197 protein-coding genes, 1 tRNA gene, 3 pseudogenes and 1 riboswitch (2 of these 202 running past the window's edge) are annotated in these 227609 nt (G+C 70.3%); of the genes and pseudogenes, 113 read left to right on the top strand and 88 right to left on the bottom strand.

Annotation, left to right across the window (positions count from 1 at the left end; all coding sequences use genetic code 11):
- The 3 genes from IB242_RS13800 to xylA form a co-directional block, all read left to right on the top strand.
- Positions 1-776 carry the 3' portion of a TIGR00366 family protein gene (locus tag IB242_RS13800; protein ID WP_192280327.1) on the top strand. It extends 529 nt beyond the left edge of the window, so only the last 776 of its 1305 coding nucleotides appear in the window; the start codon falls outside the window, past its left edge; its stop codon occupies positions 774-776.
- Positions 777-1103: 327 nt separating this feature from the next.
- A complete protein-coding gene (gene xylB / locus IB242_RS13795; RefSeq protein ID WP_192280326.1) occupies positions 1104-2597 on the top strand; it encodes a xylulokinase in 1494 nt (497 codons plus the stop codon).
- A gap of 54 nt (positions 2598-2651) precedes the next feature.
- Positions 2652-3992, top strand: coding sequence for a xylose isomerase (gene xylA, locus IB242_RS13790; RefSeq protein ID WP_192280325.1), 1341 nt, complete (start codon positions 2652-2654; stop codon positions 3990-3992).
- 153 nt (positions 3993-4145) lie between these two features.
- Here xylA and IB242_RS13785 read toward each other — a convergent pair whose 3' ends face one another.
- Positions 4146-5216 (bottom strand): LacI family DNA-binding transcriptional regulator, encoded by a 1071-nt coding sequence (locus IB242_RS13785; RefSeq protein WP_192280323.1) that lies wholly within the window; start codon positions 5214-5216, stop codon positions 4146-4148.
- A 116-nt stretch (positions 5217-5332) separates the two neighbouring features.
- Here IB242_RS13785 and IB242_RS13780 point away from each other — a divergent pair, with 116 nt between their 5' ends.
- From IB242_RS13780 to IB242_RS13750, 7 genes are all read left to right on the top strand, one after another.
- Positions 5333-7537: an alpha-glucuronidase family glycosyl hydrolase gene (locus IB242_RS13780; RefSeq protein WP_192280321.1), complete on the top strand. Its 2205-nt coding sequence runs from the start codon at positions 5333-5335 to the stop codon at positions 7535-7537.
- Positions 7538-8505: 968 nt separating this feature from the next.
- Entirely contained in the window at positions 8506-10503 is a 1998-nt protein-coding gene (locus IB242_RS13775) for a sialate O-acetylesterase (protein ID WP_192280633.1), read from the top strand.
- On the top strand, positions 10500-11756 hold the full coding sequence (gene manD, locus IB242_RS13770; RefSeq protein WP_192280319.1) for a D-mannonate dehydratase ManD: 1257 nt from the start codon (positions 10500-10502) through the stop codon (positions 11754-11756). Before IB242_RS13775 ends, manD begins: the two co-directional genes overlap by 4 nt.
- Before the next feature lie 474 nt (positions 11757-12230).
- Positions 12231-13943: a glycoside hydrolase family 43 protein gene (locus IB242_RS13765; RefSeq protein ID WP_192280316.1), complete on the top strand. Its 1713-nt coding sequence runs from the start codon at positions 12231-12233 to the stop codon at positions 13941-13943.
- 60 nt (positions 13944-14003) lie between these two features.
- Complete coding sequence (locus IB242_RS13760) at positions 14004-16733, top strand: beta-glucosidase (protein ID WP_225540575.1); 2730 nt, start codon at positions 14004-14006, stop codon at positions 16731-16733.
- A gap of 197 nt (positions 16734-16930) precedes the next feature.
- Positions 16931-18397 carry a mannitol dehydrogenase family protein gene (locus IB242_RS13755; protein ID WP_192280313.1) on the top strand — a complete coding sequence of 489 codons (1467 nt, stop codon included), beginning with the start codon at positions 16931-16933 and terminating at the stop codon, positions 18395-18397.
- Between the two features lie 345 nt (positions 18398-18742).
- Complete coding sequence (locus IB242_RS13750) at positions 18743-19636, top strand: NAD(P)/FAD-dependent oxidoreductase (protein WP_192280310.1); 894 nt, start codon at positions 18743-18745, stop codon at positions 19634-19636.
- Between the two features lie 73 nt (positions 19637-19709).
- Here IB242_RS13750 and IB242_RS13745 read toward each other — a convergent pair whose 3' ends face one another.
- Positions 19710-22049, bottom strand: coding sequence for a PAS domain-containing protein (locus IB242_RS13745; protein WP_192280307.1), 2340 nt, complete (start codon positions 22047-22049; stop codon positions 19710-19712).
- A 220-nt stretch (positions 22050-22269) separates the two neighbouring features.
- Between IB242_RS13745 and IB242_RS13740 the strand changes: the two genes are divergently transcribed.
- The gene (locus IB242_RS13740) at positions 22270-22542 is read left to right on the top strand and encodes a hypothetical protein (RefSeq protein ID WP_192280287.1); all 273 of its coding nucleotides are present in this window, start codon (positions 22270-22272) and stop codon (positions 22540-22542) included.
- A 24-nt stretch (positions 22543-22566) separates the two neighbouring features.
- Here IB242_RS13740 and IB242_RS13735 read toward each other — a convergent pair whose 3' ends face one another.
- The 4 genes from IB242_RS13735 to IB242_RS13720 form a co-directional block, all read right to left on the bottom strand.
- Complete coding sequence (locus IB242_RS13735; RefSeq protein ID WP_192280284.1) at positions 22567-23865, bottom strand: M1 family metallopeptidase; 1299 nt, start codon at positions 23863-23865, stop codon at positions 22567-22569.
- On the bottom strand, positions 23862-26042 hold the full coding sequence (locus IB242_RS13730) for a TonB-dependent receptor (protein ID WP_192280282.1): 2181 nt from the start codon (positions 26040-26042) through the stop codon (positions 23862-23864). Before IB242_RS13730 ends, IB242_RS13735 begins: the two co-directional genes overlap by 4 nt.
- A gap of 102 nt (positions 26043-26144) precedes the next feature.
- Positions 26145-27620, bottom strand: coding sequence for a M23/M56 family metallopeptidase (locus IB242_RS13725; RefSeq protein WP_192280279.1), 1476 nt, complete (start codon positions 27618-27620; stop codon positions 26145-26147).
- Positions 27617-28006 (bottom strand): BlaI/MecI/CopY family transcriptional regulator, encoded by a 390-nt coding sequence (locus IB242_RS13720; protein WP_192280278.1) that lies wholly within the window; start codon positions 28004-28006, stop codon positions 27617-27619. The genes IB242_RS13725 and IB242_RS13720 overlap by 4 nt, the downstream gene beginning before the upstream one ends.
- Before the next feature lie 154 nt (positions 28007-28160).
- Between IB242_RS13720 and IB242_RS13715 the strand changes: the two genes are divergently transcribed.
- The 4 genes from IB242_RS13715 to IB242_RS13700 are packed head-to-tail and all read left to right on the top strand — an operon-like array spanning position 28161 to position 31244.
- On the top strand, positions 28161-28961 hold the full coding sequence (locus tag IB242_RS13715) for a MipA/OmpV family protein (protein ID WP_225540573.1): 801 nt from the start codon (positions 28161-28163) through the stop codon (positions 28959-28961).
- A gap of 18 nt (positions 28962-28979) precedes the next feature.
- Positions 28980-29666: a response regulator transcription factor gene (locus IB242_RS13710; RefSeq protein ID WP_192280277.1), complete on the top strand. Its 687-nt coding sequence runs from the start codon at positions 28980-28982 to the stop codon at positions 29664-29666.
- Positions 29653-31023 carry an ATP-binding protein gene (locus IB242_RS13705; protein WP_192280276.1) on the top strand — a complete coding sequence of 457 codons (1371 nt, stop codon included), beginning with the start codon at positions 29653-29655 and terminating at the stop codon, positions 31021-31023. Before IB242_RS13710 ends, IB242_RS13705 begins: the two co-directional genes overlap by 14 nt.
- Positions 31020-31244 (top strand): hypothetical protein, encoded by a 225-nt coding sequence (locus IB242_RS13700; RefSeq protein WP_192280275.1) that lies wholly within the window; start codon positions 31020-31022, stop codon positions 31242-31244. The genes IB242_RS13705 and IB242_RS13700 overlap by 4 nt, the downstream gene beginning before the upstream one ends.
- 389 nt (positions 31245-31633) lie before the next feature.
- Here IB242_RS13700 and IB242_RS13695 read toward each other — a convergent pair whose 3' ends face one another.
- The 3 genes from IB242_RS13695 to uxaC form a co-directional block, all read right to left on the bottom strand.
- Entirely contained in the window at positions 31634-32806 is a 1173-nt protein-coding gene (locus IB242_RS13695; protein WP_192280274.1) for an endo-1,4-beta-xylanase, read from the bottom strand.
- Positions 32803-35433: a beta-galactosidase GalB gene (gene galB / locus IB242_RS13690; protein ID WP_192280624.1), complete on the bottom strand. Its 2631-nt coding sequence runs from the start codon at positions 35431-35433 to the stop codon at positions 32803-32805. Before galB ends, IB242_RS13695 begins: the two co-directional genes overlap by 4 nt.
- Positions 35434-35588: 155 nt before the next feature.
- Positions 35589-37013 (bottom strand): glucuronate isomerase, encoded by a 1425-nt coding sequence (gene uxaC, locus IB242_RS13685; RefSeq protein WP_192280273.1) that lies wholly within the window; start codon positions 37011-37013, stop codon positions 35589-35591.
- 39 nt (positions 37014-37052) lie between these two features.
- Here uxaC and IB242_RS13680 point away from each other — a divergent pair, with 39 nt between their 5' ends.
- On the top strand, positions 37053-37343 hold the full coding sequence (locus tag IB242_RS13680; protein ID WP_192280263.1) for a hypothetical protein: 291 nt from the start codon (positions 37053-37055) through the stop codon (positions 37341-37343).
- Positions 37344-38154: 811 nt separating this feature from the next.
- Here the strand turns inward: IB242_RS13680 and IB242_RS13675 are convergent.
- The 3 genes from IB242_RS13675 to IB242_RS13665 form a co-directional block, all read right to left on the bottom strand.
- Positions 38155-41019 carry a glycosyl hydrolase 115 family protein gene (locus IB242_RS13675; RefSeq protein WP_192280261.1) on the bottom strand — a complete coding sequence of 955 codons (2865 nt, stop codon included), beginning with the start codon at positions 41017-41019 and terminating at the stop codon, positions 38155-38157.
- Complete coding sequence (locus IB242_RS13670) at positions 41016-42011, bottom strand: endo-1,4-beta-xylanase (RefSeq protein WP_192280258.1); 996 nt, start codon at positions 42009-42011, stop codon at positions 41016-41018. The genes IB242_RS13675 and IB242_RS13670 overlap by 4 nt, the downstream gene beginning before the upstream one ends.
- A gap of 100 nt (positions 42012-42111) precedes the next feature.
- Entirely contained in the window at positions 42112-43416 is a 1305-nt protein-coding gene (locus tag IB242_RS13665; RefSeq protein ID WP_192280255.1) for an MFS transporter, read from the bottom strand.
- Between the two features lie 414 nt (positions 43417-43830).
- Here IB242_RS13665 and IB242_RS13660 point away from each other — a divergent pair, with 414 nt between their 5' ends.
- The 6 genes from IB242_RS13660 (at position 43831) to IB242_RS13635 (ending at position 51405) form a co-directional block, all read left to right on the top strand.
- The gene (locus tag IB242_RS13660) at positions 43831-46713 is read left to right on the top strand and encodes a TonB-dependent receptor (protein ID WP_192280252.1); all 2883 of its coding nucleotides are present in this window, start codon (positions 43831-43833) and stop codon (positions 46711-46713) included.
- A 124-nt stretch (positions 46714-46837) separates the two neighbouring features.
- Positions 46838-48328 carry an MFS transporter gene (locus tag IB242_RS13655; protein ID WP_192280250.1) on the top strand — a complete coding sequence of 497 codons (1491 nt, stop codon included), beginning with the start codon at positions 46838-46840 and terminating at the stop codon, positions 48326-48328.
- 34 nt (positions 48329-48362) lie between these two features.
- Positions 48363-49382 carry a glycoside hydrolase family 43 protein gene (locus IB242_RS13650; protein WP_192280247.1) on the top strand — a complete coding sequence of 340 codons (1020 nt, stop codon included), beginning with the start codon at positions 48363-48365 and terminating at the stop codon, positions 49380-49382.
- Entirely contained in the window at positions 49372-50214 is an 843-nt protein-coding gene (locus tag IB242_RS13645; RefSeq protein WP_192280244.1) for an aldose epimerase, read from the top strand. Before IB242_RS13650 ends, IB242_RS13645 begins: the two co-directional genes overlap by 11 nt.
- Positions 50215-50384: 170 nt before the next feature.
- Complete coding sequence (locus tag IB242_RS13640) at positions 50385-50909, top strand: nucleoside 2-deoxyribosyltransferase (RefSeq protein ID WP_192280242.1); 525 nt, start codon at positions 50385-50387, stop codon at positions 50907-50909.
- 70 nt (positions 50910-50979) lie between these two features.
- Complete coding sequence (locus IB242_RS13635) at positions 50980-51405, top strand: hypothetical protein (RefSeq protein WP_192280239.1); 426 nt, start codon at positions 50980-50982, stop codon at positions 51403-51405.
- Between the two features lie 37 nt (positions 51406-51442).
- On the opposite strand, the gene IB242_RS13630 is transcribed toward IB242_RS13635, so the two are convergent.
- From IB242_RS13630 to IB242_RS13570, 13 genes are all read right to left on the bottom strand, one after another.
- Positions 51443-51979 (bottom strand): lipocalin family protein, encoded by a 537-nt coding sequence (locus tag IB242_RS13630; RefSeq protein ID WP_192280236.1) that lies wholly within the window; start codon positions 51977-51979, stop codon positions 51443-51445.
- A 50-nt stretch (positions 51980-52029) separates the two neighbouring features.
- Positions 52030-53106, bottom strand: coding sequence for a cyclopropane-fatty-acyl-phospholipid synthase family protein (locus IB242_RS13625; RefSeq protein ID WP_192280232.1), 1077 nt, complete (start codon positions 53104-53106; stop codon positions 52030-52032).
- Positions 53103-53897: a DUF1295 domain-containing protein gene (locus tag IB242_RS13620; RefSeq protein WP_192280229.1), complete on the bottom strand. Its 795-nt coding sequence runs from the start codon at positions 53895-53897 to the stop codon at positions 53103-53105. Before IB242_RS13620 ends, IB242_RS13625 begins: the two co-directional genes overlap by 4 nt.
- A complete protein-coding gene (locus tag IB242_RS13615; protein ID WP_192280226.1) occupies positions 53894-55144 on the bottom strand; it encodes a cyclopropane-fatty-acyl-phospholipid synthase family protein in 1251 nt (416 codons plus the stop codon). Before IB242_RS13615 ends, IB242_RS13620 begins: the two co-directional genes overlap by 4 nt.
- On the bottom strand, positions 55141-55923 hold the full coding sequence (locus IB242_RS13610; RefSeq protein ID WP_192280223.1) for a DUF1365 domain-containing protein: 783 nt from the start codon (positions 55921-55923) through the stop codon (positions 55141-55143). Before IB242_RS13610 ends, IB242_RS13615 begins: the two co-directional genes overlap by 4 nt.
- Positions 55920-57209, bottom strand: a complete 1290-nt coding sequence (locus IB242_RS13605) for an FAD-dependent oxidoreductase (protein WP_192280220.1) — start codon at positions 57207-57209, stop codon at positions 55920-55922. Before IB242_RS13605 ends, IB242_RS13610 begins: the two co-directional genes overlap by 4 nt.
- 3 nt (positions 57210-57212) lie before the next feature.
- Positions 57213-58175: an acyl-CoA desaturase gene (locus IB242_RS13600; protein WP_192280217.1), complete on the bottom strand. Its 963-nt coding sequence runs from the start codon at positions 58173-58175 to the stop codon at positions 57213-57215.
- A 151-nt stretch (positions 58176-58326) separates the two neighbouring features.
- Positions 58327-59109, bottom strand: a complete 783-nt coding sequence (locus IB242_RS13595) for an anti-sigma factor (protein WP_192280214.1) — start codon at positions 59107-59109, stop codon at positions 58327-58329.
- The gene (locus IB242_RS13590) at positions 59106-59681 is read right to left on the bottom strand and encodes a sigma-70 family RNA polymerase sigma factor (RefSeq protein ID WP_192280212.1); all 576 of its coding nucleotides are present in this window, start codon (positions 59679-59681) and stop codon (positions 59106-59108) included. Before IB242_RS13590 ends, IB242_RS13595 begins: the two co-directional genes overlap by 4 nt.
- Before the next feature lie 67 nt (positions 59682-59748).
- Positions 59749-60540, bottom strand: coding sequence for a hypothetical protein (locus tag IB242_RS13585; RefSeq protein WP_192280209.1), 792 nt, complete (start codon positions 60538-60540; stop codon positions 59749-59751).
- 143 nt (positions 60541-60683) lie between these two features.
- Positions 60684-62012 carry a HAMP domain-containing sensor histidine kinase gene (locus IB242_RS13580; RefSeq protein ID WP_192280206.1) on the bottom strand — a complete coding sequence of 443 codons (1329 nt, stop codon included), beginning with the start codon at positions 62010-62012 and terminating at the stop codon, positions 60684-60686.
- Positions 62009-62674: a response regulator transcription factor gene (locus tag IB242_RS13575; RefSeq protein WP_192280203.1), complete on the bottom strand. Its 666-nt coding sequence runs from the start codon at positions 62672-62674 to the stop codon at positions 62009-62011. Before IB242_RS13575 ends, IB242_RS13580 begins: the two co-directional genes overlap by 4 nt.
- The gene (locus IB242_RS13570; protein ID WP_192280621.1) at positions 62674-62982 is read right to left on the bottom strand and encodes a PepSY domain-containing protein; all 309 of its coding nucleotides are present in this window, start codon (positions 62980-62982) and stop codon (positions 62674-62676) included. Before IB242_RS13570 ends, IB242_RS13575 begins: the two co-directional genes overlap by 1 nt.
- Before the next feature lie 148 nt (positions 62983-63130).
- On the opposite strand from IB242_RS13570, the gene IB242_RS13565 reads away from it, so the two are divergent.
- Positions 63131-63562 carry a PepSY domain-containing protein gene (locus IB242_RS13565; RefSeq protein WP_192280200.1) on the top strand — a complete coding sequence of 144 codons (432 nt, stop codon included), beginning with the start codon at positions 63131-63133 and terminating at the stop codon, positions 63560-63562.
- Positions 63563-63633: 71 nt separating this feature from the next.
- Positions 63634-64308, top strand: a complete 675-nt coding sequence (locus IB242_RS13560; RefSeq protein ID WP_192280197.1) for an OmpW family outer membrane protein — start codon at positions 63634-63636, stop codon at positions 64306-64308.
- Positions 64309-64378: 70 nt separating this feature from the next.
- Here IB242_RS13560 and IB242_RS13555 read toward each other — a convergent pair whose 3' ends face one another.
- Together IB242_RS13555 and IB242_RS13550 are read right to left on the bottom strand one after the other, a co-directional pair.
- Entirely contained in the window at positions 64379-65605 is a 1227-nt protein-coding gene (locus IB242_RS13555; RefSeq protein WP_192280194.1) for an HD-GYP domain-containing protein, read from the bottom strand.
- Positions 65606-65729: 124 nt separating this feature from the next.
- Complete coding sequence (locus IB242_RS13550; protein WP_192280191.1) at positions 65730-66683, bottom strand: LysR family transcriptional regulator; 954 nt, start codon at positions 66681-66683, stop codon at positions 65730-65732.
- 99 nt (positions 66684-66782) lie between these two features.
- Here IB242_RS13550 and IB242_RS13545 point away from each other — a divergent pair, with 99 nt between their 5' ends.
- On the top strand, positions 66783-67979 hold the full coding sequence (locus tag IB242_RS13545) for an MFS transporter (RefSeq protein ID WP_192280188.1): 1197 nt from the start codon (positions 66783-66785) through the stop codon (positions 67977-67979).
- 52 nt (positions 67980-68031) lie between these two features.
- On the opposite strand, the gene IB242_RS13540 is transcribed toward IB242_RS13545, so the two are convergent.
- Together IB242_RS13540 and IB242_RS13535 are read right to left on the bottom strand one after the other, a co-directional pair.
- A complete protein-coding gene (locus IB242_RS13540) occupies positions 68032-68706 on the bottom strand; it encodes a serine/threonine protein kinase (RefSeq protein WP_192280185.1) in 675 nt (224 codons plus the stop codon).
- A gap of 2 nt (positions 68707-68708) precedes the next feature.
- Positions 68709-69245 (bottom strand): sigma-70 family RNA polymerase sigma factor, encoded by a 537-nt coding sequence (locus IB242_RS13535; protein ID WP_192280182.1) that lies wholly within the window; start codon positions 69243-69245, stop codon positions 68709-68711.
- Between the two features lie 263 nt (positions 69246-69508).
- Between IB242_RS13535 and IB242_RS13530 the strand changes: the two genes are divergently transcribed.
- On the top strand, positions 69509-69874 hold the full coding sequence (locus tag IB242_RS13530) for a DUF1428 domain-containing protein (protein WP_192280179.1): 366 nt from the start codon (positions 69509-69511) through the stop codon (positions 69872-69874).
- The gene (locus IB242_RS13525) at positions 69871-70248 is read left to right on the top strand and encodes a nuclear transport factor 2 family protein (RefSeq protein ID WP_225540570.1); all 378 of its coding nucleotides are present in this window, start codon (positions 69871-69873) and stop codon (positions 70246-70248) included. Before IB242_RS13530 ends, IB242_RS13525 begins: the two co-directional genes overlap by 4 nt.
- Positions 70249-70378: 130 nt before the next feature.
- On the opposite strand, the gene IB242_RS13520 is transcribed toward IB242_RS13525, so the two are convergent.
- Positions 70379-71926 (bottom strand): TerC family protein, encoded by a 1548-nt coding sequence (locus tag IB242_RS13520; RefSeq protein ID WP_192280178.1) that lies wholly within the window; start codon positions 71924-71926, stop codon positions 70379-70381.
- Positions 71927-72077: 151 nt separating this feature from the next.
- On the opposite strand from IB242_RS13520, the gene IB242_RS13515 reads away from it, so the two are divergent.
- Positions 72078-72422: a cupin domain-containing protein gene (locus IB242_RS13515; RefSeq protein WP_192280175.1), complete on the top strand. Its 345-nt coding sequence runs from the start codon at positions 72078-72080 to the stop codon at positions 72420-72422.
- A 12-nt stretch (positions 72423-72434) separates the two neighbouring features.
- On the opposite strand, the gene IB242_RS13510 is transcribed toward IB242_RS13515, so the two are convergent.
- From IB242_RS13510 to IB242_RS13500, 3 genes are all read right to left on the bottom strand, one after another.
- A complete protein-coding gene (locus tag IB242_RS13510; RefSeq protein WP_192280172.1) occupies positions 72435-73922 on the bottom strand; it encodes a GGDEF domain-containing protein in 1488 nt (495 codons plus the stop codon).
- A gap of 63 nt (positions 73923-73985) precedes the next feature.
- On the bottom strand, positions 73986-74405 hold the full coding sequence (locus IB242_RS13505) for a DUF3037 domain-containing protein (RefSeq protein WP_343237146.1): 420 nt from the start codon (positions 74403-74405) through the stop codon (positions 73986-73988).
- The gene (locus IB242_RS13500; RefSeq protein ID WP_192280155.1) at positions 74386-75159 is read right to left on the bottom strand and encodes a HipA family kinase; all 774 of its coding nucleotides are present in this window, start codon (positions 75157-75159) and stop codon (positions 74386-74388) included. The genes IB242_RS13505 and IB242_RS13500 overlap by 20 nt, the downstream gene beginning before the upstream one ends.
- Before the next feature lie 154 nt (positions 75160-75313).
- On the opposite strand from IB242_RS13500, the gene IB242_RS13495 reads away from it, so the two are divergent.
- Together IB242_RS13495 and gnd are read left to right on the top strand one after the other, a co-directional pair.
- Positions 75314-75823 carry a DUF1993 domain-containing protein gene (locus tag IB242_RS13495; RefSeq protein ID WP_192280152.1) on the top strand — a complete coding sequence of 170 codons (510 nt, stop codon included), beginning with the start codon at positions 75314-75316 and terminating at the stop codon, positions 75821-75823.
- 40 nt (positions 75824-75863) lie between these two features.
- Positions 75864-76769, top strand: coding sequence for a phosphogluconate dehydrogenase (NAD(+)-dependent, decarboxylating) (gene gnd / locus IB242_RS13490; RefSeq protein ID WP_192280150.1), 906 nt, complete (start codon positions 75864-75866; stop codon positions 76767-76769).
- A 32-nt stretch (positions 76770-76801) separates the two neighbouring features.
- Here the strand turns inward: gnd and IB242_RS13485 are convergent, their stop codons facing one another.
- Positions 76802-77845, bottom strand: a complete 1044-nt coding sequence (locus tag IB242_RS13485) for an oxidoreductase (protein ID WP_192280146.1) — start codon at positions 77843-77845, stop codon at positions 76802-76804.
- A gap of 175 nt (positions 77846-78020) precedes the next feature.
- Between IB242_RS13485 and IB242_RS13480 the strand changes: the two genes are divergently transcribed.
- A complete protein-coding gene (locus IB242_RS13480; RefSeq protein WP_192280143.1) occupies positions 78021-78377 on the top strand; it encodes a BON domain-containing protein in 357 nt (118 codons plus the stop codon).
- Between the two features lie 216 nt (positions 78378-78593).
- Positions 78594-80771 (top strand): glycoside hydrolase family 3 N-terminal domain-containing protein, encoded by a 2178-nt coding sequence (locus IB242_RS13475; protein ID WP_192280140.1) that lies wholly within the window; start codon positions 78594-78596, stop codon positions 80769-80771.
- Between the two features lie 171 nt (positions 80772-80942).
- Here the strand turns inward: IB242_RS13475 and IB242_RS13470 are convergent, their stop codons facing one another.
- The 7 genes from IB242_RS13470 to IB242_RS13440 form a co-directional block, all read right to left on the bottom strand.
- Positions 80943-81257 (bottom strand): hypothetical protein, encoded by a 315-nt coding sequence (locus IB242_RS13470; protein WP_192280137.1) that lies wholly within the window; start codon positions 81255-81257, stop codon positions 80943-80945.
- A gap of 131 nt (positions 81258-81388) precedes the next feature.
- Positions 81389-81886, bottom strand: coding sequence for a hypothetical protein (locus IB242_RS13465; protein ID WP_192280134.1), 498 nt, complete (start codon positions 81884-81886; stop codon positions 81389-81391).
- Positions 81887-82112: 226 nt separating this feature from the next.
- Positions 82113-83420 (bottom strand): APC family permease, encoded by a 1308-nt coding sequence (locus tag IB242_RS13460; protein WP_192280132.1) that lies wholly within the window; start codon positions 83418-83420, stop codon positions 82113-82115.
- On the bottom strand, positions 83417-84214 hold the full coding sequence (locus IB242_RS13455; RefSeq protein ID WP_192280129.1) for a L,D-transpeptidase family protein: 798 nt from the start codon (positions 84212-84214) through the stop codon (positions 83417-83419). The genes IB242_RS13460 and IB242_RS13455 overlap by 4 nt, the downstream gene beginning before the upstream one ends.
- A gap of 21 nt (positions 84215-84235) precedes the next feature.
- Positions 84236-85081 (bottom strand): MurR/RpiR family transcriptional regulator, encoded by an 846-nt coding sequence (locus tag IB242_RS13450; RefSeq protein ID WP_192280126.1) that lies wholly within the window; start codon positions 85079-85081, stop codon positions 84236-84238.
- Positions 85082-85130: 49 nt separating this feature from the next.
- The gene (locus IB242_RS13445) at positions 85131-86228 is read right to left on the bottom strand and encodes a dipeptide epimerase (RefSeq protein WP_192280123.1); all 1098 of its coding nucleotides are present in this window, start codon (positions 86226-86228) and stop codon (positions 85131-85133) included.
- Positions 86225-87643, bottom strand: a complete 1419-nt coding sequence (locus tag IB242_RS13440; RefSeq protein WP_192280120.1) for an SH3 domain-containing protein — start codon at positions 87641-87643, stop codon at positions 86225-86227. Before IB242_RS13440 ends, IB242_RS13445 begins: the two co-directional genes overlap by 4 nt.
- Positions 87644-88033: 390 nt before the next feature.
- Here IB242_RS13440 and IB242_RS13435 point away from each other — a divergent pair, with 390 nt between their 5' ends.
- From IB242_RS13435 to IB242_RS13375, 13 genes and pseudogenes are all read left to right on the top strand, one after another.
- Complete coding sequence (locus IB242_RS13435) at positions 88034-90913, top strand: TonB-dependent receptor (RefSeq protein ID WP_192280117.1); 2880 nt, start codon at positions 88034-88036, stop codon at positions 90911-90913.
- Between the two features lie 11 nt (positions 90914-90924).
- The gene (locus tag IB242_RS13430) at positions 90925-92541 is read left to right on the top strand and encodes a serine hydrolase (RefSeq protein ID WP_343237145.1); all 1617 of its coding nucleotides are present in this window, start codon (positions 90925-90927) and stop codon (positions 92539-92541) included.
- Positions 92542-92582: 41 nt separating this feature from the next.
- Complete coding sequence (locus IB242_RS13425; protein ID WP_192280111.1) at positions 92583-93407, top strand: N-acetylmuramoyl-L-alanine amidase; 825 nt, start codon at positions 92583-92585, stop codon at positions 93405-93407.
- Positions 93408-93421: 14 nt separating this feature from the next.
- A pseudogene (locus IB242_RS13420) lies at positions 93422-94162 on the top strand (M15 family metallopeptidase).
- Between the two features lie 31 nt (positions 94163-94193).
- Positions 94194-94379, top strand: coding sequence for a CPXCG motif-containing cysteine-rich protein (locus tag IB242_RS13415; protein WP_192280108.1), 186 nt, complete (start codon positions 94194-94196; stop codon positions 94377-94379).
- Positions 94380-94502: 123 nt separating this feature from the next.
- Positions 94503-94928, top strand: a complete 426-nt coding sequence (locus IB242_RS13410) for a hypothetical protein (protein ID WP_192280105.1) — start codon at positions 94503-94505, stop codon at positions 94926-94928.
- A gap of 174 nt (positions 94929-95102) precedes the next feature.
- Positions 95103-95486: an EF-hand domain-containing protein gene (locus tag IB242_RS13405; protein WP_192280102.1), complete on the top strand. Its 384-nt coding sequence runs from the start codon at positions 95103-95105 to the stop codon at positions 95484-95486.
- A 148-nt stretch (positions 95487-95634) separates the two neighbouring features.
- Positions 95635-96267 (top strand): annotated as a pseudogene (locus IB242_RS13400) (HAD family hydrolase); the annotation flags it as partial.
- Positions 96268-96442: 175 nt separating this feature from the next.
- On the top strand, positions 96443-97009 hold the full coding sequence (locus IB242_RS13395; RefSeq protein WP_192280098.1) for a hypothetical protein: 567 nt from the start codon (positions 96443-96445) through the stop codon (positions 97007-97009).
- A gap of 46 nt (positions 97010-97055) precedes the next feature.
- The gene (gene dusA / locus IB242_RS13390) at positions 97056-98057 is read left to right on the top strand and encodes a tRNA dihydrouridine(20/20a) synthase DusA (protein ID WP_192280096.1); all 1002 of its coding nucleotides are present in this window, start codon (positions 97056-97058) and stop codon (positions 98055-98057) included.
- Positions 98058-98488: 431 nt separating this feature from the next.
- Positions 98489-98755: a hypothetical protein gene (locus IB242_RS13385; protein ID WP_343237151.1), complete on the top strand. Its 267-nt coding sequence runs from the start codon at positions 98489-98491 to the stop codon at positions 98753-98755.
- Between the two features lie 60 nt (positions 98756-98815).
- Positions 98816-99499: a response regulator transcription factor gene (locus IB242_RS13380; protein WP_192280095.1), complete on the top strand. Its 684-nt coding sequence runs from the start codon at positions 98816-98818 to the stop codon at positions 99497-99499.
- Positions 99500-99617: 118 nt separating this feature from the next.
- Positions 99618-100940: a sensor histidine kinase gene (locus IB242_RS13375; RefSeq protein ID WP_192280612.1), complete on the top strand. Its 1323-nt coding sequence runs from the start codon at positions 99618-99620 to the stop codon at positions 100938-100940.
- Between the two features lie 323 nt (positions 100941-101263).
- Here the strand turns inward: IB242_RS13375 and IB242_RS13370 are convergent, their stop codons facing one another.
- Positions 101264-102049 (bottom strand): M90 family metallopeptidase, encoded by a 786-nt coding sequence (locus IB242_RS13370; RefSeq protein WP_192280093.1) that lies wholly within the window; start codon positions 102047-102049, stop codon positions 101264-101266.
- Positions 102016-102309, bottom strand: coding sequence for a hypothetical protein (locus tag IB242_RS13365; protein WP_192280091.1), 294 nt, complete (start codon positions 102307-102309; stop codon positions 102016-102018). The genes IB242_RS13370 and IB242_RS13365 overlap by 34 nt, the downstream gene beginning before the upstream one ends.
- 132 nt (positions 102310-102441) lie before the next feature.
- Between IB242_RS13365 and birA the strand changes: the two genes are divergently transcribed.
- The 7 genes from birA to IB242_RS13330 all read left to right on the top strand — a co-directional run bounded on the left by birA (position 102442) and on the right by IB242_RS13330 (position 106819).
- Positions 102442-103410, top strand: coding sequence for a bifunctional biotin--[acetyl-CoA-carboxylase] ligase/biotin operon repressor BirA (gene birA / locus IB242_RS13360; protein WP_192280089.1), 969 nt, complete (start codon positions 102442-102444; stop codon positions 103408-103410).
- Positions 103407-104144, top strand: coding sequence for a type III pantothenate kinase (locus tag IB242_RS13355; protein ID WP_192280088.1), 738 nt, complete (start codon positions 103407-103409; stop codon positions 104142-104144). Before birA ends, IB242_RS13355 begins: the two co-directional genes overlap by 4 nt.
- A gap of 249 nt (positions 104145-104393) precedes the next feature.
- On the top strand, positions 104394-105080 hold the full coding sequence (locus tag IB242_RS13350; RefSeq protein WP_192280086.1) for an SPOR domain-containing protein: 687 nt from the start codon (positions 104394-104396) through the stop codon (positions 105078-105080).
- A 13-nt stretch (positions 105081-105093) separates the two neighbouring features.
- Positions 105094-105169: transfer RNA gene (locus IB242_RS13345), tRNA-Thr, on the top strand.
- Positions 105170-105265: 96 nt separating this feature from the next.
- Entirely contained in the window at positions 105266-106189 is a 924-nt protein-coding gene (gene rocF / locus IB242_RS13340) for an arginase (protein ID WP_192280610.1), read from the top strand.
- A gap of 95 nt (positions 106190-106284) precedes the next feature.
- On the top strand, positions 106285-106425 hold the full coding sequence (locus IB242_RS13335; protein ID WP_192280084.1) for an entericidin A/B family lipoprotein: 141 nt from the start codon (positions 106285-106287) through the stop codon (positions 106423-106425).
- 178 nt (positions 106426-106603) lie between these two features.
- Positions 106604-106819: a CsbD family protein gene (locus tag IB242_RS13330; RefSeq protein WP_192280082.1), complete on the top strand. Its 216-nt coding sequence runs from the start codon at positions 106604-106606 to the stop codon at positions 106817-106819.
- Positions 106820-106920: 101 nt separating this feature from the next.
- Here the strand turns inward: IB242_RS13330 and IB242_RS13325 are convergent, their stop codons facing one another.
- On the bottom strand, positions 106921-107712 hold the full coding sequence (locus IB242_RS13325) for a hypothetical protein (RefSeq protein WP_225540567.1): 792 nt from the start codon (positions 107710-107712) through the stop codon (positions 106921-106923).
- Between the two features lie 113 nt (positions 107713-107825).
- On the opposite strand from IB242_RS13325, the gene IB242_RS13320 reads away from it, so the two are divergent.
- From IB242_RS13320 to IB242_RS13305, 4 genes are all read left to right on the top strand, one after another.
- A complete protein-coding gene (locus IB242_RS13320; protein ID WP_192280081.1) occupies positions 107826-109187 on the top strand; it encodes a tryptophan--tRNA ligase in 1362 nt (453 codons plus the stop codon).
- A gap of 88 nt (positions 109188-109275) precedes the next feature.
- A complete protein-coding gene (locus tag IB242_RS13315; protein ID WP_192280079.1) occupies positions 109276-109584 on the top strand; it encodes a hypothetical protein in 309 nt (102 codons plus the stop codon).
- A gap of 79 nt (positions 109585-109663) precedes the next feature.
- Entirely contained in the window at positions 109664-110623 is a 960-nt protein-coding gene (locus IB242_RS13310) for an MBL fold metallo-hydrolase (RefSeq protein WP_225540566.1), read from the top strand.
- Between the two features lie 396 nt (positions 110624-111019).
- Entirely contained in the window at positions 111020-112654 is a 1635-nt protein-coding gene (locus IB242_RS13305) for a M28 family metallopeptidase (protein WP_343237150.1), read from the top strand.
- A 997-nt stretch (positions 112655-113651) separates the two neighbouring features.
- On the opposite strand, the gene IB242_RS13300 is transcribed toward IB242_RS13305, so the two are convergent.
- From IB242_RS13300 to pdhA, 5 genes are all read right to left on the bottom strand, one after another.
- Positions 113652-114413, bottom strand: coding sequence for an SDR family NAD(P)-dependent oxidoreductase (locus IB242_RS13300; protein ID WP_192280075.1), 762 nt, complete (start codon positions 114411-114413; stop codon positions 113652-113654).
- A gap of 344 nt (positions 114414-114757) precedes the next feature.
- Positions 114758-116164 (bottom strand): dihydrolipoamide acetyltransferase family protein, encoded by a 1407-nt coding sequence (locus tag IB242_RS13295; RefSeq protein ID WP_192280602.1) that lies wholly within the window; start codon positions 116162-116164, stop codon positions 114758-114760.
- Between the two features lie 11 nt (positions 116165-116175).
- A complete protein-coding gene (locus IB242_RS13290; protein WP_192280073.1) occupies positions 116176-116529 on the bottom strand; it encodes an SH3 domain-containing protein in 354 nt (117 codons plus the stop codon).
- A gap of 1 nt (position 116530) precedes the next feature.
- Positions 116531-117517: an alpha-ketoacid dehydrogenase subunit beta gene (locus IB242_RS13285; RefSeq protein ID WP_225540565.1), complete on the bottom strand. Its 987-nt coding sequence runs from the start codon at positions 117515-117517 to the stop codon at positions 116531-116533.
- Positions 117518-117602: 85 nt separating this feature from the next.
- Entirely contained in the window at positions 117603-118688 is a 1086-nt protein-coding gene (gene pdhA, locus IB242_RS13280) for a pyruvate dehydrogenase (acetyl-transferring) E1 component subunit alpha (protein ID WP_192280069.1), read from the bottom strand.
- Positions 118689-118914: 226 nt separating this feature from the next.
- Here pdhA and IB242_RS13275 point away from each other — a divergent pair, with 226 nt between their 5' ends.
- The 4 genes from IB242_RS13275 (at position 118915) to IB242_RS13260 (ending at position 123800) form a co-directional block, all read left to right on the top strand.
- The gene (locus IB242_RS13275; protein WP_192280067.1) at positions 118915-119778 is read left to right on the top strand and encodes a tryptophan 2,3-dioxygenase family protein; all 864 of its coding nucleotides are present in this window, start codon (positions 118915-118917) and stop codon (positions 119776-119778) included.
- Positions 119779-119899: 121 nt separating this feature from the next.
- A complete protein-coding gene (locus IB242_RS13270; RefSeq protein WP_192280065.1) occupies positions 119900-121480 on the top strand; it encodes an AbgT family transporter in 1581 nt (526 codons plus the stop codon).
- Between the two features lie 188 nt (positions 121481-121668).
- Entirely contained in the window at positions 121669-123192 is a 1524-nt protein-coding gene (locus IB242_RS13265; protein ID WP_192280063.1) for an oligopeptide:H+ symporter, read from the top strand.
- Positions 123192-123800 carry a hypothetical protein gene (locus tag IB242_RS13260; protein ID WP_192280061.1) on the top strand — a complete coding sequence of 203 codons (609 nt, stop codon included), beginning with the start codon at positions 123192-123194 and terminating at the stop codon, positions 123798-123800. Before IB242_RS13265 ends, IB242_RS13260 begins: the two co-directional genes overlap by 1 nt.
- Positions 123801-123893: 93 nt before the next feature.
- Here the strand turns inward: IB242_RS13260 and IB242_RS13255 are convergent, their stop codons facing one another.
- Positions 123894-124406 carry a MarR family winged helix-turn-helix transcriptional regulator gene (locus IB242_RS13255; protein ID WP_192280059.1) on the bottom strand — a complete coding sequence of 171 codons (513 nt, stop codon included), beginning with the start codon at positions 124404-124406 and terminating at the stop codon, positions 123894-123896.
- An 85-nt stretch (positions 124407-124491) separates the two neighbouring features.
- Here IB242_RS13255 and hppD point away from each other — a divergent pair, with 85 nt between their 5' ends.
- The 4 genes from hppD (at position 124492) to IB242_RS13235 (ending at position 128948) form a co-directional block, all read left to right on the top strand.
- Entirely contained in the window at positions 124492-125616 is a 1125-nt protein-coding gene (gene hppD, locus IB242_RS13250) for a 4-hydroxyphenylpyruvate dioxygenase (protein ID WP_343237144.1), read from the top strand.
- A 79-nt stretch (positions 125617-125695) separates the two neighbouring features.
- Complete coding sequence (hmgA, locus tag IB242_RS13245; RefSeq protein WP_192280057.1) at positions 125696-126994, top strand: homogentisate 1,2-dioxygenase; 1299 nt, start codon at positions 125696-125698, stop codon at positions 126992-126994.
- A gap of 300 nt (positions 126995-127294) precedes the next feature.
- On the top strand, positions 127295-127930 hold the full coding sequence (locus tag IB242_RS13240) for a hypothetical protein (protein WP_192280055.1): 636 nt from the start codon (positions 127295-127297) through the stop codon (positions 127928-127930).
- A 70-nt stretch (positions 127931-128000) separates the two neighbouring features.
- A complete protein-coding gene (locus IB242_RS13235; RefSeq protein ID WP_192280053.1) occupies positions 128001-128948 on the top strand; it encodes a sodium:calcium antiporter in 948 nt (315 codons plus the stop codon).
- A 600-nt stretch (positions 128949-129548) separates the two neighbouring features.
- Here IB242_RS13235 and IB242_RS13230 read toward each other — a convergent pair.
- From IB242_RS13230 to IB242_RS13190, 9 genes and pseudogenes are all read right to left on the bottom strand, one after another.
- Positions 129549-129833 (bottom strand): annotated as a pseudogene (locus IB242_RS13230) (Na+/H+ antiporter subunit G); the annotation flags it as partial.
- Positions 129830-130072: a K+/H+ antiporter subunit F gene (locus tag IB242_RS13225; RefSeq protein WP_255523466.1), complete on the bottom strand. Its 243-nt coding sequence runs from the start codon at positions 130070-130072 to the stop codon at positions 129830-129832. The gene IB242_RS13225 and the pseudogene IB242_RS13230, both read right to left, overlap by 4 nt.
- A gap of 38 nt (positions 130073-130110) precedes the next feature.
- Positions 130111-130608: a Na+/H+ antiporter subunit E gene (locus IB242_RS13220; RefSeq protein WP_192280047.1), complete on the bottom strand. Its 498-nt coding sequence runs from the start codon at positions 130606-130608 to the stop codon at positions 130111-130113.
- A complete protein-coding gene (locus IB242_RS13215) occupies positions 130608-132176 on the bottom strand; it encodes a monovalent cation/H+ antiporter subunit D (RefSeq protein ID WP_192280045.1) in 1569 nt (522 codons plus the stop codon). Before IB242_RS13215 ends, IB242_RS13220 begins: the two co-directional genes overlap by 1 nt.
- Positions 132173-132628 (bottom strand): Na+/H+ antiporter subunit C, encoded by a 456-nt coding sequence (locus tag IB242_RS13210; protein WP_192280043.1) that lies wholly within the window; start codon positions 132626-132628, stop codon positions 132173-132175. The genes IB242_RS13215 and IB242_RS13210 overlap by 4 nt, the downstream gene beginning before the upstream one ends.
- Entirely contained in the window at positions 132628-135483 is a 2856-nt protein-coding gene (locus IB242_RS13205; RefSeq protein WP_192280041.1) for a monovalent cation/H+ antiporter subunit A, read from the bottom strand. The genes IB242_RS13210 and IB242_RS13205 overlap by 1 nt, the downstream gene beginning before the upstream one ends.
- 278 nt (positions 135484-135761) lie before the next feature.
- Positions 135762-136241 (bottom strand): Mpo1-like protein, encoded by a 480-nt coding sequence (locus IB242_RS13200; protein WP_192280039.1) that lies wholly within the window; start codon positions 136239-136241, stop codon positions 135762-135764.
- Positions 136242-136319: 78 nt separating this feature from the next.
- Complete coding sequence (locus IB242_RS13195) at positions 136320-136745, bottom strand: hypothetical protein (protein ID WP_192280037.1); 426 nt, start codon at positions 136743-136745, stop codon at positions 136320-136322.
- A gap of 73 nt (positions 136746-136818) precedes the next feature.
- Positions 136819-137745: a phosphoribosylaminoimidazolesuccinocarboxamide synthase gene (locus IB242_RS13190; protein ID WP_192280035.1), complete on the bottom strand. Its 927-nt coding sequence runs from the start codon at positions 137743-137745 to the stop codon at positions 136819-136821.
- 126 nt (positions 137746-137871) lie between these two features.
- On the opposite strand from IB242_RS13190, the gene IB242_RS13185 reads away from it, so the two are divergent.
- The 6 genes from IB242_RS13185 to IB242_RS13160 all read left to right on the top strand — a co-directional run bounded on the left by IB242_RS13185 (position 137872) and on the right by IB242_RS13160 (position 143215).
- Positions 137872-138207, top strand: a complete 336-nt coding sequence (locus IB242_RS13185; RefSeq protein WP_192280033.1) for a DnaJ domain-containing protein — start codon at positions 137872-137874, stop codon at positions 138205-138207.
- A gap of 49 nt (positions 138208-138256) precedes the next feature.
- Complete coding sequence (gene rpe / locus IB242_RS13180; RefSeq protein ID WP_192280031.1) at positions 138257-138931, top strand: ribulose-phosphate 3-epimerase; 675 nt, start codon at positions 138257-138259, stop codon at positions 138929-138931.
- A gap of 399 nt (positions 138932-139330) precedes the next feature.
- Entirely contained in the window at positions 139331-140263 is a 933-nt protein-coding gene (gene yegS, locus IB242_RS13175) for a lipid kinase YegS (protein WP_192280029.1), read from the top strand.
- 177 nt (positions 140264-140440) lie between these two features.
- Positions 140441-141907, top strand: a complete 1467-nt coding sequence (gene trpE, locus IB242_RS13170) for an anthranilate synthase component I (RefSeq protein ID WP_192280596.1) — start codon at positions 140441-140443, stop codon at positions 141905-141907.
- Positions 141908-141942: 35 nt separating this feature from the next.
- Positions 141943-142632, top strand: coding sequence for an SIMPL domain-containing protein (locus IB242_RS13165; protein ID WP_192280027.1), 690 nt, complete (start codon positions 141943-141945; stop codon positions 142630-142632).
- A gap of 4 nt (positions 142633-142636) precedes the next feature.
- Positions 142637-143215: an aminodeoxychorismate/anthranilate synthase component II gene (locus tag IB242_RS13160; protein ID WP_192280025.1), complete on the top strand. Its 579-nt coding sequence runs from the start codon at positions 142637-142639 to the stop codon at positions 143213-143215.
- Between the two features lie 91 nt (positions 143216-143306).
- On the opposite strand, the gene IB242_RS13155 is transcribed toward IB242_RS13160, so the two are convergent.
- The 3 genes from IB242_RS13155 to IB242_RS13145 form a co-directional block, all read right to left on the bottom strand.
- Positions 143307-143915 carry a hypothetical protein gene (locus IB242_RS13155; RefSeq protein WP_192280023.1) on the bottom strand — a complete coding sequence of 203 codons (609 nt, stop codon included), beginning with the start codon at positions 143913-143915 and terminating at the stop codon, positions 143307-143309.
- Between the two features lie 3 nt (positions 143916-143918).
- Entirely contained in the window at positions 143919-144173 is a 255-nt protein-coding gene (locus IB242_RS13150; RefSeq protein WP_192280021.1) for a DUF2249 domain-containing protein, read from the bottom strand.
- A 135-nt stretch (positions 144174-144308) separates the two neighbouring features.
- A complete protein-coding gene (locus IB242_RS13145) occupies positions 144309-144692 on the bottom strand; it encodes a GtrA family protein (protein WP_192280019.1) in 384 nt (127 codons plus the stop codon).
- A gap of 148 nt (positions 144693-144840) precedes the next feature.
- On the opposite strand from IB242_RS13145, the gene glmU reads away from it, so the two are divergent.
- Complete coding sequence (glmU, locus tag IB242_RS13140) at positions 144841-146214, top strand: bifunctional UDP-N-acetylglucosamine diphosphorylase/glucosamine-1-phosphate N-acetyltransferase GlmU (RefSeq protein WP_192280017.1); 1374 nt, start codon at positions 144841-144843, stop codon at positions 146212-146214.
- On the opposite strand, the gene IB242_RS13135 is transcribed toward glmU, so the two are convergent.
- The 7 genes from IB242_RS13135 to IB242_RS13105 form a co-directional block, all read right to left on the bottom strand.
- Positions 146215-147567 (bottom strand): ATP-binding protein, encoded by a 1353-nt coding sequence (locus IB242_RS13135; RefSeq protein ID WP_192280015.1) that lies wholly within the window; start codon positions 147565-147567, stop codon positions 146215-146217.
- Entirely contained in the window at positions 147564-148901 is a 1338-nt protein-coding gene (locus IB242_RS13130; protein WP_192280013.1) for a sigma-54 dependent transcriptional regulator, read from the bottom strand. The genes IB242_RS13135 and IB242_RS13130 overlap by 4 nt, the downstream gene beginning before the upstream one ends.
- 209 nt (positions 148902-149110) lie before the next feature.
- On the bottom strand, positions 149111-149803 hold the full coding sequence (locus IB242_RS13125) for an ABC transporter permease (protein WP_192280011.1): 693 nt from the start codon (positions 149801-149803) through the stop codon (positions 149111-149113).
- Between the two features lie 67 nt (positions 149804-149870).
- A complete protein-coding gene (locus tag IB242_RS13120; protein WP_192280009.1) occupies positions 149871-151103 on the bottom strand; it encodes an FtsX-like permease family protein in 1233 nt (410 codons plus the stop codon).
- A gap of 86 nt (positions 151104-151189) precedes the next feature.
- On the bottom strand, positions 151190-152491 hold the full coding sequence (locus IB242_RS13115) for an ABC transporter permease (RefSeq protein ID WP_192280007.1): 1302 nt from the start codon (positions 152489-152491) through the stop codon (positions 151190-151192).
- A 10-nt stretch (positions 152492-152501) separates the two neighbouring features.
- Positions 152502-153218 carry an ABC transporter ATP-binding protein gene (locus IB242_RS13110; RefSeq protein WP_192280593.1) on the bottom strand — a complete coding sequence of 239 codons (717 nt, stop codon included), beginning with the start codon at positions 153216-153218 and terminating at the stop codon, positions 152502-152504.
- Between the two features lie 134 nt (positions 153219-153352).
- On the bottom strand, positions 153353-154636 hold the full coding sequence (locus IB242_RS13105) for an efflux RND transporter periplasmic adaptor subunit (RefSeq protein WP_192280005.1): 1284 nt from the start codon (positions 154634-154636) through the stop codon (positions 153353-153355).
- Between the two features lie 246 nt (positions 154637-154882).
- On the opposite strand from IB242_RS13105, the gene glmS reads away from it, so the two are divergent.
- Positions 154883-156712, top strand: a complete 1830-nt coding sequence (glmS, locus tag IB242_RS13100; RefSeq protein ID WP_192280003.1) for a glutamine--fructose-6-phosphate transaminase (isomerizing) — start codon at positions 154883-154885, stop codon at positions 156710-156712.
- Between the two features lie 112 nt (positions 156713-156824).
- On the opposite strand, the gene gloA is transcribed toward glmS, so the two are convergent.
- Positions 156825-157349, bottom strand: a complete 525-nt coding sequence (gene gloA, locus IB242_RS13095; protein ID WP_192280001.1) for a lactoylglutathione lyase — start codon at positions 157347-157349, stop codon at positions 156825-156827.
- A 122-nt stretch (positions 157350-157471) separates the two neighbouring features.
- On the opposite strand from gloA, the gene IB242_RS13090 reads away from it, so the two are divergent.
- Together IB242_RS13090 and IB242_RS13085 are read left to right on the top strand one after the other, a co-directional pair.
- The gene (locus IB242_RS13090) at positions 157472-158581 is read left to right on the top strand and encodes a PLP-dependent cysteine synthase family protein (RefSeq protein WP_192279999.1); all 1110 of its coding nucleotides are present in this window, start codon (positions 157472-157474) and stop codon (positions 158579-158581) included.
- Between the two features lie 933 nt (positions 158582-159514).
- On the top strand, positions 159515-161560 hold the full coding sequence (locus IB242_RS13085) for a M3 family metallopeptidase (protein ID WP_192279997.1): 2046 nt from the start codon (positions 159515-159517) through the stop codon (positions 161558-161560).
- A gap of 298 nt (positions 161561-161858) precedes the next feature.
- On the opposite strand, the gene fabB is transcribed toward IB242_RS13085, so the two are convergent.
- Together fabB and fabA are read right to left on the bottom strand one after the other, a co-directional pair.
- A complete protein-coding gene (gene fabB, locus IB242_RS13080) occupies positions 161859-163067 on the bottom strand; it encodes a beta-ketoacyl-ACP synthase I (protein WP_192279995.1) in 1209 nt (402 codons plus the stop codon).
- Between the two features lie 2 nt (positions 163068-163069).
- Positions 163070-163585, bottom strand: a complete 516-nt coding sequence (fabA, locus tag IB242_RS13075) for a 3-hydroxyacyl-[acyl-carrier-protein] dehydratase FabA (RefSeq protein WP_192279992.1) — start codon at positions 163583-163585, stop codon at positions 163070-163072.
- Between the two features lie 201 nt (positions 163586-163786).
- Here fabA and dinB point away from each other — a divergent pair, with 201 nt between their 5' ends.
- Positions 163787-164878, top strand: a complete 1092-nt coding sequence (gene dinB / locus IB242_RS13070) for a DNA polymerase IV (protein WP_192280590.1) — start codon at positions 163787-163789, stop codon at positions 164876-164878.
- 100 nt (positions 164879-164978) lie between these two features.
- Here the strand turns inward: dinB and IB242_RS13065 are convergent, their stop codons facing one another.
- The 5 genes from IB242_RS13065 to IB242_RS13045 all read right to left on the bottom strand — a co-directional run bounded on the left by IB242_RS13065 (position 164979) and on the right by IB242_RS13045 (position 170024).
- Entirely contained in the window at positions 164979-166127 is a 1149-nt protein-coding gene (locus IB242_RS13065; protein ID WP_192279991.1) for a P1 family peptidase, read from the bottom strand.
- Between the two features lie 342 nt (positions 166128-166469).
- Entirely contained in the window at positions 166470-166757 is a 288-nt protein-coding gene (locus IB242_RS13060) for a DUF2218 domain-containing protein (RefSeq protein WP_192279989.1), read from the bottom strand.
- Positions 166758-166905: 148 nt separating this feature from the next.
- Positions 166906-168750: a TonB-dependent vitamin B12 receptor gene (btuB, locus tag IB242_RS13055; RefSeq protein WP_192279987.1), complete on the bottom strand. Its 1845-nt coding sequence runs from the start codon at positions 168748-168750 to the stop codon at positions 166906-166908.
- Between the two features lie 123 nt (positions 168751-168873).
- Positions 168874-169105: riboswitch (cobalamin riboswitch) on the bottom strand.
- A 59-nt stretch (positions 169106-169164) separates the two neighbouring features.
- Positions 169165-169545, bottom strand: coding sequence for a TfoX/Sxy family protein (locus tag IB242_RS13050; RefSeq protein ID WP_192279985.1), 381 nt, complete (start codon positions 169543-169545; stop codon positions 169165-169167).
- Entirely contained in the window at positions 169542-170024 is a 483-nt protein-coding gene (locus IB242_RS13045; RefSeq protein ID WP_192279983.1) for a GAF domain-containing protein, read from the bottom strand. Before IB242_RS13045 ends, IB242_RS13050 begins: the two co-directional genes overlap by 4 nt.
- A 27-nt stretch (positions 170025-170051) precedes the next feature.
- Here IB242_RS13045 and IB242_RS13040 point away from each other — a divergent pair, with 27 nt between their 5' ends.
- On the top strand, positions 170052-170804 hold the full coding sequence (locus IB242_RS13040; RefSeq protein WP_192279981.1) for a TMEM175 family protein: 753 nt from the start codon (positions 170052-170054) through the stop codon (positions 170802-170804).
- Positions 170805-171224: 420 nt separating this feature from the next.
- On the opposite strand, the gene IB242_RS13035 is transcribed toward IB242_RS13040, so the two are convergent.
- A complete protein-coding gene (locus IB242_RS13035) occupies positions 171225-171611 on the bottom strand; it encodes a phasin family protein (protein ID WP_192279980.1) in 387 nt (128 codons plus the stop codon).
- A 634-nt stretch (positions 171612-172245) separates the two neighbouring features.
- Positions 172246-172599: a 6-carboxytetrahydropterin synthase QueD gene (gene queD, locus IB242_RS13030; protein ID WP_192279978.1), complete on the bottom strand. Its 354-nt coding sequence runs from the start codon at positions 172597-172599 to the stop codon at positions 172246-172248.
- Between the two features lie 974 nt (positions 172600-173573).
- On the opposite strand from queD, the gene IB242_RS13025 reads away from it, so the two are divergent.
- The 3 genes from IB242_RS13025 (at position 173574) to IB242_RS13015 (ending at position 178388) form a co-directional block, all read left to right on the top strand.
- A complete protein-coding gene (locus IB242_RS13025; RefSeq protein WP_225540563.1) occupies positions 173574-174461 on the top strand; it encodes an EF-hand domain-containing protein in 888 nt (295 codons plus the stop codon).
- Between the two features lie 18 nt (positions 174462-174479).
- Complete coding sequence (locus IB242_RS13020; RefSeq protein ID WP_192279974.1) at positions 174480-175970, top strand: DUF2271 domain-containing protein; 1491 nt, start codon at positions 174480-174482, stop codon at positions 175968-175970.
- Between the two features lie 135 nt (positions 175971-176105).
- Positions 176106-178388 (top strand): TonB-dependent hemoglobin/transferrin/lactoferrin family receptor, encoded by a 2283-nt coding sequence (locus IB242_RS13015; protein ID WP_192279972.1) that lies wholly within the window; start codon positions 176106-176108, stop codon positions 178386-178388.
- 220 nt (positions 178389-178608) lie between these two features.
- Here the strand turns inward: IB242_RS13015 and IB242_RS13010 are convergent, their stop codons facing one another.
- Together IB242_RS13010 and IB242_RS13005 are read right to left on the bottom strand one after the other, a co-directional pair.
- The gene (locus IB242_RS13010) at positions 178609-180174 is read right to left on the bottom strand and encodes a sensor domain-containing diguanylate cyclase (protein ID WP_225540562.1); all 1566 of its coding nucleotides are present in this window, start codon (positions 180172-180174) and stop codon (positions 178609-178611) included.
- A gap of 93 nt (positions 180175-180267) precedes the next feature.
- Positions 180268-181629 carry a DEAD/DEAH box helicase gene (locus tag IB242_RS13005; RefSeq protein ID WP_192279970.1) on the bottom strand — a complete coding sequence of 454 codons (1362 nt, stop codon included), beginning with the start codon at positions 181627-181629 and terminating at the stop codon, positions 180268-180270.
- A 353-nt stretch (positions 181630-181982) separates the two neighbouring features.
- On the opposite strand from IB242_RS13005, the gene IB242_RS13000 reads away from it, so the two are divergent.
- Both IB242_RS13000 and maiA read left to right on the top strand, forming a co-directional pair.
- Positions 181983-182972, top strand: coding sequence for a fumarylacetoacetate hydrolase family protein (locus IB242_RS13000; RefSeq protein WP_192279968.1), 990 nt, complete (start codon positions 181983-181985; stop codon positions 182970-182972).
- 135 nt (positions 182973-183107) lie between these two features.
- Positions 183108-183770 (top strand): maleylacetoacetate isomerase, encoded by a 663-nt coding sequence (maiA, locus tag IB242_RS12995; RefSeq protein ID WP_192279960.1) that lies wholly within the window; start codon positions 183108-183110, stop codon positions 183768-183770.
- Between the two features lie 159 nt (positions 183771-183929).
- Here maiA and IB242_RS12990 read toward each other — a convergent pair whose 3' ends face one another.
- A complete protein-coding gene (locus IB242_RS12990) occupies positions 183930-185069 on the bottom strand; it encodes a PilT/PilU family type 4a pilus ATPase (protein WP_192279958.1) in 1140 nt (379 codons plus the stop codon).
- A 98-nt stretch (positions 185070-185167) separates the two neighbouring features.
- On the opposite strand from IB242_RS12990, the gene IB242_RS12985 reads away from it, so the two are divergent.
- The 28 genes from IB242_RS12985 to IB242_RS12850 all read left to right on the top strand — a co-directional run bounded on the left by IB242_RS12985 (position 185168) and on the right by IB242_RS12850 (position 217534).
- The gene (locus IB242_RS12985; RefSeq protein ID WP_192279957.1) at positions 185168-185560 is read left to right on the top strand and encodes a DUF4398 domain-containing protein; all 393 of its coding nucleotides are present in this window, start codon (positions 185168-185170) and stop codon (positions 185558-185560) included.
- Positions 185557-186441 carry a hypothetical protein gene (locus IB242_RS12980; protein ID WP_192279955.1) on the top strand — a complete coding sequence of 295 codons (885 nt, stop codon included), beginning with the start codon at positions 185557-185559 and terminating at the stop codon, positions 186439-186441. Before IB242_RS12985 ends, IB242_RS12980 begins: the two co-directional genes overlap by 4 nt.
- A gap of 396 nt (positions 186442-186837) precedes the next feature.
- On the top strand, positions 186838-187053 hold the full coding sequence (locus tag IB242_RS12975; protein ID WP_192279953.1) for a YdcH family protein: 216 nt from the start codon (positions 186838-186840) through the stop codon (positions 187051-187053).
- A 159-nt stretch (positions 187054-187212) separates the two neighbouring features.
- Positions 187213-188589, top strand: coding sequence for a pyridoxal-phosphate dependent enzyme (locus IB242_RS12970; RefSeq protein ID WP_192279952.1), 1377 nt, complete (start codon positions 187213-187215; stop codon positions 188587-188589).
- A gap of 722 nt (positions 188590-189311) precedes the next feature.
- Positions 189312-190493: a cystathionine gamma-synthase gene (locus tag IB242_RS12965; protein ID WP_192279950.1), complete on the top strand. Its 1182-nt coding sequence runs from the start codon at positions 189312-189314 to the stop codon at positions 190491-190493.
- The gene (locus IB242_RS12960; protein ID WP_192279948.1) at positions 190490-191338 is read left to right on the top strand and encodes an ABC transporter permease; all 849 of its coding nucleotides are present in this window, start codon (positions 190490-190492) and stop codon (positions 191336-191338) included. The genes IB242_RS12965 and IB242_RS12960 overlap by 4 nt, the downstream gene beginning before the upstream one ends.
- Entirely contained in the window at positions 191328-192698 is a 1371-nt protein-coding gene (locus IB242_RS12955) for an ABC transporter ATP-binding protein (protein ID WP_192279946.1), read from the top strand. Before IB242_RS12960 ends, IB242_RS12955 begins: the two co-directional genes overlap by 11 nt.
- Positions 192698-196987, top strand: a complete 4290-nt coding sequence (locus tag IB242_RS12950) for a glycosyltransferase (RefSeq protein ID WP_192279944.1) — start codon at positions 192698-192700, stop codon at positions 196985-196987. The genes IB242_RS12955 and IB242_RS12950 overlap by 1 nt, the downstream gene beginning before the upstream one ends.
- Positions 196984-198012, top strand: a complete 1029-nt coding sequence (locus IB242_RS12945; RefSeq protein ID WP_192279942.1) for a dehydrogenase — start codon at positions 196984-196986, stop codon at positions 198010-198012. Before IB242_RS12950 ends, IB242_RS12945 begins: the two co-directional genes overlap by 4 nt.
- A gap of 143 nt (positions 198013-198155) precedes the next feature.
- Positions 198156-199937 (top strand): ATPase, T2SS/T4P/T4SS family, encoded by a 1782-nt coding sequence (locus IB242_RS12940; protein WP_192279940.1) that lies wholly within the window; start codon positions 198156-198158, stop codon positions 199935-199937.
- Positions 199930-201138, top strand: coding sequence for a type II secretion system F family protein (locus IB242_RS12935; RefSeq protein ID WP_192279938.1), 1209 nt, complete (start codon positions 199930-199932; stop codon positions 201136-201138). Before IB242_RS12940 ends, IB242_RS12935 begins: the two co-directional genes overlap by 8 nt.
- Positions 201139-201143: 5 nt before the next feature.
- Positions 201144-201596 (top strand): type II secretion system major pseudopilin GspG, encoded by a 453-nt coding sequence (gene gspG, locus IB242_RS12930; protein ID WP_192279936.1) that lies wholly within the window; start codon positions 201144-201146, stop codon positions 201594-201596.
- Positions 201538-201993 carry a prepilin-type N-terminal cleavage/methylation domain-containing protein gene (locus IB242_RS12925; RefSeq protein WP_343237143.1) on the top strand — a complete coding sequence of 152 codons (456 nt, stop codon included), beginning with the start codon at positions 201538-201540 and terminating at the stop codon, positions 201991-201993. The genes gspG and IB242_RS12925 overlap by 59 nt, the downstream gene beginning before the upstream one ends.
- The gene (locus IB242_RS12920; RefSeq protein ID WP_192279933.1) at positions 201983-202399 is read left to right on the top strand and encodes a type II secretion system protein; all 417 of its coding nucleotides are present in this window, start codon (positions 201983-201985) and stop codon (positions 202397-202399) included. Before IB242_RS12925 ends, IB242_RS12920 begins: the two co-directional genes overlap by 11 nt.
- 5 nt (positions 202400-202404) lie before the next feature.
- Positions 202405-203061: a type II secretion system protein gene (locus IB242_RS12915; RefSeq protein WP_225540640.1), complete on the top strand. Its 657-nt coding sequence runs from the start codon at positions 202405-202407 to the stop codon at positions 203059-203061.
- Complete coding sequence (locus IB242_RS12910; protein ID WP_192279929.1) at positions 203051-204103, top strand: type II secretion system protein GspK; 1053 nt, start codon at positions 203051-203053, stop codon at positions 204101-204103. Before IB242_RS12915 ends, IB242_RS12910 begins: the two co-directional genes overlap by 11 nt.
- Positions 204042-205100: a hypothetical protein gene (locus IB242_RS12905; protein WP_192279927.1), complete on the top strand. Its 1059-nt coding sequence runs from the start codon at positions 204042-204044 to the stop codon at positions 205098-205100. Before IB242_RS12910 ends, IB242_RS12905 begins: the two co-directional genes overlap by 62 nt.
- Positions 205097-205720 (top strand): hypothetical protein, encoded by a 624-nt coding sequence (locus tag IB242_RS12900; protein ID WP_192279926.1) that lies wholly within the window; start codon positions 205097-205099, stop codon positions 205718-205720. Before IB242_RS12905 ends, IB242_RS12900 begins: the two co-directional genes overlap by 4 nt.
- Positions 205717-206328, top strand: coding sequence for a hypothetical protein (locus IB242_RS12895; protein ID WP_192279925.1), 612 nt, complete (start codon positions 205717-205719; stop codon positions 206326-206328). The genes IB242_RS12900 and IB242_RS12895 overlap by 4 nt, the downstream gene beginning before the upstream one ends.
- A gap of 46 nt (positions 206329-206374) precedes the next feature.
- Complete coding sequence (locus IB242_RS12890; protein WP_192279923.1) at positions 206375-208687, top strand: secretin N-terminal domain-containing protein; 2313 nt, start codon at positions 206375-206377, stop codon at positions 208685-208687.
- Between the two features lie 450 nt (positions 208688-209137).
- The gene (locus IB242_RS12885; RefSeq protein ID WP_192279921.1) at positions 209138-210571 is read left to right on the top strand and encodes a hypothetical protein; all 1434 of its coding nucleotides are present in this window, start codon (positions 209138-209140) and stop codon (positions 210569-210571) included.
- Between the two features lie 249 nt (positions 210572-210820).
- Positions 210821-211873, top strand: a complete 1053-nt coding sequence (locus IB242_RS12880) for an acyltransferase (protein ID WP_192279919.1) — start codon at positions 210821-210823, stop codon at positions 211871-211873.
- Entirely contained in the window at positions 211870-212598 is a 729-nt protein-coding gene (locus IB242_RS12875) for a D-sedoheptulose 7-phosphate isomerase (RefSeq protein ID WP_304952518.1), read from the top strand. The genes IB242_RS12880 and IB242_RS12875 overlap by 4 nt, the downstream gene beginning before the upstream one ends.
- Positions 212595-213293: a sugar phosphate nucleotidyltransferase gene (locus tag IB242_RS12870; RefSeq protein ID WP_192279917.1), complete on the top strand. Its 699-nt coding sequence runs from the start codon at positions 212595-212597 to the stop codon at positions 213291-213293. The genes IB242_RS12875 and IB242_RS12870 overlap by 4 nt, the downstream gene beginning before the upstream one ends.
- A 47-nt stretch (positions 213294-213340) precedes the next feature.
- Entirely contained in the window at positions 213341-213892 is a 552-nt protein-coding gene (locus tag IB242_RS12865) for an HAD family hydrolase (protein ID WP_192279915.1), read from the top strand.
- Positions 213889-216219 carry a hypothetical protein gene (locus IB242_RS12860; RefSeq protein ID WP_192279913.1) on the top strand — a complete coding sequence of 777 codons (2331 nt, stop codon included), beginning with the start codon at positions 213889-213891 and terminating at the stop codon, positions 216217-216219. Before IB242_RS12865 ends, IB242_RS12860 begins: the two co-directional genes overlap by 4 nt.
- A gap of 11 nt (positions 216220-216230) precedes the next feature.
- Positions 216231-216710 (top strand): GtrA family protein, encoded by a 480-nt coding sequence (locus IB242_RS12855; RefSeq protein WP_343237142.1) that lies wholly within the window; start codon positions 216231-216233, stop codon positions 216708-216710.
- Entirely contained in the window at positions 216707-217534 is an 828-nt protein-coding gene (locus IB242_RS12850; protein ID WP_192279911.1) for a glycosyltransferase family A protein, read from the top strand. Before IB242_RS12855 ends, IB242_RS12850 begins: the two co-directional genes overlap by 4 nt.
- A 100-nt stretch (positions 217535-217634) precedes the next feature.
- Here the strand turns inward: IB242_RS12850 and IB242_RS12845 are convergent, their stop codons facing one another.
- The 4 genes from IB242_RS12845 to IB242_RS12830 all read right to left on the bottom strand — a co-directional run bounded on the left by IB242_RS12845 (position 217635) and on the right by IB242_RS12830 (position 221153).
- Positions 217635-218609 carry a glycosyltransferase family 2 protein gene (locus IB242_RS12845; RefSeq protein WP_192279909.1) on the bottom strand — a complete coding sequence of 325 codons (975 nt, stop codon included), beginning with the start codon at positions 218607-218609 and terminating at the stop codon, positions 217635-217637.
- Complete coding sequence (locus tag IB242_RS12840; protein ID WP_192279907.1) at positions 218587-219282, bottom strand: NAD-dependent epimerase/dehydratase family protein; 696 nt, start codon at positions 219280-219282, stop codon at positions 218587-218589. The genes IB242_RS12845 and IB242_RS12840 overlap by 23 nt, the downstream gene beginning before the upstream one ends.
- A gap of 79 nt (positions 219283-219361) precedes the next feature.
- The gene (locus tag IB242_RS12835) at positions 219362-220300 is read right to left on the bottom strand and encodes an electron transfer flavoprotein subunit alpha/FixB family protein (protein ID WP_192279905.1); all 939 of its coding nucleotides are present in this window, start codon (positions 220298-220300) and stop codon (positions 219362-219364) included.
- Positions 220301-220406: 106 nt separating this feature from the next.
- The gene (locus tag IB242_RS12830) at positions 220407-221153 is read right to left on the bottom strand and encodes an electron transfer flavoprotein subunit beta/FixA family protein (RefSeq protein WP_192279903.1); all 747 of its coding nucleotides are present in this window, start codon (positions 221151-221153) and stop codon (positions 220407-220409) included.
- Positions 221154-221381: 228 nt separating this feature from the next.
- On the opposite strand from IB242_RS12830, the gene rfbB reads away from it, so the two are divergent.
- The 4 genes from rfbB to rfbD all read left to right on the top strand — a co-directional run bounded on the left by rfbB (position 221382) and on the right by rfbD (position 224855).
- A complete protein-coding gene (rfbB, locus tag IB242_RS12825; RefSeq protein WP_192279901.1) occupies positions 221382-222437 on the top strand; it encodes a dTDP-glucose 4,6-dehydratase in 1056 nt (351 codons plus the stop codon).
- An 83-nt stretch (positions 222438-222520) separates the two neighbouring features.
- Complete coding sequence (rfbA, locus tag IB242_RS12820) at positions 222521-223408, top strand: glucose-1-phosphate thymidylyltransferase RfbA (protein ID WP_192279899.1); 888 nt, start codon at positions 222521-222523, stop codon at positions 223406-223408.
- A complete protein-coding gene (gene rfbC, locus IB242_RS12815) occupies positions 223405-223962 on the top strand; it encodes a dTDP-4-dehydrorhamnose 3,5-epimerase (RefSeq protein WP_192279897.1) in 558 nt (185 codons plus the stop codon). The genes rfbA and rfbC overlap by 4 nt, the downstream gene beginning before the upstream one ends.
- Positions 223959-224855, top strand: a complete 897-nt coding sequence (gene rfbD / locus IB242_RS12810; protein WP_192279895.1) for a dTDP-4-dehydrorhamnose reductase — start codon at positions 223959-223961, stop codon at positions 224853-224855. The genes rfbC and rfbD overlap by 4 nt, the downstream gene beginning before the upstream one ends.
- 594 nt (positions 224856-225449) lie before the next feature.
- On the opposite strand, the gene IB242_RS12805 is transcribed toward rfbD, so the two are convergent.
- Together IB242_RS12805 and IB242_RS12800 are read right to left on the bottom strand one after the other, a co-directional pair.
- Positions 225450-226853: a mannose-1-phosphate guanylyltransferase/mannose-6-phosphate isomerase gene (locus IB242_RS12805; protein WP_192279893.1), complete on the bottom strand. Its 1404-nt coding sequence runs from the start codon at positions 226851-226853 to the stop codon at positions 225450-225452.
- Between the two features lie 19 nt (positions 226854-226872).
- A protein-coding gene (locus IB242_RS12800; protein WP_192279891.1) for a phosphomannomutase crosses the window boundary here: on the bottom strand, positions 226873-227609 show its 3' portion. The gene runs 610 nt beyond the window's last position; the window shows 737 of its 1347 coding nt (coding positions 611-1347); the start codon falls outside the window, past its right edge; the stop codon is at positions 226873-226875.

Below are 227609 nucleotides of genomic sequence, written 5' to 3'. Positions count from 1 at the left end.
CCTCGGAAACGCTGTTCGCGCCGTTCAACCTGCTGATCGTCGCGCTGCTGGTGATCGTGGTGCCGCTGCTCAACCGCGCGATGACGCCATCGGACAAGGACGCGGTGCTGTTCACGCCGCCGGCCGATGCCGAGCCGCCGCAACTCGCACACGGCGCCAGCCCGGCCGAGCGGCTGGAGCACGGCTGGATCCTGTCGGTCGCGGTCGGTGTCGCCGGCCTGGTGTTCCTGGTCGACCACTTCGTCGGTGGCGGCAGCCTGAACCTCAACATCGTCAACTACGGATTCCTGATGCTGGGCATCGTCCTGCACCGCACCCCGGCGCGGCTGCTGGCGGCGCTGCAGGAGGCGATCAGGGGTGGCGCCGGCATCGTCATCCAGTTCCCGTTCTACGCCGGGATCATGGCGATCCTGGTCGGCTCGGGCCTGGCGACGACGCTGTCGGAATGGTTCGTCTCCTTCGCCAGCGCGTCCAGCCTGCCGTTCTGGACCTTCCTGTCGGCCGGCCTGATCAACATGTTCGTGCCCTCCGGCGGCGGCCAGTGGGCGGTGCAGGCGCCGGTGATGGTGCCTGCCGCGCAGGCGCTGGGCGCGGACCTGCCGCGGGTCGCGATGGCCGTGGCCTGGGGCGATGCGTGGACCAGCATGCTGCAGCCGTTCTTCGCGCTGCCGCTGCTGGCCATCGCCGGGCTGAAGATCAAGGACATCATGGGCTACTGTCTGATGCTGCTGTTCGCCACCGGCGCGATCATCGGCCTGGTGTTCCTGCTGCTGTAGGCGGGCGTGGCGCTGTGGCGCGGTCGTCCTCCCGGGACGTGGCCTGCAGAGGCATCGCTCGGCGCGTCCGCGCCTCGGACCGGGCGGATCCCGCAAGCGGCCGCATCGCTTCAGGCGAAGGTGCCTCCCCGCGGCGGGGCGACTGCCATGCGCCGGCGCACGGCAATTCTTCCGCGCCGCAGCAAGCACTTTCGCCGCGGGCTGGGTACAGTGCGTTCAACCTTCCTTCACGCCTGCCACGATGTCGCCGTCGATCCAGTCCCGCCTTGGGACTTTTCTTTCCCCACAGAATGGTAGCGCTAACTTTCCGGCCGCCGGAGGTGGCGCATGAGTCTGGTCGCAGGCATCGATGCGGGCACCCAGAGCATCAAGGTCGTGGTCTACGACCCGGAAGCGAAGCGGATCGTGGCCAGCGCCAGCGCGCCGCTGGAACTGGCCAGCGGCGACGACGGCAGCCGTGAGCAGCATCCCTCGGCCTGGGTCGATGCGGTGCGCAGCTGCTTCGCCGCCATCGACGGCGGCGTACGCGCACGGATCGCGGCGCTCGCCGTGTCCGGCCAGCAGCATGGCTTCGTGCCGCTGGACGCGGACGGCAACGTACTGGCGCCGGCCAAGCTGTGGTGCGACACCAGTTCCAGCGCGCAGTGCGGGCAGATCATGCAGGCGCTCGGCGGCGCGGAGGCGACGATCGCCGCGGCCGGCAATCCGATCCTGGCCGGCTACACCGCCTCCAAGCTGCCGTGGACCCGCGAGCACCGGCCCGAGGTCTACGCGAAGCTGGCGACGATCCTGCTGCCGCACGATTACCTGAATTTCGTCCTGACCGGCCAGCTGTGGATGGAACACGGCGACGCCTCGGGCACCGGCTGGCTGGACGTGCGCACGCGCACCTGGTCGCCGGCGCTGCTGCATGCCACCGATGCCGCGCGCGACCTCGGCGACTGCCTGCCGCCGCTGGCCGCACCGGAAACGCTGCACACGCTGCAGCCCTCGGCCGCGGCGATGTTCGGCCTGGCCGCCGACGTGCAGGTGGCGGTGGGCGGCGGCGACAACATGATGGCGGCCATCGGCACCGGCTGCGTCAGCGAAGGGCGCCTGGGCATGAGCCTGGGGACGTCCGGCACGCTGTTCGCGCACGCCGGCCGCCCGGTCGTCGATCCACACGGCGCGTGGGCCGCGTTCTGCGATTCCACCGGCGGCTGGCTGCCGCTGATCTGCACGATGAACTGCACGGTCGCCACCGAGGCGGTGGCGAAGATGTTCGGCTTCAGCAGCCGCGATGGCGATGCGCGCATCGCCGCGACCGCGCCCGGTGCCGACGGCCTGCTGATGCTGCCGTTCCTCAACGGCGAGCGCACCCCGGACCTGCCGCTGGGCAAGGGCGTGCTGGCCGGCATGGAGCCGCGCAACATGAGCGAGGCGCACGTCTACCGCGCGGCGATGGAAGGCGCGACCTACAGCCTGAAGTACGGCTACGACGCCTTCGTCCGCGGCGGGATGCGCTTCGAGCGCATCGTCGTCACCGGCGGCGGCGCCAACAGCGCGGCCTGGCGGCAGATGGTCGCCGACATCTTCGACCTGCCGGTCGACGTGCCGGTGCAGGGCGAGGGCGCCGCGTTCGGCGCGGCCCTGCAGGCGCTGTGGGCGCTGCGCAACGGACAGGGCGACAGCACGCCGCTGGCCGATCTGGTCGCCGCGCATGCCACCACCGATCCGGCGCTGTCGTGCACGCCCGATCCCGCGCGCGCGGCGGCCTACCGCGCACCGTACGACCGTTTCCTCCGCCACCTCGACGCGGTGCGGCCGCTCTATGCCGGCTGAGCCGCGCAGCGTTCCCGCTTCCGCCCCCACCGTCCGACCACAGGAACCACGCAGATGAGCAACGTATTGATTGGCGCCAAAGAGTATTACCCCGGCATCGGCCGGATCGCGTACGAAGGCCTGGGGTCGGACAACCCGCTGGCGTTCAAGCATTACGACGCCAAGAAGATCATCGGCGGCAAGACCATGGCCGAGCACCTGCGCTTCGCGGTGTGCTACTGGCACAGCTTCTGCGGCAACGGCGCCGACCCGTTCGGCCCGGGCACCCGCGCCTACGGCTGGGACGCCGGCACCGGCAGTGCGCTGGAGAGGGCCGAGGCCAAGCTCGATGCGGCCTTCGAGTTCTTCACCAAGCTCGGCGTGCCGTACTGGTGCTTCCACGACGTGGACCTGTCGCCGGACGCCGACGACATCGGTACCTACGAGAAGAATCTCAAGCACATGGTCGCGCTGGCCAAGCAGAAGCAGCAGGCCTCGGGCATGCAGCTGCTGTGGGGCACGGCCAACCTGTTCAGCCACCCGCGCTACATGAACGGCGCCTCGACCAACCCGGACTTCGCGGTGGTCGCGCGCGCGGCGGTGCAGGTCAAGGCCGCGATCGACGCGACGGTCGAGCTGGGCGGCGGCAACTACGTGTTCTGGGGCGGCCGCGAAGGCTACGCGACCCTGCACAACACCCAGATGAAGCGCGAGCAGGACAACATGGCGCGCTTCCTGACCGCCGCGCGCGACTACGCCCGCAGTATCGGCTTCACCGGCAACTTCCTGATCGAGCCCAAGCCGATGGAGCCGATGAAGCACCAGTACGACTTCGACAGCGCCACCTGCGTGGGCTTCCTGCGATCGCACGGCCTGGACAAGGACTTCAAGCTCAACATCGAGGCCAACCACGCCACGCTGTCGGGCCACACCTTCGAGCACGACCTGCAGGTGGCCTCGGACGCCGGCATGCTGGGCAGCATCGACGCCAACCGCGGCAACGCGCAGAACGGCTGGGATACCGACCAGTTCCCGTCGGACCTGTACGACACGGTGGGGGCGATGCTGGTGGTGCTGCGCCAGGGCGGCCTGCAGCCGGGCGGCCTGAACTTCGACGCCAAGGTGCGTCGCGAGTCCTCGGACCCTCAGGACCTGTTCCTGGCCCACATCGGCGGCATGGACGCGTTCGCGCGCGGCCTGGAAGTGGCGCATGCGCTGCTGGAGAAGTCGCCGTGGGAGCAGTGGCGTGCCGAGCGCTACGCCAGCTTCGACGCCGGCGACGGCAAGGCCTTCGCCGACGGCAAGCTGGGCCTGGCCGACCTGCATGCGATCGCCAGCAAGTCCGGCGAACCGAAGCAGACCTCGGGCCGCCAGGAGCAGTACGAGAACCTGCTCAACCAGTACCTGCTGCGTTGAGCGAGGCGCAGCTCCCCGTGTGAGCGGGGAGCTGCGGTGGACCGGGGATCGGCCTGGGAGGGCGCGATGGACGGAGGGCAGGTCACGCTTGTCGATGACGCGCGCGCGGTGGATGCCGCGGCGCGCAGCGTCGTGCCCGCGCGCCTGGCGCCCTCAGCGCTTGCGCGCCGGCGCGGCGACGGTGCCGCGCACGGTCAGCCGGTGCGGCACGACCTGGTCGACCAGCACGCGCGTGGTCTTGTCCTTGCGGCGGATGCTGCGCAGCAGGATGTCGATGGCCGCATCGGCCATCGAGGCGATCGGCTGGTGGATGGTGGTCAGTTCCGGCCAGACCGTGGTCGCCGCCGAGGTGTCGTCGAAGCCGACCACCGACAGGTCGCGCGGCACGTCCAGGCCACGCCGGTGCGCGACCGAGATCGCCGCCGCGCCCATGTCGTCGTTGGCCGCCACGATGGCGGTCGGCGGCTTGCTGCGCTGGCCGCCGAGCAGCTTCTCGGCGGCGGCCAGGCCGGAGCGGTAGGTGTAGTCGCCCTGCTGGACCAGGCCGGATTCGAACGGGATGCCGGCTTCGGCCAGTGCGGCCTTGAAGCCCTCGAACCGCCGTGCCGACGCGCTCAGGTCGCTGCGGCCCTTGATGAAGCCGATGTGCCGGTGGCCCTGCGCGATCAGGTGCTCGGCCAGCTCCTTGCCGGCGCGGAAATCGTCGATGCGCACGCAGGAGATCTCGTCGCTGAAGCGGCCCGAGGCGATCGACACCACCGGGATGCCGCCGCGCACCAGCTCGGTCACCGCCGGGCGCGATTCGCACAGCGGCGGCGGCAGGATCACGCCGTCGACCTTCTTCGCCAGCGTGCGCGACGCCTTGCGCTCGGTTTCCGGATCCAGGTCGTCCCAGTAGTCGATCACCAGCTGGATCGCCGCGCGCGCGGCCACGCCGCGCAGCAGGCCGACCAGCAGTTCGCGCAGGTAGGCGCCGCTGGGATCGGTGTAGATCAGCGCGATCCGGGTGTGCTGCGCCGCGGCCAGCGAGCTGGCCGCCAGGTTGGGCGTGTAGTCCAGTTCGCGCACCGCCAGCATGACCCGCTCGCGGGTGGCGTCGCGCACCTTGCCCTGGCCGTTGATCACGCGCGAGACGGTCATCGGCGAGACGCCTGCCAGCGCCGCGACCTCGTCGATGGTCACGCCGCGGCTCTTGCGACGCACCGATTTCCTTGGCTTCTCCAACACAGGTTCCTTTCCTCGACGGGCGGCGGTGGCTGCCGTGGCGGGCGAGATCCGATACACGCAGAACGGGAGTACAGATGAAACGCGATCCGGCACCGATGCACCAGACCGCGGGAATGTTACCGCTAACCCGGAACGTCGGCGAACGTGGCCGCTTCCTGCTGCTGCGCGCCGCGGCGCTGGCCTGCCTGTGCTGGCTGGTCGCGCTGTCCGCGGCACCGGCCCAGGCCGAGGACGGCTACGAGCTGTGGCTGCGCTACCAGGCGCTGGAAGCACCGCAGGCCGACGGCTACCGGACGCAGCTCACCCAGCTGGTCGCCCCCGACGCGACGCCGAGCCAGCGTGCCGCGCGCGATGAACTGCAGCGCGGCCTGCAGGGGTTGCTGGGTCAGGCCCTGCCCACGGCCGCCACGGCCGATCGTGCCGGTGCGCTGGTGATCGGCACGCCGGCGTCGTCGAAGGCCATCGCCGCGCTGCGTCTGGATCTGGAGGCGCTGGGGCAGGAGGGCTACCTGATCCGCAGCGCCAGCATCGACGGGCGTGCGGCCACGGTGGTCGCCGCGCAGACCGACATCGGCGCGCTGTACGGCGCGTTCCATCTGCTGCGCCTGGTCCAGACCGGGCAGCCGCTGGCGCAGCTGGACCTGCGCGAGGCGCCGCGGATCAAGCTGCGCGTGCTCAACCACTGGGACAACCTGGACCGCTACGTCGAGCGCGGCTACGCGGGCGAATCGATCTGGGACTGGCACCGCCTGCCAGGCTGGCGCGACCCGCGCTACACCGACTATGCGCGCGCCAATGCCTCGCTGGGCATCAACGGCACCGTGCTCAACAACGTCAACTCCAACGCGCTGAGCCTGACGCCGATGTACCTGGAGAAGACCAGGGCGCTGGCCGAGGTGTTCCGTCCATACGGCATCAAGGTCTACCTGAGCGCGCGCTTCAGCGCGCCGATCGAGATCGGCGGCCTGGCCACCGCCGACCCGGCCGATCCGGCGGTGCGCCAGTGGTGGCGTGCGAAGGCCGACGAGATCTACCGCACGATCCCGGACTTCGGCGGCTTCCTGGTCAAGGCCAATTCCGAGGGCCAGCCCGGCCCGCAGGACTACGGCCGCTCGCATGCCGATGGCGCCAACATGCTGGCCGAGGCGCTGGCGCCGCACGGCGGCGTGGTGATGTGGCGCGCCTTCGTCTACTCGCACGAGGAACCGGACGACCGCGCCAAGCAGGCCTACACCGAGTTCGTGCCCTATGACGGCCGGTTCGCCGACAACGTGCTGGTGCAGGTCAAGAACGGCGCGGTCGACTTCCAGCCGCGCGAGCCGTTCCATCCGCTGTTCGGCGCGATGCCGAAGACGCCGCTGATGATGGAGTTCCAGATCACCAAGGAATACCTGGGCTTCGCCACGCACCTGGCCTACCTGGCGCCGATGTACGAAGAGGCGCTGCGCGCCGACACCCGCGTGCGCGGCGTGGGTTCGACCGTGGCCAAGGTGATCGACGGTTCGCTGGAAGGCCATGCGCTGAGCGGCATCGCCGGCGTCGCCAACATCGGCGTGGACCGCAACTGGAGCGGCTCGCACTTCGACCAGGCCAACTGGTACGCCTACGGGCGCCAGGCCTGGAACCCGGACGCTTCCTCGCGCGAGATCGCGCAGGACTGGACGCGGATGACCTTCTCCCGCGACCCGGCCGTGGTCGACACCATCGTCGACATGATGATGGGCTCGCGCGAGGCCGTGGTCGACTACATGACCCCGCTCGGCCTGCATCACCTGATGGGCCGGGGCCACCATTACGGGCCGGGCCCGTGGGTCGACGGCGGCCCGCGCGCGGACTGGACCTCGGTCTACTACCACCGCGCCAGCCGCGACGGCATCGGCTTCGACCGCAGCGCGTCGGGCAGCAATGCGGTGGCGCAGTACGCACGCCCGGTGGCGCGCAGCTTCGGCAACCTGAAGACGGTGCCCGAGGAGTTCCTGCTGTGGTTCCACCATGTGCCGTGGGATCATCGCATGGCGTCCGGGCGCCCGCTGTGGGACGAACTGGTGCACCGTTACACGCGCGGCGTGGACTACGTGCGCGGCATGCGCAGCCGCTGGGACGGATTGGCCGGCAGCATCGATGCACCGCGGCATGCGCAGGTGGCCGCGTTCCTGGCGATCCAGGAGGACGAGGCGCAGTGGTGGCGCGACGCGAGCATCGCGTACTTCCAGACGTTCTCGCAGCGGCCGCTGCCGGACGGGTATGCGGCACCGGCGCATTCGCTGGAGTATTACGAGGGGCTGGCGTTTCCGTATGCACCGGGGGATGGGAAGTGATCTTCCGGTGGCCCGGCGGGTTGGATACTGCGCTGCAGTTGCGGCTTCAACAGCAACAGCAACAGCAACAGGCAGAGCAACAGCGGGAGCTTTCGCTCTCCCGCTGCGCGGGCGGGAGCGAGTCACTTTTCTTTGCTTGTGCAAAGAAAAGTAACCAAAAGAAAGCACAGCCGGACGCGATCCGATCCGGTGAAGCCGGATCGGTGCCCTGCGCGTCTCGCGCCGGTGGGGTCGGCCCACAACTCGCTGCGCTCAGACACGTGGGCCTCTTTGCCCCCACCGCCACTGCGATGCTCGGCTCGCTTTACGGCGGGGGGAGGTCGAAGGCGGAGAAGCCACGGCAACAGGAAAACGGCTGTTTTTGCTCTGGCTTCTGCTCCTGCTCTGGACTTTCATGCGCCTTAGAGCACGCCGAGCATCGCAGGCGATGGGGGCCGGAGAGGCGCCCTTGTCTGAGCGAAGCGAGTTTGGGCGCCGTGCCCCGATCGGCGAGAAGCGCAGGGCACCGGTGCGGAGCACCGGCGAGCGTCGGCGCCTGCGGTTTTGGTTACTTTTGCCAAGACAAAAGTAACCCGCACGACAGTGCGGAAGCTGTTGCTGTCAAGCTGTTGCCGCGACTGTCGCGGGTTGTTGTCGGACAACAGCGAGAGCAACAGCGGGAGCTTTCGCTCTCCCGCTGCGCGGGCGGGAGCGAGTCACTTTTCTTTGCTTGTGCAAAGAAAAGTAACCAAAAGAAAGCACAGCCGGACGCGATCCGACCGGCGTCGCCGGTCGATTCCCTGCGCTTCTCGGACGACAGGGGACGCTGCCCAAACTCGCTGCGCTCGGACAAGGGCAGCTCTGCGCCCCTGCCGTCCTGCGATGCTCGGCTCGCTTTACGGCGGGGGGAAGTCAACGGCGAGAATCCAGAGCAACAGCAACAGCAACAGCAACGGCAGAAGAGCGGCTGTCGCTCCGTAGCGACATCGCTGCGCGGCCTGCTGGCGGCCGCCCTGTTGATCGGCGCCCCCGCCATCGCCCTGGCCGCCGGCGACACCCCACTGCTGCACCCGCTGTTCCAGGACCACGCGGTCCTGCAGCGCGATGCGCCGATTCCGGTCTGGGGCCAGGCGGCGCCGGGGGAACGGGTGGAGGCCCGTTTCGATGGGCGCCGTGTCCACGCGCGGGCCGATGCCGATGGGCACTGGGCGCTGCAGCTGCCGGCGCGGCCGGCGGGCGGGCCGTATGCGCTCGAGGTGCGCGCCGGGGACCGGACGCAGCGGGTCGTCGATCTGCTGGTCGGCGATGTGTGGCTGTGTTCGGGTCAGTCCAACATGGAACTGCAGGTGCATCGCACGCTGGATGCGCGGGCCGAGATCGCCGGGGCAGACAATCCGCGGATCCGTCTGCTGACTGTGCCGCAGACCGCAGCGGTGCAGCCGCAGGAACGCTTCGGCGCCGACGTGCAGTGGAAGCCGGTGAACCCGGAGTCGGTGCGCGAGTTCTCGGCGGCCTGCTACTACTTCGCACGCGAGCTGCAGAAGCAGGTCGACGTGCCGATGGGGCTGATCAACGCGGCCTGGGGCGGTTCGCGCATCCAGGCCTGGACCAGCGCGCAGGCGCTGGCGCAGGGCGGCGGCTACGCGGCCGAACTGGAGGTCCTGCAGCGCTATGCCGGCGACCAGGTCGGCGCGCTCGGCGACTGGGGCGGGCTGTGGCAGCGCTGGTGGTCGGGGCGGGCCGGCATCGCCGCCGGCGATACGCCGTGGCAGGCCGATGGCACGCCTGTCGACGGCGCGACAGCCGTCGAGGCCTGGCGCGATGCGCCGGCGCAGCTCGGTGCCTGGGAGCGCTGGGGCGTGCCGGAACTGGCGGCGTTCGACGGGATGGTCTGGTACCGGACCACGGTCGAGCTGACCGACGCGCAGGCCGCACAGGGGGCGACCCTGGCGCTTGGTCCGGCCGACGAGGTCGACATGACCTGGGTGAACGGGCGCGCGGTCGGCAGCACCTACGGCGCCGGCAGCGGCCGTGAATACCGTCTGCCGCCGGGCCTGCTGCGGGCCGGCCGCAACAGCGTGGTGGTCAACGTACTCGATACCTACCGCGACGGTGGACTGGCCGGGCCGGCGACGCTGCACGCGCTGCACTTCGCCGATGGCTCCAGCGCGCCGCTGGACGCGGGCTGGCGCTACCGGGTGGTACCCAATGCGGTCGGTTCGCCGCCGCGCGCGCCGTGGCAGTCGGCGGCGGGGCTGTCCACGCTCTACAACGGCATGATCGCGCCGCTCGGCCGCTACGGCCTGCGCGGTGCGCTGTGGTACCAGGGCGAATCCAACACCTTCGAGGCCGCACGCTACGCCGACCTGCTGCGTGGGCTGCGTGCCGACTGGCGGTCCCGTTTCGGCGAGCGCCTGCCGTTCCTGGTGGTGCAGCTGGCCAACTACGGCATGCCGACCACCCGGCCGGCCGAGAGCGACTGGGCCGCGCTGCGCGAGGTGCAGCGGCAGGTCGCCGCCGAGGATCCGCGCGGCGGGCTGGCGGTGGCCATCGACATCGGCGACCGCTACGACATCCACCCGACCAACAAGCAGGAGCTGGGACGACGCGTGGCCCGGCTCGCGCGCCACGTGGTGTACGGCGAGGCTCTGCCCGCCTCCGGTCCGGTGCCGCGCTCGGCCACGCGCGCCGACGATGGCGTGGTCCTGGACTTCGCGGACGTGACCGACGGGCTGCGCGCCTACGGCGCCGATGGCCCGATCGGCTTCGAGCTGTGTGGCGCGGCGGCCGGTTCCTGCCGCTACGCCGGCGCCGAGGTCTGGGGGCAGCGGGTCACGCTGCGCGGCCCCACCGCGCATGCGGCCACCCGCGTTCGCTACTGCTGGGGCGACGGCCCCGTCTGCACCCTGTTCGACGGCGCCGGCCTGCCCGCCGGTCCGTTCGAGATCGCCCTTCCATCGCCACATCCGGACGACCACGCACGATGAGCACGCACGCACCTACCGAAACCACCACCCACGGCTCCAACCGCGACCGCGAGATCGTCGAGGCCAAGGTCATCGTGACCTGCCCGGGCCGCAACTTCGTCACCCTGAAGATCGTCACCCGCAGCGGCGTGTACGGCATCGGCGACGCGACCCTCAACGGCCGCGAGCTGGCGGTGGCGTCCTACCTGCAGGACCACGTGGTGCCCAACCTGATCGGCCGCGATGCGGGCCGGATCGAGGACATGTGGCAGTTCCTGCACCGCGGCGCGTACTGGCGCCGTGGCCCGGTAACGATGACCGCGATCGCCGCGGTCGACGTCGCCCTGTGGGACATCCTCGGCAAGATGGCCGGCCTGCCGGTCTACCAGCTGCTCGGCGGCCGCTCGCGCGAGGGCGCACTGGTCTACGGCCACGCCAACGGCCGCGACATCGCCGAGGCCAGCGACGCGGTCGGCCGCTTCATCGAGCAGGGCTTCCTGGCGGTGCGCGCGCAGTGCGGCGTGCCCGGCGTGAAGAAGACCTACGGCGTGTCCAACGCCAAGGGCTACGAGCCGGCCGAGAGCGAGCTGCCGGCCGAGACGGTGTGGAACACGCCGCGCTACCTGGAGATCGCGCCGAAGCTGTTCGAGCAGCTGCGTGCCGACCACGGGCCGAACGTCGAGCTGCTGCACGACGTGCATCACCGGCTGACGCCGATCGAGGCGGCACGCCTGGCCCGCGACCTGGAGCCGTATCGTCTGTTCTGGCTGGAGGACTCGACCCCGGCCGAGAACCAGGTCTCGTTCGAGCTGATCCGCAAGCACTCGGTCACCGCGCTGGCGGTGGGCGAAGTGTTCAACTCGATCTGGGACTGCAAGCACCTGATCGAGAAGCAGCTGATCGACTACATCCGCACCACCATCGTCCACGGTGGCGGCATCACCCATGTGCGCCGGCTGGCCGACTTCGCCGCGCTCTACCAGGTGCGCACCGGCTTCCACGGCGCCACCGACCTGTCGCCGGTGACGATGGGCGCGGCGCTGCACTTCGACACCTGGGTGCCGAACTTCGGCATCCAGGAATACATGTTCCACACCGACGAGACCGACGCGGTGTTCCCGCACGATTACGTGCTGCGCAACGGGCGGCTGTACGTCGGCGACACGCCGGGGCATGGCGTGGACATCGACGAGGCGCTGGCGGCGAAGTATCCGTATGCGCCGAAGCAGCTGCCGATCGCGCGTCTGGAAGACGGGGCGATGTGGGACTGGTGAGGAAGATGGCTCGACGAGCCGGGTGATCCGAAGGAGGAGTGGGACATGTGCGAGTGTGCGGTCTGCGATTCTGGTGTGGGCGGTTGCCGTGACCAAAGCGAAGGCAAGGGCAACAGCTTCCGCGCTGGTGCGCGGCTTACTTTTGTCTTGTCAAAAGTAAGCAAAACCGCCGTCGCCGGACGCGTGCCGATGTGGCCGCGCCCCATCGGTTCCCTGTGCTCCTCGCCAGGAACGGCACGGCGCCCAAACCCGCTGCGCTCAGACATGGGCGCCTCTTCGGCCGTTCCCGGCTGCGGTGCTCGGCACGCTTTACGGCTCGCAGGGTCAAGATCCATGGCAAACGCAAACGCAAACGCAAACGCAAACGCAAACGCAAACGCAAACGCAAACGCAACGACAGGATCGACTGCCGGGTCGAAGGCGGGACTGCACGCGGTTGGATCGCGTACGGGGTCGGGGTGGTTGCGGCCGGTGATGGCCACCGCGCTGCTGGCGGCGCTGAGCCTGCAGGCGGCGGTGGCTGCGCCGGCGTCCGCGACGGCGCCGGTCGCTGCTGCTTCGCCCGGGCAGGCGGCGCCGCCGGTGTTCTTCGACTGGTTCGAGTACACCGGGCGCGACAAGGCGTTCGAGGCGCCGGTGCCGGACGGACACTTCCGCAATCCGATCCTGGCCGGGTTCCATTCGGACCCGAGCATCGTCGCGGCGCGCGGGAAGTTCTACCTGGTCCATTCCACGTTCACGTTCTTCCCCGGCATCCCGGTGTTCGAGAGCGAGGATCTGGTCCACTGGAAGCAGGTCGGCAATGCGATCCATCGGCCGGAACAGCTGGATTTCGATGGGCTGCGGGTGTCGCGTGGCGTGTTCGCGCCGGCGATCGAGTACCACGACGGCACGTTCTACGTGGTCAACACCTCGGTCGATGCGGGCGGCAACTTCATCGTCACCGCCACCGACCCCGCCGGGCCGTGGTCGGATCCGGCCTGGCTGCCGGGCATCGGCGGCATCGATCCGTCGCTGTTCTTCGACGACGACGGCAGGGCCTACATCCTCAACAACGACGCACCGGCGGTGCCGGTCCGGTACGACGGCCACCGCGCGATCTGGCTGCAGGAGATCGACATCGCCACGAAGACGCCGTTCGGTCCGCGCAAGGTGCTGATCGACGGCGGGGTGAAGCCGGAGGAAAACCCGATCTGGATCGAGGGCCCGCACCTCTACAAGGTGGATGGCTGGTACTACCTCAACAATGCCGAGGGCGGCACCTCGGTCAACCACTCGCAGGTGATCCTGCGCAGCCGCAACGTGTGGGGGCCGTACGAACCCTACGCGGACAATCCGATCCTGACCCAGCGCGATCTGGACCCGAAGCGGCCATTGCCGGTCACCAACGCCGGCCACGCCGACCTGGTGCAGGGCCCGGACGGCAGCTGGTGGGCGGTGTTCCTGGCCAGCCGCAACTACGACGTCAGCCAGTACAACACCGGGCGCGAGACCTTCCTGCTGCCGGTGACCTGGACCGATGGCTGGCCGGTGATCCTGCCGCACGGGGAGCCCATCCCCTACGTCCTGCCGGCGCCGTCCTTCATGCAGCGCCCGGCCGACCAGGCACCGCTGACGGGCAACTTCACCTGGCGCGACGAGTTCGATGCGGACACGCCGGGCCTGGAGTGGATGTCCGTGCGCGTGCCGAAGCAGCCGTGGGCCGACCTCGCCACGCGGCCCGGACAGCTGGCGATCCATCCGTTGCCCGAGCGCCTGGACACGCTGCGCAACCCGTCGTTCCTGGCACGGCGCCAGCAGCACCTGGTGTTCGAGGCCAGCACCGCGCTCACGCTGCCGGCCAGTGGCGTGGCCGCGGGCATGGCGGCGTTCCAGGGCGACACGCACTGGTACTTCCTCGGCGTACGCCGCAGCGGCGACGGAATCGAAGTGTTCCTGGAAAAGAAGGCCGGCGAGGGCGAGCCGCAGGTCGTCGCGCGCACGACCGCGCGCATAGGCACCGACGCACTGCGGCTGAAGGTCGCCGGCGACGAGGGCCGGTACGGCTTCGCGTTCGACGGCGGCGACGGCAAGGGCTGGCAGTGGCTGGCGCGCGATGTCGACGGCACCGTGCTGAGCACCGAGGTGGCCGGCGGCTTCGTCGGCGCTACGCTTGGACCACATGCGCGCGACGAACGCGCACGATGAGCCGGCACGCCTGATCGACGGCGCGCCACACGCACGCGACACAGCAAGGGAGAACAGCGGATGCACACGATGCGGGCGCCGGTACGGCGCGACACCAGGGCGGCAGCGACCACGGCGCGGCCGCGTCCATGGCGGCTGGCAGGAGCGGTATCCGCGCTGCTGCTGGCGATCGCACCGGCGCTGCAGGCGCAGAGCAACGACGCGCGGCCCTGGCTGGACCGCAGCCGCAGCTTCGAGCAGCGCGCCACCGACCTGGTCGCGCGGATGACGCTGGAGGAGAAGGCCGCGCAGATGCAGAACGCCGCGCCGGCGATCGAACGCCTCGGCGTGCCGGCCTACGACTGGTGGAACGAGGCGCTGCACGGCGTCGCCCGTGCCGGCGGCGCGACCGTGTTCCCGCAGGCGATCGGCCTGGCGGCCAGCTTCGACACCGGCCTGATCGACGATGTCACCCTCGCCATCGGCGACGAGGCGCGTGCCAAGCATCATGCCTTCCTCGCCCAGGACAAGCGCGGCCGCTACCAGGGCCTGACCTTCTGGTCGCCGAATGTGAACATCTTCCGCGACCCGCGCTGGGGCCGCGGCCAGGAGACCTACGGCGAGGATCCGTACCTGACCTCGCGCATCGGCATCCATTTCGTGCGCGGGCTGCAGGCCGAGGATCCGGCCACCGGCTACCGCAAGCTCGATGCGATGGCCAAGCACTACGCGGTGCACAGCGGTCCGGAGGCCGACCGCCACCATTTCGACGTGCATCCCTCGCGCCGCGACCTCTACGAAACCTACCTGCCGGCGTTCGAAGCACTGGTCGAGGAGGGTGAGGCGGCCGCGGTGATGGGCGCCTACAACCGCGTGTACGGCGAGTCGGCCTCGGCCAGCCGCATGCTCGACGACATCCTCCGCAAGGACTGGGGGTTCGACGGCTACGTGGTCGCCGACTGCGCCGCGGTGCGCGACATCTACACCGAGCACAGGATCGTGGGCACTGCCGAGGCCGCGTCCGCGCTGGCGGTGACCAACGGTACCGACCTGGACTGCGGCAACACCTATGCCGCCCTGCCGGCGGCGGTGCGCGCCGGGCTGATCGACGAGGCGAAGCTGGACACCGCGCTGGTGCGGCTGATGAGCACGCGCTTCCGCCTGGGCATGTTCGACCCGCCGGCGCAGGTGCCGTGGGCGGCGATTCCGTACTCGGTGAACCAGTCGGCGGAGCACGACGCGCTCGCGCGCCGTGCGGCGCAGGCCTCGATGGTGCTGCTGAAGAACGACGGCGTGCTGCCGCTGAAGCCGGACGTGAAGCGCGTGGCCGTGGTCGGCCCGACCGCGGACGACGTGATGGCCCTGCTCGGCAACTACTACGGCACCCCGGCCGCGCCGGTCACCGTGCTGCAGGGCCTGCGCGAAGCACTGCCGCAGGCGCAGATCGTCTACGCGCGCGGCGCCGACCTGGTCGAGGGCCGCGAGGATCCGTCGGCGGCGCCGGCGATCGAGTCGCGCTACCTGCGTCCGTCGGAGGGCAGCAGCGAGCGCGGCCTGAAAGGCGAGTACTTCCGCGGCACCGACCTGGGCGGCGCGCCGGTGCTGACCCGGCTCGATCCGCAGGTGGCGATGCGCTGGGACCGCGGCGGGCCGACCGACGATCTGGTCGCCCGGGGCGAGCTGACACCGGAGCAGTCGCTGGGCGGCGACCGCTTCAGCGTGCGCTGGACCGGCCAGCTGCTGCCGCCGGTGTCCGGCCGCTACGAGCTCAACGTCGCCGCCAACGACGGGTTCCGCCTGTTCCTGGACGGCAAGCCGCTGATGGAGGATTGGACCACGGCGCCACGGCTGCGCGGGAAGAGCGTGCCGGTCGAGCTGCAGGCCGGCCGCGCCTACGATCTGCGCCTGGAGTACTTCGAGGACATCCGCGACGCCGAAGTGCGCCTGGCCTGGCGCCTGCCGGGTGCGGGCGAGCCGCTGCAGGACGCGGTCAAGGCCGCGCGCGAGGCCGATGTGGTGGTGTTCGTCGGTGGCCTGACCGGCGACGTCGAAGGCGAGGAGATGGACGTCAGCTATCCGGGCTTCGCCGGCGGCGACCGCACCGACACCCGCCTGCCCGCGACCCAGCGGGCGCTGCTGGAAGCGGTGCACGCGACCGGCACGCCGGTGGTGCTGGTGCTGACCTCGGGCTCCGCGCTGGCCATCGACTGGGCGCAGCAGCACGTGCCGGCGATCGTCCAGGCCTGGTATCCGGGCCAGCAGGGCGGCAACGCCGTCGCCGACGTGCTGCTGGGCAGGACCAATCCGGCCGGGCGCCTGCCGGTGACCTTCTACCGTGCCGATGCGGTGATGCCGGCCTTCGACGACTACACGATGGCCGGCCGCACCTACCGCTACTACGCCGACGCGCCGCTGTATCCGTTCGGCCACGGCCTGAGCTACACGCAGTTCGCGTATTCGGACCTGCGCCTGGACCGCAGCCGCGTCGGCCGCGACGGCGAGGTGGTGGCGACGGTGAAGGTCCGCAACAGCGGCCAGCGCGCCGGCGACGAGGTCGTGCAGCTGTACCTGTGCCCGCAGCAGCCGACACGCACGCGTGCGCTGAAGGAACTGCGCGGCTTCGAGCGCGTGCACCTGCAGCCGGGCGAGGAGAAGACCCTGCGCTTCGTGCTGAATCCGGCGCGCGACCTGCGCGTCTACGACGAGGCGTCCGCGGCGTATACGGTCGATCCGGGCCGCTACGAGGTCCAGATCGGCGCGTCCAGCGCCGACATCCGCGCCCGCGCCGGCTTCACCGTCGGCGCGCGCTGAGCGCTTCGGCCGTGCCGCCTCTCTCCAGGCGGCACGGCCCGGAGAAGGCGGAGCCGGCGACGCGGTGACGTCGCCGGCTCCGCTGCAGTTCTTCCTGCCTGCGCGCGCCCGCGCAGGACCGCACCGACAGGCGACGGCACGCGGTGCTCCCGTCCTGCCGATGCCGCCCATTTCCCTTTCCTCCGCGACACCCCGCCATGACCCCTGCTTCCCGCCTGTCCGACGCCACCCTGCCGCAGCTGCCGGCCACCATCGCCAGGCCCGGCTACGATCGCGCCGCGACGCGGATCGGCATCGTCCACATCGGCCCCGGCGCCTTCCATCGCGCGCACCAGGCGGCCTACATCGACGACCTGCTGGCGATCGATCCGGACTGGGCGATCTGCGGCGTGTCGCTGCGCAATCCCGACGTACGCGATGCGCTGCGTCCGCAGGACGGGCTGTACGCGCTGGCCGTGCTCGATGCGCAGCCGGCCACGCGGGTGATCGGCGCGCTGCGCGAGGTGCTGTGCGCGCGCGACGAGCAGCCCGCGGTGCTGGCGCGGCTGGCCGACCCGCAGGTGCGGCTGGTGACCCTGACCGTCACCGAGAAGGGCTACTGCCTGGGCCCGGACGGACTGGACGCCGCGCATCCGGACATCGTCCACGACCTGGCCTCGCCGCAGGCGCCGGTCAGCGCCATCGGCCATCTCGTCGCCGGGCTGGCGCTGCGCCGCGCCGCCGGCATCGCCGCCTACACCGTGCTCAGCTGCGACAACCTGCCCGACAACGGCGGGCGCCTGCGCCAGGCCACGCTGCAGTTCGCGCAGCGGCTGGATCCGGCGCTGGCCGAATGGATCGCCGCCAACGCCAGCTTCCCGCGTTCGATGGTGGACAGCATCACCCCGGCCACCGACGACGCGCTGCGGGCGAAGGTCGATGCGCAGCTCGGCCTGGCCGATGCGTGGCCGATCCAGCGCGAGGCCTACCTGCAGTGGGTGGTCGAGGACCGTTTCTGCAATGGCCGCCCGCCGCTCGAGCGCGTCGGCGTGACCCTGAGCGACGACATCGCCGGCTACGACCAGGCCAAGCTGCGCCTGCTCAACGCGCCGCATTCGGCGCTGGCCTACCTGGGCGCGCTGCTGGACATCGAGACCGTCGGCGAGGCGATGGAGACGCCGGTGCTGGCCGGCTTCGTCGAGCGGCTGATGCGTGAGCACATCGCGCCGGTGCTGGCCGCGCCGGCTGGTTTCGATCCGCAGGCCTACAGCGGCGCGATCCTGGCCCGCTTCCGCAATCCGGCGATCCGCCACCGGCTGCTGCAGATCGCCTGGGACGGTTCGCAGAAGATCCCCGTGCGCCTGCTCGGCACGATCGCCGATGCGCGTGCCGCCGGGCGGCCGATCGACGCGCTGTGCCTGCCGGTGGCGGGCTGGCTGCAGTTCGTGCGGCGGCAGGCGCGCAACGGCGTGGAGATCGTCGATCCGCTGGCCGCGCCGCTGACCGCGATCGGCCTGGCCTGCACCGGCGAGCCCGCGCACGACGTGGCCGCGTTCCTCGCGCTGGACAGCGTGTTCGGCCGGGTGTCCGGCGACGCGCAGGTCGTCGCGGCGCTGCAGGAGGCGTATGCGCGGCTGGGGCAGGGCGACCCGGCCACGGTCGCGCGTGCATTGGCGGCTGCCTGATCCCGGCGGCCCGGGTCACCGGCGCCGACCGGTGCCCGCGTCCACCGGCAGGACGACGCAGGCCACGCCCGCAGCCGGTCGGCGGGGCATCCGTGGCGGCCGCGCGATGGCGTCTCCGGGGCGCGCGTCGCCGATGACCGGGCTGGTCGCGGGTCGGCGCGGGCAGGTCTCCGGATACCGGCAGGGACGGGTGGGCACGGCGGAGGGCGCGGGTGTCGGGATGCGGGCCGAAAGACGCCAGCAGGTCGTGGCGCCCGCTTGACGCGGGCGGTACGGGGCACGCCCCAGGCTGCAGCCGGTGAAGACATGCGTCGTCCGCATGTCGCGTCGGTCAGCGGGAGCGCCATGACGCCGGTTCCAGAGTCCTTCGATGTGATCGTGATCGGCGGCGGCCATGCCGGTCTGTCCGCGGCGCTGCAGCTGGCACGCGCGCGGCGCACGGTGCTGGTGATCGACGCGGGCGAGCCGCGCAACCGCAGCGCCGCACGCTCGCATGGCTTCCTCACCCGCGACGGCGCACGTCCGCTGCAGCTGCTGCAACGGGCGCGCGCGCAGCTGCTGCGCTACCCGACCGTGCAGTGGCGGGCCGACCGGGCCGTCGATGCGCGGCGGGAACGCGCCGACCGGTTCGTGGTGGCCTGTGCGTCCGGCCATGCCGTCGCCGCGCAGCGCCTGGTGCTGGCCTACGGGGTGCGCGATGCGCTGCCGGACATCGACGGGCTCGCCGGGCGTTGGGGCCGCGGCGTGTTCCATTGCCCGTACTGCCACGGCTACGAACTCGCGCAGGGCCGCATCGGCCTGCTGTCCGACGATGCCGGGACGCAGGCGCTGCTGCTGTCCGAGTGGGGCACGGTGACCTGGTTCCTGCGCGGAGATGGCGCGATCGACGACGCACTTGCACCGCGGCTGGCCGCGCGCGGCGTGGTGCTGGAACGCACGCCGGTGGTCCGTGTGGAGGGCGATGTCGGCATCGTGCTCGCGGACGGGCGGGTGCTGGCGCTGGACGCGCTGTTCGTCTCGCCAGAGGCCGGCAGCGCCAGTCCGCTGGCCGGGCGGCTGGGCTGCAGCCACGAGAACGGCGGCTGCATCACCACCGACGCCTCCAAGCAGACCACGGTGCGTGGCGTCTTCGCCTGCGGCGACGTGGCGCGGATGGCCGGCAGCATTCCGCTGGCGGTGGGCGAGGGTGCGCTGGCCGGGGTGGCGGCGCACCGCTCGCTGCTCGGGCTGCTCGACTGAGGCCCGTCGCGCCGGCAGCAGACCAGGCGATGCAGGCGCCCGTCCGCACGACCACCCCGCGACCCCTGCCGTGTCAGGCGCCGCCGTCGTCCGCTGGCCTGCGCGCCAGCGCCAGGCGCACCGCGCGCAGGACCTCCAGCGGACGCGCCGGCTTCTCCAGCCGTGGAACGGCCAGGTAGCGCGCCGGGATCGCCGCCGCGTCGTAGCCGGTCAGGAACACGAACGGGATCCGTGCATCGTCCAGCGCCGCGGCCACACTGAAATCCGCGCCGGTGCCGAGGTTGATGTCGATCACCGCGCAGGCCGGCGGACGTTCGCGGATCGCCGTCGCCGCAACGGCGGCTTCGGAGAACGGTCCCTGCACGATCGCGCCGGCGCTCTCGAACGCGGCGGCCAGGTCGTGCGCCAGGTAGAACTCGTCCTCCATCAGCAGGACCGGGATGCCCTCCAGCCCGGCTTCGCCACGCAGGTCGATGCCGCCGCCGCTCATGTCGGTGGCCACCGGGGGCAGCGTCTCGAATGCGCTGGACCGCTCGGTCAGCGGAAACTCGATCAGCGCGGTCGCGCCGTCGCTGCCGATCTCCAGCCGGCCACGGCCGCCGAGCTCGTACGGCACCCGCTTCTCGATCAGCATGGTGCCGAAGCCCTGCCGCTCCGGTACGGCAGGGCGGGTGGCCGCGCCGCACCGTTCCTGCCAGTGCAGGCGGACCCAGGCCTGGCCGTTCTCTTCGCCGGTCTCCCAGCGCACCGCGACCCGCCCCTCGGTGCAGGCCAGCGCGCCGTACTTGAGCGCGTTGGTGGTGAGTTCGTGGATCGCCAGCGACAGCACCTCGGTCGCCTTGGGCGACAGCAGCATCGGGGGCCCGTCGATGGCGTACTGGGAGTCGCGATGCGCCTGCGCCTTCAGTTCGTCGTCGACGATGGTGCGGATGTCGACGCCGGCGTTGGCGGCGCGGGTCAGCAGCGCCTGGGTGCGCGCGAGCGAGCGCAGGCGCCCGGCCAGCAGTTCGGCGTACTCGTCCACGCTGGCGGTCGATCCGCGGCTGCGGGTCACCAGCGAGCTGATCATCGCCATGGTGTTGCGGACCCGGTGCTGCAGTTCGGCCAGCAGCACCTGCTGGTGCTCGCCGGCCAGATGCGATTCGGTGACGTCGGTGGCGATGCCGGCGATGCGGCCGACCCGGCCGTCGGCGTCGAACAGCGGAAAGTCGGTGGCCTGGATCCAGCGGAAGCCGCCGTCGTCCGGACGCCGGATCCGGAACGCATGCGAGACCGACTGCCCGGCGCGCACGCGCTCGACCGCGTCGAGCACCGCGGCGCGGTCGTCGGGCACCACCAGCGCGGCCCAGTCGCGCAGCGCCTGTCCTTCTTCGCCGGCGACGCCGTAGATGCTGTCGAAGGCCGGGCTGACGAATTCCATCCGCAGGGTGTCGGCCGAACGGATCCACAGCACGTTCAACGAGGCCGCGGCGAACTGGCGGAAGCGTTCCTCCTTGACCCGCAGCGCTTCGGACGCGCGCTTGAGTTCGTCGATGTCGACCACGATCGAGAACGCGCCGGTGACCTCGCCGTCGGTGCCGAGGATCGGTGCCGAGGTGATGCGGGTCCAGCATTCGCGTCCGTCGTCGTGGGTGAACAGGAACTCGAGGCCCGGCACCACGGTCTCGCCGCGCAGCGCGCGCGCGGTGGAGAAGTCCTCGCGCGCGATCGGCCGGCCGTCGGCATGCCAGCCGCGCCAGCGCGCCACGTTCGCGTCGTCGCGCGAGGGAATGCGGTCGCTGGGCAGGTAGGTCCGCATCATGTCGTTGGACATCACCGCCCGGCCCGACCGGTCCACCACCGCCGCGCCGACCGGCAGCAGCTTGAAGGCCAGCGCCAGACGCTGCTCGCTCGCGCGCAGTTCGGCCTCCTTCAGGTCCCGCTCGCGCGACGCCAGCTGGCCGGCGCTGGTGTCGAACATGGTCACCAGCACGCCGCCGATGGCGCCGTCGCTGCCGCGGATCGGGCTGTAGGTGATCGTGAACCAGGTGTCCTGCAGCCCGGTCGGGCGTGCCAGCGGATACAGCTTGTCGCGGTAGGTGACCGTCTCGCCCAGCAGCACGCGGTCGTAGATCGGGCCGTTGATGTGCCACACCTCCGGCCAGCAGACCGAGGTCGGCTGGCCCAGGCCGGCAGGATGCTTGTCCTGCATGATCTCGGCATAGCCGTCGTTGTAGAGCTGGATCAGCGACGGCCCCCACAGCACGATCATCGGGAAGCCATGCGCCAGCATCAGGTCGACCGAGGCGCGCAGGTGCGCCGGCCAGTCTTGCATCGGTCCGAGTCCGGTGGCGGCCCAGTCGAAGGCACGGATGCGCTCGGCCATCGGGAGCGCCCCTGCGGCGCAGTCGGGTACCGCGGTGGCGACGTCCATCGAACTTCAATCCCGGTTGCATGATCCGGCGCGTGCCGCCGACGCAGGCAGGGGCGTCGGCGGGCGCCGTGGCCATTCTATGTAGTCCGGTCGCGGTGAGAGCAGCGTTAACCCCCCCGTCGCCGGCCCGCCGCCGCGCGCGGCTGTTGCCCGCGTCGACGGCGCCTGAACCCGCGCTGCCTATACTCGCCCGGTCATCGACCAAGACCCGGGAGCATCCATGCGGTTCCTGCTGCGCATCGTCGTCGTGATCTACGGGCTGTGCTGCATCGCCGCGCTGAGCTGGCTGATGTGGCGCGGCAGCGGCTGGTTCGGCGTCTCCGATCCGCTGGCCGGTGTCTATGCGATCGCGCTGGGCATGCCGTGGACCCTGTGGCTGGACCGCGTGCCGGGCAACTTCTTCCTGGTCAAGGTCCTGGCGATCACGGTGGCGATGGCGATCAACTACAGCGTGGCCAGCCTGCTGACCCGGCGGCGCTACCGGCGCTGGTGACGCCCGGGCGGTCGCGGCCTCCGCTCAGGTTCCGTCCACCCAGCGTGCGAAGAAGTCGCCCAGGTCGCGTCGGCTGGCGTGTTCCATCGCGCGGCGCAGATCGGTGCTGTCCACCGCCTGGCCGGCATGTCGCCGCGTGTACCGCCGCACGCCGCGCCAGAACGCATCCTCGCCCAGCTCCTGGCGTAGCAGATGCAGCACGTAGGCGCCCTTCTGGTAGACCACCGCGCGGTCGTCGGCGCCGGGGGCATCCCAGTCTGGAAACACCAGCGCACGATCCTTGCCTTCCGCGCGCAGGCGCTCGACACGCGCCTGCCAGCGCGCGACCTGGCGTGCGTAGGCCTGGCCACCGAAGCGGCGCTCGATCCAGGCTGCGGCCATGAAGTTGGCGAAGCCCTCGTTGAGCCAGAAGTGACGCCAGTCGCGGCATGTGACCAGGTTGCCCCACCACTGATGTGCGGCTTCGTGGGCGATCAGGGCGATGTTCGACGGGTCGGCAAGCACCCCCGCGCCGTAGGCCTCCGACAGCAGCGACAGGCCGGCCAGTTCCTGGCCGATGGTGCGTTCGACGAGCACCTGCGTGTAGGTTCCGCGCCAGGGCACACCGGCGCGTTCGCCGAAGAAGCGCAGCATGTCGCCGGTGCCGGCAACGATCGCTTGCAGCTCGGCCGGGCTGTGGTCCATGGACAGGGCGCGCAGGGCGATGCCGTCGACGACACTCTCGTGCGCGTTGTAGCGCCCGGCGGCAAAGCCGTAGACGTAGCTCGGCATCGGTGTGTCCAGCCGCCAGCGGTGCACGGTCGGGTCCGAGGACGGCATCGGCCGGCCGGTGCCTGCCGCGAGCAGTCCCGCCGGCAGGCGCACGCTGAGATCGAGCGTTGCCCGTTCGTCCGGTGCGTCGACCGTGGGCATCCACTGGCTGGTCGAAAAGACCGTGTAGACCTCGTCGCGTGCCGGGGCGAACTCCAGCCCGAAGCGGGGCCGGCCGTGATAGTCGATCCTGATCCTGCGCTGCTGCCCGCTGCGCAGCGGAGGCAGTGCGACGCGCAACCGGCCATCGACGTCGGTGTGGGAGAGCGCTGCACCTGAGCTGCCGACCCTGTCGATCCGCAGCGCGCCCACATCCAGCAGCAGCGCGTCGGCGCCGTCGGCGAGCGCCTTCACGGTGATGTCGACCCGTCCGGCGAGCGCGCGCCGCTGGATGTCGGGCGTCAGCTGCACGCTGTAGTGCAGGACATCCAGCGTGCGCGCCGGGACCGGTTGCGCAGCCGCGACGCCGGGCAGGATCCAGAGCAGCAGGGGCAGCAGGCGGGGCGCGGTCATCGCAGCGGGATCTCGAGCTGGGCACGGAAGGTGGCGCTTGCGCGGCGCAGACGCAGCAGCTCCAGGCTGCCACCCGCATCGACATGACGCTCTCCGCTCCCGATGTCGCGTGCGAGCAGGTTGCTGGCGCTCAGCCGCAACCGGGCGCGGTCGCCGGTGCGCCATAGCAGGTACAGATCGAGTTCGCGTGCCGTCGATGCCAGGTCGAACCGGGCAGCGGTGATCCGGGTCGTGCCGCCGCTGCGATGGCTGTAGCTGGCGCCACCGCTCCAGCGCGCATCGATGCGCCAGTCGGCAGCGACGGTCGCGCTGAAAGCGGTCTGGTCGGGCAGGTGGTTGTCGGGGCCGGGTACATCGTCGACCCGCGACCAGGCGCGGGTGGCATTGAAACGCAGGTCGATCGCCGGCGCATCGTCGAACAGCACCGACAGCGGCAGGCCGCCATCCACCTCCAGTCCCCACGCGGTGGCATCGCCGCCATTGACGGGCGTGGCCCACCAGCGCCCGTCATCCCCCTGGTGCAGGGCTGTGCGCACCACGCCCTCGATCCGGCGCAGATAGCCGCCCGCGTTGAGACGCAGGCCTTCGCCGCTACCGCGCTCCCATGCCAGGTCCACGCCAGTCGCAAGCTCCGGGCGCAGCGCTGGATTGCCGATCTCGTCCGGATTCGTCGGACGGTTGTTGGTGGTGGTGTACGGCCGGGGGATCAGCGACGCCAGCGATGGGGCCTTGAAACTCCTGCCCAGCGCCAGCCGGAACCGGTCGCCGTCGTCGCCGCCCGGCTTCCACAGCGACTGCAGCACCGGCGACAGCACCTGGTGCCGGTGATGGATGGCGGAGAAGCCGTTGCCGTCGCTGCGCGTCTCCAGCCGCTCGCCACGGGCGCCGAGGTACAGCGACCACGTCGGTCCGATCGCGATCTCGTCCTGCGCGTACAGTGCCAGGCGCCGCACCGATGCATCGAACTCCAGGTCGCTGCTGCTGTCTGGGGCCTGGCCGAAGAAGTGGATGGCCTGCAGGCGGGCGTCCCGACGCCGGTCCAGGCTGGCTTCCCAGCCCAATGCCAGTCCATGCCGCGTCCCCGCCTGCCGCGTGTATCGGCCGCTGCTGCCGACGCCATGCACCCGCAGCGCACTGTCGGTGCGTTCCTCCAGGCTGGGCTGGCCATCGACGTCGCGGCCGTACTCGCGGAACACATAGCGTTCGCGGTTGCCGCCGGCATGGACGCCGGCCTCGATCCCCGCACCGTCCTCCAGCTCCCGGATCCAGCGGGCGTTGCCCTGCAGCTGATCGACGTCGATGCCGGTGCGCTGCAGATAGGTGGCGTGCTGCAGCATCGGTCCGAGCAGCGTCCCCCAGGCGATATCGGTGCTGCGCCGGAAGCGGCTGATCTCGGCGTTGCCCTGCAGGCGCAGGGTGGTGACGTCGTCCAGCTGCAGGTCGAGGGTCGGTGCCAGCGACAGCGCCTGACGGCTGCCTTCCGCGCGCAGCCGTGACGTCCGCAGCACGTTCTGCACGCCGTCAGCGGTCGATCCGCGCTCCAGAGCCTGCTCCTCGACCAGGAATGCGCGCCTTGAGGCGGTCGCGACCAGCGCATCGCTGCGGTTGTCGTGCTGGCGGCTGTGCCGCCAGCTGGCCGACGGCAGCTGGCGCCCGTTGGAGGTGCCGGCAAGAACCAGTGTGAGCGCGTCGCCGTCCTGGCTGCGCCCGCCGGCGAGCACGATGTTGATCGTGCCGGCGATGGCGTCCCCGCGCTGGTCGGCGGTCGGTGCGCGCAGGATCTCGACACGTTCCACCATGTCGGGCGTCAGCGATTCGATGTCGAAACCGGCGGGCGGCTGGCGGCCGTCGACGAGGATCTGGGTGTAGCCGGAGCCCATGCCACGCAGCGCGATCGCGCCACTGCGCCCCGGTGCCGGCGTGCCGACGGTGATCCCGGGCAGCCGCTTCAGTGCATCGGTCAGCGTGGTGTCGCCATGCCTGCGCAACGCGTCCTGATCGAACACGATCCGTGAGGCGGTGTCGTCGCGCCGGGCATCATGGCGGGCGGCCTGGACCGACACTGCGTCCAGATCGATCGTGCCGGTGGTGCTCGCACGGCTCTCCACGGTCTGCGCCGTTGCTGGCGCGGTGGCGACCAGCAGGGCAAGGGCGAGGCGGCGCGGAACGGGAGGCATGGGCGTCATCGGGTGGCTCCGGAGCGGGGCGCAGGCAGCAGGCGGCCCTCCCGGAGCCGGGCTCGCTGTCGCCATGGGAAAGGGTGAAGCGGAGGCGCGGACCTACTGCAGCAGGCGTTCGGGATCCACGCGCTGGCCGTGGTGCAGGGCTTCCAGATGCAGGTGCGGTCCGGTCACCCGGCCACTGCGGCCGACCCGCGCGATCTGCTCGCCGGCCGCCACGCGCTGGCCGACGTCGACATCGATGCCGTCCAGATGGGCGTACAGCGTCTGCCAGCCATCGCCATGGTCGAGCACGACGACGGTGCCGTAGTCGGGACCATCCGGATAGCGCGTGGTGGCTGCGGTCACGATGCCCGCAGCCGGCGCGAGCACGGGTGTGCCGACGCGGGCGCCGAAGTCGGTCCCGTGGTGCGGGCGTGCGCGGACGCCGCCGGTATCGCCGAACCGGCCGGTGATGCGCAGCGTCCCTAGCGGCGCGTCCAGCCCGAACACCGCCGATGGCGCTGTGGCCACCGCCGCGGTCGTCGACGTGGAGGCCGCGTCGGCTGCGGTGGGGGGCGATGGTGCGGCGAGGGCCAGCTGCAGCAGCGACAGCGCGGCCAGCACCGGCAGCGTGCCGGCCAGCAGGCCGATGGCGGCCATGCGCGGCAGGGTGCGCCCGCCATCGCCGTGCAGCATGTGCTGGATCCGCAGCGCATGGCCGGCGAGGTCGCGGTGGTTGAGTGCACTGGCGGCTGCCGGCATCGCCGCATAGGCACGCAGCGTATGCAGGTAGGCGGTGGCCAGGCTGCGGCCGGTGGCATCGTCGACAGCCAGGGCCCAGGCGTCGCAGCGCAGTTCCGTCGCCAGCTGCACGCGCGTTCCGATCCGACGCAGCGGCGGATTGAACCAGAGCAGGATGCCGGCCAGCGTCATCAGCGCCGCGCGCTGCGGGTCGCGATGATGCAGGTGGGCGGCCTCGTGGCGGACGATCAGGTGCAGCTGGTCGTCGTCCAGCTGCTCCAGCATCCCGGCCGGGAGCACGATGGTCGCGCGCGGCCAGCGCACCGCGAACGGCGTCATCGCCCGTGCAGTGATGCGCAGGCCGATGCCAGCGGCGGTCAGTCGCGCGGCTTCCGTCGCGCTGCGCGCGCCGGGCCAGCGGCCGCGATCGACAGGTGCCGCGGCACGGACGATGGTCGCGACCACGCGGCTGCCGCGCAGATGGCGCAGCAACGCGATCCCGGCGCCGAGGGCGTAGAGCGACGCCAGCAGGGCGCTGGCCGGCAGGGGGGAGTCGAACGCCGCCGGCAGCATCGTGCCGATCACCTGCTGCGCATCTCCCGGATCGAGTGCGACCGGTAAAGGCAATGCGTCGGGCAAGGCCGCTGCGGAGTGCGGCCGCCACCACTGCAGCACGGCCGCCAGCAGCGGAGGCAGCGCCGCCAGCAGCCAGACCACGCGCCAGTAGCGGTCGTTGGCGTGCGACAGGCGCAGCCGCGCATGCAGCCAGTGGCCGATGGCGAGGGCAAGGCCTGCCACGCCGATGCTGGCCAGCGCATGCACGATCCAGAACATGGCCGGAGGCAGGCTCATGCGCGACCGTTCCGGTCGGCATCCTCGCGCAGCAGGGCTTCGAGCTGTTCGAGCTCCCCCTCGCCGAGCAGGCGGCTGTCGGTGAAGGCCTGCGCTGGCAGCGGGCCGTCGATCTCCAGCACGCGGCGGGCGAAATCCGCGCTCAGCGTGGCCAGCGTCTGTACCTTCCCGACCGCGGCGCGATAGACGTTGAGACCGTGTTCGCTGCCTTCGGCCACCAGACCCTTGTCGACCATCCGCTCCAGCGTCTTGCGGGTGGACGAGTACGACCACTGCAGTGCCGGTGCCACCGCGTCATGCAGCTCGCGCGCACTGCAGGTGCCGTGACGCCACAGGCACTTGAGCAGTTCCAGCTCGGCGTTCGAGGGAGTCGCAACTGCGGTCATGGCATGGCCTCGGTGACGTGTGTCGCGAGTGTGCGACATGTGTCGCATGCGGTGCAAGTGGTGCACGCATGACGCTGCGGCAGCCTCGAGGTGTAAGTCGGCGGTAAGGTTGCCGCGCTTAGCCTGCGTTTCCCCACGCGAACCCCGGATCCCCATGCGCCGCCTGTCCCTGCTCCTGCTGCTGGCTTCCCCCGCGCTGGCCTTCGCCCAGCAGACCACCGACCGCGTCGGCAGCAGCATCGAGCCGCGCGGCGACAGCTGGACCTTCGGCGTGGGCGCGGCGGTCCGCGACAGCCCGTATGCGGGCGAGGGCACCCGGATCCGGCCGTTCCCGCTGGTGGCCTGGCAGGGCGAGCGCTTCTTCTGGCAGGGCCTGACCGGCGGCATGCACGTGGTCAAGGGCGAGCGCTTCACCTTCGACGTGCTGCTGGCCGGCCGCTTCGACGGTGTCGACATCAAGGACCTGGGCCGGCGCGAACTGGCCGCCAACGGCATCGATGCGACCCTGCTGTCGGACCGTCACGACGCGGCCGACGCCGGTGTCGCCGCGACCTGGCGCGGTGCGGCCGGCAGCCTGCGCCTGCGTGCGCTGGCCGACATCACCGGCACCAGCGAGGGCTACGAACTCAGCGCCGACTACGGCTATCCGATCCAGGCCGGGCGCACCCGGCTGGTGCCGGGGGTCGGCGTGCGGCTGCTGTCGGAGGACATGGCCGACTACTACTACGGCACGCTGGACCGCGAGGTCGCGCGCGGCGTACGCGCCTACCGGCCCGGCGCGGTGCTGATCCCGCAGGCCAGCCTGGACGTGATGCGGCCGCTGTTCGGCGCCTGGACCGCGTTCGGCGCGCTGGAGTACCAGTTCCTGCCCGACGAGATCGCCGACAGCCCGTTGATCCAGGCCGATACCGATGGCGCCGCGCGCCTGATGATCGGCATCAGCCGCCGGTTCTGACCGGCAGCGTCCGGCCCCATGCATCGCATCGCCCTGGTCGAGGACCACGAGCGCCTGGTGTCGCTGATCCAGCGTGGGCTGGCGGCGGCCGGCATCGCGGTGGACGCGTTCGCGCGCGCCGAGCACGCCTGGGCCGCGCTCGAACGCGAGCCGTACGCGGCGCTGGTGGTCGATCGCGGCCTGCCCGACGGCGACGGGCTGGATCTGGTCCGGCGGCTGCGTACGGCCGGCAGCCGCATCCCCTGCCTGATGCTGACCGCGCGCGATGCGCTGCGCGACCGCGTGGACGGGCTCGAGGCCGGCGCCGACGACTACCTGGCCAAGCCCTTCGAGATGGAGGAACTGGTCGCCCGGGTGCGCGCGCTGATGCGGCGGCCGGCGCTGGTGCGCACGCTGCAGGTCGAGTACCTGGGCGTGCGCGTGGTGCCCGATGCCGGCTGCATGGTCTGCGGCGAGGACACCATCACCCTGGCCCCGGCCGAGCTGCAGATCCTGGTCTGCCTGCTGCAGGCGCAGGGCGGCACGGTGCGGCGCACCGCGCTGGAATCGGCCGCCTGGGGCCTGGGCACCGCGGTGACGCCGAACGCGCTGGACGTGGCCCTGCACCGGCTGCGACGCAAGCTGGCGGCAGTTGACGCCGGCATCGAACTGGTCAACGTGCGCGGCCACGGCTTCGCGGCGAGGGGCATCGATGCGGCCGCGTAGCCTCGCCGGCCGGCTGATGCTGGCGGCCTTCGTCGGCGTGCTGGCGGCCACGGTGGTGGCCATCGTCGTGCTGCGCACCTGGCGGCCTTCGCTGGAGACGATGCTGTGCACCGAGCTGGCCGATGCGCTCAAGGACCTCTCCCATGGCCTGCGCGTGGACGCCTCCGGCACGGCCACGGTGTGGCTCAAACCGCTGGAGACCAGCATGTACGACGCGATGCCCAACGACGCGGCATTCCTGGTGGTGGACGCGCAGGGCGCGGTGGTGGCGCGCAGCGACCACGGCCCGGCGCTGGAGGCGCTGGAACGGCTGGCGCCGGACGCGGACCGGTTCGAGGTCGTCAACCGCGGCCAGCCGATCGTGCTGCATGCACTGCGGCGCACCGTCGAGCGCGGTGGCGGCACCTACACGATCAGCGTGGCGCGCAGCGAGCGCCTGGTCATGGCGATGGACGAATTCGCCGGCAAGCTCTATGCGCGCGGCGGCGCGCGCACCGCGCTGATGGCGCTGGCGGTGTTCGCGCTGGTGGTATTCCTGATCGTGCGGCGCTCGCTGCGGCCGCTGCGCGAGGCCTCGCAGCAGGCCGCCAGGATCGGCCCGCGGCATCTGTCCACGCGGCTGCAGGTCGAGGGCCTGCCGACCGAACTGGTACCGCTGATCGAAGCCTTCAACAACGCGCTGGATCGGCTGGAGCAGGGCTACCGCGTGCAGCAGGAATTCCTGGCCACCGCCGCGCACGAACTGAAGACGCCGCTGGCGCTGCTGCGCGGCGAGATCGAACTGGGCGGCGCGGCGGATCGCGAGGTCCTGCTGCGCGACACCGCGCTGATGGCGCGCCAGGTCAACCAGCTGCTGCACCTGGCCGAGGCCAGCGAGGACCACAATTACCGCTTTGGCCCGGTGCCGATGCAGGCGGCGGCATTCGATGCGGTCGACTACCTGGCGCGGCTGGCGGCCCGGCGCGGCGTACGTCTGCGGGTGGAGGCCCAGGGCGCCGAGCGCACGCTCGAGGCCGACAGCGGCGCGCTGTTCATGCTGCTCAAGAACCTGCTGGAGAACGCGGTGCACCACGCGCCGGCGGGCAGCGAGGTGCTGCTGTGCGTCTCCCCGGCCGGTTTCGCCGTCGTCGATGCGGGCCCGGGCATCGACGAGGCCCGGCGCGCGCGGCTGTTCCAGCGTTTCAACCGCGGCGCCGATGGCAGGGGCGGCGGCGCCGGCCTCGGCCTGGCGATCTGCCGCGAGATCTGCCTGGCCCATGGCTGGCAGGTCGAACTGGACCAGACGCATGCCGGTCCCGGCACGCGTTTCGTCGTGGATATCCCCGACACCGGCCGCGAAGGAGGACCCCGGCGATGAGCAGCAGCGACACGACGGTGCAGGAGGAGACGATCTTCCGGATCGCCAGCTGGCTGGTCCCGCAGGCGCAGGCGGTGAGCGCCTGGTACGACGACGACGCGATCGACCGGCTCGGTGGCCTGACCGCACGCGAGCTGGTCGGGCACGGACGTGGCGGCGAGGTGGTCGATTTCCTGCTCGAGGCGCTGTCCTCGGAAATGCTGCAGGCGCGCGACTTCTGACAGGGCGTGGACGCGCAGCGGCTGCGCGATGGCGCAACCGGCACGCGCCTGCCGCGGTCCAGCGGCCGCAGGGACCGGCCTGCATCCCTCCGTCCGTGGGCCACACGTCCGCCGCCGGTGCAGGGAAGGTCGTCCGCCCCGGCCTCCTGTCCCGGCGTGCCGGGTCACGTTCCATGGAGAGAGCGATGTGGGCGGGTCGCCGGGGCCGACGTGCACGCACGCGTGGTGCGGGCGCTGGACCGTCCGCGCTGGAGCGGGCGGCGTGCCAGCCTGCGACCGCGCCACGTACCGCGGAAGGGGCCGCATCGCATCGGCACATGCGCAGCGCCCCTGTCCGCATGTCCCGACGCGCGCGCGTCCGCCGGGCCGCACGGCCGGCGACGGCGGGCTCAGCGCTGCGCCGGCACCCGCAGCACCGCGTCCAGCGCCGGCTTGGGCTGGTACTGGCGGTCGAACAGCAAGGGATAGTTGATGCGGCCCGGGATCGGGTAGTCGTTCTTCCACGACATCGTGTCGTGCACGCCCCACACGCTGACCCGCGAGATCACGTCGCGCTTGCGGTGGAACAGCGCGAACAGCTCGGCGTAGCGGTCGGCCAGGCGCTGCTGCACGTCGGCCGGCAGGCCGGCGCGGTACGGGTCGAGGAAGCGCTTGAACTCCGGCAGCTGGAACTGCGGATGGGTCATGCCCTGGCCGATGATCTGGCCTTCCTTCGTCAACGGAAGCACGTCGATGTCCAGCTCGGTGATCATCACCTTGACCCCGAGCGCGGCGTAGGCGTCGATCGCCGCCTCGATGTCGGCGATGGCCGGGTAGTCCAGGCCCCAGTGGCCCTGCATGCCGATGCCGTCGATGCGCACGCCGGCGGCCTGCAGCTGCTTGACCATGCGCACGATGCCGTCGCGCTTCTCCGGGCGCCAGGTGTTGAAATCGTTGTAGTACAGCTCGGTGTCCGGCGCGTAGCGGCTGGCGTAGGTGAAGGCCAGCCGCATCAGCTCGTCGCCGTCGCCGATGCCGCGCACCCAGGTGGTATCGCGGTACGTGCCGTCCTCGCCGATCTGCTCGTTGACCACGTCCCAGGCCTGGACCTTGCCGGCGTAGCGGCCGGCGACCACCTCGATGTAGGCGCGCAGCCGTTCGGCCAGCGCGTCCTTGTCGAGCGCATTGCCGGCGGCGTCCTGGAAGAACCACGCCGGGGTCTGGTTGTGCCAGACCAGGGTGTGCCCGATCAGGAACATGTCGTGCTTCTGGCCGAAGGCGACGAACGCATCGGCCGGGCCGAAGTTCCAGCTGTCCGGGGTGGGATGCAGTTCCTCCACCTTCATCACGTTCTCGGCGGTGAGCGCGTTGAAGTGGCGTGGCACCAGCGTCTGCGCGCGCGTGTCGCGGCCGGCGACGATGTCGTCGTTGACCGCGGTGCCGAGCAGGAAGGACTCCGCGTAGGCGTCCTTCAGCGTGGCCGGCGCCGTGTCGGCGGCGAAGGCGGGCAGCGCCAGGCTGGCCGCGACGGCGAGCAGCAGGGCGGCGGGACGGACGAGGGAACGACAGCGGCGCTGGTTCATGGGGCGGTTTCCTGCTGGAGCGTGAGAGTGGTGCTGGCGGCCCGCAGGCCGTCGCTGTCGGCATGGACGGTGATGGTGCCTGTCCTGCCGGGAAGGCCACGCACGATGGCCAGGGCCAGGCCGCTGAACAGGCGGCGTTCGTGCGAGGGGAAGGCGACCATGTCGGTCGGGTCGCCGTTGTCGGTGGCGACGATCTCGCCCGGGCCATCGATGCGGAAGCGCACCGGCATGGTGGCGGTCGGCACCGCGCGGCCTTCGGCGTCGCGCACGCGCACGGTGACGTAGGCCAGGTCGCGGCCGTCGCCGGCGATGCGGTCGCGGTCCACCTCGAGCGCCAGCTCGGTGGCCGCGCCGGTGGTGTGGACCTCGGCCTGCGCCCACGGCGTTCCGTCGCGCCAGGCCTGCACGCGCACGCTGCCGGGCTGGTAGACCACCTCGTCCCAGCGCAGCCGGTACTCGAACGGCGCCTTCTTCTTCCGGCCCTGGGACACGCCGTTGACGAACAGTTCGGCCTCGTCGCCGCTGGTGAACACGTGCACCGGCGTGACCTGGCCCTCGCGGCCGGGCCAGGTCCAGTGCGGCAGGATGTGGGCCATCGCCAGGTCCGGGCGCCAGCGCGCCTGGTACAGCCAGTAGCGGTCCTTGGGGAAGCCGGCCAGGTCGACGATGCCGGTGTAGGAACTGCGCGCGCTGTAGTACGGGGTCGGCTCGCCCAGATAGTCGAAGCCGGTCCAGACGAACTCGCCGGCGACGAACGGGTTGCGGTCCTGCGCGGCGAACACGGTGTCGGCGCTGGAGCCGAAATCCACCGCGTACAGCTCGTAGGCGCTGACCTGGGCGATGGCCTCGTCGTCGCCGCTGCCGGCGCGCACCGGTGCGCTGGTCTTGGCCGTCACCGGGAACAGGTAGACGCCGCGGCTGCTGACCGCCGACGCGGTTTCGCTGCCCATGATCGCCTTGTCCGGAAACGCGGCATGGAAGGCCGGGTACAGCGGCGGCGTGCGGATCCGGTCGGTCCCGTCGAACACCGGATCCTGGCGGATGCCCTCGCCCTGGTAGTTCAGGTTGACCACGTCGAACACCGCGCCGAACGGCATGTCCGGCTTGGCCCAGTTCATCGAAGCGGTGGTCGGTCGGGTCGGGTCTTCCTCGCGGACGATGGCGTGCAGGCGCCGGCCGATCGCCGCGCCTTCGGCACCGGTGTACTGCTCGCCGACCTCGTTGCCGACGCTCCACAGCACCACCGACGGATGATTGCGGTCGCGGCGCAGCATCGCGCGCAGGTCCTGCTCGTGCCAGTCGGGGAAGACCAGGTGGAAATCGAGCGGCGTCTTCTTCCGTTCCCAGGAATCGAACACCTCGTCGACCACCAGGAAGCCCATCCGGTCGGTCAGTTCCAGCAGCTGCGGATCGGGCGGGTTGTGCGCCATGCGGATCGCGTTGGCGCCCATCTCGCGCAGGATCTCGAGCTGCCGCTCGGCCGCACGCCGGTTGAACGCCGCCCCCAGCGCGCCGAGGTCGTGGTGGTTGTTGACGCCCTGGATGACGATGCGCTCGCCGTTGACGTACAGGCCGTCGCCGGCGAAGCGCAGGCTGCGGATGCCGAACGTGGTCTCGTAGCGGTCGATCACCTTGCCGTCGCGGCGGACCGTGGTCACCGCGACATGGCGGTGCGGGGTCTGGGTCGGCGGCGGGCCCCACAGCCGCGGGTTGGCGATGGCGACGCTGCCGATGCTGCTGGCGCTGGCGTTCGCCTCGATCCGCAGCGTGGCCGGCGCGATGCGGGCGATGGCGCCGCCGTCCGGGCGCCCGCGCGCATCCAGCGCATGGATCGTGGTGGCGACCTGCACCTCGACCGGCGCATCGCCGGTGTTGTCCACGCGCACCGCCAACTGCACGGTGGCGTGTTCGGCCGAGACCTCCGGCGTGGTCACGAAGGTGCCCCAGTGAGCGACGTGCACGGGGCCGGTGCGGGTCAGCCAGACGTTGCGGTACATACCGCCGCCCGGGTACCAGCGTGCCGACTCGGGCGGGTTGTCCAGGCGGATCGCCAGCTGGTTGCGGCCTTCGACCAGGTACGGGCTGAGGTCCAGCCGCCAGCTGTTGTAGCCGTACGGCCAGCCGCCGACCAGGCGGCCGTTGAGCCAGACCGCGCTGTAGGACATCGCACCGTCGATGTCGAGGTAATGCGGCTGGCCGAGGTCGGACGCGTCGATGTCCAGCGTGCGCCGGTACCAGCCGACGCCCCAGCTGGGCAGCCGGCCCATGCCGCCGTACGGGCCGTCGACGATGAAGGGGCCGGCGATGGCCCAGTCGTGCGGCACCTCGACGGCCTGCCAGCCGCTGTCGTCGAACCCGGCCTGCACGAAGGGGTGGTCGCTGCCGGGATCGCCGTCGGGGCGGGTGGGGCGGCGTGAAGGATCGGCGATGAAGGCGTTGCCGCTGGGCAGGATCCACGGTTTGAGCAGCTGCCGTTCGCCGGCGTCGAGCCGCGCCGCTTCGGTCGGGCGTGCGTCGGCATCCTTGCCATCGACATGGCCGCCGCTCTCCGGACGCACGTCGTAGTCCAGCGGGGCCAGCCCTTCCGGCTCGCCCTGGTGGAAACGCCAGCCGGTATCGAGCAGCACGCGCTCGCGTGGCGGGGTGCCCGGATCGGTGCCGGCGCGGCCGGTGCTGCAGGCGGCGACGCCCGCAAGCAGCACGCCGGCCAGCAGCCAGCGGCCGGTCCATCGCCGGCGCGCGGTCTCCAGCGCGGCGCCCGGCCCGGTCGCGGCTGGCCCGGTCACAGCCGGTAGGCCGCCTTGGGCAGGCGATAGGCGAGGTCGACGACGACCTCGGCGGCCTCGTCCTCCTCGATCCGGTGCTCGGCCACCAGCTTGGCCAGCACCGCGCAGTCGATGCGGCGCGCGACATCGTGGCGGGCGGGAATCGACAGGAAGGCCCGGGTATCGTCGTTGAAGCCGACCGTGTTGTAGAAGCCTGCCGTGGACAGGGTCTGCTCGCGGAACCGCCACATGCCCTCGGGCGCGTCGTGGAACCACCAGGCCGGGCCCAGGAACAGGCTGGGGTAGTGGCCGGCCATCGGCCCCAGCTCGCGCGCGTAGGTGCTCTCGTCCAGGGTGAACAGGATCAGGCGGAAGTCGCGCTCGTTGCCGAAACGGTCCAGCAGCGGCTTCAGCGCATGCACGTACTCGGTGACCAGCGGCAGGTCGGCGCCGACGTTGCGGCCATGGCGGGCGAACAGCAGCGGGTTGTGGTTGCGGTAGCAGCCCGGATGCAGCTGCATCACCAGCCCGTCGTCCAGGCTCATCGCCGCCATCTCGGTCAGCACCTGGCCGCGGAACAGCGCCGCCTGCGCCGGGGTGAAGTCGCCACGCAGGATGGTCTGGAACAGCGCCCGCGCCTCGGCGTCGGACAGGTTGGCGGTCAGCGCGGACTCGTGGCCATGGTCGGTGGAGGTCGCGCCCAGCGAGGCGAAGAACGCGCGCCGGTTGCGGTGCGCGCGCAGGTAGCCGTCCCAGCTGTGCACGTCCTCGCCGGTGATCTCGCCGAAGCGCTGCAGTGCGGTGCCGAAGACTTCGTGCTCGGGATCGACGACCTCGTCGGGCCGGTAGGCGGTGAGGACCCGGCCCCCCCAGCCGCTGTCGCGGATGGTCTGGTGGTGGGTGAGCGGATCCAGCGGACCTTCCGTGGTCGCGATCACCTCGATGTCGAAGCGTTCGAACAGCGCCCGCGGCCGGAACGCGTCGGTCTGCAACGCACCGGTGATGGTGTCGTAGTAGTGGTCGGCGCTGCCCGCATCCAGTCGCGTGCGCAACCCGAAAACCTCGTGGAAGACATGGTTGAGCCACATCGACGAGGGCGTGCCGCGGAACAGGTGGAAGTGCTGCGCGAACACCCGCCAGGCCGCGCGCGGGTCGACCGGTCTCCCGCCGCCATCGCTGCGCGGGATGCCCAGCGCATCCAGCGGAACGCCCTGGCTGTAGAGCATGCGGAACACGTAGTGGTCCGGTACCAGCAGCAGCTCGGTCGCATTGGCGAACGGCGCGTTGCCGGCGAACCAGGCCGGGTCGGTATGTCCGTGCGGGCTGATGATCGGCAGGCGTGCGACTTCCGCATACAGCCGCCGCGCGATCGCGCGCTGGACCGGATCGGAGGAGAACAGACGGTCCTCGTGGAGATGCAGGGGCTTGGAGGCAGTGTTCATGGGTGTGCCTGTTGCGTGCGCGCGGTGAAGGTGGGGGGAATGGATCGCATCCAGCGGTGGTCGGCCATCGCGCGCCGGTCATGGCAATGCGATGCTCCGCTGTTGCTGTTGCTGTTGCTGTTGCTGTTGCTTCGGCTTTTGGTGTTCGCTCTTCTGCGCCTTAAAGCGAGCCGAGCATCGCAGGTGATCAGGGCCGAAGAGGCGCCCTTGTCTGAGCGGAGCGAGTTTGGGCGCCGTGCCCTGATCGCCGAGAAGCACAGGGCACCGATGCAACGCATCGGCGAGTGTCGGCGCCTGCGGTTTTGGTTACTTTTGCCAAGACAAAAGTAACCCGCACGACAGTGCGGAAGCTGTTGCCCTGATGCTTCTGCTTCTGCTTCTGCTTCGGCTTCTGCTTCAGCAGTGGCTCTGACGTTGAAAGCCAGAACAACAGCGAATGCCGAAGCAACGGCAAGAGCTTTCGCTCTCCCGCTTCCGCGGGGGGAGCGAGTCACTTTTCTTTGCCTGTGCAAAGAAAAGTAACCAAAAGAAAGCACAGCCGGTCCACTCGCCGGGCCGGCTGTGCCGACCCGGTGCCCTGCGCTTCCCGGCCGGCAGGGGACGCTGCCCAAACCCGCTGCGCTCAGACAAGGGCAGCTCTTCGCCCCTGCCGGCCTGCGATGCTCGGCTCGCTTCACGGCGGGGGAGGTCAAGGACGAAGCAGCATCCACGGCAACAGCCGGAGCAGCAGCGATAGCCGAAGCAACGGCAGTAGCCCAAGCAACCGCAGGAGCTTTCGCTCTCCCGCTGGCGCGGGGGGAGCGAGTCACTTTTCTTTGCTTGTGCAAAGAAAAGTAACCAAAAGAAAGCACAGCCGGTCCACTCGCCGGGCCGGCTGTGCCGACCCGGTGCCCTGCGCGTCTCGCAGACGTGGGGTCGGCCCACAACTCGCTGCGCTCAGACACGTGGGCCTCTTCGCCCCCACGTCTGCTGCGATGCTCGGCTCGCTTCACGGCGGGGGAGATCAAAAGCAGAGCACCATCCACGGCAACAGCCGGGGCAACAGCCGGGGCAACAGCCGGGGCAACAGCCCGCGGACGTCTAGGAGCAGGCACGCATACTGCGCGTGACTGGATCCAAGGCGTGGCCGCGCCGAGGCCGTTCATCGCCACATGCTCTCCGGCGGCCCGAGATAGCTCGCCCGCTGCTCGCCGCGCACTACTTCGATCCGCTGGAACACCAGGCCCGGGTCCACCGCCCACAGCTTCAGCGTGCGGTTGCCGGCACCCACCACGTGCTGCGAGGTGGCGACATGGACGCTGTCGGCCACCGCGCGCTCCCAGGCCTGGAAGTCGCGGTCGCCCGGGGTGGGGTCCAGGCGCACGTTGACGATCTGCGGCGGGGCGTCGTCGAAGGACACCGCGTAACGCAGGCCGCCGCGGTGCTGGATGTCCAGCGTCGGCGAGACGATCACGCGGACCTGGACCTCGCCGTCCTCGTGCAGGTGCAGCGGATACTCCAGGCGCATGCCGTCGCCGCCGGGCGTCAGCGCGGCGCCGGTGGCCGGCCAGACGGTGAGCGCGGCATCGGTGCGGCCCAGGTGCGGGATCGTCTGCCAGGCGATGCCGGGCGCGGCGACGGCGCGGGCGTGGTGCGCGGCCTCGATCACGACCTGGCCCTCGCTCTCGACGAAGCCGCGCACGCGGCCGGTGGCCGGCTTGAACACCGGCAGCTGCACGCGCACCTCGGTGCGTTCGCTGCCGAGCAGTTCGATCACCGCGCTGTGGCGCCCTTCGGGCACGGCGTTCCAGTCGATCTCCAGCGTCAGCGGCTGCTGGTCGCCGACTTCGCTCTCCTTCGGCGACACGGTCAGCCACGGCTGCGAGCTGGAGGCGGTGAAGCGGAACGGCTTGGCGCCGCGGTTGAACACGGTCACTCCGGGCATGCGGGTGGCATGGGGGTCGACCTGCGGCAGGCGCGCGCGTTCGACCGGCAGCGGCCAGCCACGGGCGTCGCCCTCGACCGCCACGCCCATCGTGCCGCGCTCGCGCACGTCGATGCGGGCCAGCGCAGGCAGCACGTTGCGGTCCGGCATCTGCCAGTGGGTATAGCCGATGCGCGGCTGCGACATCATGTGGATCCACTTGCCGCCGGCGATGTCCTGTTCGTAGACACGGGCCAGTTCCGCGTCGCGGGCGAACAGGCGCTCGGCTTCGTCGGCCCAGGCATTGGTGTCCGCGCGGCCCTGGTCGGCGTGCAGCCGGTTGCGGGCGATGGCGATGTACAGCGCGTTGAGGTTGGCGCTGGCCAGTACCGGGTACTCGACCAGCTGGTACCAGGCGTCGCGCTGGCTGGCGGGAAGCCGCGCGCCAAGCGTGGTGGTGCGCTCGGCCAGCGCCTGCCAGTCGCCGAGCACGCGCTCGGCCTCGCCGTGGTTGAGCAGGCTCCAGGTGTCGGCGGTGATCAGCTCGGGCTTGCGGCGCGCGTTGTACTGCGTGTAGCGGGTCAGGATCCCGCCGATCTCGTGTGCGTGGGCCGGGCCGAACTGTTCGGCGGCCCAGTCGGCCGGATAGCGTGCCAGCCGTTCGAGCGTGAACGCGTCCGGGTTCCAGGCCTGGTCGAGGAAGGCGCTGATCGGCAGCTCCATCGGCTTGATGTCGCCGACGTTGACCACCCACAGCCGGTCCACGCCGTGCGCGTAGGCCAGCCGCATCTGCTCCCAGGCGCGTTCGATCTGGGTGGTGTTGAGCCACTTGTAGTTGCGCGGGCCGCCGACGTAGTCGAAGTGGTAGTAGACGCCGTAGCCGCCGGCGCGCCGTTCGCCTGCCTTGGGCAGACGGCGGATGTTGCCCCAGTTGTCGTCGGCGAACAGCAGGGTGACGTCGTCCGGCACGCGCATGCCGGCGTCGAAGTAGTCCTGCACTTCCTTGTACAGCGCCCAGACCTGCGGGGTGTCTTCGGCCGGCCGGCCGGTGACTTCGGACAGGATCCGGCGCTGGTCGGCGACGATGCCTTCCAGCAGCCTGGTCGCGGTGTCCTCGCTCATCGGCTCGTCGCCGTCGCCGCGCATGCCCAGCGTGACCACGGCCTCGCGGCCCTGCAGCCGTTCGATGCCGTCGCGCCAGAACGCCTGCAGCCCATCCTTGTTGTGCGCGTAGTCCCAGGCGCCGCTTCCGTGCCGCTTCCATTCCACGTGCGCGCGCATCATCGGCTCGTGGTGGCTGGTGCCGATGACCACGCCGTACAGGGCGGCCATCTCGGCGTTCTTCGGGTCGTCGTCGTAGAACGCGCGGCCCCACATCGCCGGCCACAGGTAGTTGGCCTTGTGCCGCAGCAGCAGCTGGAACACGCGCTCGTAGAACCGGTGGTTGGGCCCGCCATAGGTGGCGCGCATCCAGCTGCCCAGGGCCGGATCCTCGTCGTTGATGAAGATGCCGCGGTAGCGCACCGCGGGTGCATCGACGAAGCGGCCCGGCGCCACGTGCAGCGCGCTGCGCGTCGGTGCGGGCACGTCGGCCCACCACTGCCACGGCGACACGCCGATCCGGCGCGACAGCTCGTACAGGCCGAAGATGGTGCCGCGCATGTCGGCGCCGGCGACCAGCAGGGCGCGGTCGACGCCGGGTTCGGGCGCATCCACCACCTGCAGCAGATAGCCTTCCCAGCGGCCGGCCACGTCCGCCACGTCGATGCCCTTGGCGCGGACGATGGCGTCCACGCGCGGGCTGTGGCCGAGCGTGCCGGCGATGATCGCCACCGGCATGCGCGCGCCGGGGGCGGTCTCGAGCGCGACGTCGCGACCGGACACCGCTGCCAGGTCGGCCTGCAGGTCGGCGGCGGCGCGCAGCACGCCGGCATGGTCGCCGGCATCGAGCAGCAGGCCGGCGGTGCGCCCCTTGTCGATCAGCGGCAGTGCGCCGCGGACCGGTGTTTCGCAGACCGCGGCCGGCACGCTGCAGGGCGTGTCCGCCCAGGCCGGTGCGGCCAGCAGCAGGGCGAACAGGGCGAGGGCATGGCGCATGCTCATGGCGTCGTCTCCGCGGTGCCCTGCACGTAGCCGCGCAGCCATTGCAGCGCCGGCCGCTCGCTGCCGTCCTCGCGAACCAGGTAGGCGCCCTGCTCGTCGCGCCACAGGCCGCGGCGGAAACCCCACAGGGTGATGCCGTGCACGCCGGGGTGTTCCCAGAACACCGGGAAGATGCGCTTGTAGTCGGCCAGCTGCTGGGCGTCGCTCGGCCCGTCGATGTCCAGCTCGGTCACGTACACCGGCAGGCCGGTAGCGGCGAGGCGGTCCAGGTTCGCGGTGTGCACCGACATCGGCGTTTCGGTGGTGGTGGAGAACGCGTGGCCCTGCACGCCGATCGCGTCGAGCAGCGATTCGCGCTGGAGCAGGGCGATGATCTCCAGGTAGCGGGTGGTGGCGGCGTCGCTGTTGGTGATGCTGTAGTCGTTGAGCATCAGCGTCGAGCGCGGGAAGTGCTTGCGCGCCAGCCGGTAGGATTCGATGATCCAGTCCCAGCCGCTGGCACCGGCGCCACCCAGCGCTTCCGCGTAGTTTCCGCCGCCTTCGTCGTCCTTCGTCGGCGGGTCGTTCAGCGGCTCGTTGACCACCTCGACGAAGTCCAGCGTCGGATAGCGTGCGGCGACCGCGGCGAACCATTCCTCGATCTCGGCGCGCTGCTCGGCCGGCGGCAGGTGCTTGATCCACTCCGGCTGCTGGTTGCCCCAGACCATCACATGCATCTGGAACGGGAAGCCGTTGTCCCGGGCGACCTTGTAGGCCGCGTCCAGCGCGGTCCAGTCCATCACGTCGCGCTCGGCCTCGACCTCGCCCCACTTGCCGCCGTTTTCCGGCGTGACCTTGTTCCAGTAGCCGGCGAAACCCTGGGCCTGGAAGGGCCCGTGGGCGCCGCCCAGGAATTTGGACTGGCCGGCTGCCAGCGGTGCGGTCTGGGCCAGCGCGGCCAGCGGCAGCGCGGCGAGCAGGCAGGCGGCCAACGTGGCCCGGATGATGTGCATGTGTCCCTCCCAGGAACAGTGCTGGATCGTGGTGGATGCGCCGCCGGCCGCAGCGCGGCGAGGGCGGCACCGACGCGTGCGCCGGTGCCGCCGCGACGCATCAGGACGCGGCGCTGCCGCCGTCCAGACGTGCCGGCTCCAGTCGCGGAGCAAGCAGGTGCACCACCACCAGGGCGATCAGGTAGGCCGAGCCGGCCATCATGAACAGCGGCACGTAGCTGCCGGTGGTTTCGAGCAGGAAGCCGGTGAAGGTGGCGATCATCATGCCGCCGACCGCACCGGCGAAGCCGCCGATGCCGACCACCGAGGCCACCGCCCGACGCGGGAACATGTCCGAGGTCAGGGTGAACACGTTCGCCGACCAGCCCTGGTGGCCGGCCGTGGCCAGGCCGATCAGGCCGACCGCGACCCACAGGTTGTCGGCCTTCACCGCGAACACGATCGGCACCACGCACAGGCCGCAGACCAGCATCGCGCCCTTGCGCGCCTTGTTGACGCTCCAGCCGCGCCTGATGAAGCGCCCGGCCAGCCAGCCGCCGGCGATGCTGCCGACGTCGGCCAGCACGAAGATCACGATCAGCGGCAGGCCCAGGCCGAGCAGGGTCAGCCCGTACTCGGCGTGCAGGAACTTGGGCAGCCAGAACAGGAAGAACCACCAGATCGGATCGGTGATGAACTTGGCGGCGACGAAGGCCCAGGCCTGGCGATGACGCAGGATCCGCGCCCACGGCACCTTGACCGACGGTTCGGGCGGATCGCTGCGGATGTGCGCGAGCTCGGCCTGGCTCAGCTTCGGCTGCTGCTCGGGCGTGCGGTACCAGAGCAGCCAGACCGCCAGCCAGGTCATGCTGAGCACGCCGGTGACCAGGAACGCGGCCTGCCAGCCCCAGGCCAGCGCCACCACCGGCACCATCATCGGGGCGACGATCGCGCCGATGTTGGAGCCGGAGTTGAAGATGCCGGTGGCCAGCGCACGCTCGCGTCGCGGGAACCACTCGGCCACGGTCTTGATCGCCGCAGGGAAGTTGCCCGACTCGCCCAGCCCCAGGAAGAAGCGGGCGATGATGAAACCGACCACGCCGGCCGCCAGTGCGTGGCCCATCGCCGCCAGGCTCCAGACGCTGATCGCGACCGCATAGCCGATGCGGGTGCCGAAGCGGTCGACGATCGCGCCGGTGCACAGCAGGCCGATCGCATACGCCGCCTGGAAGGCGGTGACGATGTAGCCGTACTGGATCTCGCTCCAGCCGATCTCGTCCTGCAGGAACGGCGCGAGCACGCCGAGCACCTGGCGGTCGATGTAGTTGATGGTGGTGGCCGCCAGCAGCATCGCGCAGATGCGCCAGCGGTACATGCCGACCTTGCGGGTCTCGCCGGCCGGGACCGGTGGGGCTTCGGCGCTCATGGGCACACGCCTGCCGGGATCTGGCCGCGGCAGGATCGCCCCGGCTGGTGCTGCTGCGTCATTCCCCCTCCGGAAGCCGCGCAAGGCTGATTTGGTGATAGCGCTATCATTATCACAGCGCTCCGCGGGATGCCCACCGCAGTGCAGCACGACACCGGGAATGTGCGGGAAATCAGCTGGAAATGAACCGGTTTCCGGATCGAAAAGGCACTGTCATGGAGCGGCCGGACATCCATGTTGCTCCGCAGCGTGCATGTCAAAATCTGGTAGCGCTACCATCCGTCGCGTCGTCAGGAGTCGGCCGTCTGTCCAGACAGGTGACCCCTCAGGAGTCGACGGTTCGTCTCAAAAAACCAAACCAACGAGCGCTGCCGCCAGGCGGCAGCCAGTCACCAGAAACGGGAGGGGAGTACGGTGCAAGTGCATATCGCAAGAACGAGGTTGTCGTGCGCATTGGGCGTGGCGCTGCTGGGCATGGCGGCGATGCCGGCCATGGCGCAGGACGCCGCGCCGGCGCAGCCGGCCAGCCAGCAGGTGACCGAACTGGACCAGGTGGTCGTCACCGGCTACCGCCAGAGCCTGCAGTACGCGACCGACGCCAAGCGGGATTCGACCGGGTTCACCGATTCGATCTTCGCCGAGGACATCGGCAAGTTCCCGGACACCAACATCGCCGAGTCGCTGAGCCGCATTCCGGGCATCCAGCTCAACCGCGACGTCAACGGCGAAGGCCTGAACATCGCGATCCGCGGCCTGCCCAGCAGCTTCACCAAGACCACCATCAATGGTGCCTCGGTGGCCACGGCCTCGATCGGCCTGGATGCGACCAACCAGAACCGCGAGGTCGATCTCAACATCTTCCCGACCGAGTTCTTCAACCAGCTCACCGTCTACAAGTCGCCGACCGCCAGGCTCGCCGAGGGCGGCGCTTCGGGCGTGGTCGACATGCGCAACATGCGCCCGTTCGACGTCAAGGGCTCGCAGGTCACCTACTCGCTGCAGGCCGACTACAACGACGTCAGCGACAAGGCCGCGCCGCGCGGCACCGTGATCGGCAGCTGGACCAACGACGCCGGCACCTTCGGCGTGCTGGCGGGCATCACCTCCCAGCGCGGCAAGATCGGCGTGGAAGGCTACGAGACCATCGGCTGGACCAACCCGAACCTGACCAACGCGCAGTGCGGCAACGGCGGCGCGCCGGCCGGCTTCCCGTCGCTGGGCCAGCCCTGCAACGTCACCGGCGGCAACGGCTGGCGCATCCCGGACGTTGTGCCCAACAACCCGTCCACGATCGCCGCCGGCCTGACCCCCGGCCAGGCCATCGACGCGGCGTGGCTGCAGGCCAACAACCCCGGCCTGACCACCGCGCAGATCGGCGAAGCGCTGATCCCCCGTCTGGGCCGTCCGGTGCACATGGGCGGCGACCGCGACCGCGACGCCTTCCTGGGCTCGATGCAGTGGCGTCCGAACGACAACACCGAGCTGTTCGTCGACGTGCTGTACACCAAGGCGCGCCGCACCAACGACCGCATCGACATCAACCTGATCGGCCGCAACGGCAACATCATCCCGCTGGACATGCAGCTGGATGCCAACAACGTCGTCACCAGCGCCACCTTCACCAACGCGCAGTTCTTCATGGAAGCGCGTCCGTACACCGAGGACGTGCAGTACTGGCACGTGACCCCGGGCGGCACCTTCTGGTTCGGCGAGGACCAGAACGTGAAGCTGGACGTGCAGGGCAGCATGAGCCGCAGCTGGATGTTCCGCGATTCGCCGACGATCGGCTTCAACTCGCCGTTCACCACGCTGCAGTACACCAACACCGGCGACGTCCCCACCTGGACCAGCAACCTGGACCTGAACGACCCGAACCTGGGCTGGACCTGGACCGGCGGCCGCGTCTGGGCGCAGAACGAGAAGCGCGTGACCGAGACCAGCGGCTTCCGTGCCGACCTGCAGCTCGGCGACGACCGCAACAACGTGACCTTCGGCGTGTCGTGGGACAACAACCAGCGCCGCATCCAGGGCTTCGGCGACACCGGCACCAGCTGGCAGCCGTACGCGCTGTCGCAGATCAGCGATGCGCAGCTGGCCGGCTACATCCTGCCGGGCCCGACCGGGTTCGTGACGGTGGACTTCGACCGGTTCATGCGCGACACCAACTACGCCCAGTACCGCGACGCGGCACCGGAAGCCGGTGGCCCCAACACCGGTGGCGCCACCGGTGGCTTCGACGAGACCACCAAGGCCGCCTACGTGATGGTCAACGGCGAGTCGGAGATCTGGAACCGCAACCTGCGCTTCAACATGGGCGTGCGTTACGCGACCACCGACCAGGAGATCAGCGGCCCGGTGACCATCGGCGGCGTGCGCCAGTGGCAGACCCTGGGCGGCGACTACGCCGAGTGGCTGCCGTCGTTCAGCGCGGCGTGGGACGTGGCCGACAACGTGGTGCTGCGCACCTCGGCCTCGCGCACCATGACCCGCCCGAACCCGAGCTCGATGCTGCCGGCGACCACCTTCACCGACATCTCGGCGCAGGTGGCCAACCAGGGCAATCCGAACCTCACCCCGTACATCTCGACCAACTTCGACATCGGCGGCGAGTGGTACACCGGTGCGGAAGGCTTCGTCGGCCTGACCCTGTTCAACAAGCGCATCGAGGGCTACACCTACCAGGGCGTGACCACGATGCCCTTCACCCAGCTGGGCATTCCGTTCGACACGCTGGTGGACGCGCAGCAGCAGGCGATCAACTCGCGCGGCGGCCCGAACGTGGCCACCGTCAACGTCAACCAGCAGGTCAACGCCGACGCCGAGCTCGAGATCCGCGGCTGGGAAGCGATCTGGGTGCAGCCGCTGGGCTTCGTGTTCGACGGCCTGGGCTTCATGGCCAACTACACCAGCATCGACATCAAGACGCTGGGCAAGGATGCGCGCGCGCTGGCCGGCAACGTCTACGGCGTGGCTCCGTCGATGTGGAACGCGACCACCTACTGGGAGAACGACGTCGCCTCGGTGCGCCTGTCCTACACCTGGGCCGAAGGCGCGGTGGGCACCGGTCCGAACCAGCAGGGCATTCCGTTCGCGCAGATCTTCGGCGAGGACCGCGGCCAGCTCGACCTGTCGGCCAGCTACACGCTCAAGGGCATCCGCTCCGAGCCGCAGCTGACCTTCAACGTGCTCAACATCACCGGTGAGGAGCGTCGTTCCAACTTCGCCTTCCCGAACGCGGTGAACGACATGTACGACCCGGGGACCACCTTCACGGTCGGCATCCGCGGTACGTTCTGAGCAACGGCGGGCCCTCCGCGCCGGCGTCGTCCTCCCGGACGCCGGCGCGGAGGTGCCATTCGCCACCGATGGAAACTCCGGCGCCTGCCTGGCGCCGGACAGGGAGGAGGGGATGACGCGACGGATGAGCAGCACATCGGAGATCCTCTCGGTCAGGGAGAAGATCGGCTACAGCCTGGGCGACCTGGCCGCCAACCTGATCTTCCAGACGCTGGTGACGTTCCTGGCGTTCTTCTATACCGACGTGTACCGGCTGCCGCCGGCGACCGCCGCGAAGATCATCTTCGTGGTCGGCCTGCTCGGCGCCTTCGTGTTCACCCCGACCATCGCGCTGCTGGCCGACCGCACGCAGACGCGCTGGGGCAAGTTCCGGCCGTGGATCCTGTGGACCGCCGTGCCGTTCGGCGTGCTCGCGCTGCTGGCCTTCAGCACGCCCGACCTGGGCGAGCGCGGCAAGGTCTTCTACGCGTTGACCACCTACACCCTGCTGGTGTTCGTCTACGCCGCCAACAACCTGCCGTACGCCGCGCTCAGCGGCGTGCTCACCGGCAGCATGGCCCAGCGCAACAGCCTGTCGGCCTACCGTTTCGTGGCGGTGATGGTGGCCCAGTTCATCATCCAGGCGCTGCTGCTGCCGCTGGTGCTGATCCTCGGCGACGGCGACAAGGTGCGCGGCTTCCACAACGCGATGATGATCTTCGCGATCGTCGGTACCGTGTTCTTCCTGATCACCTTCTTCACCACCCGCGAGCGCGTGGTGCCGGCGCCCGAGCAGAAATCCAGCATCGGCCAGGACGTGGGCGACCTGGTCCGCAACAGGCCGTGGCTGGTGATGCTGGCGCTGACCATCCTGGTGTTCGTGACCCTGGCGCTGAAGGGGGGCATGTACATCTACTACTTCCAGTACTACCTGGACGCTGGTGCGCTGGCCGGCTTCCTTGACGGCATCGGCTTCAATGCGGCCATCGCCGGCCTCAATGGCGCGCTGACCGGCATGGGCCTGACCGAGTTCCGCTGGCCCGACGACGCGCCGACCTCCGCGTTCGGCCTGTTCAACGGCGGCGGCATCATCTGCATGATCGTGGGCATCGGCTTCTCCCGGCGTCTGGCCGACCGTTTCGGCAAGCGCGACGTGTTCGGTGTGGCGCTGTTCGTGTCCACGCTGTTCATGCTGGCGTTCTACCTGTATCCGCCGGATGCGATCGGCATCGTGTTCGTCTCGCAGATGCTGCATGGCTTCTTCTACGGCATCACCATCCCGCTGCTGTGGGCGATGGTGGCCGACGTGGCCGACTACTCGGAGTGGAAGAACAACCGCCGCGCCACCGCGATCATCTTCTCGGCGATCCTGTGCGGCCTGAAGGTCGGCCTGAGCGTGGGCGGCGCGCTGGTCGCCGGCATCCTCGCGCACTACGGCTACGTGGCCGCGCAGCCGGTGCAGGCGCCCGAGACCGTGTCCGGCATCCGCCTGGCGGTCAGCCTGTACTGCTCGCTGCCGTTCCTGGCCTGCGTGGCGCTGCTGTTCCTGTACCGGATCGACAAGTCGATGGAGACGCGCATCGAGCGCGACCTCGACGCGCGCCGCCGCCAGGCGCCGGCGCCGGCCGGCACCTGATTCCCGATCCCCTTTTTCCCGGAAGCCCCGACCCATGAGCGAACCCACGATCGCCGCCGACGAACTCGCGGCGCTGGCCGCCACGGCCATCTCGCAGCCGCTGGTGACGCACATCTACACCGCCGACCCGTCCGCGCACGTGTTCGAGGGCAAGGTCTACGTCTATCCCTCGCACGACATCGATGGCGGGGCGGCGTTCGACGACGACGGCGGCCACTTCTGCATGGAGGACTACCACGTGCTGCGCCAGGACTCGCCGGAAGGCGAGGCCGAGGACTGCGGCATGGTCCTGCACGTGCGCGACGTGCCGTGGGCGCAGCGGCAGATGTGGGCGCCGACCGCCGCCTCGCGCGACGGGCGCTATTTCCTGTACTTCCCGGCCAAGCGGGCCGACGGCATCTTCCAGATCGGCGTCGCGTCCTCGGACCGGCCCGACGGGCCGTTCGTGGCCGACCCGGAGCCGATCGCCGGCAGCTACTCGATCGACCCGGCGGTGTTCGTCGACGATGACGGCGAGCAGTACCTGTACGTCGGCGGGATCTGGGGCGGGCAGCTGCAGAAGTACCGCGACAACGTCTACGACGCGGCCAACGAGGAACCGACCGGCGACGCACCGGCGCTGGGTCCGCGCGTGGCGCGCCTGCGCGAGGACATGCACGGCTTCGCCGAGCCGACCCGCGAGGTGCTGATCCTGGACGAGCACGGCCAGCCGCTGCGCGCCGACGACCACGACCGGCGCTACTTCGAGGGGCCCTGGGTGCACAAGCACGCGGGGCGCTACTACCTGTCGTACTCGACCGGCAACACGCACCTGCTGTGCTACGCGGTCGGCGACGACCCGTACGGGCCGTTCACCTACCAGGGCGTGCTCATGACGCCGGTGGTCGGCTGGACCACGCACCACTCGATCCTCGCCTTCGGCGACCAGTGGTACCTGTACTACCACGACGCGCTGCGCTCGGGCGGGGTGACCCACCTGCGCTCGGCGAAGGTGACCCGGCTGCAGCACGAAGCCGACGGCAGCATCCGGACCATCCATCCCTATGGCGGCTGATCCGGCCGTGGTCATCGCGCCGGACGGCGCGCTGGCGCCGTTGGCGTGCGGCCCGCTGACAACGCTGTCGAACGCGTTGCTGCGGGTCGATGTCGCCGCGCAGGCCGGCGGCCGCATCGCCCAGATCCATCACCGCGGCGTGGCCCAGCTGCTCGGCCCGGAGGACGGCAATCCGGCGACGATCGCCTGGGGCAGCTTCCCGATGGCGCCGTGGGCCGGGCGCATCCGTCACGGCTGCTTCCACTTCGCCGGGCGCGACTACCGGCTGCCGGCCAATTTCGGCGGGCACGCGATCCATGGCGTGGCGTTCGCACTGCCGTGGACGGTGGAGCAGGCCACGGCCGAGGCGGCCACCCTGGTCCTGGCCTTGCCGCAGGACGCGCGCTGGCCGTTCGGCGGCCAGGTCCGCCAGCAGCTCGTGCTCGACGGCGCCGTGCTGCACCAGCGGCTGGAAGTGACCGCCGGCGCGCAGGCGATGCCGGTCACGCTGGGCTGGCATCCGTGGTTCCGCAAGCCGCACCGGCTGGAGTTCCATCCCGAGGCGATCTATCCGCGCGACGCCGACGGCATCGCGGTGCTGCCGCTCGCGCCGCCGCCGCCGGGCCCGTGGGACGACTGCTTCGTCAACCGCCGGCCGGTGGTGCTGCACGGCGATGGCATGCGCCTGCGCCTGGACTCGGACTGCGAGCACTGGGTGGTGTTCGACGAACTGGCGCACACCACCTGCGTGGAGCCGCAGAGCGGACCGCCGGACGCGCCCACGCTGGCGCCGCGCATCCTGCAGCCCGGCGAGACGGCGCAGGCGTGGATGCGGATGGAGTGGCTGCCCTAGCGTCGGCGCGGCGTCGGTGGCCGGTGCACGCGACGGCCCGTGCATCCCTCGCCCGGGCGTGATGGGCGCGATGGGGCCGGGAGCCGCCGGCACCGGGTTCCATGATCGTGATCATGGCGATGGCCGCAGGCGCGGGCCACCATCGCGCCTGGCCTTCCCGCTGCGTCCCGATGATCCGCACCCTCTACCTCGCCGGCCCCGACGTGTTCCGCCCCGATGCCCAGCAGCGTGGCGCCCAGCTCAAGGCCGACTGCGCCGCGTTCGGTTTCGACGGCCTGTTTCCGCTCGACCAGCACGTGCCGGCGACGATCGCCCGGCCCGACGAGCAGGCCGCCTGGATCTACCGCGCCAACATCGGCCTGATCGAACGCGCCGACGCGGTGCTGGCCAACCTCGACTTCTTCCGCGGCCCGGAGCCGGACAGCGGCACCTGTTTCGAGGTCGGCTACGCGGTGGCCAAGGGCAAGCCGGTCTACGGCTACATCCCCGAGCACGGCAGTTTCGCCCAGAGGATCCGGCTGCGGCATCCCGAGGCGATCGGGCCCGACGGCATGCTCGACACGCGTGGCTGGTGCTTCGAGGAGTTCGGCCTGCCGCTCAACCTGATGCTGTCGGTGCCCGCACCACTGGTCGTGGGCGACGCACGTACCGCGCTGGCGCGCCTGCGCCACGACCAGGCCCACGCCACCGGCTGAGTCCGGTGCGTTCACCGGCAGGCCACGCAGGCGCCCGCAGGATCGGGCCATCCGTCGAAGGAGAGCCGTCATGACCCGTCACCGCCTGCTCCTGCTGTCCGCGCTGCTGGTTCCGGTGCTCGCCGCCTGCGGCCGCGACGCGCCGGTGGTCGAACCCGGCAGCGATGCCGAAGCCGCGGTGAACGCGGCCACGCCCGCGGTCTCGGGCCCGGCGGCGCCCGCGCAGCCGGCCACGTCCGCCGCATCGCCGGACGCTGCGGTCAGCGACAGCGTCGGTGCCGGGCACGTCAAGGCGCGCGATGCCTGCGTGGCCGCCGTGGCCGAGCGCAGCGGCGTTGCGCGCGAGCGGCTCGTGGTCACCGAGGTGCTGTGGGCCGAAGCCGGCGTCGGCGTCACCGTGCAGGTGCCGGGCAGCGAGGCGCCGTGGTCGTGCCTGTCCGACGAGGACGGCAACGTGCAGGGCGCGGCATCCACCGGCGGCGTCGCACCCGGCTGATCCGGCACGGTCGCCACCCGCCTGGCGGCGATGCGGGTCAGCGCACCGGTGCGGCCTGCGGCACGCGCCGGATCCGGTCGGTGTCGTAGCCGAGCGTGCGGATGAAGGCGATGCGCTCGGCGTAGTCGGCGTCGCTGATCGTCGGCGTGCGCGCCATCAGCCACACGTAGTCGCGCTTGCTGCGGCCGACGATGGTCTGGGTGTAGTCCTCGTCCAGGTAGACGATCACGTACTCGGCCTTGATCGGCCAGACGAACTGCATGCCCCAGACCGCGCCGTTGCCGTGGTCGCGCACGGTGCCGACCGGATGCATGGTGCGCACGCGCGCGTCGTGGCTGCCCTTGCGGTAGCGGAAGGTGGTGCGGATCCGCCCGTCCGCGTCCAGCGCGTAGGACTCCAGCGAGTCGTAGGCCTGCTTCTCGATGAAGGTCGGGATCTGTGCGATCACGTACCAGTCGCCCATGAAGCGCGGTACGTCGACCTGCGCGACCGGCGGGATCTGGCGGGTGTCGCGGCCGCTGCAGGCGGTCATGGCCAGCAGTCCTGCGAGCAGGAGGAAACGGAACAGGCGCATGCGGGTTCTCCTCGGGCCGTGAAGGGAAGCGGGCGGCAGCGCGGCATCGGTCAGCCCGCCCTGGCGAAGCGGTAATGGGCGACCAGCCACTGGTTGCCGTCGTCGTAGCCGAACAGCTCGGCGCAGGCCATCCAGAACATCCGCCAGCGTTGGAACCACAGCGCGGCCGCCGCCTCGCCGTAGGTCTGCCGCATCAGCGCCATCACCTCGGTGCGCCGCGCGTCCTGGCGCTGCAGCCAGTGGTTGGCGGTGCGCTGGTAATGGGTGCCGTCCACCAGCCAGCGCTGCTGCAGCTGCAGATGCTGCGGGAAGCAGAGCAGGGTGTCGGCGGCCGGCATCAGCCCGCCGGTGAAGAAGTGCCGGCCCATCCAGTTGTCCTCGCCCGCGGTCTCGAACGGATACATCAGGTGGCGGTGGGCGAAGATGTGCACGAACAGCAGGCCGTCCGGGCGCAGCCAGCCGGCGATGCGCTCCAGCAGCAGCGCGTAGTTGCGCACGTGCTCGAACATCTCCACCGAGACGCAGCGGTCGAACCGCGCCGGTTCCAGCTCGAGCACGTTGACGTCGCAGGTCACGATGCGGACGTTGCGCAGGCCGCGCTCGGCGCAGCGCGCCAGGATGTGCTCGCGCTGGCCGTGCGAGTTGGAGACCGCGGTGATGCGCGCGTCCGGGTAGCGCTCCGCCATCCACAGCGTCAGCGAGCCCCAGCCGCAGCCGAGTTCCAGGATGTCCTGGCCATCGGCCAGCGCCGCGCGCTCGGCGTACAGCGCCAGCATCGCCTCCTCGGCCTGGTCCAGCGTCTCGTGGCCGGTGGGGTAGTAGCAGCCGCTGTACTTGAGCCGCGCGCCGAGCACGTGGCGGAAGAAGGCGGCGGGCACTTCGTAGTGCTGGCGGTTGGCCGCGTCGGTGTGCAGCGCCAGCGCGCTGCCGCGCAGCTCCCGCAGGCGTGCGGCGAAGCGCGCGGCCTGCGCCTCGGGTCCGCCCTCCGATTCCTCGGCCAGGCGTACCGCGCACTGGCGGCGGATGCCCAGCCGCAGCAGGGCGTCGGGCAGCAGGCCGCGTTCGGCCAGGCCGGTCAGGCCGGGCGCCGGCGCATCGGCGGGCAGCAGGTCGGCGGCGACGTTCATCGGGTGGACTCCTTGTGGGGGCGGCGGGGCCAGGGGATCAGCATCGGGGTGTCGCGCTGGTAGGCGCGGTAGTCGTCGCCGCGGCTGCGCAGCGCCTGTTGCTCGGTGTAGGGAATGCCGCTGACGAAGCGCAGGAACAGGTACATCACCAGCGGCCCGGCCCAGCTCAGCCACCACAGTGGCGAGCCGACCGCCAGCGCGACGTAGGCGAACCAGTGCAGCCATTCGAAGAAGTAGTTGGGATGGCGCGAGTAGCGCCACAGCCCGTCGCGACAGGTCCGGCCGCGGTTGGCCGGATCGGCGCGGAAGCGGGCCAGCTGGCGGTCGGCGATGCCCTCGCCGGCGACCGCGCCGATCCAGATCGCCAGCGCCAGCACGATCCACGGCCACGGCGTGGCCTGCGGACTGCGCGCGGCCGCCACGAACGGCAGCGCGAACAGCACCACCAGCAGCGCCTGGGCCTGGAAGAACAGGAAGAATTTCCCCTGGTGGCCCTGCCAGTGCGTGCGCAGATGGCGGTAGCGGCCGTCCTCGTCCTCGCCGCGGACCCGCCGCCACAGGTGCCGCGCCAGGCGCAGCCCCCACAGCGCACCCATCGACGCCAGCGCGACGCGCGCGGCCGGCGCGCCATCGCCGAGCACGGCGGCGACCACCGCGGCCGCACCGACGCCGCCGGCCCAGACCACGTCGACGATGCCGGCATTGGCGCGGCGGCGCTGCCACTGCCAGGCCAGCGCCTGCGCCAGCGCGGCCAGGATCCAGATCGCCAGCAGCGGCAGGGCCACGCTCATGCGGCCAGCTCCGGGCGATGGCCGGGCCGGGCCAGCAGCAGGTGCGACACGCCGATCGAACGCTCCAGGAAGCCGCCCTCGCAGTAGGCCAGGTAGAACTGCCACAGGCGGATGAAGCGCTCGTCGAAGCCCTGCGCGCGCACCTGCGGCAGCTGCCGCATGAAGCGTTCGCGCCAGGCGCGCAGGGTCAGCGCGTAGGACAGGCCGAAGTCCTCCTGGCCGACCAGCTGCAGGTCGCTGCTGCGGGTCTTGGCGTCGAGCATCGCGGCGATCGACGGGATGAAGCTGCCGGGGAACACGAAGCGCTTGATGTAGTCGACGCTGTCGCGCGCCTGCACGTAGCGGTGGTCCTCGATCGTGATCGCCTGCAGCAGCGCCAGGCCGTCCGGGCGCAGCAGCGCGCCGACCTTGCCGAAGTAGGTGTCGAGGTACTGCGCGCCGATCGCCTCGATCATCTCGATCGACACCAGCCGGTCGTACTGGCCATCGAGGTCGCGGTAGTCGTCCAGGCGCAGGTCGACCAGGTGCGCGACGCCGGCCGCGTCGATCCGCTGCCGCGCCAGCGCGTGCTGCTCGCGCGAGATCGTGGTGGTGGTGACGTGGCAGCCGTAGCGGCTCGCCGCATGCACCGCGAAGCCGCCCCAGCCGGTGCCGATCTCGACCACGCGCAGGCCCGGCCGCAGCCCCAGTCGCTGGCAGATGCGGTCGAGCTTGCGGGTGGAGGCGATCTCCAGCGGCTCGCCCGGGTAGGCGAACATCGCCGAGGAATACATCAGGTCCGGCGACAGGAACAGGCCGAAGAAATCGTTGCCCAGGTCGTAGTGGGCGGCGATGTTGCGGCGCGCGCCGTCGCGGGTGTTGCGGCGCAGGGCGGCCCAGGCGCGCAGGGCGACGCCGCCCAGCCGCGCGAGGCCGCTTTCCATGCCGTCGAGCAGCTCGCGGTTGCGCACCAGCAGGCGCACCAGGCCCACCAGGTCGTCGCAGCGCCACAGGCCGTCGATGTAGGCCTCGCCGGCGCCGACGCTGCCCTGGGTGGCGAGCGCGCGGTAGAACGCCGGGTCGTCGATCCGCACGTGCACCGACAGGCCGTCGGCCGCCGGCATGCCGAGCCGGCATTCGCCCCAGGGATCGGTGATGCGCAGTTGGCCGTGCGCCAGCGTTGCCAGCTGCCCGAGCAGGCGGCGGCGCAGCCAGCCGTCGAACTGGCCGCTGCGCGCGGGGGAGGAGGGGTCTGCGATCTGGTTCATCGGGGCGAGGCCGCCTTGCGGGGATGGTCGTGGACCGGCGCGCGCTTGAGCCACAGCCGCAGCGCCTGCCAGTGGATGGCGCCGACCACCTGTGCGGTCATCGCCGGATAGCGCCACAGCACCCGTGCCAGCGAGCGCCCGTCCAGCGGGCGGCGCTGCAGGGCGAGGGTGGCATCGAAGCTGCGGGTACCGGCGTGGAACACGTCCATGTGGACGTGCAGATCCTCGCCGGGCGGGGTGAAGCGCCAGTGATAGCCGCAGTCCATCGGCATGAACGGCGACACGTGGAAGCGCTTGTCGAAGTCCCAGGCACGGGCGCGGCCATGCACCTTGCCGGCCTCGATCGGCAGCACGTAGGCGTGGCGTTCCTTCCACGGCGTGTTGGTGATGTCGGCCACGATCGCGTCGAGCGTGCTGCCGTCGGCCTGGTAGCAGTAGTAGAAGCTGACCGGATTGAACTGCAGGCCGGCGTAGCGCAGGTGGGTGAGCAGGCGGATCGGTCCGTCCGGCGCGCGCCCGGTGACCGCGGCGACCCGCGCGCGGACCGCGCTGCGCAGTTCGACGTCGGCCGGTCGCAGGAAATCGGCGCGGCGGAAGCTGGCCAGGTTGGCGCGCTCGTGCGACCACAGCCAGCGGCCGGCGAACACGCGCTCCAGTTCGTCCAGGTCCAAGTACAGCTGCGCGACGCGGTAGTCGAACGCATGCGCCACCGGCGCATGCCGGCGGTGGCGCACGTGGCCTTCGTAGACCGCGCTGTGCAGGGGTGCGCCGGAACTCATGCGCGCGCGGCCTCGCCACGCGGCGGTGCCACCGGTGCCGGCGACAGCGCTTCCGGGTCGAGCGCGGCGACCACGTCGCGCGCGCTGCGGATGCCGTCCTCGTGGAAGCCCCAGCCCCAGTACGCGCCGGCGAACCAGGTGCGGCGGTGGCCCTGGATGCGCGCGCGCTGCGCCTGCGCGGCGACCATCGCGTGGTCGTGGACCGGGTGCGCGTAGCGCATCCGCGCCAGCAGCCGCTCCGGTGCGATCGCCGCGGTGCGGTTGAGCGTGACCACGAAGGTGTCGGCCGCGCGCAGCCCCTGCAGCAGGTTCATGCAGTAGCTGACCGTGCAGGGATGGTCCGGATCGGACGGCACGTGGGCGTTCCAGGCCGCCCATGCCGCGCGCCGCCGCGGCAGCAGGCGGGTGTCGGTGTGCAGGGCCACGTCGTTGGCCTGGTAGCGGATCGCCGACAGCAGCGCATGCTCGGTGTCGGCCGGATCCTGCAGCAGGGCCAGCGCCTGGTCGCTGTGGCAGGCCATCACCACGTGGTCGAAGCGCTCCACGCCATGCGCGCTGATCACCTCGACCGCGTCGGCGAAGCGGCGCACGCCCAGCACCGGACACCGGGTGCGCACCTGCGCCTGCCAGCGTGCGCGCATCGCCTCGATGTAGCGCGACGAGCCGCCGACCACGGTGCGCCACGGCGCGCGCGCGCCGAGGTCGAGCATCTGGTGGTTGGCCATGAACTCGACCAGGTAACGTGCAGGGAAATCGAGCACCCGCTGCGACGACGAGGACCACAGCGCCGAGGCCATCGGCACCAGGTGCGCGTCGCGGAACAGCGCGCCGTAGCCGCCGGCATCCAGGTACTCGCCCAGCGACGGGCCCGGGCCGGCGTCGTCGAGCAGGGCCGGTGCACTGCGGTAGAAGCGCGCCAGGTCGCGCAGCATTCCCCAGAACGCGGGCGAGGCCAGGTTGCGCGGCTGGCAGAACAGGCCGCGCAGGCTGCCGGCGTTGTACTCCAGGCCATCGGCCTCGCGGTGCACCGAGAAGCTCATGGTGGTCGGCCGCGAGGCCACGCCGAGCTCGTCGAACAGCGCGCCCAGCAGCGGGTAGTGCGCCGGGTTGAACACGATGAAGCCGGTATCGACGTGGTGCACGCCGTCCGCGCGTTCGACCGCGTGGGTGTGGGTATGGCCGCCGAGCCGCGCATCGGCCTCGAACAGCACCACCTCGTGGCGGCGCGACAGCCACCAGGCCGAGGCCAGGCCGGCGATGCCGGAGCCGACGATCGCGATCCGCATGGGTCAGTCCTTCGCGCGCGCCAGCACCCAGGCGGGCACCGGCTTGAGGTCGTGGACCAGGCGCAGCGCGGCCAGCAGCCGCAGTCCGTACCAGGTCAGGTCGATCTCCCACCAGCGGAAGCCCTGACGGGCGGTGCCGGGGAAGAAGTGGTGGTTGTTGTGCCAGCCCTCGCCGAAGGTCAGCAGCGCCAGCCACAGGTTGTTGCGGCTGTCGTCGCGGGTCTCGAAGCGGCGGCTGCCGAAGCGGTGCGCCAGCGAGTTGATCGTCACCGTGGCGTGGAACAGCACCACCGTGGACACGAAGAAGCCCCAGACCAGCAGCTGCGGGCCGCTGGTGCCCAGGCCGGGCGCGAAGCGTTCGAGCGCCGCGCCCAGCGCGTACAGCGCGGCGGCCAGCAGCACCGGCACCGCGACGTCGAAGCGGTCCAGCCAGCGCAGTTCCGGATAGCCGGCCAGGTCGGGGATGCGCGACCAGTCGGTGGCGAAGCCGCCGCGGGTCAGGAACCAGCCGACGTGGCTGCGCCAGAAGCCGTGCACGACCGGCGAATGCGGATCCTGCGGGCCGTCGGCGTGGCGGTGGTGGTGGCGGTGGTGCGCGGCCCACCACAGCGGCCCGCGCTGCACGCTGGACGCGCCCAGCACCGCGAACAGGAACTGCACCGGGCGCGAGGTGCGGAAGGTGCGGTGCGAGAAGTAGCGGTGGTAGAAGCCGGTGATCGCGAACATCCGCAGCGCGTACAGCGCCAGCGCCACCAGCACCGCCGTCCACGACACGCCCACCCAGACCACGCCGATGCAGGCCAGGTGCATGCCCAGGAACGGCAGCGCGCGCAGCCAGTCGATCCGCTCGGCATCGGCCGGATCGGCGACGCCGTCATGGCGGCCGGCATCGATCCAGCGGCGCAGGGCGGTCCACGTCCCGCGGGCGGGGACGGTGGTGGATGGACCGGAGGCGGAAGCCGGCATCGGGCGTCTCCATGGGCAATGCATGGAGATACGGACGCCGGCACGATCCGGATGCAGCCGCCGGCGAAAATTTCATCCCGGCGTTGCAGGGTGCCGGTCGGGCACCCGCTGCGGCCGCCCGCCAGGGACGGGACGGCCGCGGGAACGGCCGTCAGAGCAGGGCGATGTCGCCCTTGGCCACGATCGGCCCGGTGGCCACGCCGGTCGGCGCGCCGCCTTCGGGCTCCAGGGTGATCGCCAGCGCCGCACCGGCCACCAGGTCCGCGCGCAGCGTGTCCGGAACGGTGACCGTATGCGCGCGCTCGTGCGAGACCACGCCGAGCGAACGCACCTGGCCGGCCGGCGAGATCAGCCACAGCTCGGGGACGCGGCCCCCGGCATCGGCCGGCGCGGGCACCGGCACCATCAGCACGGTGCCGTGGCTGCGGTCGACCGACGCCAGCCAGCCGGGGCTGCCGTCGTCGCGCAGCAGCGGCGTCACCGGACGGGTGGCCGCCGGATCCTCGGCCGGCACGGCCGGGGCCGAGACCACCGGCGGGGCCGGCAGCGGGGCCGGCACGTCGGGCTGGCGGCCGACCAGCACCGCCACCAGCGCGGCGCAGGCGGCCAGCGCGGTGGTGGCCTGCCACAGCCGCGGGTTCTGCCACGGGCCACGCGCCGGTGCCGGCGTCGCCTCCACCGCGGCCCAGCCCAGGCGCTGGCGCAGCTGCGGCCACAGGTGCGCCGGCACCGGCACGCCGCCGATGTCCTCGAGCAGCGGCGCGAGCCGGCGCTCCCAGTCGGCGACCAGCCGGGCGAAGCCGGGATCGGTGGCGATGCGCTCGCGCACCTGCGCGCGGGTCTCGGGATCGAGCACGCCCAGCACGTACTCGCCGGCCAGCAGGTCGGCCCCGGTCGGGCCTTCGCCCGTCTCGTCGGAATGGCGGATGTTCATCGTTCCAGGCACGTCCTGAGCTGGGCCAGCCCACGCCGGATCCAGCTCTTGACCGACCCCAGCGGCGATCCGCTGCGGTGGGCGAGCTCCTCGTAGGTCGAGCCATCGAAAAAAGCGGCGCGGATCAGCGTGCTCCGGCGCGGCTCCAGGCCGCCCAGGCAGTGCTCCAGCCGTGCGCGGTCGGAAGCGGCTTCGGCGGCCGGCATCGGGCCGGCGCCGTCCTCGTCGGCCAGCACCTCGGCCAGTTCGATCGGATCCTGGCTGCCGCGCGGCGGCGCCGCACGCAGCCGGTCGATCGCGCGGTTGCGCGCCAGCGTGGCCAGCCAGGTCATGGCCGCGGCCTTGCCGGGGTCGAACTGGCCGGCCTTGTGCCAGATCGTGGCGAACACGTCCTGCAGCGTGTCCTCGGCATCGGCGCGCTCGCGCAGCAGGCGCAGGCAGATGTCGAACAGGCGCGGCGACACGTTGGCGTAGAGCTGCTCGAAGGCGCGGCGGTCGCCGTCGGCGACGCGGGCCAGCAGCTGTGCCAGCGCGGCGGCGCCCGCCTCGTCGGCACTGTCGGGTCGGGGCATTGCGGCGGCGTTCCGGCTTGGAGGCGAGCCCGCATCCTCGGCGTTCGCCGGCCGGCTGGCAAGCCGCTCATGGCCCGCAGTCCGCGACCAGCGGCCGCTCCAGGTCGCGGGCGAAGGCGTCGCCGTCGGCGGCCGGCCGCGGCGGCTGCGGGAACACGATCCGCACCTGCGGGTTGCGTCCGCGCCGGTCGCGCACGTTGCCGGTGCCGGCGAACTCCAGCAGCCGCTCGCCGTCCCGGGAAAAGACCAGGGACGTGGCCGGCACCGCGAAGCCGAACCACTGGTCCAGCGTCATCCGCAGGCGATGCGCCGGCTGGCCGTGCCAGGCCTGCGCGCCGACAGGCTCCAGCTTGACCGGCACGAAGCGCTGCATCGACGGCACCAGGACGCCGAACCGGACCGCCCGGCCGGCCGCCAGCGCGGGCCAGTGGTGGCGCACGGCCTCGACGAAGCCGGCGTCGATCACCCCGTCCGCCGGCACCTGCAGCGGACGGACGGTGGTGGGCGCCGTGGCAGCGGTGCGCACGAAGACCTCGCGCGCGCCATCGCCGCGCACGCCTTCGCGGTAGCCGCTGCGGGCATCGTCGAACTGGAAGTCCGGCGCGGCCGGGTCGCCGCGGCGCCACAGCCGCTTGCGGGCGAACGCGCGGCCGTCGGGGCAGGTGTAGAGCACCAGCCGGGTCAGGCCGTCGGGCCGGTCCAGCCCGGTCCAGTGGGTCTCGCCGTACAGCGGTGCACCGTCGGCGGCGAACGCCCGGGCCTGCTGCTGCAGCGGCGCCGCGCCGGCCGTGCCCGCCAGGCACAGCGCGGCGGCCAGCAGCCAGGGCGGGCGGACGGGGGGTCGGGGACGGTCGGGCATCGGGCGGCTCCGCCGGTGGGTACTGCAGACGGATACGCGGCGAGCGTCGCGCCGGATGCAGGCGGTGGCGGGCTGTCGATCCGGAGGCGTCGCAACGTCGGACGCCGGCGGTGCCCGGCACCCGCGCGATGCCGCCGTCGCGCTCAGGACCCGGCGGGCAGGACCAGGGTGGCGCGCAGGCCGGGGCCGCCGTTGGCCAGCTCCAGCCGGCCGGCATAGCTGTCGGCGATGTCGCTGACGATCGCCAGGCCCAGGCCGCTGCTGGAGGCGCGCTCGTCCAGGCGGACGCGCCGCTCGACCACGCGCGCCAGCGCCTCCGGCGGGAGGCCCGGGCCGTCGTCGGCGACGACGATCCGCAGCGTGTCGCCCTCGCGCGTGGCGCTCACCGCGATCCGCGCGGTCGCCCAGCGGGCGGCGTTGTCGAGCAGGTTGCCGAGCATTTCCTCCAGATCCTCGCGCGCACCGGCGAAGACCTCGCCGCCGCAGCCGTCGAGGTCGAACGCCAGCGCGCGCCCGGCGTGCACGCGCTGCATCACCCGCGCCAGCGCGGCCACCACCGGCTGGACCGGCGTGCGCTGGCGCGGATCGGCGGCCACGCCCACCGCCAGGTAGCGGTCGATGCTGCCGCGCATGCGCCGGGTCTGTTCGCCGACGGTCTGCCGCCAGTCGCGGCCGTCGCCCTCGGTCTCGGCGGCCAGCACCGCCAGCGGGGTCTTCAGCGCATGCGCCAGGTCCTCGGCGCTGCTGCGCGCGCGCGCAACCATGCGCCCGTGGTGGTCGAGCAGTTCGTTGAGGTGGCCGGCCAGCGGCGCGACCTCGTCCAGCAGGCCCTGCTCGGGAAAGCGCGCGTCCTCGCCGCGGCGCACGCGCGCGGCGATCTGGCCGAGCCGTTCCAGCGGGCGCAGGCCGAAATTGACCTGTGCGGCCAGCACCGCGAACCACAGCGCGGTCAGCACCGCCAGCGCCAGCGCGGTGCGGTTGCGGAAATAGGCCGCGTCCTCCTGCAGGTGGCTGCGGTCGCTGGCGACGACGAAGATCGTCGGTGCGGCGCTGCGCGGCATCCGGATCTGCTGCGCCAGGCCGCGCAGCGGCTGCTGCATGGGGCCGTCCAGGTCGAACGGCTGCGGCTGGCCCGATTCCAGCGCCGGCGGCACGCTCAGCGACTGGTCCCACAGCGAGCGCGACTGCAGCAGCGGCTGCGCGCGCGCGTCCATCACCTGCCAGTAGCTGCCGGAAAACACGCGCGCGTAGCGCTGGTCGCTGCTCTCGCGCATGTGCAGCCGGCCGGCCTCATCGGTTTCGGCGTGGGCCAGCACCGCGATCAGGTCGTCGGCCAGGCGCCGGTCCAGCGCGTTGAGCGTTGCCCGCTCGAACAGGCTGCCCAGCAGCCAGGTGGCCACCGCCGACACCAGCAGCACGCCCAGGGTGCCCGCCAGCAGCAGCCGTTGCCGCAGCGAGTAGCCGCGTTTCATGCCGACGCGGACAGCCGGAAGCCCTGGCCGCGCACGGTGTGGATCAGGTTGGCCTCGCCGAGCTTGCGGCGGATGCGCCCGATCAGCACGTCCAGGGTGTTGGAGTCCGGATCGAAGCCGGCCTCGTAGACGTGCTCGCCCAGCCGCGCGCGGCTGATCACCACCTCGGGGTGGTGCATGAAGTAGGCGAGGATGCGGTGCTCGTGCGCGGTCAGCGCCAGCGGCATGCCATCCAGGTCGAAGCGGCCGGCGTTGATGTCCAGCTGCAGCGGCCCGCACTGCAGGCGCGGATGCGCATGGCCGGCGCTGCGCCGGATCAGCGCGCGCAGGCGCAGCAGCAGTTCCTCGACCTGGAACGGCTTGGTCAGGTAGTCGTCGGCGCCGGCGTCGAACCCGGCCAGCTTGTCGTGCCAGCGCGCGCGCGCGGTCAGCACCAGCACCGGCAGGTCGCGCCCGGCCGCGCGCCAGCGTTCGAGCACGCTCAGCCCGTCCAGGTCGGGCAGGCCCAGGTCGACCACGGCCGCGTCGAACTCCTCGACCTGGCCCTGGTACTCGGCATCGACGCCGTCGGCGGCGTGCACGACGACGAAGCCGGCCTCCTCCAGCGCACTGCGGATCCGCGCGGCCAGCGCGATGTCGTCCTCGGCCAGCAGGATGCGCATCAGTCGTCGAACTCGATCTTCTTCAGGCGGCCATTGGTCGCGTCGTACTCGAGTTCGACCACCACGCCGTCGCGGCCCAGAATCTCGATCTCGTACTCGTCGCCGTCCAGCTCCACCTCGACCAGGGTGCCCGGATAGCGGCGCAGCGCGTCGGCCAGCACCTGTTCCAGCGGCACGATGCGGCCGGCCTGCACCGCCTCGCGCACCTTCTTCTGCTGGTTGGCGCTCATCGCGTCGTCCTGCGGCGCGGGCACGCGCGGCTCCGGCGCCTGGAACAGGGCCAGCATCAGCGGGATCAGGGCGAGCAGGGGCATGGCGTTGGCGTGCCTGGGAATCCGGGTGGCAAGGAATACCGGGCGATCTTAAACGGCATCTAACGGCCACGCTCATGGCCGTGTTAGGGGCGATCCGCAGACTGCAGCGGCCGGACTTCCCCGGCTCAGCGAGGACCCCTCCATGAAGAAGCGACTGATCGTCGTGGCCGGCCTGCTGGCGATCGCGGCCAGCGTCCCGGCGCTCGCCATCGGCGGCGCCGTCATCGACGTGCAGAAGAAGCTGGCCGACGCCGGCTACCGCGACATCCACGACATCGAACACGACGACGGCCTCTGGGAGGCCGACGTGACCCGTCCCGACGGCAGCCGCGGCGACGTGGCCATCGACCTCGAGCGCGGCGAGATCTTCGACGCCCGCGGCGGCCGCGCGCTGCTCGGCGCCGATGCGGTGCTGGCCAAGGTCGCCGCACTCGGCTACCGCGACGTGACCTCGCTCGACCGCGACGGCGCGCTCTGGGACGTCGATGCGACCGGCCCGGATGGCCGCCGCATGGACCTGCGCCTGAGCGGCCACGACGGCCGCCTGCTGCACAGCAAGCCCGACCGCGACTGATTCCCCTGCCGGTGCGTGCCACCGCGCCGGCCCGTTCCCCACACCACCACCCCACCAAGGACATCCAAGCAATGAAGTACACCCTGCTGGCCGCCGCACTGCTGCTGTCGATCCCCGCCGCCCACGCCGCCGACCAGGCCGATGGCCATTCGCGCTTCGTCGCCAACGTCGGCTATGCCTCGCTCAACCAGAAGGGCGACACCGTGGTGCCGGTTCAGCTGGGCAACGGCTGGCCGCGCGGCACCGAGGTGGAGAACAGCGACGACGGCGGCGCGGCCACGCTGGGCCTGAGCTGGTACGTCACCCGCAACATCGCGCTGGAACTGTGGGGCGCCACCCGCGCCGACAGCGACGTCGAGATCGACGTCGAGAACGCGCCGGACGTGCACGTGGCCCGCTACAGCACCCGTCCGCTGGCGCTGAGCGTGCAGTACCACTTCAACGACGTGTTCTCGGTGGCCGGCAAGCCGGTGGTGCCGTTCGTCGGCCTGGGCTATCACCGCACCGAAGTCAGCGGCGTCAGCGGCACCGTCGCGGTGCCGGGCTTCGCCGGGCTGGAGATCGACGATGGCAGCGGCCTGGCGGCGACCGCCGGCGTGGACGTCAACCTGGGCAACCACTGGTTCGTGCGCGGCGACGTGCGCTACCTGCAGTGGGACACCGAGTCCACGGTCGGCGGCCGACGCCTGGCCACGGCCGACATGGACACGCTGACCTACGGCGCCAGCATCGGCGTGCGCTTCTGATCGAGGCCCGCCGCGGCGGTGCTGCAGCGACGACGGCGCGGTCACCGCGCCGTCGTCGCATCCGGCCGGCTCAGCGGCGCCAGAGCTTGTCCAGGTCGCGGAATCCCCACGGTTCGGGCGACTCGGCCTGGACGATCCGGTCGTGGTTGCCGGGCGCGGCCAGGTCGATGTCCTGGACCAGGATGTGCTGGCGGGTGCGCGCGGAAAAGAACACGCATACGCGCGGGGTCAGCAGCTGCTCGGGATGCTGCTCGATCACCACCGCGAGCCGCTCAGACTCCAGCCGCACCAGGCTGCCGATCGGATAGATGCCCAGGCCGCGCACGAAGGCCTTGAACAGCGCCGGGTCGAAATGGCCGTCCCACGACGCCATCCGGCGCAGCGCCTCGCCCGGATCCCAGGCGTTCTTGTACGGCCGGTGCGAGGTGACCGCGTCGTAGACGTCGCAGATCGCGCCCATCCGCGCCAGCGGGGTGATCGCCTCGCCGCTCAGGCCGTGCGGGTAGCCGCTGCCGTCGATCTTCTCGTGGTGGTGCAGCGCGATCTCCAGCACCGGCCGGTGTTCCATGCCCGCCCCGCGCAGCATCTGTTCGCCGTGCTCGGGGTGGGTCTTGACCAGGGCGTACTCGCGCTCGTCCAGCCGGCCGGGCTTGTTGAGGATCTCCAGCGGGATCGCGGCCTTGCCCAGGTCGTGCAGGACCCCGCCCAGGGTCGCATCCAGCGCCTGGTCCTCGTCCATGCCGAGCTGGCGCGACAGCATCGCCATCAGCGCACCGACCGCGATCGAGTGCATGTAGGTGTAGTCGTCGGCGCTCTTGATCCGCGCCACGCTGGACAGCGCCGCCGGGTGCCGCGCGATCGAGGCGTTGATCGCCTGCGCCAGCGGCAGCGCGGCCTCGGCCGACGCGATCCGGCCCAGCCGGGCCTGGTGGAACAGCGAGGACACCAGGCCGCGCCCGTCGTGGACGATCCGCTGCGCCTGCTCCATCTCCGCGGCCAGCGCCGCGGTCGGGCCGCGGGTCAGGACCGCCGGCGCGGCGGGGGCCGGGTCGGGGGCGTCGGCCGGTGCGGGCGGGTCGTCGTCGGCCGTGCACTGTCCGGCATCGGCGTCCTCGATGTCGGGTCCGAGCGCGGTGTCGATCACCACCTGGCGCACGATGCTGGCCTGCAGTCTGGCGATGTCCTCGTCGCCGGCGACGAAGGCGGTGCGCCAGAACGGGTGCTTCAACCACGAGCCCAGCAGCCGTTGCACGTGCATGCCCGGGCGGAGCTGGTCGACATCGATGGTCTTGAGCATGCGGAGTCCGGCGTCGACGGTGGCACGGTGTCGGCGCCGGGAAGGACGTCGCTGGCAACTGGCCTGGGGAAATCGGGGCATCCAGCCCCCCGTCACCCATAAGGCGGCCGCGGAGGCGGTTCTTTTAAGCGCCGTGGCCGGACGGCGTCGCGGGCGCACGCATCCCGGCCAGCGTCGGCATCGCGCCGCGCATGGCCTGCAGGAACAGCCGCAGCCGGGCCGGGTAGAAGCGCGCCCAGGGATGGATCAGGTGCACCGGCAGCGCCGGCGCCTCCCAGGCCGGCGCCAGCTGCAGCAGCCGGCCCGCGGCCAGGTCCTCGGCCACCAGCCAGGAAGAGACGATGCCGGCGCCGAGCCCGGCCAGGATCGCGCCGCGCAACGCGTACAGGCTGTCGGTGCTGAAGCGCGGCCGGATCGCGAAGCGGTGCAGGCGTCCGTCGGCGTGCCGCAGCGCGACCTCGTCGCGGTAGAACGTGTGCAGCGCCAGCCATGGCAGCGCCTCCAGCCCGGCCGCGTCGGCCGGTGGCGGCCCGCCCTGCAGCAGCGCCGGTGCGGCCACCACGATGCGCGGCACCTCCGCCAGGCGGGTGGCGACCACGTCGGGCGTGTGCAGCGCGCCGACCTGGATCGCGCAGTCCACGCCGTCGGCGATGAACTCCGGATGGCGGTCGTGCAGCAGCCACTCCACGTCCACGCCCGGATGCTGGCGCAGGTAGGCGGCCAGCGGTTCCAGCAGCACGCCCTGGCCGAAGGCGTGCGGCACCACCACCCGCAGCCGGCCCTCGGCGCGCTCGCGGGCGCCGCGCAGGTCGGCCTGCAGCGTGTCCCACTCGTCCAGCAGCGCCCGCGCGTGCGCATGGCAGCGCCGGCCGTCGTCGGTGAGCCGCATCTGGTGGGTCGAGCGCTGCAGCAGGCGCAGGCCCAGCGCCTGCTCGAGCGCGCGCAGCCGGCGGCTGACCGTGGGCTGGGTGGTTCCCAGCTGGGCGGCGGCGGCCGACAGGCTGCCGGCCTCGACGATGCGGACGAAGGTCTGCAGCAGGCCGAGCCGGTCGGCCCCGAAAGGATCGCGTTCGTTCATGCGTCTGGCGTATGGCCGAAGAACGGGGCATGAGCCTACCGGCGGTGCGCTCCGGCGCGCAACCTGCCGCCATTCCCACGTTGCGGCTGGAGAACGACGATGAGTGCCATACCTGGAGTGCATGACGAAGGCGCGGCGGACCTGCCCCGTCATCGGGTCCTGCTGCTGTCCGCCGGCGCCGGTCTGGCGGTGGCCTCGCTGTACTACAGCCAGCCGATGCTGGCCGTGCTCGATGCCGACCTGGGCGTCGGCGGGCGCGCCATCGGCTGGATTCCCACCCTGACCCAGCTCGGCTACGCGCTGGGGATCCTGCTGCTGATCCCGCTCGGCGACCGGGTCGACCGGCGCCGCCTGATCCTGGCCAAGGCGCTGCTGCTGGCGCTGGCCCTGCTGGCCACCGCGCTGGCGCCGGGCATCGCGACCCTGCTGGCCGCGAGCCTGGCGGTCGGCGTGCTGGCGACGCTGGCCCAGGACATCGTGCCGACGGCCGCGGTGCTGGCGCCGGCCACGCGCCGTGGCCGCGTGGTCGGCACGGTGATGACCGGCCTGCTGCTGGGCATCCTGCTGTCGCGCGTGGTCAGCGGCGTGCTCGCCGAGCAGCTGGGCTGGCAGGCGGTCTACCTGCTGGCCGCCGCCGCGGTCGCCGTGGCCGGCGTGCTGCTCTGGCAGGGGCTGCCACCGATGGTGCCGGCCGCACCGCTGGCCTACCGCGCGCTGATGGCCTCGCTGGCCGGGCTCTGGACGCGGCATCCGGCCCTGCACCGGGCGTTCTGGGCGCAGGGCCTGCTGTCGCTGGGCTTCAGCGCGTTCTGGTCGACCCTGGCGGTGATGCTGCATACCCGGTTCGGCCTGGGCAGCGCGGCGGCCGGTGCGTTCGGACTGGCCGGTGCCGCCGGCGCGCTGGCCGCCCCGCTGGCCGGGCGCCTCGCCGACCGGCGCGGGCCGGAAACCGCGATCCGCGCCGGGGCCGCGCTGGCGGCGCTGTCCTTCGCTGCGCTGTGGCTGGACCCGCTCCTGCACGGGCCGTGGCCGCTGGTGCTGCTGGCGCTGGCCGCGGTGGGCTTCGACTTCGGCATCCAGGCCGCGCTGGTCGCGCACCAGACCCAGGTCTACGGACTCGACCCGGCCGCCCGCAGCCGGCTCAACGCGGTGCTGTTCACCGGTGTGTTCACCGGCATGGCGGCGGGTGCGGCCATCGCCAGCCAGCTGCTGGCCGCGCTGGGCTGGGCGGCGGTGGTGGCGCTGGCGGTGGCCGCCTCGGTGGCGGCCCTGCTGGTCCGGCTGCGGCGCGGCTGATACCCGGCGTCGCGGCCGGACATCGACGCCGGCACCGCGCGCCGGGCGCGGCCTACTCGCGGTCGATCGCGGCGAACGCGTCCAGCTCGGCCTGGGCGCGGCGCAGGCTGGTGCCGGTGACGGCATCGTCCATCGACTGCCGCAGCCGTGGCCGCCGCGGATCGCGCGACCAGCGGTGGAACCAACCGCTGGCCACCAGGCCGAGCACGCCGCCGCCGATCGCGCTCCAGACGAACAGCGGCTGCTGCGCGAACAGGTCGCCGCCGGGGCCGATGGCATGCAGCGCGGCGATCACCACGACCCAGAACACCCACCAGACCAGGCCGATCCACATCCCGGCGCCGACGTAGAAGCGGCGCAGCCGCGCCAGCCGCTGCTGCAGGTCCAGCACCGCGCAGGCCGGGTCCAGGCGCGCGGCCAGGTGCAGCGTGTGGCCGGCGAAGGCGATGCAGGCCACGCCGTAGACATGGACCAGCACGCCGCTGATGAAGGCGCCGTTGAAGGCGCCGCCGTCCATGCGCGCACCGGCACGCCAGGCCGCCACGCCGAGCGCGATCATGCCGATGCCGAACAGGATCTGCAGGCCCTGGCCGAGCAGCAGCGGCCACAGTGAGCGGCGCATGCGCCCGACCGAGGCGCGGCGCTCGCGCTGCAGGTCCAGCGCCATCTGCCGTTCCAGCCGGCGGTCCAGGGTCTGCCAGGTCAGGCGGAGTTCGTCGAGGTCCATGGTCATGCTCCCTGCGGGCGCTGCGGCCCGGTCATGTGCTGGCGGATGCGCTGCTTGAGGCGGTGGATGCGGGTGCCGACGTTGCTTTCGCTGATGCCCAGGATCTCGGCGATCTGCGCATGGCTGCGCTCGTCCAGGTGGAGCATCGCCAGCGCGCGGCTCATCGGATCGAGGCCGGCGATGGCGGCATGCAGCAGTGCGACCAGCTGGTCGGTTTCGTGATCGAACGGCGCCTGGCCGAGGTGATGGTGGTCCTCGTCCAGCGGCTCGAAGCGCCGCCGTCGCCGCGATTCGCCGCGCACGTGGCTGATCGCCACGTTCAGCGCCACCTGGTACATCCAGGTCGAGAACGGCCGGCCGCGGTCGTAGCGCGGCCAGGCGCCCCACAGCGCGGCGACGATTTCCTGCGCCAGGTCGGCGCGGTCGTGCGGGTCGCGGCAGTAGGTGGCCGCGACCTTGCGCACGATGCCGGCATGGCGCTGCAGGCTGGCGGCGAAGTCGGTGGAGCCGTCGGTGGTCTGGGCGAGGGTGGCGGTCATGCCGGAGCGGTCGAGGCGGGTGTCATGGGGTGGTTCGTCCGACCACCGGAAAGATCACACATCGGCGGCGCCCCGGCGCGGCACGCTGCGCCGGACGGCCCGCCGCGTCGGAACGGTCCCGGACGGCGCGGACCGGCCGCACCGGCCCTGTGTCGAAACACGCCGGTCTCATCCGTCGTCCGGTAGAGGAGGGGCGGCAGGCGCATCCAGCGCCGCCGCCGATCCGCGTTCGACCCCGACCATCCGCAGTGAGGAGCGCCACCATGGCCTACATCGACGGTTTCGTGCTCGCCGTACCGACGGCGAACAAGCAGAAGTTCATCGACCATGCCCGCCTGGGCGATTCGGTCTTCATGGAGTTCGGCGCCACCCGCGTGGTCGAGTGCTGGGCCGACGACGTGCCCGACGGCACGCTTACCGACTTCCGCAAGGCGGTGCAGGCGACCGCGGACGAGACCGTGGTGTTCTCGTGGATCGAATGGCCGGACAAGGCCACCCGCGACGCCGGCATGCAGAAGATGATGGACGGCAACGACCCGCGCATGGATCCGGAGAAGAATCCGATGCCGTTCGACGGCAAGCGCATGATCTACGGCGGCTTCAGGCCGGTGATGGAACTGCCGGATTGAACCTGCGTTCCAACGCCGACATCGCGCGCGCCTGTTTCCTGGCCTACGCGGCTGGCGACAGGCCGGCGCTGGAGGCGCTGCTCGCACCGGGGCTGCGCTTCACCAGCCCGCTCGACAACGGGCTCGACCTGGCGACCTACCTGGCGGTCTGCTGGCCGACGCATGCCGGCATCGCCGGCTTCGCGTTCGTCCGCGTGATCGAGGACGGCGACACGGTGGTGGTGACCTACGAGCAGGCCCGCCACGATCGGCCGGGTGCCCGCAACACCGAGGTGCTGACGGTGCGCGACGGCCGCATCGAAGCGGTCGAGGTGTACTTCGGGTGGTCGTTGCCGCATCCGGTCGAGGCGGGCAGGCATCGCGATCCGCCGTGAACGCGCAGCGGCACTGCGCGCTGGACGCGCCGCGGCGCGGACGGCGTGCGGGCGCATCCCGCACCGGTGCAGCCGCTGGCGGACACCGGCCGGCACGGTGCGGAGGGGGTGACCCTCCGCACCGCGGCACTCAGGCCTGCTCGTCCGCGCGCGGCGAGATCCGCAGGCGGTCGACCCGGCGCCGGTCCAGCGACAGCACCTCCAGGTGCAGCGTGTCCAGATCGAAGGCGTCGCCCGCCGCCGGCAGCCGTTCCAGCTGGTGCAGCACCAGGCCCGACACGGTCACGTAGGTCGGATTGCGCGGCAGCACCAGGCCGGTCGTGCGCTCGACCTCGTCCAGCGACAACGAGCCGTCGACCACCCAGCCGCCGTCCTCGCGGACCACGCCGTGGTCCGGATCGCGGGTGTCGGCCAGGTCGCCGGCGATGGTCGCCAGCAGGTCGTTGGCGGTGACCAGGCCATCGATGCTGCCGTACTCGTCCACGATCACCGCCAGCGGGATCGGATGCTCGCGGATCCGGTCCAGCGCGCGCAGCGCGGTGGTGCCCTCGGGCAGGATCAGCGGCTCGCGGATCGCGGCGGCCAGCGACGGCGTGCCGTCCTTCAGCATCTCGGCCAGCAGGTCGCGGCTCTGGACCACGCCCTGCAGGTTGTCGAGCTCGCCGTCGCAGACCAGCAGGCGCGTGTGGGTCGAATCCAGCAGGCGCTCGCGCACATGCTCCTGACCGCGCGACACGTCGATCCAGGCGATGTCGCCGCGCACCGTCATCACGCTGCTGACCGGCCGCTCGGCCAGGGTCAGCACGCTGCGGATCATGTCGTGCTCGGCCGGCTCCAGCCCAGGTTCGTCGCCGGTGCCGACCGGCTCGACGTCGGCGCCGCCGACCTCCTCGAACTGCGGGCGCGCGCCCAGCAGGCGCAGCACCGCATCGGCGGTGCGCTGGCGCAGCGGCTGCTTGCGCTCGTTGCGCTCGTGGCGGATGCGCGACCACTGGTTGAACGCCTCGACCAGGATCGAGAACGCGATCGCCGCGTACAGGTAGCCCTTCGGGATCTTGAAGCCCAGGCCTTCGGCGACCAGGCTGAAACCGATCATCAGCAGGAAGCCCAGGCACAGCACGACCACGGTCGGGTGCTTGCCGACGAAGTTGGTCAGCGGCTTGCTGGCCAGCAGCATCACCGCCATCGCGATGGTGACGGCCGCGTACATCACGCCGAGCTGTTCGACCATGCCGACCGCGGTGATCACCGAGTCCAGCGAGAACACCGCATCGAGCACGACGATCTGGGTCAGGACCACGCCGAACGAGGCGTAGACCCGCCTGGTGGCGGTCTGGCTCTGATGGCCTTCGAGCCGTTCGTGCAGCTCCATCGTGGCCTTGAACAGCAGGAACACGCCGCCGATCAGCAGGATCAGGTCACGTCCGGAGAAGGAGTGGCCCCAGATCGAGAAGAGCGGGGTGACCAGGCCTGCGATCCAGGCGACCAGTGCCAGCAGCACCAGACGCATCAGCAGGGCCAGTGAGAGGCCGATGACGCGGGCCTTGTCGCGCTGCTCGGGCGGCAGCTTGTCGGCGAGGATCGCGATGAACACGAGGTTGTCGATACCCAGGACGATCTCGAGGATCACCAGGGTTGCCAGACCCATCCAGATTGACGGGTCGGAGAGCCATTCCATGCAGGGGTACGGGTAGCCAAGGGACCTCGATTCTTGCACGAGCGCGGTGACATCCGCGCGTCGTGCATCGCAACTGCCTGTCGTTGCAGGGATTTCACCGTGACCGGCGCATCGTCGTCCACGTGCGCAACGGCACGCAACGGAGACGACGATGGAACATCACGCCTTGCGGTTCGGACGCGGATTCCGGGTGATCGCCGGGCATCGGCGGGTGCAGGCGGCGCAGATGACGCTGGCGCCCGGGAAGAGCGAAGGTGGCCCGGACAACCGTCACCGCGGCGCGGACCAGTGGCTGTTCGTGGTGTCCGGCAGCGGCGTGGCGATCGTCGATGGCAGGCGCGTGCGCCTGAAGTCCGGCAGCCTGCTGCTGATCGCGCGCGGCGAGCGGCACGAGATCCGCAACACCGGACGCACGCCGCTGAAGACGCTCAACCTGTATGCGCCGCCGGCCTACACCGCCGATGGCCGCACCCTCGCGCCGGGGCGTCCGCGCTGAGCGCCGCCGCCGCTACTGCGCGGCGGTGACCCGGTTGCGGCCGGCGTGCTTGGACGCGTACATCGCCGCGTCGGCACGCTTGAACAGCGAGTCCTGGCTCTCGCCGAGCTGGCGCGCGGCCACGCCGGCCGAGAACGCGACCTCGACGGTGGCGCCATCGAGCACCAGCGCGCGACCGGCCAGCTCGCGCTGCAGGCGCTGCACCGCGGCCACCGCCTCGGCCAGCGGCGAGCCCGGCAGCAGCAGCACGAACTCCTCGCCGCCCAGACGCGCCAGCGCATCGCCGGCGCGCAGGCCGTCGCGCAGCACCTGGACCACGTGGCGCAGTGCGGCGTCGCCGCCGGCATGGCCGAAGCGTTCGTTGAAGCGGCGGAACTGGTCCATGTCCAGCAGGGCCAGGCTCAGCGGCTGGCCCTCGCGTTCGGCGCGCGCGACCTCGCGCGCGTACAGCTCGTCCAGGCCGCGCCGGTTGAGCACGCCGGTCAGCGGGTCGCTGCGGACCAGGTCGCCGGCGTCGCGCAGCTGCGCCTCGAGCGCGGCGATGCGCGCCTCGGCGGCGTCGACGTCCTCGCGCGCGGCCATCAGCTGTTCCTTGGAGCGCAGCGCCTGCGCCTGCAGCCGGGTGGTGTCTTCCAGCACGTCGTCGAGCCGGCGGCCGAGCTCGGCGATGCTGCGCGCCTCGCGGATCGCCGCTGCGTGGCTCTCCAGCCGGTTCTGGAACTCGCCGGTGCTGGCGGCCATGCCGTCCAGCCGCTCGACGAAGGTGCTCATCATCCCGCGCAGCGCATCCTTGGACTCGCCGATGCCCTGCTTGAGCAGGCCCTGCTGGTAGACCAGCTCGCGCAGGCTGTCGCGCGTGGTCTCCAGCGCCTGCCGGTCCGGGTTGTCGGCGATCAACCGCCGCACCACGCTGATCTGGCCATGCAGCCAGCTGCCGTCGTCGAGCAGCTCGTAGAGGTTCTCCAGCAGCAGGTCGAACAGGCCCAGCAGCATGCGCCGCTGTTCGTCGACCTCCTCGTGGTGCAGGCCGACCTGGTGGCAGAGCTCGCGGATGCGCCGCGCCAGCGGCTCCAGGTCGGTGCCGGTGCGCCACTGGCGGACCGCCTCGCCCAGGTCGCCGGCCTCGTCGGCCAGCGCCGGCAGCGGATGCAGCAGCGAGGCCAGCGCACCGCCCACGGTCTGCCGCAGCAGCTCGCGCAGCACGGTGAGCTCGCGTTCGGCTGCGTCGGGCGCGTCCAGGCTGCGCGCGAAGTCGAGCAGGTACTTGTCCAGGAACTGGCGCAGCAGGCGCGCGTAGCGGATCCAGTCGGCCTCGTCGGCGGCCGAGCGCAGGCGCAGGCCGAGGTCGCCCAGCTCGCCCGGCAGGGCGGCCATGCCGGCGGCGAAGGCCGGCAGCACGGTCCCCGGCTCCTGGTAGGGCGCCTGCAGCGACGGGCCTTCCTGGCCAGGGGCACCGGTCGTGGTCAGGCTGGTGCGGGACGGTCCGTGTGGGCTGCGCATCTGGAAGCTCCGGCGGTCGCTGCGCACCTGCGCGGGCGGCCGGGAAAAGAGGGATTGGTCGGATTAGCGGCCGCGCGCGGCGGGGGTTGAGCGGCCGGGCGGCAGCACCATCCGGGTCATCAGCGCATCGAGGATCGCGTCCGGCGCACCGGTGCACCAGCCGGTGTGCACCGGCGAGACCTGGATCACCGCGCTGCGCCGGGCGGTCAGCCAGTGGAAGCGCGCGCGCTGCGGCAGCTGGCCGATCGCGCCGCTGCCGGGCAGGCCGCGGGCGACCGCGACCAGCGCGTCGAGGTGGCGCTGCAGCGGCTCCGGATCGATGTGCGGGTCTAGCGCCCGCAGCCGGTCCGGGTCCAGCGCCACGCAGGCGTCGAGGAAGCGCTGCCCGGGGCAGGACAGGATCGCGCCGACGTTGATGAATTCCTCGCGTTCGACCCGCGGCACGGCGCGGATCACCGCGTAGTCATAGAGCGGCGCGGGCACGCAGGGCCTCCTCGAGGAACACGCGGCGCCCGTCCAGGCGCCGCAGCAGATGGTCGGCGTAGCCGGTGCGGCGGGCGGCCGCATCGATGCCGTCGGCGTCGTGCTCGAGCCAGGCGTCGGGTACCAGCGCCAGCACGCGTGCGATGGTGGCCGCGTCGAACGCGGCGGCCATGCGTGCATCGGCCGCTTCCAGCGCCGAGGCGAACGGCAGCAGCACGTGGTCGCGGATCAGGGGGAACGGCGACAGCGCCGCCTGCGCCACGCCGGTCCAGTCGTGGTGGAAGTACAGCGCCGCGCCATGGTCGATCAGGGTCAGCTGGCGGTGCCACACCATCAGGTTGGGGTTGCGCGCGCTGCGGTCGACGTTCTGCACGAAGGCGTCGAACCAGACGATGGCCGATGCCAGCTCCGGATCCGGCGGGTCGGCGGCCGGGTCGAAGGTCAGCGCGCCGGGCAGGTAGTCCAGCGCCAGGTTGAGCCCGGCGCTGGCGCGGATCAGGTCCTGGATCTCCGGGTCGCCTTCGGTGCGGGCCAGTTCCGGATCGAGCTCGACCAGGACCAGGTCCGGCATCGGCAGGCCGGCCGCCCGCGCCAGTTCGCCGGCGACCAGTTCGGCCACCAGCGCCTTCGGGCCCTGGCCGGCACCGCGGAACTTGAGCACGTAGAGGCCGGCGTCGTCGGCCTCGACCACGGCCGGCAGCGACCCGCCTTCGCGCAGCGGGGTGACGTAGCGGGTGACGGCGACGGTGCGCACGCGGGGCTCCGGTTCGGGAGCGTGAATGGTAACGCCTGGTCCCCACGCGCCGGTCGGGTCGCTGGCAGGACGCACCTGCGCGCCGGCGGGGCTGATCGTGCCGCCCGGCGCGGGTAGCCTGTGCTCCCGCCCCGGACGCGACGACCCTTTCCCGATGAGTACGCTCTCGATGTACACGGCCGCGATCCCGCCCTTCCTGCGCGCGCTGCGCAACCTGCGCCAGCTGCTGGCGCTGGGCGAGGCGCATGCGCGGCAGGCCGGCTATGCGCCGGAGGTGCTGCTGCAGGCGCGGCTGGCGCCGGACATGCGTCCGCTGCTGGACCAGGTGCAGATGGCCACCGACACCGCCAAGAACGGTGCCGCGCGCCTGGCCGGCCTGCAGGCGCCGGTCTTCGCCGACGAGGAAACCGACTTCGCCGGGCTGTACGCGCGGCTCGACCGCGCGATCGCCTATCTGCAGACCTTCGAGGCCGCGCAGTTCGAGGGCAGCCAGACGCGCCAGGTCAGCCTGGTCACGCGCCGCGGCGAGCAGCGCTTCGAAGGGCTGGCCTACCTGACCGGGTTCGCGCTGCCGAACCTGTACTTCCACGTCACCACCGCTTACGCCCTGCTGCGCCACAACGGCGTGCCGCTGGGCAAGCTCGATTACCTCGGGCGCGACTGAGCCCGGTGGCGTCACGTTTCACTCAAGCAAGGAGACATCGATGGATATCGGCATGATCGGCCTGGGCCGGATGGGCGCCAACATGGCGCAGCGCCTGCACCAGGGCGGCCACCGCGTGGTCGGCTTCGATCCGGGCGAGGCCGCGCGTGCCGCGGCCGCCGGACGCGGGCTGGAGACCGCCGACAGCCTGCAGGCCGTGGTGGCCGCGCTGCCGGCACCGCGCGTGCTGTGGCTGATGGTGCCGGCCGGCGAGCCGGTCGATGCGACTCTGGCCGCGCTGCGTCAGCTGCTGCAGGCCGGCGACGTGGTCGTCGATGGCGGCAATTCCAACTACCGCGACAGCCAGCGCCGTGCGCAGGCGCTGGACGGCACCGGCATCGCCTACCTGGACTGCGGCACCAGCGGCGGCATCTGGGGCCTGACCGAGGGCTACAGCCTGATGATCGGCGGCCCGGCCGACGCCGCGACGCGGCTGGCGCCGCTGTTCCAGACCCTGGCGCCGGCGCCCGACCGCGGCTGGGGCCATGTCGGCCCCAGCGGCGCCGGCCACTACAGCAAGATGATCCACAACGGCATCGAGTACGGAATGATGCAGGCCTATGCCGAGGGCTTCGCCCTGCTGGCGCGCAAGGAAGCGCTGGAGCTGGACGTGGCGCAGATCGCCGGCATCTGGCAGCACGGCAGCGTGGTCCGTTCCTGGCTGCTGGACCTGGCCGCCGACGCGCTGCAGGACAACCCGGCGCTGGAAGGCATCGCGCCGTACGTGGCCGACTCCGGCGAGGGACGCTGGACGGTGGCCGAGGCGATCGAGCTGGACGTGTCCGCGCCGGTGATCACCCTGTCGCTGCTGGAACGGCTACGTTCGCGCGAGAAGGACTCCTACTCGGACAAGCTGCTGGCCGCGCTGCGCAACGGCTTCGGCGGCCACGGCGTGCGCGCCGGCTAGGCGGTCCCGGCCGGCGCGCGGTGGCGGCGTGCTCAGTCCAGTGCGATCTCGCCGCGCCGCGCGTCGCTGGCGATGCCGGCTTCGATCAGCCGCATCGTCAGCAGCGCGTCCTGCGCGCTGACCGGCACCGGCGCGCCCTGCGCGATCGCGTCGCGCACGCCGGCGTAGTAGGCGCGGTAGTCGCCGGCGCTGGCGGCGGTGGCCTGCTCGGCCACGCTGCCATCGTCGTGGACGCGCAGCAGCGTCCCCGGCCGCGGATCGCGGCCCCAGTCCGGCCCGCCGGGGATCGCACCGGCGCGCAGCGCGTCCTCCTGCGGGTCCAGCCCGTGCTTGAGCCAGCTGCCGCGGTCGCCATGCACGGCGAAACGCAGGCCATGGCCCGGCACCAGCGAGCCGGCATGCAACAGCACACGCAGCCGCGCATAGCGCAGCTGCACGTGGAAGTAGTCCACCGTCTGCGCGTCGTCGCGCTGCATGCCCAGGTCGGCCTGGATCGCCAGCGGCATGCCGAACAGCTGCAGCGCCTGGTCGAGCAGATGCGGGCCGAGGTCGTACCACAGCCCCGCGCCCGGACCCGGACGGTCGCGCCAGCGGTCGGGCACCTGCGGGCGGAACCTGTCGAAGTGCGAGTGCACTTCGCTCACCCGGCCCAGCGTGCCGTTGGCGAGCAGGCCGCGCAGGCTCAGGAAATCGGCGTCCCAGCGCCGGTTGTGGAACACGCTGAGCACGCGCTGCGCGCGCTCGGCCGCCTCGATCACCGCGCCGGCTTCGGCGATGTCCAGCGCGAAGGGCTTGTCGACCACGACGTGCCTGCCCTGCGCGAGCGCCGCCGACGCCAGCGGCGCATGCGTGTGGTTGGGCGTGGCGATCACCACCAGGTCGATGTCCGCATCGGCGAAGGCGTCGTCCGGCGCCGCCAGCACCCGCACGTGCGGATGCAGCGCGGCGACCCTGGCCGCATCGCTGGACACCACGGTGTGCAGGCAAAGGCCGGGCGTGGCCTCGATCAAGGGCGCGTGGAAGACGCGGCCGGCCAGGCCGAAGCCGATCAGGGCGACGTTGAGCGGGGTGGCCATGCGATGTCCTTGCGTGCAGCGAGGCGGCCATTACACGCAGCCCGTGCGATGCCTGCAAGGCGCGCTTCTCGCCCCGCTCACCGCACTGAATGCTGCACAACCTTCACACCCGGATTCACCAGTGGTGTACGGGGGGCTGGGGAGACTGGCGCCACCAACCAAGGAGGTCACACCCATGCGCAAGTCCAAGCACGCCTCGATTCTCGTTGCCGCCCTGACGTCCGCCCTGGTCTTCTCCGGTGCGGCCATGGCCAACGACGACACCAAGAAGAATCCGGCGGCCGAACGCGACTCCAGCCAGCCGGTGAACGACACCTGGATCACCACCAAGGTCAAGTCCAGCCTGCTGGCCGACAGCGACGTTTCGGGCACCGACATCAAGGTCGATACCGTCAACGGCGTGGTCCACCTGAGCGGCCATGCGGCCACCCAGTCGCACATCGACAAGGCCAAGCGCATCGCCGGCGGCATCGAAGGCGTGACCAAGGTCGACACCTCGGCCCTGAAGGTCGGCGCCAGCGCCAAGAACTGAACCAGCGGTCCTGGTCTCCCGGTGTGACGACGGGAGGCCATCGGCGGCGCGGAGGCCCACCCGGCTCCGCGCCGCTTTCTTTTGAGCGGCCGCACGTTACAGCGCGTTACAGGCGCGGCGCATGAACAGGGCGTGGAGGGGGCAGGGGCCCGCGCGTCCGCCCGCGCCGGGCGCTTCGATAGAATCGCGCCTTCCGCCCACCGACAAGCACCGCCGATGCCCGCCGACCCCCGCGTCGAATCCCTGATCGCCCGCATGACCGTCGAAGAGAAGGTCGGCCAGCTCGGCGTCTTCGCCGACATGGTCCGGCCGTTCGCACCCGACGTGAATCCGGACGTGAACACCCGCAACGCCGGCGAAGTGCTCGAGCAGGTCCGCGCCGGCCGGGTCGGCGCCCTGTTCAACGGCGTGGGCGCGGCGCAGGGGCGCGAGATCCAGCGCGTGGCGGTGGAGGAGAGCCGGCTCGGCATTCCGTTGCTGCTGGCCGCCGACGTGATCCACGGCATGCGCACGGTGTTTCCGATCCCGCTGGGCGAGGCCGCCAGCTTCGAGCCGGACCTGGCGCAGCGCACCGCGCGCGCCACCGCAATCGAGGCGACCGCCGCCGGCATCCACTGGACCTACGCGCCGGCGGTGGACATCGCCCGCGACCAGCGCTGGGGCCGGGGGGCCGAGGGCTCGGGCGAGGACAGCCTGCTCGGCAGCCTGTTCGCCGCCGCGCGCGTGCGTGGTTTCCAGGGCAACGACCTGCGCGCGCACGACGCGCTGCTGGCCACGCCCAAGCACTTCGTCGCCTATGGCGCGGTCGCCGGCGGCATGGACTACAACTTCGTCGAGATCGCCGAAGGCACGCTGCGCGACGTGCACCTGCCACCGTTCAAGGCCGCGCTCGATGCCGGCGCGCTCACGGTGATGACCGCCTTCAACGACATCAACGGCGTGCCGGCCAGTGCCAACCGCGCGCTGCTGACCGACCTGCTGCGCGGGCAGTGGCAGTTCCCCGGCCTGGTCGTGTCCGACTACACCGCCGACATGGAACTGGTCGCGCACGGCTACGCCGAGGACGACCGCGACGCGACCCGGCTGGCGCTCACCGCCGGCATGGACATGAGCATGCAGAGCGGCTTCTACGCCGCGCACCTGCCGGGCCTGGTCGACAGCGGCGAGGTGCCGATGGAGACGCTGGACGAGTCGGTGCGGCGGGTGCTGACGGTGAAGGCGGCGATCGGCCTGCTCGACGACCCCTACCGCTCGCTGGACCCGGCGCGCGAGGCCGACACCGCGCACCTGGCCGCGCACGAGGCGCTGGCCCGCGATGCGGCGCGGCGTTCGATCGTGCTGCTGAAGAACGACGGCGACGTGCTGCCGCTGCGCGCCGGCCAGCGCATCGCCGCGATCGGCCCGTTCGTGCGCGACACCGACAACATCGAAGGCTGCTGGACCCTGTTCGGCGACAAGTCGCGCTACGTGACGCTGGAAGCCGGCCTGCGCGCCGGGCTGCCGGACGGCGCGACGCTGGACGTGGTCGACGGCTGTGGCCTGGAAGACGCACTGGACGGCGGCATCGCCGCGGCAGTCGCCGCCGCGCGCACGGCCGACGTGGTGCTGCTGGCGCTGGGCGAGCCGCAGCGCTACAGCGGCGAGGCGCAGTCGCGCACCCAGATCGTGCTGCCGGCCGCGCAGCAGGCGCTGGCCGAAGCGGTCGCCGCCACCGGCACGCCGGTCGTGGTGCTGCTGCGCAATGGCCGCGCGCTGGCGCTGCAGGGCGCGGTGCGCGACGCGCAGGCGATCGCGGTGACCTGGTTCCTCGGCAGCCAGACCGGGCATGCGGTGGCCGACGTGGTGTTCGGCGCGTACAGCCCGTCCGCGCGCCTGCCGGTCAGCTTCCCGCACGATTCGGGGCAGCAGCCGTTCTTCTACAACCATCCGCGCACCGGTCGCCCCGAGACGCCGGAGATGTCCGAGTTCAAGGCGCGCTGGCGCGAGTTCCCGCACACCGCGCTGTATCCGTTCGGGCACGGGCTCGGCTATGCGCGCTTCGAGTACGGTCCGACCGCGGTCGACGATGCGGTGCTGCAGTGGCAGGACCGCCTCACGGTGCGCGCGCTGGTCCGCAATGCCGGCACCCGCGCGGCCGAGGAGGTCGTGCAGCTCTACGTGCACGACCGGGTCGGCAGCCGCGTACGTCCGGTGCGTGAACTCAAGGGCTTCGCCAAGATCCTGCTGCAGCCCGGCGAGCAGCGCGAGATGACGTTCACCCTCACGCGTGCCGACCTGGCCTTCAGCCGCGCCGATGGCAGCGTGGGTGCCGAACCGGGCCGGTTCGATGTCTGGATCGCGCCGTCGTCCGTTGCGGGCACGCCGGCGACCTTCGAGCTGCGCGGCCCGGCCTGACGCCAGCGGCTGGCAGCAACGCCGCCGTCCGCGGCGGTTCGTGCTGCGTGGGGGGGCGTCCGGCACGTGCGCTGCGCCCGGTGCAAACGAGCAACGTCCAGGACGCCGCCGTCCACAAAAATGCCGACCGGATACCGGTCGGCACGTGTGGGGTGTGGTCGTGCAGCGCGCTTACGGCCCGCCGGGCTCCGACCCGCGGTTCCAGGCGCGCAGCGCAGCCATGCGGGCGCGCTCCCAGGCCAGCTTGGAAGTGCCCTTGGTCGCTTCCCAGTGGTTGCGGATCTCGTCCTCGACGCTGTCGAATTCGACGTCCGGATGGCGCTGGCGCGCCTCGTATCCGCCCTGGTAGGCCGCCTCGTAATCGTTGTAGCTGTCGCCCTCGGCGTAGTAGGGCTCGCGCTTGAATTGCTGGTTCCAGTAGCCGGAATCGCCGAACGGCTCGACCGGCGCGCGGCCCGGAACCTGGTAGCCGGTATTGGCATTCATCGCGTGTCCTCCTTCGTCATCGTGTCTGTGGGACCACGGTAGCGAAGTGCGGGTTAATGCCACTGGTCGGGCGCGTGATCGAGATGTTAGACCGCTGAACGCGACGCGCGAGGTGCGGCGCGACCTGGAGATCAGCCGACCGCGCTCGGCGCGTCGTAGGGCAGCGGCGTGGCACCGGCACGCACCACCGCCGGTTCGGCGATGCGCAGCTGGTCGTCGTCGGCCTCGATCACCAGCAGGATCTTTCCGGCCTCGATCGCCTCCTCGAAGCGGCGCCGTACCGGATCGGGCACGCCGGAACCGACCAGCGCCGACGACCAGCTGCCGACCAGCGCGCCGATCACCGTGATCAATCCGGCACCGGCCAGGGTGATGCCCAGCGGCGGCACCGCCACGGCAACCAGGCCGGCGACCAGGCCGACCGCGCCGCCGCCCGCCGCACCGCGCAGCGCGGCCGGGATGGTGTCGGTCTTGCCTTCGCGCATGTCGTCCGGGATCGCTTCCATCTCGATGTCCGAGCGTGCGATCAGGGCCAGGTCGTCGGCGTCGATGCCGGTTTCGCGCGCCGCGCCCAGCGCGGCCTGGGCGGCCGCCAGGTTCGGCGTGCTGTAGATGCGACGGTGCTTCATGCGGGGCGCTCCACTGCGGACGGACCGCCAATGTGTGCCGGCCGCGGTGACCCGCATGTGACGCGGGCGCCGGCCGCGGGCGCGTCGTTGCGCACGTTCACGCGGCGGCGGGAAACGTGCCCACCATGTCGTGGGCGGGCGCGGAGCCCGCCGCATCGCCGGTCGTCGCCGTGCCGCCGGCAGTCCGGGCTGCTACGCGCGGCGAGGCATCCGAAGAGGCCCGGCCTCAGCTGCGCCGCGGCAGCAGGTAGATCACGCCGCCGACCAGCGCGGCGATGCCCACCGCAGCCAGGTTGCCGAGGCTGGCGCTGGCCAGCAGCGCCAGCGACAGCGCGATGGCCAGCACCGGGATCAGCGGGCCACCGGGCAGGCGCAATGCGTCCGGGCGGTCGCCGTAGCGCCGCGCCAGCACGATCACCGCCGCCGCGGTGCCGATGTAGGCCAGCAGGCGGGTGACCATCGACAGCAGGGCCAGCTGCACGAACGAGCCCCACAGCGCGAGCCCGAGCGCGATCACGCCCTGGGTGACGATGGCCGCGGCCGGCGTGCGGAAGCGCGGATGGATCGCGGCCAGGTAGCGCGGGCCATGGCCATCGGCGGCCAAGGCGTACAGGAAGCGCGGGCCGAGCATCATCGTGTTGCTGTTGGTGCCCAGGATCGAGATCGTCGCGCCGATGGTCAGCAGCAGGGCCAGCGCCTCGCCGCCGAAGCTGGCGGCCGCATCGGCCAGCGGCGTGGCCGAGCCGGCGAGGCCGGTCAGCGTGCCCTGCGCGACCAGCTGCACCAGCACGTAGATCAGGGTGACCGTGGTGATCATGGTCAGCAGCGCGAACGGCACGTCGCGGCGCGGATTGCGGTACTCGCCGGCCGCGGCCGGGATGTTCTCGAAGCCGGCATAGGCGAACAGCAGCAGCAGCGCGGCCTCGCCGAGGTTGCCCAGGTCGCCGGCGCCCGGCGGCTTGCCGGCCAGCGCCCACGACCAGTCGACGTAGAACAGGCCGATGGCGATGAACAGCAGCAGCGGCACCAGCTTGCCGATCACCAGCGCCACGCCGGTGCGCGCGGCCGACTTCACGCCGATCACGTTGATGCCGGTCAGGAAGGCCAGCGAGGCGACGATGACGAAGGCACGCCCGGCACCGCCCGACGCCGGTGCCCAGAAGCGGCTGACCGCGTCGGCCAGGCCGTTGCTGAGCGAGGCGGCCGAGGCGATGCGGGTCAGCCAGATCATCCAGCCGATCTCGAAGCCGACGAAGCGGCCGAAGGCCTCGCGCGCATAAAGGTAGCTGCCGCCGGGCTGGTCGAAGTAGCTGGCCGCCTGCGCGTAGCACAGCACCAGCAGGGCCACGACCAGGCCGGCCAGCAGCACCGCCCAGATGCTGGCCGGGCCGAGCAGCAGGAAGGTCGCCGCGGGCAGCAGGTAGATGCCGCTGCCGATCACGTCGTTGATCGACAGGCCGACGATCTGCCAGCGGCTGACCGCGCGGACCAGGCCGGGATGGGTCTCGTTGCCGCTGTCCGGTGCGCCGCTCATCGCGCCGCCTCCGGAAGCGTCCACGGCCCGGCCAGGCGCCGGTACTGCGCCTCGGGCAGCAGTACGAAGCGCGGCTGCGCGGCGGGATCGAGCCAGGCCAGCAGGTCGCGCATGTCGGCGTCCTCCATCGCGGTGCAGCCGGCGGTGGTCTCGCCGGGGGTGCGCCACAGGTGGGCGAAGATGCAGCTGCCGTCGCCGGGCACGTTGCCCGCGTTGTGCTCGATCACGAACCCGAGCCGGTAGCGCGGATCGCCGCTGTCGTGCAGGTCCAGGCGCATCGGCTCGGTCGAACCGTCGACCGCGTCGCGGCCGACCTGGTCGGCGTCGACGATGGTGTTGTAGAGCGGCGAGGCCGGCACGTCCATGCAGTAGTGCGACTGCCGCATCGGTGCGTACGGCAGCCGGGTATCGGCCGCGGCGGCGTAGCCGAACGCGGTGCCCAGCGCGAAGATGCCGGCCGGGCTGCGGCCGTCGCCCTCGCGCTTGCGCGGGCCATCGGCGGCATCGGCGGCCGCGTGCAGGCCGGTGCCCCAGGCGCTGCCGGCGCGTCCGATCGACACCGGGAACGCGCCCGCCTGGCGCCAGGCGGCACCGTCGTCGTCGCGTTCGTAGCGGTGCAGCGTGCCCTGCGTCGCGTCCCAGCCGGCGGTGGTCACCAGCACCAGCTGGCGGCTTCCTGCGAGCGCGCTGGCGGCCGGCGCGTCGGCCGCGGCGGTCGCGGGCGCCAGCACCGCGAGCACGGCCAGCAGGCGGCGCAGCAGCGGTCGGGCGTGGCGGTGGACGGGCGTCGTCATCGGGCGGGGCCTCGTGCGGTGTCAGGTATCCAGCAGCCGCTGGATGCGTTCCAGGTTGATGCCGAGCTGGCGGTGCCGGTCCGGATTGGACTGGCACAGCAGCACGAACACGAAATCGAGCAGGTACTGCAGCGACGAACGGTACAGCAGCTGCTCGATGTGCGGGGCCGGATCGTGCGCCGAGATCGCCAGCGCGGCATCGGCGTGCGCGCGCAGCGGGTTGGCGGTGTGCCGGGTGATCGACACCACCTGGCCGTCGCAGGCCTGGAACTGGCGGCTGATCTGCGACAGCTCCGGCAGCTGGCCGAACTCGGAGAACATCAGCAGCAGGTCGCCGGGGCGCGCGGCCGACAGGTTGGCCATCATCAGGATCGGGTCGGCGTGATGGACGGTGAGCACGCCCACCAGCGACAGCCGCATCGCGAACTCGCGGGCGAACAGGCCGTCGTCGCCCAGCCCGCAGACGAAGACCTTGCCGGCGCCGTCGAGCATCGACACGATCCGCTCGATGTGCCGGCGCGGGTTGAGCAGCCGGGTTTCCTCCTCGGCCTCGGCCTTGCTGCGGCGCAGGGCCTCCTCCAGCCGCATGTAGGCATCGGCGGCGGCGGGCGCCTCGGTGCTGGCGGCCGCGCCGCTGCCGCGGGCCAGGGCCTGTCCGACGCTGTACTTGAGGTCCGGATAGCCCTTGAAGCCGCACTTCTGGCTGAACTTGACCACGCTGGACTGGCTGACGCCCAGCGCGCTGGCCAGCTGCTGCGAGGAGTAGTCGCGCAGCAGGTGGGCGTTGTCGAGGATGAAATCGGCGATGCGGCGTTCGATCGCCGACATCTGGTCGCGCTCGGAACGGATCTTCAGCAGCGGAGCCACGGCAGCCCTCCCTGGCCGGGCACGGCGACGACGGCGCGTGCCGGCGCCCTCATCGGCGCAGCATCTCCAGCCCGCGGATCTCGCTGATGCCCAGCCCCGGCGCATCGGTGATGGTGATTTCCGACTCGTCGAAGATCACGCCGCCCTCGACCGGGTTGAACCGGCCGAGCGAGGGCCCGTCCAGGTCGATCTTGGTGATCGCATCGGCCTTGGCCACCGCCAGGTGCACCGCGGCGGCCACGCTGATGCTCGATTCGAGCATGCAGCCGATCATGCACTGCAGGCCGTGCAGCGCGGCGATGTCGGCGACCTTGATCGCATTGGACAGGCCGCCGGTCTTCATCAGCTTGATGTTGATGATGTCGGCGGCGCGGTTGCGGATCAGGTCGAACACCTGGCCCGGTCCGAACACGCTCTCGTCGGCCATCACCGGGGTGTGCACGCGTTCGGTGACGTAGCGCAGGCCATCGATGTCGGCGGCCTTGACCGGCTGCTCCAGCAGTTCCAGGACCACGCCGGCCGCTTCCAGCGCGTGCATCGCGTGCACCGCCTGCTTGGCGGTCCAGCCCTGGTTGGCGTCCAGCCGCAGCAGCGCGCGGCCGTCGACCGCGGCATGGATCGCCTTGACCCGCTCCACGTCCACGCCGATGTCCTTGCCGACCTTGATCTTGAGCGAGTCGAAGCCGCGTTCGACCGCGGCGATCGAGTCGGCCACCATCTTGTCGATGTGGTCCACGCTGATGGTGATGTCGGTAGTGATCACCGGGTCGCCGCCGCCGAGCAGCTTGTACAGCGGCGCGCCGTAGAGCTGCGCCCACAGGTCGTAAAGGGCGATCTCGACCGCGGCCTTGGCGCTGGTGTTGCGTTCCAGCGCGCCCTGGACCAGGCCGCACAGCCGGTTGAGGTCGGCCACGTCCTGGCCGAGCAGGCGCGGCTTGATGAAGCGCTCGATCGCCTCGACGATCGAACCGTGGGTGTCGCCGGTGATGACCGCGGTCGCCGGCGCCTCGCCGTAGCCGGTGTGGCCGCTGTCGGTGTCGACCAGGACCACGATGTCCTCGATCGTCTCCACGGTGCGCAGCGCGGTCTTGAACGGGGTCTTCAGCGGCACGCGCAGCATGCCCAGGCGGATGTCGGTGATCTTCATGGGGTGGCCGCGGGCCGGATCCTCTGGATGCTGGTGATGCGCTCGACGTAGGTCGCGGTGTCGTTGAACAGCAGCGGTTCGAGCGGGGTGACGGCGACGCCGTTGAGCTTGCCCTGCACGCGCACGCCGTCGTCGCCCAGCCAGCCGCCGCCGGCGGTGTCGTGGATCACGTAGCTCAGGCCGTTCTCGTGGCCGATGGCCATCATCACGTGGCCGGGAATGTAGATCAGGTCGCCGACCTGCAGGTCGGCCAGCGCCGCGCGCCGCGCGTCGGCATCGGCGTCCTTCAGCGGCAGCCTGTCGAGCGCGGGGCTCACCGCCTGCGCACTGGTGTTGCGCGGCAGCAGTACGCCGAAACTGCGGTAGATCTCGGAGACGAAGCCGCTGCAATCGCGGGTGTCGTAGTCGTGGCCCCAGCCGTAGCGCTCGCCGAGGAACTTGAACGACTGCAGCAGCAGGTTGCGCGGGGTCAGCGGCAGGTAGTCGGCGGCGGTGTCGGCGGTCTTCGGCAGCAGCGCCGGCACCAGCTGCAGGCGGCCCTGCCGGTCGCGGATCGGCAGTTCGATCACGTGCGAGGCGTAGGGATGCTGGCCGTTGACCGGCTGGTCGGCCGGCCAGTCGGCCAGCACCGGCACGCGCACGCCCATGTCCAGCTGCAGGCGCGAGACCTGCGGCTGCTCGGGCGTGAAGGTGGTCGCCACGGTCGCGCCGGTGACGATCCGGAACGGCGCCTTCGCGCCGTAGCCGAGCACCTGGTCGCGCCCGCCGATGGCCACGGCGTCGGCCTCGATCCAGGCCAGGTAGCGCTGGCTGGCGACGAACAGCCACTGGCCGTCGCGGCTGGCGTGCAGCACCGCGACCGCGTCGCCGGGAAACAGCGCCGATTCCTGGAAGCGGTCGATGTCGGTATCGCCGATGGCGCTGAAGGCGCGCTCGCGGGTCGGGAACGCGCGCAGCGCCGCGCGCTGCACGACCAGGCCCAGCGCCAGCGGACGCGACGCCGGCACCTGGTCCAGGGCCAGCGCGTCGTCCAGCGCCTGCAGGCGTTCGGCCGAGAACACCGCTCCGTCGGCGTCGTACAGGGTGCGGCTGGGTGGCGCGGACAGGCGTGCGATCGCCTCGCGCACCATCGCCGCCGGCAGGTCCGCCGGCAATGCGCGCAGATCGTGGATGGAGGGATCCTCGGCGCGCATCCGCGCGTTCTGCGCGTCGATGCCGGCGCGGTCGAGCACGATCCGGTCGGGATCGGGCAGGCGCGCGATCCAGTGCTGGGCGGACAAGTGGACCTCCTCGATGCCGGGGACCGCCAGCGCTCCGGTGGTCGGGCGGGCGGCGAGCGGGGACAGACCGGCCAGCAGCAGGCAGGCGATCAGCCCCGACCAGCGCCACGCCGAATGCGTGCGTTGCAGCCTCATCGGCGATGTCCTCCGGCGTCGTGACCCCTGCGTGGAATACTTAATTCCTGCGGGTGGAAATTGCAAGAATAAATTATTGACCGCGTCGTCGGAGGCGTGTTACACCGACAGCGCGCCGGTGTTGCAAGTGGTCGGCGTGCGACAGGGGAAGAGTCGTGCAGGACGCAGGTTCCAGCGTGCCCCGGAGACGTTCCGGGAACCGGGACCGCAATGCCGGCCGGTGGTCGCAGCCGGCGGCGGGTCGTGTACCGCGAGAGGGCGGTCGCGGCCGGCATCGGCAACCGTGAGGACGCACAGCCGGTTCAGGGGAGTCGGGGAATCCGGCGGGCTGCACGGTCGCTTCATCCAGTTACAGCGTGTCCCAACCATCGGTCCAGGAGAGAGAGACCCATGTCCGTTCGAACCCCGCATCCGAAGCGCCATCGTCTCGCCGTGGCGCTGCTGGCGTCGCTGTGTGTGCCCACCATCGCCGCCGCGCAGGACACGCCGTCCACCCAGGCACCGCAGGAACTGGACCGCGTCACCGTGACCGGTTCGCGCATCAAGCGCACCGACATCGAGGCCGCGCTGCCCGTCACCGTGATGCAGAAGCAGGAGATCGAACAGCAGGGCATCACCTCGGCCGAACAGCTGCTGCAGTTCCTCAACATCGCCAGCAACAGCTCCGACAGCCTGGCCGCCAACAGCGGCATCGCGCCGCCCGGCACGCGCGGCAACAACGGCGTGTCCGGCGCCAACCTGCGTGGTCAGGGCGCCGACGCGACCCTGGTGCTGCTCAATGGGCGCCGCGTGGCCACCCATGGCCTGGCCGGCCAGGTCGTTGACCTGAACTCGATCCCGTTCGCGGCGATCGAGCGGGTCGAGGTCCTGCGCGACGGCGCCTCGGCGGTGTACGGCACCGATGCGATCGGCGGCGTCATCAACTTCATCACCCGCAACGACTACCGCGGCGCGGCGATCACCGGCGGCGTCGACGTGACCGAGGAGGGCGGCGGCAACATCTACACCGCCAACATCATCGGCGGCGCCGGCGACCTCGACAGCGACCGCTGGAACGTCTGGGGCGCGGTCAGCTACAAGCGCAACGAGATCCTGCGCGGCAGCGACCGCGATTTCTCCAACAGCTTCCAGGCCGACCGCGGCCTGTCGCCCGATACCAGCGGCACGCCGTTCGCGACCGTGACCAACCTGGCCGGCGGCCTGATCAGCGGCAATCTGGTCGATCCGCGCGACGGCGCGCTGATCTCGCGCCCCAACATCCTCGACCTGCCGGGCGGTGCGGGCTGCGAAGCCGGCGGCGACATGATGGGGCCGTACGACGAGCGGATCTGGGCGCAGACGGTCAACCGTTACGCCTGCGCCTGGGACTACGGCCGCGCACGCACCATCCAGCAGCCGGTGGAGTCGGTGCAGTTCCTCGGCCGCGCGACCTTCATGCTGTCCGACAACCACCAGGCCTACGTCGAGTTGATGGGCTCGGACGTCAAGGCGACGCGCCACTTCGAAGCACAGCAGATCTCCTCGTCGATCCCGACCACGCCGACCGCGGCGGCGACCGCGCTGGACGCCTATCCGCTCAACGACCTGACGCGCGAGACCTACGACATGGTCTACAACGCGCTGGCCGACTACTTCGGCACCGCCAACCTGGTCTACGGCAATCCGATCAACTACCGCTGGCGCTGCTACGCCTGCGGCCCGCGCCAGATCGAGACCAGCACCAAGTCCGCGCGCCTGGTGCTCGGCTTCGAAGGTTCGCTGGGCAGCTGGGACTACAGCGCCGGCCTGTCGCGCGCGGTCAGCCGCTCCGAGTCCGTGCTCGGCACCGGCTACTACTACACCCCGCAGCTGAAGGCGGCGCTGGCGTCGGGCCTGCTCAACCCGTTCCTGATGCCCGGCCAGGAGCAGAGCGAGGCGGCGATGTCCGCCCTGCGTGCCGCCTCGGCCGCGGGCGTGCAGCTCTACCGTGGCGAGACCACCAGCACCATCCTCGATGCCAGCTTCTCCGGCGGCCTGGGCTTCAACCTGCCCGGCGGCGAGGTGCAGGCCGCGGTGGGCGCGGACCTGCGTCGCGAGGAGTACGAGTTCAACGGGCCGGCCGCCGCGGCTGGCGGCAACGCCTGGATCTTCGGCGCGCCGGGCGATGCGGTGAACTACCTGGCTCCGGTCCACCGCGACGTGAAGGCGGTCTTCGTCGAGGCCTACCTGCCGCTGTTCGACTCGCTGGAACTGACCCTGGCCGGCCGCCACGACCGCTACGACGGCTTCGGTGGCACCACCAACCCGAAGTACTCGTTCAAGTACCAGCCGGTCGAGTGGCTGGCGTTCCGCGGCGCGTACAGCACCGGCTTCAAGGTGCCCAGCTTCGCCCAGCTGTTCCGCGGCACCACCGAGAGCGTGTACACCGCACGCGGCCTCGCCGATCCGGCCACCTGCCCGGGCGCCATTCCCAACCCGGCCGTGGCCGGTTGCGAGGAGATCACCGGCATGACGGTGCTCAGCGGCGGCAACCCCAACCTGGCGCCGGAGGAGTCCAAGCAGAAGAGCATCGGCTTCGTGCTCGCGCCGACCGCCAATTTCAACCTCAGCGTGGACTGGTGGGAGATCGAGCGCATCAACACGATCCGCGGCGTGACCCTGGACACGCTGATCGCCGAGTACGACCTGTTCACGGCCAACTGGATCCGCGACGCCAGCGGCGAGGTCGTCCAGATCGACCAGCGCTTCGTCAACACCGGCGGCACCCTGACCCGCGGCGTCGAGCTGGACGCCAACCTGGTCGGCGAACTGGCCGGCGGCAACTGGCGCCTGCACCTCAACGGCAACTACCTGGACACCTTCAAGAGCAAGAGCCTGGCCTCGCAGCCGTACGGCGACAGCACGGTGGGCCTGTACGAGCCGTACTTCAACCTGCCGCTGAAGTGGAAGCACACGCTGGGCTTCACCTGGAGCAAGGGCGACTGGATCCACTCGCTGACCCAGATCTACCGCGACGGCTACACCGACTACGTGCCGCCGGGCATCCGCAACGGCAGCTACATGCCGGAGCGCTGGGAGCCGGAGGTGGACGACTACACCACCTACAACTACAGCGTGGCGTGGACCGGCATCGACAGCCTCAAGCTCACCTTCGGCGTGCGCAACGTGCTGAACACCGATCCGCCGTTCACCCTGCGCTACCTGGACCACGGCGACGGCGCCGGCTGGGATGCGCGTGTGGGCGATCCGCGCGGCCGTGCGTTCACCCTGCAGGCCGAATACACGTTCTGATGCGGAACGGCGTGTTCGCGTGGTTGCAGCGGAGCGGCCCCCGTGCGGGCCGCCTCCGCCTGCTGGCAGCGGGCCTGGCCCTGGCGTGGAGCGGTGCCGCAGCGCAGGCCGCGGCACCGCCGTTGCCGTCGCCGGAGGCGGTGGACGCGGCCGTGCTGCGGACCATGGAGCGCTTTTCGCTGCCGGGCATCGCGGTCGGCGTGATCGTCGATGGCGAGGTGGTCTACCGCGGCACGCACGGCGAGCTCCGCGCGGACAGCGGCGAGCCGGTCGATGCCGGCAGCCTGTTCAAGATCGCCTCGCTCAGCAAGGCGATGACCACCGCGGTGCTGGCACGCCAGGTCGATGCCGGGCTGCTGGCCTGGGACGACCCGGTCCGCCGGCATCTGCCGCAGTTCCGCATGCACGATGCCTGGGTGACCGAGCACATGCAGGTGCGCGACCTGCTGATCCACAACAGCGGGCTCGGCATCGGTGCCGGCGATCTGATGCTGTGGCCGGAGCCGAACGCGTTCGACCGCGACGACATCATCGCCGCGCTCGCCCACCTGCGGCCGACCCACAGTTTCCGTTCGCATTACTCCTACGACAACCTGCTCTACGTGGTGGCCGGCGAGGTCGCGGCGCGGGTCGCCGGCAAGCCGTACGCGCAGCTGGTGCACGAGGAGGTGTTCGCGCCGCTGGGCATGCAGCGCTGCCAGGCCGGCGCGTGGTCGCGCGACGCGGTGGGCAACGTCGCCCAGCCGCACATGCCGCAGGACGGCCGCAACGTGGTGGTGCGCGAGGACGGGCCGCAGATTCCGGATACCGCCTCGATGGCCGCCGGCGGCATCCGCTGCGGGCTGGACGACATGCTGGCCTGGATGCGCGCCTGGCTCGATCCGTCGGCCGCGCCGGACTGGCTGTCCGAGACCCAGCGCCGCGCGCTGTGGACGCTGCACCAGCCGATGCCGATCTCGCGCCGGATGCGCGAGGAGGACCGCACCCGCATGTACGGCTACGGCTACGGCTGGCGCATCTCGGACGTGGACGGCGAATGGATGGTCGCGCACACCGGCACCCTGATGGGCATGTACGCCTCGCTGGTGCTGCTGCCGGACCGCCGCAGCGGCTTCGTGATCCTGATCAACGGGCAGGGCGGCGAGGCGCGCAGCGTGCTCGGCCAGGTGCTGACCCGTGCCTTCACCCGCGACGCGCTGGCACTGGATGTCGACGCCAGTGCGGACGCGGCGGCGCGTGCGCGGGCGCAGGCCGCAGCGGGCGGCGCGACCGCGCGCGCCACGGCGCCGGACACCTCGGCGCGGCTGCCGGTCTCCGCACGCGATTTCGCCTGGACCGGCACATGGCGCGATCCGTGGTTCGGCGATGTCTCGCTGTGCGCGCGCGGCGACGCCATCGGCTTCCGCGCGCACAAGTCGCCGCGCATGTCCGGCCGGGTGATGCAGGTCGGCGGGCGCTATCTGGTCGAATGGGACGACCGCAGCGTCGACGCCGAGCCCTGGCTGGACTTCAGCCGTCCCGGCCGTGGATCGGCGCGATTGGCGATGTCGCACGTCGACCCCGACGCCGACTCCAGTTACGACTACGGCGACCTGGCGCTGGAGCGCGTCGCCGGCTGCGGACGCTGAGCCGCCCCTTCCGCCATCCGATGCCGCTGCAGGAGTTCCCGATGCACGCCCAGTCCCCGATCCCGCCCGCGCCCGCACGCCCGATCTCCTGGCGGAGCCTTCGCCTGGCACTGCTCGCGGCCGCCGCGCTGCTGCTGGCCGCCTGCAGCCATGCGCCGCAGCGCAATCCGATCGCGCAGTGGGTGCCGTCGGACAACCACGATGCGCGCCGGCCGGTGCTGGTGGTGCTGCATTTCACCGACCAGGACTCGGTCCAGCGCAGCCTGGACACGCTGCGCACCCGCAATGCCGGCGGGCGGGTCAGCGCGCACTACCTGGTCGGCCGCGACGGCGACCTGTACCAGCTGGTCAGCGACGAGCGCCGCGCGTGGCACGCCGGCGCCGGCTCGTGGGGCACCATCGGCGACGTGAACTCGGCATCGATCGGCATCGAGATCGACAACGACGGGCACTCGCCGTTTCCACCGGCGCAGGTGCAGACGCTGATCGCGCTGCTGGAGGACCTGTGCACGCGCTGGCGGATCCCGCGCAGCGCGATCATCGGCCACGAGGACCTGGCGCCGACCCGCAAGCGCGATCCCGGCCCGCTGTTTCCCTGGAAGACGCTGGCCGAGGCCGGCTTCGGCCTGTGGCCGGCCGCCGATGCGCCGCCCGCGCCCGCGGGCTTCGATCCGTGGCTGGCGATGCGCGTGCTCGGCTATCCCATCGCCGACCGCAGCGCCGCGGTGCGTGCGTTTCGCAGCCGCTACCGCGGCGATGAGCTGACCACCTTCGATGCCGAGGATCTGCGCATCCTACACGCGCTGACCCTGTACCCCGAGCCGGCTGTGCTGCGGCCCGCGGCAGCCGAAGGCGACCTGCCTTGACCGGGGCGGGCGCGATGCGGGCGCGTACCGCCATGAGGTCGCGTCGTCGCCGGCGCGTGGTCGCGCTTGCCTCGCTGCTGGTCGCGGTACTGCTGTCGGCGGGCGGTGTGGCGGCGCCGGTCGTCTCGCCGGCCCGCGATGCCGCCGAGGCCGGGCTGGTCGATGTGGCGACGCTGGCACCGGATCTGCACGTGCGCATGCGCTACGTCGGCGACGACAACTTCACCGGTGCGCCGGTGCCCGGCTACGAAGCCAACCGCTGCTACCTGCTGCGTCCGGCGGCCGAGGCGCTGGCGCGCGTCCAGCAGGCGCTGCGTGCCGACGGGCTGGGGCTGGAGATCTTCGACTGCTACCGGCCGGTGCGCGCGGTGCGCAGTTTCGTGGCCTGGGCCGCGGCGCCGGACGACCCGGCGAGCAAGGCGCGCTTCTATCCGCAGGTCGACAAGGGCGCGCTGGTCCCGGACTACATCGCCGACAGGTCCGGCCACAGCCGTGCCGCCACGGTCGACCTCACCCTGGTGCGCTGCGCCGATGGCCGCTGCACGCCTCTGGACATGGGCACCGGTTTCGACCTGTTCGGCCCCGCCGCGCATACCGATGCGCCCGGGCTGACGCCCGAGGTGCGCGGCAACCGCCAGCGTCTGGTGCAGGCGATGGCCGCGTAGGGGTTCGTCAACTATCCGCTGGAGTGGTGGCACTTCAGCCTGCGGCCGGAGCCCGATCCGCAGACCGCCTACGATGTGCCCGTGCGCTGACGCGCGCAGCCGCCTTCATCTAGGACGCCGCATGCCGTTCGCCGACATCCACTGCCCGTACTGCGGCGAGCCCATCGGCCTCGTGCTCGACACCTCCGCCGGCGACCAGCATTACATCGAGGACTGCCAGGTCTGCTGCCGGCCGATCGTGGTCATGCTCCAGGTCGACATCGACGGCCAAGCGCAGGTGTCGGCGCGGCGCGAAGACGAGGCCTGAGCCGGGACGGCTGCCGCGCAGGCGCGCGTATCGGCGGCGGCCCGCATCCGCGCCGGACCGGCGCGGGCAGGCCGCGATGGCGCGACAGGTAGACTGCGCGCTTCCTCCACCTCCCGGAACGCGATGAACCTGCCCCTGCATTACGGCCTGCTCGGCGCACTGGAAGCCGGCCTGATCGCCTTCGTGATCGGCGTGCTCGTGTACGCCGGCTGGGTCTGGGTCTGCCGGCGCGCGGCGCTGACGATCGGGCATGCGATCGGCTGGAGTGGCGCCATCGCGGTGGTCATCGGCGCCGGCATCGATGCCTGGAACCTGTTCTACCTGGGCATCGCCCGGCTCGAGTCGCCGTTGTACGCGCGGCTGGCCCTGGCCGGCATCCATGATGCGGACAATCTGGGCACGCGGGTCATGTTCGAGGTCATCGGAGCCCTGTGCGGCGTGGTGCTGGGCTGGTGGGTGTTCAGCGGGCGTTTCGCGGCTGCGGACGCCGAAGAGGGGCGTCCGGCACCCGGGAAAGAAGCCGCAGATCCCGATTCAACCGGCGGCTAACCCGGCCCTCACCAGCGGCTAACCGGCGTCCTAGCGCGACTTCCCGCGGCGGTGGTTAAGCAGATGTTGCCGGCCCCGCCGCGCTGCAAGAGCGGTTCATTCCAGCGGTCGCAAGGTGCGGGCCGTGACGCGGTGCCACGCACCGTCACGCTCAAAACCACCAGGAGACACGCCATGAAGACCACCACCCGACTGACCGCCGCTCCGCTGATGATCCTGGGCATGCTCGCCGCCGCGCCGCTGGCGTTCGCCCAGACCCAGCCGACCACCGCCACCGAGGCGCAGGCCGAACAGCAGGCCCAGCAGATGCAGCAGGCACAGCAGGCCACCGGCGCCGCCCAGCAGCAGGCGCAGCAGTCGCAGGGCAGTGGCCAGGCCATGGGCTGGGCCGACCTCGATGTCGACGGCGACGGCAACATCAGCAAGGAAGAAGCGCAGCGCCACACCGGCCTGTCCAGCGTCTTCGACGAGGCCGACACCAACGGCGACGGCCAGCTGACCCCGGACGAGTACCGTGGCTTCATCCAGGCCCAGCAGGACGCCGCGACCCAGAACTGATCGGGCATCGATCGCGCCGCATTCCGCGGCTGCAGCACACGCACGGGGCGGGCCTTCGGGTCCGCCCCGTCGTCTTGCGGGAACCGGGCCGGCGCGGGGAGGAACGAGCCGGTATGCTGCGCCTCCCCGCACATCGCAGGACCTGGCAATGCAGCAGATCGGACTGGTGGGCTTCGACGGCGACGACACGCTCTGGCGCAGCGAGGACTACTACCGCAAGGCCGAGGCCGACTTCGAGGCGATCCTCGGCCACTACATCGATCTGAACGACCCGCGCGTGCTCGGCCACCTGCTCGCGGTGGAACGCCGCAACCTGAAGATCTTCGGCTACGGCGTGAAGGGCATGACCCTGTCGATGATCGAGGCGGCGATCGAACTCACCGATGCGCGCATCAGCGCCGGCGACATCCAGCAGGTGATCGAGATCGGGCGCACCACGCTGCAGCATCCGGTGGAGTTGATCCCCGGCATCCGCGAGGCGGTCGCCGCGATCGCGGCCGAGGTGCCGGTGGTGCTGATCACCAAGGGCGACCTGTTCCACCAGGAAGCCAAGATCGCCAGCTCCGGCCTGTCCGACCTGTTCCCGCGGATCGAGATCGTCTCCGAGAAGGACCCGCCGACCTACGCCCGGGTGCTGGCCGAGTTCGGGCTGGAGGCCTCGCAGTTCGTGATGGTCGGCAACTCGCTGCGCTCGGACATCGAGCCGGTGGTGCGGCTGGGCGGCTGGGGCATCCACATGCCGTACGAGGTGACCTGGGCGCACGAGGCCGAGCACGGCCTGGACGATGCCCATCCGCGCGTGCTGACGGTCGAGCAGGCCGACGCGCTGCCTGCCGCGGTCAGCCGGATCGCGCAGCAGGCCGCGGTGGCCTGAGCGCGTCGCCTACAGGCAGCACGCCGGGCCACGGCGCCGTCCATCGCTGCAGCGCGGGCGGCGTCTGCGGCACAATGCCGGCATGCAAGCGTCCTGGCTGCGCCACGTGCTGGTTCCCGTCCTGCTGATCCTCGGCGGGGGCATCGCCGATGCGCTCGCGCAGGCCACGCCGACGCCGTCGGCTGCCGCAGCCGGGCCGCGCGCGCCGGCCACCGGCGATGGCTGGCTGGACCGACAGCTGCTGGACATCGACCGCTATGCGGCGCGCTATCCGGACGCGTTCGCCGACGAACTGGAGCGCTATGCCGGCGTACCGCGTGCCTACACGCAGGCGCTGGCGCAGCAGCCCGGCTGGCATCCCGGCGACGTGTGGTTCGCCTGCGTTCTCGGCCGCGCCGTACAGGCGACGTGTCGGGCGGTGGTCCGGCAGCGGGCGGTCGCCGGTCCCGACGCGGACTGGTCGGCGGTCGCCGAAGGCTTCGAGGCGGCACCGGGCGGCGCGGCCTATCGCAGCATCCGCCTGGCCCTGGCCGACAGTTACCGGCGCTGGGCGCGCCCGCTCGACGCCGATGCCGCGCTGCGCCGCGCCCTGCGCGAGCGCGAGCGCGAGCAGGCCAGGCAGCGCGACGAGGCCGCCACCACGCGCTGAACGCGGCCGGCGGGGCGGGCCGGGACGCGCCGGCTACAATGCGCCGATGATGTCCGCCGCTTCCCGCTACCGCGATTCCCTGCGCCTGTCCGTCGCGCCGATGATGGACTGGACCGACCGGCATTGCCGGGTGTTCCACCGCATCCTGGCGCCCAATGCGCGGCTGTACACCGAAATGGTGCACGCCAACGCGGTCCGGCTGGGCGATCGCGAGCGCCTGCTCGGCTTCTCGGCGTCCGAACAGCCACTGGCGCTGCAGCTCGGCGGCAGCGATCCGGCCCTGCTGGCCGAGGCCGCGCGCATCGCCCAGGACTGGGGCTATGCCGAGGTCAACCTCAACTGTGGCTGCCCGTCCGACCGGGTCCAGGCCGGGCGCTTCGGCGCCTGCCTGATGCGAGAGCCGGCGCTGGTGGCCGAGTGCGTGGCGGCGATGGCCGGCGCGGCGTCGCTCCCGATCACGGTCAAGTGCCGGCTCGGCGTGGACGAGGACAACGACTACGACAAGTTCGCGGCCTTCGTCGACCAGGTCGTCGCGGCCGGCAGCGCGATGGTCGTGGTGCACGCCCGCAATGCCTGGCTGCAGGGGTTGTCGCCGAAGGAGAACCGGGAGATCCCGCCGCTGCGCTACGACTGGGCGTACCGGCTCAAGCGCGAACGGCCGGCGCTGCCGGTGGTGCTCAACGGCGGCATCGCCACCGTCGAGGCGGCGCTTGCGCACCTGCCGCAGGTCGACGGGGTGATGCTGGGGCGCGCCGCCTACCACGATCCCTATGAGCTGCACCGGCTGGACGCGGCCCTCTACGGCGGCCCGGTGCGCGAGCGCGCCGAGCTGCTGCGCGCACTGCGCCCCTACGTCCAGGCGCAGCTCGATGACGGCGTCGCGCTCAAGCACATCACCCGCCACCTGCTGGGCCTGTTCCATGGCCAGCCCGGCGGGCGCGCGTTCCGGCAGGTGCTGAGCGAGCAGGCGCACCGGCCGGGCGCCGGCTGGGACCTGATCGAACAGGCCCTGGCGATGACCGGCGGCGACCGCCGCAGCGCCGCCTGACGCAACGCCGCCCCCGCCCGGAGCGTCGCCCTCCGCTCGGATGAAGCGAACTGCTCACGCCTGCGCGGGAGCCGGTCATGCGCGTGGCGTCAGCCGGTCCAGAAGCGTCCGCATGCAGGGTCGACAAACGGCGCAGCAAGCTGAACGCGCCGGCCGCGCCATGTGGATAAGTTCAGATCGGATTCACGGCTTTCTAACGAACATGCGGGTCCAGCCTCGCGACCGCGGGACGTGGTCGGTCCCAGCCTCGCAGCGCCCATTTCCGTTAGGATCCAAGGATGTTTCGCCGGTTACTGTCCGCCATCGCCCTGATCGCCTCCGCCGCACTGGCAGGGGATGTCGTGGCGCAGTCCGCCCGCCCGCCGGCCGACGGCATGGCGCGAGCGGTGGGCCAGCGCCCGCACATGGCGCCGTCGCGGCTCGACGGTGCGATGCCCGACCGGGCGCAGGCGGAGATGCCGCCGTCGCGCGAACCGAACCGCCAGGAGATGCGTTCGCTGTCCGAGGCGGTGCGGAGCGTGCAGCGGCGTACCGGTGGACAGATCCTCGGTGCCGAACGCGTGCCCTACGAGGGCGGCGTGATCACCCGGATCAAGTACATGGACGATCGCGGCCGGGTCCGCTATATGGATGACCCCGGCGGGCCCGGCGAGCGTCGCTCGCGCGCGCCGCGACGCGCCGATAACGACGAACGGTAGACCATCGGACGGTCATCCTCGGGGTGACACGACCGCCACCACAGTTACTACGGAGAGTGCATGCGTATCCTTCTGGTCGAAGACGAAGCCCCGTTGCGCGAAACCCTGGCTGCCCGGCTGAAGCGAGAAGGCTTTGCGGTCGATGCCGCACAGGATGGCGAAGAGGGCCTGTACATGGGCCGCGAGGTGCCGTTCGACGTGGCCATCATCGACCTGGGCCTGCCCAAGATGTCCGGCATGGAACTGGTCAAGGCGCTGCGCGACGAAGGCAAGAATTTCCCGGTGCTGATCCTGACCGCCCGCTCCAGCTGGCAGGACAAGGTCGAGGGCCTCAAGCAGGGCGCAGACGACTATCTGGTCAAGCCGTTCCACGTCGAGGAGCTGCTGGCGCGCCTCAACGCGCTGGTCCGCCGCGCCGCGGGCTGGAGCAAGCCGGTGCTGGAGTGCGGCCCGGTCGCGCTGGACCTGGCGGCGCAGACGGTCAGCGTCACCGGCCACAACGTCGATCTCACCAGCTACGAGTACAAGGTGCTCGAGTACCTGATGATGCATGCCGGCGAGCTGGTGTCGAAGGCCGACCTGACCGAGCACATCTACCAGCAGGATTTCGACCGCGATTCCAACGTGCTGGAGGTCTTCATCGGCCGCCTGCGCAAGAAGCTGGATCCGGACGGCGAGCTGAAGCCGATCGAGACCGTCCGCGGTCGCGGCTACCGTTTTGCGATTCCGCGCACCGACGCCTGATCCCGATGGAGCGGCCGGCCGGGTGAATCGCGAACGCGTGGGTTTCCGGCCGTGGCGCACGCGCTCGCTCAAGGCGCGTCAGCTCACCGCGGCCAGCCTCGGGCTGGTCGCCTTCCTGATGCTGGCCGGCTACGCGCTGGACCGCGCGTTCGCCGAGACCGCCGAGAACAACCTGCGCCAGCGGCTGAAGAGCTACGCGATGGCGTATGCCGACAACATCGACTTCGGTCGCGACGGCTCGCTCTACACCCCCGAACTCGGCCCCGACCCGCGCTTCCACCGCCCGGGCAGCGGCCTGTATGCCGAGGTCGTGCTGCCGAACGGGCACTGGGCGTCGCTGTCGGCGGAAGGGCCGCTGCTGCCCGAGGTCGGCGGCATGCTGTTGCCGCGCCAGGAAAGCTTCCATACCCAGCTGCCGATGACCCAGATCGATGGCAGCCCCGGCGAGGTCTATCGCTACGGCATCGGCCTGATCTGGGGAGAGCGCGGCCCTGAGGCCGAGTTTCCGTACACCATCTACGTGCTGGAGGACGCGCAGACCCTGGATGCCCAGGTGCGCGTGTTCCGCGGCGCGCTGTGGATCTATCTGGGCGGCGCCGGCCTGCTGCTGCTGCTGCTGCAGACCCTGGTGCTGCAGTGGAGCCTGAAGCCGCTGCGCCGGGTGATCGCCGAACTGACCCGCGTGCAGCGTGGCCAGCTGCAGCGCATGAGCGAGCGCCATCCGCGCGAACTCGAACCGTTGACCGAGAGCATCAACGCGTTGATCGAGAGCGAGCGCGAGCATCTGGAGCGGCAGCGCAACACGCTGGCCGACCTCGCCCACAGCCTGAAGACGCCGCTGGCGGTGCTGCGCACCCAGCTCGACAGCGGCACCGGCGAAGGCAGCCTGCGCGAGGAACTCGATACCCAGCTCAAGCGCATGAACGACCTGGTCTCCTACCAGCTGGCACGCGCCGCGTCCGGCGGCCACAAGCTGTTCTCCGCGCCGGTGCCGATCGAGTCCAGTGCCGAGGAGATCGTGCGCGGACTGGAAAAGGTGTACGCGACCAAGGGCGTGCTGTGCGAGTTCGATGTCGCGCCCGACGTGCAGTTCTACGGCGAGCCCGGCGACCTGCAGGAACTGCTCGGCAACCTGCTGGAGAACGCGTTCAAGTGGGCGCACCGGCGCGTGCTGCTGACCGCCCGACCCGGCCCGACCGCGCCCAACCGCCGCGCCGGCCTGATCCTGGCGGTCGACGACGACGGCCCGGGCATCGCGCCCGACGACATCGCCAAGGTGCTGCAGCGCGGCGTGCGCGGCGACGAGCGCGTGCAGGGCCACGGCATCGGCCTGTCGATCGTGCAGGACCTGGTCAAGGACTATCGCGGCGAACTGCAGGTGCTGCGTTCGACCGAACTGGGCGGCGCCCGCTTCGAGGTGACCCTGCCGCCTGGTCTGTGAGCCGGCGCGCCGGTCTGGCCGGCAACGTGCACACGCCGGATCCGCACGATCGGCATCACGCCCACGCAGGCATCGCATCGCTTGCATGCCGTCGATGCGACACCGGGCGGCTTCAACTGCGTGACCAGTGGCGGCGCCGATGTGTCCGGGCTGGCATGTTCGCCGCGGGCCGACGGGACAGTACCGGAACGGGCATGCGAAAAGCTGCGCGGCCATTCCGGGCGAACGCGCCGGACGCGTGCAGCGCCGTCACGCGGAAGCGGCGTATCGCGCGGCCCGCATGAACGGGCCGGCATGAGGGCGTGGCCGGAACCGGCCCGCCGCTAGGGTGCCGCGCCGGAGCCGCCGTAGAAGCGCACCAGGTGCGCGGCGACCGCGGGCATCGTCGCGGCGAGCACGTCGGGCGCGGAGAAGTGGTACTCGCTGACCACGGCGAAGAACTCCTCCGGCGCCTCGGCCGCGTAGGGATCGATCGCGACCTCCTCGCCGGCATCGACCTGGCGGCAGAACGCGTCGTAGGCCCGCTGGAAGTCGCGGGCCCATTGCCGCTGCCAGCTGGCCGGCAGCAGCGGGGTGCCGTCGAGCACGCCATCGAGCGCATCGAGCTTGTGCGCCATTTCGTGCACGGCCACGCAGTAACCGGCATCCGGGTCGGCCAGGTCCGCCTGCACGTCGGCCCAGGACAGGATCAGCGGGCCCTGGTCCCAGGCTTCGCCGATCAGCTCGTCTTCCCATTCGTGCAGCACGCCGGCCGCGTCGACGTGGCTGCGCTGCACCCGGAACGCCTCCGGATACACCAGCAGCTGCGACCAGCCGCGCAGGCCGTTCTCGCCGAACTCGATCAGCGGCAGGCAGCACAATGCGGCCAGCAGCACGCGCTGGCCGTCGTCCAGTTCCAGCCCGTCGAGCGGGGTGATCGTCTTCTGCTGGAGGAAACGTGCGGCCAGCGAGTGCAGGCGGCTGCGGCGCGTCTGGTCCAGGCCGGCGGCCCACGGCAGCGCGGACAGCGCGGTCTGCCAGAGGTGGGGATCGATGGAGGCGGGGCGTGGCCTCAGCCAGCGCGACAACGGACCGATCAGCGGAACATGCCCGGCAGGAAGCTGTGCCACTTGGCAGCACGCGTGCGCGGCAACGCGATGTCGGCATCGCCGCCGCCGGCGTTGCCGTTGCCGCTGGCCGGCTTGCCGACGCTGCGCGAGGCTGCCGGGATCGGCGCGCGTGCCTGCGGTGCGGCAACGGTGACATCGTCGCCGTTGGCGGCCGGCACGTAATTGCAGGCGCCGCGCTTGGGTGCGGGATCGGCATCGCCGGGTCCCGCGCAGGCCACGACCGGAGCGGAGAGCAGCAGCAGGAGGGCAAGGCAGCGCATGGCGGATCCAGCGGGCCGGGGGCAAGCGCCGACTATAACGCGGATCCGGGGCGGCCGCAGCGCGGCGCCGGCCGGGCTGGGCCGCGTGCCCCGCGACGGGGATAATCGCCGGGATGAGCAGGAGGAACTGAGGTGGACGATCGCGAGCTGTTGCTTCGCCTGGCCAGCGGCGTCCAGTCCGGCGACGCGCTTGCGCGGGAGGCGGGGCTGACCCGTGCCGCGGTCTGGAAGCGGATCCAGGGACTGCGCGCGGCCGGTATCGGCGTCGCGGCCGCCGCGGGTCGCGGCTATGCACTGGAGCGGCCGCTGGACCTGCTCGACGCGGACCGGATCCGGGCCGGACTGCCCGCCGCCCTGCGCGATGCGCTGGCCGGCCTCGAGGTGGCCTGGGCACTGGATTCGACCAACAGCGAACTGCTGCGGCGTCCGCGCATGGCGGGGCCCGGCGTCGAGGTGCTGCTGGCCGAACGGCAGTCGGCGGGTCGCGGCCGCCTGGGCCGTGCCTGGGTGGCGCCGCTGGGCGCCCAGGTCTGCCTGTCGCTGCGACGCGGCTTCGGCGGCGGCCTGGCGCGACTGGGCGGGCTTAGCCTGGTGGCCGGTGTCGCGGTCGCCGAGGCGCTGCGCGACCTGGGCTGCACCGGCGTCGGCCTGAAATGGCCGAACGATCTGGTCGCCGGCGACGGCAAGCTGGCCGGCCTGCTGATCGAAGGCGGTGGCGAGCATGCCGGCCCGGTGCAGGCGGTGATCGGGATCGGGATCAATGTGGACCTGCCGCCCGACCTGGCCTCGACGATCGGCCAGCCCTGGACCGACCTGGCCACCCTGTCCGGTGGCGTGGCGCCTGCGCGCGACGCGGTGGCCAGCGCCGTGCTGTCGCGGCTGCTGCCGGCGCTGGACCTGTTCGACGACACCGGGCTGGAGCCGTTCCTGCCGCGCTACGCCGCCCTCGATGTGCTGCAGGGCCGGCAGGTGACGGTCCACGGACGCGAGCTGGTCCAGGGGCAGGCGCTGGGACTTGCGCCCGATGGTGGCCTGCGGGTGGCCACCGCCGATGGCGAGCGCGTGTTCCATGCCGGCGAAGTCAGCGTGAGGCCGCGATGAGCGACTGGCTGTTCGATCTGGGCAACTCCCGTTTCAAGGCCGCACCCCTGCGCGACGATGGCCAGGTCGGTGCCGTGCGGGTCTGGGCGCATGGCGCGGAGCGGCTGGAGCAGGGCGGCCCGGCGCTGCCCGATGGCGCGACCGCGTGGCTGGCCAGCGTCGCCTCGCCTGCGCTGACCGCGCAGGTGGTCGATGCGCTGGCGGCCCGGTTCGCGCGGGTGGAACTGATCAGGGTCGAGGCCGAGTGCGCCGGCGTGCGCATCGCCTACGCCGATCCGGCGCGTTTCGGCGTGGACCGGTTTCTGGCGCTGCTGGCTGCGCATGCGCTGGGCGGCCCGGCGCTGGTGGTCGGGGTCGGCACCGCGCTGACCATCGACCTGCTGGATGCCTCCGGTCGCCACCATGGCGGTCGCATCGCGGCCTCGCCGACGGTCATGCGCCAGGCGCTGCAGGCGCGCGCCGCGCAGCTGCCGGCCAGCGGTGGCCGTTACAGCGAATTCGCCGACGACACCGCCGACGCGCTGGCCTCCGGCTGCGATGGTGCCGCGGTGGCCCTGGTGGAGCGCTCGCTGGACCAGGGCAGGCGGCTGCTCGGCACGCAGCCGGTGCTGCTGCTGCACGGCGGCGGCGCGCCGGACCTGTCGCCCCTGTTGCCGCAGGCACACCCACAGCCGACCCTGGTGCTCGATGGCCTGGCGGCGTGGACGCGCTGGGCACGACGCCCGCGCGGCTGACGCGCGACGCGCCCGGCTCCGGGCGCTTGCGGGCGACGCTCCCGGTGGCGGACGCACGCCGACTGCAGGGCGGAGGAGCACACTTGCATGACCGTCGCCTCGGCGCTTCCGGCCTGCAGCTGTCGGCCCTGTCCTTCGGCGCGGAACGTGAGCGGGCGGGCGGCGCCGTGCGTCGGGTGTCCTCACCAACGACCGCACCGGCAACGTGCACTGCCGCGACCGGCGCGGGATGCGGGCTAGAATCCCGCCATGCTCGTCCGCACCCTGCTCGTCGTCCTGCTCGTCCTCAATCTCGGCGTGGCCCTGTGGTGGATCGCCAGTGCCGATCCAGCGCCGGCGCCGGTGCCGGTGTCGGACCGTGGCGGTGTCGCGCTGCGGATTGCAGCCGCCGATGCCGGGGCCGCGTCCACGCCCGGGGCGCCGTCGCTGACGGCGAGCGAGACGACCGAGGGCCCCGCGGCACCCGCGGACCCGGCCGTACCCGCGGCGCCGCTGCAGTGCCTGCGGATGGGCCCGTTCAGTGCGCGCAACGTCGCCGAAGCGCTGCTGGCCGAGCTGGGCGACCGGGTGCGGCGCAGCGCCATCGAGGAGGTACCGGGCGAGGCCGCCAGCTATCGGGTCGTGCTGCCGGGCGCCGCCGACCGCGCCGAAGCGCAGGCCACGGCCGAGCGGATCGCCGCGGCCGGATTCGACGACTACCTGATCCTCAACCAGGGCGAGGACGCACATGTGATCGCCCTGGGCGCGTTCCGCAGCCGCGACAGCGCCGACCGCCGCGTGGCGGCGCTGCAGGCGGCCGGATTCCCGGCGCAGCTGCGCCCGTCCGGAACGCCCGGTCCCACGCGCTGGTGGCTGGACGTGGCGAGCACCGATGCGGCCGCGGTGCGTGCGCGGGTTCCGCGCGCACAGGACCGTGACTGCGCGCGCTTGCGCTAGAATCGCCCCCTTCGCCGCTTTAGCTCAGCTGGTAGAGCAACCGCCTTGTAAGCGGTAGGTCATCCGTTCGATTCGGATAAGCGGCACCATTCCATGGCGTGCGGGCTGCCACGCTGCTGCAATGCAGCGGGTCCAGAGTGTGGCCCAGCCGCTAGGCTGGCGGCATGAAGACACACGAAGAACGCATGCCCCCGCAGTTCCCGCCGGTCTCGCTGATCGGCGTTCCGACCGACATCGGCGCAGGCCATCGCGGCGCCTCGCTCGGCCCCGACGCGCTCCGGATCGCCGGTCTCGCCGAAGCCCTGCGCGGGCGCGGCGTGGACGTGGCCGACCGCGGCAACCTCGGCGGCCCGGCCAACCCCTGGCTACCGCCGGTGGACGGCTACCGCCACCTCGATCAGGCCGTGGCCTGGAACCGCGCGCTCATGGAGGCCAGCCTGGCCGAACTGCGCGCCGGACGGATGCCGGTGATGCTCGGCGGCGACCATTGCCTGGCGATCGGGTCGATCAGCGCGGTGGCCCGCCATTGCCGGGAGACCGGCAAGCGCCTGCGGGTGCTGTGGCTGGACGCGCACGCCGATTTCAACACCAGCGCGGTCACGCCCTCGGGCAACGTGCATGGCATGCCCGTCGCCTGCCTGTGCGGCCTGGGTCCCGATGCGCTGACCGGCATGGCCGGCGACGTGCCGGCCATGCTGCCGCACCAGATCCGGCAGATCGGGATCCGCTCGGTCGATCCGGAGGAGAAGCGGCTGGTCAAGCAGCACGGCCTGGACATCTACGACATGCGCTACATCGACGAGGTCGGGATGAAGCGGGTCATGGCGCAGGCGCTGTCCGGCATCGACGCCGACACCCACCTGCACGTCAGCTTCGACGTGGACTTCCTGGACCCCAGCATCGCCCCGGGCGTGGGCACGACGATCCCGGGTGGGCCGAGCTACCGCGAAGCGCAGCTGGTGATGGAGATGATCGCCGACACCGGCAGGATGGGCTCGCTGGACATCGTCGAGCTCAACCCCTGCATCGACGTGCGCAACCAGACCGCCGAACTGGCGGTGGATCTGGTCGAGAGCCTGTTCGGCAAGTCCACCTTGATGCGCGACTGAACGGGGCCGGGTTCCGTTCACGCCGGTTCGACGGCGTCAGGCGGAGATTGGCGCCGCACGCACGACCCGTGCGCTGTCGTCACCAGGAGCCCATCATGAAGCGCATCATCACCCTGACTCTGCTGACCCTGTTCTCGGCCTCGACGCTGACCGCCTGCAACACCATGTCCGGTGCAGGCAAGGACGTCCAGAAGGCCGGCGAGAAGATCGAGGATGCCGCCGAGCGCCGCAACTGATCGATCCAGGGCTGCATGAGAAGAGCCGGCGGATGCCGGCTCTTTTTTTGCCTTGCGTTCAGCGGCCTAACTTCGCGTTGACGCACGCTGGACCGTCCCCGAACGCAGATGGCGCGATCCTGCACACGTGGCCGGACGAGGCGGCCACATCTCTCTCCACACCATGCAGGAGCAGCACATGAATCGCGACATCATCGGTGGCAACTGGAAGCAGCTGAAGGGTCAGATCCAGGCCAAGTGGGGCGACCTGACCGACGACGTGTTCGACGTCGCCGAGGGCAATTCCAAGTATCTGGCCGGCAAGCTGCAGGAGCGCTACGGCTGGGAGCGCGACCGCGCCGAGAAGGAAGTGCGCGACTTCGAGTCCGGCCTGGACGAGCGCTACCGCCACTGAGCCGGTGCAGCACGCGGATGGGCCTGATGGGTCCGTCCGCGGATGCGGGGGACGGGAGCGCATCGCGCTCCCGTTTTTTGTTGGCGAAACCGATGATCCGCTCAGCGGGCCGGCGGATTGGGAACGAAACCGCCCGGGAATGCGCGCGGATGGTCCGCATGCCGGGTGATCCGCGGGCCGGCCAGAGGCACGCCGCGTGCGCGAAGTGCGTCCGGCGTGTCGTAACGCAGCTCGGTGAGCTGGATCGGGCGCGGGTCGCGCTGGAAGACGGTGCTCCAGGTGGGCGAGCCGGTGACGTCGCCGTGTCCGGTGCCGATCGCCTGACGGCCGCTGCGTGCAGCGCGTGCGACCCTGTCGCCCACAGCGGCCGACTCCGCGGCGCCAGCCACCGCCGGGGCTGGCGATGGCCACCGATGAGGCGTCCGTTCGCGGTGCACCGCGATGCCGACCACGCCGACGTTGTCCGGACGTCCGGTGCGGGTGGCATAACTGTCGCGCGGGTCGACGAACACGAAACCGGCCACGGTCTGCATCGACTTGCGCCAGCCGGTGATGTCGGCCAGTTGTCCGGGTTCGAGGACGTAACCGGCCTGGCGCGGATCGGCGGTCTGGCCACTGATCGCATTGACCCCGTCGACCGACAGCACCACCAGCACCCGCTCCGGTCCGCGGTTGTGCAGCCGTACCGCGTACGCCTGGCCCGGCCAGCCACCGACCCAGGTCTGGCCGCGGTGGCGGGCCTGCGCCAGCGGCAGCCCGCTGTCGCGTGCGACCAGCGACAGCGTCACCGGGCCGGTGTCCGGTGAAATCGCGGGAGGCGTGCGTGCGGCCGCGTCCTCGCCGTGGAGCAACGACAGCAGCACGAGAAGGGCAGGCAGGACTCGCTGGATCATGACGATGCTCCGTGGGGACTGCAGCATCAAACGCGCGTGTCCCCACGCTGGGGTCGACCCGGCGGCGCTAGAATCGACCCGTTTCCGCATTCCCTACAGAGCAGGCCCGCACCATGACCACCCGCGTCCTCACCGGCATCACCACCACCGGCACCCCGCACTTGGGCAACTACGCGGGCGCGATCCGGCCGGCGATCCATGCCAGTCGCGTCGAGGGCGTGGAGAGCTTCTTCTTCCTGGCCGACTACCACGCGCTGATCAAGGCCGACGATCCGGCCCGCGTGGCGCGTTCGCGCCAGGAGATCGCCGCGACCTGGCTCGCCTGCGGCCTGGACCCGAAGAAGGTGGTGTTCTACCGCCAGTCCGACATTCCCGAGATCCCGCAGCTGAGCTGGCTGCTGACCTGCGTCGCCGCCAAGGGCCTGCTCAACCGCGCGCATGCCTACAAGGCGGCCGTGGACAGGAACACCGAGACGGGCGAGGACGCCGATGCCGGCGTCACCGCCGGCCTGTACATGTACCCGGTGCTGATGGCCGCCGACATCCTCGCCTTCGGCGCGCACAAGGTGCCGGTCGGCCGCGACCAGATCCAGCACATCGAGATGGCGCGCGACATCGGCCAGCGCTTCAACCACCTGTACGGCGACAGCTGGCGCGCGGTGACCGGCAAGGCCGGCGAGCCGCTGGTGCTGCCGGAGGTGACCATCGACGAGCAGGTGGCGACGCTGCCGGGCCTGGACGGCCGCAAGATGTCCAAGAGCTACGACAACACCATCCCGCTGTTCGCGCCGCCGGCCGAGCTGAAGAAGCTGGTGATGTCGATCGTCACCGACTCGCGCGCGCCCGGCGAGCCCAAGGACGCCGATACGTCCAACCTGTTCCAGCTCTACCAGGCCTTCAGCACGCCGCAGCAGGCGGCCGAGATGCGCCATGCCTTCGCCGAGGGCATCGGTTGGGGCGATGCCAAGCAGCGGCTGTACGCACGCATCGAGGACGCGATGGCACCGATGCGCGAGCAGTACGAGGTGCTGATCGCGCGCCCGGCCGAGCTCGAGGAGATCCTGCTGGAAGGCGCACGCAAGGCGCGCGACCTGACCGTGCCGCTGCTGGACGAGCTGCGCCAGGCGGTCGGCCTGGGCGCGTTCACCGCCGCGCAGGCCGCAGCCGGCCCGGCGCGCGCGCAGGCGCAGAAGCTGCCGCAGTTCAAGCAGTACCGCGAGGCCGATGGCCGCTTCTTCTTCAAGCTGGTCGACGGCGAGGGCAGCCTGCTGCTGCAGGGCGACGGGCAGGCCTCGCCGCGCGAGGCCGGCCAGCTGATCGCCCGCCTGAGGCGCGAGGGCGCCGACGCGCTGCACGAGATGGAGCAGCGTACGGTCGGCCTGCTCGGCGAGCGCGTGGGCACGCTGGCCGACGGCGTGGCCGGCGTCGATGCGGTGATCGCCGCGCTGCAGGCGATGAACGCGGCGGACGAATGAGCACTGCCGCCGCGGCCAGCACCTGTGCTGCCCGCGGCGCCCGCCCGGCCGGACGCCGGGGATCGACGACCGGGGAGGTCGCACGCTGATGGCCTGGTTGACGCTGCTGCTGTTTCTTCCGTGGTTCGGCCTGCTCGGCACGCTGTACTGGTGCTACCCACGCACGCCGCGTGATCGCGCGCGGCGCCTGTTCGATGCGGCCACGCTGCTGGTCGCGCTCGCGCTGAGCATCGCCGGCATGCTGTTCGGCTTTGCGGACGGCGGTGCGGAAGCGGGCGAACGGTCGATCTGGCGGCATGTGCTCGCCGTGCTTTACGCGTACGGCGGGTTCCTGATCGTGCTCGCGTTCGCCATTCCGCTACGCGCGCGCTGGCTGCACGGGCGCATGCAGCGCTGAGTCGTCCGGCCACGTGCAGGCGTAGTCCCCGTCGCCTACGACCAAAGCCGGGTCGTCGTGCACACCGTGCGTGGCTAGCATGCCGGTGACTGATCAGGGCATGGACGGCATGGGCGGATACGGCATTACCACCATCGACACCGGCTACGTGCGGCCGCGGTTCGATGCGGCCTACCTGATGGTGGAGAACGGCCGCGCCGCGTTCATCGACTGCGGCACCAACCACACGCAGGTACCGCTGCTGGCCGCACTTGAGGCGCAGGGCCTGTCACCGTCCGCAGTCGACTGGCTGATCGTCACCCATGCCCATCTGGATCACGCGGGCGGTGCCGGCGCCCTGCTGCAGCACCTGCCGAATGCGCGTCTGGTCGCGCATCCGCGCGCCGCGCCGCACCTGATCGACCCGACCCGGCTGATCGCCGGTGCGACCGCAGTCTACGGCGAAGACGCGTTCGCCCGCCACTACGGCACCATCGTGCCGGTCGACGCGGCGCGCGTGGAGATCGCCCACGACGGTCACGTGATCGACCTGGCCGGCCGCCCGCTGTTGTGCCTGGACACGCCCGGCCATGCGCGTCATCACCTGTGCGTGTGGGACGCGCGCAGCCGCAGCTGGTTCACCGGCGATACCTTCGGCCTGTCCTATCGCGAACTGGACAGCGCACAAGGCGCCTTCATCCTGCCGACCTCCTCGCCGGTGCAGTTCGAGCCGGAGGCGCTGCAGGCCTCGATCGCCCGGATGGCTGCCTACGCTCCCGACGCGATGTACCTGACCCATTACGGCCGTGTCGAGAGTGTGCCGCGTCTGGCCGCCGACCTGGTCGAACAGATCGACGCGATGGTGTCGCTGGCCCAGGCCTGCGACGGCACCGCCGACCGCCATCGCGGCCTGGTCGCCGCGTTGTCCGGCTACTACCTGGAGCGCGCGCAGGCGCATGGCTGTCCGCTCGACGATGCGGGTGTGCTGCGCGTGCTGGAGATGGACATCGAACTCAACGCGCAGGGGCTGGAGGCCTGGCTGGACCGCGCGCGTCGCTGAGCGATCCCGCTGCCGTCGCATCACGGCATGCAGCGCGGTCGAGATCAGGTTTCCTCCCAACATTGCGGCACCGCTGACGTACCCGCATGCGGACATGCCGGTGGTGTCGCGACGTGCATTGCAGCCAACGCGACGTGTCCTGCGTCGGTCGATGCGCACGGAGAGCCGGATCGCATCGGAGCTGCTGATCGTGCCGGATCCTCGACTGCACGGTGCCACTCCCGCGGGGCCGACGCTGCGCATGTAAAGGGGAACTGAAGCAGCACACTGATCAGGCCGGGACTTGCATCCGCCGTCCGCGACTGCGACGGTGGCAATCCCTGCGCGGGATCGGCCGCGCGCCGTACTGGAGTGGTCGTGAAGGCAAGTCCGCGTGTATTGACCGTGCCGGCGCTGGTGGCGTCGATCCTGTGGTGCTGTGCGGCGCAGGCCGCTGCACCGGTGGCGGTGCCCGGCGGCGGCATCTCCGGCGAGGCGCTGTCCGAACACGTGCGCATCCTTGCTTCGAAGGAATTCGAGGGACGCGCACCGGCGACGCCGGGCGAGGACAGGACCATCGCCTATCTCAGCAAGGCCTTCGCCGACGCCGGCGTGCAGCCGGGCGGCGACGATGGCGGCTGGACCCAGGCGGTGCCGCTGGTGCGTGCGCAGCTGAGCGGCAATGCGCGGGTGTCGTGGACGCTGGCCGGCGTGTCCACGCCGCTGGCCAATGGCGATGATCTGACCGTGCAGAGCCTGCATCCCGATCCCCATGTGGACATCAAGGACGCCCCGCTGGTCTTCGTCGGCTACGGCGTCAATGCGCCGGAGCGCGACTGGGACGACTACAAGGGCGTGGACCTGCGCGGCAAGATCATGGTGGTGCTGGTCAACGACCCGGATTTCGAAACCGCGGAGCCGGGTGCCTTCGATGGCCGCGGCATGACCTATTACGGGCGGTGGACCTACAAGTACGAGGAAGCCGCACGCCAGGGCGCTGTCGGCGTGCTGATCGTGCACGAGACCGCACCGGCCGCCTACGGCTGGGCCACCGTGCGTGCATCCGGCCTGTCGCCGGTGTTCGACATCGTGCGCGACGACGCGGCGAAGGTGCATACGCCGATGCGCGGCTGGCTGCAGCGCGAGCGCGCCGTGCAGCTGTTCGCCGCCGCCGGCCTGGATTTCGAGACCGAGAAGAAGAAGGCGCAGCGCGCCGATTTCCAGCCGATGCCGCTGGGCGATGCGACGTTGTCGGTCGCCTTCGACACGCGGCGTGAGGAGGTGATCACCCACAACGTGGTCGGACGCCTGCAGGGCGCATCGCGACCGGACGAGACGGTGATCTATTCGGCGCACTGGGATGCGTTCGGCATCGGCGAACCCGACGCCGACGGCGACCGCATCCGACACGGCGCGATCGACAACGCCACCGGAGTCGCCGCGGTGATCGAGCTGGCGCGCGTCCATGCCGCCGGCCCGCGCCCGGCCCGCAGCCTGCTGTTCATCGCCTTGACCGCCGAGGAGAAGGGCCTGCTCGGTGCGGCCCATTACGCCGCGCATCCGCTGGCGCCGCTGGAAACCACCGCGGCGGTGATCAACATCGAGATGCTGAGCCCGGACGGCCCGACCCGCGACATCGCGTCCTGGGGCAAGGGCCGTGTCTCGCTGGAGCGCGATCTCGAACGCGTGGCCCGCGCCCGCGGCCGCACCTACTCGCCCGACCCGAATCTGGAGGCCGGCTTCTTCTACCGCGCCGACCACTTCGCCTTCGCCCGCGCGGGCGTGCCGGGCATCACCATCGGTGCCGGCCTGGACCGCGTCGACGGCGGCGTCGACAGTGGCAAGGCCCTGCGCGATGCCTACTTCGCCCGCTGCTACCACCAGGCCTGCGACAACTGGAGCGCGGACTGGGACATGCGTGGCCAGGTGGCCGACGTGGCCCTGCTGTACGACCTGGGGCGCGGCATCGCCGATGGCAGGGCGTGGCCGCAATGGGATGCGGAGTCCGAATTCGCCGGTGAACGCGCCCGCAGCGAGGCGGCGCGCCGCTGAGCCAGTCCTGATCGCTGCTGCAGCCCGCCTGCGGCAGCGATGCTCGAGTTGTTGCCGTTGCCGTTGCCGTTGCCGTTGTCGTTGTTGTTGTCGTTGCCGTTGCTGTTGCTGTTGCTGTTGCATCGTTTTTTGCCTGGCTTTTGCATGTGATCTTCCAGGTGCCGTGAAGCGAGCCGAGCATCGCAGCAGGAGCGGGGACGAAGAGGCCCACGTGTCTGAGCGCAGCGAGTTGTGGGCCGGCCCCGTTCCTGCGAGAAGCGCAGGGCACCGACGTGGCGCAGCCGCGGCGGCTCGCGGACCGGCTGTGCTTTCTTTTGGTTACTTTTCTTTGCACAAGCAAAGAAAAGTGACTCGCTCCCGCCCGCGCGGCGGGTAGAGCGAAAGCTCTGCTGTCGCTTCTGCTCCGGCTTGCTTTCCAGGCAAGGCAGCAAATGCTGAAGCTACTGCTACTGCTACTGCTACTGCTACTGCTACAGCTACAGCTACAGCTACTGCTACCGCCAAGCTTCAAAGCAACGGCTTCCGCGCTGTTGCGCGGGTTCCTTTTGTCTTGGCAAAAGGAACCAAAACCGCTGTCGCCGGACGCGATCCGTCGCTACGCGACGGTCCCCTGCGCTTCTCGCGTCGATGGGTGACGGCCCACAACTCGCTGCGCTCAGACACGTGGGCCTCTTCGCCCCCATCGCCACTGCGATGCTCGGCCCGCTTTACGGCTCGGGTGGGTCAAGATCTGGGGCCAAAGCCAAAGCCAAAGCCAAAGCCAAAGCCAAAGCCAAAGCCAAAGCTGAAGCTGAAGCAAAATCACGGCAACGGCAACGGCAACGGCAACGGCAACGGCGTTGCATCGCGCATCCCGATACAGAGCAGGACGGTGGTGATGGGCAATATCGTTCGCACTTGGCGTGTGCCACCTATCGGGCGCGCGCTGGACACCATCCCGATACAGTCAGCCGGCAATCGAAGAGCGAGTCGGCAGGTCGCGGGACAAGGTCGCCGATCAACTCCCCAGCGTCTGTCCCCCATCCACCGCCAGCACCTGGCCGGTGATCCAGCGCGACCGCCGCGACGCCAGGAACAGCGCCGCGTGGGCGACGTCCTCGGCTGCGCCGAAACCGCCGAACGGAATGCGGTCGCGGATCTGCGCGTACAGCTCGGGCGCCTCGGCGCGGCGGCGGTCCCACAGGCCACCGGGGAATTCGATCGAGCCGGGGGCGATCGCGTTCACGCGGATCTGCTTGCGGGCCAAGTCGGCGGCCAGGGTGACCGTGTAGTAGTTCAGTGCGGCCTTGGCGGCCGAATACGCGGTCGCCCGCGGGGTGGGACGCAGGGCGTTGATCGAGCTGATGTTGATGATCGCCGGCGAGGCGCTGGCGAGCAGGTGCGGGATCGCGATGCGGTTGGTGCGCACCGCGGCCATCAGGTCGATGTCGAAGCCGGCCTGCCAGCTCGCGTCGTCCTCGCCATTGCCGTAGCCGGAGGCGTTGTTGACCACCACGTCGATGCCGCCGAGGGCAGCGGCGGCCGCGTCGACCCAGGCCTGGATCTGGGCGATGTCGCCGAGGTCGCACTGCCGGTGGTGCACCGTTCCACCATGCGTGGAGAGGCGCGCGGCCGCGTCGGTCACGCCGGGCAGGCCGCGTCCGCAGATCGAAACCGACGCGCCTTCGCGTGCGAATGCATCGGCGATGGCGAAACCGATCCCGCGGCTGGCGCCGGCGACGAGGACGCGGAGACCGGAATGGGAGGAGGGCTGGGACATGATGCTCCAAGTGTCTGGTCGACTGTCGCGCATTATCGCGCGGGACGTTCCAGGACCGCCTGCCGGGTCGTGTCCAACGCGAGCTGCGGTCGATCAGCTTAGATGTCGCCCGAGCAGCGTCGGATCCAGGCAGATCGCTGAGCTTGAGCACGCAGCCACCGCCAGCATCCAGGCGTCACCCGATGTGCGCTGCACGTTGACCTCTCCCGCGGGCGGGAGAGGTCGGCAGATGGGGCGTGCGGTGAACGGCACGGAGCTGACTGATGTAGACCGCAATGGCCGGCACAGCACATCGCATCAGCAATCAGTGCGTTCCTGCTGCTGGCCCTTCACCCTTCACCGCCTCACTGCGGCAGCGCGAGGTCGTCGATCAGCGCCTTCAAAAAGCGCGCGGCCTCGCCACCGGTGGCGGCGCGGTGGTCGAAGGTCAGCGACAGCGGGATCACCTTGTGCGAGGCGAAGCCGCCCATCTCCGGCGTCATCTGGAAGCGGGCGCGGCCGGCCGCGACGATCGCCACGCACGGCGGCACCACCACCGGCGTCGCGTAGCGACCGGCGAACATGCCGAAGTTGGACAGCGAGATCGTGTAGCCGCCCAGCTCACTGGCCGGGATCGAGCGGTCGGCGACCTGGGCGCGCAGCCGCTCGATCGAGGAGCGCACGCCGGCCGCGTCGAGCAGGTCGGCGTTGCGCAGGGCGGGCACGAACAGGCCGTCGTCGGTGTCGACCGCGATGCCCACGTCCACGTGCGGATGCAGGGTGCGGGTCAGCGCCTTGCCATCGAACCAGGCGTTGAGCGCGGGCACGGCCCTGGCCGCCGTGCAGATCGCCCGGATCAGGCGCGCGGTGACGTCGTTGCCCGGTGCCCAGGCCTGGATGTCGGCATCGTCGTTGAGGGTGGTCGGCACGACCTGCGCATGCGCGTCCGCCATCACCCGCGCCATGTTGCGGCGCACGCCCTTCAGCTGTTCGGGCTGGCCGCTGGCCTGCACGCCCGGCGGCTGGGTCCGCATCGGCCTGCCGGAGGCCGACAGCGCGGTGCGCGGCCGCTCCGGATCCGCGCCCTGGCCGGCGCTCGCTGCCGGTGCGGTTTGCGTCGCGCCCGCAGTGGATGCACCGCGCGGCGCGGATGCGTGAGCGCTGCCTGCGCTGCCATCGGCCGCCGCCTGTTTGACGTCGGCCATCGTCACCACGCCATCGGCGCCGGTGCCGCGCACGCGGCTGATGTCGACCTTGAGCTTGCGCGCCATCGCCCGCACCGCCGGCATCGCGCGTACGCCGCCGGCGGCGGAGGCCTGCTCGGCATGCACGGTGTCCGAGCTCTGCATCGCGCCGACCACGGTGCCGGCATCGTCGCGCTCGCCGCTGCCGGTGCCGCCATCGGCCTGCGACGGTGCTGGCGTGGTCGGCACCCGGCCGCCGTCGTCGCTCGCCGCCGCGCACTTCGTCGCCGTCGGGCCATGGTGATGGCCGGTGTCCTGGCCCTCGGCGCGCTGCGGCGCCGACGGGTCGAGCTCGAATTGGGCCAGCACCGCGCCGGTGATCACCACGTCGCCGGCGGCGCCGGCCAGTTTCGTCACCTTGCCCGAGACCGGCGAGGGCACCTCGACCACGGCCTTGGCGGTCTCCATCGACACCAGCGGATCGTCCAGGCGGATCGTGTCGCCTTCCTTGACGAACCATTCGACGATGGTGGCGTCCGGCAGGCCTTCGCCCAGGTCGGGCAGGTGGAAGCTCTTGGTCGTGCTCATCGAGGTCGTGCTCATCGTGTGGTCCCGTCCAGCAGTTCGAGGTTGCGTGCCGGCAGCCAGCCCAGCGCGCCGTCGGCGCGCTCGGACCACCACCAGCCACCATGTTCGTGATGCAGCGTCACCATGTCGCCGTCGTCGGCATCCAGCTCGCGGGCGTCGTAGTCGTGCAGCGCCCGCGCGCGTCCGTCGTCCAGCGGCTGCAGCCAGTCGACCGGTGCCCAGCCGGCGCGGCCCTGGCCACAGGTGACCCAGGCGAAAGCCGGCCATTCCTCGTCGCGCGCGCCGAGGCCGACGACCTCGCCGCGGCGGAAGCGGACCGGATCCGGGTACTGGCTGCGGTGCGGGCCGAGAAGACGGGCCCGCATCTCAGCCCGCCGCCACGGCGCGCCTGGCCGCCGCGACGATCTTGTCCACGCTCGGCAGATACTTCATTTCCTGCCGGAACAGCGGAATGTGGATGTCGTAGCCGGTGACGCGCTCGACCGGGGCGACCAGGTCGTACATCGAATGCTCGGCCAGGCGCGCGGCGATCTCGGCGCCGAAGCCCGCGGTGCGCGGCGCCTCCTGCACGATCACGCAGCGGCCGGTGCGGGCCACCGATTCGGCGATGGTGTCGAAGTCCAGCGGACGCAGCGTGGCCACGTCGATCACCTCGGCGCTGATGCCTTCGCCGGCCAGCGCATCGGCCGCCTCCAGCGCTTCCTTCACCTGCGCGCCCCAGGTCACCAGGGTCACGTCGGTGCCGTCGCGCAGCACGAAGCACACGTCCAGCGGCAGCGCCTCGCCGTCGTTGGCGACCACTTCCTTGTACTGGCGGTAGATCCGCTTGGGCTCCATGTAGATCACCGGATCCGGGTCGCGGATCGCGGCCAGCAGCAGCCCGTAGGCGCGCTGCGGCGAGGACGGCAGCACCACGCGCAGGCCGGGCACGTTGGTGAAGATGGCCTCGTTGGCCTCGCTGTGGTGCTCCGGCGCGCGGATGCCGCCGCCCCACGGCACGCGCAGCACCATCGGGCAGTGCAGGCGGCCACGGGTACGGGTACGCAGGCGCGCGGCGTGCGAGACGATGTGGTCGACCATCGGGTAGACGAAGCCGTCGAACTGGGCCTCGGCCACCGGCTTCATGCCCTGCGCGGCCATGCCGACCGCGAGGCCGGCGATCGTGGTCTCGTCCAGCGGCGTGTCGAGCACGCGCTGGTCGCCGAAGCGCTGCAGCAGGCCGGCGGTGGCGCGGAACACGCCGCCGTTGACGCCCACGTCCTCGCCGAGCACCAGCACGGACGGGTCGTGTTCCAGTTCCCAGGCCAGCGCCTGGGTGATGGCTTCGATCAGGGTGATCGGCTGGGTGGTCATCGGCGCTGCTCCCGTGGCGGCGGCCTGCGATGCGGCGGCATCGCTGGCAGTGGCCGGCGCGGGCGCCGGTGTGGCAAGTCGGACCTCATCCATGGCGCTGCTCCCAGGCCAGCGCGGCGGCGCGCTGGGCCAGCAGGTCGGCCGGCGGGTCGGCGTAGAGGTGGTCGAACATCGCCTCCAGCGGCTGCACCGGCGTGGACAGGTAGGCGTCGACCTCCTCGGCCATGCGCTGCTCGCACTCCAGCTTCCAGGCGTCTTCCTGCTCCTGGCTCCAGACGCCGCTGGTGGTCAGCCAGGTGCGCAGGCGCGCGATCGGCTCCAGCGCCCAGGCGTCCTTGACCTCGGCCTCGTCGCGGTAGCGGCGGGCGTCGTCGGCGGTGGTGTGGTCGGACAGCCGGTAGGTCATGAACTCCAGCACGGTGCCGCCGTCGCCGGCCAGGGCGCGTTCGCGCGCCTGGCGCATGGCTTCGAGCACCGCGATCAGGTCGTTGCCGTCCACCTGCAGGCAGTGCAGGCCTCCGGCGATGCCCTTCTGCGCCAAGGTCTGCGCGCCGGTCTGCGCCGAACGCGGGACCGAGATCGCCCAGCCGTTGTTGACCACGCACAGGATCAGCGGAAGCTTGTAGGCGCCGGCCGAGTTCAGTGCGGCGTAGAAGTCGGTCTTGGAGGTGCCGCCGTCGCCGCAGGTGGCCGCGGCCACTTGGGCCTGGCCGCGCAGCTTGAACGCCAGCGCCGCACCGGCCGCATGCAGGCACTGGGTGGAGATCGGCACGCAGAACGGGAAGTCGATGCCGGCCGGCGTGTCGCGCGGGAAATCGTTGCCGCGCTCGTCGCCGCCCCAGTACAGCAGGATGTCGCGCGGGCGGACGCCGCGCTCGAACAGCACGCCGTACTCGCGGTAGCTGGGGCCATAGACGTCGCCCTCGCGCAGGGCGGCGCCGATGCCGACGTGGGTGGCTTCGTGGCCCAGGCAGGGCGCGTAGGTGCCGAGCTTGCCGGTGCGCTGCAGGGCGATCGACTTGGTGTCGAAGGTGCGCACGAACAGCATCCGCTTGAACAGCGGCACCAGGCTGGCCGGATCGGCGAAATGGGAGGGAAGTTCACGGACCGGCGTGCCGTCCGCACCGAGGTACTGCAGGTACTGGATTTCGAAGGTCGCGGCGAGCGTCATCGCGTGCGTCACCTGTCGTTGAAAGGGTGAAGGATAAGCGGGCCATGTTAAGCAGACCGCAACGTTTTGCCGCTCTGCGTCGCAACAAGTCTTTGTTTCCAGTGACTTGCGCGCAGCGCTGCAAACATGCGCCCGGCTTTGATACCGGTGGCAGGCGGAAGGTTCCGGTCCGGCACGCAGGCGCGCCTGCGGTACGCTTGCCGCCCCAGTCCAACGCCGTCAACGCATGAGCCTCGACAACAACCAGCGTCCGCTGGAACCGGGCATCCACACCGACCTGCAGGGCAGGCTCACCTATGCCGGCTACCTGCGGCTGGACCAGCTGCTGGCCGCCCAGCAGCCGCTGTCGAGCCCGCCGCACCACGACGAGATGCTGTTCATCGTCCAGCACCAGGTCTCGGAGCTGTGGCTGAAGCTGCTGGCGCATGAGCTGCAGGCCGCGCGCGCGTTCCTGCGCGACGACCAGGTCGGCCAGTGCCGCAAGGTGATGGCGCGTGGCAAGCAGGTGCTGCGCCAGCTGATCGAGCAGTGGTCGGTGCTGGAGACGATGACGCCGTCCGAGTACATGGGTTTCCGCGACCTGCTCGGGCCTTCGTCCGGCTTCCAGTCGCTGCAGTACCGCGGCATCGAGTTCCTGCTGGGCAACAAGAACGCGCAGATGGTGCGCGTGTTCGACCACGATCCGGCCGGCCAGCAGGTGCTGCAGCGCGAGCTGGAGACGCCCAGCCTGTACGGCGAGTTCCTGCGCTACCTGGCGCGCTTCGGCCATGCCGTGCCCGCCGCCTACACGCAGCCGGACCGCGACTGGACCCGGGCGCACGTGTCCGATCCGGCGCTGCTGCCGGTGTTCGAGCGGATCTACGAGGACACCGACCGCTACTGGCGCGAGTACTCGCTGTGCGAGGACCTGGTCGACCTGGAGACCCAGTTCCAGACCTGGCGCTTCCGCCACATGCGCACGGTGATGCGGATCATCGGCTTCAAGCGCGGCACCGGCGGATCCAGTGGCGTGGACTTCCTGAAGAGCGCGCTGGAGCTGACCTTCTTCCCGGAACTGTTCGAGATCCGCACCACGATCTCGCCGCGCTGAGGCAGGCCGGCGACGCGCCGACGGGTTGGCGCCGGCACGCCGGCGCGGTTATGGTCCGGGCCTGGGACGCACGCGCATTGCGTGGCCGTCCGCTTCCATCGCAACCAGGGGCCCCCTCCGCATGAATCAACCCGCATCCGGCGCCGGTGCGCCCACCGGCCTGGCCGGCCGCCTTCTCGACGGCATCGAGCGCATCGGCAACCGTCTTCCCGATCCGGCGATGCTGTTCCTGCTGCTGATGCTGGCGGTCTGGGCCCTGTCCTGGGGCCTGTCGAACGTGCAGTTCGACGCGATCGACCCTCGCAACGGCGAGCCGATCCAGATCGTGAACCTGCTGTCGGGCGCGTCGCTGACCGCGTTCATGGCCAACATGGTCAAGGTGTTCCTGGCGTTCGCGCCGCTGGGCGTGGTGCTGGTGGCGATGCTGGGCCTGGGCGTGGCCGAGCACACCGGCTTCATCAACGCCGGCTTGCGCGCGATCCTGTCGGTGACGCCGAAGATGTTGCTGACCCCGGCGCTGGTCGCGGTGGCGGTGCTGAGCCATGTCGCGGTCGACGCCGGCTACGTGCTGGTGATCCCGCTGGGCGGGGTGATCTTCTACGCGGCCGGGCGGCATCCGCTGGCTGGCATCGCCGCGGCGTTCTGCGGCGTGTCCGGCGGCTTCTCGGCCACGCTGGTGGTGCCGTCCTCGCTCGATCCGCTGCTGGCCGGCCTGACCCAGGAAGGCGGGCGCATCCTCGACCCGGCGCTGATCGTCAATCCGCTGAACAACTGGTATTTCACCACCGCCTCGACCCTGCTGATCGTGGCGATCGGCTGGTTCGTCACCGACCGCATCGTCGAGCCGCGCCTGCGCCGCACCGCGATCGACGGCGACGTGGCCAGCCTGCCGAAGATGGAGCCGCTGAGCGCAGCCGAGAAGCGCGGCCTGCTGTGGGCGGTGGTGGCGATGCTGGTCGCCGCGCTGCTGTTCGCGCTGAGCCTGGTGCCGGAGACCTCGCCGTGGCGTGCACCGCCCGCGGCCGTGCCCGAGGGCAGCCATCCGCTGCTGGTCGCCGCCGCGCCGGTGATGCAGTCGATCGTGGCGCTGATCTTCGTGCTGTTCCTGCTGCCGGGCGTGGTCTACGGCTACGTCGCCGGCACGGTGAAGACCCACCGCGACATCATCGCGGCGATGACCAAGTCGATGAGCGGCATGGCGTACTACATCGTCATCGCCTTCTTCATCGCCCAGTTCCTGGCCGGCTTCAACGGCTCGGGCCTTGGCACGCTGATGGCGGTGGAGGGCGCGGATTTCCTGAAGGCGCTGGGCCTGCCGATGTGGCTGACCATCATCGGCCTGATCCTGATGACCAGCATCGTGAACCTGTTCATCGGTTCGGCTTCGGCCAAGTGGGCGCTGCTGGCGCCGATCATGGTGCCGCTGATGATGCAGCTGGGCGTGTCGCCGGACCTGACCCAGGCCGCGTACCGGGTCGGCGACTCGATGACCACCATCCTGACCCCGCTGATGCCGTACTTCCCGCTGATCGTGGTGTTCTGCCAGCGCTACGTGACCAGCGCCGGCATCGGCACCCTGGTCTCGCTGATGGTGCCGTACTCGATCGCGCTGTCGGTGCTGTGGACGTTGTTCCTGCTGGCGTTCTGGGGCCTGGGCATCCCGCTGGGCATCGGCGCCAGCTACGACTACGTACCGGGCTGACCGGCAGGCCAGCGCGGATCCGACGCCGTTTCCGGGCCCCGTTCCAGCGGCCGGCGGCCGCGGTGGGAGCATGACGAAGGCCGCCTCCGGGCGGCCTTCGCATTGACGTGCGGCGCCGGCGTCGGTGATCCTCGCCGCACTTCGGGCTCCGGCCCATCCGTCCTGCACCGCATTCCCCAGGGGATTCCATGAGCGCCGACGTCGTCGAGCCCAAAGTCGCTGCCATTCCGCCGCAGCCACCCGCACCACCCGAATTCGCCCAGTTCCTCGGGCATCCCAAGCCGCTGTGGATGCTGTTCATGTCGGAGTTCTGGGAGCGCTTCGCGTTCTACGGCATCCGCTGGGCGATGGTGCTGTACATCGTGGCGCAGTTCCACGGCGGCAACGCGGCCGGCGAGAAGCCGGCGGCCGAGCTCTACGGCGCCTACCTGGCGCTGGTCTACGCCGGTGCGATCTTCGGCGGCTACGTGGCCGACAAGCTGGTCGGCTTCCAGCGCTCGATCCTGATCGGCGCGGTGTTCATGGCGCTGGGCCTGTTCCTGCTGGCCTCGCCGACCGAGCTGCTGTTCAAGCTCGGTCTGGCCACGATCATCGTCGGCAACGGCCTGTTCAAGCCGATCATCTCGACCATGGTCGGCAAGCTGTACGCGCAGGGCGACGCCCGCCGCGATGCCGGTTTCACCATCTTCTACATGGGCATCAACATCGGCGCGATGATCGCCCCGGTCATCACCGGCTGGCTGGCGCGCAAGGTGTTCGGCACCAACGACGATCCGCATTACCAGTGGGTGTTCATCTCGGCCGGCATCGGCATGGTGCTGAGCCTGATCTGGTTCTGGGTCGGCCGTGGCCAGCTCAAGGGCATCGGCCTGCCGGCGCCGGGGCAGGAGAGCCTGGGCCGGGTCGGCCTGGTCGCGCTGCTCGGCGCGGTGATCGGCATCCCGCTGTTCTACTTCCTGCTGACCATCGACGCCAACGCGCTGCAGGCGATCCTGATGGCGCTGTTCGTGATCCCGGCGGTGATGCTGATCGTCGAAGGCGTGCGCGAGGGCCACGTGGCCCGCGACAAAGTCTTCGCGATGCTGGTGATCTTCGTGTTCAACGTGCTGTTCTGGATGTTCTTCGAACAGGCCGGCAGCTCGTTCACCTTCCTCGCCGACCGCATCGTCAACCGCGAGTTCGGCGACTGGACCTTCCCGCTGGAGTGGTTCCAGTCGGTGAACTCCATCGCGATCATCACCTTCGCGCCGATCATGGCGTGGATGTGGGTCAAGATGGGCAAGGCCAATCCGTCGATCCCGCGCAAGTTCGGCCTGGGCCTGATCTTCAACGGCCTGGCGTTCCTGCTGCTGATGATCGCGCTGTCGAGCATGGTCGACGGCAGCGGCAAGATCCCGTTCTGGACGCTGTTCGCGGTCTACGTGATCCAGTCGATCGGCGAGCTGTGCCTGTCGCCGATCGGCCTGTCGATGACCACCAAGCTGGCGCCGACGCGCCTGGCCGGCATGGCGATGGGCTGCTGGTTCCTGTCGATCGCGATCGGCAACAACCTGGCCGGCATCTTCGCCGGGCGGGTCAGCGGCGAGGGCGGCATGACCGTGGCCTCGGCGCAGTCCGGCTATACCTTCGGGTTCTGGGCGCTGGTCGGCTCGGGCGTGCTGCTGTTCGTGGTCGCGCCGCTGGTCAACCGCCTGATGCATGGAGTGAAGTGATGACGATCCGCCGTGTCCCGCGTTCCGCGTGCGTCGTTCTGGTCGGCCTGCTGGCGGCCTGTGCAGGGGGAGAGGGCACGGCGGAACCGCCCAGGCCGGTCGACGACTCGCCGCAGCCGCCGGTGGTGGCCGACGCGAGCCAGCCGGTCGCTTCCGGCAATACCCGCGCGGCCGCCGACGTGGCCGCGATCGCAGCGCTGGGGGCCGGCTTCGACCCGCAGCGCGATGCCCGGGCCGACCTGGAGACGGCCAAGGTCGAGGCGCGTCGCGGCGGGAAGCGGATCGTGCTGGAACTGGGCGACGCGGCCTGCGCGGCCTGCGAGACGCTGGACACCTACCTGGAAGGCAACGACGCACTGCGCCGCCAGCGCGACGCCGGCCTGGTCTGGGTCCGGATCGACCGCAGCGCCGAAGCCGGCAATGCCGACCTGCTGTCGGCCTACCCGGGCGTCGACGCGCCGGCGCCGTTCCTGCTGGTGCTCGACGCGGAGGGCCAGGTGCTGCACGCGCAGGAAGGCCTGCCGCTGGTGCCGGACGGCACGCCCGACCGCAAGGCGATCGAGGCCTTCGTCGCCCAGTGGGCCGCGCCCGCCACGCCGGCCCCCTGAGGCGGCCGGCCGCACGCCAGCGGCGGCGGTGATCTGCCTCAACGCGAAACGCCCGGCCATGGCCGGGCGTTCTGCATCAGGGCCGGCGCGGTGTCAGTCGCCGGCGGCGAGCGCGGCCAGGCCCGGCCCGGCCAGCTTGGACAGCAGCCGGTCCAGGATCGCGCGTTCTTCGTCGTCCAGCGTGGCCAGCAGCCGCTGCTCGCAGGCCAGCGCCATCGGCGCGACCTCGTCGTAGACGGTGTAGCCGACCTCGGACAGCGCCAGCACCGAGCGGCGGCGGTCGTCGCTGTGGATGTCGCGCATCAGCAGGTTGCGCTCCAGCAGCCGGGCCACGGCGCGGCTGACCGCGACCTTGTCCATCGCGGTGCGCTCGGCGACCTCGTTGGCCGACAGGCCCGGGAAGCGGCCCAGTACCGCCATCACCCGCCATTCGGTGATGGCCAGGCCGAAGCGCTGGTTGTACAGGTCGGCGATGGTCTGGCTGACCCGGTTGGACAGCACGCTGAGCCGGTACGGCAGGAAGTTCTCGAGGACCAGCTGGGCATGGCCCTCGCGGCCCGGAACGGACGTGGCATCGGGAACGGCAGGAGCGGACGGCTCGGTCATTGCTGCACGGCACCTTGCTTGTGGTTTCAATGGAAACTATAAAGGGCGTATCGCACCCGCCCCGACTGGGTGTCAGGAAGCCATCATGAGCGCGCAACCGCAAGCCCCCTCGCAGCAGTCCGCCAACGCCGCCGGCATGGACGTCACCCGTTTCGAGAATCCGATGGGCATCGACGGGTTCGAATTCGTCGAGTTCGCCGCGCCGGCCGGGCAGGGCGACCTGTTGCACGACTACTTCCGCAAGCTCGGTTTCACCGCGGTCGCGCGCCATCGCAGCCGCCGGATCACCACCTACCGGCAGGGCGACTGCACCTTCCTGGTCAACGAGGATCCGGATTCGTTCGCGGCCCGGTTCGCAGCCGAGCACGGCCCGAGCGCCTGCGGCTTCGCGATCCGCTTCAACAAGCTCGCCGAGTGGGTGCGCGTGCAGGCGCTGCGCAATGGCGCGGCTTCGTTCGCGCCGGAGGAGGAGCTGACCAAGGCGGTGGCCGCGCCGGTGATCAAGGGCATCGGCGACTGCATGCTGTACCTGGTCGACCGCTACAACGACGACGGCGAGATCTTCGACCCGGACTACGAATGGATCGAGGGCGCCGAGAAGAAGCCGGCCGGCTTCGGCCTGACCTTCATCGACCACCTCACCCACAACCTCTACCAGGGCAACATGGCGACGTGGTCCGACTACTACGAGCGCCTGTTCAACTTCCGCGAGATCCGCTACTTCGACATCAAGGGCGCCAAGACCGGCCTGCTGTCCAAGGCAATGACCGCGCCGGACGGCATGGTCCGCATCCCGCTCAACGAATCGTCCGACCCCAAGTCGCAGATCAACGAGTACCTGGACAGCTACCACGGCGAAGGCATCCAGCACATCGCCTGCTTCACCGACGACATCTACGCCACGGTGGAGAAGATGCGCGAGGCCGGCATCGATTTCCTGGATACGCCCGATACCTACTTCGACGTGATCGACCAGCGCATCCCGGCGCATGGCGAGGACGTGGAGCGGCTGCGCCGCAACAAGATCCTGATCGACGCCGACGTGGAGACCAAACAGCGCAAGCTGCTGCAGATCTTCACCCAGAACGCGCTGGGCCCGATCTTCTTCGAGATCATCCAGCGCAAGGGCAACGAAGGCTTCGGCGAAGGCAACTTCCAGGCCCTGTTCGAGAGCATCGAACGCGACCAGATGCGTCGCGGCGTGCTCTGACTCAGGTTGTGTGCCCGGTGCGCGACGGCGGGAGGGCCAGGCGCGCGCCGGGCGCACAGCGTCCATCTGCGAGGCAGCGATGAACAACCAGCGTTCGGACTACATGACCGGCTTCGGCAACGGCTTCGCCACCGAGGCGGTGCCGGGTGCGCTGCCGGTCGGGCGCAACTCGCCGCAGCGGGTCGCGCACGGGCTGTACGCCGAGCAGCTGAGCGGCACCGCGTTCACCGCGCCGCGCAGCGAGAACCGGCGCAGCTGGCTGTACCGGATCCGTCCGGCGGCGATGCATGGCGCGTTCTCGCTGTTCGCCGGTGCGCCGCGCTTCCACAACGACTTCGGCGATGGCCCGCTCACGCCGGACCAGCTGCGCTGGAATCCCCTGCCGCTGCCCGCCACGGCGACCGATTTCGTCGAAGGCCTGTACACGATGGCCGGCAACGGCTCGGCCGCCGCGCAGGCCGGCGTCGGCATCCACCTGTACGCGGCGGATCGCGACATGCAGGGCCGCTGGTTCTACGACGCCGACGCCGAACTGATGCTGCTGCCGCAGCTGGGTCGGCTGAGGATCGCGACCGAGCTCGGCGTGATCGAGGTCGAGCCGCAGCAGATCGCGGTGATCCCGCGTGGCGTGCGCTTCAGCGTCGCGCTGCCCGATGGCCCGTCGCGCGGCTATGTGCTCGAGAATTTCGGCGCACTGTTGAGGCTGCCCGACCTCGGGCCGATCGGCTCCAACGGCCTGGCCAATCCGCGCGATTTCGAAACGCCGGTCGCCGCCTACGAGGATGCAGAAGGCGACTTCGAGCTGGTCGCCAAGTTCCAGGGCCACCTGTGGCGCGCCGACATCGGCCACAGCCCGCTGGACGTGGTCGGCTGGCACGGCAACTACGCGCCGTACCGCTACGATCTGCGCCGCTTCAACACCATCGGTTCGATCAGCTTCGACCATCCCGATCCGTCGATCTTCACCGTGCTGACCTCGCCCAGCGACACGCCGGGCACGGCCAATATGGACTTCGCGATCTTCCCACCGCGCTGGCTGGTGGCGCAGGACACGTTCCGTCCGCCGTGGTTCCACCGCAACATCGCCAGCGAGTTCATGGGTCTGCTGCACGGCGCCTACGACGCCAAGGCCGAGGGCTTCGTGCCCGGCGGCTGCTCGCTGCACAACTGCATGACCGGCCACGGGCCGGATGCGGCGACCTTCGAGAAGGCCAGCGCCGCCGACCTGTCCTCGCCCGACGTGATCGCCGAAACCATGGCCTTCATGTTCGAGACCCGTGGCGTGATCCGGCCGACCGCGCAGGCGCTGGAGGCCGATCATCGCCAGCGCGACTACCAGCAGTGCTGGGCCGGGCTGCGCCGCCACTTCCAGGTGTGACCGCACCGGCAGTGGTGCGGGCGCGGCCAATGGCAGTCGTGGCGGGGATTGCGGGCTGCCGGAAGCTCCTGCCAGACCGGCATCGTCGCCACTGCCGCCGTCACTGCCAGCCCGGTGCCGCCTTCCGCATCGCGTCCGCGCCCGTTCCGTCGTCGGGACCGGACCTGCGGACGTGTCGATGCCGCCGCCGACACGGCGCGACGTTCCGTCCGTGGCTCACCCCGACGCAGCGGCAGCGCTTTCGCCCGTCGTTGACGGGGCCGATGCAATCCTGAGCCGGTTCACGTCGTCGGAGTCGCCATGAAGTCCAATCCGCTCGCCCCGGCACTTGCCGCCTGCCTGCTGCTGGCCGCCTGTTCGCCCTCGCCCGAGGAACCGGTGTCGTCCGGTAACGCTGCCGCGCAGGATGCCGGCGCCGACGAGGACCTGCACGAGCCGGCCGAGGACGTGCCGCCGGCCACCGCGCCGCGTCCGGCCGCACCGGGCGCGCTGGATTTCGCGGGATTCGGCGCCGCGCCGTTCGGCACCGAGGCCGAGGCGGTGCGCATGGCATGGGGCGGGCCGATGCAGGGCCAGGCCGACCAGTCCGATCCCGACGCCTGCTACTACTTGCGGCCGGAACCGCGCGACGCGGCCGGGTTCGGCATCGGCTTCATGATCGAGGGCGGGCGCTTCGTCCGCGCCGACGTCGAGGACGCGGCCACCGTCGCACCGGGCGGCGGCCGGGTCGGCATGGAGGCCGGCGACATCGGCACGCTCTATCCGGGCCGGGTCGAGGAGCAGGCGCACAAGTACGTCGAAGGCGCCAGGTACCTGCGGGTCCGCCAGGAAGGCGCCGAGGCGGTCCTGCTGTTCGAGACCGATGCCGAGGGCCGGGTCGACGCCTGGCGGATCGGCCTGCCGCCGCAGGTGGATTACGTGGAACGCTGCGGCTGAGGCCAACCCTCACGCCGCGAAGGCGTGGCGTTGCGCATAGAATCGCCGCAACCGGACGGAGGTGGCGGCGATGCTCGAAGGACTGCTCGGACTGGCTGGCGGCGTGCTTCTGCTCGCGCTGGCCAGCGACTCGCTGGTCAAGGGCGTGTCGGGACTGGCGCAGACGCTGGGCGTGCGTCCGTTCGTGGCCGGCATGCTGCTGGTGGCCTTCGGCACCTCGCTGCCGGAGCTGGCGGTCAACGTTGCCGCCGTCGTCCGTGGGCAGCCCCATCTGGCGCTGGGCAATGCGGTCGGCAGCACCCTGGCCAATCTCGGTCTGACCCTCGGCGTTGCGGCGCTCGCCGCGCCGCTGCTGCTGCACGTGCGCCGGCTGGCTCCGCTGCTGGTGCTGCTGGCCGTGGCCGCCTTCGCGTTGCTGGCGTTCGGGCTGGACGGCGTGCTGGGACGGGGCGAGGGCGCATTGCTGCTGGTGGGCTTCGCCGCGGTCTGTGCCTGGCTGCTGACCCGCACCGGGCGCGAGGATGCCGACGCGCAGGCCAGCGTGGTGGCGTTCGCCGCCACCCGTACCGGCCTGCCGCTGAACCTGCTGCGCCTGGCGATCGCTTCGGCGCTGCTCTGGTTCGGCGCGCGCTGGGTGGTCGATGGCGGCATGGCGCTCGGCCAGGCCTGGGGCCTGAGTCCGTTGCTGGTCGGCCTGCTGCCGGTGGCGATCGCCACCGCGCTGCCCGAGGTGGCGGCCGCGGTGATCGCCGCGCGCCGCGGGCAGGGCGACATGGTCGCCGGCCACGTGGTCGGCTCCAGCCTGTTCAACCTGCTGTTCATCGTCGGCGGCATGGCCGCGCTGCAGCCGATCGCGTTGCCGGCTTCGTTCGTGCGGCTGGAGCTGCCGGCGATCGTCGCGCTGTCGCTGGTGCTCTATCCGATGCTGCGCAGCGGTGCGCGGGTCAGCCGCGGTGAGGGCGTGGTGCTGTTGGCTGCCTTCGTGGGCTGGGTGCTGCTGGAACTGCTGCTGCTCTAGCCTGCATCGCGGGGCTTCGATGCCCGCGTGTGGCGCGATGACCATCGGTAGCAGCGATGCTGCCGTCGAGCGACGACGTCTTGGGGACGCGCGGCGCGCGATGGCAGCCATCGGCATGCCGCGTCCTGGCGTCCGGTCCTGCAGCCTCGCGCGATCGCCATCCTCGGCTGCGTATCGCCATCCGTGCCTTCGGTGTCGAGCGTGCCCACGCAATCGCACAGTGCGCACCGGCCTGCCGGCCTGGTCTGCGGTCCGTTCGGGCGCGGCATCGACGCGACCAGGCTCTCATTCGAGCGGCTGGCGCCTGCCAGCCTCCTGACCGCGATGCAACGCGCCATCGTCCGTGCGCTGCATGGGGATCGGAAGGCGCATTTGAACGGCACCACAGCTGGCGGCCGCGGTGCGGGTTCCCGGTCCCATTGGCGACGAACGCGCCACGCGCTGTCCGTCGCAGGCTGATGGGGGCGTGACCCGTCGCCGCGCAGCGGCTCCGGCTCAACGCTGGTCGCTGCCGCTCGCGTCCTTGCCGCTGTCGCCCTCGACCGCCGACACCGCGGGCACCTCGTCGCTGCCCGGTGCGGGTGGCCGCTCGGCCATCTTCAGCGCCAGGGCGGCCTTGGCCATCAGGTGCGCGCTGATCGGCGCGGTGATGAACAGGAACGCGGTGATCAGCAGTTCGCGCGGCTGCGGATCGAGCCCGCTCAACGCGTGGTAGCCGACCGAGGCCAGCAGTACGCAGCCCACGCCCAGCGTGCTGGCCTTGGTCGGGCCGTGCAGCCGTTTGAAGAAGTCCGACAGCTTGGTCAGGCTGTAGGAGCCGACCAGGATGAAGAAGCTGCCGGCAGCCAGCAGCAGGACCAGCAGGGCGGCGACGATCCAGCTCATTCGACGATATCCCTGCGCAGCACGTACTTGCTCAGCACCACGGTGCCGACGAAGCCCAGCATCGCGATGATCAGCGCGACCTCGAAGTAGATCGGCGTGTCCATGTGCATGCCCAGCAGCATCAGCTGGGCGATGGTGGCCACGAACAGCGTGTCCAGCGCCAGGATCCGGTCCGGCACGCTCGGGCCCTTGAGCAGGCGCCACAGCGCCATCAGCATCGCCAGCCCGACCGCATGCATCGCAGCGACGATCGCCAGGCCGACCAGCGCCTGCGGGGTCACGGGAAGATCTCCATCAGCGGGGCCTCGTAACGGGTCTTGATGTCGCGGATCACCGCCTCCGGATTCTTCAGGTTCAGCACGTGGATCAGCAGGTGGCGGCGATCGTCCGAGAGCACGGCCGAGACCGTGCCGGGCGTCAGGGTAATGATGCTGGTCAGCGCGGCGATGCCATGGATATTGCCGATGTCCAGCGGCACCCAGAGGAGGCCGGGCGTGATCTCGGCTTCGTCGCCCAGCACCTGGCGGGCGACGGTGATGTTGGACAGCACGATGTCCACCGCCAGCACCGCGATCATGCGCGGAATGCCACTGATCTTTCCGATCCGCGCGAACTCGCGGTCCAGGCGTGCGGCGAACAGCGGGATCACCAGCGCCAGCAGCGTGGCCAGGGCGACCTGGCCGCTGGTGACGCCGTCGTTCATCAGCAGCCAGAAGCAGAACACTGACAGGCTCAGCGGCAGCGACGGGATCAGGCGTTTGCGCAGTCGATTCATCAGGGCTCCCTCAGCAGCGGGGTCGCGGCGCGGATCTGCTCGACGTAGGTGCCGGGTGCCTTCAGCTGGTCGGCGGTGGCACGGGTGTAGTCGAGCAGCGGGGCGGCGCACAGCACCATCGCCACACCGTAGCCCAGCAGCAGCAGTGCGGCGCCGGTTTCCAGCGGGCGCGCCGGTGCCGCGCGGACCCGGTCGGCCGGCACGTAGGCGGCCAGCCGCGCAGGGCTCGCATCGGGCCATGGCTCGACCCGCCAGAACAGCCGGGTGCCGGCACGGGCGAGGCCGACCAGCATCATGAAGCTGCTCAGCAGCACCGCCAGCCAGACCCAGAACGTGGTGCCGCCGGCCGGCACCGCCGACAGCAGCAGCAGCTTGCCGAAGAACCCCGACAGCGGCGGCAGGCCGGCCAGCGAGATGGCGGCCGCGAAGAACAGCAGCGCCGGCACGGTCTTGCCCGGCAGCGCGGCGATCAGGTCCTTGCGGTCGCCGGCGGCGCCGCGGCGGCGGCGGACCAGGTCGGCGATCAGGAACATGGCCGCGCCGGCGAAGGTGCTGTGCGCCAGGTAGTAGATGCCGGCCGAGACGCTGTCGACGGTGTCCAGCGCGAAGGCGATGAACAGGGTCGAGGCCGAGCCGAGCACCAGGTAGGCGGCCAGCAGGCGCAGGCGGTCGGCGGCCAGCACGCCGAGGCCGGCCAGCATCAGCCCGGCCACGCCCAGCGGCAGCAGCCATGGCCAGGCGAAGCCGGCCAGCGCGCCGGCATCGACGCCGAACACCAGGCTGCTGACCCGCAGCAGCGCGTACAGGCCGACCTTGGTCATGATCGCGAACAGCGCCGCCACCGCTGCCGGGGCGTGCGTGTAGGCCTGCGGCAGCCACAGGTACAGCGGCAGCAGCGCGGCCTTGGAGCAGAACACCACCAGCAGCAGGCCGCCCGCGGCCTGGATCAGCGCGCGGTCCTGCGCCGGCGCCTCGGCCACGCGCACCGCCAGTTCGGCCATGTTGAGCGAGCCCAGCAGGCCGTACAGCAGGCCCAGCGCGATCAGGAACAGGGTCGAGGCGGCGACGTTGAAGGCCACGTAGTGCAGGCCGGCACGCATCCGCTCGCCGCGGCCGCCGCTGAGCAGCAGGCCGTAGGAGGCGATCAGCATCACCTCGAAGAACACGAACAGGTTGAACACGTCGCCGGTCAGGAAGGCGCCGTTCAGGCCCATCAGCTGGAACTGGAAGAACGCATGGAAATGCGGTGCGCGCTTGTCCCAGCCGGCACAGGCGTGCAGCAGGCAGGCGCTGCCCAGCAGCGAGGCCAGCACCAGCATCAGCGCCGACAGCCGGTCGGCCATCAGCACGATGCCCAGCCGCGACGGCCAGTCGCCGAGCAGGTAGACCCGGATGCTGCCGTCGCCGGCGTCGACCGCCAGCAGCACCGCGCAGACCAGCATCGCCGCCATCGACAGCCACGCCACGGTCCGCTGCGGCGCCATGCCGAAGCGGCGGTGTTCGAAGAACAGCGCGATCGCCGCGGCGAACAGCGGGATCAGGATCGGAAAGATCGCCAGATGGGTCATGCGCGGGCGTCTCCATCGGCACCGGCCTGCGCGGCGGGCTGCGCCTCGTCGTGCGCATGCGCCGCCTCTCGCGCCTCCTCGTGGCGGCGCTGCTCGGCCTCGATGAACTCGCGCTCGGCCTTGCTGCCGTCGACGTGGTCGCTGTCGTTGTCGGCGCGGCTGCGGATCGCGACCACGATGCTGACCGCGGTCATCGCGAACGCGATCACGATCGCGGTCAGCACCAGGGCCTGCGGCAGCGGGTCGGTGTAGTGGCTGAGATCCTCGGCCACGCCGTCGCGCAGTACCGGCGGCCGGCCCGAGACCAGGCGGCCGCTGCCGAAGATCAGCAGGTTGGTCGCGTACGACAGCAGGGTCAGGCCCAGGATCACGTCGAAACTGCGCGCGCGCAGCAGCAGGTAGACGCCGGCGGCGGTGAGGATGCCGATGGCGCTGGCGAGTGCGAATTCCATCAGGTCCTCAGTTCCGCGGTACGGGTGGAGCGGTCGCCGGGCGCGACCACGCCCAGGTGCGACACGCGGGTACGCGACGGGCGGATGGTGCCCATCATCGACAGGATCAGCATCGCGCCGCCGAACACCACCAGGTAGACGCCGGTGTCGAACACGATCGCGCTGGCCAGCGGCACCTCGCCGATCAGCGGCAGGTGCAGGTCGGCATGGCCGCTGGTCAGGAACGGATAACCGAAGGCCATCGAGCCGACGCCACCGATGCCGGCCACGACCAGGCCGACACCGATGCAGCGGATGTAGTCGAAGCCGAACCGCGATTCGACCGACGCCGCGCCCTGGATCACGTACTGGATCAGCAGCGGCACCGCCAGCACCAGGCCGGCGATGAAGCCGCCGCCGGGCGCGTTGTGGCCGCGCAGGAACAGGAACACCGACACGGTCAGGGTCAGCGGGAACATCAGCTGGGCCAGGTCGGCCGGGACCGGCAGTTGGATCGGCGGTCCCTCGATCACCTTCTCCGGCGCCAGGCGGGCCCGCCGCAGCAGTGCGTGCACGATCAGCGCGGCGATGCCGAACACGGTGATCTCACCGAAGGTGTCGAAGCCGCGGAAGTCGACCAGGATCACGTTGACCACGTTGCGGCCGTAGGCCTCCGGCAGCGAGCGGGTCAGCATCTCGGCGCTGACCGGGTCGCCGCCGGCGCGGGTCATCACCGCGTAGGCCAGCAGCCCGACCCCCAGGCCGGCGATCGCGGCCACGACGATGTCGCGCCAGCGCCGCCGTGGCGCACGCTCCGGTGGCGAGCGCGGCGGCAGGTAGTGCAGGCCGAGGAGCAGCAGCGGCAGGCTGACCATCTCGACCAGCAGCTGGGTCAGGGCAAGGTCGGGCGCGGACAGGAACACGAAGGTGATGCTGACCACCAGGCCGGCGCCACCGAGCACCACCAGCGCCAGCAGGCGCTGCCGGAACAGCTTGAGCGTGTACAGGGTGCAGGCGATCAGGATCAGCCACAGCGCCCAGCCCAGCAGCGGCATCGGCTGCGAGGGACGCAGCTGCAGGGTGGCCGACTCGCCCCCGAAGAACGGCGCGGCGCCGGCGACGATCGCGGCCAGCACCAGGCACAGCAGGCTGCGCTGCAGGCTGCCGTTGGCGATGGCGTTGGTGAAGCGGCGCGCGGTCGCGTACAGGCCTTCCATCTGCGTCTTGAACAGGTGCCGGCCCAGCGAGCGGCGCACGATCGCATGCAGGTCCAGCAGCCGGCGCAGACCGAAGTACAGCGCGATGCCGCCGGCGATGCCGGCCAGGCTCATCAGCAGCGGCAGGTTGATCCCGTGCCAGACCGCCAGGCTGTAGGCGGGCATCGCCGGGCCGAGGATCGCGGCGGCGCCGGCATGCAGCACCGGGGCGACAGTCAGCGCCGGGAACACGCCGACCGCCACGCACAGCACCACCAGCACCTCGACCGGAATCTTCATCCAGCGCGGCGGCTCGTGCGGGGTCACGTCCAGGTCGCGCGGGCCGTGGCCGAAGAAGGTCTCGTAGACGAAGCGCAGGCTGTAGGCCACGCCGAAGATGCCGTACAGCAGCGCGGCCACGGCGATCGCGTTGCGCATCCACTGGTGGCCGGAAATCTCCAGCGCCTCGGTGAAGAACATCTCCTTGGACAGGAAGCCGTTGAGCAGCGGGATGCCTGCCATGGCCAGCGAGGCGATGATCGCCAGAGCGCTGGTCCACGGCATCAGCCTGCGCAGGCCGCCCAGGCGGCGGATGTCGCGGGTGCCGGTTTCATGGTCGATGATGCCAGCGGCCATAAACAGCGAGGCCTTGAACGTGGCGTGGTTGAGGATGTGGAACACACCGGCGACCACCGCCATCGGCGTGGACAGCCCGAACAACAGGGTGATCAGGCCCAGGTGCGAGATCGTCGAGTACGCCAGCATGCCTTTCAGGTCGTGCTGGAAGATCGCATGCCAGGCGCCGACCAGCAGCGTCAGGGCGCCGATGCCGGTGACCACGTAGAAGAACAGGTCGCTGCCGGCCAGTGCCGGATGCAGCCGCGCCAGCACGAACACGCCGGCCTTCACCATCGTCGCCGAATGCAGGTAGGCCGAGACCGGGGTCGGCGCGGCCATCGCGTGCGGCAGCCAGAAGTGGAACGGGAACTGCGCGCTCTTGGTGAACACGCCGGCCAGGATCAGACCCAGCGCCCACGGATACAGCGCGCTGGCGCGGATCAGCTCGCCGTTGGCCAGCACGGTGTCGAGGTCGTACACCGACTCCAGCCCATGGCTGCCGAGGATGCGGCCGATCAGCAGCACGCCGCCGAGCATCGCCAGGCCGCCGCCGCCGGTGATCGCAAGCGCCATGCGCGCACCTTCGCGCGCATCCTGGCGGTGCGACCAGAAGCCGATCAGCAGGAACGAACTGATGCTGGTCAGCTCCCAGAACACCAGCATCAGCAGCAGGTTGCCGGAGAGCACGACGCCGAGCATCGAGCCCATGAACAGCATCAGATAGCAGAAGAAGCGCGAGGCGCTGTCCTTCTCGCTCAGGTAGTAGTGCGCATACATCACCACCAGCGCACCGATCGCCAGGACCATGCCGGCGAACATCCACGCCAGTCCGTCCAGACGCAGGGTGAAGGCCAGCCCGAGCTGCGGTATCCAGGCGTGGTCGGCGCGCGGTGCCCAGCCCTGCATGACCGCAGGCGTCATCCAGGCCAGCAGAAGCAGTCCGAGCAGGGGGGCGGCGGCTGCGATCCAGGCAGCCGTGGTACGCGGCATCGTGCGCCACACGGCCAGCACGAGGGCCGCCAGGAACGGCAGGGCGAGCAGGATTTCGAGGAATGGGATCATCCGTCGATGCGTCTGGCGGTAATCGAACCGAGTTTAACAGCAGCTGTACAGGTGTCCTGTACGCGTATTCAGTTAAACGCGCTCTGTCGCGCTGCGACAGTGCATGGCGTCGATCAGGGCGACAAACGCATCATGAAACCAGCATTGCCGCCTCCACCGCGTGATGAAGCGATGCGGAATGGGCTGTGGCGGTGCCGCCCGCGGCACCAACGTTCGGCGGCGCAGGGCGCCCGTGGTGGGCAGGCCGGCCCGCCGCTCGCGCGCGGCGGTGCGCGCGCTCAGTACTTCCAGCCCATCAGCCGGTAGAACTTGGCCAGCACCCAGGCCGGGCCGATCAGCAGATAGACCAGGTCGGTCAGGAAGCTGGGCTTGCGGCCCTCGAACCTGTGGCCGATGAACTGGGCCACCCAGGCGACGACGAACACGGCGACCGCCGACCAGAACAGCACGCCCAGGCCCAGCCGGGCTTCGATCAGCCGGCACAGGCAGGCACCGACGAAGAAGATCGCCAGCATGCCCAGACCCAGCGGGCGCGACATCCGGTAATAGAACATCCAGGCGAAGAACATCGCCAGCGCCGCCCAGATGCCGGTGCGCAGCAGGGTGCCGACCACCGGGATGCACCAGAGCAGGGCGATGACCGACCACAGGATGGCCGGCACCGCGATCACATGGATGCGCTGGTTGAGCCGGTTGCGGTGGTCGTCCGAGTAGCTGGCGAAGTAGCGGTCGATCGGCCGCATCACGGTGGTGTCCATCAGGCCCTCCCAGACCCGGGCGCGGTCATGCGCTGCGTCGCCCAGCATACGCCAGCGACTGGTCCGGACGCAGCCGGCTCAGATCGACTCGTCGAACATCCCGACCAGGGTCCAGCACGGCTCCTGCCGGAAGCGGTAGACCTGCTGGTCGCTGCTGCCCTCGCGACGGACCACGACCTGCCGCTGGCCGTCTCCGGTATCGGTGATCCGCAGCGAGCGGGTCTGGCCGAAGCCGGCCGGATCGGGGAACAGCGGCCACTGCAGCGAGGCCAGTGGCCGCTGCTGGTGCACCGGCTCGGGATCGTCGCCGCCGACATCGAGGTAGCCGTAGTCCAGTGGATCGGCGCTGGCGCCGCGCTGGAAACCGGCATCGCGGCCGAACCGGGCGAGAAAGTCGTCGAACGACGCGTGAGGGCAGGCCGGGGCCGCCGTCGCCGCGGCCGCGACCAGCAGCAGGGTGACGGCGAGCAGGACCGTGGCGATGACTCGATGCGCGGGGGTCATGGCGGCGGGGATCGTCCGTGGGTCCCGAAGCGCGCGACGACGGAGCGGATGTCCGCCATCGCGCGCGCCGGCCTCAGTCGACGCTGATCCCGGCCAGCTTCTGCAGCGCCTCGGCATAGCGGGCACGGGTGCGTTCGATCACCTCGGTCGGCAGGTTCGGGCCCGGCGCGGTCTTGCCCCAGTCCAGCGTCTCCAGGTAATCGCGGACGATCTGCTTGTCGTAGCTCGGCGGGCTGGTGCCCACCTGGTACTCGTCGGCCGGCCAGTAGCGCGAGGAATCCGGGGTCAGCATCTCGTCCATGATGTACAGGCGGCCGTCGGCGTCGGTGCCGAACTCGAACTTGGTGTCGGCCAGCAGGATGCCGCGCTCGGCCGCGTGTTCGGCCGCGTAGCGGTACAGGCGCAGGGTGGCGTCGCGCACGCGCTCGGCCAGTTCGCCGCCGACACTGCGGACCATCGCGTCGAAGTCGATGTTCTCGTCGTGGTCGCCGACGGCGGCTTTGGTCGACGGGGTGAAGATCGGCTCGGGCAGTTGCTCGGCCTGGCGCAGGCCGTCGGGCAGGGCGATGCCGCTGACCTGGCCGGTGCGCTGGTAGTCCTTCCAGCCGCTGCCGATCAGGTAGCCGCGGGCGATCGCCTCGACCGGCACCGGCTTGAGCCGGCGGGTCACCACCGCGCGCTTGGCATACAGCGCAGGATCCACGCCCTCGGGCAGGACCGAGGCGACGTCGATGCCGGTCAGGTGGTTGGGCATCAGGTGCGCGGTCTTGGCGAACCAGAAGTTGCTGATCTGGCACAGCATCTCGCCCTTGCCGGGGATCGGGTCGGGCAGGACCACATCGAACGCGGACAGGCGATCGGTGGCGACCATCAGCAGATAGTCGCCGGGGGGCGCGTCGGCGGGCAGCCGCTCGCGCGGCAGGTCGAACACATCGCGCACCTTGCCGCGGTGGCGCAGCGGCAGGCCGGGCAGGTCGGACTGGAGCAGGGTCGTGGGCACGGAAACTCCGGAACGTGGACGTGGTCATGCCCGGCGCGCCGGGCGGGCCGGCCGCACAGTGTACGGTGTGACGACCCGGCTGTGCCGTAGAATGGCGCGCTCGACCTTTTTCCTGCGTGGAAAACGATGAACCGTTGGTACGGGAAACTGCTGGGCGTCATCGCCGGCGCGCTGCTGTTCCGCCCCAATCCGCTGTTCGGTGCGGTCATCGGCCTGCTGATCGGGCACGCCTTCGACAGCGACTGGTTCCGGATCGGCAAGCGCGAGAACCCGTACCGCGAGCTCGGCCTGACCTCCGATGCCAGCGACGCCGAGATCGATCTGGCCTACCGCAAGCTGATCTCGCAGTACCACCCGGACAGGATGGCCGGGGCCGCGCCCGAGCTGCGCGCCCAGGCCGAGCAGCGCGCCCGCGCGATCAACGCCGCCTACGACCGCATCCGCACCCTGCGCGGCCGCTGAGCGCGCACCGGCGCGGCGCCCCCGTTTTCCCTTCGTACGAGCCTTCGCCATGCAGTCCACCGTCATCGCTCCGTCCATCCTGTCCGCCAATTTCGCCAAGCTGGGCGAGGAGGTCGACGCGGTCCTGGCGGCCGGCGCCGACTGGGTCCACTTCGACGTGATGGACAACCATTACGTGCCCAACCTGACCATCGGCCCGCTGGTCTGCGAGGCGCTGCGCAAGCACGGCGTCACCGCCTTCATCGACGTGCATCTGATGGTCGAGCCGGTCGACCGGATCGTCCCGGACTTCGCCAAGGCTGGTGCCAACCTGATCAGCTTCCATCCGGAAGCCAGCCGCCACGTGCACCGCACGATCCAGCTGATCAGGTCGCTGGGCTGCCAGGCCGGGCTGGTGCTGAACCCGGCCACGCCGGTCGAAACGCTGGACTGGGTGCTGGAGGACCTGGACCTGGTGATGCTGATGTCGGTCAACCCGGGTTTCGGCGGCCAGGCCTTCATCCCCTCGACGCTGGACAAGCTGCGCGCGGTGCGGGCGATGATCGACAAGACCGGCCGCCCGATCCGGCTGGAGGTCGATGGCGGGGTCAAGGCCGACAACATCGGCGAGATCGCGGCGGCCGGCGCCGACACCTTCGTCGCCGGTTCGGCGGTGTTCAACGCGCCGGACTATGCCGAGGTGATCGGCCGGATGAAGGCGGCGGTGAGCGCCGCACGCGGCTGAGGCGTTTCAGGCCGGGCGCTGTACCGACGGCGCGCGTCCACGTACGTGCCTGAAGGCGCTGCGCGCGGTCGCCGATCGCGTGCGGATGAAGGATCGGGCCTTGGTGGCTGGCGCCGTGCGACGCGCGTGTCCGGGCGGCCTTGTGGTGGCGGACGTCTTCCGTCGCGCGACCGGATCGATCCCGCGACCGGCAGCCGGGACGGCGTCGTCCCGGCTGCCACCCGGTCGCGTGTCGCGCGACCAGTCCTGCTGAGGGCAATCCCGCCCCCGTCCGTCGTCCCTGCTATGGCCTTCCATGCTGGACAGCGACGGTGACAGGCGTATGACGGGCATCGCCGCTGCATTCACACCCGCCGTCCGGGGCGCCTGCTAGCGTGCGCCGTCCTCTCGGAGCGCACCATGTCCACCCACGCCTGGCTGATCCTCAACGGCAAGTCCACCGGCGACGAGGACGTGCGCGCGGCAGTGCAGGCGCTGCGCGACGAGGGCCTCCGGCTCGAGGTGCGGGTGACGTGGGAAGCCGGCGATGCCGCGCGCTGGGTCGCCGATGCGCTGGCCGCCGATGCAGGTCTGATCTATGCCGGCGGTGGCGATGGCACCCTGAGCGAGGTCGCCGCGGCGCTGGCCGCCGATCCGCGCAGCGCCGATGCGCTGCCGTCGCTGGGGCTGGTGCCGCTGGGCACCGCCAACGATTTCGCCACCGCTGCCGGACTGCCGGACGAGCCGCTGGAAGCGATGCGGCTGGCGCTGGTGCAGCCGGCGCGGGCGGTCGACCTGCTGCGCATCGACGCCGACGGCCGGGAATGCTGGTGCGCCAACCTGGCCAGCGGCGGGTTCGGTACCGAGGTCACGGTGGAGACCGATGAAGGCCTGAAGAAGCTGCTCGGCGGGCTTGCCTACCTGGTCACCGGCATCGCGCGCCTGGGTCGGATCGAGCCGGTGCAGGCGCGGGTGGAGGGCGAGGGCTTCACCTGGGAAGGCGGGCTGATCGCGCTGGGCATCGGCAATGGCCGCCAGGCAGGCGGCGGCCAGGCGCTGTGCCCGGATGCGCTGATCGACGACGGCCAGCTCGACCTGACCGTGATCCCGGAACTGTCCGGCGAACTGGCCGGCACGCTGGGCACCCTGGTCAAGGAAGGCCAGCGCGCCGCACTGGAGCGCAGCGCCGAGCGCGCCCGGCTGCGCGCGGTCGTGCTGGAGGCCGCCCGGCCGATGACGCTCAACCTGGATGGCGAGCCGGTGCAGGCGCGCCGCTTCCGCATCGACTGCGTGCCGGGCCGGATCCGCATGCACCTGCCGCCGGATTCGCCGTTGCTGACGCAACCGTCCTGAGCCGCGCGTCCCCGCTGCCGTCGCGCCGCGAATCCGCTAAAGTGGCCGCCATGTTCGGCCAGACGACCAGGCTTTCCCGTTCTTCCGCGCGCCCGTGCTGGCGATGGCGGCCCGTTGCCGTCGCTCGCCACGTCCCGTCGTTCCGGAAGGAAGCCTGTCTTGAGTACGCCCGAACACCTGCAGCGGATCGCCGCTGACACCCGCCCCGGTTCCCGCAAGCGCATTCCCGTCGTCCGCGAGGTGCTGTCCGACCTGGACACGCCGCTGTCGGTCTACCTGAAGCTCGCCGACGCGCCGCACACCTACCTGTTCGAATCGGTCGAGGGCGGCGAACGCTTCGGCCGGTACTCGATCATCGGCCTGCCGGCCGCCTGCACCGTCGCGTTCCGCGGCCACACCATGCAGGTGCGCGAACAGGGCCACGTGGTCGAGCAGCGCGAGGTCGCCGACCCGTTCGCCGAGGTCGAGGCGCTGCGCGCGGCCTACGCGGTGCCGAAGCTGGAAGGCCTGCCCGGCTTCACCGGCGGCCTGGTCGGCTGGTTCGGCTTCGAGTGCATCGGCTACATCGAGCCGCGGCTGGCGCCGGCGGTGGCCCGCGACGAGCTCGACACGCCGGACATCCACCTGATGCTCTCCGAAGAGCTGGCGGTGTTCGACAACCTCAAGGGCCGGCTGTACCTGATCGTGCATGCCGACCCTGACCAGGACCACGGACTGGAGCGCGCGCAGGCGCGGCTGGACGCGCTGGTGGACAAGCTGCGCCGGCCGGGCAGCTACCCGGTGCCGCTGACCCGCGACGTGCTCGACGAGAGCCACTTCGTCTCCGGCTTCACCCGCGAGGGCTTCATCGACGCGGTCGAGCGCTCGAAGGAATACATCCGCGCCGGCGACATCTTCCAGGTGGTGCTGAGCCAGCGCCTGAGCGTGCCGTTCAACGCGCGCCCGGTCGACGTGTACCGCGCGCTGCGCGCGTTGAACCCGTCGCCGTACATGTACTTCCTCGACACCGGCGACATGCAGGTGGTCGGTTCCTCGCCGGAGATCCTGGTGCGGCAGCAGGAGGGCGTGGTCACCGTGCGCCCGATCGCCGGCACCCGCCCGCGCGGCGAGACGCCCGAGCAGGACCGCGCGCTGGAGGCCGAACTGCTGGCCGACCCGAAGGAGCGCGCCGAACACCTGATGCTGATCGACCTGGGCCGCAACGACGTCGGCCGCGTTTCGCGTGCCGGCACGGTCGAGGTCGGCGAGCAGTTCGTGATCGAACGCTACAGCCACGTCATGCACATCGTCAGCGAGGTCACCGGCGCGCTGCAGCCGGGCCTGAGCTACGCCGACGTGCTGCGCGCGACCTTCCCGGCCGGCACCGTCAGCGGCGCACCGAAGATCCGCGCGCTGGAGGTGATCCGCGAGCTGGAACCGATCAAACGCAATGTCTATGCCGGCAGCATCGGCTACATCGGCTGGCACGGCGATGCCGACACCGCCATCGCGATCCGCACCGCGGTGATCAAGGACGGCCGCCTGCACGTGCAGGCCGGTGCCGGCATCGTCTACGACTCCGACCCGCAGAAGGAGTGGGAGGAGACGATGAACAAGGGCCGCGCGCTGTTCCGCGCAGTGGCGCAGGCGGCGAAGGGACTGTGAGCGCCCGACGGCGCGGAGAGACGATGATGCGGACGATGTGGATGATCCTGCTGGCGGCGCTGGTTCCAGGCGCCGCCATGGCCGACGCGCTGCCGGCCGCGCCGCACCTGGTGGTGCACGGGCACGCCGAGCGCCAGGTGAGGCCGGATCTGTTCGAGGTGGACATTGAGATCAGCCGTCTCGGCACCTCGGTGCCCGAGATCACCCGCACGGTCGAGACCCAGGCCGGCGAGATCGTCGCGCAGCTGCGCGTGGCGGGACTGAAGGACACCGAGATCACCGCGACCAACCTGCGCATCCAGGCGCAGTTCGAGTACGACGAAGAGGCGCGCCGCAGGGTGTTCACCGGCAACGAGGCAAGCCGGCAGATCAGCGCCAGGTTCGGCACGCTCGCCGGGCTGCACGCGTTCCTGGCCAAGGTGCCTGCCGGCGAGACCGTGCAGGTCGGCGGAGTCAGGACCGGGCTGGCCAGCGAGGCCGCGATCAAGGAACAGCTGCTGGACGAGGCGGTGGCCGACTCTAAGCGCGCGGCCGCATCGCTGGCCTCGCGGTACGGGCAGACGATCATCGGCGTCTACAGCATCTCCGACCGTCCGCCCGCCGTTCCCGCCTACGGGCTCGACCGGGTCGCAGTCACTGGCGCGCGCATCCAGCAGGCGCTGTCGGAAGGAGTGGTCGACGTCTCCAGGGACGTCTACGTCGTGTTCCTGATCGGGAAGGAATGAATCCGTGCTGTTGATGATCGACAACTACGACAGCTTCACCTACAACCTCGTGCAGTACCTGCAGGCGCTGGGCGCCGAGGTGAAGGTGGTGCGCAACGACGCGCTGAGCGTCGACGCGATCGCGAAGCTCGCGCCCGAGCGGATCGTGGTCTCGCCCGGCCCGTGCACGCCCAACGAGGCCGGCGTGTCGCTGGAGCTGATCGAGCGGCTCGGCCGTACCACGCCGATCCTCGGCGTCTGCCTGGGCCACCAGAGCATCGGCCAGGTGTACGGCGGCAAGGTGATCCGCGCCGGCACCATCATGCACGGCAAGACCTCGGCGATCCGGCATGAGGGCAGGGGTGTGTTCGCCGGCCTGCCCGACCGTTACGAGGCCACCCGTTACCACTCGCTGGTGGTCGAGCGCGCCTCGCTGCCGGACGCGCTGGAGATCACCGCCTGGACCGAGCATCCGGATGGTTCGTTCGAGGAGATCATGGGCCTGCGCCACCGGGAGTTCCCGGTCGAGGGCGTGCAGTTCCACCCCGAGTCGATCCTGACCGAGCACGGCCACGCGCTGCTGAAGAACTTCCTGGAACGCTGAGCGCGCGGTGCCGGCCGGCACGCGGGCGCGCGCCGGTCGTGGGGTGCGGCATCCGTGATGACGTGCCCCGTCCGCCGACGTGGTCGCCGGGTCAGCCGACCGCGCGTACCTGCACCACCGCCGGGTCGTCGGCATGGTCGAGCAGCAGGCGCCGCACGCGCGCCTGCCAGGCGTCGCCGAAGCGGCGGCGCTGGTCGCTGTCGGCCGTGCCCTGCAGCACGCAGGCCATCAGGTCGCGCTGATCGGCATCGGCGGGCACGGACGACGTGTCCAGCCGCACCTCCACCGCATGCCCGGTGTCGAGCCGGCGCAGCTGCATCGCACCGACCGCCTCGCCGTAGCGCAGCAGCCCGCGTCGCGCGTGCTGGCCACCCAGACCCTTGAAGCCGCCGCTGCCGGCGGCACCGGTCACCAGGGTCAGTACCTGGCCGATGACGCCGGCCACCCCGGCATCCTCGGCCTCGGGCAGGCAGACCGCGAGCGCGCCGCGTTCGGGCAGCGCGTCGCCATACAGCGCCTGCAGGCCGGCACGCGCGCACAGCCAGGCCCCGGCCACGGTCGGACAGGAGTGGCCTGCCAAGCGCACCGCATCGGCGTAGTGGTATTCGATGACGCCGTCGGGCGTGGCGCCGAGCAGCTCCGACAGGCCATCGCGCAGGCGCAGCACCGGCGCCTGCGCGAAGAAGGAGGGAAAGCCCATGGCTCAGCCGGCCTGGATGATGAAATCGATCACGATGGCGCCGGGCTCGCGCTGCAGGTACTGGATGGCGACGGCGTCGCCGAAACGGTCGTTGATCTGCGCCAGCAACGGCAGCGGGTCGTGGTCGTTGACGAAGCGCATCGCCTCGCCAGGCTGCAGGGCGCCCAGCGCGCCGAAGATCGCCGAGTGGCGGAAGCGCTTGGCGATGCTGCGGGCATCGAAGGGATGGGGGGTGTACTGCGGGGCGGATCCGGTCATGACGCACTCCGGTGGATGGGGTGCCCAGCCTGCGGCCAGCGGTGCGGCCGCGCCCTGATCCAGGTCATGCCGGCGACAGCGACGATCGTCCGGCATGCCGTGCCGTGTGCCGCGCGCGACCTGCGCACGCCGTCCTCAGCGGAACACCACCTGCCGCAGCAGCACGAAGCTGACCATCGCCAGGCCGGCCTCGACCACCGGTTTGGCCAGCCAGGCCAGTCGCAGTCCGAGTCGGGCCTCGACCCAGCCGATCAGCAGCGTGCTCAGCGCGGTCATCAGCAGCCACAGCGCCGCGAACCGGCGGAAGCGACGCCAGCCGAGGCGGCCGCCGTGGTCGCCGGCGAAGGTGTAGCGCCCGTTCAGCCAGAAGCCGAGCAGCGCGCCGCTGATCCGGCCACTCAGGTTGCCGCCCGCGGTCGGCATGCCCAGCGCGGTACAGCAGACGAACACCGCCCAGTCCAGCAGCAGCTGCAGCACGCCGAACGCCAAGTAGTGGCCACCTTGTCGGAGCAGGTTCATCGATGCGGCGGGCGGCGGGGCGAAGGCGCAGATGGTAAGCCTTGCCGGTGCGGCGCGGCGTGGAATCGCGACGCCCCGCTGCGCCGGCTATCCCCATCTCCACCGCGCGCCTAGAATCGCAGGCCGTCCCCTGCGCAAGCGATCGCATATGACCCAGGCACTGCACGTGGTGATCCTCGCCGCCGGCGAAGGCAAGCGGATGCGCTCCGCGCTGCCGAAGGTGCTGCAGCCGATCGGCGGCAGGCCGATGCTGGCGCACGTGATCGACACCGCGCGCGCGCTGTCGCCCGACCGCATCCACGTGGTCTACGGCCACGGTGGCGAAGCGGTGCGTGCCGCGTTCGCCGGCCAGGAGGACCTGGAGTGGGCCGAGCAGACCCAGCGCCTGGGCACCGGCCATGCCGTGCAGCAGGCGTTGCCGGAAATCCCGGAGGTGGCCGATGTGCTGGTGCTGTACGGCGACGTGCCGCTGACCCGTCCGGAGACGCTGCGCCGGCTGCTGGATGCCCCCGGCCTGCTGCGCGTGCTGGTGGCCGAACTGGACGACCCGACCGGGTACGGCCGCATCCTGCGCGACCCGCAGGGCAAGGTCGCAGCGATCGTCGAGCACAAGGATGCCGACGAGGAGCAACGCCGGATCGGCACGGTCAACACCGGCATCGTCGCGGTCGAATCCGACGCGCTGCACCGCTGGCTGGGCCGGCTGGGCAACGACAACGCGCAGGGCGAGTACTACCTGACCGACATCTTCGCGATGGCCGCGGCCGAGTACAACGCGGCCGAGCTGGTCGCCGTCGCCGATCCGATCGAGTCCGAGGGCGCCAACGATCCCTGGCAGCTGGCCCAGCTGGAGCGTGCGTTCCAGCTGCGCTGCGCGCGCGCGCTGTGCCTGCAGGGCGCGCGCCTGCTCGACCCCGCGCGCTTCGACCAGCGCGGCCGGGTGCACGTCGGCCAGGACGTGGAGATCGATGCCGACGTGGTGCTGGAGGGCGAGGTCGAACTGGGCGATGGCGTGCGCATCGGTCCCTTCGTGCGGCTCAAGGACGTGCGCCTGGGCGCGGGTACCGTGGTCCGCGCGCACTGCGACCTGGATGGCGTGGTCGCCGGCAGCAACGTGCAGATCGGCCCGTATGCGCGGCTGCGCCCGGACACCGTGCTCGGCGACAGCGCCCATGTCGGCAACTTCGTGGAAACCAAGAAGACCACGCTGGGCACCGGCAGCAAGGCCAACCACCTGACCTACCTGGGCGACGCGCGGATCGGCGACGGGGTCAACATCGGCGCCGGCACCATCACCTGCAACTACGACGGCGTGAACAAGTCGACCACGCTGATCGGCGATGGCGCCTTCATCGGTTCGAACTCCGCGCTGGTGGCGCCGGTCGAGATCGGTGCCGGCGCCACGATCGGCGCCGGCTCGGTGATCACCCGGCATGCCCCGGCCGGCGAGCTGACCGTGGCCCGCGCGCGGCAGAGCACGCTGGAAGGCTGGAAGCGCCCGGAGAAGAAGCCCGGGGCCTGATCAGGCCCCGGCGTCGGGCAGCATCACCGCCACGCACAGGCCACCCGCGGGGCGGTTCTGCAGCGACAGGCGACCGCCGTGGGCCTCGATGATCTCGCGGGTCAGCGCCAGGCCCAGCCCGGTGCCGTTGCGTTTGGTCGAGTAGAACGGCAGCAGCGCGTTCTGCAGGACCGCCTCGTTCATGCCGGCGCCGCGGTCCAGCACCTCGATCCGGGTCCACTCCGGCAGGCGCAGCAGGCGCACGCTGACGTCCTCGTTCGGCGGCTGCGCGTCGGCACCGGCCTCGTGCGCGTTCTTGAGCAGATTCAGCATCGCCTGCTCCATCTGCGCCACGTCGATGCGGCCGCCCAGCTCGGGCACCGAGGTGTCCAGGGTGAAACCGATCTGGCGCTGCAGCCGGGCCAGGAAATCGCCCCAGACGATGGCCTGCAGGCGGGGCTGCGGCAGTTTGGCGAAGCGCGCGTAGCCGCGGATGAAGCCTTCCAGGTGGCGCGCGCGTTCCTCGATCGTGCCGAAGACCTCCTCCAGCCGCTCGGTGCGGCCGCGTCGGACCAGCTCGGCGCCCGAATGCGCCAGCGAGGCGATCGGCGCCAGCGAGTTGTTCAGTTCGTGGCTGATCACCCGGATCACCTTCTTCCAGGTCTGCACTTCCTGGCGGCGAAGCTCGGAGGTCAGCAGCCGGATCAGCAGCAGCTCGTGGCGGCGCCCGTTGAGGCTGAACTCGCGCCGCGACAGGTGGTAGACCTGCTCGTCGTCGGCGTCGTTCTGGTCGCTCACCGCGAACAGGCTGTCGCCGCCGCGCGCCACCGCCTGGCGCAGCTCGGTCGGCAGGCTGGCCAGCAGCGTGTCCAGGCGCTGGCCTTCCAGCTTGCGGCCGTCGAACAGCAGCTTGCGGGCGGTCAGGTTGGCGTAGGCGACGCGGCGGATGCCGTCGCCACCGGCGGCCGACAGCAGCATCGCCACCGGCGTGTTCTGCACCATCGAATCGAGCAGCAGTTCGCGCTGGACCAGGTTCTGGCGCTGCTCGCGCAGCACCTCGCCCAGATCGGCATGGGCGCGGACCAGTTCGCCGACCTCGTCGTTGCCGTCCTGCCAGTACACGCCGAAATTGAACTCGCCGTCGCGATAGGTGTTCACGCTGCCGGCCAGCGCGCGGAACAGGGCGCGCAGCGGCGCCAGCGCCTTGCGCAGGCTCCACCACATCAGCGCCAGCAGGATCACGCCGGACACCGCCGAGACCTGCCAGCCGTGGTCGATCCAGAACGCCAGCGTCCACGGCAGCGCCGCGGCCAGCGCCAGCACCGGCAGCAGGCGCAGGAACAGGCGCAGCGTCAGCGTGCGGCGCACTCTCATGGGGCGCGGATGCCGTGGCGTTCCATGCGGCGGTACAGCGCCTGCCGGCTCATGCCCAGCTCGGCGGCGGCCTGGGCGATCACGCCGCCGGCACGTGCCAGTGCGGCCTCGATGGCGTCGCGTTCGGGCTCCTGCGCCGGCGCGGCACGCGTGGCCGGCGCGCGGGGCAGGCCGAGGTCCGCCACCTCGATGTGGCGGCCGCCGGCCAGCAGCCCGGCGCGCTGCATCACGTTGCGCAGCTCGCGCACGTTGCCCGGCCAGGGATGGCGCTGCAGCGCGCTGGCCGCCGCCGCCGACAGCGGACGGTCGCCGGACAGGAAGCGCTCGGCCAGCGGCAGGATGTCGCCGGGCCGCTCCGCCAGCGGCGGCATCGCCAGCTCGATCGTGTTGAGGCGGTAGTACAGGTCCTCGCGGAAGGTACCGTCGCGGATCATCGCCGGCAGGTCGGCATTGGTCGCGCTGACCACGCGCACCTTGACCTGGCGCTCGCGGTTGGAGCCCAGCCGCGCGAAGCGCCCGGTTTCCAGCACGCGCAGCAGCTTCATCTGCCCGGCCGGCGGCAGGTTGCCGATCTCGTCCAGGAACAGGGTGCCGCCATCGGCCGCCTCGAACTTGCCCTCGCGCGCCTTGTTGGCGCCGGTGTAGGCACCGGCCTCGGCGCCGAACAGCTCGGCCTCGATCAGCTCGGCCGGCAGCGCGCCGCAGTTGACGGTCACGAACGGGCCCTCGCGCACCGGCGAGTTGGCCTGGATGATCTCGGCGATCTTCTCCTTGCCGCTGCCGTTGGGCCCGGTGATCAGCACCGGCAGGTCCGAGCGCGCGACCTGGCAGGCCAGCGCGACGACCCGTTCGCTGGCCGGATCGGCGACCACCGCGCCGCGCAGGTCGTAGCGGCGGGTCAGCTCGTCGTTGCGGCGGCGGTCGCCGGCGCGGCGCTGGTCCAGCTCGCGGCGCGCCTCGCCGAGTTCCAGCAGGTTGTTGACCGTGGCCAGCAGCTTCGGATCCTGCCAGGGCTTGGCGACGTAGTCGGCCGCGCCGGCCTTGATCAGGTCGACCGCGCTTTCCAGGTGGGTCCAGGCGGTCAGCAGCACCACCGGCAGGTCCGGATGCTTCGCCCTGATCGCCGCGAACAGCGCCTCGCCTTCGTCGCCGGAGGTGGTGTCGGCGGTGAAGTTCATGTCCTGGATCACCAGGTCGACGTGTTCGCGTTCGAGCAGGGCCAGGCCGTCTTCCGGCGAGCTGGCGTGCAGGGTACCGATGTCGTGCAGGGAGAACAGGAATTCGAGCGCGGTGGCGACCGAGCTGTTGTCGTCGATGACGAGGATGGTGGGCATGCGGTCAGCTTATCCCAGCGCCTGGCCTGGACGTCGCGGGTGGAGGTGGCGCCGATCATCGTCCGCGCGCGCTGTCGCACGGGTACCTGGTGCGCCGGTACCGCTCCGCTGATGGCGAGCGTGCCCCGGCCCCGGCACGACCGGGGGCGCGTGGTGTTCCGGGCTGCTTCCCGGGCGTGAGGCCTGCGCGCCGGCAGGGCGGCGCATGGTCATGCGCTCCGGGTCGCGACGGCAGGTGGAATCGATGCGGCGCGGCGCGCCGGCCAGTACACCGCCAGCTGGCCGATGGCCCACAGCAGCAGCGCGCCGGCGGGCAGGTAACCGGCCGGCAGGCGCGGCAACGCGTAGTGGACCATCAGCAGCTGGTTCAGTGCGAACGCCAGCAGCATGCCCAGAGCGATGCCCATGCCGAACAGCCGTGCGTTGAGCGCCGGCCCGATCACCGCCACGCGGGCGCGGCCGGCGTCCTGCTCGGCGCTCCAGGCCTGCCCATGCACGAACGGCGTGTCGAACATCGGGAAGAAGTCCGCGCTGGTGTGGCGCGTCGGCACGCGCAGCGGCCGATGCGCGCTGCCGTCCGCGTCCACCGTACCGCTTCCACCGGCCATCATCGCCTGGCGCAGGCCGCGTTTCTGCTGCAGCAGCGTCTCGGCGTCGATGCGGGTGAGCAGGTCCATCGGCTCGCTGCCAGGCTGGTAGCCATCGGCCGGCTCGGGGTCGAGCTGGACGTGGAACAGGCGCGCGCTCTTGGCCGGAATCGGATCGCCCGACAGCACGTGCAGGACCGTCAGCACCGTCATCGAGGTGCCGATGCCCACCGCGATGGACAGCACGATCAGTGCGGTCAGGCCCCGGTGCTGCCGGAAGCTGCGCAGGGCCAGGCTCAGGTAGTAGCCGAACACGTCGCCCTCCGGAAGCGATCGGACACCCGGCCGGCGCGTGGCCGGCCGGGACTGCGGTGGACCACCGTCATGCGCTGCGGGTCGCCACGGCCGGCGGGATCGAGGCCGCGCGCCGTGCCGGCCAGTACACCGCCAGCTGGCCGATGGCCCACAGCAGCAGCGCGCCGGCGGGCAGGTACAGCAGCGGCAGGCGCGGCAGCTCGTAGCGGCCCATCAGCAGCTGGTTGATGGCGTAGGCCAGCAGCATGCCCAGCACGATGCCGATCGTGGCCAGCAGGAAGTTCTCGGTCTGGAAGTAGCGCAGGATCTGGCCGCGGGTCGCGCCCAGCGCCCGGCGGATGCCGATCTGCTTGGTCCGCTGCTGCACCCAGAAGCTGGCCAGGCCGACGATGCCCAGCGCGGTGACCACCAGCAGGGCGACGCAGACCACGCCCAGCAGCCAGGCCATCGAACGCGACTGCTGGTAGAACTCGTGCCGCAGCTGCGACACGGTCTTGGTGTTCTCTTCCAGGATCACCCGCCGCGGGCCGCTGCCGCGCAGCGTGTCGGCGGCGGATTCGAGAATCTCCTGGCGGCGTTCGGGCGTGGTGCGCAGCACGTAGTTGCCGCCGAGCTCGTAGCCGGTGCGGATCGGGAAGATCATCGCGTACTCGCGCGCCGACGGGCCGCCCTGCATGCTCGGCCGGACCAGGTGCTCGACGATGCCGACGATGGTGATCGCGGTGTCGCCCCAGACGTAGATCGCCTTGCCCACCGCGTCCTGGCCGGGGAACAGGCGCTCGGCCATCTTGCGGGTGATGATCACGCTGTGCACGGTGACGTCGCTGTCCGGTGCGTTCATCTCGTCGAACGACACGTACTCGTCGCCGGTGAAACGGCGGCCGGCGACCAGGTTCAGGCCGAAGGTGTCGATGAACTGCTCGTCGGCCATGTAGTTGGAGGCGTTGAGCGTCGGCCGCTCCTGGTCGGGCGAGAGGTTGACGCTGCTGTTCCAGGACGAGTTGACGAACGGTACCTGGTTGACCGCCGTGGCGGCCTTGACCCCGGGCAGGCCGCGCAGCGCGGCAAGGTCGGTGCGGGTCTGGGCCAGGCCGTTGCTGTCGCCGCCGACCGGCACGATCTGGATGCGGACCAGTTCGTCCTCGGCCAGGCCGCTGGTTTCGCCGATCTGGGTGATGCGTTCGCCGATCATGAACAGCGCGTTGCAGATGATCGCGCAGGTCAGGCTGATCTGCAGCACGATCAGCGCCGCGGCGGTCTTGTGCCGCATCAGGGTCGAGAGGATGGGGCGGATTTCCATGGGACGCTCCGGGTTCTGTGCAGCGGGGGGGTTTCCCCGCGCAGTCGGTTCTGGTGGACAGTGGCGGGGCAGGGCCCCGCGCACCGTCACTGGCTCTTGAGCTGGATCGCCGGGGTGACCTGCATCGCGCGCCACGCCGGCAGCAGGCCGGCGATCAGGCTGGCGGCGATCGCCAGGGCGAAGGTGGTCAGCAGCATCGACAGATCCAGGTGGGCGAGCTTGGCGTAGCTCATCGGCTGCTGGCGCACCGCCCACAGGCCGAGCAGCGACAGCAGCAGGCCGAGGACGCCGCCGGCCAGGCCGACCGTGCCGGCCTCGACCAGGCACTGCTTGAAGATCTCCCGGCGCGAGGCGCCGAGCGCGCGCCGCACGCCGATCTCGCCGCTCCTGCGCAGGAACTTCGCCAGCAGCAGGCCGATGGTGTTGACCAGGCAGACCAGCAGGAACGCCGCGCCCAGCCACAGCTGCATCACCACGTCGCGCGGCACCACCTTGTTGTAGTCCAGCCACTCCATCACGTCGCGCAGGCGCGTGTTGGGGTCGCGCTCGTAGCGGCCGGCCGCCTTCTGCTGCGCGGAGTAGTTGTCCAGGTAGGCCTTGTAGCCGGCCGCCTGCCCGCTGTTCTCCAGTTCCACCCAGTACTGGATCCACGCGCATGGCGCGTTGACGCCGGTGTCGTCGCCGGCGGTGTCGGCCCAGCAGTTCATGCTGCCGTTGCGGCCCAGGTCGAGCGCGCGCGATGTCTGGAACGGCAGGAACACGTCCTCCACCTCGCCGTAGCGGCCGGTGTTGAGGTCGTAGAACCGCGGCGTCGGCCGCCAGGTGTCGAGCACGCCGACGATGCGGAACTCGCTGCCGCCGATCACCAGGGTCCTGCCGGTGCTGTCCTCGCCACCGAAGACGCGGTCGTTGAGGGTGCCGGAAATCACCGCCACGCGCGCGCTGGCGTCATCGTCCTCGCTGCGCCAGCTGGTGCCATGACGGAACGGCGCGGCGAACATCGCGAAGAAGTCGCCGCTGGTGTAGCGCGCATCGGTGAAGAACGGCGGCAGGTCCGCGTTCTCCGGCGTGATCGACACGCTGCCGCCGGTCATCATCGCCTGGCGCACGCCACGCTTCTCGCGCAGCAGTGCCTCGGCATCGAAGCGGGTCATCTGGGTTTCCGGTTCCTCGCCCGGCACCATGCCGCGCAGCGTCTGCGGATCGAGCTGCACGTAGAACAGGCGGTCGCTCTTTTCCGGGATCGGGTCGCCCGACAGCACCCGGAACGCGGTCAACGTGGTCATGCATGCGCCGATCCCCAGGCCGATCGCCAGCACCATCAGCGCCGTGATCGCCTTGTTGCGCCTGAAGCTGCGCAGCGCGAGATTGAAGTAGTAGCCGAGCATGGCAGGCTCCTCAGGCGGTGGCCGTCGCGTCGACGCCGTGGCGGACCAGGCTCGATTCCCGGGTCAGGTCGGTGGCCATGCCATCGACGATGTGCACGTTGCGACGCGCGCGTGCGGCCAGTTCCGGGTCGTGGGTGACCATCACGATGGTGGTGCCGCGGGCGTTGATCTCCTCAAGCAGCTCCATCACGCCGCGCGCCATCTGCGAGTCGAGGTTGCCGGTGGGTTCGTCGGCCAGCAGCAGGCGCGGAGTGCCGGCCAGTGCACGGGCGATCGCGGCGCGCTGCTGCTGGCCGCCGGACAGTTCGGCCGGGTAGTGCTTCATCCGGGAGCCCAGGCCGACCTGCGACAGCGCCTCCTCGATCCGCTGCCTGCGCTCGGCCGACGGCAGTCCGCGGTAGCGCAGCGGCACGTCGCAGTTGTCGAACAGGTTGAGGTCGGGGATCAGGTTGAAGCCCTGGAAGATGAAGCCGATCTTCTCGTTGCGCAGGCGCGAACGGCGGTTGTCGTCCAGGCCCTTCACGTCCACGCCGTCGAGCAGGTACTCGCCGCCGGTGAAGGTTTCCAGCAGGCCGGCGATGTTGAGGAAGGTCGTCTTGCCGGAACCGGAGGGCCCGGTGACGGCGACGAATTCGCCTTCGGCCACATGCAGGTCCAGCGAGCGCAGGGCGTGGGTTTCAACGAGTTCGGTGCGGTAGACCTTGGCGACCTGGCGCATGTCGAGCATGGTGGTGTCCTTGCTGGTGGGCGATGAGGGCATGGTCACCCGGTGCGGCGAACCGACGCGGACCGGGTGGATGCGATGTGCTGTGTGTCGGTGCAGCGGGAGAAGCGGGAACGGATGCGCGGGCGGGCGAGGTGTCACTGTCCGGAGATGCGCACCCGTTCGGTGTCGGTGAACTGGTCGGTGCCGGAAATCACGATGCGCTGGCCCGCTTCCAGGCCCGAGACGATCTCCACCGCGTTGAGGCTGCTGGCGCCGGCCTGGATCGTGCGGCGCTCGGCGGTGTTGCCGTTCATGACCCAGGCGAAGCGGCCGCCGTCCTGTTCCAGGAACGGACCGCGCTCGACCATCAGCACGTCCTTGCGGGTATCGAGCACGATCCGCGCCGACAGGCGCTGGTTCTGGCGCAGGCCCGGCGGCTGCTCGCCATCGGCGAAGCGCAGGCGTGCGGTGACCTCGCCGTTGACCACCTCCGGCGACACCGCCGACACGGCCGAGGCGAACACCTTGCCCTGGGTGGTGACCTGCGCCGGCACGCCGATCGCCAGATCGCGGGCGAAGCTTTCCGGCACGCGGATCTCGACCTCGAACTCGCTCAGGTCGATGACGCTGAGGATCGGCGCGTTGATCGCCACGTTGGTGCCCTGCGCGATCTGCACCTGGCCGACCTGGCCGTCGAACGGCGCGCGGATGGTCAGTGCGTCGACCTGGCGTTCCAGCTCGGCGGCCACCGCCTTCTGGCGGTCGGCGAGCAGGCGCTTGTTGCGCGCGTCCAGCGCCGCGCCCTGGTCCTGCAGGCCGGCATCGCTCTGGGTGGCCTCCAAGCCGATCTCGGCCTTCTTCAGTTCGTCGCGCGCACGCGCCAGCTCGTTGTTGGACACCGCGCCGCCGGCATACGCCCGCTCGTAGCGCTCCAGGTCGCGCTTGGCTGCGGTATGGTCGATCTGCGCCTGGTCCAGCGCCTTGCGCGCATTGAGCCGCGCGATCTGCGCATCCAGCTGGGCGCGGCTGGCCTCGGCTTCCATGCTGGCCAGGGTCGATTCTTCCTGCACCAGCTTGCTGCGCAGTTCGGGGCTGTCGATCACCGCCAGCGCCTGGCCCTTCTCGACGGTGTCGCCGGCCACCACCTGCAGCGCCACGGTGCCGCCGGCGATCGCGTACAGGGTCGGGCTGTTGGCGGTGATGACCTTGCCTTCGGCCGACAGGTCGCGGACCAGGTCGCCGCGCTTGACCTCGGCGATGCGGACCCGGCTCATGTCGTAGGACTGGCCCGCACCGCTCCAGCTGTTCACCACCCAGCCGGCCAGCAGCAGGACGGCGCCGCCGCCGACAGCCGGCCACACCCAGCGGCGCCAGGCCGGCCGGGCCGCGGTGGAGGTGGTGTGGACCGAGCGGTCCTGGGCGGAGGTGTCGCGGATCATCGTGTCCCCGGTGACGTTGGTGTTCGCGTGTCTTCAATGCAGAACGCGTGCCAAACGCAAGTCACTGATTGGAAAGGATGTCCGCGCCGCGGCGCAGTGTCCGCGGCGTCCGCCGGACAGCGGCCGGACACCGCGCCGTGGCGCGGACATCCAGCGGACACCGGCTGTCCATGCGGGACAGCGGTCGGCCTGCGTTATGGCGCGTCCAGTAGAATCGCGGGTCTTCACCCAGCAGGATTCGACTGCATGTGCGGCATCGTTGGCGCGATCGCGGATCGCGATGTGGTCCCCGTCCTGATCGAAGGCCTGAAGCGGCTCGAGTACCGCGGCTACGACTCCTCCGGCATCGCCGTGCTGGCCGATGCCGGCATCCGCCGCGTGCGCCGCACCGGGCGCGTGGCCGAGATGGCCACCGCCGCCGCGGCCGAAGGCTTCGATGCCACGATCGGCATCGGCCACACCCGCTGGGCCACGCATGGCGGTGTGACCGAGGCCAACGCCCACCCGCACCTCAGTGACGGCGTGGTGCTGGTCCACAACGGCATCATCGAGAACCACGAGGCACAGCGCGAGAAGCTGGCCGCGCTCGGTTACGTGTTCGAGTCGCAGACCGATACCGAGGTCATCGCGCACCTGATCAACCATCACCTCAAGCAGGGCGGCGACCTGCTGGCCGCGCTGCAGCGCACGGTCAAGGAACTCACCGGCGCCTACGCGCTGGCGGTGGTCAGCCAGGCCGAGCCGGACCGCTTCGTCTGCGCGCGCATGGGCTGCCCGCTGCTGATCGGCATCGGCGAGGGCGAGAACTTCGTCGCCTCCGACGTGTCGGCGGTGATCCAGGCCACCCGCCAGGTGATCTTCCTGGAAGAGGGCGATACCGCCGAGATCCGCCGTGACGGCGTCCAGGTCTATGGCGCCGACGACGCGCCGGTGCAGCGCCAGATCCATCTATCCGACGTGTCGCTGGCCTCGCTGGAGCTGGGCCCGTACCGGCACTTCATGCAGAAGGAGATCCACGAGCAGCCGCGCGCGATCGCCGACACGCTGGAAGCGGCGATCGATGCCGGCGGCTTCCCGGCCACGCTGTTCGGCCGTGACGCCGAAGCGGTGCTGTCGGGCATCACCGGCGTGCAGATCCTGGCCTGCGGAACCAGCTACTATGCCGGCCTGACCGCGCGTTACTGGATCGAGGCCATCGCCGGCCTGCCGTGCAGCGTCGAGATCGCCAGCGAATACCGCTACCGCGACGCCTTCGCCGACCCGAAGCATCTGGTGGTCACCATTTCCCAGTCCGGCGAGACGCTGGACACGATGGAGGCGCTGAAATACGCCAAGTCGCTGGGCCACGCGCACACGCTGTCGATCTGCAACGTGCCCGAGAGCGCGATCCCGCGCGCCAGCGAACTGGTCTGCTACACCCGCGCCGGCGCCGAGATCGGAGTGGCCTCGACCAAGGCCTTCACCACCCAGCTGGTCGCGCTGTTCCAGCTGGCGGTGGTGCTTGGCAAGTTGCATGGCCGCGTCAGCGAGACCGACGAGGCCGGCTATGTCGAGCAGCTGCGCTTCCTGCCCGGCAGCGTGCAGCACGCGTTGAACCTGGAGCCGCAGATCCAGGCCTGGGCCGAGCGTTTCGCCGGCAAGGCCAATGCGCTGTTCCTCGGCCGCGGCCTGCATTACCCGATCGCGCTGGAAGGTGCGCTCAAGCTGAAGGAAATCTCCTACATCCACGCCGAGGCCTATCCGGCCGGCGAGCTCAAGCACGGCCCGCTGGCGCTGGTCGACGCGGAGATGCCGGTGGTGGTGATCGCGCCGAACGACCGACTGCTGGAAAAGGTGAAGTCGAACATGCAGGAAGTGCGCGCGCGTGGTGGCGAGCTGTTCGTGTTCGCCGACCAGGACAGCCACTTCAGCGAGTCCGAGGGCGTGCACGTGATCCGCACCCCGCGCCACACCGGCGTGCTCAGCCCGGTGGTGCACACCATCCCGGTGCAGCTGCTGGCGTATCACACCGCGCTGGCGCGCGGCACCGACGTCGACAAGCCGCGCAACCTGGCCAAGTCGGTCACCGTGGAGTGACCGCGCGGTCGACGGGATGAAAGAACGCCGGCCAGTGGCCGGCGTTCTTCGTTGCAGCGGTGCTTGCAGCACCGCACCGGCGCCATCGGCATCCGGCGTGGTGGCGTGCCGCTCAGTAGCGGCCGGTGTTGGAGATGATCTCCACCCAGTAACCATCCGGGTCCTTGATGAAGGCCAGGTGCTTCATCCGGCCGTCCTCAAGACGCTTCTGGTAAGGCACCTTCAGGTCGTCGAAGCGGGCGCAGGCGGCGCGGATGTCCGGCACCGACACGCAGATGTGGCCGAAACCGCGCGGGTCGCTGTTGCCATCGTGGTAGACCGGGCCGTCCTGGCGCTCGGTGCCGTGGTTGTGGGTCAGCTCGAGCACGCCGGGAATGCCTGCCATCCACAGGCGGCGGGCGTCGTCGTCTTCCGGAACCGTGGTGTCCGCCGGCAGCAGGGCCAGGAAGTACAGGCTGAACTGCGCTTCCGGGAAGTCGCGCTGGTCGAGCAGGCGGAAGCCGAGCACGCGGGTGTAGAAGTCCAGCGAGGCGGCGGCGTCCTTGACCCGCAGCATGGTGTGGTTGAACACGAAACCGGCGGTCTCGGCGGGCGGCGCGACCACGCCGGGCTGCTGCTGGATGGAACTCAGGCTCATCGAAGCGTCCTGTCGGGGGAAGAGGCCGGGCAGTGTAGCGGCCACCCCGTTCAGCGGCACGCGAACGGCGGTCATCGGTGGCCGGGCGTAGAATGGCCCGTCTTCCCGTCCTGTTCCCGGCGATGTCCCAGCGCGCATGGGTGGCTGCGTCCATCCGCAAGATCGAAGCCGACTTCAACCGCTCGGCCGATACCCATCTGATCCCGATGTCGCTGCCCGGACATCCCGGCATCGACCTGTACTTCAAGGACGAGTCCAGTCACCCGACCGGCAGCCTGAAGCACCGGCTGGCGCGCTCGCTGTTCCTGTACGCGCTGGCCAACGGCTGGCTGCGCGAAGGCGCGCCGGTGATCGAGGCCTCCAGCGGCTCGACCGCGGTGTCCGAAGCCTATTTCGCACGCCTGCTCGGCCTGCCGTTCATCGCGGTGATGCCGGCGGCGACCTCGCCGGAGAAGATCGCCGCGATCGAGTTCCACGGTGGACGCTGCCATCTGGTCGACCGCGCCTGCGACCTCGACGGCACCTCGCACCGCCTCGCGCGCGAGACCGGCGGCCACTTCATGGACCAGTTCACCTACGCCGAGCGCGCCACCGACTGGCGGGCGAACAACAACATCGCCGAGTCGATCTTCAAGCAGCTGGCCGAGGAGCCGCATCCGATCCCCGAGTGGATCGTCTGCGGGCCGGGCACCGGCGGCACCGCGGCCACGCTCGGGCGCTACGTGCGCTACCGCCGTCACGACACCCGCATCCTCTGCGCCGACCCGGAAACCTCGGTGTTCTTCGACGGCTACCGCGCCGCGCTGGACGGCCGCGAGGACTGGCGCCAGCTGGCCGATACCGGCGGCTCGCGGATCGAAGGCATCGGCCGGCCGCGGGTGGAATCCAGTTTCATCCCCGGCTGCGTCGACGCGATGGTCAAGGTGCCCGACGCACTGAGCCTGGCCGCGATGCGCCACGTCAACGCCCGCCTGGGCCGCCGTGTCGGCGGCTCGACCGGCACCAACTTCGTCGGCGTGCTGGCTGCCGCACAGCGCATGCGCGCCGAAGGCCGCAGCGGCTCCATCGTCACCATCCTCTGCGACAGCGGCGACCGCTACGCGCACAGCTACTACAACCGCGAGTGGTACCTGGAGCGACGCATCGACATGGTCGACTGCGATGCGGCGATCACGGCCGCGGCGAAGGGGGAGCCGCTGCCCGATCTGCCGTGGGCGGAACGGGCCGACTGAGCCCTGCGCCGGCAGCCAACCCACGCTGCCGGCCTTCGCCTTCGCCTTCGCCTTCGCCGTCGCCGTCACCGTCGGAGTTCAAGTCGAAGTCGAAGTCGAAGTCGCCGCGACAGTCATCCCGATCAGCGTTCCTGCACCAGCTTTGCTGCTGCTCTTCCCTGCTGTTGCTTCAATTTCCGCTTCCGCTTCCGCTTCCGCTTCCGCTGTTGCTTTCGGCTTTCGGCTTTCGACTTTTCGATGCCGTGAAGCGAGCCGAGCATCGCAGCAGGGGCGGGGACGAAGAGGCCCACGTGTCTGAGCGCAGCGAGTTGTGGGCCGGCCCCGTTCTTGCGAGAAGCGCAGGGCACCGGCGTGGCGCAGCCGCGGCGGCTCGCGGACCGGCTGTGCTTTCTTTTGGTTACTTTTCTTTGCACAAGCAAAGAAAAGTGACTCGCTCCGGCCCGCGCAGCGGGTAGAGCGAAAGCTCTGTTGCTGCTTCAGCTTCTGCCTCGGCTGTGGCTGGCTGAACGGCAACGGCAACGGCAACGGCAACAGCCGAAGCCAAGGCTTCAGGGCAACGGCTTCCGCGCTGTTGCGCGGCTTACTTTTGTCTTGTCAAAAGTAAGCAAAACCGCAGGCGCCGACGCAATCCGCTGCTACGCAGCGGTCCCCTCCGCTCCTCGCCGGAAGCGGCACGGCGCCCAAACTCGCTGCGCTCAGACAAGGGCGCCTCTTCGGCCGCTTCCGGCTCCGGTGCTCGGCTTGCTCTAAGGCGCAGGCCGTCAAAGTCAAAATCACAGCCACAGCCACAGCCACAGCCACAGCCACAGCAACCGCAACCGCAACCGCAACCGCCCGCCGGCTTGATTTCCGGGCCGGCGGCGCGCATCTCTACCCGGTCGCCACCCCGCGCATCGCCGCGCCGGGCGGCTCCCGTTCCCAAGGACTCCCGCCATGACCAACCCCCTGCTCGACTTCTCCGGCCTGCCGCGCTTCGATGCGATCACCCCCGAGCACATCGGCCCGGCGATCGACCAGCTGCTGGCCGAGGCCGAGGCGGCGGTCGCGCAGGCCGAGTCCGTGTCGCCGGTCGGCTGGGAAACCTTCGTGGTGCCGCTGGAGGACGCCACCGAGCGGCTGTGGCGGGCCTGGGGCCTGGTCGGGCACCTGCAGGCGGTGGTGAACACGCCGGCGCTGCGCGAGGCCTACAACGCCAACCTGCCCAAGGTCAGCCGCTTCGGCAGCGCGATCGGGCAGAACCTGGCGCTGTACGCGCAGTACAAGGCGCTGCGCGCGTCGGCCGAATGGGACGGTTACGACGCGGTCCGGCGCAAGGTGGTGGAGAACGCGCTGCGCGATTTCCGCCTCGGCGGCGCGGAGCTGGACGACGCGCAGAAGGTGCGCTTCAGTGAGATCCAGGAAGAACTGTCCTCGCTGGGTGCGAAGTTCTCCGAGAACGTGCTCGATGCCACCGATGCCTACAGCCATTACGTCGACGATGCTGCGCAGCTGTCCGGTCTGCCCGACGACGTGATCGTCGCCGCGCGTGCGCGTGCGGAGAAGGAAGGCAGGGACGGCTGGCTGCTGAGCCTGCAGATGCCGTGCTATCTGCCGGTGCAGATGCTGGCCGACGACCGCGCGCTGCGCGAGCGGCTGTATCGCGCCAACGGCCTGCGCGCGTCCGAGGTCGGGCCGGAAGCGCAGGACAACGGCCCGCTGATCGAGCGGCTGCTGGCGCTGCGTGCCGAACTGGCCGCGCTGCTCGGCTTCGAGCATTACGCCGGCTATTCGCTGGAAACCAAGATGGCGCAGTCGGCCGACGAGGCGCTGGCCTTCCTGCGCGACCTGGCCACGCGCGCGCTGCCGCACGCGCGTCGCGACCGCGCCGAGCTGGAAGCCTTCGCCCGCGACCAGCTCGGCCTGGACACGCTCGAGCCCTGGGACCTGAGCTGGGCCGGCGAGAAGCTCAAGCAGGCGCGCTACAGCTTCTCCGAGCAGGAGGTGAAGCGCTACTTCACCGAGCCGCGCGTGCTCGACGGCCTGTTCGGCCTGATCCACGACCTGTACGGCGTGCGGGTCGAAGCAGACACCGCGCCGGTCTGGCACGAGGACGTACGGTTCTACCGGCTGGTCGACGCCGATGGCGCGCTGGTCGGCCAGTTCTACCTGGACCTGTACGCACGCGAGGGCAAGCGCGGCGGTGCGTGGATGAACGACTGCCGCAACCGTCGCGACCGTGCCGATGGCGTGCAGACCCCGCTGGTGTACCTGGTCTGCAACTTCGGCCGCGGCGTGGACGACAGGCCGGCGACCTTCAGCCACAACGAGGTCACCACGCTGTTCCATGAGATGGGCCACGGCCTGCACCAGCTGCTGACCCGGATCGGCGAGCTGCCGGTGGCCGGCATCAACGGCGTGGAATGGGACGCGGTCGAACTGCCCAGCCAGTTCATGGAGAACTTCTGCTGGGAGTGGGCGCGGCTGCAGGCGATGACCGCGCATGTCGATGACGGCAGTACGCTGCCGCGCGCGCTGTACGAAAAGATGCTGGCGGCGAAGAACTACCAGAGCGGCATGTTCACCGTGCGCCAGCTGGAGTTCGCACTGTTCGACATGGAGCTGCACAGCCGCTTCGACCCGCAGCAGGACAGCGTGCTGCAGCTGCTGGAACGGATCCGCGACGAGGTCGCGGTCAACCGCGCGCCGGCCTGGCATCGCTTCCCGCACCAGTTCAGCCACATCTTCGCCGGCGGCTACGCGGCCGGCTACTACAGCTACAAGTGGGCCGAAGTGCTCAGCGCCGACGCCTATGCAGCATTCGAGGAGACGCCGGACCAGCTGGCGCAGACCGGCGCGCGCTTCCTGGCCGAGGTGCTGTCGCGCGGCGGGAGCCGCAGCGCGCTGGAGAACTTCACCGCGTTCCGGGGGCGTGCGCCGCGGATCGACGCGCTGCTGCGCCATGGCGGAATGAATGAGGCGGGCGAGCCGCTTGCCGGTTGAGCGCTGCGTAGGAACGCGGCGCAGCTGGAGCGCCGGATCGCTGATACGAAAAAGCCCGGCAGATGCCGGGCTTCTTCGTTGCCTCATGTCCATCCAGTTCAGGCCTGGCGGAACACCAGCGTCGCGTTGGTGCCGCCGAAGCCGAAGCTGTCGGGGACGCCATCGCTGCTGCGCAGCCCTGGCTCCCGAGGTTCCGCGATGCGAAACCTAGGGCCCCGCGCTCGCTCTTCCGAATCCCCGCGGCTTCGCCGCGCCCCCTTTACCAAAGGGGGCTCTGGAGACCGGAACCCATGCGGGTTCAGGCCTGGCGGAACACCAGCGTCGCGTTGGTGCCGCCGAAGCCGAAGCTGTTGGACATCACCGTGGTCAGCTGGGCGTCGCGGCTCTCGCGCACGATCGGGAAGCCTTCGGCGCGCGGGTCCAGGGTCTGGATGTTGGCCGAGCCGGCGATGAAGCCGTCGCGCATCATCAGCAGGCTGTAGATCGCCTCGTGCACGCTGGCGGCGCCGAGCGAGTGGCCCGACAGCGCCTTGGTCGACGACAGCGGCGGCACCGCCTCGCCGAACACTTCGCGCACCGCGTTGAGTTCGGTGACGTCGCCCAGCGGGGTCGAGGTGCCGTGGGTGTTGAGGTAGTCGATCGGCGTGTCGACGGTCTCCATCGCCATGCGCATGCAGCGCACCGCGCCTTCGCCGGACGGGGCGACCATGTCGGCGCCGTCGGAGGTCACGCCGTAGCCGACCAGCTCGGCGTGGATGCGCGCGCCACGGGCCACGGCGTGGTCCCAGTCCTCGAGCACCAGCATGCCGCCGCCACCGGCGATGACGAAGCCGTCGCGGTCCGCGTCGTACGGGCGCGAGGCGGTTTCCGGGGTTTCGTTGAAGCTGCTGGACAGCGCACCCATCGCGTCGAACATCACGCTCATGGTCCAGTCCAGGTCCTCGCCACCGCCGGCGAAGACGATGTCCTGCGCGCCGTGGCGGATCAGGTCGGCCGCGGCGCCGATGCAGTGCGCCGAGGTTGCGCAGGCGGCGCTGATCGAATAGCTCAGGCCCTTGATCTTGAATGCGGTGGCCAGGTTGGCCGACACGGTCGAGCACATCGTGCGCGGGACCATGTACGGGCCGACCTTGCGCACGCCGCGCTCGCGTGCCAGGTCGCCGGCCTCGATCTGCCAGTGGCTGGAACCGCCGCCGGAGCCGGCGATCAGGCCGGTCCGCGGCTGGCTGACCAGCGCCTCGTCCAGACCGGCGTCGGCGATCGCGTCGCGCAGCGCCACGTAGCTGTAGGCCGCCGCGTCGCTCATGAAGCGCTTGAGCTTGCGGTCGATGACCGCGTCCAGGTCGAGTTCGACCTTGCCGCCGACCTGGCTGCGCAGGCCGCGCTCGGCGTGGTCGGGCAGGAAGCGGATGCCGGCACGGCTGTCGCGCAGCGAGGCCGAGACGGTGTCCAGGTCGTTGCCCAGGCAGGAGGTGATGCCCATGCCGGTGATGGCGATGCGACGCATGCTCAGAAGTCCTCGGTCGAGGTGAACAGGCCCACGCGCAGGTCCTTGGCGGTGTAGATCTCGCGGCCGTCGACGAACATGCGGCCGTCGCCCTGGGCCATCACCAGCTTGCGGTTGATCACGCGGCTGATGTCGATCTCGTAGGTCACCTTCTTCGCCGTCGGCAGCACCTGGCCGGTGAACTTGACCTCGCCGCAGCCCAGCGCGCGGCCGCGGCCGGGCGCGCCCAGCCAGGTCAGGTAGAAGCCGACCAGCTGCCACATCGCATCCAGACCCAGGCAGCCGGGCATCACCGGGTCGCCGATGAAGTGGCACTTGAAGAACCACAGGTCCGGGTGGATGTCGAGTTCGGCACGGATGAAGCCCTTGCCGTGCGCACCGCCGGTGTCGTTGATCTCGGTGATGCGGTCGAACATCAGCATCGGGTCGGCGGGCAGGCGCGCGTCGCCGCTGGCGAACAGCTCACCGCGGCCGCTGGCTTCCAGCTGCTCGCGCGTGAACGAAGAAAGGCGGGTCATGTCGGATCCGGATAAAGCGAACGTGCAAAGGGTGCCCGAGGCGTATGGTTTCAATCAAATGTTTTAGCCATACGTGGGCGTCTGTTTGCAGTGCGGCATTGCCGCGATCGCAGTGGGATCAGGGGCTTGCCGGGGCGATGGCCGGCCGGCAGGACCGATGGTCCCATGTCCCGGAGCGGACAGCTCGGCGACAATGCGCGGATGGCGTCCGAGCCCGTCCCCCTGCAGCGCAAGATCATCCACGTGGACATGGACGCCTTCTACGCGTCCGTGGAGCAGCGCGACGACCCTGCGTTGCGCGGCCGCCCGGTGGTCGTGGCCTGGCGTGGTGCGCGCTCGGTGGTGTGCGCGGCCTCCTACGAGGCACGCAGATTCGGTGTGCGTTCGGCGATGCCGGCGCTGCGCGCGGAGCGGCTGTGCCCGGACGCCGTGTTCGTGCCACCCGATTTCACCCGCTACAAGGCGGTGTCGCGTCAGGTCCGCGAGATCTTCCTCGGCCATACCGCGCTGGTCGAGCCGCTGTCGCTGGACGAGGCGTATCTGGATGTGACCGAACCGACCTCGGGATTGCCCAGCGCCACCGCGGTGGCCGAAGCGATCCGCGCGCAGATCCGCGAGGAGACGTCGCTGACCGCTTCGGCCGGCGTCGCGCCGAACAAGTTCCTGGCCAAGATCGCTTCGGACTGGCGCAAGCCCGATGGCCTGTTCGTGCTGCGCCCGCGCCAGGTCGAGGCTTTCCTGACGCCGCTGCCGGTCGCCCGGATTCCCGGCGTCGGCAAGGTCATGCAGGCCAGGCTGGCCGAGCTGGGCGTGGACACCGTCGGCCAGCTGCGCGCGCTGTCGCTGGAAACGCTGCAGCAGCGCTTCGGCAGTTTCGGCGCGTCGCTGCACCGGCGCGCGCGCGGCGTGGACGAGCGCCCGGTGCAGCCGGACCAGCCGGTGCAGTCGATCTCGTCCGAAGACACCTTCGCCGAGGACCTGCCGCTGGAGGCGCTGGAACCGGCGATCCGCGAACTGGCACGCCGCACCTGGGCGGCGACACGCAAGACCGAGCGCATCGGCCGCACCGTGGTGCTGAAACTGAAGACCGCGCAGTTCCGGATCCTGACCCGCAGCTTCACCCCTGATGCGGTGCCGGCGTCGGCGGCCGAGGTTGAGGCGATCGCGCTGGCGCTGCGCGACCGGGTCGAACTGCCGGCCGAAACGCGCTATCGCCTGGTCGGTGTCGGGTTGTCGGGGTTCCGCGATCGCGAGGAGATCGTGCTGCAGCCGGACCTGTTCGCGCTGCAGTGAGCGTGGCGACGCCGGTCATGGCCGCGCGCTGATCCGGCCGCTGTCGGCGCCGCCGCCGCGTGGTGTCGCGTTGCGCTGCAATGCCCGACGACTCGCATCGCTACGGTTGCGTGGCGACCGCCCCCGCCGCACGCAGCTGGTCCAGCACGGGCGCCAGCGGCAGCGCCGGCACCGTGCCGCGATGTCCCCGCACGGTCCGCGCGCGGAACATCGAATTGAGGATGGCTTCCTCGGTCGCATCGGCGACGGCTTCGAACAGCGGGGTCATCGCTTCGTCCGCCAGCAGCGTCGCGGCGGGGGCGGCTTCGCCCGGCCCGTGGCGCAGCGCGGAGGCGTTGCTGAAGGCGATCACGTAATCGCCCGAGCCATGCGACATCGACGAGCCGGTGCGGGCCAGGCCGAACAGTGCGCGCCTGGCCAGTCGTCCCAGCTGCCGCGCGTCCAGCGGCGCATCGGTGGCGACCACGATCATGATGCTGCCGTCGCCGGTGTTCGGCGCGGCCTCGCGTGAGGCGGCGACCCCGCGCGGGTCGGGCAGGGTGCGCCAGACCGGCACGCCGGCCACGGTCAGGCGACCGCCGTAGTTGCTCTGCACCAGCACGCCCAGCGTATGCCGTCCCGCGCCGTGTTCGACCACGCGCGAGCTGGTGCCGATGCCACCCTTCCAGCCGAACGCGACCGTGCCCGCGCCGGCACCGACCGCGCCCTCGGCCACCGGGCCGCTGTCGGCGTCGCTCAACGCGGACTCGACCGCTTCGGCGGGCAGTGCGCGTGCGCGGATGTCGACCAGGAAGCCGTCGTTGGTCTCGCCGACCACCGGATTGATCGAGCGCACCTGCTCCATGCCCGGCTGGCGCAGCAGCCAGCCGGCGGTGGCGTCGGCCGCGCGCCAGGTGGCCAGCGTGCCGGTCAGCACCACCGGCGTTTCCAGCTCGCCCAGCTCGCGCACCTGACTCAGCCCGATCAGCTTGCCGAAGCCGTTGCCGACCTCGATCGCGGCCGGCACCCGCGACAGGAAGGCATTGCCTTCGTGCGGATGGATCGCGGTCACACCGCTCCAGGGCAGGCCGTCCGGTGGCGTGGACTGGCCGACGCGCACGCCGGGCACGTCGGTGATCGCGTTGAGCGGGCCGGGTGGCAGTACGCCGACGATGATGCCGGCCTCGCGTGCACGTGGACGCTCGGCGGCGTGCAGATCGCAGCAGGTGGCGCAGGCCAGGGCCAGCAGGATGGCGGCGGCAGGCTTCATCGCGATGAACCGGTGAGGGGGACCGTACCGATTATTGGCGATGCCCGCCGGTCGATTCCGCGAGGCGAACCCGCGAGGCCAGCCCGTGGCGGGGCGTACGCAGGTGGGCATCCGGCCGTGGCCGCCCGCGCCAGGCGGCCCGGGGTGCGGCGATGGCCGAGGGACTGCGGAACGGCATGGCCGATCGGGCACGGTGCCGGAGGGACGCCCGTTCGCCGATCACCGGCGCGATGGCGGTCGCGCCCATCCCGCCGGCATGCATCGGCACATGCGCTCCGTGCAGGTGAGGGCGCGTGCGCTGGAACGGGTGGACGCGACCCGACCGGTGAAGGACGTGCGGCGTCAGCTGCGCCAGTCGAACGCCAGCGTTTCGTCGCGGGCGAAGCGCTGCAGGTGCGATTCGATCACCTCGCGCAGACCGGCCAGGCCGGCGCCATCGTCGTGGACGACGCGGATCGCCAGGGTCTGGCCCTCGACCTCGAAATCGGCACCGGCGGCTTCGGCGAACGGGATATGCGCGTGCGACTCGCTGTCGCTGCGCACGGCGAAGCGGTGGCGCCAGTGGTTGCTGAGCGTGCGCAGCAGGCGCTGGGCATCGTTGGACGCCACGATCGTGCGGCTGATCGGCATGGCAGGACCTCAGTGGGGGATGAGGAGAGCGGGGCCGAGTATAGGCAGCGCGTCCCGGCGCGACCGGTGCCGCCTGCGGAATGCTGCGTTGCGCCATGAGCCGTACCGGCACCCGTGCGGTGCCGGTACGGCTGTCTGCAGCGGGTCGTCAGCGCTGCGGCTGGTAGCGCAGGCTCAGGCCGAACTCGCGGCCGGGCTGGTTGTACCAGGACACGGTTTCGTAGTCGCGGTCGAACAGGTTGCCGACCCGGCCCAGCAGCGTCCAGTCGGCGCCCAGTGCGTACTCGACGCGCAGATCGGCCGTGCCGTAACCGCCCAGGCGGTTGCCATTGGCCGCGTCGTCGTAGCGCTCGCCGGTACCGTGCACGGTCGCGCCGATCTTCAGGGCGCCGAAGCGACGGTCCGCATCGATGCGGGCGGTCAGCTTCGCGCGGCGGGCAAGCAGGTTGTCGTACTGCGCGCTGCCATCGGTGCGGTTGCGCGGATCGGTGTAGCTGGCCTGCGCGCTGAGGACCCAGCCGGCCAGTTCCAGGCCGCCAGTCAGTTCAGCGCCCTGGATCCGCGCCTTCTCCACCTGCGCCATCCTCCAGGTGCTGCTGTCGTAGGTGATCAGGTCGTCGATCCGGGTCTGGTAGAGGTCCAGGCCCCAGTGCCAGCCGGCGCCATGCTGGGCGATGCCGAGGTTGGCGCTGCGCGACTCCTCCGGATCCAGCGTCGGGGTGCCGCTCCACGGGTCGTACAGATCGCTGAAGGTCGGCGCCTTGAACGCGGTGCCGACGCTGGCGGTCAGCTTGAAGCCGGCGCCGAACGCCAGGCCCCAGGCCAGGCTGCCGGTGCTGTGGTTGCCGAACTGCGCGTTGTCGTCGTTGCGCGCGCTGGCCTGCAGCGAATGGCCTCCGAAGCGGGCCTGGTACTGCACGAACACGCCGGTGTTGTCGCGGCTGTCGACCAGATAACCGGCGCTGCTGCCATCCAGCGCATCCTCGCTCCAGTCCACGCCGACGCTCAGCAGCTGGCCGTCGGCCACGCCGAAGTCGGCCTGCGCCGAGGCGGTGTCGCGATGCGTCTGGGCGCTGCCCAGCCAGGTGCTGCCCTTGAAGTTCTCGGACTCGTTGTCGGCGCGGCCGGCGCTGACGGTCAGGCCGAAGCGTGCGTTGGGAACGTAGCGCAGCGTGCCGCCGACGACCTGCTGGCGGGTCTCGGAGTAGTCGTAAAAGCCGTCGTAGTGGTTCTCGCCGTCGGCACGCAGGGCCGAGCCCTCGATGCTCAGCGTGTCGCTCAGGCTGTAGCCGCCGCGCAGGCTGGCCGACAGGTTGCGGTAGCCGTCGCGGTCGGGCTCGTCGGCGAAGCAGCCGGTGCCCAGCGTGGCCGAGCCACGGCAGGCATTGATGCCGTCGGAGTGCTGGTAGGCGATGTCGGTGCCGAACCAGCCGCGCTCGCCGGTGCCGCCGAAGCCGCCGGTGGCTTCGCGCAGGCCGTTGCTGCCGCCGCCGATGCGGAAGTGCGGCAGGAACTGGCCCGGATTGCGCCGGGTGAAGATCTGGATCACGCCGCCGATCGCGTCGGCGCCGTACAGGCTCGATGCCGGGCCGCGCACGACCTCGATGCGTTCGATCTGCTCGACCGGCAGGTCCTGGATCATCGCCAGGCCCATGTCGGCGGTGTTGATCCGCACGCCGTCGACCAGCACCAGGGTGTGGGACGAATTGGTGCCGCGCAGGAACAGCGAGGTCTGCTTGCCCGGCCCGCCGCTGTTGACCAGGTTGATGCCTGCACGACCGCGCAGCAGGTCCTGCAGCGAGGTTGCCTGGCTGCGTTCGATCTCGTCGCGGCCGATCACCTGTGCCGGCGCGAGGCTGTCGCGCAGCGCGATTTCGGTACGGGTGGCGGTCACCAGCACTTCGTCCAGCTCGGTGGCGTCTCCGGCCAGGGCGGAAAAGGCGGGCAGGGCCAGCGCGAAGGCGATGGCGGCGGTCAGGGAACGGCACTTCATTCGGACAACTCCAGCGCGCACGGGCGCGGTACGGCAACGGCCGGGAAAGGGAGTCGCGGGACGGATGACGGGTGCGGACGGACTGACGCCACGGCGTCGGCACGCCGCGACGCCCTCCGCATCGCAACCTGGAATCCGCAAGGCCGGTCTCCGGGCTCGCAACCCGTGCAGGTTCCGGCGATGCCGGAGCCCGCACCAGCCGCGACGCCTTCCCATGCAATGCACAGTGGCGGATGTCGCGGCCTGGGGTTGCCTACCGTTGCGGGGGCAGCGCCGGCGTGGTCGAAGACGCACCGGCTTCCCGTTTAAATCCATCGGCCGGGGCCGGTGGATCACCTTGCAGCGGCGCGATTGTATGCGATCCGCAGCGCGGACCGGTCGTGCCGCCGCGTGGGGCTGATGCCGCGAGGGCCTTCAGTCCTCGTCCGATCCGTCCGGCGATGTGTCGCCGTCGTCGGGTGCCTCGTCGTCGTCCTGACCGCTGGCATGCCAGGCGGTGGTCACCGGACCGGCGGCCTGCTGGCCGCGTGCAGGCGGCTGAGCGGCGGTGGCCGTCTCGAGCTCGGCCAGCAACTGCTGGCGGCGCGCGTCCGGCACGTCGTGCCAGTGGCAGTCCAGCAGCGCGCCTTCCAGCGCGTAGAGCAGGTTGAGGCTTGGCTTGAAGCCGGCACGACGCACCTTGAGGAAGGCCTGGATGGTGCCCGCCGCTGCCAGATCCTCGGGCGTGCGCAGGCCGACCTGGCGCAGCCAGGCTGCGCTCTTGGGGCCGATGTTGCGCAGCGTGGCGGTGCTCATCGCAACGCCGCCACGAAGGCCGCGGCGATGGCTTCGAGGCCGGCCTGGTCGTCGGCGTCGAAGCGCGACGGCTCGGGACTGTCCAGGTCGAACACGCCGATCAGGCGCTCGCCGTCGAACAGCGGCACCACCAGTTCCGAGCGCGAGGCCGCGTCGCAGGCGATGTGGCCGGGAAACGCGTGCACGTCGTCGACGCGCTGGGTGACGCCGGTGCTCGCCGCCGCGCCGCACACGCCCTTGTGCAGTGGAATGCGGATGCAGGCCGGCAGTCCCTGGAACGGCCCGACCACCAGTTCGGTCCCGTCGTAGAAGTAGAATCCGACCCAGTTCAGCTGTGGCAGCGCGTGGTAGACCAGCGCCGACAGGTTGGCGGCATTGGCGATGCGGTCGCGTTCGCCGTACATCAGGCCACGGGCCTGATCGAGCAGCTGCGCGTACTGGTCCGGCTTGCTGCCGGTGAGCGTGGAGGCGGCGAACATGCCGCAAGTCTAACAGCGGGGCATCCGATGACGGACAGGCACGGACCGGTGGTGGATGGCTTCCGGATGCGCGGCACGCAGGTCACGCGCACCGAGACGTTCGTCGATGCAGCGTTCGCGTTCTCGCTGACCCTGCTGGTGATCTTCGTCGACCAGCTGCCTGGCTCGGCGGCGGAGTTGCGCGAGGCGATGCGACGGGTGCCGGCCTTCATCGCCTGTTTCGCCCTGCTGGCGCTGTTCTGGAGCGCACACGGACGCTGGAGCCGGCGCTTCGGCCTGGACGATGCGCGCTCGACCCTGCTCAGCCTGGCCTTCGTACTGGTGGTACTGGTGTACGTTTATCCGTTGCGGATGGTCATCTCCAGCTTCCTGTCCCTGCTCAGCGGTGGCTGGCTGCCCGACGAACTGGGCCTGGCGCCGGGTCCGGACCTGCAGCTGGACCTGCAGACCGCCTTCATCGTCTACAGCGCCGGCTTCGGGCTGCTGGCACTGATCGTGTGCCAGCTCAATGCCCACGCACTGTGCAATGCCGATGCGCTGGCGCTCGATGCGGAGGAGCGTCACCTGACCATGGGCGAGATCGGCCTGCACCGCATCCTGTGCCTGACGGCCGCAGCCAGCATCGTCCTGAGCGGGCTGGTCCTGCTGCTCGACGATCCACCTGCGGTGCTGATGGGCGCGCCGATGTGGGTCTACGTCAGCCTGTGCGTGAGCATGCCGCTGTACGCGGTGCGGCTGGAGCGTGGCAGGCCATCGCGGCAGCCCGTCGCCGACGCCTGACGCGCAGCCTTGCAGTTGCAGTTGCAGTTGCAGTTGCTGCTTGTGCTTTTGATTATCTGCGCCTTAAAGCGAGCCGAGCATCGCAGCCTGGTGCGGCCGGAGAGGCGCCCTTGTCTGAGCGCAGCGCGTTTGGGCGCCTCTTCGGCCGCTTCCGACTCCGGTGCTCGGCTTGCTTTACGGCTCGGGTGGGTCAAAAGCCGAAGCCAGAGCAAAGCCAGAGCAAAGCCAGAGCAGAATCTCGGCAACGGCAACGGCAACGGCAACGGCAACGGCAACGGCAACGGCAACGGCAACGGCAACGGCAACGGCTGCCTGCCGCGCGGACAAAAAAAGACCCGGCAGCGGGAGGGAGCTACCGGGTCGTGCATTGCGGGGAGGGAGGGATCCCCGCAAATTCTTCGAACTGTTGAACGGCTGCGCTTACTTGCGCGCGGCCTTGGTCGCCTTGGCGACGGTGGCCTGCGCCTGCTCGGTCGCGGACTCGAACTGGTTCTTGGCGAGCTGGCCGAAGGCTTCGGTGGTCTTCAGGGTGAGGCCGAAGACTTCCTGGCCGGCGACGGCGACGCGCTCGGCGTTGTCGCGGGCCACCTGCAGGCCCTTCGGCCACAGGGTCTTGAACGACTCCAGATCGCGCGCCTCGGCCAGCTCGCTCAGATAGCTGGTGGTGGCGTCGACGTTCTTCTCGAAGGTACGCAGCTGCACGCCGAACACGGTCTCAGCGTTTTCCAGCGCCAGCCGGTTCAGGCGGGCAGCGGCAGCGGCGAACTGGTGGGTATAGCCGGTGAAATCGTTGAACTGGTAGGACATGGCTGACTCCGTTGACGGATTTGCCTTCATGGTGCGACGCAGCATACGGCGACTTTTGTTGCGATGCAACAAGTGCCGTACGGAAATGTTCATCTCGCGTTCCGGATGCTGAAAGTGACGGCGTTCGTGAAGGCGGTCGCCGCGGCCCCGGACGCGCGCAATGGCAGTTGAGGCGCTACGTAAACCAGGGGGGAGTCACGTGCCTGTCCGGCAGGGCGGCCTGCGGCGGGCGGTTGAGGGGAATTCCAGCCCGTCCCGCTTGCGGCACCGAGTGAGCACCCGGGTTGGCTGGCAGATCGTCTCGATGGCACCGCCGCCGGCATCATGCCGATCGTCGAGTTGGCGTTGCCTTGGGGCGCTGGAACGGGTACGCCCAGGGAGGGGGCGGGGGAAGCCGCTTCCCGCCCCCAAGGTCGCGCCTCCCGGCTGCACCAGTCGGATGCGACGCCGGTGATCACCCGTCTGGAGGTCAGGCTGCCGTTGGCGGCGTCGTGACCGCTGCAGTCGATCTGCCGTTTCACGGTCACCGTCCGCAGACATCCGGCCCGCCTGCGAGCCCGCGCTCGCCGCCGCGGATGCTGCTCCAGCGCCGGTCCCGCCGCAGCGGAAGATTCCAGCAACCGCGATGCGCGGGTCAGCCGCGGTAGCGGCAGCCGGAGGTGCAGGTCTCGTAGACCACGACTTCGCTCAGCAGGGGCAGGGTCGGCTTGAGCCGCTCCCAGATCCAGACCGCGAGGCGTTCGCTGGTCGGGTTGTCCAGGCCCTCGATGTCATTGAGGTAGTGATGATCGAGCTGGTCGTACAGCGGCTTGAAGGCGGACTTGATGTCGGCGAAATCCATCACCCAGCCGCTGTGCGCATCGGGCTCGCCGGAGACATGGATCTCCACGCGGAAGGAGTGGCCATGCAGGCGCGAGCACTTGTGGCCGGGGGGAACGTGCGGCAGACGGTGCGCCGCCTCGAGGGTGAAGACCTTGAAGATATCCATGCCGACATTGTCCGCCGGGTGTCTGCCCGCGGCAATTGTGCCCTTCACTTGTTGTAAACGATTCTCAACAACGAGTAGACTCGCCGCGACCCCGCCAGCCGGATCGGAGCTCACGCCTCCGTAGCGCCAGCATCCACTGCCGCTCCAGGACCGTGCCCGATGAAGGCCAAGCCCCTGCACGCGCTGGCTGCGGCCGCGCTGTTGCCGTCCATCGCCTGTGCGTCGCTGCAGCCGCATACCACGGCTCTGGCGCGGGCAGACTCCGCGCGGGTCGCGACCACGACCACGCTGGATGCCGCGTCCAGCGAGACCTTCTCGATCCCGGACGTGGCCTTCGACGACGTTCGCTTCGGCATGCCCGGGACGGATGGCGCCACCGTTGCGCCCGACGCGGTGCAGCTGCTGAAGACCCGTGCCGTCCTCGAACACCGGCTGGCCGCTGCGCGCACCTGCCGGTTTTCCACCTGGCATCGGCCCGGTGCCGTGTTCCGCACCTGCGAACTGGACGGCAGGATCCCGAGCAGCCGCGATGCCAGCGGGCCGCCGCCTGCCGGTAGCGCGCTGCTCAGGCACGTCCAGTCGCCGACCCGCGCCGAGTCCTGCGTGAGCGCCGGTGCGTCCGATACCGCCACGCTCACGTCGCATGGCGAAGGCCTGGAGACGGTGCCGTTGCCCCATCCCGTCGAACTGTCTGCCGGCGAGCGCGTCGTGTTCGAGGTGCGTTTCGATGGCCGCCAGCTGCCCGGCCAGAAAGTCGAGGTGGGCGAGGCGATCTGGACTTCGGGCCTCGAACCGCATGAAACCTCGTTGCCGACCGATGCGCAGGGCAGGGTGCGCCTCCGCGCGAGCGGGCCGGCACCGTCCTGGCGCGGGTCCGGCATCGCCGCCCCGCGCCCGTACCGGACTACAGCAACCGCGACACGCCCGGCCTGCGCGTGCTCGAACAGTAACCGCCCCGTTCCAGGAGAACCGCCATGCATCCGACCGTTCCCGGGCTGCTCGCCCTGGCGCTGGCCGCGTCGATCGCGCCAGCCGCCGTCCAGACCGCTCCGGCCAGCGCGCCGCAGATGCGCGAGGCCGACCATCGCAGTCCGCCCGCGCAGTTCATCGCCCAGTACGACACCGATGCCGATGGCGCCGTGCCGTTCGCCGGATTCGAGGCATTCCGCCGCGCACGCTACGCCGAGACCGACGAGAACGGCGATGGCACGGTCGATGTCGAGGAGTACGCGAACGAATACGCCGGGCGCCTCGACCGCGAGATCGAGACCGCGCGCCGGGGCCACATCAGCCAAGCCCATACGCGGATCAAGGCGCTGGATACCGACGGCGATGGCGTCATCAGCCGCGCCGAGTACGACGCGTCGGGCGAGCGCGCCTACGCGCATTACCTGAAGAGCGCCGACGCGGCGGAAACGCCTGCTTCGCGCGCCGGCAGCCTGCGCGATCCGATCGGCATGCCGACCACGCACAGCCGCGCCGGCATGCTGGCGATGTACGACGCCGACGGCGACGGCACGGTGAGCCGCGCGGAGTTCGACCGCGCACGCGCCGAGGCCTTCGCCCGCACCGACCGCAACGGCGACGGCCGTCTCAGCGGCGAGGAGTACCTGGCCGAGTACGAAGACCGCCTGGACCGGCAGATCGCCAGCCGCCGCGATGGTGCGGTCGAGCAGGCGCGGGTGCGCTTCGGCGCGCTGGATACCGACAAGGACGGCCGCGTCAGCTGGGACGAGTACGCGGCATCCGGCAAGCGGATCTTCGAACGCGCCGACCTGGACGGCAATGGCACCGTCGATGCGGCCGATGTGGCGAAGGCAGCGGCCGCACGTCCTGCGCACGCGGCACGCAGCGCGGACTGAGTGAGCCGAACCGTGCCGATGCCGCCGCCACGCCTGCTCCCGACGCTGCTGATCGCCGCCTGCGCGTTGCAGGTCGTCCCGGCCGTCGCGGCCGAACGCTTCCATCGCGAACCAGTACTGGGCACCTCGCTGGACCTGCAGGTGTCCGGCGTGGACGCGATCACCGCCGAGCGGATGCTGGCGCGCGCGCTGGAGCGGATCGACGCGCTCGATGCCGAGCTCAGTGGCTGGCGCGACGACAGCGCACTGGCGCGTTTCAACGCGGCCAACGCGCCGGTCGCGCTGCCGCTGGCGCTGCGCGAGGTGTTGCAGGCCTGCGAGGACTGGCGCGCGCGCACCGATGGCGCCTTCAGCTGCCGGCTCGGCACGCTGCGCGCGCAGTGGCGGCAGGCCGAGGCCAGCGGCATGCTGCCGCCGCGGACTGAACTGCGCCGCAGCGCACGCGCACTGGCATCGGCCGAGTTCGATCCGGCGGCGACGCCGGTGGCGCGGCCGGATGAACTGCGCTTCGACGTCGACGGGCTGGCCAAGGGCAAGGTGCTCGATACGGTGGTCCAGGACCTGCGCACGGAGTTCCCGCAGGCACGTGGCATCGCGCTGGAGATCGGCGGCGATGGGCTGTACTGGGGCATGGCCGATGCGCGTGGCGGCGCCTGGCAGGTCAAGGTCGCGGACGCCACGGCGCCGCGCGACAACGACGATGCCACCGGCATCGCCACGCTGCGCCTGGCCGATGGTGCGGCGGTCGCCTCCAGCGGCCATACCAGCCGTGGTTACACGGTGGGGCGACGTCGCTTCAGCCACATCCTCGATCCATCGGACGGCTGGCCGGTCACCTATGCACCGTCCGCGACGGTCATCGCGCCCGATGCCGTCACCGCCGATGCGCTGGCGACCGCACTGACGGTGATGCCGATCCGCGATGGGCTTGCCCTGGTCGACCGCCTGCCCGGCGTGGCGGCGTTGATCGTCGGCGAGCAGGGCGTGCCGTTCGCTTCGGCGGCGTGGCATGCACGGCTCGATCCGGCCAGCGTCGGTGAAGTGCCACGGCGACGCGGACAGGACTGCAGCCTGCGGATCGGCTACACGATTCCGTCGACCGCCGGCGACCGCGACCGCAATCCTTACCTGGCGATGTGGATCTCGGCGCCCGACGGCACGCCGCTGCGGCAATTGCTGGTGCTCGGCGACCGCAGCCGCTGGCTGGGCGAGCTGCCGGCGTGGTGGCGCCACTACGGGCGCAACGACACGGCGGCCGCGCTCGGCATCGCCCGGCCGACCCGCGCCCCCGGCGCCTACGACCTGGCCTGGGATGGACGCGACGACCGCGGTCTGGCCCTGCCGTCGGGCCGCTACCTGCTGCAGGTCGAAGCCGCGCGCGAGCACGGCGGCCATGAAGCCCTGCAACTGCCATTCGACTGGCCCGGCCGACGCGCGCGGACCGCGCACGGCGAGCGCGAGATCGGCGCGATCCGGCTCGAGCCGGCGTGCCGCGCGGATCCCGGCTGATTCCAGCCGCTCGTTCCCGATTTTCCGAAGAAAACGCCCAGCAACGCGACGCCATCGATCGGCATCGACCGCAGCCAGGACGCGCCGGCAGCACCGGCGCAATGCCCCCTCCTCCTCACTGCGGAGTCACCTGACATGAAGACCACCCACACGCTGCTCGCCCTGGCCATCGGCACCTGCCTGGCCGCCGCGGCCCATGCCGAACCGGCCGCGTCCAACACGCCCGACGGCGCCAGCACCCTCGACGCCGTGCAGGTGCAGGGCAAGCGCGGGAACGCGAAGTCCGGCAACCAGAACGTCACCGTCGTCGGTGCCGCCCAGCTCGAGGACGAGCTGGCCGAGAACATGGAGGACCTGGTGCGCTACATCCCCGGCGTCAGCGTCTCCGACATGGGGCGCTTCGGCGACAACGGCTTCAACATCCGCGGCATGGAAGGCGACCGCGTGTCGATGGTGGTCGACGGCCTGAGCCTGGCCGAAGGCCTGGAAACCGCGCGCGACTACGAGTTCTTCCGCGGCGGCCGCGGCGGTGTCGACGTCGACACGCTCAAGCAGGTCGAGATCATCAAGGGCGCCGACGCGATCACCGCCGGCAGCGGCGCGCTCGGCGGCGGCGTGGTGTTCACCACCAGGGATCCGTCCAACTACCTGAAGGCCAGCGGCAACGACAGCTTCGGCAGCATCAAGCTGGGTTACACCGGGTACAACGACGAGAAGCTGGGTTCGTTCACCGTGGCCAACCGCAGCGGCATCGTCGAGTCGATGCTGGTCTACACCAGGCGCGAATCGCAGGAAGCCGATGGCTGGTACGACAGCACCGCGGTCGCCGTCGGCAGCGCGCGCCGCCTGCCCGACCCGATCGACCACGACAGCACCAACATCCTGGCCAAGGTCGACTTCGTACTGAGCCCGGCGCATCGGCTGGGCGTGGTCTATGAGCGGAACCGCGTCGAGAATCTGGTGAACAATCTCAGCCGCGTCGCCTCGCCGGGCTACCTGGAGCGCTGGGGCGACGACAGCAACGATCGCGACCGCTACGGCCTGCGCTACGTGTGGAGTGCCGACAATGCCGCGTTCGACACGATGGAAGCGCAGGTCGATCGTCAGGAGACCGCCAGCTACGGCCTGACCCGGATCCTGGCCGGCAGCGGCTGCCCCGGCGGCGCCACGCCGTGCCAGCGCACCGAGGACCGCTCGACCGAGCAGGTGCTGGACCGTGCTGCGGTCGATTTCGCCAAGGCCTTCAACCGCGACGGCGTGAGCCATTCATTGCTCTATGGCGCCGCCTGGCAGCAGCGCGAGGTCGACTTCAGCGCGATCGACACGCGCTGGCGCGTCGACGGCAGCGTCGCCTCGGTGACGGTCGATCCGGGTCAGATTCCGAAGACCGACGTGGCCGCCTGGAACCTGTACGTGCGCGACCGCATCGGTTTCATCGAGGACCGCCTGCAGCTGACCCTGGGCGCGCGCTACGACCGCTACGACTACAGTCCGAAGAACGACGCGCGCTTCGTCGACGATACCGGCAGCATCGGTGACGTCAGCTTCTCCTCGCCGACCTGGCAGGTCGGGCTGAGCTATGCGTTCCTGCCCGAACACAGTGTGTGGGTGCAGGCTGGTCGCGGCTTCCGCGCGCCGACCACCGGCGAGATGTACGCCCCGACCAGCACCACGACGATCGTCGATCCGGTCACCGGTGGTTCGGTGCTGGTGCCGACCACGGCCGCCAACCCGGACCTGGAGTCGGAGAAGAGCCTGAACCTGGAAGCCGGCTACCGCTGGGAGACCGAGACCGTGCGCCTCGGGCTGTCCGTGTTCCGCGACCGCTACGACGACTTCATCGACACCGTGCGTGTGACCGATGCGCTCGCGTCGGGGACCACCTATGCCTACACCACCGTGCGCAACGTCGGCGAGGTCACGGTCAAGGGGGCCGAGGCCGAGGTGCTGTGGCGGATCGGCGGTGCCTGGCTGCTGCGTGGCGCGTATTCGCACAACGAAGGCGAGGAGCAGGACGGCACGCCGCTGAACAGCATCAACCCCGACCGCGGCGTGGTCGGCCTGAGCTGGCAGGGTCTGGGCGACCGCCTGCGCATCACCGGCAACCTGACCCATGCGCTGGCCAAGAAGCGAGGCGATGTCCACATCGAGCGCAACGTGTTCGGCCAGCTCACCCCGCCGTTCCTCAGCGACGCCTACACCGTGGTCGACCTGTTCGGCAGCTATCGCTTCAACGAGCACCTGCGCGTCAATGCCGGCGTCTACAACCTGTTCGACGAGAAGTACTACCAGTGGGCGCGGATCCGTAACGTGTCCCGCGGCGACTTCTACCTGTACGGTTACGCGACCGATGACGGTATCGGCCGCTACAGCGAGCCGGGCCGCAATGTCCGCGCGACGCTGACCTGGACGTTCTGAGCCGGAAGCGACAGCCACCGGCCGGCGCGGTTGCGTCGGCTGGTGGCGCGCCTGCGAACGCCGGGGTGCTGGTGCGTGCCGGGCACGTGCCCGGTGCGCAGGTCGGCGTCGCGTTCCGGCCATGGGGACAGCCCGAGGCGGCATCGCGCGCGCAACTGCGCCTCCCGCATCCGGCGCGTCGACGCGGACCCGGCCCGGGCAGCGACGGACGATCGGCGGCTCAGGACGCGGCGACCACCCGGTTCCTGCCCTGCCGCTTGGCCTGGTACATCGCCGCATCCGCACGCTTGAGCGCCAGCGGCGCATCGCCGTCCGATCCTGCGCTCACCGCCACGCCGGCCGACAGGGTGACCTGGCCGACCTCGCCGAAGGCCTGCGCCTCGGTCCGTTGCCGCAGCCGTTCGGCGATCGCGGTTGCGTCCTCCAGCCCGGTGTCCGGCAGCAGGATCAGGAACTCCTCGCCGCCGCTGCGGCACAGCACGTCCGAGCTGCGCGAGGCATCGCGCATCAGCAGCGCCATGGTCCGGATCACCTCGTCGCCGGCGTCGTGGCCGTGGCCATCGTTGATCCGCTTGAAGTGGTCGATGTCGAGCATGATCACGGCGAAGCCGCGCGCGTCCTCCTGCCAGCGGGCCAGGATCGCGTCCAGGCCGCGCCGGTTCTGCAGGCCGGTCAGCGGGTCGGTGGCGTTGGCCCGGTCCAGCCGGCCGATCCGGTCGTGCAGGGTGCCGAAACTGCTCAGCACCGCCTGCTTGAGGTTTTCCACCTCGAAATACCACGCCTTGACCGCCTGGACCTGGGCGATGGCATCGGCGCCCTCGTGCTCGCGGGCATGCCGGGCCAGCCGCCACAGCGGCTGCGAGATCCGCCGGGCGCACCACCAGATCACGGCCATCAGCAGGATGCCGGCGGGAATGGTCCGCCACAGCACGTCGCGCATCAGTTCGCCCATCGGCAGCAGGGTCACCTCGGTCGGGCGCTGCGCGACCACGCCCCAGCCGTTGAGCGGGATCGGCGCGTAGCCGGCCAGCATGTCCACGCCGAAGCTGTTGACCAGCCGCTGCGCGCCGCTCTCGCCACGGCGGACCGCGTCGATCACCGGGTTGCCGTGCACCTGCTGGCCGATCCGCGTGCGGTCGTGGTGATAGACCAGATGGCCGTCGCGGTCGACCACGTACAGGTAGGAGCCGTCGCGGTAGAAGTGCTCGCCCAGCAGCGTCTGCAGGATGTTGGGCTCGTGCAGGTGGATGCCGCCGGCGATGTAGCCCAGATAGCGGCCATCGTCCGCCAGGATCGGATGCGAGAGGGTGACGACCAGCGTGCCCGATGCCGACAGGTAGGGCCGGCTGACCAGCGGCCGGCGTGCATCCAGCGCCTCGCGGCTGCCGGCGCTCTGCAACTGGTCGCCGAGCAGGTCGTCGCGTTCGGGCCAGAAGGCGCGCACGGTGCCGTGCTGGTCGACGATCAGGACGGTGTTGAAGCTGCGGGTCTGCGACTTCAGCCGCCGCGCCTCGGCGGCGACGCCGTCCGCATCGGCCGGGAGGGTGCCCAGCAGGCCGGCGCTGTAGCCGAGCTGCTGCATCGCCGCCTGCAGGAAGTGGTCGGTGCCGGCGGCGACCTTGGTCGCATACACGCGGTTGGATTCGAGCGTGCTGCGGATCAACTGCTCGCGCTGCACGCGATAGCCGGCATGCACGGCGTTGGCCAGGGTCACCAGTGCGCTGATGACCGCCAGGGCCAGGATCAGGCGGCGCAGGTCGATGCGGGTCCGTCGGGCCATCGGCATGGCGGGCGTCCTCGAAGGTGCCAACGCAGCGCGGCGCCGTCTCCGGCGCCGCGCGTGACCTCCGGAACCGGCAGGCCGGTTCCGGAAGATGGATCAGACCGCCTGGCCGCGGCCGCCGCGCGGCTGCCGCCGGCGCTGGCCGTTGGCATGGCCGCCCGGCTGGCTGCCGGTCTTCTTGGCACCGGCGTGGCCATGGTTGTGGCGCTGGCCGGCATCGGCCTGCGGCTTGCGCCCGGTGCTGCGGCGCGGCGGACGCTGGCCGCCCGGCTGCTCGGCCTTGCCCGGCGCGCTGTTGCCCCAGCGGATCGGGTGCTGCGGTTCGAAGCCCGGCAGGTCGCGGATCTCCATGTCGCGGTTGAGCATGCGCACGATCGCGCGCAGCAGCTTGGCGTCTTCCTGCGACACCAGCGACAGCGCCTCGCCGGTCGAGCCGTTGCGGCCGGTGCGGCCGATCCGGTGCACGTAGTCCTCGGCCACCATCGGCAGGTCGTAGTTGATCACCCGCGGCAGCTCGTTGATGTCGATGCCGCGCGCGGCGATGTCGGTGGCGACCAGCACGTTGACCCGGCCGGCCTTGAAGTCGCCCAGCGCGCGCATGCGCTGGCCCTGGCTCTTGTTGCCGTGGATCGCCGCGGTCTTGATGCCGGACTTCTCCAGGAACGTGGCCAGCTTGTCGCTGCCATGCTTGGTCTTGGCGAACACCAGCGTCTGCACGCGGCTGTCCTGCGCCAGCAGGTGCAGCAGCAGCTCGCGCTTGCGCGCGGCGTCGACCGGATGCACGCGGTGGGCGATGGTCTCGGCCACGGTGTTCTGCGGGGTCACCATCACTTCGCGCGGGTGGCGCATGAACTCCAGCGCCAGCTGCTTGATCGGCTCGGCGAAGGTGGCCGAGAACAGCAGGGTCTGCCGGTTCTGGCGCGGCAGCTTGGCCAGGATGCGCTTGATCGACGGCAGGAAGCCCATGTCGAGCATGCGGTCGGCCTCGTCCAGGATCAGCACCTCGATGCCGGACAGGTCCACGCTGCGGCGTTCCATGTGGTCGATCAGGCGGCCCGGGCAGGCGATCACCAGGTCCACGCCGCGGCGCAGCGCGTCCAGCTGGTTGCCCATGCCGACGCCGCCGTAGATCACGGTGCTGGGGATGCGCAGGTACTTGCTGTAGCCGCGCAGGCTGTCGCTGACCTGGGTGGCCAGCTCACGGGTCGGGGTGAGGATCAGCGCGCGCGGCTTGCGCGGGCCGCCGGTCACCGTCTGCGGCGAAGTGCCCAGGTGCTGCAGCAGCGGCAGGCCGAACGCGGCGGTCTTGCCGGTACCGGTCTGCGCGCCGGCCAGCAGGTCGTGGCCTTCGAGCACCAGCGGGATCGCCTGCGCCTGCACCGGGGTCGGGGTTTCGTAGCCCTGCTCGGCCAAAGCACGCAGCAGGAAGGGCGCCAGGCCCAGGGATTCAAAAGACATGCGGGAAGCTCCATGAGGATCCTGCCGCAAGGCCCAATGGCCTGCGGTCCGGATCGGATCGATCGGGGGTGACTCGGAGCGTTCCCGTGAACCGCGCTGCGAGAGAAACGTTGGGTCGGCCGTGCGGGGCAGGGGCCGGACTGCAGGCGAATGGGCGTCGGAGTGGGGGCGGGCACCGAGGGATCGGTACCGGCGTTCCCGAAGGGAAACGGACGGCCGCTGGCAATCGGCGCGCATTCTACGTGAATACGCGCCGCCGTGCGCGGGTACGGTGGCGCGCGTTTAGCGTTTCAGGTGAAACCTTTTCAAGGGGTCCGTACAATCGCCGATCCACCCGCAAGGCAGACCGGACGATGAAGCTTGGATCCCTGAAGGAAGGCGGCCGCGACGGCACCCTGATCGTGGTCTCGCGGGACCTGACCCGCGCCGTACGCGCCACCGGCGTCGCCGCGACCCTGCAGCAGGCGCTCGAGGACTGGTCCAACATCGCGCCGCGGCTGAACGCGCTGGCCGAGGCGCTGGAGGCCGATACCGCCGATGGCAGCTTCGACCTGGACATGCAGGCGCTGGCCGCGCCGCTGCCGCGCGCCTACGAGTTCGTCGACGGCAGCGCCTACCTGCCGCATGTCGAGCGCGTGCGCCGTGCGCGTGGTGCCGAGGTGCCGGAGAGCTTCTACACCGACCCGCTGATGTACCAGGCCACCAGCGCCGGCTTCCATGGCCCGCGCGATCCGGTGAAGGTGGTCAGCGAGGACTACGGCATCGACCTGGAAGCGGAGATCGTGGTCATCACCGACGACGTGCCGATGGCGGTCACGCCGGAGCAGGCCGCCGAGCGCATCCAGTTGGTCGGCCTAGTCAACGACGTCTCGCTGCGCAACCTGATCCCGGGCGAGCTGGCCAAGGGCTTCGGCTTCCTGCAGTCCAAGCCGCGCTCGGCGCTGTCGCCGGTGTTCGTGACGCCCGACGAGCTGGGCGACGCCTGGCGCGGCAACAAGCTGCACTTGCCGCTGGTCACCCACATCAACGGGCAGTGGTTCGGCGCACCGGAGGCCGGCGAGGACATGCAGTTCGACTTCGCCCAGCTGCTCGCGCATGCGGCCAAGACCCGGCCGCTGTCGGCCGGCACGATCGTCGGCTCGGGCACCATCGCCAACCAGGACGTCAGCCGCGGCGCCTCGTGTTTCGCCGAGCAGCGCACGGTGGAGGCGCTGCGCGACGGCGCGCCGTCCACGCCGTTCATGGCGTTCGGCGACCAGGTCCGGATCGAGATGCTGGACCGTGACGGACACAGCATTTTCGGTGCGATCGAACAGCGCATCGAGCGCCAGCCGGTGGGCTGAACCGGCGGACGGTCGGCGGCGTGCGACCGGCGGACCGCCGGTCCGCGAACGCCGCGCTATCGTGGTTCCCGCGGCGATTCGCCGCTGCAGGGCGGGGCCGGCCGGTTCCACCGCGTTCGGCTCCAGGGAGGGGCGATGCACGACAGTCTGCTGCTGTATTCGTACTGGCGTTCCAGCGCTGCCTACCGGGTGCGGATCGGCCTGCATCTGAAGGGCCTGGACTTCGCGGTCGCGCCGGTCCACCTGCTGAAGGACGGCGGCCAGCAGCACACGCCTGATTACGTCGCGCTCAATCCGCAGCAGCTGGTGCCGACCCTGCGCCATGGCGAGCGGACGCTGCGGCAGTCGCTGGCGATCCTGGAGTACCTCGACGAGGTCTGGCCGCAGCAGCCGCTGCTGCCCAACACCGCGCGCGACCGCGCGCGGGTGCGCGCGCTGGCGCAGCTGGTCGCCTGCGACCTGCATCCACTCAACAACCTGCGCGTGCTGCAGTTCTTCGAGCACGAATGGAACGTGCCGCAGGCCGAGCGCGACGAGTGGGTCCGGCACTGGATCGTGCAGGGCCTGCAGGCGTTCGAGCAGTTGCTGGGCGACGGTGGCAGCGGCCGCTTCTGCCATGGCGACCAGCCCGGCCTGGCCGACTGCTGCCTGGTGCCCCAGCTCTACAACGCGCGCCGGTTCGGTGTCGACGTGGGGGCCTGGCCGGCGATCCGCGCGGTCGAACAGGCCTGTCTGGCGCTGCCCGCGTTCCAGGCGGCCGCGCCGGAAGCGCAGCCGGACGCCCCGACCCCGCGCTGAACGGCGGTCACCACAGGCTGATCAGGTGCGCCGGCTCGGCTGCTGCGGCGCGACGGCACGCTGCGGGATCGGACGTGCGCGGCGTCCAGTGGTCCATCGGGCCGGAGGACGCATCGGCCCGGGGCGCGCGTGGTGGCGCTCCGGGCGCGCCGCGTCGGCTCAAACGAAGCCGTGGGTGATCTGCGGCGGGCTCGGGCTGCCGCCATTCATGTCCGCGTACGGGTCGTGTTCGCCCTCGGCGCCTTCCGACAGGCGGAACTTCAGGGCCAGGCCATCGCGCGAATCGGCCGCGCGCAGCGCTTCCTCCTGGTCGATGCGGCCCTGCTTGACCATCCGGAACAGGCACTGGTCGAAGGTCTGCATGCCTTCCTCCAGCGAGCCCTCCATCGCGGCCTTGATCTCGTGCACCTGGCCGCGGCGCAGCAGGTCGCGGATCATCGGCGTGTTGATCAGCACCTCGGTCGCCGGCAGGCGGCGCTCGTCCACGCCCTTGACCAGCCGCAGCGAGACCACCGCACGCAGGTTCAGCGCCAGGTTCATCAGCACGTTCTTGTGCGCGCTTTCCGGGAAGAAGTTGAGGATGCGCTCGATCGTCTGGTCGGCGTTGTTGGAGTGCAGGGTGGCCAGGCACAGGTGGCCGGTCTCGGCGAAGGCGATCGCCGCCTCCATGGTCTCGGCGTCCAGGATCTCGCCGATCAGGATCACGTCCGGCGCCTCGCGCATCGCGTTCTTCAGCGCGTTGTGGAAGGCATGGGTGTCCAGGCCGACCTCGCGCTGGTTGACGATCGACTTCTTGTGCTTGTGCAGGTACTCGATCGGGTCCTCGATGGTGAGGATGTGGCCGGTGCTGCTGCTGTTGCGGTGGTCGATCATCGACGCCAGCGCGGTGGACTTGCCCGAGCCGGTCGAGCCGACGATCAGGACCAGGCCGCGCGGGGTCATGATGATGTCCTTGAGCACCTGCGGCAGGTTCAGGTCCTCGATCGACGGGATCGCGCTGCGGATCGCGCGGATCACCATGCCGACCTCGCCGCGCTGCTTGAACACGTTGACGCGGAAGCGCCCGGCGTCGGCCAGGGCGATGGCCATGTTCAGCTCCAGGTCGCGCTCGAACTGCGGCACCTGGCCCTCGTCCATCAGCGAGTAGGCGATCTTCTTGACCATGCCCGGCGGCAGGCCGGTATTGCCGAGGGGATACAGCTTGCCTTCGATCTTGATGTAGACCGGCGCCCCGGTCGTCAGGAACATGTCCGAGGCGTTCTTTTCGGTCATCAGCTTCAGGAAGTAGCCGATATCCATGTGCGATGTTCCCCTCGATCTGGCGGCCGGCATTGCATGCCCGCCGCTGGCTTCCGACAATGGTCCGGCCCCGACAGCACAGGACACGGCGTTCCCCAATGAACCTTCGTAGCTTCGCATACTTCACGCGACGCCTGTGCGCGCTCGCTCTCGCTTCCGGGCTGGCCGTCACAGCCCACGCCCAGGTGCTCGCGCCGGAAATCGTGCGCGCCGAACAGGCGCTCATGCAGGCACGCGACGCCTACGCCGGCCATTACGTGCCGGACCTGATGGAGCAGGCCGAAGACGGGCTGCGCCAGGCCCAGGCGGGCATCCAGAGCCGCAGCCGCAACGACCGCCGCCAGGCCGCCGATCTGGCCCTGCGCGCAGCCGCCGATGCCGAGCTCGCTCGCGCCCGCAGCCTGCAGATCCAGGCCGAGGCCACGCTGCTGCAGCGGCAGACCGAGATCGCCGACCTGCGGCGCCAGCTGGGCCTGGGAGGCACGCCATGAAGCGCTCCCTGATCCTGGCCATGCCGCTCGCCCTGCTGCTGCCATTGGCCGCCGCGGCCGCCGACGATGCCGACGTGCAGCGCCTGCAGGCGCGGCTCGCCGCGCTGCAGGCCGACCCGCAGCTGGGACGCCTGGCCGCCTACGAGCAGGTCGAGGCCCGCCAGGCGCTGGCGACGCTGGCCGAAGCGCGTCGCGCGGACCGGCCCACCGCCCTGTATCTGGCCGAACGGCGGATCGAGGTGGCCGAGGTCGTGGCGGCGACCAATTTCGCCGAGCAGGAGGCCCGGCAGCTGGAGCTGCGCCGGGGCGAACTGCTGCTGGAAGTGAGCCGGCGCGAGGCCGAGCGCGCGCGCCAGGAGACCGAGAAGCTGCGGATCCAGGCGCAGATCCAGGCCGAGGAGACCGAGCGTCTGCGTCTGGCCGCCGAAGCCGAGGCCGCGGCACGCAGCGATGTCGAGCAGACCCTGAGCAACGTGACCGGGCGCCAGACCGCGCAGTTGTCTGCGGCGCGGCGCAAGGAAGCCGAGCTGTCGCGGCAGGAGGCCGAGCTGGTCTCGGGTGCGAAGCTGCCGGCATCGGCCTTCGGTTCCCGCGGCGAGGTGTTCACCGTGCCCGGCGGCGCTTTTTCCGCCGGCAAGTCGGCCCTGACCGGGGATGGCAAGGCCGCAGCGTCGGCGCTGGCCGCGTACCTGCAGATCGGCACCCGCAGCAAGGTCCGCATCGAGGCCTACGACAATGACGCCAAGGTCGCCCAGGCCCGCGGCGAAGCGCTGCGCAAGGCCCTGACCGGGGCCGGCGTGGCAAGCAGCCGGATCCAGCTGGCGCCGAAGAAGGGCGCTTCCACCGCGAAGCGTTCGGCCGAGATCATCGTCTCGGATTGATTCATGAAAATCAGTGGGTTAACGGGATCCTGACGCGCCGGTCCATGGCCGGCGTGACCGTTTCCACGGATTGCATGCGCGGGCCGACGGGCGGTCGCCGGGCGCCTTGCCCGGCCCCGGGAGGAGGAGTAGGGTCGATGGCACCGGGTGGTGCGTTTCGCACCACCCTGCTCACCGGAGATCGCGCCGATGATGCTGTTGTCCGCTCCACCCGAGGTCGCCGCCGGACGCAGTGTCCGGGCGGGGCGCGGGCGGGCGCACGACGCCGTCGCCCGATCGCCTGATACGCAACGACGCCCCGTGGCCGCAAGGTCCGGGGCGTCGGCGTTTCTGTCGGCCGGAACACAGGACATCCGGCCTTTTCGGAAAGGACGCATGACTCCCAGGAGGTCAGACATGTTCGAAGGGCAACCCCAGGCCGAAATCGACGCGTTGATGAAGAGCGATCCGGAGTTCAAGCAGCTCTACCAGCACCACCGGAAGCTCGACAAGAAGGTGATGGATGCCGAACTCGGCGTCCTGCCGATCGACGACGTCAGACTCGGGCAGATGAAGCGCGAAAAGCTCGCCGCCAAGGAGCGCCTGCTGCGCATCTACGACCGGGCGCACTGACGCCTGACGTTCCCCGCCGTGGGCGGCGGCGGCCATCCTCGTCGGCCGCCGCCGTCCACGCATCTGCGGGAGAAGGATGAACCGGTGCCTGACTTCCGGCCCGGTTCCGGCCGATAATTCCGGTTCCGCCGCCGTCGCGGCCCTGCCACCGGATTCCCCATGGCCCTGCATGCCTCCGTGCTCGAACTGATCGGGCACACCCCCATGATCAAGGCCCAGCGCCTGGACACCGGCGTTTGCGAGCTCTATCTGAAGCTCGAAAGCGCCAACCCGGGGGGGTCGATCAAGGACCGCATCGGCCTGTCGATGATCGAGGCCGCCGAGCAGCGCGGCGACCTCAAGCCCGGCGCGACCCTGGTCGAAGGCACCGCCGGCAACACCGGTCTGGGGCTTGCGCTGGTGGCCCAGCAGAAGGGCTACAAGCTGATCCTGGTGGTCCCGGACAAGATGAGCCGGGAGAAGATCTTCAACCTCAAGGCGATGGGCGCCGAGGTCCGGCTGACCCGCTCCGACGTCGCCAAGGGCCATCCGGAGTATTACCAGGATCTGGCCAGGACCATCGCCGACGAAACGCCCGGCGCCTACTTCATCAACCAGTTCGGCAACCCGGACAACCCGGTCGCGCACGAGACCGGCACCGGCCCGGAGATCATCGCGCAGATGGCCGAGGCCGGCGGCTTCGACGCCATCGTGTTCGGCTGCGGCAGCTCGGGCACGATGACCGGCCTGTCGCGCTGCTTCGCGCAGCACGCGCCGGACGTGGAGCTGGTGCTGGCCGACCCGGTCGGCTCGATCCTGACCCAGTACATCAACGAGGGCGTGCTCAGCGACAAGTCCGGCAGCTGGCTGGTGGAAGGCATCGGCGAGGACTTCCTGCCGGGCATCTCCGATTTCAGCCGGGTGAAGAAGGCCTACGCCATCTCCGACGCCGAGAGCTTCCACACGGCGCGCGAGCTGCTGGCCAAGGAGGGCATCCTCGGCGGCTCGTCCACCGGCACCCTGCTGGCGGCCGCGCTGCGCTGGTGCCGCGAGCAGACCACGCCGAAGAAGGTGGTGGTGCTGGTCTGCGATACCGGCAACAAGTACCTGTCGAAGATGTACAACGACTACTGGATGCTGGACAACGGCTTCATCGAGCGTCCGCACCATGGCGACCTGCGCGACCTGATCCTGCGCCCGTACAGCCAGCGCGACACGGTCGTGGTCGGCCCGAAGGACCTGCTGACCACCGCCTACCAGCGGATGAAGCTGTATGACGTCTCGCAGCTGCCGGTGATGGAAGGCGAGCAGCTGGTCGGTATCATCGACGAGAGCGACGTGCTGCTGCATGTCTACGGCGACGAGGCGCGCTTCCGCGACCCGGTCTCGGTGGCGATGGTCAGCAAGCTGGACCGGCTGGACGTCAAGTCCCCGATCGAGGCGCTGCTGCCGGTGTTCGACCGCGGCCAGGTGGCGATCGTGATGGACGGCGAGCGCTTCCTCGGCCTGATCACCCGGATCGACCTGCTGAACTACCTGCGGCGGCGGGTGCAGTAAGCGCATCCTGCAACGGCGGTTGCCGCAGTTCCGCTTCAGCCGCCGCGTGCGTACCCGGCAGGAGCGCGGCTGGAGGGGCGTGCAGGCCCGCCGGCTCCTGCACGCGGGGGTTCATGGCCGGGAAGACGCGTTGACCGGGCGGAGCATGTCCCGATCTGCAGGGGGCGCCAGGTGCTCCACTGCGGCGGCATCCGCAGGCATCGCGTTCGCGGCGATCGCCACTGCGGCGGCGCTCCGGCGGCGACAGGGAAGGGCTGTCGCCGGCAGAACCCCCATGCCGGCACCGGCCGGGCGGTCGTGTCGGGCACGGCGGATCGGGTTGCCGGGCTGCACAGGTGCCTGGTGCGGTCCGCTTGCGGTTGATTGTTTGGCGACGACAGCGTCGACGTGCCATCCGCTTGGCCGTTGGTGTCGGGCGGACTGCTGTCGACCTCGCTGCGGCCGGTGTGTGTGTGGGGGGGCTGCCGGATGGCCCACATCTAAGGGGGCCGACCACGCTGTGGTGTAGATGTGTCGCGGTGGAACGCGGGCGAGCCGACGGCAGACGCCGTGCTTCGCCCGGCCGACAGTGGTCCAGCCCCATCGAACGGATCCCGGGTCTGTAGGAAGATGCTCCGGCTGGTCAAAGGTGCGTTAAGCCGGCTCCGCTAGAATCCTCGTCCTTTGAGCCGGCGTCCGGGCCGTTCCCGGGCCGCCTGCCGTCCACCCAGCCGGACAGGACCATGTCGAACAAGCACACAGACGGTACCCAGCAGCGGACGCTGGCGCTGGCCACGCTGGCCATCCACGGTGGCCAGTCCCCCGACCCGTCGACCGGCGCGGTGATGCCGCCGATCTACGCAACCTCGACCTACGCCCAGTCCAGTCCGGGCGAGCACCAGGGCTTCGAGTACTCGCGGACCCACAACCCGACCCGCTTCGCCTACGAGCGCTGCGTGGCATCGCTCGAAGGCGGTACGCGCGGCTTCGCCTTCGCGTCGGGCATGGCGGCCAGCTCCACCGTGATCGAACTGCTGGATGCGGGCAGCCACGTGGTGGCGATGGACGACATCTACGGCGGCAGTTTCCGCCTGTTCGAGCGCGTGCGCCGCCGCACCGCCGGGCTGGATTTCAGCTTCGTCGACCTGACCGACCTGGCGGCCTTCGAGGCGGCGATCACCCCGAACACGAAGATGGTCTGGATCGAGACGCCGACCAATCCGATGCTGAAGATCGTCGACATCGCCGCGGTATCGGCGGTCGCGAAGAAGCACGGCCTGATCGTGGTGGTCGACAACACCTTCGCCTCGCCGATGCTGCAGCGCCCGCTGGCGCTGGGCGCGGACCTGGTGCTGCATTCGGCCACCAAGTACCTCAACGGCCACTCCGACATGGTCGGCGGCATGGTCGTGGTCGGCGACGACGCCGGGCTGGCCGAGCAGATGGCGTTCCTGCAGAACTCGGTCGGTGGCGTACAGGGGCCGTTCGACAGCTTCCTGGCCCTGCGCGGCCTGAAAACCCTGCCGCTGCGCATGAAGGCGCACTGCGCCAACGCGCTGGCCCTGGCCCAGTGGCTGGAAACGCACCCGGCGGTGGACAAGGTGATCTACCCGGGCCTGGCCTCGCACCCGCAGCACGCGCTGGCCGGCACGCAGATGTCCGGCTATGGCGGCATCGTCTCGATCGTACTGAAGGGCGGTTTCGAGGCCGCGAAGCGGTTCTGCGAACGCACCGAGCTGTTCACCCTGGCCGAATCGCTCGGCGGCGTGGAAAGCCTGGTCAACCACCCGGCGGTGATGACGCATGCCTCCATCCCGGTCGCGCGCCGCGAGCAGCTCGGTATCAGCGATGCGCTGGTGCGGCTGAGCGTGGGCGTCGAGGAGCTGGAGGATCTGAGGGCGGACCTGGAGGAAGCGCTGCGATGACGGCGTATCGTCCTGACGGGCGGTCCGTGGCGCGGCAACTTCTCAACCCGTTCTCGCCCTACCGATCACTGTTCGGGTACGGCAGGCTGGTTTTCGATCTGACGCGCCGGGATATCTCGGGGCGCTATCGCGGAGCCGTCGTCGGCAGTCTTTGGGCGTTCCTCACGCCCCTGCTGATGCTGGCCATCTACTCCTTCGTCTTTGGCTACATCTTCCAGGCCCGATGGACGGCCGACGAGACGCGTGACGTGCCGTTTCCGATCGTACTTTTCGTCGGCCTGGTGTTCGCCAACTTCTTGTCCGAGTGTCTGAACAGGGGGCCGACGCTGGTGACCTCGAATCCGAACTACGTCAAGAAGGTCGTCTTCCCGCTGGAAGTGTTGCCTTGGATCGGGACCGGAAGCGCGTTGTTCCACGCGGCCATCAGCGTGGTCGCGCTCCTAGTGGCCATGGTGGCGACGGGCACCCCCGTGGCGCCTACCGCCGTTCTGCTGCCGTTGCTGTTCCTGCTGTTCCTGCCGATGGTCGCTGGCATGATGTGGTTCCTCGCGGCAATGGGCGTGTTCTTCCGCGATCTGCAGCAGTTCATGGGCGTGATGTCGACCGCCCTTGTTTTCCTGGCGCCGATCTTCTATCCCCGGACGATGCTGCCGGAGGCCTACCGCTGGTCGCTGTCGCTCAATCCACTGACGTTCATCGTCGAGTCCGCGCGCGACCTGGTGCTCTGGAACCAGCTGCCCGCCTGGTCGTCCGTCGCCGGCTACGGGCTCGCTTCGCTCGCGGTGGCCTGGTTCGGATGGATGGTGTTCCAGCTGACACGGCGGGGGTTTGCCGATGTCCTCTGATACGCAACTGGCGATCCGTGCAAGCGGGATCGACAAGTGTTACGCGGTCTATGCGCGTCCGGCCGACCGGCTCAAGCAGATGGCGTCCTCCGGCCTGAAGCGGCTGACCGGACGTGAGGGGCGAACGTTCTACACGCCGTTCTGGGCGTTGCGGGATGTGTCGCTCGAAGTGGCACGGGGCGAGTGCGTCGCGCTGATCGGGCGCAACGGGTCCGGTAAATCCACCCTGCTTCAGATCGTGACTGGCACCGTGGCGCCGACCGCCGGCCAGATCGTAGTCAACGGCCGCGTCGCCGCCCTGCTCGAGCTGGGATCGGGCTTCAATCCCGAGTTCACAGGCATGGAGAACATCTACCTCAATGCGTCGCTTCTCGGGATGGAACGCTCGGAGGTGGATACCAAGCTGGACGACATCCTGTCGTTCGCCGACATCGGTGATTTCGTTTCGCAGCCGGTGAAGACCTACTCCAGTGGCATGGTCGTGCGATTGGCGTTCGCCGTGCAGGCGCAGATCGATCCGGACGTGATGATCGTCGACGAGGCACTCGCGGTCGGCGATGCCCGGTTCCAGGCCAAGTGCTTTGCCCGGCTCAAGGCACTGCGCGAGCGCGGCACGTCGATCCTGCTCGTGACCCACTCGACGGAGCAGGTGGTGACCCACTGTGACCGGGCGATCCTGCTCGATCAGGGAAGGAAGTTGTCGGAAGGCGCACCCCGCCCGATCGTCAACCAATACCTGGATCTACTGTACGGTCGCACCAAGGGCCCTTCCGCGGCGGACCGGGGAATGCGGGTGCAGGCCGACACGGAGGTCGTGGACGCGCCACTCCCGATGCCTGCGCTACTGGACGCATTCGATGCGGATTTCGCGAGCCGTCAGGATCCGATGTTCGAGTCGCGTCCCTGCTATAACCCATACGAGCATCGTTGGGGAGATCGCCGCGCCGAGATCACCGACGTGGTCGTGTTCGCCGGTGACACCCCGTATCCGCAGACCATCCCTGCGCGAAGCATGCTGACCTGCTACATCCGCTATCGCTTCGACGATCCCATCGTCCGGCCGATTTTCGGATTCACCCTCAAAACCAAGGAAGGTCTGACGGTCTACGGCATCAATACCGAGATGGCTGATGCCGGAAAACTGTTCGACTCCGATACCGGCAGCGGCGTGATCTGCTGCCGGGTCGAACTCAATTGCGCGCCAGGGGACTACTTCATCTCGCTCGGCATCGCCAGCCGCGATACCTCCGGCGAGGTGGTCCCCCATGACCGGCGCTACGATGCGATCCACGTCTGCGTGGAAGCCGACGGCCAGTTCCTTGGCATTACCGACCTGCGTGCAGAACTGAAAGTGATCTGATGCCGATGACTCCCGATTTTTCCGCACGCTACGCGCGCTCATCTGAAACCGGCTGCTGGCTGCGACAGGGCGAGACATCCGGCTGGGACTACAGCGATGGCGACCAGGTCGAGAAGGCGCTGCTGGAGCGAGTATCCGGTTGCACGGATCGCTCGAGCCTGTCGCCGGAACTGGCCGCCAGCATCGTGGACTGGCCCACGCGCTATTACTTCAGTGCGCGCCGTTCCAATCTGCTGCGTCCGTTCGAGTCGCTTCTCGCCGGGCGGGTTCTGGAGGTCGGTGCGGGCTGCGGCGCTGTAAGTCGACACCTGGGCGAAACCGCAGCAGAGCTGATCGCGTTGGAGCCTTCCGCACAACGCGCACGCGTGGCCGCGGCCCGCTGTGCGGATCTGCCTGGCGTTCAGGTGGTGGTCGACGATCTCGAGTCATTCCATGCGCTGGGTGAACGTTTCGATGCGATCACGCTCATCGGCGTTCTCGAATACGCCCATCGTTTCAGCGACCGCGCGGATGCCGCGCTGCACTGGCTAAAGCTCGCCCACGGACTGCTCAATCCGGGTGGAGTCCTATTCGTCGCCATCGAGAACAAGCTTGGGCTCAAGTACTTCGCCGGCGCCCCCGAAGATCATCTGGGCCGGCCCATGCTCGGCATCGGTGACCTGTACGAGCCGCGGGGGCCGCGGACCTACGGCCGCGTGGAGCTGGAAACCATGCTGCGGGACGCAGGATTCGCCCGGACCGGTTTGGCGCTGCCGTTCCCCGATTACAAGCTTCCCACCTCGGTGCTGTTGTCCTCGGGGCGTGACGCGATGCCAGGCTTCGATGGCGGGGCAGCGCTTGCGGAAGCGTCGGTCGCGCGTGATGCCGATCTGGGCGGAGCACCGTTGTTCGCGATGGATCGCACCTGGTCGGCGCTGGCTGAAAACGGCTTGATCGTCGACATGGCGAATTCGTTCCTCTTCGTCGCCCATGCCGACCCGACCAGCGAGATCTTCGGCGCGGCGAACGAGGCCTGCTCGGCGGTTCATTACTCTGTCGATCGGCTTCCTCCGTTCTGCAAGCAGGCGCGTTTCGTCTTGGATGGTACGGGCCTGGGGGAGGTGCGGAGAACGATGCTGGTCGATGCGCTCGACCGAACGACGGCCTCGGGTTATGCCTGCCAGCCGCAGGACGAAGCCTACGTTGCGGGGAATGCGTGGAGCCGCGATCTGTATCGGCGCTTGCGCAGGGATGGCTGGAAGGTGTCCGACCTCGCCGACTGGCTTGACGCGTGGATGTCGGCGATCAGCCGACATGCAGGGACGTCCTCCGAGGCGCTGTTGGTCTCGGGTCAGCCGCTCGACCATCTGTTGCCCGGCCGCTGCCTCGACATGCTCCCACACAACCTGGTGCAGGACGGTGCCGGCGCGCTGCGCTTCATCGACCAGGAATGGGTGCGCGCGGGGGGCGTGTCGCTCGGACACCTGCTGTTCCGGGGGCTTTTCGAGACCCTTTCCGCATGCCCACCCGTGGCACGCCCTTATGACGAGGGCGAGCTTTCCTTCGGCGCCTTCATCCAGCGCCTCATGGGCACCTTGGGGCCGAAGATGGTTCCCGATGCGGCACGCTACGCCTCCTGGCTCGGTTACGAGCATGAATTCCAGCGGGCGGTGGCTGGCGCGGCATCAGGTCTGGACCAGGTTGCGCTCGACGCCGCGCGCCTGCATGTGGCCCCGCTCGCCACCGTGGAGGGCAGTGCAGGGCGTGCGATGTCCGATGCATTGGCCATGCATGAGGATCTCGAGCGGCTCCGGCAGGCCTATGCGGGGTTGGAGGAGGAGCATGAGCGGGTGGCCGACTGGGCGCGCAGGCTCGACGGCGAAGTCATCGAGCTCAGGCGATTCGGCGATGTCCGGGGAGCGGTCGAGCAGCAGATCCAGGACCTGCTGGTGCCGATGCAGTCTGCGCTCGTGACGATTTCCGAGCGTATTGCTGCTGACGCACTGGCCAGCGCCCAAGCGCTCGAAGCCAAGAATGCCGAGCTTGTTTCGAGCCGTAAGGAGCTGGAATCGAGCAGGGCGGAAGTGGTTGCCGCTCAGCGTGAGGCCGGCGACCTGCAGCAGCAGCTCCGGACCATTGTCCATTCGCGCTCGTGGGCGCTCACGCGACCGTTGCGTTTCGCAGGAAGGGTTCTGCGCAGGGATTGGGACCAGGTGCTGCAGTCGCTGCGGGGGCGGGGGCTTGCCTCCAAGTCCTGGCTGCGGCCTTTTGCGCGGCCGGTGCGCGCCTGGATGCTGAAGCGGGCCCAGCCGCCTGTTCCGGCAGCGCCGATTGCCGCCGATGCCGATCCGGAAGTGATCCTCGGTGGTTTGTCCGTGCCGGTCCACGCGGCTCCCGACGTCACGGTGATCATCCCGGCGTATGGGAACCTCGGTTACACCGCCGCTGCGGTCCGCTCCATCGTCGATTCGGCACCGACTGTCAGCTACGAGATTCTGGTGGTCGAGGACGCCTCGGGTGATACCGACATCGGTCGCCTGGCCCGGGTATCCGGGCTGCGTTACCACGAGCATCCCCGCAATCTCGGATTCCTGCGTTCGTGCAACGCGGCAGCCTCGCTTGCGAAGGGGCGCTACCTGTGCTTCCTCAACAACGATACGCAGGTCACTCAGGGATGGCTGGAGGGCCTGCTCGAGGTCTTCCAAACGCACCCCGATGCCGGGATGGTGGGGTCCCGCCTGGTGTATCCCGATGGCCGCCTGCAGGAGGCCGGCGGAATCGTCTGGCGCGACGGGTCGGCGTGGAACTATGGCCGCCTGCAGGATCCGCAGCAGCACGAGTTCAACTACGTGCGGCCGGCCGACTACTGTTCTGGCGCGAGCATCCTGCTGGAAGCACGGCTGTTCGATGCGCTGGGTGGCTTCGACGAGCACTACTGCCCGGCCTACTGCGAAGATTCCGACCTCGCGTTCAAGGTGAGGCAAAGCGGGCTTGAGGTGTATTACACGCCATTCTCCACCGTGGTCCATTACGAGGGCATCTCGCACGGCACCGATACCGGTACCGGAGTGAAGTCGTACCAGACCATCAACCAGGGCAAGTTCCTCCGACGCTGGAAGGACGTGCTCGCTTCGCACTATCCCAATGCCGAGAACGTGTTCCGCGCCCGCGACCGTGCGTGGGACCGCAAGGTCGCGCTGATCGTCGATCACTACGTACCCCAGCCCGACAGGGATGCCGGATCGCGTTCGATGGTGGCGTTCATAGATGCCCTCCTCGATGCCGGATGGATCGTCAAGTTCTGGCCCGACAACCTCTGGTTCGACCCGGTGTACACGCCGAGACTACAGCGGCGGGGCGTGGAGGTGATCTACGGCGAGCGCCGCCTTGGTGGCTTCGAACGCTATCTCCAGGAGTGCGGCGGCGAACTCGATGGGGTGCTGTTGTCGCGGCCACACATCGCGCTGCCCTACCTGGAAAGCCTGCGCCGCCATGTGCCGTCGACCTGGATCGCCTATTACGGCCACGACCTGCATTTCAGGCGGCTCGACAGCGAAGCCGCGTTGACCCAGAGCCCCGAACTCTGGAAGGAGGCCCGGCGGTTCGAGGCGCTCGAGCGCACGCTGTGGGCGCGTGCCGACATGGTGCTCTACCCTTCGCAGGAAGAGGCGGACGACGTGCTCGGGTTGGCTCCGGAGGTCAACGCGCGCGCCATTTCCCCATACGCGTTCGATCACTTCAATGACGCTTCCGAGCCCGATGGCCGCGCCGATGTGCTCTTCGTCGCCGGCTTCGCGCATCCCCCAAACGTGGACGCCGCGGTCTGGCTGGTGGAAGAGGTCATGCCGCTGGTCTGGCAGCGACTGCCGCAGGTGAACGTGAGCCTGGTCGGCTCCAAGCCCACCGCGCGCGTGCAGCAGCTGGAGGGGGTGCGGGTCGAGGTCACCGGCTATGTCAGCGACGACGAGCTGGCGCAGCGGTATGCCCGTGCACGGGTCGCGGTGGTCCCGCTGCGCTATGGCGCCGGCGTCAAGGGCAAGGTGGTCGAGGCGTTGCAGAACGGCGTGCCGCTGGTCACCACGCCCACCGGAGCGCAGGGCATTCCCGGCGTGTCGGACGTGGCGGTGATCGCCGGAACGCCGGCCGGCATCGCCGACGGCATCGTCGCGATGCTGGGCGACGACCAGGCCTGGCGGCGGCATGCGCGTGCTGGGAGCGCACTTGCCCGCGCGCTGTTCTCCCGTGAAAGCCTTGCGGCGCAGCTCACAGCTGCGCTCACCCCGGATTCGATTAAGGAGCAGGAACGATGATCGTCAGATCGAGGGCGCCGCTACGTCTGGGACTCGCGGGAGGCGGCACGGACGTATCGCCCTTCAGTGAGCAGCACGGCGGCTTCGTCATGAATGTGACGATCGACAAGTTCGCCTATGCCACGCTCGATGCCGCGCCCTCGGGCAAGGCCGAGTTCCACGCGCTGGATGCGGACTCGGCCCAGGTGCTGGCGCCGTCGGAGGTCGACCTGTCCGCCGGCCCACAGCAGTTGATGCGCGGTGTCTATCTGCGCGTCTGTCGCCAGTTGCTCGGCGGCGAACAGCCCCCCCTTCGCGTGCGTGCGCACTCGGACGCTCCTCCGGGATCGGGCCTGGGCTCATCGTCGACGATGGTGGTGGCGCTGGTCACCGCCTTCGCCGAGTACTTCGGCCTGGCCTTGGGCGAGTACGAGATCGCCCAGTTGGCCTACGACATCGAGCGCAAGGATCTCGGGCTGTCCGGTGGCAAGCAGGATCAGTATGCGGCGGCATTCGGTGGCTTCAACTTCATGGAGTTCTATGCGGAAGACCGCGTCATCGTGAATCCGCTGCGGATCAAGGACTGGGTGTGGAACGAGCTCGAAGCCAGCTTGGTGCTCTATTTCACCGGCGTTTCCCGGGCATCGGCAAAGATCATCGATGAGCAGTCGCGCAACATCCGCGAGGGACGCAGCGACTCGCTCGATGCGATGCATCGCCTCAAACAGGAGGCGGTGCAGATGAAGGAGGCGGTGCTGCGCGGCGATCTGGAACGGTTTGCCCAGGTGATGCAGTCCGGCTGGCAGGCCAAGAAGCAGAGCGCCTCGAGCATCACCAACCCGATGATCGACGAGCTCGAGGCGCTGGCATTCGCCAATGGAGCACGCGCGGCGAAGGTGTCGGGAGCCGGCGGCGGCGGTTTCATGATGTTCTTCTGCGACCCTGCCGAACGAGTGCGCCTGGTGCGTGCCCTGTCGGGCGCGGGTGGAAGCGTCTACGATGCCCACTTCACGCCGCACGGAACGTCGTCCTGGCGGATAGGATGAGCACGGACGCCGCGGAGTGGCGGCTGGCCGCTTGCCAGCCGACGGCGGGTTGAACCGATAATGGCGTGATGGGGGCGGCATGCCGTCCCGACGCGACGGCCGCATTGGCCATTGCTGCCCCGTACCCCGTGATGAACACTCCGATGAACGCCGTTCAGTCCACTTCCGTCATACCGACGCCCCTGCTCACCCGGCGGCTGGGCGACATCCTCGTCGAGCGGCAGATCGTATCGACGTCGGATGTGGCCAAGGCTCTGGCGTTCCAGGAACAGTTCGGTGGAAGGATCGGCAGCGTGCTGGTGAGGCTCGGAGCGCTGTCCGAGGAGACACTGCTCTCGGTGCTGGCCGAACAGCTGGAAATGCCGCTGCTGCTCGGGCATGAGTGGCCCGAAAGCGGCGAGGCGATACGGGCAGTACTCGGCGGCACGCCCTATACGGTCGGATGGTGGCTGGACAACGGCGTGGTCGCCTGGCCGTCCGGATCCGGCTCTGCGATCGCCGGCGAGCCCGGGATCGAGCCGGAAAGTGCGCCGCAGCTCGACCTGCCTCTTCTCGTCGTCGCCCGCGACCCCCTCGACTCCCTCGTGAACGAGGCCTTGGACCGGGCCTTTTTCGGGCGTGCGTGGTCCTGGCGGCTCGCTCAGACCCAGGATGTGGATCGTCTTCTGGACATGCTTGCCAGCGGCCGGTCAGGCCCCGACGCACTGTGGGACGACGATGATGTCAGCCATCTGCGGGAACTGGCCGAAGAGGCGCCGGTCATCGAGCTGGTCAACAACATCCTTGCCCAGGCCATGGACCAGCGCGCCTCGGACATCCACATCGAGCCGGAGGAGCAGGTCTTCCATGTGCGCCTGCGCATCGACGGCATCCTGCATACGCGCATGACCCTGCCGGCCAGCCGCTATCCGGCGGTGGCCTCGCGGGTGAAGCTGATCTCCGGCATGGACATCGCCGAGCGCCGTCTGCCGCAGGACGGCCGCCTGGGCACCCGTGTCAGCGGCCAGGAGGTCGACGTGCGCGCTTCGGCGGTTCCGGCGGTGCATGGCGAATCCATCGTGCTGCGCCTGCTGCCCAAGGAGCGCCAGGACCTCAGCCTGGAGCGGCTGGGCTTCTCTCCGCGCGACCTAGGCCTGTTCCGCACCTGGGCGCGCGAGCCGCACGGCATCGTGCTGGTCACCGGGCCGACCGGTTCGGGCAAGTCGACCACGCTCTACGCGACGCTGGAGGAGATGAACCAGCGCGACCGCAAGATGATCACGGTCGAGGATCCGGTCGAGTACCAGGTCGACGGCGTGACCCAGATCCAGGCCAATGCCGAGATCGGCTACACCTTCGCCCGTGCGCTGCGCGCCATTCTGCGCCAGGACCCGGACGTGATCATGATCGGCGAAATCCGCGACCTGGAAACCGCCGAAATCGCGGTGCAGTCCGCGCTGACCGGCCACCTGGTGCTGTCCACGCTGCACACCAACGACGCGGTCAGTGCCTTCACCCGCCTGATCGACATGGGTGTCGAGCCTTTCCTCGTCGCCACCAGCGTGCGCGCGGTGCAGGCCCAGCGCCTGGTCCGGCGGCTGTGCCCACACTGCAGCGTGCCCACGGAGGTGCTGCCGGCGGTGGCGCGGCTGGTTCAGCCGCTGATCGAGCCGGGCACCGTGCCGGGATGGCGGCAGGCGGTCGGCTGTCCGCGCTGCCAGGGCACCGGCTACCGCGGGCGTGCCGGCATCTACGAACTGGTCGATGTCACCCCGGAGCTGCAGGAGCTGATCCTGGCATCCGCGACCGCGGAGAAGATGCGCGCGGTGGCCACCGCGCAAGGAGGCAGGACCCTGCGCGAGGATGGCCTGCTGAAGGCGATGGCCGGACTGACCACGGTCGAAGAGGTGGTCAGGGTGACCGGCGGGATCGGCGCCGATGGCTGAGTCCATGGCGTTCCGCTACGAGGCCATCGACCGTTCCGGCAACAAGGTGTCCGGCACCATCGATGCCGCCAGCGACGGCGAGGCCTCACGCTTGCTGGCGCAGCAGGGATTGACACCGTACGAATTGAAGGCAGCGCGGGCGGCCTGGAGCGGCCCGCGCCGCAAGACCGCCTCCACCCGCGAACTGCAGCTGGTGCTGCATGAGTTCACGACCCTGCTGGAATCCGGCGTCGGACTCGTCACGTCGCTGTCTTCGCTGGCCAAGTCCAGCCACCATCCCGCACTGACCGGCGCATTCGCGGGGATGGAACGCTCGGTCCGTCGAGGGGACAGCTTCAGCGCGGCGCTGCGCGAATCGAAGCTGCCCGTGCCCGAGTACGTCCATCAGCTGGTGCATGCCGGCGAGGCGACCGGCCGGCTCGCCGAGGCGATCCGTGGCGGTGTCGACCAGTTCGAGTACGACCAGCGGGTCCGTCAGGAGATCGTCGGCGCGATGATCTACCCGGCGGTACTGGTCGCGTCCGGCATCGGTGCGGTCGGCATCATCTTCATGTGGGTGGTGCCCCGGTTCGGCGGCCTGCTCACCCAGCATGGCGACGCGATGCCGGCGATGTCGCGCTGGACCATCGCCACCGGCGTCTGGCTCAGCGAGCACACCTGGTGGGTGCTGGGTGCGGTCGTGCTCGCTGCCGTTGCGCTGCGCGGCCTGCTGGCGGCGCCCGGCGTGCTCGACCGGCTGGCTGAACGCATCGCACGCCTGCCGGTGATCGGCGACTGGCTGATCGAGGCCGAAGTGGGACGCTGGGCCAGCACCCTGTCGGCGCTGCTGTCGGGCAAGGTCGAGCTGATCCGCGCGCTGGGGTTGTCCGCGGCTTCGGTGCGGATGGGATTCCTGCGCGACCGCCTCGGTGCGGTGGCGCGGTCGGTCAAAGGCGGAACGACCCTGTCCGCCGCGCTGCGCGAGCATCGCGCGCTCAATCCCACCGGCTACGACCTGGTCGCCGTCGGCGAAGCCAGCGGCGAGCTGCCCAAGCTGCTGGCCGCGCTCGCCCGCCTCTACGAAACGATGGGCCGGGACCGGATGAAGCGCGCGCTACAATTGATCGAACCGCTGGCGATCATCATCATCGGCGTGGTGGTCGGTACCATCATGACCGCCATCATCCTTGCCATCACCAGCGTCAACGACGTCCCCATGTGACCGCCATGAACCGTAACGCCTCAAACCGTCGTGCCCGGAACGCCGGCTTCACCCTGCTGGAAATGCTGGTGGTGCTGGTCATCATCGGCCTGATCGCCAGCCTGGTCGGCCCACGCCTGTTCTCACGCGTCGACAGCTCCAAGGTCCAGGTCGCCGAGACCCAGGTCCGACTGCTGCGCGGCGCCATCGAGACCTTCCGGCTGGAAGTCGGCCGCATACCGACCACCGACGAGGGGCTGGCGGTCCTCTATACGGCACCGGCCGACGAACGTGCCAAGGCCCGTTGGCGGGGCCCCTATCTGGACGAGGCCGTGCCGGCCGATCCCTGGGGCAACCCGTATCGCTACTCGACGCCGGGCCGGGACGGCCTGCCGTTCGCGATCTACTCGCTGGGCGCCGATGGCGAGCCGGGCGGGGAGGGCATCAATGCGGACGTCGGCTTCCTGCCGCCGCAGTAAGCGGCTTGTGCCTGCGTCGGCAGGCGGCTTCACGCTGCTGGAAATGCTGGTCGTGCTCGTGATCACGTCGCTTACCGTCGCGTTGATCGTGCCGCGTCTTGCCGGCACCGTCGCGGCCATCCAGCGCAGCGGCGACCGTGCGGAGGTGGTGCGGCAACTCCAGGAGCTGCCCATGCGGGCTCGGCAGGATGCCGCGGCCATCGTGGTGCCTGCGCAGGCGGATCTGTCAGGCGTACTGCAGCTGCCGGAAGGGTGGAGCGCGGTCACGCTGGCGCCGTTGCAGGTGAAGCAGAACGGGATCTGCCTGGCTACCAGCGTGCAGGTGGTTCCGGCCGGCGGATCGCCGGAGGAATGGCGTCTGGCGATGCCGGACTGCGCGGTCGTCGATGAGCCGTAGACCGCAAGGTTTCTCGCTTCTCGAAGCCATCGTCGCCCTCGCGATTCTGGCGTCGGTCGGACTGGCTCTGTTCGCGGCGATGAACCAGTCGCTGAACATGGTCGCGCGCGCGGAGGTCGTGCGCGAGCGCGAATCCGTCCTGCGCAACGTGGTGTCCTGGGCGCAGGTGATCAATCCCGGCGTGCAGCCCCAAGGGGAGCAGCTCCTCGGCGACGTGCTCGTGCGATGGAAGTCCGAGCCGGTCGAGCCGCCGAGGGACGCCTCGACGGGGCATGTGCGTGCCGGGCTCTACCGGGTGGGCCTCTACCGGGTGCGCATCGAAGTGGATCGGGATGGCGAGCCGTTGGCCGAACTCGAGCTGCGTCGCGTGGGTTACCAGCAGATCCGGCGTCCGGAGGCTCTGTGAGCGCGATGCGCAGTGTCCGGAAAGCCGGTGGGTTCACCCTCCTTGAGGCGGTGGTCACCCTGGTCATCGTGTCGATGCTGATCGCGATGCTGATGCAGGCCCTGTCGCAGTCGCTCGGCCTGCGGACCCGGATGCTCCGGCTGTATGGCGAGTCCAGGGAAATGCTGCTCCAGGAAGCCTGGTTCCGGGAGAGCGTGGGAGCGGCGCAGCCGCCTGTTCTGGGTCCCGGCGACGCGTTCGACGGGGAGGGCGATGCCGTGTCCTACATGAGCGCCGCACCGCTCGTGGCGAATGGCAGTGCGCGGGTTCGGTGGTGGTTGGCGACCGACGAGGCCGGGCTTGTGTCGCTGAACTATGCCGATCCGGACGTGGAACACCTGCGTGTACTTGATGGCCTGCTTCAGGATGCGGCGTTCTCGTATCGAGCTGCCGAGGGAGAATGGCGTTCCGAATGGCAGGGCCTGCCACCGGCGCGCGTGCCGGTGTTCGACGCCGAAACCATGGTGCCCGAGGTCGAGCCCGAGCCGATCCTCCCACGTTTGGTACGGCTCCAGGCGGTCACCGCCGGTGGACGCCGCATCGACTGGGTAGTCCATCTCTCGTCCGACCTGAGGGTTGGCGACCAGAGTGCAGGCTCCAGGGAGATGCGCGGTGATCTGTAGGACGCGTCAGGCCGGGTTCGTCCTGGCGGTCACGCTGTGGCTGCTGGCCGGCATCGCCGTCGCTGTCGGATTCATGACCCTGTGGGCCCGTGCGCAGATCGAGCAGGCCCATGTCGACAGCGTGCGCCTCGAGGATGAAATCGCCACCATCGAGACGCGCGACACATTGCTGTACCTCGCATCCACGCGCGACTTCACGCTCGCCGGGCTGCCGCTCCAGCCGTTGTCCGAGGACGCTCTCGCCGCCCGGCGCCTGGACGAACTGGGTGGGGTGGTCATGGATCCTGTCGGTGGCGAGCTGCGGCTGGATGCCACCCTTTATCGGGGGCGCGGCTCGGCCCTTTTCTCCATCCAGGACGAGGCCGGACTGTTTTCGATCCGCGCGCCATCCCCCGGGGCGCTGGAGCGGTTCCTGCGGACCGAGAACGTGGAGGAGGACCGGATCCCCCGGTTGCGCGACACACTGCTCGATTACATCGACGAGGACGATCTGGTCCGCCTGCACGGGGCCGAGGCGCGCGACTACGAACGGGCGCACCGTCCGCCGCCGCCTAACCGGCCGCTACTGCTTCCCGCGGAGCTGCCGCGCGTGCTCGACTGGGACGCGTTGCCACCGGACCAGCTCGCTTCGATCATGCGGCATGCCACGGTCAACTATGGCGGCTCGGTCAACCTGAATGCCGTGCCTGCCGCGTTGTTGCCCACTTGGGTCCCTAACTGCCCAAGGGCCTGCGAGGCCATCGTGCAGCGGCGCACACAGGCCCCGCTTCGGCGAACGTCCGAAGTCGAAGCCCTGGCGGGCGCCCTGCTGCCCGGGGATCCTGCGGTCGATTACCGATTCGTTGCGTCCCAGGTCCTGCAGCTCGACGTCTGGGGCCGTAAAGGGCTGGGTCAGCGCTATCATGTAAAGTTGACGCCCCTCGCCGACCAGCGCGGGCCCTGGACGATTCTCGCCGCTTATCCGGTTCCCCGCCCCGCCGATGACGACACCCCCGAAGAGACCGACGGCGCTGTTTTCGCCGAGCCGCAGCTACAGCGATGACCAGGGGCCGCCACGGGCGGCCGGTGGCAGGCTGGGCGGTCAAGAGTGGGTCGTTCCCCGGGCAGAGTGCCAGTACCGGCAGCAGGACTTTTCGAAGGTATCCCCGCGCCAGAGGGCGGCGGCAGCGCGTCTGGCGATCCCCCGGCTCGAGCCGGCGCCCGGCGCGCGTGTCCATGTCGCCTGGCAGGGCGCGGTGGCGCACTACTGGATCTGGACGCCGGGACAGCTCGAGGCCGATGCGCGGCGTTATCGCCGCTGGCTTCCGGAGAGCCGGCTGTACGCGCCCTTGGAGGACGGCATCCGGCTGCTGCGCGTCCATCAGGGGTTCGAGGGTCAGATATGGAAGGGCGGCACGCTGGCGTTCGATCAATGGTGGAGCGGTGTTCCGGATCTGCGCGCGTGGCAGCACTTCCTGCGCTCGGGCGGGCTCGATGTCGGCAGCGTCGACCAGGTGCCCCAGCCAGCGTCGCTCGCGTGGGAGCAGGTCCCGTGGGGCGATGCGGGCGGTGGGTTCACGGTCGATGCCGCAATGGCCGAGCGCATGGCCTGGTGGGGCGTGGCGACGCTGCTGGCATGCGGACTGGGCTGGCAGGCGATGTCCCTGCTGCGCTGGCAGTCTGCGGTGAGTGCCGAAGGCGTACGGCTGGAAGCGGCGAGGAGCGAGGCGCTCCCGCTGCTGGATGCCCGCGAACGGGCGGAGCGCGCCGCGAGCGAGATCGAGTCGTGGTCGGCCCTCCAGCCGGGCATCAGCGACTACGCGTTGATGCTCGACGTGACCGCCATCCTGCCCGAGGACGCACGCCTGAGCAGCTGGAGCCGCGAGGCTGACAAACTGCGCACGATCGTCCTGTCGCGCGAGTCCGATCCGCGCAGGTTCATCGCCCCATTCGCCCAGTCCACCCGGTTCTCCAACGTCGTGGCCACACCTACCGGGGCTGGTGGAATGCTCATCGAGTTCGAGTTGGCCCAGTCAGACGCTGTCGGAGTCGTTCGATGAGCCGCGATCGTCTTGAACAGCTCCGCGGGCAATGGGCGGGCGCGAAGAGGCAGTGGGCGGACAACCGGCGCCTGCGTCTGGCGGTCATGGTGATCGTGGTGTTCGCCGGTTTGCATGTGCTGATGGCGCTGAACGACCTGCGCCTTGATGCGATGGAGCAGTACGACAAGGATCTTCAGCTGAGAGAGCGTCTGCAGCTTGTTGCCGGCCAGCCGGAGTGGGTCGAGCGGGCCGAGCAGGCCGAGGCGGAACTGGCGATGCTCCACCGCCAGATCCTGCAGGTGTCGAGTGCGGGACAGGCGCAGGCCGAGGCCCGCGCATGGTTGAGCGAATTCGCTGCATCGATCGGCCTGGCCGAGACTTCGATCAAGGTCGAGAACGTGCTGGATGTGCCAGGCCGCGACGAACTCCGGCAGGTGCTCGCGCGTCTGGATGGCCGCTTGCCGGCCTTCGGCCAGGCCGCAGCCGTGCGGGGTCTGGCTCGCGGCCTGCCCTGGATCCAGGTCGAACGCCTCGATATCGACCAGGCCAATACGCCCCGCGTCAGCATGGTGGTCCGCTTCTATTACAAGCGCTCGGCCGTGGCGACGCCCCCGGCGGCGCAGGAGGCTGGCCTGTGAATCCCATGCTGAAAGCCGTGCTCGCGGGGGCAGGTGCGCTGGCGCTCGGTGCACTTGCTGCGCTTCTCTTCGGATCGGCACCGTCCACGAGCTCCTCCAGTCCGCCTCTCGCTACGGACTGGGTGCTGCCCACGTCGCGCATCCCTGATCTGGCAGCGCTCGATGCGCGATGGGAGCAGCAGCCGCCCTGGCCGCAGCCGCCCAAGCCGCCGGAACCTGTTGCCGCTCTCGCGGAGGCCGCTGCCGTGGCACCCACGCTCGCGGTGCCTGTCGGCATCGCCCGCGGGAAGCGAGGGCCGGAAGCCATCTTCAGCGTATCGGGTGCGGGCGAGCTGCGACTTCCCGTCGGTGGCCGTCTCCCGGATGGCGGCCGCGTGACCAAGGTGTCCCGACTCGGTGTCGAATGGGTCGATGCCGAGGGCGAGCAACACGAGCACGAGCTGTTCACTACCTATCGGGTGCAGGAGCAGGCCACCGGTGTCGCCCCGGCGGCGGCCAGTGGCCTGCCCGCCGCACCTGCCCCGCGTGGGCAGCGCGGAACCGCCCCGCAGCGCGCCCAGCCACAGACCAAGGACGGGACACAGCGGCGCTGGCCCGGACGCAGCTGATGTCCCGTCTGCGCCATGCCGCCGTATCCTTGAATTCCGAGTGACCATGTCCGACTTCTTCAATCAGCGTCAGATGCCAGGTAACGCAGGATCGTCGGCCCGCATCAGCCGGTTGCCTTCCTTCATCGTGGCGCTGCTCGTCACTCTGCTCGTCGCCTCGTGCGCCACCAAGCCGCCGCAGTTGCCCGAGCCGCTTCGCGCGCCGAAGGTGGATCGCGATGCGGGCGAGACCCTCAGCCAGGAGCAGGGCGGGCGGTCGCGCCCACAGATCGAAGCAGGGCCTCGCCCCTCCGCCCAGCCGGTACAGCGTTCGGACGCCGGACTTGCCCGGATTCCGCCGATGCCCCGCAACGAGCCGGTGGCACTGGTGCTGGATGGCGTGGCCATCGACAGCTTCATCAACATCGTCTACGGGATGGAACTCGGTCTGCCGGTACAGATCGACCAGTCCCTGCGCGGCCGCTCCGAACTCCTGAGCCTGAGCCTGGCTACCCCGATGCCGCCGGAGCAGGCCTTCCGCGTCGCAGAGGAAGTGCTGCGCAGCTACGGCGTTCGCATCGAGGAGCTGGGGGGCGTGCTGCGCTTCATGCCCGCGGACCAGCGTAATGGCGACCAGGTGCAGATGCTGGTCACCAGGTCGCTGCCGGACGTGCCGGCGGGTCAGCGTCCGGTGTTCGTCGCCGTGCCACTGCAGTACCGGCGTCCCGCCTCGGTGATTCCGCAGGCGAAGGATCTGTTCGGCGGCAGCAGCAGCTCCGTCACCTTCACTCCTCTGGTCGAGTCGAACGCGGTGCTCCTCAATGGTCCGGGCACGGCAGTGCGTGCGGCCATGCAGGCCATTGATGCGCTGGACCAGTCGGTGCTGCGCGACAAGTACTCGATGCGCGTCAACCCCACCCATCTGCCCGCCGATCTGCTGGCCAAGGAGCTCGGGGACGTACTGACCGCGCAGGGCGTGACCATCCGCTCCGGCTCGACCGGTGAGCCGGCGGCGGTGAACTTCGTGCCGATCAACTCGGCCAACGCGTTGATCGTGTTCGCCAACAGTCAGGAAGCGCTGGACGTGGTCGGCGAGTGGGTGGTCCGGCTCGATCAGCCCAGCGACAGTGGCGGCGGTGGCGGCATGTACGTGTATGCGGCGCGTCACACCACGGTGGAAACCATGTTGCCGGTTCTGCAGGCGCTGGCAGGCAATGGCTCGGCCGCGGCGACGACGCCTGCCGCAACCACTGCCCCGGCCGGGGAGGGCACGACCCGGAACACGAACACCGCCAATACGCAGGCGACGCCCGCGCGTGCCCGCGGCGGCGTCTCGTCGGTCAACGGGTTCGGTGGGCAGCTCGCCGCCGATACTGTCCGCAATCTGATCGTCTTCCAGGGCGACGCCCAGAGCTGGCGTGCATTGCAGGGCGTGCTCGCACGCCTGGACCAGCCGGCCCGCCAGGTGCTGATCGAGGTCACCGTGGCCGAGGTCATGTTGACCGATGAGCTGTCGCACGGTGTCGAATGGGCGCTGCGCAATGTTTCCGTCGATGGCATGTCGGGCCCGCTGACGGCGCTGACCGGGCTGTCCAATCCGGGGGGCGGCCTGCGCTGGGCGGCCCTGTCTTCGTCCGGTCAGGTGCGCGCCACCCTCAACCTGTTCGCCAAGGACAGCCGGGTCACCATCCTGTCCACGCCGCGGGTGATGGTGAAGAGCGGCGAATCGGCCAGCATCGACGTCGGCACCGAGGTGCCGATCATCACCAGCCAGGCAACCGCTTCCGACCTGGGCAACAGCGGCTCGATACTGCAATCGATCCAGTACCGCAAGACCGGTACGCTCCTCGACATCGAGGCTGTCGTCCATTCCGGCCAGCGCGTCGACCTGAAGGTGTCGCAGGAGGTCAGCGAGGCGACCACCACCGACACCAGCGAGATCTCGTCCCCGAGCATCCTGAGCCGGCGCCTGCAGACCAGTCTGAGCCTGGCCGACGGGCAGAGCACCCTGCTTGGCGGACTGATCTCCAGCACCAGCAGCGACGCGAAAACCAAGGTGCCGCTGCTGGGCGACATCCCGCTCCTCGGCCGCGCCTTCCAGAACCGCACCAAGAGTGGCGTACGGACCGAGTTGCTGCTCCTGATCACGCCGTACGTGCTCGAGGACGCCACCCAGGTCGACGACATCTCCCGTGCGGTGCGCGACCGGTTCGGCAGCACCGAGCGCAGCTGGCCGGGAGGGCCCGACCCGGAGCCGCCGCCTGCGCAGCCGCTTCCGGCGGGGGAGGTCAGGGTGCTGCCGGGGATCCCTGCGACTGTGCCGGAAAGCGCAGCACCGGCGTCACCGCCGCCGCCCTCGGTGACCCCGCCCGGCGGGTGAGTGGCCCGTGCGCCACGCGACGGCCGTAAGGTGTGATGTCCATCGCAATTGGCGCGCTGTAGGACGCCTCACGACATGCTGGTCGGTATGTCGCTGCTGAATCCTGAACCGCGTTTGCAGTGGATGCGTGAAGGTCACGCGTTGTTCGCGTGATGTGAGCGTCAAGGAAAAATCGGGTGTGTTTCACGCGCTTGCGACGCGCTTTCAGGTTCCAGCCAGAATGATTGACACCCTCTGAATGATGACCTTATCCTGCCCCGGCATCTGGGGGCTGCGCTTGGATTTGCATGCGCAGATGGATCAGGGGCAGGGGGACAGGGGCGTCGCAACTGTGATCCTGCTGACGATTCCGTATCGGCGCCGGTACACGCATGTGCGAGCGGCGAGTGGTGCCCAGGAATGCAAGCGTCAAATGATTGACAAAAACCCTAAGCTTAGGAGCTAAAGAGCATGAAGTTCTTCACCAAGACGGTTCTGGCTGCCGCGGTTGTCGGCGCGCTGGCATCCGGCAACGCAATGGCTGCGGCGCAGATCAATGTCGACGATCTCGTCTTCGCCAAGGAAATCGTGACCCCGGTCGAGCTGACCGTTCCGGTCAGCTGGAACCTGGGCTACAACTTCAACGAGAACGAGCTGCGCTACGCTTGCATCAAGCTGGACGGCGCCACCCCGGTTGCGTCGACCATCGTGCCGACCGTGACCAACGCCGACATCACCGTCGGTGCGGTGAACGTCAGCAACAACGTTGCGTTCTTCACCCTGACCTACACCGGCGCCGCCGGCACCCCGACCCAGGATGACGAGGTCGAGATCGCTGCGCTGCAGTTCGAGGTCGAGAACCAGAGCACCAACGTGTTCGGTACCGTTGGTCTGTACGACAACCCGGCCGCTGCCGGCGCGTGCAACAACACCAACCCGCAGCTGATTCCGGGCACCGGCGACACCGAGAAGCTGATCTCGTGGGCCCCGAGCTTCCAGTTCGTGACCGACCCGAACAAGGCGATCGCCTCGGTCGAATCCGACCCGTCGTTCACCCAGTTCACCACGATCAACAACGTGTCCACCGCGTCCACCGCCAACCTGGCCTATGCCGAGCTGAGCCTGGTCCCGGAGACCCGCCTGAAGGCTGACGGCACCGCGATCACCCTGGCCGACATCTTCCCGATCGCTGCCGATCTGGATATCGCTGGCGACTTCGGCGACTGGAACACCAGCACCGAATTCGACGCCGCCGCCGCCGCCATCAACACCGCTGGCGACCTGGCTTCGTGGGTCGTGAATCCGTCGGTCGGCTTCGATGGCAACTTCGTCGTCGAGAACGGCGGCGTCGATCCGGACACCGGCCTGCCGTACGAGATCCCGAACAGCATCTACGCTGCTTCGCTGACCGTCACCCCGAACGTCGGCTACGACCTGGGCGCCGGCGACAACGAGGAAGTCACCCTGACCCCGACCATCGACGAGTCCATCGTCGCGGGCGACAACGCGGTCGAGAACGCCGCCGCCAACGCCGGCCAGATCGTGCAGGACGGCGTCCGTCTGCAGACCCCGCTGGTGCAGCTGGCCGGTGCTGACTGGCGGGCCCGTATGGCCATCAGCAACACCGGTTCCAAGGACCGCACCTTCACCCTGCGTGCGTACGCCGAAGAGGGCAACAGCGTGACCACCCCGGCCGCCACCTACACCGTCAAGGCTGGCACCACCTACGTGATCGAAGACCTGGCCACCGTGCTGAACTACACCGGCCGCGCGCGCGGCACCGTTGTTGCCGTCGTCGCTGGTCCGCAGGAAGAGATCAAGGGTGTCTACCAGATCGTCAACACCTCGGCTAACACGATCAGCAACATCAACCTGATCAACCAGAACGGCGGCACCGGCCACTAATCGGCGCCTGAGTTCTGTAGCAGTCCCTGGAAAGGCCCGCTTCGGCGGGCCTTTCCTTTTCCACGCCGTGCGGCTGCGTGATCGCAGGCGGCATCGCGTGGCGGCTGCGACGACGATCCATCCTCGCACGATGCCCGGCGCCCCAGGATCGCGGGTCGCGCGGGGTCGTGGTCCGGTCCGTGCGCCTGTATGGTCTTTCCCATGTCGATGATCAATTCCGGGACGGAGCCGGCCCCAGAAGCGGTGGCCATGTCCACGGCCCGCCTGGCCGTGCTCGATGGCCTGCGCGGCCTGGCCGTCCTGATCGTGCTGGCGTCCCATTTCTCCAGTGCCGGGCTGTTCCCGAAGCCGGCGCTGCATGGCGTCGGCAAGAGCGGCGTCTACCTGTTCTTCGTGCTCAGCGCCTTCCTGCTGACCCGCAACCTCTTGCGGCAGCCGCCGGCGGCATTGCGCACCCCGGCGCTCTGGGCGGACTACGCCGTGCGCCGGGTCCTGCGGATCTGGCCGCTGTATCTGTTCGTGCTGCTGTCGAGCTGGTGGTGCGTACGCGTCGGGCACCCCGTGCTGTATGCGATCGATACCGGCTCCCTGTGGCGTCATCTGACGCTGCGCGAAGGCATGAGCGTGCTCTGGAGCATCCCGGTCGAGTTCACGTTCTACGTGGTCCTGCCTGTGGTGGTGCTCTGTCTGGTCGGCATGGCCAGGGGGCGCTGGCCGGCCTGGGTGCAGGTGGGCGCGTTCGTGCTGGCCCTGCTGGCCGTGACGCTGGCGTGGCCGCCCGCCGCATCGATCGAGAACGATGTGCGCCTGTGGCCCTATCTGGCGGTGTTCCTGTGCGGGGCCTTCGCCGCGCGGATCGACGTCTGGTTGCGGCATGCCACGCCCAGGCCGCTGCTGTGGATCGCGGTGGGCGTTGCGGCGCTGGCGGCATGGTGCATCGCCATTCCTGTGGTCTGGTGCGCGCTTCGCGGCCTCCCGTTCGAGGCGACGGTGAGCCGTACCTGGTACGTGTTCTTCGGGCTGCTCTGGGCGGGCCTGCTGCTCGCGGTGATGCATGGAGGCCCCTGGTTGCACCGCCTGTTCGCCTGGGCGCCGCTGCGTTGGGTGGGCCTGGTCAGCTTCAGCCTTTATCTGTGGCACATGCCGGTGCTGCAGGCGATGCAGCGGCTGGACGTGGCCGAGCGGGCGCCGCTGCTCGCCCCTTGGCTCGTGCTCGCTGCGGCGCTCGCCGTTTCCTGGCTGTCATGGAGGGTGTTCGAAGATCCGTTCTCGCGAGTGCGTTGGCCGCAACGGCCCGGATGATCCGGCGCAGCCGCGTCGCGTTCAGGCCGCGGCACGGCTGCCTGCGGGCAACCTGCTACCATCCCCCGCCGTCGCCGGACGTGGCGCTGGACGCTGCGGGCCGCCGCAAGACAACGACCCTGCCGGAGTTTTCCGTGGACACTCAGATTGATCGCTTCGTCGCTGCCGAATTCGAGAAAACGCTGGAGAACTTCCAGCGCATGGCGGCGGACGCCGCGCTGCATGCGCAGATCGGAGATGCCGTCGCCAAATGCGTCGACGCCCTGCGTGCCGGTCGCAAGCTCATGTTCGCGGGCAATGGCGGCAGTGCGGCGGATGCGCAGCACTGGGCCGGCGAACTGGTCAGCCGCTTCTACTACGACCGCCCGGGCCTGCCCGCGATCGCGTTGACCACCGACACCTCGATCCTGACGGCGATCGGCAACGACTACGGTTACGACTACACGTTCGCCCGCCAGATCGAAGCGCTTGGCCAGCAGGGCGACATCTTCATCGCCATCTCCACGTCGGGACGCTCGAAGAACATCCTGCGCGCGATCGATGCCGCCGAAGCCAGGGGCGTGACGGTGATCGGTTTCACCGGCGAGCACGGTGGCGACATGGCCGCGCGCTGCGCGGTGTGCTTCCGCATTCCGTCGAACGAGACGCCGAGGATCCAGGAAGGGCACGAGTTCATCGGTCACCTGCTCTGCGGCCTGATCGAGCGCGAGATGTTCCCGCAGTGAACGCGGACGAGGTCATCCTGCTCGCCGGCGGACTGGGCACGCGCTTGCGCGCCGAGGTGCCCGACGTCCCCAAGCCTTTGGCGCCCGTGGCTGAAAGGCCGTTCCTGCTGTGGCTGCTGGACGCATACGCGGCGGCAGGCATGCGTCGCGTGATCCTCGCGATCGGCTATCGCGGCGAGCAGATCGCGTCGCTAGTCGGCGAGGCATGGTGCGGAATGACCGTCGCGTACTCGCGCGAGGAGACACCGCTCGGTACCGGCGGGGCGGTCGTGCAGGCCGCTGCGCTGGTGCAGGGAGAGGGGGTGCATCTGGCCAACGCCGACACCTATCTGCGCTATTCGCCTTCGGCGCTGGAACTGGCGACGCGACGGCAGGACGCGCTGCTCGGTGTCGCCCTGGCCAGCGTGCCCGATGTCGGCCGCTATGGAGCGGTCGATGTCGCCGCCGATCGGGTGGTCGGCTTTCGCGAGAAGGGCGGCCACGGCGATGGCCTGATCAATGCGGGCAGCTATTTCCTGACGCGGGAAGGCATGGCCGCACTGCCGCGGGAACGCGCCTATTCGTTCGAGGAGCAGGTGCTGCTGCCCTGGTCGCGCGCAGGCCGGCTGGCCGCGTTCACCGCGACATCGGCCTTCATCGACATTGGCGTTCCCGAAGACTACCGCCGAGCGCTGACCGTCCTGGCCGCACCATGACGCTGGCGTGCCCGGGGGGCGTGGTGCAGGGGCCGGACTGGCCGCGCGTGAGTACGGACGGCGGCCGGGGCGCGCTGTTCCTGGATCGCGACGGCATCGTCAACGTGAACCATGGCTACGTCCACACCGTCGACCGTACCGATTGGGTGCCGGGGATCTTTGCGCTTTGCGCGGCGGCGCGCGATGCGGGCTACAGCCTCGTCATCGTGACCAACCAGGCCGGCATCGGGCGCGGTTACTACGACGAGGCCGGCTTCCGGCGCTACTCGGAGTGGATGCACGCGCAGTTCGCGCAACGTGGCGTGCCGCTGACCGGCATCTATTTCTGCCCGTGTCATCCCGACGCTGGCTTGGGTCGTTACCGGCGCGACTGCGAGTGCCGCAAACCCGCCCCCGGCATGCTGTTGCGGGCCGCGGCCGACATCGGCATCGAGCTGGGCGCGTCCATTCTGGTCGGCGATTCGATATCCGACGTCCAGGCCGCGCAGGCCGCGGGCGTGCGGCTGGCCGTACTGTTCGACAACGCGGATCAGGGGCTCGCGTCGCTGGCCGGCCTGTTCACGCCCGTCCTGGCGGTGGAGAAAGGGACTTCCACATGATTGATGCGATCGCGCCGCGCTATGCGCCGCCTCCCGGCCGACCCTCGTTCGGACCGCTCGACTACATCCTCTGCGTCGCGCTCGTCATGCTCGCGACCGCTGCCGCCTACCACCCCTATTTCTTCGGCGACGAAATTTCTCCGCTGCGCGACACGAGCAAAGCGGACGGTTTCATCGATGCGTTGCTGCTGATCTCGCAGTACAAGCCCCGCCTCGTGTTCAACGCCATCTGGGCGTGGGGCGGGGAATCGGGCTGGAGCCGGAGTGGCTTTGCCTTCGTCAATGGCGCCGCCATCGCGTGGATCTGCTCGGTTTCGGCATGGATGGCAGGTCGCTACGGGAGCGCGACCCGGGTCCAGGCCTGGCTGCTGGTGGGCTGCATCGTGGCATCGCGGTTCTCTGCGATGCTCTATTTCGATTACGTCTCCGGCATCATCGAAACCCTGAGCCTTGCCCTGCTGCTGTCGACGGCCGCGCTGGCGCTCCTCGCAGTGAGAAGCGGATCCACAGCGGCCTGGTGCGGGTGCGTGCTGCTGGCCACATTCGCGGTCCTGGTGCACGAGCGCTACATGGCTGGCACGACCGCGCTAGCGTGCGCACTCTTCGCCTTCGTCTCCATTTTCTCGCGCGACCGCCTGACCTGGCGCTCCTGCATCGGCCTTGCGCTTCTTGCCGTGGTGCCTCCGGCGGTGTTCCTTGGACTGATCGAGGCGATGGGCTCGCTGCCAGCGTCGACCGGAACTTCGGGCACCGCGGTCAGGCTCGATGCCGGCACGCTGGCGGTCTTCGCTCGCTATGTCGCGAACGTGTTCTTCGGCCTGAACTTCGGCGACGAGTGGTTCGTCGGCAGCCTGCACATGGGCAGCACATGGGGTTTCCGCCTGGCGGCCGTCTATGGCGTGGCGTTCCTGTTCGCATGGGGCTGGTTCGCGGCGACAGTGCGTCGCGACCGGCTGGCGACGCTCAGAGTTCTGGGGATGCTGACGGTCATCGGCGGACTGCTGGTGATGGCCAGCCTGCCTGGCGCCGACCGGCAGGAGGCACGCTGGATCTATCCGGTCGGCGTCCTCATCGCGCTGATGGTGTTCGCGAGCTCTTCGGCAAAGGTGCGCATGGTGCTGCTGTCCCTGACGCTCTCGCTGTCATCCATCCACTGGGCGAGCGGTGCGTTGTCCAGCACGGCCAATGTCTACGAGTCGCGGACAGCGCGCAATCTTGCGTCGGGTGTGAACAACGCGGTGCCCGCGGGGCGCGACGCGGTGCTGATGGGCATGGGCGAGGGCTTGGCGGCGGTCTGGTCGGTGGGCGAGTACGCCGGGGTCGCCGAGTTCGCGCGCCGGAACTTCCGCGTTCCCCTCTCGCTGCGCATTCACGAGCGTGGCGCCTCCCTGGACGGCGTCGACATGGGACTGATGCGCAGCGGCACGGACGCCGACGGCGCCGCGTTGTTCTCGCCGGTGTACGGGCGAGACCTGCAGATGCTGCTCGATCCCGCGCTGATCGATTCGGAAAGGCGGCGTGCTCCGGAAGAGAGGATTCTGGGTGGGGCCGGTCGCTGGGACGGGTGGAGCTGGTCGGAAGCGCCAGACGATCCGGATGCGCCGCTCAACCTCCCGGCACAGGGGAACGTCGTGGGCTTTCTCGAGGTGCCGGCGGCTGCGCTCGATACGCACGAGCTGGTGTACCGCGCCCGCCTGGAAGCGCCCTCGCACCCCTCGCAGATGCGGCTCCAGATCAACTGGATGGCGGCCGGTGGCGGTTTCATCGAAGCGAGCATCGTCGTGGTCGACGTGGGGGCCGAGTGGCAGGACTTCACCCTGCGCGCCCATCGCCCTGCCGGCGCCGAAGCCGGCCTCGTCTACGCGAATCTGCATGAGGTGCAGGGCGGCGGCGTCGTGCTCGAGTCCGTCGCGCTCCGTCGCGATACGGTCAGAACGCTGGGCGCGGGCCTGGCATGGGATGGCTGGACCTGGACGCGCGCGCCCGAGATTGGCAGCAACGGCGTGCGTCTGCTCGACCCCACTGTTTTCGCCGGCTACAGGGAGCAGCCGGCAGCCCAGCTGGACAACCGGCTGCTGGTCTACCGGGCGCATGCCTTGGAGGCAGGCGGGGCGAAGATGCGCCTGCAGATCAACTGGCACGACGCGCGGGGCAGGTTCATCAGCGCGATCATCCAGGTCGTCGACGTCGGTGCGGCATCGGCCAACTACCCACTCCTCGTCGTTGCGCCCGCTAACGCCGCGACCGGCCTGGTGTATGCCAATCTCCATGATGGCGAGCGGCAGGACGTGGTGCTCGAATCGGTCGAACTCCTCGAGCGGAACTGAAGGGAACGGACGTGGGCGAACACGGGACACACGGATTCGGCGGGAACGACGCTGCTCCGGCAGGGCCGCTGCAGCGCTTCTTCAAGGACCAGCGCGTCCTGTTCCTGCTCGTTGGCGGCGCCAACACCGCCTTCAGCACTGCCTTGTTCGCCGGCCTCGTGCTGCTGTTCGGGCCCGGCGTTCCATCGGTGGTCAGTCTCGGAATCGCGTGGGTGATCTCGCTGGTGCTGGTCTTCTTCGTCTACCGGCGGCTGGTGTTCCGGGTCACCGGAAACGGGTGGCGCGACTTCCTGCGGTTCACCAGCGTCAACGTCGGCAGCCTGCTGCTCAATGCTGCCGCACTGGCGCTGCTGGCCGATGTGCTGGGCCTGCCGCCGATTCCCACCCAGATCGTCATCACGGTCATCGTGGTGATCTTCAACTACGTCGGCCACCGTTACTTTTCGTTCCGGCGTGCGCCGGCACCGCGCTCCAAGGAGAAGCCGGAATGAATCCACGTGTCTCGGTCGTCGTGCCGGCCTACAGGAATGCCGGTTACCTGGCGCAGACGCTCGATTCGATCCTGGCCCAGGACTACGATGATTACGAACTGGTGGTCGCCGACCACAGTTCGGGTGATGGCACCGACCAGTTGCTGCTGCGCTACGCCGACCATCCGCGGGTCCGCGTGCTGTCGCCGACGCCGCCGGGTGGCGGTGCGAAAGCCAACTGGGACCGGGTCAGTTCCGAAGCGCGGGGAGAGCTCCTCAAGCTGGTGTGCGGGGATGACCTCATCGCACCGGATGCGCTCCGCAGGCAGGTTGCCGCATTGGATGCCCATCCCTCGGCGGTCCTGGTCGCCTGCAAGCGTGACCTGATCGATGCCAACGGCAAGGTGATCATCGCCGCGCGTGGACTGGGACGGCTGGACGGGCTGGTGCGTGGGCGTGATGCCGTGCGTGCGGCGGTGGTCGCGGGTACCAACCTGTTCGGCGAGCCCGGATGCGTCCTGTTCCGGCGCGAGCTGTTGCACGCAGACGGCTGGAACAACCGCCATCCCTATCTGATCGACCAGGCAAGCTACACCGGGGTGATGCTGCAGGGGGACATGGTCGCCCTGCGGGAGAGCCTGGCGAGTTTCCGGATCAACGCGGGGCAGTGGAGCGTCCGCCTGATGCACGAACAGGCCCGGCAGGCCATCGATTTCCACAACGCGCTCGCCGTCGAGGTGCCGGGCCTTCTGTCGCCGATGGCGCTGCGGGTCGGCAACCTCAAGGCGAGGATGATGGCGCATGCGCGGCGCCTGACTTACCTCTGGCTGGGCCGGCGGATGTGACCGCGGCATGCGCGGCAGGGCAGGTCCGTAAACGAACCCGCATGTGCTGTTGCCGCGGCTGTGCGTCCGGGGCATGCCGCCCACGGATGCGGTGACCCGATCAGTCGGCGTCTCCCGGCGTATCGCCGAGATTGGCGGTATCGCCGATCACGTACTGCGGACGGTTGTTGACGTTCAGCAGGATCCGGCCGGTGTACTCGCCGATCGCGCCCAGCGCCAGCAACTGCAGCCCGCCCATGAACAGGATGGTGATGATCAGCGACGGCCAGCCGACCGCCATCTGCGGAGTGTGCAGCTTCTGCCACAGCACCACGATCGCCAGCAGGAAGGCGACGCAGGAGGCGAGGACGCCTGCCAGCGAAACGAAGCGCAGCGGCACGATCGAGAAGCTGGTCGCCATCTGCAGCCACAGCGAGATCGACTTGCGCAGGCTGTAGCCGGAGCGTCCATCGCTGCGCGCGTGGTGCTGCGCGGTCACCGTCGCGATCCGCTTGTGGCTGGTGCTCTGGATCAGCAGCCCGTCGAGGTAGACGAACGGGCCGGCGTAACGGCGCGCTTCCTCGCCGAGCTCACGTACGAACCCGCGGAAGGGCGACAGGTACAGGCCACGCGGTTTCTTCAGCAGGCGCGCGGCGACCATGTCGTTGAAGCGGCTGCCGGCGCGCTTCCACAGCGCATGCTTCTTCTCGGGAAACTGTGCGTAGCAGAGGTCGGCACCGCCGCGCAGGGTGTCCAGGATGCGCGGGATATCGGCCGGGTCGTGCTGCAGGTCGTCGTCCATGGTGACGATGTAGCGACCGCGGGCCACACCCAGCCCGGCCATGATCGCGTTGTGCTGGCCGGCGTTGCGGCGCAGGTCCACACCGCGCAGCCATGGACGCGTGGCCGCTTCGCGGACCAGGACCGGCCAGGCATCGTCCGGGCCGCAGTCGTGGACCAGGACGGCCTCGAAGTTGCCCTCGCCGAGGGCGGGCCCCAGCACGTCCTCGAGCCGCCGCACCAGGTTGGGCAGGATCGCGGCGCTGCCGTAGACGGGGATGACGATGGACAGCTCAGGACGGGTTTCGGTCTGCATAGTATTTTCTGATCACGCGTTCGGCGTAGCCGTCGCGAAGGTCGATGCCGATGTCGGCGGCGATGCGCTGTGCATCCACAGCGTCGATATGCAGCGGGGCGCCGCGTTCCATCCACTCGGCGTTGGCGGTCCTGCCGAGCACGCGTTCGAAGATCGCCACGATCTCGCGCATCGACAGCGACCGGAGTGGCGCGATCGACAGCGGGCGCGGGCGTGCGCCTTCACCGATCATGCGGCTTCCGATGGCGACGATGTCGTCGATGTCGATCAGGCTGCGCTCGGCGCCCGCCCAGGCGGTGAACGGCGCGCCGGCAACGATCCTGCCATGCAGGAAGTTGGTCAGTGTGTTCGGGTTGCGGGTCGGGCCGACGACCTGCGGCAGGCGCAGCACCAGCCCATGACCGGAACCGGCCACCAGCGTCTCCATCGCCTGCTTGTGACGGATGTACGGTGTCGGAGGTTCGTCGCTGCCGCCGACCGCGCAGCTGCCGAAGTACACCAGCAGGCGCGAGGCGTGGGCCAGTTCGGATTCCAGCATGACCCGCTCGCGCGCGAACGCAGCCGGTTCGGTCTCCTGCGAGTTGGAGACGCCGGACGCGAAGATCGTCACCGCTGCGTCGTCCGCATACCGGGGGGCGAACGCCCGCGCCAGCAGGCCGTCACCGACGATCACGGCTGGCCTCCGGCCGACGGTGCGCACCGGTTGCTGCACGGCAGCGGAGATCCGGGCGCCCGGCAGGTGCACGGCCTGTTCAGAGCGCCGCCTCCAGCTCCGGCAGCAGGGTGAACAGGTCGCCCACCAGCCCGATGTCCGCGATCTCGAAGATCGCCGCCTCCGGGTCCTTGTTGATCGCCACGATGGTGCCGGCGTCCTTGATGCCGGTCAGGTGCTGGATCGCGCCGGAGATGCCGATGGCCACGTACAGCTCCGGGGCGATGATCTTGCCGGTCTGGCCGACCTGCAGTTCGTTGGGCACGTAGCCGGCGTCGACCGCGGCGCGCGAGGCACCCACCGCCGCGCCGAGCTTGTCGGCCAGGCTGTAGACGATGCGGAAGTTCTCCTCCGAGCCGACGCCGCGGCCGCCGGACACGACGCGGCGTGCGCTCTGCAGGTCCGGGCGATCGGAGTTGCCGGCGATCAGGCCGGCGTGGCGGGTGTGGCTCGGCAGCGCGGCGTCGACGGACGCCGCTTCGATCGATGCGCTGCCGCCTTCGGCGGCCTGCGGCCACGAGGCGGTGCGCACGGTGGCGACGACGATCTGGTCTGCCGGTGCCTGGATGGTGACGATGGCGTTGCCGGCATAGATCGGGCGCTGGAAGGTGTGCGGGCCGTCGACGGCCATCAGGTCGGAGACCTGGTTGACGCCGAGCAGGGCGGCCACCACCGGCATCAGGTCCTTGCCGAAGGTGGTGGACGGGCCGAACACGTGGCTGTAGCCGGCCGCCAGCGCCGCGATCTGCGGGCCCTGTACCTGGGCCACGGCCTGGGCATTGGCCGGGTTGGCGATGGTCAGCACCTTGCGCACGCCGGCCAGTGCGGCGGCCTGGGCGGCCACGGCGTCGGGCGCGTCGCCCAGCACGGCGATGTCGATGGCGTCGGCGCCCAGCGCCTGGGCCGCGGACAGGGTGCGGGCGGTGGAGGCGTTGAGCTTGCCGTCGAGGTGTTCGGCGATGACGAGCACGGTGGACATGAGGCGGTTCTCCTGTAGCGGAACCGATGCGCCGGCGACCTCGCGGGTCGGCCATGGCGCATCGGCTCTGGAAGGGGGTTGCCGGCGGACCGGCGCCCGGCGTGGCTCAGAGCAGGCCCTTGGCCTTGAGCGTGGCGACCAGTTCGGCGGCGTCCTTGACCATCACGCCCTTGCTGCGCTTGGCGGGCGCGGCGTATCTGGTCGGCGTCAGCTCGGGCCCGGCCTCGACGCCCAGATCGGCCAGCTGAAGGGTTTCCAGCGGCTTGCTCTTGGCCTTCATGATGTCGGGCAGCTTGATGAAGCGCGGCTCGTTCAGACGCAGGTCGGTGGTGACCACGGCCGGCAGGTCGACCTCCAGCGTTTCCAGGCCGGCGTCGACCTCGCGGGTCACCGTCGCCTTGCCGGCCTCGACCACCAGCTTGCTGGCGAAGGTCGCCTGCGGGCGGCCCCAGAGCGTGGCCAGCATCTGGCCGGTCTGGTTGGCGTCGTCGTCGATCGCCTGCTTGCCCAGGATCACCAGGTCCGGCTGTTCCTTCTCGACCAGCTTCAGCAGGGTGCGGGCGGCGGCCAGCGGCTGCACCGGCTGGTCGGTGACCACGTGGATGGCGCGGTTGGCGCCCATCGCCAGGCCGTTGCGCAGGTGGGCCTGGGCATCGGCGGGCGCGATCGTGGCGACCACGACCTCGGTGGCCACGCCCTTGTCGCGCAGGCGCAGCGCCTCTTCCAGCGCGATCTCGTCGAAGGGATTGGGCGAGAGCTTGACGCCGTCGGTGACGACGCCGGAGCCGTCCGGCTTGACCTGGATGCGGACGTTGTAGTCCACCACGCGCTTGTAGGCGACGAGGATCTTCATCGTGTGCGGAATCCTTGAAAGCTGATGCGGAACGGCCCGGTCGCGGCGGCCGATCCGGGGCGGGATCCCGATTCTAACGGGCATGAGGGGGCCGTGCGATCGCGTACGGTCCGGGCCGCCCGCAGCCGCTCGGCGCCGGTTCAGTGCCAAGCCCTCGGTCAGGTTCGGGACGCTATGCTTGCCGGTCTCGGGCGCAGCCCCCAGATGACGACAGACAGGAGATCGGCCTTGGCAACGTGGCTCGTGACCGGCGGAGCCGGTTTCATCGGTGGCAATTTCGTGTTGGAGGCGGTCGCCCGCGGGGTGCGGGTGATCAATCTCGACGCCCTGACCTATGCCGGCAATCTGGACACCCTGTCCTCGCTGGAGGGCAATCCGGACCACGTGTTCGTGCAGGGCGACATCGGCGACCGCGCCCTGGTGGCGGCGCTGCTGGCCGAGCACCGTCCCGACGCGGTGCTCAACTTCGCCGCCGAAAGCCACGTCGACCGCTCGATCGACGGCCCCGGCGCCTTCATCCAGACCAACGTGGTCGGCACCCTCGGCCTGCTCGAGGCCGTGCGCGACCACTGGAAGGGCCTGCCGGCCGACCAGGCCGCGGCCTTCCGTTTCCTGCACGTGTCCACCGACGAGGTCTACGGCACGCTCGGCGAGACCGGCAAGTTCACCGAGACCACCCAGTACGCGCCCAATTCGCCGTATTCGGCGTCCAAGGCCGCGTCCGACCACCTGGTGCGCGCGTTCCACCACACCTACGGGCTGCCGGTGCTGACCACCAACTGCTCGAACAACTACGGCCCGTACCACTTCCCGGAAAAGCTGATCCCGCTGGTCATCGCCAAGGCCCTGGCCGGCGAGCCGCTGCCGGTCTATGGCGACGGCAGGCAGGTGCGCGACTGGCTGTTCGTCGCCGATCACTGCGAGGCGATCCGCACCGTGCTCGCCAAGGGACGCCCGGGCGAGACCTACAACGTGGGCGGCAACTCGGAGAAGCAGAACATCGAGGTCGTGCAGGCCATCTGCGCGCTGCTCGACGCGAAGCGCCCGCGCGCCGATGGCCAGCCGCGCAGCAGCCAGATCACCCACGTGACCGATCGACCGGGCCATGACCGCCGCTACGCGATCGATGCCTCCAAGCTGAAGAACGAGCTGGGCTGGGAGCCGAAGTACACCTTCGAGCAGGGCATCGCGACCACCGTGGACTGGTACCTGGACAACCAGGCCTGGGTGAACGGCGTGCTCGACGGCAGCTACCGGCTGCAGCGCATCGGCACCGCGGCCTGAGTCCGCGGATCTCCCCTCATCCGGCCCCGACGGGCAGCATCTTCCGCACGCGGAAGGTGGACAGGCAAAGGACTTCGATCGCGATGACACAACGCAAGGGCATCATCTTGGCCGGCGGCTCCGGCACGCGGCTGTATCCGATCACCAAGGGCGTCAGCAAGCAGCTGCTGCCGGTGTACGACAAGCCGATGATCTACTACCCGCTCAGCGTGCTGATGCTGGCCGGGATCCGCGAGGTGCTGATCATCAACACCCCGCACGAGCAGGCGCTGTTCCAGAGCCTGCTGGGCGACGGCTCGCAGTGGGGCATGGACATCCAGTACGCGGTCCAGCCCAGTCCCGACGGCCTGGCCCAGGCCTACCTGATCGGCCGCGACTTCGTCGGCGGCAGGCCCAGCTGCCTGGTGCTCGGCGACAACATCTTCCACGGCCATGGCCTGACCGACACCTTGAAGCGCGCCGACGCGCGCGCCGATGGCGCCACCGTGTTCGGCTACTGGGTCAACGACCCCGAGCGCTATGGCGTGGCCGAGTTCGACGCCGCCGGCAAGGTCGTCGGCATCGAGGAGAAGCCGGCCCGGCCGCGCTCGCATTACGCGGTCACCGGTCTGTACTTCTACGACGGACGCGCCGCCGATTTCGCCCGCGACCTGAAACCCTCGCCGCGCGGCGAGCTGGAGATCACCGATCTCAACAAGTGCTACCTCGATGCCGGCGCGCTGTACCTGGAACAGCTCGGCCGCGGCTATGCCTGGCTCGATACCGGCACCCACCAGTCGCTGCACGAAGCCTCGAACTTCATCGAGACGATCCAGTCCCGGCAGGGCCTGCAGGTCAGCTGCCCGGAAGAGATCGCCTACGGCAACGGCTGGATCGATGCGGCACAGCTGGAAGCACTGGCCGCGCCGCTGGCCAAGAACGGGTATGGACAGTATCTGCAGACGCTGGTGAAGCGGGGAGTGGTGCGTTGAAGATCATCGAAACGGCGCTGCCGGGCTGCGTGGTGATCGAGCCGGCGGTGTTCGGCGACGAGCGCGGCGTGTTCTTCGAAACCTGGAACGCCGAGCGTTTCGGCCAGCACGGCCTGCCGACGAAGTTCGTGCAGAGCAACGTGTCGACCTCGGTCAAGGGCGTGCTGCGTGGCCTGCATTACCAGTGGCCGCGGCCGCAGGGCAAGCTGGTCAGCGTGCTCGAAGGCGAGGTCTACGACGTGGCCGTCGACATCCGTCGCGGCTCGCCGACCTTCGGCCGCTGGGAAGCGGTGATCCTGAGCGCGGAGAACCGCCGCCAGTTCTGGATTCCCGAAGGCTTCGCCCATGGCTTCGCGGTACTGTCCGAGCGCGCGGTCTTCAGCTACCTGTGCACCGACGTGTACGTGAAGGAAGCCGACGCCGGCGTGCGCTGGAACGATGCCGACATCGCGGTCGACTGGCCGATCAGCGCGCCGGTGCTGTCGGGCAAGGACGAGGCCGCGCCGTTCCTGAAGGACATCGCCGAAGACCGCCTGCCGGTGTTCGCGCCATGACCGTGCTGGTGTTCGGCGGCAACGGCCAGGTCGGCCAGGAGCTGCTGCGTGCGCTGGCCCCGCTCGGCACGGTGGTCGCGACCACCCGCAGCGGCACGCTGCCCGATGGCAGCGCCTGCGAGACGGCGGACTTCGACCAGCCGCAGACGCTGACCGCGCTGCTGGACCGGCTGACGCCGGCGATCGTGGTGAACGCCGCGGCCTGGACCGCGGTGGACAAGGCCGAAACCGAGCGCGACGCCGCGTTCCGCGCCAATGCCGAAGCGCCGGGCGTGATCGCGCGCTGGTGCGCGACCCACGGCGTGCCGCTGGTGCATTACTCGACCGACTACGTGTTCGACGGACAGGGCGCGCAGCCGTATCCGGTCGACGCGGCGACCGCACCGCTGGGCGTCTACGGCGCCAGCAAGCTGGCCGGCGAAGAGGCGATCCGCGCAGCCGGCGGGCGGCACCTGATCTTCCGCACTGCGTGGGTGTATGCCGCGCACGGGCACAACTTCCTGCGCACGATGCTGCGCGTCGGCGCCGGACGCGACGAGCTGAAGGTGGTCGCCGACCAGGTCGGCACGCCGACACCGGCGGCACTGATCGCCGACGTCACCGCGCAGGCGCTGCAGCATCCAGGTGGCCTGTCCGGCACCTGGCATCTGACGCCGACCGGCCAGACCAGCTGGCATGGTTTCGCCGAGGCGATCTTCGCCCGGGCCGCCGCCGCGGGCCTGATCGAGCGCGCACCGCGCGTGCTGCCGATCAGCACCGCCGAGTATCCGACCCCGGCACGGCGTCCGGCCTATTCCTGCCTGGACACCGCCAACCTGCAGCGTGATTTCGGCCTCGTGCTGCCGGACTGGCAGCAGGGGCTGGACCGGGTGATCGGCGAGCTGGCTGCGTAGGAAGGGTTGGCCCCGGCCGTCATTGGTTCGTCGTGGCATCAGCGTGATCTCCGAGATGGCGGTCGGCCTTGAGCGGCCTCCTACAAAAAGCGCTGCGCACCTTCATTGCGGCGGGGTGTGCTTCGTGGGAGGGGGCTCGACCCCGGCTGCCATCGGTCCGTCGCGGCGCCGGCGTGATCTCCGACATGGCGGTCGGCCTCGAGCGGCCTCCTACAAAAGCGCTGCGCACCTTCGTCGCGGCCAGGAGTGCTTCGTAGGAGGGGGCTCGACCCCGACTGCCATCGGTCTGTCGCGGCGCCGGCGTGATCTCCGAGATGGCGGTCGGCCTCGAGCGGCCTCTTACAGAAGCGCTGCGCACCTTCATCGTGGCGGGGTGTGCTTCGCAGGAGGGGGCTCGGCCCCGACTGCCATCGGTCCCTCACGGCGCCGGCGTGATCTCCGAGATGGCGCTCGCTCTTCGCCAGCGCCATGCGCTACAGGCAGCCTCCTATCAGGGCGCTGATCTTCCGTGGCGCATGCATCCCATGCAGACGAAAACGGCGGCCCTCGGCCGCCGTGGTTCTTCGTGGTCTCCGGCCTCTGCCGGAGCGGTACTCAGGCCCGCCCGTAGGTGTCCTCGAAGCGGACGATGTCGTCCTCGCCCAGGTAGCTTCCGGACTGCACTTCGATCAGTTCCAGCGGCAGCTTGCCCGGGTTGCGCAGGCGGTGGGTCACGCCCAGCGGGATGTAGGTGCTCTGGTTCTCGCCGAGCAGGATGACCTCCTCGCCGCGTGTCACCTCGGCCGTGCCGCTGACCACGATCCAGTGTTCGGCGCGGTGGTGGTGCATCTGCAGGCTCAGCACCCCGCCGGGCTTGACCGTGATCCGCTTGACCTGGTGCCGCGGTCCGCTGTCGATCGCGTCGTAGGCGCCCCACGGGCGGTAGACCTTGCGGTGCCACGCCGCCTGCGGCAGGCCACGCTGCCTGATCTGCGCGACGATCTCCTTGACCTCCTGGATCCGGTCGCTGCGGCCGACCAGCACCGCGTCGTCGGTCTCGACCACGATGGTGTCTTCCAGCCCGACCAGGCCGATCAGGCGCGTGCCATAGGCGTAGGTGTTGCGGCAGTCGATCGCGATGACCTCGCCGTGATGCGCGTTGCCGTCGGCATCCTGCTGCGAGACCTCGCGTAGCGCCGACCACGAGCCGACATCGTTCCAGCCCGCGTCCAGCGGCAGCACCGCGGCATCGCCGGTCTTCTCCATCACCGCATAGTCGATCGAGTCGGACGGCACGGCGGTGAACGCCTCGCGTTCCAGCCGCACGAAGTCCATGTCGCGGCGGGCCTGCTCCCAGGCCTGCCGACAGCCGGCGAGCATCTGCGGCTGCAGCCGGCCCAGCTCCTCCAGGAAGCGCGTCGCGCGGAACAGGAACATGCCGCTGTTCCAGAAATACTCGCCCGAGGCGACATAGTCCTCGGCCGTGGCCAGGTCGGGCTTCTCGACGAAGCGTTCGACCGCGCGCACGCCGTCGCCACTAGCGGCCCTGATGTAGCCGTAGCCGGTTTCCGGTGCGGTCGGCACGATGCCGAAGGTCACCAGCCGTCCGGCCTCGGCGGCGGCGCTGGCCTGCAGCACCGCCGCGCGGAACGCGGCCTCGTCCTGGATCACATGGTCGGACGGCAGCACCAGCAGCAGCGCATCGCCACCGTCGCGGGTGGCTTCCAGCGCGGCGATCGCGATCGCCGGCGCGGTGTTGCGGCCGACCGGCTCCAGCAGGATTGCCGACGGCGCGGCGCCCACGGTCTGCAGCTGCTCGGCGGCGACGAAGCGGTGCTCCTCGTTGGCCACCACGATCGGCGGCAGGCCTGCGATCGGGGCGACGCGCTGCCAGGTGGCCTGCAGCATCGTCGTCTCGCCGACCAGCGGCAGGAACTGCTTGGGATAGGACTCGCGCGACAGCGGCCACAGGCGCGTCCCGGAGCCGCCCGAGAGGATCACGGGAAGAATGGCGTTCATGCGCGGGTGTCCGTCCGGATCAGGCGCGCAGCAGCGCTGCGATCTCGTCGGTGCGCGCCTGCAGCAGGGCGCTGTCGCCGCGGGCCTCGACGTTCAGCCGCAGCAGCGGTTCGGTATTGGAGCTGCGCAGGTTGAAGCGCCAGTCGCCGAAATCGGCGCTGAGGCCGTCGGTATGGTCCAGCACCGGCGACTGCGCGGCGAAATGCGCGAGCACCCGGTCCACGGCCGCCTTCGCATCGGCGACGCGGAAGTTGATCTCGCCGCTGCACGGGAACTTGGCCACCCGCGCCTCGACCAGGTCGCCCAGGCTGCGGCCGCTGCTGGAGACCAGCTCGGCGATCAGCAGCCACGGGATCATCCCCGAGTCGGCGTAGGCGAACTCGCGGAAGTAGTGGTGCGCGCTCATCTCGCCGCCGTACACGGCATCCTCGGCGCGCATCTTCTCCTTGATGAAGGCGTGGCCGCTCTTGCACAGCACCGGCACGCCGCCGGCTTCCTCGACCTGCTCGACCGTGTTCCAGACCAGGCGCGGATCGTGCACGACCTTGCCGCCGGGCTGCTTGGCCAGGATCGCCTGCGCGAGCAGGCCGACCAGGTAATAGCCCTCGATGAAGGTGCCGTGCTCGTCGAAGAAGAAGCAGCGGTCGAAGTCGCCATCCCAGGCGATGCCGAAATCCGCGCCATGCTCGCGCACCGCATCGGCGGTGGCCTGGCGGTTCTCCGGCAGCAGCGGATTGGGGATGCCGTTGGGGAAGT

The organism is Xanthomonas sp. XNM01, assembly GCF_014851915.1.
GTDB lineage: Bacteria > Pseudomonadota > Gammaproteobacteria > Xanthomonadales > Xanthomonadaceae > Pseudoxanthomonas.
The sequence above is the reverse complement of the archived record's forward strand: the minus strand, read 5'-3'. Positions and strand labels throughout refer to the sequence as shown.

What these genes read in the sequence shown, in the direction of transcription:
- xylB (WP_192280326.1), top strand. Translation starts at nt 1,104, where the DNA reads ATGAGTCTGGTCGCAGGCATCGATGCGGGCACCCAGAGCATCAAGGTC.
- xylA (WP_192280325.1), top strand. Translation starts at nt 2,652, where the DNA reads ATGAGCAACGTATTGATTGGCGCCAAAGAGTATTACCCCGGCATCGGC.
- IB242_RS13780 (WP_192280321.1), top strand. Translation starts at nt 5,333, where the DNA reads ATGTTACCGCTAACCCGGAACGTCGGCGAACGTGGCCGCTTCCTGCTG.
- manD (WP_192280319.1), top strand. Translation starts at nt 10,500, where the DNA reads ATGAGCACGCACGCACCTACCGAAACCACCACCCACGGCTCCAACCGC.
- IB242_RS13765 (WP_192280316.1), top strand. Translation starts at nt 12,231, where the DNA reads ATGGCCACCGCGCTGCTGGCGGCGCTGAGCCTGCAGGCGGCGGTGGCT.
- IB242_RS13760 (WP_225540575.1), top strand. Translation starts at nt 14,004, where the DNA reads ATGCACACGATGCGGGCGCCGGTACGGCGCGACACCAGGGCGGCAGCG.
- IB242_RS13755 (WP_192280313.1), top strand. Translation starts at nt 16,931, where the DNA reads ATGACCCCTGCTTCCCGCCTGTCCGACGCCACCCTGCCGCAGCTGCCG.
- IB242_RS13750 (WP_192280310.1), top strand. Translation starts at nt 18,743, where the DNA reads ATGACGCCGGTTCCAGAGTCCTTCGATGTGATCGTGATCGGCGGCGGC.
- IB242_RS13745 (WP_192280307.1), bottom strand. Translation starts at nt 22,049, where the DNA reads ATGGACGTCGCCACCGCGGTACCCGACTGCGCCGCAGGGGCGCTCCCG.
- IB242_RS13740 (WP_192280287.1), top strand. Translation starts at nt 22,270, where the DNA reads ATGCGGTTCCTGCTGCGCATCGTCGTCGTGATCTACGGGCTGTGCTGC.
- IB242_RS13735 (WP_192280284.1), bottom strand. Translation starts at nt 23,865, where the DNA reads ATGACCGCGCCCCGCCTGCTGCCCCTGCTGCTCTGGATCCTGCCCGGC.
- IB242_RS13730 (WP_192280282.1), bottom strand. Translation starts at nt 26,042, where the DNA reads ATGCCTCCCGTTCCGCGCCGCCTCGCCCTTGCCCTGCTGGTCGCCACC.
- IB242_RS13725 (WP_192280279.1), bottom strand. Translation starts at nt 27,620, where the DNA reads ATGAGCCTGCCTCCGGCCATGTTCTGGATCGTGCATGCGCTGGCCAGC.
- IB242_RS13720 (WP_192280278.1), bottom strand. Translation starts at nt 28,006, where the DNA reads ATGACCGCAGTTGCGACTCCCTCGAACGCCGAGCTGGAACTGCTCAAG.
- IB242_RS13715 (WP_225540573.1), top strand. Translation starts at nt 28,161, where the DNA reads ATGCGCCGCCTGTCCCTGCTCCTGCTGCTGGCTTCCCCCGCGCTGGCC.
- IB242_RS13710 (WP_192280277.1), top strand. Translation starts at nt 28,980, where the DNA reads ATGCATCGCATCGCCCTGGTCGAGGACCACGAGCGCCTGGTGTCGCTG.
- IB242_RS13705 (WP_192280276.1), top strand. Translation starts at nt 29,653, where the DNA reads ATGCGGCCGCGTAGCCTCGCCGGCCGGCTGATGCTGGCGGCCTTCGTC.
- IB242_RS13700 (WP_192280275.1), top strand. Translation starts at nt 31,020, where the DNA reads ATGAGCAGCAGCGACACGACGGTGCAGGAGGAGACGATCTTCCGGATC.
- IB242_RS13695 (WP_192280274.1), bottom strand. Translation starts at nt 32,806, where the DNA reads ATGAACCAGCGCCGCTGTCGTTCCCTCGTCCGTCCCGCCGCCCTGCTG.
- uxaC (WP_192280273.1), bottom strand. Translation starts at nt 37,013, where the DNA reads ATGAACACTGCCTCCAAGCCCCTGCATCTCCACGAGGACCGTCTGTTC.
- IB242_RS13680 (WP_192280263.1), top strand. Translation starts at nt 37,053, where the DNA reads ATGGATCGCATCCAGCGGTGGTCGGCCATCGCGCGCCGGTCATGGCAA.
- IB242_RS13675 (WP_192280261.1), bottom strand. Translation starts at nt 41,019, where the DNA reads ATGAGCATGCGCCATGCCCTCGCCCTGTTCGCCCTGCTGCTGGCCGCA.
- IB242_RS13670 (WP_192280258.1), bottom strand. Translation starts at nt 42,011, where the DNA reads ATGCACATCATCCGGGCCACGTTGGCCGCCTGCCTGCTCGCCGCGCTG.
- IB242_RS13665 (WP_192280255.1), bottom strand. Translation starts at nt 43,416, where the DNA reads ATGAGCGCCGAAGCCCCACCGGTCCCGGCCGGCGAGACCCGCAAGGTC.
- IB242_RS13655 (WP_192280250.1), top strand. Translation starts at nt 46,838, where the DNA reads ATGAGCAGCACATCGGAGATCCTCTCGGTCAGGGAGAAGATCGGCTAC.
- IB242_RS13650 (WP_192280247.1), top strand. Translation starts at nt 48,363, where the DNA reads ATGAGCGAACCCACGATCGCCGCCGACGAACTCGCGGCGCTGGCCGCC.
- IB242_RS13645 (WP_192280244.1), top strand. Translation starts at nt 49,372, where the DNA reads ATGGCGGCTGATCCGGCCGTGGTCATCGCGCCGGACGGCGCGCTGGCG.
- IB242_RS13640 (WP_192280242.1), top strand. Translation starts at nt 50,385, where the DNA reads ATGATCCGCACCCTCTACCTCGCCGGCCCCGACGTGTTCCGCCCCGAT.
- IB242_RS13635 (WP_192280239.1), top strand. Translation starts at nt 50,980, where the DNA reads ATGACCCGTCACCGCCTGCTCCTGCTGTCCGCGCTGCTGGTTCCGGTG.
- IB242_RS13630 (WP_192280236.1), bottom strand. Translation starts at nt 51,979, where the DNA reads ATGCGCCTGTTCCGTTTCCTCCTGCTCGCAGGACTGCTGGCCATGACC.
- IB242_RS13625 (WP_192280232.1), bottom strand. Translation starts at nt 53,106, where the DNA reads ATGAACGTCGCCGCCGACCTGCTGCCCGCCGATGCGCCGGCGCCCGGC.
- IB242_RS13620 (WP_192280229.1), bottom strand. Translation starts at nt 53,897, where the DNA reads ATGAGCGTGGCCCTGCCGCTGCTGGCGATCTGGATCCTGGCCGCGCTG.
- IB242_RS13615 (WP_192280226.1), bottom strand. Translation starts at nt 55,144, where the DNA reads ATGAACCAGATCGCAGACCCCTCCTCCCCCGCGCGCAGCGGCCAGTTC.
- IB242_RS13610 (WP_192280223.1), bottom strand. Translation starts at nt 55,923, where the DNA reads ATGAGTTCCGGCGCACCCCTGCACAGCGCGGTCTACGAAGGCCACGTG.
- IB242_RS13605 (WP_192280220.1), bottom strand. Translation starts at nt 57,209, where the DNA reads ATGCGGATCGCGATCGTCGGCTCCGGCATCGCCGGCCTGGCCTCGGCC.
- IB242_RS13600 (WP_192280217.1), bottom strand. Translation starts at nt 58,175, where the DNA reads ATGCCGGCTTCCGCCTCCGGTCCATCCACCACCGTCCCCGCCCGCGGG.
- IB242_RS13595 (WP_192280214.1), bottom strand. Translation starts at nt 59,109, where the DNA reads ATGAACATCCGCCATTCCGACGAGACGGGCGAAGGCCCGACCGGGGCC.
- IB242_RS13590 (WP_192280212.1), bottom strand. Translation starts at nt 59,681, where the DNA reads ATGCCCCGACCCGACAGTGCCGACGAGGCGGGCGCCGCCGCGCTGGCA.
- IB242_RS13585 (WP_192280209.1), bottom strand. Translation starts at nt 60,540, where the DNA reads ATGCCCGACCGTCCCCGACCCCCCGTCCGCCCGCCCTGGCTGCTGGCC.
- IB242_RS13580 (WP_192280206.1), bottom strand. Translation starts at nt 62,012, where the DNA reads ATGAAACGCGGCTACTCGCTGCGGCAACGGCTGCTGCTGGCGGGCACC.
- IB242_RS13575 (WP_192280203.1), bottom strand. Translation starts at nt 62,674, where the DNA reads ATGCGCATCCTGCTGGCCGAGGACGACATCGCGCTGGCCGCGCGGATC.
- IB242_RS13565 (WP_192280200.1), top strand. Translation starts at nt 63,131, where the DNA reads ATGAAGAAGCGACTGATCGTCGTGGCCGGCCTGCTGGCGATCGCGGCC.
- IB242_RS13560 (WP_192280197.1), top strand. Translation starts at nt 63,634, where the DNA reads ATGAAGTACACCCTGCTGGCCGCCGCACTGCTGCTGTCGATCCCCGCC.
- IB242_RS13555 (WP_192280194.1), bottom strand. Translation starts at nt 65,605, where the DNA reads ATGCTCAAGACCATCGATGTCGACCAGCTCCGCCCGGGCATGCACGTG.
- IB242_RS13550 (WP_192280191.1), bottom strand. Translation starts at nt 66,683, where the DNA reads ATGAACGAACGCGATCCTTTCGGGGCCGACCGGCTCGGCCTGCTGCAG.
- IB242_RS13545 (WP_192280188.1), top strand. Translation starts at nt 66,783, where the DNA reads ATGAGTGCCATACCTGGAGTGCATGACGAAGGCGCGGCGGACCTGCCC.
- IB242_RS13540 (WP_192280185.1), bottom strand. Translation starts at nt 68,706, where the DNA reads ATGGACCTCGACGAACTCCGCCTGACCTGGCAGACCCTGGACCGCCGG.
- IB242_RS13535 (WP_192280182.1), bottom strand. Translation starts at nt 69,245, where the DNA reads ATGACCGCCACCCTCGCCCAGACCACCGACGGCTCCACCGACTTCGCC.
- IB242_RS13530 (WP_192280179.1), top strand. Translation starts at nt 69,509, where the DNA reads ATGGCCTACATCGACGGTTTCGTGCTCGCCGTACCGACGGCGAACAAG.
- IB242_RS13520 (WP_192280178.1), bottom strand. Translation starts at nt 71,926, where the DNA reads ATGGAATGGCTCTCCGACCCGTCAATCTGGATGGGTCTGGCAACCCTG.
- IB242_RS13515 (WP_192280175.1), top strand. Translation starts at nt 72,078, where the DNA reads ATGGAACATCACGCCTTGCGGTTCGGACGCGGATTCCGGGTGATCGCC.
- IB242_RS13510 (WP_192280172.1), bottom strand. Translation starts at nt 73,922, where the DNA reads ATGCGCAGCCCACACGGACCGTCCCGCACCAGCCTGACCACGACCGGT.
- IB242_RS13495 (WP_192280152.1), top strand. Translation starts at nt 75,314, where the DNA reads ATGAGTACGCTCTCGATGTACACGGCCGCGATCCCGCCCTTCCTGCGC.
- gnd (WP_192280150.1), top strand. Translation starts at nt 75,864, where the DNA reads ATGGATATCGGCATGATCGGCCTGGGCCGGATGGGCGCCAACATGGCG.
- IB242_RS13485 (WP_192280146.1), bottom strand. Translation starts at nt 77,845, where the DNA reads ATGGCCACCCCGCTCAACGTCGCCCTGATCGGCTTCGGCCTGGCCGGC.
- IB242_RS13480 (WP_192280143.1), top strand. Translation starts at nt 78,021, where the DNA reads ATGCGCAAGTCCAAGCACGCCTCGATTCTCGTTGCCGCCCTGACGTCC.
- IB242_RS13475 (WP_192280140.1), top strand. Translation starts at nt 78,594, where the DNA reads ATGCCCGCCGACCCCCGCGTCGAATCCCTGATCGCCCGCATGACCGTC.
- IB242_RS13470 (WP_192280137.1), bottom strand. Translation starts at nt 81,257, where the DNA reads ATGAATGCCAATACCGGCTACCAGGTTCCGGGCCGCGCGCCGGTCGAG.
- IB242_RS13465 (WP_192280134.1), bottom strand. Translation starts at nt 81,886, where the DNA reads ATGAAGCACCGTCGCATCTACAGCACGCCGAACCTGGCGGCCGCCCAG.
- IB242_RS13460 (WP_192280132.1), bottom strand. Translation starts at nt 83,420, where the DNA reads ATGAGCGGCGCACCGGACAGCGGCAACGAGACCCATCCCGGCCTGGTC.
- IB242_RS13455 (WP_192280129.1), bottom strand. Translation starts at nt 84,214, where the DNA reads ATGACGACGCCCGTCCACCGCCACGCCCGACCGCTGCTGCGCCGCCTG.
- IB242_RS13445 (WP_192280123.1), bottom strand. Translation starts at nt 86,228, where the DNA reads ATGAAGATCACCGACATCCGCCTGGGCATGCTGCGCGTGCCGCTGAAG.
- IB242_RS13440 (WP_192280120.1), bottom strand. Translation starts at nt 87,643, where the DNA reads ATGAGGCTGCAACGCACGCATTCGGCGTGGCGCTGGTCGGGGCTGATC.
- IB242_RS13435 (WP_192280117.1), top strand. Translation starts at nt 88,034, where the DNA reads ATGTCCGTTCGAACCCCGCATCCGAAGCGCCATCGTCTCGCCGTGGCG.
- IB242_RS13425 (WP_192280111.1), top strand. Translation starts at nt 92,583, where the DNA reads ATGCACGCCCAGTCCCCGATCCCGCCCGCGCCCGCACGCCCGATCTCC.
- IB242_RS13415 (WP_192280108.1), top strand. Translation starts at nt 94,194, where the DNA reads ATGCCGTTCGCCGACATCCACTGCCCGTACTGCGGCGAGCCCATCGGC.
- IB242_RS13410 (WP_192280105.1), top strand. Translation starts at nt 94,503, where the DNA reads ATGAACCTGCCCCTGCATTACGGCCTGCTCGGCGCACTGGAAGCCGGC.
- IB242_RS13405 (WP_192280102.1), top strand. Translation starts at nt 95,103, where the DNA reads ATGAAGACCACCACCCGACTGACCGCCGCTCCGCTGATGATCCTGGGC.
- IB242_RS13395 (WP_192280098.1), top strand. Translation starts at nt 96,443, where the DNA reads ATGCAAGCGTCCTGGCTGCGCCACGTGCTGGTTCCCGTCCTGCTGATC.
- dusA (WP_192280096.1), top strand. Translation starts at nt 97,056, where the DNA reads ATGATGTCCGCCGCTTCCCGCTACCGCGATTCCCTGCGCCTGTCCGTC.
- IB242_RS13385 (WP_343237151.1), top strand. Translation starts at nt 98,489, where the DNA reads ATGCCCGACCGGGCGCAGGCGGAGATGCCGCCGTCGCGCGAACCGAAC.
- IB242_RS13380 (WP_192280095.1), top strand. Translation starts at nt 98,816, where the DNA reads ATGCGTATCCTTCTGGTCGAAGACGAAGCCCCGTTGCGCGAAACCCTG.
- IB242_RS13375 (WP_192280612.1), top strand. Translation starts at nt 99,618, where the DNA reads ATGCTGGCCGGCTACGCGCTGGACCGCGCGTTCGCCGAGACCGCCGAG.
- IB242_RS13365 (WP_192280091.1), bottom strand. Translation starts at nt 102,309, where the DNA reads ATGCGCTGCCTTGCCCTCCTGCTGCTGCTCTCCGCTCCGGTCGTGGCC.
- IB242_RS13355 (WP_192280088.1), top strand. Translation starts at nt 103,407, where the DNA reads ATGAGCGACTGGCTGTTCGATCTGGGCAACTCCCGTTTCAAGGCCGCA.
- IB242_RS13350 (WP_192280086.1), top strand. Translation starts at nt 104,394, where the DNA reads ATGCTCGTCCGCACCCTGCTCGTCGTCCTGCTCGTCCTCAATCTCGGC.
- rocF (WP_192280610.1), top strand. Translation starts at nt 105,266, where the DNA reads ATGCCCCCGCAGTTCCCGCCGGTCTCGCTGATCGGCGTTCCGACCGAC.
- IB242_RS13335 (WP_192280084.1), top strand. Translation starts at nt 106,285, where the DNA reads ATGAAGCGCATCATCACCCTGACTCTGCTGACCCTGTTCTCGGCCTCG.
- IB242_RS13330 (WP_192280082.1), top strand. Translation starts at nt 106,604, where the DNA reads ATGAATCGCGACATCATCGGTGGCAACTGGAAGCAGCTGAAGGGTCAG.
- IB242_RS13325 (WP_225540567.1), bottom strand. Translation starts at nt 107,712, where the DNA reads ATGATCCAGCGAGTCCTGCCTGCCCTTCTCGTGCTGCTGTCGTTGCTC.
- IB242_RS13320 (WP_192280081.1), top strand. Translation starts at nt 107,826, where the DNA reads ATGACCACCCGCGTCCTCACCGGCATCACCACCACCGGCACCCCGCAC.
- IB242_RS13315 (WP_192280079.1), top strand. Translation starts at nt 109,276, where the DNA reads ATGGCCTGGTTGACGCTGCTGCTGTTTCTTCCGTGGTTCGGCCTGCTC.
- IB242_RS13310 (WP_225540566.1), top strand. Translation starts at nt 109,664, where the DNA reads ATGCCGGTGACTGATCAGGGCATGGACGGCATGGGCGGATACGGCATT.
- IB242_RS13300 (WP_192280075.1), bottom strand. Translation starts at nt 114,413, where the DNA reads ATGTCCCAGCCCTCCTCCCATTCCGGTCTCCGCGTCCTCGTCGCCGGC.
- IB242_RS13295 (WP_192280602.1), bottom strand. Translation starts at nt 116,164, where the DNA reads ATGAGCACGACCAAGAGCTTCCACCTGCCCGACCTGGGCGAAGGCCTG.
- IB242_RS13290 (WP_192280073.1), bottom strand. Translation starts at nt 116,529, where the DNA reads ATGCGGGCCCGTCTTCTCGGCCCGCACCGCAGCCAGTACCCGGATCCG.
- IB242_RS13285 (WP_225540565.1), bottom strand. Translation starts at nt 117,517, where the DNA reads ATGACCACCCAGCCGATCACCCTGATCGAAGCCATCACCCAGGCGCTG.
- pdhA (WP_192280069.1), bottom strand. Translation starts at nt 118,688, where the DNA reads ATGACGCTCGCCGCGACCTTCGAAATCCAGTACCTGCAGTACCTCGGT.
- IB242_RS13275 (WP_192280067.1), top strand. Translation starts at nt 118,915, where the DNA reads ATGAGCCTCGACAACAACCAGCGTCCGCTGGAACCGGGCATCCACACC.
- IB242_RS13270 (WP_192280065.1), top strand. Translation starts at nt 119,900, where the DNA reads ATGAATCAACCCGCATCCGGCGCCGGTGCGCCCACCGGCCTGGCCGGC.
- IB242_RS13265 (WP_192280063.1), top strand. Translation starts at nt 121,669, where the DNA reads ATGAGCGCCGACGTCGTCGAGCCCAAAGTCGCTGCCATTCCGCCGCAG.
- IB242_RS13260 (WP_192280061.1), top strand. Translation starts at nt 123,192, where the DNA reads ATGACGATCCGCCGTGTCCCGCGTTCCGCGTGCGTCGTTCTGGTCGGC.
- IB242_RS13255 (WP_192280059.1), bottom strand. Translation starts at nt 124,406, where the DNA reads ATGACCGAGCCGTCCGCTCCTGCCGTTCCCGATGCCACGTCCGTTCCG.
- hppD (WP_343237144.1), top strand. Translation starts at nt 124,492, where the DNA reads ATGAGCGCGCAACCGCAAGCCCCCTCGCAGCAGTCCGCCAACGCCGCC.
- hmgA (WP_192280057.1), top strand. Translation starts at nt 125,696, where the DNA reads ATGAACAACCAGCGTTCGGACTACATGACCGGCTTCGGCAACGGCTTC.
- IB242_RS13240 (WP_192280055.1), top strand. Translation starts at nt 127,295, where the DNA reads ATGAAGTCCAATCCGCTCGCCCCGGCACTTGCCGCCTGCCTGCTGCTG.
- IB242_RS13235 (WP_192280053.1), top strand. Translation starts at nt 128,001, where the DNA reads ATGCTCGAAGGACTGCTCGGACTGGCTGGCGGCGTGCTTCTGCTCGCG.
- IB242_RS13225 (WP_255523466.1), bottom strand. Translation starts at nt 130,072, where the DNA reads ATGCATGCGGTCGGGCTGGCGATGCTGATGGCGCTGTGGCGCCTGCTC.
- IB242_RS13220 (WP_192280047.1), bottom strand. Translation starts at nt 130,608, where the DNA reads ATGAATCGACTGCGCAAACGCCTGATCCCGTCGCTGCCGCTGAGCCTG.
- IB242_RS13215 (WP_192280045.1), bottom strand. Translation starts at nt 132,176, where the DNA reads ATGACCCATCTGGCGATCTTTCCGATCCTGATCCCGCTGTTCGCCGCG.
- IB242_RS13210 (WP_192280043.1), bottom strand. Translation starts at nt 132,628, where the DNA reads ATGGAATTCGCACTCGCCAGCGCCATCGGCATCCTCACCGCCGCCGGC.
- IB242_RS13205 (WP_192280041.1), bottom strand. Translation starts at nt 135,483, where the DNA reads ATGATCCCATTCCTCGAAATCCTGCTCGCCCTGCCGTTCCTGGCGGCC.
- IB242_RS13200 (WP_192280039.1), bottom strand. Translation starts at nt 136,241, where the DNA reads ATGGACACCACCGTGATGCGGCCGATCGACCGCTACTTCGCCAGCTAC.
- IB242_RS13195 (WP_192280037.1), bottom strand. Translation starts at nt 136,745, where the DNA reads ATGACCCCCGCGCATCGAGTCATCGCCACGGTCCTGCTCGCCGTCACC.
- IB242_RS13185 (WP_192280033.1), top strand. Translation starts at nt 137,872, where the DNA reads ATGAACCGTTGGTACGGGAAACTGCTGGGCGTCATCGCCGGCGCGCTG.
- rpe (WP_192280031.1), top strand. Translation starts at nt 138,257, where the DNA reads ATGCAGTCCACCGTCATCGCTCCGTCCATCCTGTCCGCCAATTTCGCC.
- yegS (WP_192280029.1), top strand. Translation starts at nt 139,331, where the DNA reads ATGTCCACCCACGCCTGGCTGATCCTCAACGGCAAGTCCACCGGCGAC.
- IB242_RS13165 (WP_192280027.1), top strand. Translation starts at nt 141,943, where the DNA reads ATGTGGATGATCCTGCTGGCGGCGCTGGTTCCAGGCGCCGCCATGGCC.
- IB242_RS13155 (WP_192280023.1), bottom strand. Translation starts at nt 143,915, where the DNA reads ATGGGCTTTCCCTCCTTCTTCGCGCAGGCGCCGGTGCTGCGCCTGCGC.
- IB242_RS13150 (WP_192280021.1), bottom strand. Translation starts at nt 144,173, where the DNA reads ATGACCGGATCCGCCCCGCAGTACACCCCCCATCCCTTCGATGCCCGC.
- IB242_RS13145 (WP_192280019.1), bottom strand. Translation starts at nt 144,692, where the DNA reads ATGAACCTGCTCCGACAAGGTGGCCACTACTTGGCGTTCGGCGTGCTG.
- glmU (WP_192280017.1), top strand. Translation starts at nt 144,841, where the DNA reads ATGACCCAGGCACTGCACGTGGTGATCCTCGCCGCCGGCGAAGGCAAG.
- IB242_RS13135 (WP_192280015.1), bottom strand. Translation starts at nt 147,567, where the DNA reads ATGAGAGTGCGCCGCACGCTGACGCTGCGCCTGTTCCTGCGCCTGCTG.
- IB242_RS13130 (WP_192280013.1), bottom strand. Translation starts at nt 148,901, where the DNA reads ATGCCCACCATCCTCGTCATCGACGACAACAGCTCGGTCGCCACCGCG.
- IB242_RS13120 (WP_192280009.1), bottom strand. Translation starts at nt 151,103, where the DNA reads ATGGAAATCCGCCCCATCCTCTCGACCCTGATGCGGCACAAGACCGCC.
- IB242_RS13115 (WP_192280007.1), bottom strand. Translation starts at nt 152,491, where the DNA reads ATGCTCGGCTACTACTTCAATCTCGCGCTGCGCAGCTTCAGGCGCAAC.
- IB242_RS13110 (WP_192280593.1), bottom strand. Translation starts at nt 153,218, where the DNA reads ATGCTCGACATGCGCCAGGTCGCCAAGGTCTACCGCACCGAACTCGTT.
- IB242_RS13105 (WP_192280005.1), bottom strand. Translation starts at nt 154,636, where the DNA reads ATGATCCGCGACACCTCCGCCCAGGACCGCTCGGTCCACACCACCTCC.
- glmS (WP_192280003.1), top strand. Translation starts at nt 154,883, where the DNA reads ATGTGCGGCATCGTTGGCGCGATCGCGGATCGCGATGTGGTCCCCGTC.
- gloA (WP_192280001.1), bottom strand. Translation starts at nt 157,349, where the DNA reads ATGAGCCTGAGTTCCATCCAGCAGCAGCCCGGCGTGGTCGCGCCGCCC.
- IB242_RS13090 (WP_192279999.1), top strand. Translation starts at nt 157,472, where the DNA reads ATGTCCCAGCGCGCATGGGTGGCTGCGTCCATCCGCAAGATCGAAGCC.
- IB242_RS13085 (WP_192279997.1), top strand. Translation starts at nt 159,515, where the DNA reads ATGACCAACCCCCTGCTCGACTTCTCCGGCCTGCCGCGCTTCGATGCG.
- fabB (WP_192279995.1), bottom strand. Translation starts at nt 163,067, where the DNA reads ATGCGTCGCATCGCCATCACCGGCATGGGCATCACCTCCTGCCTGGGC.
- fabA (WP_192279992.1), bottom strand. Translation starts at nt 163,585, where the DNA reads ATGACCCGCCTTTCTTCGTTCACGCGCGAGCAGCTGGAAGCCAGCGGC.
- dinB (WP_192280590.1), top strand. Translation starts at nt 163,787, where the DNA reads ATGGCGTCCGAGCCCGTCCCCCTGCAGCGCAAGATCATCCACGTGGAC.
- IB242_RS13065 (WP_192279991.1), bottom strand. Translation starts at nt 166,127, where the DNA reads ATGAAGCCTGCCGCCGCCATCCTGCTGGCCCTGGCCTGCGCCACCTGC.
- IB242_RS13060 (WP_192279989.1), bottom strand. Translation starts at nt 166,757, where the DNA reads ATGCCGATCAGCCGCACGATCGTGGCGTCCAACGATGCCCAGCGCCTG.
- btuB (WP_192279987.1), bottom strand. Translation starts at nt 168,750, where the DNA reads ATGAAGTGCCGTTCCCTGACCGCCGCCATCGCCTTCGCGCTGGCCCTG.
- IB242_RS13050 (WP_192279985.1), bottom strand. Translation starts at nt 169,545, where the DNA reads ATGAGCACCGCCACGCTGCGCAACATCGGCCCCAAGAGCGCAGCCTGG.
- IB242_RS13045 (WP_192279983.1), bottom strand. Translation starts at nt 170,024, where the DNA reads ATGTTCGCCGCCTCCACGCTCACCGGCAGCAAGCCGGACCAGTACGCG.
- IB242_RS13040 (WP_192279981.1), top strand. Translation starts at nt 170,052, where the DNA reads ATGACGGACAGGCACGGACCGGTGGTGGATGGCTTCCGGATGCGCGGC.
- IB242_RS13035 (WP_192279980.1), bottom strand. Translation starts at nt 171,611, where the DNA reads ATGTCCTACCAGTTCAACGATTTCACCGGCTATACCCACCAGTTCGCC.
- queD (WP_192279978.1), bottom strand. Translation starts at nt 172,599, where the DNA reads ATGGATATCTTCAAGGTCTTCACCCTCGAGGCGGCGCACCGTCTGCCG.
- IB242_RS13025 (WP_225540563.1), top strand. Translation starts at nt 173,574, where the DNA reads ATGCATCCGACCGTTCCCGGGCTGCTCGCCCTGGCGCTGGCCGCGTCG.
- IB242_RS13020 (WP_192279974.1), top strand. Translation starts at nt 174,480, where the DNA reads ATGCCGCCGCCACGCCTGCTCCCGACGCTGCTGATCGCCGCCTGCGCG.
- IB242_RS13015 (WP_192279972.1), top strand. Translation starts at nt 176,106, where the DNA reads ATGAAGACCACCCACACGCTGCTCGCCCTGGCCATCGGCACCTGCCTG.
- IB242_RS13010 (WP_225540562.1), bottom strand. Translation starts at nt 180,174, where the DNA reads ATGCCGATGGCCCGACGGACCCGCATCGACCTGCGCCGCCTGATCCTG.
- IB242_RS13005 (WP_192279970.1), bottom strand. Translation starts at nt 181,629, where the DNA reads ATGTCTTTTGAATCCCTGGGCCTGGCGCCCTTCCTGCTGCGTGCTTTG.
- IB242_RS13000 (WP_192279968.1), top strand. Translation starts at nt 181,983, where the DNA reads ATGAAGCTTGGATCCCTGAAGGAAGGCGGCCGCGACGGCACCCTGATC.
- maiA (WP_192279960.1), top strand. Translation starts at nt 183,108, where the DNA reads ATGCACGACAGTCTGCTGCTGTATTCGTACTGGCGTTCCAGCGCTGCC.
- IB242_RS12990 (WP_192279958.1), bottom strand. Translation starts at nt 185,069, where the DNA reads ATGGATATCGGCTACTTCCTGAAGCTGATGACCGAAAAGAACGCCTCG.
- IB242_RS12985 (WP_192279957.1), top strand. Translation starts at nt 185,168, where the DNA reads ATGAACCTTCGTAGCTTCGCATACTTCACGCGACGCCTGTGCGCGCTC.
- IB242_RS12980 (WP_192279955.1), top strand. Translation starts at nt 185,557, where the DNA reads ATGAAGCGCTCCCTGATCCTGGCCATGCCGCTCGCCCTGCTGCTGCCA.
- IB242_RS12975 (WP_192279953.1), top strand. Translation starts at nt 186,838, where the DNA reads ATGTTCGAAGGGCAACCCCAGGCCGAAATCGACGCGTTGATGAAGAGC.
- IB242_RS12970 (WP_192279952.1), top strand. Translation starts at nt 187,213, where the DNA reads ATGGCCCTGCATGCCTCCGTGCTCGAACTGATCGGGCACACCCCCATG.
- IB242_RS12965 (WP_192279950.1), top strand. Translation starts at nt 189,312, where the DNA reads ATGTCGAACAAGCACACAGACGGTACCCAGCAGCGGACGCTGGCGCTG.
- IB242_RS12960 (WP_192279948.1), top strand. Translation starts at nt 190,490, where the DNA reads ATGACGGCGTATCGTCCTGACGGGCGGTCCGTGGCGCGGCAACTTCTC.
- IB242_RS12955 (WP_192279946.1), top strand. Translation starts at nt 191,328, where the DNA reads ATGTCCTCTGATACGCAACTGGCGATCCGTGCAAGCGGGATCGACAAG.
- IB242_RS12950 (WP_192279944.1), top strand. Translation starts at nt 192,698, where the DNA reads ATGCCGATGACTCCCGATTTTTCCGCACGCTACGCGCGCTCATCTGAA.
- IB242_RS12945 (WP_192279942.1), top strand. Translation starts at nt 196,984, where the DNA reads ATGATCGTCAGATCGAGGGCGCCGCTACGTCTGGGACTCGCGGGAGGC.
- IB242_RS12940 (WP_192279940.1), top strand. Translation starts at nt 198,156, where the DNA reads ATGAACGCCGTTCAGTCCACTTCCGTCATACCGACGCCCCTGCTCACC.
- IB242_RS12935 (WP_192279938.1), top strand. Translation starts at nt 199,930, where the DNA reads ATGGCTGAGTCCATGGCGTTCCGCTACGAGGCCATCGACCGTTCCGGC.
- gspG (WP_192279936.1), top strand. Translation starts at nt 201,144, where the DNA reads ATGAACCGTAACGCCTCAAACCGTCGTGCCCGGAACGCCGGCTTCACC.
- IB242_RS12925 (WP_343237143.1), top strand. Translation starts at nt 201,538, where the DNA reads ATGGCGAGCCGGGCGGGGAGGGCATCAATGCGGACGTCGGCTTCCTGC.
- IB242_RS12920 (WP_192279933.1), top strand. Translation starts at nt 201,983, where the DNA reads ATGAGCCGTAGACCGCAAGGTTTCTCGCTTCTCGAAGCCATCGTCGCC.
- IB242_RS12915 (WP_225540640.1), top strand. Translation starts at nt 202,405, where the DNA reads ATGCGCAGTGTCCGGAAAGCCGGTGGGTTCACCCTCCTTGAGGCGGTG.
- IB242_RS12905 (WP_192279927.1), top strand. Translation starts at nt 204,042, where the DNA reads ATGACGACACCCCCGAAGAGACCGACGGCGCTGTTTTCGCCGAGCCGC.
- IB242_RS12900 (WP_192279926.1), top strand. Translation starts at nt 205,097, where the DNA reads ATGAGCCGCGATCGTCTTGAACAGCTCCGCGGGCAATGGGCGGGCGCG.
- IB242_RS12890 (WP_192279923.1), top strand. Translation starts at nt 206,375, where the DNA reads ATGTCCGACTTCTTCAATCAGCGTCAGATGCCAGGTAACGCAGGATCG.
- IB242_RS12885 (WP_192279921.1), top strand. Translation starts at nt 209,138, where the DNA reads ATGAAGTTCTTCACCAAGACGGTTCTGGCTGCCGCGGTTGTCGGCGCG.
- IB242_RS12880 (WP_192279919.1), top strand. Translation starts at nt 210,821, where the DNA reads ATGTCCACGGCCCGCCTGGCCGTGCTCGATGGCCTGCGCGGCCTGGCC.
- IB242_RS12875 (WP_304952518.1), top strand. Translation starts at nt 211,870, where the DNA reads ATGATCCGGCGCAGCCGCGTCGCGTTCAGGCCGCGGCACGGCTGCCTG.
- IB242_RS12860 (WP_192279913.1), top strand. Translation starts at nt 213,889, where the DNA reads ATGATTGATGCGATCGCGCCGCGCTATGCGCCGCCTCCCGGCCGACCC.
- IB242_RS12850 (WP_192279911.1), top strand. Translation starts at nt 216,707, where the DNA reads ATGAATCCACGTGTCTCGGTCGTCGTGCCGGCCTACAGGAATGCCGGT.
- IB242_RS12845 (WP_192279909.1), bottom strand. Translation starts at nt 218,609, where the DNA reads ATGCAGACCGAAACCCGTCCTGAGCTGTCCATCGTCATCCCCGTCTAC.
- IB242_RS12835 (WP_192279905.1), bottom strand. Translation starts at nt 220,300, where the DNA reads ATGTCCACCGTGCTCGTCATCGCCGAACACCTCGACGGCAAGCTCAAC.
- IB242_RS12830 (WP_192279903.1), bottom strand. Translation starts at nt 221,153, where the DNA reads ATGAAGATCCTCGTCGCCTACAAGCGCGTGGTGGACTACAACGTCCGC.
- rfbA (WP_192279899.1), top strand. Translation starts at nt 222,521, where the DNA reads ATGACACAACGCAAGGGCATCATCTTGGCCGGCGGCTCCGGCACGCGG.
- rfbD (WP_192279895.1), top strand. Translation starts at nt 223,959, where the DNA reads ATGACCGTGCTGGTGTTCGGCGGCAACGGCCAGGTCGGCCAGGAGCTG.
- IB242_RS12805 (WP_192279893.1), bottom strand. Translation starts at nt 226,853, where the DNA reads ATGAACGCCATTCTTCCCGTGATCCTCTCGGGCGGCTCCGGGACGCGC.